The organism is Xylanimonas protaetiae (assembly GCF_004135385.1).
GTDB lineage: Bacteria > Actinomycetota > Actinomycetes > Actinomycetales > Cellulomonadaceae > Xylanimonas > Xylanimonas protaetiae.
In genome coordinates this window covers 2,574,902-2,803,165 of sequence record NZ_CP035493.1, presented here as the reverse complement: position 1 = coordinate 2,803,165, position 228,264 = coordinate 2,574,902, and the positions used below count along the sequence as shown (strand labels likewise).

General features: G+C 72.9%; 217 protein-coding genes, 3 rRNA genes and 6 pseudogenes (2 of these 226 only partly in view). 102 read left to right on the top strand and 124 right to left on the bottom strand.

All coding sequences use genetic code 11. From position 1 onward, the window contains the following. From ET471_RS12965 to ET471_RS12940, 6 genes are all read right to left on the bottom strand, one after another. On the bottom strand, positions 1-162 hold the beginning of the coding sequence (locus tag ET471_RS12965) for an ABC transporter ATP-binding protein (protein WP_129190988.1). It extends 756 nt beyond the left edge of the window; only the first 162 of its 918 coding nucleotides appear in the window; its start codon is at positions 160-162; the stop codon falls past the left edge of the window. 43 nt (positions 163-205) lie between these two features. Continuing rightward, positions 206-1,183 carry a branched-chain amino acid ABC transporter permease gene (locus tag ET471_RS12960; RefSeq protein WP_129188940.1) on the bottom strand — a complete coding sequence of 326 codons (978 nt, stop codon included), beginning with the start codon at positions 1,181-1,183 and terminating at the stop codon, positions 206-208. A gap of 3 nt (positions 1,184-1,186) precedes the next feature. Then, on the bottom strand, positions 1,187-2,560 hold the full coding sequence (locus tag ET471_RS12955; protein ID WP_242496286.1) for a branched-chain amino acid ABC transporter permease: 1,374 nt from the start codon (positions 2,558-2,560) through the stop codon (positions 1,187-1,189). Between the two features lie 138 nt (positions 2,561-2,698). Beyond that, positions 2,699-6,268: an error-prone DNA polymerase gene (locus tag ET471_RS12950; protein ID WP_129188938.1), complete on the bottom strand. Its 3,570-nt coding sequence runs from the start codon at positions 6,266-6,268 to the stop codon at positions 2,699-2,701. Then, positions 6,261-8,015 (bottom strand): DNA polymerase Y family protein, encoded by a 1,755-nt coding sequence (locus tag ET471_RS12945; protein WP_242496543.1) that lies wholly within the window; start codon positions 8,013-8,015, stop codon positions 6,261-6,263. The genes ET471_RS12950 and ET471_RS12945 overlap by 8 nt, the downstream gene beginning before the upstream one ends. 119 nt (positions 8,016-8,134) lie before the next feature. Further along, positions 8,135-8,845 carry a hypothetical protein gene (locus tag ET471_RS12940; RefSeq protein WP_242496285.1) on the bottom strand — a complete coding sequence of 237 codons (711 nt, stop codon included), beginning with the start codon at positions 8,843-8,845 and terminating at the stop codon, positions 8,135-8,137. A gap of 135 nt (positions 8,846-8,980) precedes the next feature. Here ET471_RS12940 and ET471_RS12935 point away from each other — a divergent pair, with 135 nt between their 5' ends. From ET471_RS12935 to ET471_RS12925, 3 genes are all read left to right on the top strand, one after another. Further along, positions 8,981-9,250 carry a hypothetical protein gene (locus tag ET471_RS12935; RefSeq protein WP_129188934.1) on the top strand — a complete coding sequence of 90 codons (270 nt, stop codon included), beginning with the start codon at positions 8,981-8,983 and terminating at the stop codon, positions 9,248-9,250. Between the two features lie 68 nt (positions 9,251-9,318). After that, a complete protein-coding gene (locus ET471_RS12930) occupies positions 9,319-9,849 on the top strand; it encodes a YbhB/YbcL family Raf kinase inhibitor-like protein (RefSeq protein WP_129188932.1) in 531 nt (176 codons plus the stop codon). Beyond that, on the top strand, positions 9,846-10,412 hold the full coding sequence (locus tag ET471_RS12925) for a YbaK/EbsC family protein (RefSeq protein ID WP_129188930.1): 567 nt from the start codon (positions 9,846-9,848) through the stop codon (positions 10,410-10,412). Before ET471_RS12930 ends, ET471_RS12925 begins: the two co-directional genes overlap by 4 nt. Before the next feature lie 34 nt (positions 10,413-10,446). Here ET471_RS12925 and ET471_RS12920 read toward each other — a convergent pair whose 3' ends face one another. Next, on the bottom strand, positions 10,447-10,812 hold the full coding sequence (locus ET471_RS12920; protein ID WP_129188928.1) for a DoxX family protein: 366 nt from the start codon (positions 10,810-10,812) through the stop codon (positions 10,447-10,449). A 112-nt stretch (positions 10,813-10,924) separates the two neighbouring features. On the opposite strand from ET471_RS12920, the gene ET471_RS12915 reads away from it, so the two are divergent. Beyond that, a complete protein-coding gene (locus ET471_RS12915; RefSeq protein WP_342586039.1) occupies positions 10,925-11,353 on the top strand; it encodes a winged helix-turn-helix transcriptional regulator in 429 nt (142 codons plus the stop codon). Here the strand turns inward: ET471_RS12915 and ET471_RS12910 are convergent. The 9 genes from ET471_RS12910 to ET471_RS12870 form a co-directional block, all read right to left on the bottom strand. Then, a complete protein-coding gene (locus tag ET471_RS12910; RefSeq protein ID WP_129188926.1) occupies positions 11,323-12,267 on the bottom strand; it encodes a siderophore-interacting protein in 945 nt (314 codons plus the stop codon). The genes ET471_RS12915 and ET471_RS12910 overlap by 31 nt on opposite strands. Positions 12,268-12,336: 69 nt before the next feature. Next, positions 12,337-13,179, bottom strand: coding sequence for a TrmH family RNA methyltransferase (locus tag ET471_RS12905; protein ID WP_129188924.1), 843 nt, complete (start codon positions 13,177-13,179; stop codon positions 12,337-12,339). A gap of 104 nt (positions 13,180-13,283) precedes the next feature. After that, on the bottom strand, positions 13,284-14,582 hold the full coding sequence (locus ET471_RS12900; RefSeq protein ID WP_129188922.1) for an endo-1,4-beta-xylanase: 1,299 nt from the start codon (positions 14,580-14,582) through the stop codon (positions 13,284-13,286). 81 nt (positions 14,583-14,663) lie between these two features. Further along, positions 14,664-16,739 carry an ABC transporter ATP-binding protein gene (locus ET471_RS12895; protein ID WP_129188920.1) on the bottom strand — a complete coding sequence of 692 codons (2,076 nt, stop codon included), beginning with the start codon at positions 16,737-16,739 and terminating at the stop codon, positions 14,664-14,666. Continuing rightward, positions 16,736-18,487, bottom strand: coding sequence for an ABC transporter ATP-binding protein (locus ET471_RS12890; protein ID WP_165350490.1), 1,752 nt, complete (start codon positions 18,485-18,487; stop codon positions 16,736-16,738). Before ET471_RS12890 ends, ET471_RS12895 begins: the two co-directional genes overlap by 4 nt. Next, positions 18,487-19,179: a TetR/AcrR family transcriptional regulator gene (locus tag ET471_RS12885; RefSeq protein ID WP_242496284.1), complete on the bottom strand. Its 693-nt coding sequence runs from the start codon at positions 19,177-19,179 to the stop codon at positions 18,487-18,489. The genes ET471_RS12890 and ET471_RS12885 overlap by 1 nt, the downstream gene beginning before the upstream one ends. Before the next feature lie 109 nt (positions 19,180-19,288). Next, positions 19,289-20,467 carry an SPFH domain-containing protein gene (locus ET471_RS12880; RefSeq protein WP_129188918.1) on the bottom strand — a complete coding sequence of 393 codons (1,179 nt, stop codon included), beginning with the start codon at positions 20,465-20,467 and terminating at the stop codon, positions 19,289-19,291. Between the two features lie 72 nt (positions 20,468-20,539). Continuing rightward, on the bottom strand, positions 20,540-20,998 hold the full coding sequence (locus tag ET471_RS12875; RefSeq protein WP_129188916.1) for an NfeD family protein: 459 nt from the start codon (positions 20,996-20,998) through the stop codon (positions 20,540-20,542). Positions 20,999-21,101: 103 nt separating this feature from the next. Then, positions 21,102-21,914, bottom strand: coding sequence for an ABC transporter ATP-binding protein (locus tag ET471_RS12870; RefSeq protein WP_129188914.1), 813 nt, complete (start codon positions 21,912-21,914; stop codon positions 21,102-21,104). A gap of 36 nt (positions 21,915-21,950) precedes the next feature. On the opposite strand from ET471_RS12870, the gene ET471_RS12865 reads away from it, so the two are divergent. Beyond that, positions 21,951-22,727 carry a hypothetical protein gene (locus ET471_RS12865; RefSeq protein ID WP_342586038.1) on the top strand — a complete coding sequence of 259 codons (777 nt, stop codon included), beginning with the start codon at positions 21,951-21,953 and terminating at the stop codon, positions 22,725-22,727. Here ET471_RS12865 and ET471_RS12860 read toward each other — a convergent pair. Both ET471_RS12860 and ET471_RS12855 read right to left on the bottom strand, forming a co-directional pair. Next, on the bottom strand, positions 22,724-23,884 hold the full coding sequence (locus ET471_RS12860; RefSeq protein WP_129188910.1) for a sensor histidine kinase: 1,161 nt from the start codon (positions 23,882-23,884) through the stop codon (positions 22,724-22,726). The two genes, ET471_RS12865 and ET471_RS12860, sit on opposite strands and share 4 nt — an antisense overlap. Continuing rightward, complete coding sequence (locus ET471_RS12855) at positions 23,877-24,587, bottom strand: response regulator transcription factor (protein ID WP_129188908.1); 711 nt, start codon at positions 24,585-24,587, stop codon at positions 23,877-23,879. The genes ET471_RS12860 and ET471_RS12855 overlap by 8 nt, the downstream gene beginning before the upstream one ends. 86 nt (positions 24,588-24,673) lie before the next feature. Between ET471_RS12855 and ET471_RS12850 the strand changes: the two genes are divergently transcribed. Beyond that, positions 24,674-25,306 carry a VanZ family protein gene (locus tag ET471_RS12850; RefSeq protein ID WP_129188906.1) on the top strand — a complete coding sequence of 211 codons (633 nt, stop codon included), beginning with the start codon at positions 24,674-24,676 and terminating at the stop codon, positions 25,304-25,306. Positions 25,307-25,319: 13 nt separating this feature from the next. Here ET471_RS12850 and glgA read toward each other — a convergent pair whose 3' ends face one another. Beyond that, entirely contained in the window at positions 25,320-26,594 is a 1,275-nt protein-coding gene (gene glgA / locus ET471_RS12845; RefSeq protein ID WP_129188904.1) for a glycogen synthase, read from the bottom strand. 90 nt (positions 26,595-26,684) lie between these two features. Between glgA and glgC the strand changes: the two genes are divergently transcribed. After that, positions 26,685-27,926 carry a glucose-1-phosphate adenylyltransferase gene (gene glgC, locus ET471_RS12840; RefSeq protein WP_129188902.1) on the top strand — a complete coding sequence of 414 codons (1,242 nt, stop codon included), beginning with the start codon at positions 26,685-26,687 and terminating at the stop codon, positions 27,924-27,926. Further along, positions 27,923-28,585, top strand: a complete 663-nt coding sequence (serB, locus tag ET471_RS12835) for a phosphoserine phosphatase SerB (RefSeq protein WP_129188900.1) — start codon at positions 27,923-27,925, stop codon at positions 28,583-28,585. Before glgC ends, serB begins: the two co-directional genes overlap by 4 nt. Positions 28,586-28,652: 67 nt before the next feature. Here the strand turns inward: serB and ET471_RS12830 are convergent, their stop codons facing one another. The 3 genes from ET471_RS12830 to fabG are packed head-to-tail and all read right to left on the bottom strand — an operon-like array spanning position 28,653 to position 30,713. Beyond that, on the bottom strand, positions 28,653-29,168 hold the full coding sequence (locus ET471_RS12830; protein ID WP_129188898.1) for a SixA phosphatase family protein: 516 nt from the start codon (positions 29,166-29,168) through the stop codon (positions 28,653-28,655). Between the two features lie 31 nt (positions 29,169-29,199). Continuing rightward, positions 29,200-29,970, bottom strand: a complete 771-nt coding sequence (gene fabI / locus ET471_RS12825; RefSeq protein WP_129188896.1) for an enoyl-ACP reductase FabI — start codon at positions 29,968-29,970, stop codon at positions 29,200-29,202. Between the two features lie 29 nt (positions 29,971-29,999). Further along, the gene (fabG, locus tag ET471_RS12820; protein ID WP_129188894.1) at positions 30,000-30,713 is read right to left on the bottom strand and encodes a 3-oxoacyl-ACP reductase FabG; all 714 of its coding nucleotides are present in this window, start codon (positions 30,711-30,713) and stop codon (positions 30,000-30,002) included. 151 nt (positions 30,714-30,864) lie between these two features. Here fabG and ET471_RS12815 point away from each other — a divergent pair, with 151 nt between their 5' ends. From ET471_RS12815 to ET471_RS12805, 3 genes are read left to right on the top strand one after another with little or no spacing between them, the layout of a single operon-like run. After that, positions 30,865-31,287, top strand: a complete 423-nt coding sequence (locus tag ET471_RS12815) for a DUF3099 domain-containing protein (protein ID WP_129188892.1) — start codon at positions 30,865-30,867, stop codon at positions 31,285-31,287. Beyond that, entirely contained in the window at positions 31,287-31,541 is a 255-nt protein-coding gene (locus tag ET471_RS12810; protein WP_129188890.1) for a hypothetical protein, read from the top strand. The genes ET471_RS12815 and ET471_RS12810 overlap by 1 nt, the downstream gene beginning before the upstream one ends. After that, on the top strand, positions 31,538-32,401 hold the full coding sequence (locus ET471_RS12805; RefSeq protein ID WP_129188888.1) for an SURF1 family cytochrome oxidase biogenesis protein: 864 nt from the start codon (positions 31,538-31,540) through the stop codon (positions 32,399-32,401). Before ET471_RS12810 ends, ET471_RS12805 begins: the two co-directional genes overlap by 4 nt. Before the next feature lie 52 nt (positions 32,402-32,453). Here the strand turns inward: ET471_RS12805 and ypfJ are convergent, their stop codons facing one another. Beyond that, positions 32,454-33,362: a KPN_02809 family neutral zinc metallopeptidase gene (gene ypfJ / locus ET471_RS12800; protein WP_129188886.1), complete on the bottom strand. Its 909-nt coding sequence runs from the start codon at positions 33,360-33,362 to the stop codon at positions 32,454-32,456. 100 nt (positions 33,363-33,462) lie between these two features. On the opposite strand from ypfJ, the gene ET471_RS12795 reads away from it, so the two are divergent. Together ET471_RS12795 and ET471_RS12790 are read left to right on the top strand one after the other, a co-directional pair. Beyond that, positions 33,463-35,061, top strand: a complete 1,599-nt coding sequence (locus tag ET471_RS12795) for an ABC-F family ATP-binding cassette domain-containing protein (RefSeq protein ID WP_129188884.1) — start codon at positions 33,463-33,465, stop codon at positions 35,059-35,061. Positions 35,062-35,086: 25 nt separating this feature from the next. Further along, positions 35,087-36,154 (top strand): winged helix DNA-binding domain-containing protein, encoded by a 1,068-nt coding sequence (locus tag ET471_RS12790; RefSeq protein ID WP_129188882.1) that lies wholly within the window; start codon positions 35,087-35,089, stop codon positions 36,152-36,154. Between the two features lie 48 nt (positions 36,155-36,202). Here the strand turns inward: ET471_RS12790 and ET471_RS12785 are convergent, their stop codons facing one another. The 4 genes from ET471_RS12785 to ET471_RS18055 form a co-directional block, all read right to left on the bottom strand. Beyond that, positions 36,203-37,573, bottom strand: a complete 1,371-nt coding sequence (locus ET471_RS12785) for a permease prefix domain 1-containing protein (protein WP_129188880.1) — start codon at positions 37,571-37,573, stop codon at positions 36,203-36,205. After that, positions 37,570-37,929: a PadR family transcriptional regulator gene (locus ET471_RS12780; protein WP_129188878.1), complete on the bottom strand. Its 360-nt coding sequence runs from the start codon at positions 37,927-37,929 to the stop codon at positions 37,570-37,572. The genes ET471_RS12785 and ET471_RS12780 overlap by 4 nt, the downstream gene beginning before the upstream one ends. A gap of 79 nt (positions 37,930-38,008) precedes the next feature. After that, the gene (locus ET471_RS12775) at positions 38,009-38,581 is read right to left on the bottom strand and encodes an FHA domain-containing protein (protein ID WP_129188876.1); all 573 of its coding nucleotides are present in this window, start codon (positions 38,579-38,581) and stop codon (positions 38,009-38,011) included. Between the two features lie 112 nt (positions 38,582-38,693). Next, positions 38,694-38,837: a GPGG-motif small membrane protein gene (locus ET471_RS18055; RefSeq protein WP_165350489.1), complete on the bottom strand. Its 144-nt coding sequence runs from the start codon at positions 38,835-38,837 to the stop codon at positions 38,694-38,696. Between the two features lie 235 nt (positions 38,838-39,072). On the opposite strand from ET471_RS18055, the gene ET471_RS12770 reads away from it, so the two are divergent. The 5 genes from ET471_RS12770 (at position 39,073) to ET471_RS12750 (ending at position 42,833) form a co-directional block, all read left to right on the top strand. After that, a complete protein-coding gene (locus ET471_RS12770; RefSeq protein ID WP_129188874.1) occupies positions 39,073-39,774 on the top strand; it encodes a DUF6766 family protein in 702 nt (233 codons plus the stop codon). A gap of 55 nt (positions 39,775-39,829) precedes the next feature. After that, positions 39,830-40,540: an ANTAR domain-containing protein gene (locus ET471_RS12765; RefSeq protein ID WP_129188872.1), complete on the top strand. Its 711-nt coding sequence runs from the start codon at positions 39,830-39,832 to the stop codon at positions 40,538-40,540. Positions 40,541-40,550: 10 nt separating this feature from the next. Further along, a complete protein-coding gene (locus ET471_RS12760; RefSeq protein ID WP_129188870.1) occupies positions 40,551-41,411 on the top strand; it encodes an SDR family oxidoreductase in 861 nt (286 codons plus the stop codon). Positions 41,412-41,501: 90 nt separating this feature from the next. Next, positions 41,502-42,134 carry a PAS and ANTAR domain-containing protein gene (locus ET471_RS12755; RefSeq protein ID WP_129188868.1) on the top strand — a complete coding sequence of 211 codons (633 nt, stop codon included), beginning with the start codon at positions 41,502-41,504 and terminating at the stop codon, positions 42,132-42,134. Between the two features lie 75 nt (positions 42,135-42,209). Next, positions 42,210-42,833 carry a dihydrofolate reductase family protein gene (locus ET471_RS12750; RefSeq protein WP_129188866.1) on the top strand — a complete coding sequence of 208 codons (624 nt, stop codon included), beginning with the start codon at positions 42,210-42,212 and terminating at the stop codon, positions 42,831-42,833. Here ET471_RS12750 and ET471_RS12745 read toward each other — a convergent pair. Next, a complete protein-coding gene (locus ET471_RS12745; RefSeq protein ID WP_129188864.1) occupies positions 42,830-44,374 on the bottom strand; it encodes a hypothetical protein in 1,545 nt (514 codons plus the stop codon). The two genes, ET471_RS12750 and ET471_RS12745, sit on opposite strands and share 4 nt — an antisense overlap. Before the next feature lie 73 nt (positions 44,375-44,447). Here ET471_RS12745 and ET471_RS12740 point away from each other — a divergent pair, with 73 nt between their 5' ends. The 6 genes from ET471_RS12740 (at position 44,448) to ET471_RS12720 (ending at position 49,315) form a co-directional block, all read left to right on the top strand. Then, on the top strand, positions 44,448-45,194 hold the full coding sequence (locus ET471_RS12740; protein ID WP_129188862.1) for an MBL fold metallo-hydrolase: 747 nt from the start codon (positions 44,448-44,450) through the stop codon (positions 45,192-45,194). A gap of 78 nt (positions 45,195-45,272) precedes the next feature. Further along, the gene (locus ET471_RS12735; protein ID WP_129188860.1) at positions 45,273-47,654 is read left to right on the top strand and encodes a transglycosylase domain-containing protein; all 2,382 of its coding nucleotides are present in this window, start codon (positions 45,273-45,275) and stop codon (positions 47,652-47,654) included. Positions 47,655-47,734: 80 nt separating this feature from the next. Next, positions 47,735-48,388, top strand: coding sequence for a DsbA family oxidoreductase (locus ET471_RS12730; protein ID WP_129188858.1), 654 nt, complete (start codon positions 47,735-47,737; stop codon positions 48,386-48,388). Next, positions 48,385-48,540: a hypothetical protein gene (locus tag ET471_RS18050; protein WP_165350488.1), complete on the top strand. Its 156-nt coding sequence runs from the start codon at positions 48,385-48,387 to the stop codon at positions 48,538-48,540. The genes ET471_RS12730 and ET471_RS18050 overlap by 4 nt, the downstream gene beginning before the upstream one ends. A 57-nt stretch (positions 48,541-48,597) precedes the next feature. Next, positions 48,598-48,879 carry a GNAT family N-acetyltransferase gene (locus ET471_RS12725; RefSeq protein ID WP_129188856.1) on the top strand — a complete coding sequence of 94 codons (282 nt, stop codon included), beginning with the start codon at positions 48,598-48,600 and terminating at the stop codon, positions 48,877-48,879. Between the two features lie 46 nt (positions 48,880-48,925). Further along, positions 48,926-49,315 (top strand): DUF302 domain-containing protein, encoded by a 390-nt coding sequence (locus tag ET471_RS12720; protein WP_129188854.1) that lies wholly within the window; start codon positions 48,926-48,928, stop codon positions 49,313-49,315. Positions 49,316-49,370: 55 nt separating this feature from the next. Here ET471_RS12720 and ET471_RS12715 read toward each other — a convergent pair whose 3' ends face one another. Both ET471_RS12715 and ET471_RS12710 read right to left on the bottom strand, forming a co-directional pair. Then, entirely contained in the window at positions 49,371-49,730 is a 360-nt protein-coding gene (locus tag ET471_RS12715) for an HNH endonuclease (RefSeq protein ID WP_129188852.1), read from the bottom strand. Positions 49,731-49,797: 67 nt separating this feature from the next. Next, positions 49,798-50,352 carry a Dps family protein gene (locus tag ET471_RS12710; RefSeq protein WP_129188850.1) on the bottom strand — a complete coding sequence of 185 codons (555 nt, stop codon included), beginning with the start codon at positions 50,350-50,352 and terminating at the stop codon, positions 49,798-49,800. Between the two features lie 269 nt (positions 50,353-50,621). Here ET471_RS12710 and ET471_RS12705 point away from each other — a divergent pair, with 269 nt between their 5' ends. Continuing rightward, positions 50,622-52,265, top strand: a complete 1,644-nt coding sequence (locus tag ET471_RS12705) for a peptide ABC transporter substrate-binding protein (RefSeq protein WP_129188848.1) — start codon at positions 50,622-50,624, stop codon at positions 52,263-52,265. A gap of 22 nt (positions 52,266-52,287) precedes the next feature. Here ET471_RS12705 and ET471_RS12700 read toward each other — a convergent pair whose 3' ends face one another. Beyond that, on the bottom strand, positions 52,288-52,509 hold the full coding sequence (locus ET471_RS12700) for a hypothetical protein (RefSeq protein ID WP_129188846.1): 222 nt from the start codon (positions 52,507-52,509) through the stop codon (positions 52,288-52,290). A gap of 15 nt (positions 52,510-52,524) precedes the next feature. Here ET471_RS12700 and ET471_RS12695 point away from each other — a divergent pair, with 15 nt between their 5' ends. From ET471_RS12695 to ET471_RS12680, 4 genes are read left to right on the top strand one after another with little or no spacing between them, the layout of a single operon-like run. After that, positions 52,525-53,460: an ABC transporter permease gene (locus ET471_RS12695; protein ID WP_129188844.1), complete on the top strand. Its 936-nt coding sequence runs from the start codon at positions 52,525-52,527 to the stop codon at positions 53,458-53,460. Beyond that, a complete protein-coding gene (locus tag ET471_RS12690) occupies positions 53,457-54,305 on the top strand; it encodes an ABC transporter permease (protein WP_129188842.1) in 849 nt (282 codons plus the stop codon). Before ET471_RS12695 ends, ET471_RS12690 begins: the two co-directional genes overlap by 4 nt. Further along, positions 54,302-55,324, top strand: coding sequence for an ABC transporter ATP-binding protein (locus ET471_RS12685; RefSeq protein ID WP_129188839.1), 1,023 nt, complete (start codon positions 54,302-54,304; stop codon positions 55,322-55,324). The genes ET471_RS12690 and ET471_RS12685 overlap by 4 nt, the downstream gene beginning before the upstream one ends. Further along, positions 55,321-56,190: an ATP-binding cassette domain-containing protein gene (locus tag ET471_RS12680; RefSeq protein WP_129188837.1), complete on the top strand. Its 870-nt coding sequence runs from the start codon at positions 55,321-55,323 to the stop codon at positions 56,188-56,190. Before ET471_RS12685 ends, ET471_RS12680 begins: the two co-directional genes overlap by 4 nt. Here the strand turns inward: ET471_RS12680 and ET471_RS12675 are convergent. Then, entirely contained in the window at positions 56,172-57,314 is a 1,143-nt protein-coding gene (locus ET471_RS12675; protein ID WP_207207269.1) for an acyltransferase family protein, read from the bottom strand. The two genes, ET471_RS12680 and ET471_RS12675, sit on opposite strands and share 19 nt — an antisense overlap. A 222-nt stretch (positions 57,315-57,536) precedes the next feature. On the opposite strand from ET471_RS12675, the gene ET471_RS18235 reads away from it, so the two are divergent. After that, complete coding sequence (locus ET471_RS18235; RefSeq protein ID WP_207207268.1) at positions 57,537-58,274, top strand: glycoside hydrolase family 1 protein; 738 nt, start codon at positions 57,537-57,539, stop codon at positions 58,272-58,274. After that, a complete protein-coding gene (locus tag ET471_RS18230; RefSeq protein WP_242496282.1) occupies positions 58,271-58,930 on the top strand; it encodes a family 1 glycosylhydrolase in 660 nt (219 codons plus the stop codon). The genes ET471_RS18235 and ET471_RS18230 overlap by 4 nt, the downstream gene beginning before the upstream one ends. Positions 58,931-58,937: 7 nt before the next feature. On the opposite strand, the gene ET471_RS18865 is transcribed toward ET471_RS18230, so the two are convergent. The 4 genes from ET471_RS18865 to ET471_RS12655 form a co-directional block, all read right to left on the bottom strand. Beyond that, positions 58,938-59,333 (bottom strand): hypothetical protein, encoded by a 396-nt coding sequence (locus ET471_RS18865; RefSeq protein WP_280949867.1) that lies wholly within the window; start codon positions 59,331-59,333, stop codon positions 58,938-58,940. Next, positions 59,306-59,749, bottom strand: coding sequence for a class I SAM-dependent methyltransferase (locus ET471_RS18625; RefSeq protein ID WP_280949866.1), 444 nt, complete (start codon positions 59,747-59,749; stop codon positions 59,306-59,308). Before ET471_RS18625 ends, ET471_RS18865 begins: the two co-directional genes overlap by 28 nt. A gap of 92 nt (positions 59,750-59,841) precedes the next feature. Then, a complete protein-coding gene (locus ET471_RS18620; RefSeq protein ID WP_129188835.1) occupies positions 59,842-60,891 on the bottom strand; it encodes an alpha/beta fold hydrolase in 1,050 nt (349 codons plus the stop codon). A gap of 49 nt (positions 60,892-60,940) precedes the next feature. Then, positions 60,941-61,918, bottom strand: coding sequence for a hypothetical protein (locus tag ET471_RS12655; RefSeq protein ID WP_129188833.1), 978 nt, complete (start codon positions 61,916-61,918; stop codon positions 60,941-60,943). Positions 61,919-62,087: 169 nt separating this feature from the next. Between ET471_RS12655 and ET471_RS12650 the strand changes: the two genes are divergently transcribed. Beyond that, positions 62,088-63,242, top strand: coding sequence for a GNAT family N-acetyltransferase (locus ET471_RS12650; RefSeq protein WP_129188831.1), 1,155 nt, complete (start codon positions 62,088-62,090; stop codon positions 63,240-63,242). A gap of 25 nt (positions 63,243-63,267) precedes the next feature. After that, positions 63,268-63,693: a hypothetical protein gene (locus ET471_RS12645; RefSeq protein ID WP_129188829.1), complete on the top strand. Its 426-nt coding sequence runs from the start codon at positions 63,268-63,270 to the stop codon at positions 63,691-63,693. 79 nt (positions 63,694-63,772) lie between these two features. Here ET471_RS12645 and ET471_RS12640 read toward each other — a convergent pair whose 3' ends face one another. Then, positions 63,773-64,768 (bottom strand): LacI family DNA-binding transcriptional regulator, encoded by a 996-nt coding sequence (locus tag ET471_RS12640; protein ID WP_129188827.1) that lies wholly within the window; start codon positions 64,766-64,768, stop codon positions 63,773-63,775. A gap of 215 nt (positions 64,769-64,983) precedes the next feature. Here ET471_RS12640 and ET471_RS12635 point away from each other — a divergent pair, with 215 nt between their 5' ends. The 19 genes from ET471_RS12635 to ET471_RS12550 all read left to right on the top strand — a co-directional run bounded on the left by ET471_RS12635 (position 64,984) and on the right by ET471_RS12550 (position 87,728). Further along, positions 64,984-66,324: an extracellular solute-binding protein gene (locus ET471_RS12635; RefSeq protein ID WP_129188825.1), complete on the top strand. Its 1,341-nt coding sequence runs from the start codon at positions 64,984-64,986 to the stop codon at positions 66,322-66,324. A gap of 135 nt (positions 66,325-66,459) precedes the next feature. Then, positions 66,460-67,437 (top strand): carbohydrate ABC transporter permease, encoded by a 978-nt coding sequence (locus ET471_RS12630; RefSeq protein ID WP_207207266.1) that lies wholly within the window; start codon positions 66,460-66,462, stop codon positions 67,435-67,437. 2 nt (positions 67,438-67,439) lie between these two features. Next, positions 67,440-68,267: a carbohydrate ABC transporter permease gene (locus ET471_RS12625; protein ID WP_129188823.1), complete on the top strand. Its 828-nt coding sequence runs from the start codon at positions 67,440-67,442 to the stop codon at positions 68,265-68,267. 54 nt (positions 68,268-68,321) lie between these two features. Further along, the gene (locus ET471_RS12620) at positions 68,322-70,151 is read left to right on the top strand and encodes a glycoside hydrolase family 2 protein (RefSeq protein ID WP_129188821.1); all 1,830 of its coding nucleotides are present in this window, start codon (positions 68,322-68,324) and stop codon (positions 70,149-70,151) included. Further along, complete coding sequence (locus tag ET471_RS12615) at positions 70,148-72,022, top strand: glycoside hydrolase family 2 protein (RefSeq protein ID WP_129188819.1); 1,875 nt, start codon at positions 70,148-70,150, stop codon at positions 72,020-72,022. The genes ET471_RS12620 and ET471_RS12615 overlap by 4 nt, the downstream gene beginning before the upstream one ends. Positions 72,023-72,035: 13 nt before the next feature. Next, the gene (locus tag ET471_RS12610; protein WP_129188817.1) at positions 72,036-75,125 is read left to right on the top strand and encodes an alpha-mannosidase; all 3,090 of its coding nucleotides are present in this window, start codon (positions 72,036-72,038) and stop codon (positions 75,123-75,125) included. Positions 75,126-75,213: 88 nt separating this feature from the next. Further along, complete coding sequence (nhaA, locus tag ET471_RS12605) at positions 75,214-77,070, top strand: Na+/H+ antiporter NhaA (RefSeq protein ID WP_129188815.1); 1,857 nt, start codon at positions 75,214-75,216, stop codon at positions 77,068-77,070. A 97-nt stretch (positions 77,071-77,167) separates the two neighbouring features. Then, positions 77,168-77,938 carry a response regulator transcription factor gene (locus ET471_RS12600; protein ID WP_129188813.1) on the top strand — a complete coding sequence of 257 codons (771 nt, stop codon included), beginning with the start codon at positions 77,168-77,170 and terminating at the stop codon, positions 77,936-77,938. Then, the gene (locus tag ET471_RS12595; RefSeq protein ID WP_129188811.1) at positions 77,935-79,653 is read left to right on the top strand and encodes a sensor histidine kinase; all 1,719 of its coding nucleotides are present in this window, start codon (positions 77,935-77,937) and stop codon (positions 79,651-79,653) included. Before ET471_RS12600 ends, ET471_RS12595 begins: the two co-directional genes overlap by 4 nt. Before the next feature lie 239 nt (positions 79,654-79,892). Further along, the gene (locus ET471_RS12590; protein ID WP_129188809.1) at positions 79,893-80,906 is read left to right on the top strand and encodes a Gfo/Idh/MocA family oxidoreductase; all 1,014 of its coding nucleotides are present in this window, start codon (positions 79,893-79,895) and stop codon (positions 80,904-80,906) included. Next, positions 80,903-81,754, top strand: a complete 852-nt coding sequence (locus ET471_RS12585) for a hypothetical protein (protein ID WP_129188807.1) — start codon at positions 80,903-80,905, stop codon at positions 81,752-81,754. Before ET471_RS12590 ends, ET471_RS12585 begins: the two co-directional genes overlap by 4 nt. Beyond that, positions 81,751-83,064, top strand: coding sequence for an ABC transporter substrate-binding protein (locus ET471_RS12580; RefSeq protein ID WP_129188805.1), 1,314 nt, complete (start codon positions 81,751-81,753; stop codon positions 83,062-83,064). The genes ET471_RS12585 and ET471_RS12580 overlap by 4 nt, the downstream gene beginning before the upstream one ends. A gap of 164 nt (positions 83,065-83,228) precedes the next feature. Beyond that, positions 83,229-84,080: a carbohydrate ABC transporter permease gene (locus ET471_RS12575; RefSeq protein WP_165350487.1), complete on the top strand. Its 852-nt coding sequence runs from the start codon at positions 83,229-83,231 to the stop codon at positions 84,078-84,080. Further along, positions 84,077-84,970, top strand: coding sequence for a carbohydrate ABC transporter permease (locus ET471_RS12570; protein ID WP_129188801.1), 894 nt, complete (start codon positions 84,077-84,079; stop codon positions 84,968-84,970). The genes ET471_RS12575 and ET471_RS12570 overlap by 4 nt, the downstream gene beginning before the upstream one ends. Positions 84,971-85,011: 41 nt before the next feature. Continuing rightward, a complete protein-coding gene (locus tag ET471_RS12565; RefSeq protein ID WP_129188799.1) occupies positions 85,012-85,485 on the top strand; it encodes a flavodoxin family protein in 474 nt (157 codons plus the stop codon). 143 nt (positions 85,486-85,628) lie between these two features. Next, the gene (locus tag ET471_RS12560) at positions 85,629-86,207 is read left to right on the top strand and encodes a beta-class carbonic anhydrase (RefSeq protein WP_129188797.1); all 579 of its coding nucleotides are present in this window, start codon (positions 85,629-85,631) and stop codon (positions 86,205-86,207) included. 56 nt (positions 86,208-86,263) lie between these two features. Further along, positions 86,264-86,389, top strand: coding sequence for a hypothetical protein (locus ET471_RS18860; RefSeq protein ID WP_280949865.1), 126 nt, complete (start codon positions 86,264-86,266; stop codon positions 86,387-86,389). 90 nt (positions 86,390-86,479) lie between these two features. Then, the gene (locus ET471_RS12555) at positions 86,480-86,995 is read left to right on the top strand and encodes a hypothetical protein (protein WP_129188795.1); all 516 of its coding nucleotides are present in this window, start codon (positions 86,480-86,482) and stop codon (positions 86,993-86,995) included. A gap of 22 nt (positions 86,996-87,017) precedes the next feature. Further along, entirely contained in the window at positions 87,018-87,728 is a 711-nt protein-coding gene (locus ET471_RS12550; RefSeq protein ID WP_129188794.1) for a GNAT family N-acetyltransferase, read from the top strand. Between the two features lie 23 nt (positions 87,729-87,751). On the opposite strand, the gene ET471_RS12545 is transcribed toward ET471_RS12550, so the two are convergent. Next, positions 87,752-89,962, bottom strand: a complete 2,211-nt coding sequence (locus ET471_RS12545; RefSeq protein ID WP_207207265.1) for an alpha-galactosidase — start codon at positions 89,960-89,962, stop codon at positions 87,752-87,754. Between the two features lie 156 nt (positions 89,963-90,118). Here ET471_RS12545 and ET471_RS12540 point away from each other — a divergent pair, with 156 nt between their 5' ends. Beyond that, positions 90,119-90,982, top strand: coding sequence for an AraC family transcriptional regulator (locus tag ET471_RS12540; RefSeq protein ID WP_129188792.1), 864 nt, complete (start codon positions 90,119-90,121; stop codon positions 90,980-90,982). Positions 90,983-90,988: 6 nt separating this feature from the next. On the opposite strand, the gene ET471_RS12535 is transcribed toward ET471_RS12540, so the two are convergent. The 6 genes from ET471_RS12535 to ET471_RS12510 all read right to left on the bottom strand — a co-directional run bounded on the left by ET471_RS12535 (position 90,989) and on the right by ET471_RS12510 (position 99,396). Further along, positions 90,989-91,975, bottom strand: a complete 987-nt coding sequence (locus ET471_RS12535) for an NAD-dependent epimerase/dehydratase family protein (RefSeq protein ID WP_342586037.1) — start codon at positions 91,973-91,975, stop codon at positions 90,989-90,991. A gap of 66 nt (positions 91,976-92,041) precedes the next feature. Beyond that, positions 92,042-93,400 (bottom strand): ABC transporter substrate-binding protein, encoded by a 1,359-nt coding sequence (locus tag ET471_RS12530; RefSeq protein WP_129188790.1) that lies wholly within the window; start codon positions 93,398-93,400, stop codon positions 92,042-92,044. 42 nt (positions 93,401-93,442) lie between these two features. Then, entirely contained in the window at positions 93,443-94,351 is a 909-nt protein-coding gene (locus ET471_RS12525; protein WP_129188788.1) for a carbohydrate ABC transporter permease, read from the bottom strand. Then, positions 94,348-95,316: a carbohydrate ABC transporter permease gene (locus ET471_RS12520; protein ID WP_129188786.1), complete on the bottom strand. Its 969-nt coding sequence runs from the start codon at positions 95,314-95,316 to the stop codon at positions 94,348-94,350. The genes ET471_RS12525 and ET471_RS12520 overlap by 4 nt, the downstream gene beginning before the upstream one ends. Before the next feature lie 152 nt (positions 95,317-95,468). After that, entirely contained in the window at positions 95,469-96,398 is a 930-nt protein-coding gene (locus ET471_RS12515; RefSeq protein WP_165350486.1) for an aldose 1-epimerase family protein, read from the bottom strand. A 4-nt stretch (positions 96,399-96,402) separates the two neighbouring features. Beyond that, complete coding sequence (locus ET471_RS12510; RefSeq protein ID WP_129188782.1) at positions 96,403-99,396, bottom strand: DUF5107 domain-containing protein; 2,994 nt, start codon at positions 99,394-99,396, stop codon at positions 96,403-96,405. Between the two features lie 271 nt (positions 99,397-99,667). Between ET471_RS12510 and ET471_RS18220 the strand changes: the two genes are divergently transcribed. From ET471_RS18220 to ET471_RS12500, 3 genes are all read left to right on the top strand, one after another. Continuing rightward, positions 99,668-100,849, top strand: a complete 1,182-nt coding sequence (locus tag ET471_RS18220; protein WP_207207264.1) for a glycoside hydrolase family 27 protein — start codon at positions 99,668-99,670, stop codon at positions 100,847-100,849. 171 nt (positions 100,850-101,020) lie between these two features. Beyond that, entirely contained in the window at positions 101,021-101,767 is a 747-nt protein-coding gene (locus ET471_RS18215; RefSeq protein ID WP_207207263.1) for an NPCBM/NEW2 domain-containing protein, read from the top strand. An 87-nt stretch (positions 101,768-101,854) separates the two neighbouring features. Beyond that, the gene (locus ET471_RS12500) at positions 101,855-102,811 is read left to right on the top strand and encodes a galactokinase (RefSeq protein WP_129188780.1); all 957 of its coding nucleotides are present in this window, start codon (positions 101,855-101,857) and stop codon (positions 102,809-102,811) included. A 79-nt stretch (positions 102,812-102,890) separates the two neighbouring features. Here the strand turns inward: ET471_RS12500 and ET471_RS12495 are convergent, their stop codons facing one another. Further along, positions 102,891-104,099, bottom strand: a complete 1,209-nt coding sequence (locus ET471_RS12495) for a GmrSD restriction endonuclease domain-containing protein (protein WP_242496281.1) — start codon at positions 104,097-104,099, stop codon at positions 102,891-102,893. Between the two features lie 297 nt (positions 104,100-104,396). Here ET471_RS12495 and ET471_RS12490 point away from each other — a divergent pair, with 297 nt between their 5' ends. The 23 genes from ET471_RS12490 (at position 104,397) to ET471_RS12380 (ending at position 123,581) form a co-directional block, all read left to right on the top strand. Further along, positions 104,397-105,578: a toxic anion resistance protein gene (locus ET471_RS12490; RefSeq protein WP_129188778.1), complete on the top strand. Its 1,182-nt coding sequence runs from the start codon at positions 104,397-104,399 to the stop codon at positions 105,576-105,578. Then, positions 105,575-106,099 (top strand): hypothetical protein, encoded by a 525-nt coding sequence (locus ET471_RS12485; RefSeq protein WP_129188776.1) that lies wholly within the window; start codon positions 105,575-105,577, stop codon positions 106,097-106,099. The genes ET471_RS12490 and ET471_RS12485 overlap by 4 nt, the downstream gene beginning before the upstream one ends. Continuing rightward, positions 106,096-106,662 (top strand): TerD family protein, encoded by a 567-nt coding sequence (locus tag ET471_RS12480; RefSeq protein ID WP_129188774.1) that lies wholly within the window; start codon positions 106,096-106,098, stop codon positions 106,660-106,662. Before ET471_RS12485 ends, ET471_RS12480 begins: the two co-directional genes overlap by 4 nt. A 257-nt stretch (positions 106,663-106,919) precedes the next feature. Next, on the top strand, positions 106,920-107,444 hold the full coding sequence (locus ET471_RS12475) for a hypothetical protein (protein WP_129188773.1): 525 nt from the start codon (positions 106,920-106,922) through the stop codon (positions 107,442-107,444). A 19-nt stretch (positions 107,445-107,463) separates the two neighbouring features. Further along, positions 107,464-107,769 (top strand): TerD family protein, encoded by a 306-nt coding sequence (locus ET471_RS18855; RefSeq protein ID WP_129188771.1) that lies wholly within the window; start codon positions 107,464-107,466, stop codon positions 107,767-107,769. A gap of 215 nt (positions 107,770-107,984) precedes the next feature. Further along, positions 107,985-108,377, top strand: a complete 393-nt coding sequence (locus tag ET471_RS19140) for a peptidase inhibitor family I36 protein (protein WP_129186041.1) — start codon at positions 107,985-107,987, stop codon at positions 108,375-108,377. A gap of 65 nt (positions 108,378-108,442) precedes the next feature. Next, the gene (locus ET471_RS18045) at positions 108,443-108,964 is read left to right on the top strand and encodes an RNA polymerase sigma factor (protein ID WP_162616409.1); all 522 of its coding nucleotides are present in this window, start codon (positions 108,443-108,445) and stop codon (positions 108,962-108,964) included. After that, positions 108,948-109,139, top strand: a complete 192-nt coding sequence (locus tag ET471_RS12455) for a hypothetical protein (protein ID WP_129188767.1) — start codon at positions 108,948-108,950, stop codon at positions 109,137-109,139. The genes ET471_RS18045 and ET471_RS12455 overlap by 17 nt, the downstream gene beginning before the upstream one ends. Further along, a complete protein-coding gene (locus ET471_RS12450; protein ID WP_129188765.1) occupies positions 109,133-110,005 on the top strand; it encodes a hypothetical protein in 873 nt (290 codons plus the stop codon). Before ET471_RS12455 ends, ET471_RS12450 begins: the two co-directional genes overlap by 7 nt. A 128-nt stretch (positions 110,006-110,133) precedes the next feature. Beyond that, on the top strand, positions 110,134-110,532 hold the full coding sequence (locus ET471_RS12445) for a peptidase inhibitor family I36 protein (RefSeq protein WP_129186045.1): 399 nt from the start codon (positions 110,134-110,136) through the stop codon (positions 110,530-110,532). Positions 110,533-110,596: 64 nt separating this feature from the next. Further along, positions 110,597-111,460, top strand: coding sequence for a hypothetical protein (locus ET471_RS12440; RefSeq protein ID WP_129186046.1), 864 nt, complete (start codon positions 110,597-110,599; stop codon positions 111,458-111,460). 121 nt (positions 111,461-111,581) lie between these two features. Next, positions 111,582-112,754, top strand: coding sequence for a peptidoglycan-binding protein (locus tag ET471_RS12435; protein ID WP_165350333.1), 1,173 nt, complete (start codon positions 111,582-111,584; stop codon positions 112,752-112,754). After that, positions 112,747-114,741, top strand: coding sequence for an ABC transporter ATP-binding protein/permease (locus ET471_RS12430; protein ID WP_129186048.1), 1,995 nt, complete (start codon positions 112,747-112,749; stop codon positions 114,739-114,741). The genes ET471_RS12435 and ET471_RS12430 overlap by 8 nt, the downstream gene beginning before the upstream one ends. 157 nt (positions 114,742-114,898) lie before the next feature. Continuing rightward, positions 114,899-116,263 (top strand): IS1380 family transposase, encoded by a 1,365-nt coding sequence (locus ET471_RS12425; RefSeq protein ID WP_425356557.1) that lies wholly within the window; start codon positions 114,899-114,901, stop codon positions 116,261-116,263. A 138-nt stretch (positions 116,264-116,401) separates the two neighbouring features. Beyond that, positions 116,402-116,836: a TerD family protein gene (locus ET471_RS12420; protein ID WP_280949864.1), complete on the top strand. Its 435-nt coding sequence runs from the start codon at positions 116,402-116,404 to the stop codon at positions 116,834-116,836. Positions 116,837-116,850: 14 nt separating this feature from the next. Continuing rightward, positions 116,851-117,438: a TerD family protein gene (locus ET471_RS12415; RefSeq protein ID WP_129188761.1), complete on the top strand. Its 588-nt coding sequence runs from the start codon at positions 116,851-116,853 to the stop codon at positions 117,436-117,438. A gap of 24 nt (positions 117,439-117,462) precedes the next feature. Further along, positions 117,463-118,590, top strand: coding sequence for a DUF475 domain-containing protein (locus tag ET471_RS12410; RefSeq protein WP_129188759.1), 1,128 nt, complete (start codon positions 117,463-117,465; stop codon positions 118,588-118,590). Positions 118,591-118,603: 13 nt separating this feature from the next. After that, positions 118,604-119,197: a TerD family protein gene (locus ET471_RS12405; protein WP_129188757.1), complete on the top strand. Its 594-nt coding sequence runs from the start codon at positions 118,604-118,606 to the stop codon at positions 119,195-119,197. Positions 119,198-119,264: 67 nt separating this feature from the next. Continuing rightward, a complete protein-coding gene (locus ET471_RS12400; RefSeq protein ID WP_129188755.1) occupies positions 119,265-120,011 on the top strand; it encodes an HAD family hydrolase in 747 nt (248 codons plus the stop codon). Continuing rightward, positions 120,008-120,856, top strand: coding sequence for a phosphoribosyltransferase family protein (locus tag ET471_RS12395; protein ID WP_129188753.1), 849 nt, complete (start codon positions 120,008-120,010; stop codon positions 120,854-120,856). Before ET471_RS12400 ends, ET471_RS12395 begins: the two co-directional genes overlap by 4 nt. A 53-nt stretch (positions 120,857-120,909) precedes the next feature. Continuing rightward, on the top strand, positions 120,910-121,719 hold the full coding sequence (locus ET471_RS12390; RefSeq protein ID WP_165350485.1) for a phosphoribosyltransferase family protein: 810 nt from the start codon (positions 120,910-120,912) through the stop codon (positions 121,717-121,719). A 228-nt stretch (positions 121,720-121,947) separates the two neighbouring features. Further along, entirely contained in the window at positions 121,948-122,388 is a 441-nt protein-coding gene (locus ET471_RS12385) for a hypothetical protein (RefSeq protein ID WP_129188749.1), read from the top strand. Between the two features lie 89 nt (positions 122,389-122,477). Then, complete coding sequence (locus ET471_RS12380; RefSeq protein WP_129188747.1) at positions 122,478-123,581, top strand: hypothetical protein; 1,104 nt, start codon at positions 122,478-122,480, stop codon at positions 123,579-123,581. Between the two features lie 472 nt (positions 123,582-124,053). Here ET471_RS12380 and ET471_RS12370 read toward each other — a convergent pair whose 3' ends face one another. The 13 genes from ET471_RS12370 to ET471_RS12310 form a co-directional block, all read right to left on the bottom strand. Beyond that, positions 124,054-124,425, bottom strand: a complete 372-nt coding sequence (locus tag ET471_RS12370; RefSeq protein ID WP_129188745.1) for a type II toxin-antitoxin system RelE family toxin — start codon at positions 124,423-124,425, stop codon at positions 124,054-124,056. Further along, positions 124,422-124,778, bottom strand: a complete 357-nt coding sequence (locus ET471_RS12365; protein ID WP_129188743.1) for a type II toxin-antitoxin system prevent-host-death family antitoxin — start codon at positions 124,776-124,778, stop codon at positions 124,422-124,424. The genes ET471_RS12370 and ET471_RS12365 overlap by 4 nt, the downstream gene beginning before the upstream one ends. A 103-nt stretch (positions 124,779-124,881) precedes the next feature. Further along, positions 124,882-125,091, bottom strand: a complete 210-nt coding sequence (locus ET471_RS12360; protein WP_129188741.1) for a helix-turn-helix domain-containing protein — start codon at positions 125,089-125,091, stop codon at positions 124,882-124,884. A 152-nt stretch (positions 125,092-125,243) separates the two neighbouring features. Next, the gene (locus ET471_RS12355; RefSeq protein ID WP_129188739.1) at positions 125,244-125,882 is read right to left on the bottom strand and encodes a hypothetical protein; all 639 of its coding nucleotides are present in this window, start codon (positions 125,880-125,882) and stop codon (positions 125,244-125,246) included. 122 nt (positions 125,883-126,004) lie between these two features. Beyond that, positions 126,005-127,261, bottom strand: a complete 1,257-nt coding sequence (locus ET471_RS12350) for a site-specific integrase (RefSeq protein WP_129188737.1) — start codon at positions 127,259-127,261, stop codon at positions 126,005-126,007. A 248-nt stretch (positions 127,262-127,509) separates the two neighbouring features. Continuing rightward, positions 127,510-127,845, bottom strand: a complete 336-nt coding sequence (locus ET471_RS12345; protein ID WP_129188735.1) for a metal-sulfur cluster assembly factor — start codon at positions 127,843-127,845, stop codon at positions 127,510-127,512. 21 nt (positions 127,846-127,866) lie between these two features. Next, a complete protein-coding gene (sufU, locus tag ET471_RS12340) occupies positions 127,867-128,334 on the bottom strand; it encodes a Fe-S cluster assembly sulfur transfer protein SufU (RefSeq protein WP_129188733.1) in 468 nt (155 codons plus the stop codon). Between the two features lie 11 nt (positions 128,335-128,345). After that, entirely contained in the window at positions 128,346-129,644 is a 1,299-nt protein-coding gene (locus tag ET471_RS12335) for a SufS family cysteine desulfurase (RefSeq protein WP_129188731.1), read from the bottom strand. A gap of 12 nt (positions 129,645-129,656) precedes the next feature. Further along, positions 129,657-130,424, bottom strand: coding sequence for a Fe-S cluster assembly ATPase SufC (gene sufC / locus ET471_RS12330; protein WP_129188729.1), 768 nt, complete (start codon positions 130,422-130,424; stop codon positions 129,657-129,659). 16 nt (positions 130,425-130,440) lie between these two features. Further along, positions 130,441-130,782 carry a non-heme iron oxygenase ferredoxin subunit gene (locus ET471_RS12325; protein WP_129188727.1) on the bottom strand — a complete coding sequence of 114 codons (342 nt, stop codon included), beginning with the start codon at positions 130,780-130,782 and terminating at the stop codon, positions 130,441-130,443. Then, the gene (sufD, locus tag ET471_RS12320) at positions 130,779-131,975 is read right to left on the bottom strand and encodes a Fe-S cluster assembly protein SufD (protein WP_129188725.1); all 1,197 of its coding nucleotides are present in this window, start codon (positions 131,973-131,975) and stop codon (positions 130,779-130,781) included. The genes ET471_RS12325 and sufD overlap by 4 nt, the downstream gene beginning before the upstream one ends. Before the next feature lies 1 nt (position 131,976). Next, positions 131,977-133,404: a Fe-S cluster assembly protein SufB gene (gene sufB / locus ET471_RS12315; protein ID WP_129188723.1), complete on the bottom strand. Its 1,428-nt coding sequence runs from the start codon at positions 133,402-133,404 to the stop codon at positions 131,977-131,979. Next, on the bottom strand, positions 133,401-134,144 hold the full coding sequence (locus ET471_RS12310) for a helix-turn-helix transcriptional regulator (protein ID WP_129188721.1): 744 nt from the start codon (positions 134,142-134,144) through the stop codon (positions 133,401-133,403). The genes sufB and ET471_RS12310 overlap by 4 nt, the downstream gene beginning before the upstream one ends. A 166-nt stretch (positions 134,145-134,310) precedes the next feature. On the opposite strand from ET471_RS12310, the gene ET471_RS12305 reads away from it, so the two are divergent. The 3 genes from ET471_RS12305 to ET471_RS12295 all read left to right on the top strand — a co-directional run bounded on the left by ET471_RS12305 (position 134,311) and on the right by ET471_RS12295 (position 136,992). Further along, a complete protein-coding gene (locus tag ET471_RS12305) occupies positions 134,311-135,210 on the top strand; it encodes an ABC transporter ATP-binding protein (RefSeq protein ID WP_425356556.1) in 900 nt (299 codons plus the stop codon). Further along, complete coding sequence (locus ET471_RS12300; protein ID WP_129188717.1) at positions 135,207-135,974, top strand: ABC transporter permease; 768 nt, start codon at positions 135,207-135,209, stop codon at positions 135,972-135,974. The genes ET471_RS12305 and ET471_RS12300 overlap by 4 nt, the downstream gene beginning before the upstream one ends. 79 nt (positions 135,975-136,053) lie before the next feature. Beyond that, positions 136,054-136,992, top strand: coding sequence for a COX15/CtaA family protein (locus tag ET471_RS12295; protein WP_165350568.1), 939 nt, complete (start codon positions 136,054-136,056; stop codon positions 136,990-136,992). 21 nt (positions 136,993-137,013) lie between these two features. Here ET471_RS12295 and ET471_RS12290 read toward each other — a convergent pair whose 3' ends face one another. Continuing rightward, positions 137,014-137,586, bottom strand: a complete 573-nt coding sequence (locus ET471_RS12290) for a TetR/AcrR family transcriptional regulator (RefSeq protein WP_129188713.1) — start codon at positions 137,584-137,586, stop codon at positions 137,014-137,016. A 129-nt stretch (positions 137,587-137,715) separates the two neighbouring features. Between ET471_RS12290 and ET471_RS12285 the strand changes: the two genes are divergently transcribed. From ET471_RS12285 to ET471_RS12275, 3 genes are all read left to right on the top strand, one after another. Continuing rightward, a complete protein-coding gene (locus ET471_RS12285; RefSeq protein ID WP_165350484.1) occupies positions 137,716-139,215 on the top strand; it encodes an MFS transporter in 1,500 nt (499 codons plus the stop codon). Between the two features lie 120 nt (positions 139,216-139,335). Beyond that, entirely contained in the window at positions 139,336-140,337 is a 1,002-nt protein-coding gene (locus ET471_RS12280) for an ATP-binding cassette domain-containing protein (RefSeq protein ID WP_129188709.1), read from the top strand. Next, a complete protein-coding gene (locus ET471_RS12275; protein ID WP_129188708.1) occupies positions 140,334-141,152 on the top strand; it encodes an ABC transporter permease in 819 nt (272 codons plus the stop codon). Before ET471_RS12280 ends, ET471_RS12275 begins: the two co-directional genes overlap by 4 nt. A 57-nt stretch (positions 141,153-141,209) precedes the next feature. Here the strand turns inward: ET471_RS12275 and ET471_RS12270 are convergent, their stop codons facing one another. From ET471_RS12270 to ET471_RS18605, 13 genes and pseudogenes are all read right to left on the bottom strand, one after another. After that, positions 141,210-144,539, bottom strand: a complete 3,330-nt coding sequence (locus ET471_RS12270; RefSeq protein ID WP_129188706.1) for an AfsR/SARP family transcriptional regulator — start codon at positions 144,537-144,539, stop codon at positions 141,210-141,212. Between the two features lie 55 nt (positions 144,540-144,594). Then, positions 144,595-144,969 carry a VOC family protein gene (locus ET471_RS12265; protein WP_129190967.1) on the bottom strand — a complete coding sequence of 125 codons (375 nt, stop codon included), beginning with the start codon at positions 144,967-144,969 and terminating at the stop codon, positions 144,595-144,597. Between the two features lie 82 nt (positions 144,970-145,051). Continuing rightward, positions 145,052-145,978, bottom strand: coding sequence for a GNAT family N-acetyltransferase (locus ET471_RS12260; RefSeq protein ID WP_129188704.1), 927 nt, complete (start codon positions 145,976-145,978; stop codon positions 145,052-145,054). A gap of 138 nt (positions 145,979-146,116) precedes the next feature. Then, the gene (locus ET471_RS12255) at positions 146,117-146,761 is read right to left on the bottom strand and encodes an NUDIX domain-containing protein (protein ID WP_129188702.1); all 645 of its coding nucleotides are present in this window, start codon (positions 146,759-146,761) and stop codon (positions 146,117-146,119) included. Continuing rightward, entirely contained in the window at positions 146,758-148,440 is a 1,683-nt protein-coding gene (locus ET471_RS12250) for a CTP synthase (RefSeq protein ID WP_129188700.1), read from the bottom strand. The genes ET471_RS12255 and ET471_RS12250 overlap by 4 nt, the downstream gene beginning before the upstream one ends. Positions 148,441-148,711: 271 nt before the next feature. Continuing rightward, entirely contained in the window at positions 148,712-150,388 is a 1,677-nt protein-coding gene (gene murJ, locus ET471_RS12245; RefSeq protein ID WP_129188697.1) for a murein biosynthesis integral membrane protein MurJ, read from the bottom strand. Beyond that, positions 150,385-151,215, bottom strand: a complete 831-nt coding sequence (locus ET471_RS12240; RefSeq protein WP_129188695.1) for a hypothetical protein — start codon at positions 151,213-151,215, stop codon at positions 150,385-150,387. The genes murJ and ET471_RS12240 overlap by 4 nt, the downstream gene beginning before the upstream one ends. After that, positions 151,215-152,300 (bottom strand): copper transporter, encoded by a 1,086-nt coding sequence (locus ET471_RS12235; RefSeq protein WP_129188693.1) that lies wholly within the window; start codon positions 152,298-152,300, stop codon positions 151,215-151,217. Before ET471_RS12235 ends, ET471_RS12240 begins: the two co-directional genes overlap by 1 nt. Before the next feature lie 69 nt (positions 152,301-152,369). Next, positions 152,370-153,574 (bottom strand): annotated as a pseudogene (gene steA / locus ET471_RS12230) (putative cytokinetic ring protein SteA). Between the two features lie 5 nt (positions 153,575-153,579). Next, positions 153,580-155,301 (bottom strand): DNA repair protein RecN, encoded by a 1,722-nt coding sequence (gene recN / locus ET471_RS12225; protein ID WP_129188691.1) that lies wholly within the window; start codon positions 155,299-155,301, stop codon positions 153,580-153,582. 1 nt (position 155,302) lies between these two features. Continuing rightward, positions 155,303-156,451, bottom strand: a complete 1,149-nt coding sequence (locus ET471_RS12220) for an NAD kinase (protein WP_342586036.1) — start codon at positions 156,449-156,451, stop codon at positions 155,303-155,305. Continuing rightward, the gene (locus tag ET471_RS12215) at positions 156,448-157,467 is read right to left on the bottom strand and encodes a TlyA family RNA methyltransferase (RefSeq protein ID WP_242496278.1); all 1,020 of its coding nucleotides are present in this window, start codon (positions 157,465-157,467) and stop codon (positions 156,448-156,450) included. Before ET471_RS12215 ends, ET471_RS12220 begins: the two co-directional genes overlap by 4 nt. A gap of 5 nt (positions 157,468-157,472) precedes the next feature. Next, the gene (locus ET471_RS18605; RefSeq protein WP_129188686.1) at positions 157,473-157,685 is read right to left on the bottom strand and encodes a hypothetical protein; all 213 of its coding nucleotides are present in this window, start codon (positions 157,683-157,685) and stop codon (positions 157,473-157,475) included. A 242-nt stretch (positions 157,686-157,927) separates the two neighbouring features. Here ET471_RS18605 and ET471_RS12205 point away from each other — a divergent pair, with 242 nt between their 5' ends. From ET471_RS12205 to ET471_RS12195, 3 genes and pseudogenes are all read left to right on the top strand, one after another. Continuing rightward, positions 157,928-158,521: a DUF6318 family protein gene (locus ET471_RS12205; RefSeq protein ID WP_129188683.1), complete on the top strand. Its 594-nt coding sequence runs from the start codon at positions 157,928-157,930 to the stop codon at positions 158,519-158,521. Positions 158,522-158,651: 130 nt separating this feature from the next. Next, the gene (locus ET471_RS12200) at positions 158,652-159,533 is read left to right on the top strand and encodes a hypothetical protein (RefSeq protein ID WP_129188681.1); all 882 of its coding nucleotides are present in this window, start codon (positions 158,652-158,654) and stop codon (positions 159,531-159,533) included. A 216-nt stretch (positions 159,534-159,749) separates the two neighbouring features. Then, a pseudogene (locus ET471_RS12195) lies at positions 159,750-161,380 on the top strand (IS1634 family transposase). A 181-nt stretch (positions 161,381-161,561) separates the two neighbouring features. Here the strand turns inward: ET471_RS12195 and ET471_RS12190 are convergent. After that, positions 161,562-162,578, bottom strand: a complete 1,017-nt coding sequence (locus tag ET471_RS12190; protein WP_129188679.1) for an HAD-IIA family hydrolase — start codon at positions 162,576-162,578, stop codon at positions 161,562-161,564. Continuing rightward, on the bottom strand, positions 162,575-163,381 hold the full coding sequence (locus ET471_RS18210; RefSeq protein ID WP_207207261.1) for a tetratricopeptide repeat protein: 807 nt from the start codon (positions 163,379-163,381) through the stop codon (positions 162,575-162,577). Before ET471_RS18210 ends, ET471_RS12190 begins: the two co-directional genes overlap by 4 nt. A 6-nt stretch (positions 163,382-163,387) precedes the next feature. Here ET471_RS18210 and ET471_RS18205 point away from each other — a divergent pair, with 6 nt between their 5' ends. After that, entirely contained in the window at positions 163,388-164,596 is a 1,209-nt protein-coding gene (locus tag ET471_RS18205; RefSeq protein ID WP_207207260.1) for a hypothetical protein, read from the top strand. A 327-nt stretch (positions 164,597-164,923) separates the two neighbouring features. Here the strand turns inward: ET471_RS18205 and rrf are convergent. The 14 genes and pseudogenes from rrf to argC form a co-directional block, all read right to left on the bottom strand. Further along, positions 164,924-165,040, bottom strand: a 5S ribosomal RNA gene (rrf, locus tag ET471_RS12180). A gap of 115 nt (positions 165,041-165,155) precedes the next feature. After that, positions 165,156-168,274 (bottom strand): 23S ribosomal RNA (locus ET471_RS12175). 498 nt (positions 168,275-168,772) lie between these two features. Continuing rightward, positions 168,773-170,288: ribosomal RNA gene (locus tag ET471_RS12170) — 16S ribosomal RNA — on the bottom strand. The 16S, 23S and 5S rRNA genes sit together here, the layout of an rRNA operon. Positions 170,289-170,776: 488 nt before the next feature. Next, entirely contained in the window at positions 170,777-172,036 is a 1,260-nt protein-coding gene (tyrS, locus tag ET471_RS12165) for a tyrosine--tRNA ligase (RefSeq protein WP_129188677.1), read from the bottom strand. A 101-nt stretch (positions 172,037-172,137) separates the two neighbouring features. Beyond that, on the bottom strand, positions 172,138-172,818 hold the full coding sequence (locus tag ET471_RS12160) for a DNA-3-methyladenine glycosylase (protein WP_129188676.1): 681 nt from the start codon (positions 172,816-172,818) through the stop codon (positions 172,138-172,140). A 10-nt stretch (positions 172,819-172,828) separates the two neighbouring features. Then, on the bottom strand, positions 172,829-173,443 hold the full coding sequence (locus ET471_RS12155) for a uridine kinase family protein (RefSeq protein WP_129188674.1): 615 nt from the start codon (positions 173,441-173,443) through the stop codon (positions 172,829-172,831). A gap of 28 nt (positions 173,444-173,471) precedes the next feature. Then, a pseudogene (gene argH / locus ET471_RS12150) lies at positions 173,472-174,928 on the bottom strand (argininosuccinate lyase). A 31-nt stretch (positions 174,929-174,959) separates the two neighbouring features. Next, on the bottom strand, positions 174,960-175,478 hold the full coding sequence (locus ET471_RS12145) for an arginine repressor (RefSeq protein WP_129188672.1): 519 nt from the start codon (positions 175,476-175,478) through the stop codon (positions 174,960-174,962). After that, a complete protein-coding gene (argF, locus tag ET471_RS12140; protein WP_129188670.1) occupies positions 175,475-176,407 on the bottom strand; it encodes an ornithine carbamoyltransferase in 933 nt (310 codons plus the stop codon). The genes ET471_RS12145 and argF overlap by 4 nt, the downstream gene beginning before the upstream one ends. Then, positions 176,407-177,696 carry an acetylornithine transaminase gene (locus ET471_RS12135; protein WP_242496277.1) on the bottom strand — a complete coding sequence of 430 codons (1,290 nt, stop codon included), beginning with the start codon at positions 177,694-177,696 and terminating at the stop codon, positions 176,407-176,409. Before ET471_RS12135 ends, argF begins: the two co-directional genes overlap by 1 nt. A 33-nt stretch (positions 177,697-177,729) precedes the next feature. Next, a complete protein-coding gene (locus ET471_RS12130; RefSeq protein ID WP_129188665.1) occupies positions 177,730-178,395 on the bottom strand; it encodes a DedA family protein in 666 nt (221 codons plus the stop codon). A gap of 107 nt (positions 178,396-178,502) precedes the next feature. Continuing rightward, complete coding sequence (gene argB, locus ET471_RS12125; protein ID WP_129188663.1) at positions 178,503-179,417, bottom strand: acetylglutamate kinase; 915 nt, start codon at positions 179,415-179,417, stop codon at positions 178,503-178,505. Further along, positions 179,414-180,610, bottom strand: a complete 1,197-nt coding sequence (gene argJ, locus ET471_RS12120; protein ID WP_129188661.1) for a bifunctional glutamate N-acetyltransferase/amino-acid acetyltransferase ArgJ — start codon at positions 180,608-180,610, stop codon at positions 179,414-179,416. Before argJ ends, argB begins: the two co-directional genes overlap by 4 nt. Before the next feature lie 109 nt (positions 180,611-180,719). Beyond that, positions 180,720-181,783, bottom strand: a pseudogene (gene argC / locus ET471_RS12115) (N-acetyl-gamma-glutamyl-phosphate reductase). Positions 181,784-181,851: 68 nt separating this feature from the next. Here argC and ET471_RS12110 point away from each other — a divergent pair. The 4 genes from ET471_RS12110 to ET471_RS12095 all read left to right on the top strand — a co-directional run bounded on the left by ET471_RS12110 (position 181,852) and on the right by ET471_RS12095 (position 185,175). Next, positions 181,852-182,352, top strand: coding sequence for a class I SAM-dependent methyltransferase (locus tag ET471_RS12110; protein WP_129188657.1), 501 nt, complete (start codon positions 181,852-181,854; stop codon positions 182,350-182,352). Positions 182,353-182,554: 202 nt separating this feature from the next. Then, positions 182,555-183,538 carry a quinone oxidoreductase family protein gene (locus tag ET471_RS12105; RefSeq protein ID WP_129188655.1) on the top strand — a complete coding sequence of 328 codons (984 nt, stop codon included), beginning with the start codon at positions 182,555-182,557 and terminating at the stop codon, positions 183,536-183,538. Between the two features lie 41 nt (positions 183,539-183,579). Then, the gene (locus tag ET471_RS12100; protein WP_129188653.1) at positions 183,580-184,374 is read left to right on the top strand and encodes an LLM class F420-dependent oxidoreductase; all 795 of its coding nucleotides are present in this window, start codon (positions 183,580-183,582) and stop codon (positions 184,372-184,374) included. 3 nt (positions 184,375-184,377) lie between these two features. Continuing rightward, complete coding sequence (locus tag ET471_RS12095; RefSeq protein ID WP_129188651.1) at positions 184,378-185,175, top strand: methyltransferase domain-containing protein; 798 nt, start codon at positions 184,378-184,380, stop codon at positions 185,173-185,175. 66 nt (positions 185,176-185,241) lie between these two features. Here the strand turns inward: ET471_RS12095 and pheT are convergent, their stop codons facing one another. The 4 genes from pheT to ET471_RS12075 all read right to left on the bottom strand — a co-directional run bounded on the left by pheT (position 185,242) and on the right by ET471_RS12075 (position 190,675). After that, on the bottom strand, positions 185,242-187,839 hold the full coding sequence (pheT, locus tag ET471_RS12090; RefSeq protein WP_129188649.1) for a phenylalanine--tRNA ligase subunit beta: 2,598 nt from the start codon (positions 187,837-187,839) through the stop codon (positions 185,242-185,244). After that, positions 187,839-188,900 carry a phenylalanine--tRNA ligase subunit alpha gene (gene pheS, locus ET471_RS12085; protein ID WP_129188647.1) on the bottom strand — a complete coding sequence of 354 codons (1,062 nt, stop codon included), beginning with the start codon at positions 188,898-188,900 and terminating at the stop codon, positions 187,839-187,841. Before pheS ends, pheT begins: the two co-directional genes overlap by 1 nt. A 112-nt stretch (positions 188,901-189,012) precedes the next feature. Continuing rightward, entirely contained in the window at positions 189,013-190,134 is a 1,122-nt protein-coding gene (gene thpR / locus ET471_RS12080; protein ID WP_129188645.1) for an RNA 2',3'-cyclic phosphodiesterase, read from the bottom strand. 31 nt (positions 190,135-190,165) lie between these two features. After that, complete coding sequence (locus ET471_RS12075) at positions 190,166-190,675, bottom strand: family 16 glycosylhydrolase (protein ID WP_129188643.1); 510 nt, start codon at positions 190,673-190,675, stop codon at positions 190,166-190,168. Between the two features lie 440 nt (positions 190,676-191,115). On the opposite strand from ET471_RS12075, the gene ET471_RS12070 reads away from it, so the two are divergent. Then, entirely contained in the window at positions 191,116-191,529 is a 414-nt protein-coding gene (locus ET471_RS12070; RefSeq protein ID WP_129188641.1) for a VOC family protein, read from the top strand. 33 nt (positions 191,530-191,562) lie between these two features. On the opposite strand, the gene ET471_RS12065 is transcribed toward ET471_RS12070, so the two are convergent. The 4 genes from ET471_RS12065 to infC all read right to left on the bottom strand — a co-directional run bounded on the left by ET471_RS12065 (position 191,563) and on the right by infC (position 194,186). Beyond that, positions 191,563-192,462: a TrmH family RNA methyltransferase gene (locus tag ET471_RS12065; RefSeq protein ID WP_242496276.1), complete on the bottom strand. Its 900-nt coding sequence runs from the start codon at positions 192,460-192,462 to the stop codon at positions 191,563-191,565. Positions 192,463-192,478: 16 nt separating this feature from the next. Then, positions 192,479-192,865, bottom strand: coding sequence for a 50S ribosomal protein L20 (rplT, locus tag ET471_RS12060; RefSeq protein ID WP_129188640.1), 387 nt, complete (start codon positions 192,863-192,865; stop codon positions 192,479-192,481). Between the two features lie 64 nt (positions 192,866-192,929). Beyond that, entirely contained in the window at positions 192,930-193,124 is a 195-nt protein-coding gene (gene rpmI, locus ET471_RS12055; protein WP_111249828.1) for a 50S ribosomal protein L35, read from the bottom strand. 96 nt (positions 193,125-193,220) lie between these two features. Continuing rightward, positions 193,221-194,186 carry a translation initiation factor IF-3 gene (gene infC / locus ET471_RS12050; RefSeq protein WP_242496539.1) on the bottom strand — a complete coding sequence of 322 codons (966 nt, stop codon included), beginning with the start codon at positions 194,184-194,186 and terminating at the stop codon, positions 193,221-193,223. Positions 194,187-194,587: 401 nt separating this feature from the next. Between infC and ET471_RS12045 the strand changes: the two genes are divergently transcribed. From ET471_RS12045 to ET471_RS12035, 3 genes are read left to right on the top strand one after another with little or no spacing between them, the layout of a single operon-like run. Then, on the top strand, positions 194,588-194,938 hold the full coding sequence (locus ET471_RS12045; protein ID WP_129188636.1) for a DUF1844 domain-containing protein: 351 nt from the start codon (positions 194,588-194,590) through the stop codon (positions 194,936-194,938). A gap of 14 nt (positions 194,939-194,952) precedes the next feature. Further along, positions 194,953-195,666 carry a hypothetical protein gene (locus ET471_RS12040; protein WP_242496275.1) on the top strand — a complete coding sequence of 238 codons (714 nt, stop codon included), beginning with the start codon at positions 194,953-194,955 and terminating at the stop codon, positions 195,664-195,666. A gap of 52 nt (positions 195,667-195,718) precedes the next feature. Beyond that, entirely contained in the window at positions 195,719-196,423 is a 705-nt protein-coding gene (locus tag ET471_RS12035) for a S1C family serine protease (protein ID WP_242496274.1), read from the top strand. Positions 196,424-196,448: 25 nt separating this feature from the next. On the opposite strand, the gene ET471_RS12030 is transcribed toward ET471_RS12035, so the two are convergent. The 8 genes from ET471_RS12030 to ET471_RS11995 form a co-directional block, all read right to left on the bottom strand. Further along, positions 196,449-196,865 carry a VOC family protein gene (locus tag ET471_RS12030; RefSeq protein WP_129188634.1) on the bottom strand — a complete coding sequence of 139 codons (417 nt, stop codon included), beginning with the start codon at positions 196,863-196,865 and terminating at the stop codon, positions 196,449-196,451. Between the two features lie 62 nt (positions 196,866-196,927). Further along, positions 196,928-197,716 carry an SseB family protein gene (locus ET471_RS12025; protein ID WP_129188632.1) on the bottom strand — a complete coding sequence of 263 codons (789 nt, stop codon included), beginning with the start codon at positions 197,714-197,716 and terminating at the stop codon, positions 196,928-196,930. After that, a complete protein-coding gene (priA, locus tag ET471_RS12020; protein WP_129188630.1) occupies positions 197,713-198,444 on the bottom strand; it encodes a bifunctional 1-(5-phosphoribosyl)-5-((5-phosphoribosylamino)methylideneamino)imidazole-4-carboxamide isomerase/phosphoribosylanthranilate isomerase PriA in 732 nt (243 codons plus the stop codon). Before priA ends, ET471_RS12025 begins: the two co-directional genes overlap by 4 nt. 11 nt (positions 198,445-198,455) lie before the next feature. Further along, a complete protein-coding gene (hisH, locus tag ET471_RS12015) occupies positions 198,456-199,145 on the bottom strand; it encodes an imidazole glycerol phosphate synthase subunit HisH (RefSeq protein ID WP_129190962.1) in 690 nt (229 codons plus the stop codon). Between the two features lie 41 nt (positions 199,146-199,186). After that, positions 199,187-199,687 (bottom strand): hypothetical protein, encoded by a 501-nt coding sequence (locus ET471_RS12010; protein ID WP_129188629.1) that lies wholly within the window; start codon positions 199,685-199,687, stop codon positions 199,187-199,189. Next, positions 199,684-200,283 carry an imidazoleglycerol-phosphate dehydratase HisB gene (gene hisB, locus ET471_RS12005; RefSeq protein WP_129188627.1) on the bottom strand — a complete coding sequence of 200 codons (600 nt, stop codon included), beginning with the start codon at positions 200,281-200,283 and terminating at the stop codon, positions 199,684-199,686. The genes ET471_RS12010 and hisB overlap by 4 nt, the downstream gene beginning before the upstream one ends. Then, positions 200,283-201,413 carry a histidinol-phosphate transaminase gene (locus ET471_RS12000; RefSeq protein WP_129188625.1) on the bottom strand — a complete coding sequence of 377 codons (1,131 nt, stop codon included), beginning with the start codon at positions 201,411-201,413 and terminating at the stop codon, positions 200,283-200,285. Before ET471_RS12000 ends, hisB begins: the two co-directional genes overlap by 1 nt. Positions 201,414-201,510: 97 nt before the next feature. After that, positions 201,511-201,951 (bottom strand): QcrA and Rieske domain-containing protein, encoded by a 441-nt coding sequence (locus ET471_RS11995; protein ID WP_129188623.1) that lies wholly within the window; start codon positions 201,949-201,951, stop codon positions 201,511-201,513. 243 nt (positions 201,952-202,194) lie between these two features. On the opposite strand from ET471_RS11995, the gene ET471_RS11990 reads away from it, so the two are divergent. Both ET471_RS11990 and ET471_RS11985 read left to right on the top strand, forming a co-directional pair. Beyond that, positions 202,195-204,492 carry a RecQ family ATP-dependent DNA helicase gene (locus tag ET471_RS11990; protein WP_129190960.1) on the top strand — a complete coding sequence of 766 codons (2,298 nt, stop codon included), beginning with the start codon at positions 202,195-202,197 and terminating at the stop codon, positions 204,490-204,492. A 183-nt stretch (positions 204,493-204,675) separates the two neighbouring features. Then, positions 204,676-205,377: an alpha/beta hydrolase gene (locus tag ET471_RS11985; protein ID WP_165350483.1), complete on the top strand. Its 702-nt coding sequence runs from the start codon at positions 204,676-204,678 to the stop codon at positions 205,375-205,377. A gap of 11 nt (positions 205,378-205,388) precedes the next feature. On the opposite strand, the gene ET471_RS11980 is transcribed toward ET471_RS11985, so the two are convergent. Next, positions 205,389-206,840, bottom strand: a complete 1,452-nt coding sequence (locus ET471_RS11980) for a HupE/UreJ family protein (RefSeq protein ID WP_129188619.1) — start codon at positions 206,838-206,840, stop codon at positions 205,389-205,391. A gap of 82 nt (positions 206,841-206,922) precedes the next feature. Continuing rightward, on the bottom strand, positions 206,923-207,606 hold the full coding sequence (locus tag ET471_RS11975) for a type 1 periplasmic-binding domain-containing protein (protein WP_242496273.1): 684 nt from the start codon (positions 207,604-207,606) through the stop codon (positions 206,923-206,925). Positions 207,607-207,829: 223 nt separating this feature from the next. Here ET471_RS11975 and ET471_RS11970 point away from each other — a divergent pair, with 223 nt between their 5' ends. After that, positions 207,830-209,401 carry a purple acid phosphatase family protein gene (locus ET471_RS11970; protein WP_129188617.1) on the top strand — a complete coding sequence of 524 codons (1,572 nt, stop codon included), beginning with the start codon at positions 207,830-207,832 and terminating at the stop codon, positions 209,399-209,401. Positions 209,402-209,496: 95 nt separating this feature from the next. Further along, positions 209,497-210,579 carry a WxL protein peptidoglycan domain-containing protein gene (locus tag ET471_RS11965; RefSeq protein WP_165350482.1) on the top strand — a complete coding sequence of 361 codons (1,083 nt, stop codon included), beginning with the start codon at positions 209,497-209,499 and terminating at the stop codon, positions 210,577-210,579. A 52-nt stretch (positions 210,580-210,631) separates the two neighbouring features. On the opposite strand, the gene ET471_RS11960 is transcribed toward ET471_RS11965, so the two are convergent. Beyond that, on the bottom strand, positions 210,632-211,138 hold the full coding sequence (locus tag ET471_RS11960) for an AAA family ATPase (protein WP_207207259.1): 507 nt from the start codon (positions 211,136-211,138) through the stop codon (positions 210,632-210,634). Positions 211,139-211,225: 87 nt separating this feature from the next. Continuing rightward, complete coding sequence (gene hisD / locus ET471_RS11955) at positions 211,226-212,551, bottom strand: histidinol dehydrogenase (RefSeq protein WP_129188613.1); 1,326 nt, start codon at positions 212,549-212,551, stop codon at positions 211,226-211,228. Between the two features lie 51 nt (positions 212,552-212,602). Between hisD and ET471_RS11950 the strand changes: the two genes are divergently transcribed. Then, positions 212,603-212,827: an RNA-binding S4 domain-containing protein gene (locus ET471_RS11950; protein ID WP_129188611.1), complete on the top strand. Its 225-nt coding sequence runs from the start codon at positions 212,603-212,605 to the stop codon at positions 212,825-212,827. Between the two features lie 10 nt (positions 212,828-212,837). Here ET471_RS11950 and ET471_RS11945 read toward each other — a convergent pair whose 3' ends face one another. The 16 genes and pseudogenes from ET471_RS11945 to ftsW all read right to left on the bottom strand — a co-directional run. Continuing rightward, positions 212,838-213,242 (bottom strand): pyridoxamine 5'-phosphate oxidase family protein, encoded by a 405-nt coding sequence (locus ET471_RS11945; protein ID WP_129188609.1) that lies wholly within the window; start codon positions 213,240-213,242, stop codon positions 212,838-212,840. Then, a complete protein-coding gene (locus ET471_RS11940; protein WP_129188607.1) occupies positions 213,242-213,751 on the bottom strand; it encodes an NUDIX hydrolase in 510 nt (169 codons plus the stop codon). The genes ET471_RS11945 and ET471_RS11940 overlap by 1 nt, the downstream gene beginning before the upstream one ends. Continuing rightward, positions 213,739-217,254, bottom strand: coding sequence for a DNA polymerase III subunit alpha (gene dnaE / locus ET471_RS11935; RefSeq protein ID WP_242496538.1), 3,516 nt, complete (start codon positions 217,252-217,254; stop codon positions 213,739-213,741). The genes ET471_RS11940 and dnaE overlap by 13 nt, the downstream gene beginning before the upstream one ends. Before the next feature lie 141 nt (positions 217,255-217,395). Beyond that, positions 217,396-217,860 carry a GNAT family N-acetyltransferase gene (locus ET471_RS11930; protein WP_207207258.1) on the bottom strand — a complete coding sequence of 155 codons (465 nt, stop codon included), beginning with the start codon at positions 217,858-217,860 and terminating at the stop codon, positions 217,396-217,398. 1 nt (position 217,861) lies between these two features. Further along, a pseudogene (locus ET471_RS11925) lies at positions 217,862-218,793 on the bottom strand (RluA family pseudouridine synthase). Continuing rightward, on the bottom strand, positions 218,793-219,407 hold the full coding sequence (locus ET471_RS11920) for a signal peptidase II (RefSeq protein WP_129188601.1): 615 nt from the start codon (positions 219,405-219,407) through the stop codon (positions 218,793-218,795). The pseudogene ET471_RS11925 and the gene ET471_RS11920 overlap by 1 nt, the downstream one beginning before the upstream one ends. Positions 219,408-219,449: 42 nt before the next feature. Beyond that, entirely contained in the window at positions 219,450-219,923 is a 474-nt protein-coding gene (locus tag ET471_RS11915; protein WP_129188599.1) for a TraR/DksA family transcriptional regulator, read from the bottom strand. A gap of 127 nt (positions 219,924-220,050) precedes the next feature. Continuing rightward, a pseudogene (locus ET471_RS11910) lies at positions 220,051-220,670 on the bottom strand (DivIVA domain-containing protein). 131 nt (positions 220,671-220,801) lie between these two features. Continuing rightward, positions 220,802-221,089, bottom strand: coding sequence for a YggT family protein (locus ET471_RS11905; protein ID WP_129188597.1), 288 nt, complete (start codon positions 221,087-221,089; stop codon positions 220,802-220,804). An 87-nt stretch (positions 221,090-221,176) separates the two neighbouring features. After that, entirely contained in the window at positions 221,177-221,665 is a 489-nt protein-coding gene (locus tag ET471_RS11900; protein ID WP_129188595.1) for a cell division protein SepF, read from the bottom strand. A gap of 100 nt (positions 221,666-221,765) precedes the next feature. After that, on the bottom strand, positions 221,766-222,590 hold the full coding sequence (gene pgeF / locus ET471_RS11895; RefSeq protein WP_129188593.1) for a peptidoglycan editing factor PgeF: 825 nt from the start codon (positions 222,588-222,590) through the stop codon (positions 221,766-221,768). Between the two features lie 34 nt (positions 222,591-222,624). Beyond that, a complete protein-coding gene (ftsZ, locus tag ET471_RS11890) occupies positions 222,625-223,905 on the bottom strand; it encodes a cell division protein FtsZ (protein ID WP_129188591.1) in 1,281 nt (426 codons plus the stop codon). Between the two features lie 193 nt (positions 223,906-224,098). Continuing rightward, the gene (locus tag ET471_RS11885; RefSeq protein WP_242496271.1) at positions 224,099-224,818 is read right to left on the bottom strand and encodes a cell division protein FtsQ/DivIB; all 720 of its coding nucleotides are present in this window, start codon (positions 224,816-224,818) and stop codon (positions 224,099-224,101) included. Positions 224,819-225,281: 463 nt separating this feature from the next. After that, complete coding sequence (gene murC, locus ET471_RS11880) at positions 225,282-226,730, bottom strand: UDP-N-acetylmuramate--L-alanine ligase (protein ID WP_129188587.1); 1,449 nt, start codon at positions 226,728-226,730, stop codon at positions 225,282-225,284. After that, entirely contained in the window at positions 226,727-227,872 is a 1,146-nt protein-coding gene (gene murG, locus ET471_RS11875) for an undecaprenyldiphospho-muramoylpentapeptide beta-N-acetylglucosaminyltransferase (protein WP_129188585.1), read from the bottom strand. The genes murC and murG overlap by 4 nt, the downstream gene beginning before the upstream one ends. 31 nt (positions 227,873-227,903) lie before the next feature. Further along, positions 227,904-228,264: the final stretch of a putative lipid II flippase FtsW gene (ftsW, locus tag ET471_RS11870; protein ID WP_129188583.1), read on the bottom strand. The gene runs 884 nt beyond the window's last position; the window shows 361 of its 1,245 coding nt (coding positions 885-1,245); the start codon falls outside the window, past its right edge; it ends in the stop codon at positions 227,904-227,906.

Sequence of the window (228,264 nt, the reverse complement as noted above, 5' to 3'; positions counted from 1 at the left end):
GCCGGCACCGTTGGGCCCGATGAGCGCGGTGATCGCGCCGCGCGGGATCTCGAGGTGGTCGACGTCGACGGCGGTGAGGCCGCCGAAGCGGCGCACGACGTCGTCCGCGACGAGGATCGGGTCGACCTTCGCGACGCCCGGCGCCGGCTCGTGCTCCGTCAGCGCGGTCCGGCGGGCGGGGCGGGCCGGCCCGGTGGCGGTCGGTTCACTTGACAAAGGTCGTCTCCCTCTTGTTCCCGAGCAGGCCCTGCGGTCGGAAGATGACCAGGAGCATGAGCACGACGCCGGTGATGACGAACCGCACGGTCGCGGCCTGCGGGTCGGAGATCGGCAGCACCCCGGCGTCGACGAGCGCCGGCAGGAGGCTGTCGAGGAACGCGGAGACCACCCAGAAGAGCACCGCGCCGAGCGCGGGACCGAACACGGTCGCCGCACCGCCGAGCAGCAGGATCGTCCACAGGAAGAACGTCAGCGACGTGCTGTAGCTGCCGGGGACGACGGCCGACGGCAGGACGAAGACGATGCCGCCCGCCGCGCCGATGACGCCGCCCGTGACGAGCGCCTGCATCTTGTACGCGAAGACGTTCTTGCCGAGCGAGCGCACGGCGTCCTCGTCCTCGCGGATGCCCTTGACCACGCGACCCCACGGGCTGCGGACCAGGAGCCAGACCACGACGATCGCGACGGCGAGCAGGACGAGCCCGAAGACGCGGGTCCACAGCTCCGTCTCGGTCCACGTCCACGGGCCGAACCCGTACGTGCCGCGCGGGAACGGGTTCGCGGCCCGGAACCCGCTGTTGTACTGCGCCAGGCCGTCCGCGGAACCCGTCACCGACTCGAAGGCCGTCGTCGTGAAGACCAGCCGGACGATCTCCGCCGCGGCGATCGTCGCGATCGCCAGGTAGTCGGCGCGCAGGCGGAGCGTCGGGATGCCGAGGATCACCGCGAACACCGCGCCGCCGGCCAGGCCCAGGAGCATGCCGGCCCACCAGGGCCAGCCGAACGTGAGGACCGAGATCGCGTAGCCGTAGCCGCCGATCGCCATGAACCCGGCCATGCCGAAGTTGAGCAGGCCCGCGTACCCGAAGTGCACCGCGAGGCCCGTGGCGGCGAGCGCGTACGCGATCGTCGTCGGGCTCAGCAGGAACACCCCGGTGTTGCTGAGGATGCTGCCGAAGTCCATGGACTACCCCAGCCTTTCGCGACGCCCGAGCAGGCCCTGCGGCCGCACGAGCAGGATGACGATGAGCACGACGAGCGCGGCCGCGTACTTCAGGTCCACGGGGAGCCCGAGGACCGGCGAGATCTCGACGGCGACGCCGATGATGAGCGCGCCGAGCAGGGCACCGAACGCGGTGCCGAGACCGCCGAGCACCACCGCGGAGAAGATCAGCAGGAGCATCTGCCCGCCCATGTCCCACTTCACGCCGGGCCGGAAGTAGGCCCACAGGATGCCGGCGACCGCGGCGAGGACGCCCGAGATCACCCAGACGATCCGGATGACCCGGTCGACGGGGATGCCGGACGCCGCCGCGAGCTGCGGGTTGTCGGAGATCGCGCGGCTCGCACGCCCGATGCGGGTGCGCGTCAGGAACAGCGCCACCCCGACCAGCAGCACGAGGCTGACGCCCATCGAGACGAGGTCGATCGACGACAGGCGGATCGGGCCGAGCTGCATCGGCGTCGGGCTGGCGCCGGGCAGCTGCATGGTGTCGCCGCCGATGAAGAACTGGAACACGTAGCGGATCGCGAGCGACAGGCCGATGCTCACGATCATCAGCGGGACGATCCCGACGCCCTTCTTGCGCAGCGGCCGCCAGACCACCGCGTCCATCCCCCAGCCGAGCAGGCCGCCGCCCACCACCGCGGCGGCGACGCCGACCCACAGCGGCAGGTGCCAGGTGACGCTCACCGCGAGCGTGACGAGCGCGCCCCACGTGACCATCTCCGCCTGGGCGAAGTTCGTCAGCCGGGTGGTGCCGAAGATGAGCGCCGCGCCGATCGAGGCCAGCGCGAGCAGCAGGCCGAACTCCAGCCCGCTGACGACGGCCGAGAGCAGCTGGTCCCAGAACGACACCGTCTGCCGCTCGCCCTGGCCGAGGAAGAGGTTGGCGATCGTCGAGCTCGTCAGGCCGAACGTGACCTGCCGCGAGGCCGGGTCGCCGCCCTGGATGATGCCGTCCGGCAGCGCCGACTCGTCGAGGATGACGCCCTCGGGCAGCGTCGACTCGTCGACCGTGATGACGTACGTGCCCTTCTCGGGGACGTAGAGCCGCCAGCGCCCGTCGGCGCCCGTGAGCGTCTCCGCCTCGAAGCCGCCGCCCGAGATCGAGACGGCCGCGTCAGGCACCGGGGTGTCCTGGTACGTGATGGTGCCGGCGACGTAGAAGTCGGTCTTCTCCTGGTCGGCGCCGGGCTGCGGCGGGGCGCTCGCGGCCTGCGCCGCGCAGGCGCCGCCGACGAGGACGACAGCCGCGAGAAGCGCTCCGACGAGCGCCCTGACGAGGGCGGCGACCCATGGCACCGCGCGGCGGCCTGGTGCCGCGATCCTGAACCCCAAGTGAACCTCCGTGGTGGTGCGACGTCACCGAAGGCCCCGGGGCGCCGTCGACGGCGACGAGCAAGCGGTGCACAGCGTAATGCCTCGGACGCCGTGCTCCGGCATCTGGTCAACGGGGCGTTCAGGCCTGCTGGATGCTCACCGGAAGTCGCGGCTGCGGGTCCGCACCGGGAGCCGCAGCGGGGCCAGGTGCCCGGCGACGAGGTTCGTGGCACCGTCGGCCGCCTCGACCCGTCCGCGCACCACCATGGCCGGGGCGCTGCGCGCCACCGTCCGGAAGCGCTGCCATATCCTCGGCGAGCAGACGACGTTGAGCAGGCCGGTCTCGTCCTCGAGCGACAGGAACGTGACCCCGCCCGCGGTGCCCGGGCGCTGGCGGTGCGTGACGACGCCGCCGACGGCGATGTAGCGGCCCGCGTCCGTCCGCGTCGCCTCGAGGACGGTGACGACGCCCGCACGGGTCAGGCCGTCGCGCACCATCTCGACGGGCGACAGCCCCGGCGTCACGCCCGTCGCCCAGGCGTCCGCGACCGCCGTCTCGACGTCGGACATCCCTGGCAGCGACGGTGCCTCGACGCCCACGGAGACGCCCGCGAGCGTGTCCGGACCCTCCTGGCCGAGCGCGCCCGCGGCCCACAGCGCCTCGCGGCGGCTCGCGCCGAGGGACTCGGTGGCACCCGCGGTGGCGAGGGCCTCGAGCTGCGACGTCGTGAGGTGGACCCGGTGGACCAGGTCGCGCAGGTCGCGATATGCCCCGCGGGCGGACCGCTCGGCGACGATCGCCTCGGCGAGGTCCGCACCGATGTTCCGGACCTCCGCGAGGCCCTGCCGGACGGCGAGGCGCAGGTCGGGCTCCGGGCCGTGCTCCGGCGAGGGCGAGCGGGGCAGCGGGACGCGTTCGGGCTCGAGCGCGGCGTCGTCGGGCAGCCGTTCCACGGACGCGAGCGCCGTCGACGCGTTGAGGTCCGGGCGCAGCACCGTGACCCCGTGGCGGCGCGCGTCGCCCACGAGCGACTGCGGCGAGTAGAACCCCATGGGCTGCGCGGCCAGCAGCCCCGCGTAGAACGCGGCCGGGTGGTGCACCTTGAGCCAGGACGAGGCGTAGACGAGGTACGCGAACGAGTACGCGTGGGACTCGGGGAACCCGAAGTCGGCGAACGCCTGGAGCTTCTCGTAGATCTCCTCCTGCAGGTCGGACGGGATGCCGTTCTCCGTCATCCCCTCCAGGAGGCGGCCGCGCAGGGCCTCCATCTTCTCCTTCGACCGCTTGGAGCCCATGGCGCGCCGCAGCCGGTCCGACTCGGCCGGGGTGAACCCGGCGACGTCGATCGCCATCTGCATGAGCTGCTCCTGGAACAGCGGCACGCCGAGGGTCCGCTTCAGGGAGTTCTCCAGGAGCTGGTGCCGGTACTCGACCTTCTGGCGGCCCCTGCGACGCTCGATGAACGGGTTGACGCTGCCACCCTGGATGGGACCGGGCCGGATCAGCGCGACCTCGACGACGATGTCGTAGAACTTCCGCGGCCGCAGGCGCGGCAGCGTGGCCATCTGGGCACGAGACTCCACCTGGAACACCCCCACGGTGTCCGCGGCGCACAGCAGCGCGTACACCGCGGGGTCCTCCTCGGGCAGGCTGTGGAGGTGCAGCCGCTCTCCCGTGTGGCTCTCGACGCTCTCGAAGGCGTAGCGGAGCGCGGTGAGCATGCCGAGGCCCAGGAGGTCGAACTTCACCAGGCCCGCGTCGGCGCAGTCCTCCTTGTCCCACTGGAGCACCGTGCGGCCCTCCATGCGGGCCCACTCCACGGGGCACACCTCGATGACGGGGCGGTCGCACATGACCATGCCGCCGGAGTGGATGCCCAGGTGACGGGGCAGGCGCAGGAACCGCTCGGCAAGGTCGATGACGTGCTCGGGGATGAGGCCCTCGTCCTCCGCCGAGGGTGGCGCGTGGGCGGGGACCACGTCGTGGGCGTCGTCGGCACGACGAGAGAAGGCACCGTCGTCGGCACGACGAGAGAAGGCACCGTCGTCGGCACGACGAGAGAAGGCCTCGCCCTCCGTGAGCCCGCCCCGGGGGCGGTCGCCGTCGTCGTGCGCGAGCGGGTCCACCACCCGGGGCCGGGCGGCGTAGCCGAGGTTCGGGGTCCAGTCGCGGTCCCGGCTGCCCCAGACGGCGGCGCCGCGCGCGTCCTTGGCGGACGCCCGCGTCTCGACGGCCGGCTCGACCTTGGGGTGGTCGCGCAGCGACCCCCACCGCTCGATCGTCTTCGACCACGCGTCCTGCTGCCCGACGTCGTACCCCAGCGCCCGGGCGGCGTCCCGGACGGCCGAGCGCGGGCGGTACGAGATGACGTTGGCGACCTGTGCGGCGTGCCTGCGGCCGAACGTCTCGTACACGTGCTGGATGACCTCCTCGCGGCGGCCGGACTCGATGTCGATGTCGATGTCGGGCGGCCCGTCGCGCTCCGGGGCGAGGAAGCGCTCGAACAGCAGCTCGTACTTGACGGCGTCGACGGCGGTGATGCCGAGCGCATAGCAGACCGCCGAGTTGGCCGCGCTCCCCCGGCCCTGGGCGAGGATCCCGTTCACCCGGCAGAACTCGACCAGGCTGTAGACCACGAGGAAGTAGCCGGGGAAGTGCAGCTGCTCGATGATCGCGAGCTCGTGGTCGATCTTGTCCCACGCACCCTTGACGCGTTCGGCGTGGCGGGGGCCGTAGCGGTCGGTCGCCCCGCGGTAGACCAGCTCGCGCAGGTGGGACGCCTCGTCGTGACCTTCCGGCACCTGGTACGGCGGCAGCTGGGGAGCGACCAGGCGCAGGTCGAAGGCGCACTCGTCCGCGAGCGCCGCCGCCGTCGGCACGGAGTCCGGGTGGCGGTGGTGCAGGCGGGCCATCTCGGCGCCCGAGCGCAGGTGGGCGACGGGGGCACCGGGAAGCCAGCCGTCGAGCTGCTCCAGGGAGCGGGTGGCGCGCACGGCGGCGAGGGCCTGGGCCAGGCGGGCGTCGCGGGGCCGGGCGTAGTGGGCGTTGGTGGTCGCGACGAGCGGCAGGCGGGCGTCGCGGGCGAGCGTCGCGAGGGCGTCGTGCAGGTCGGCGTCGCGGGGGTCGCCGGTGGCGGTGATCTCGACGGCGACGTTCTCGCGGCCGAACAGGGCGACGAGCCGGTCGAGCTCCTGGCGCGCGGCGGTCCGCCCTTGCGCGGCCAGCGCCCGGCGCACCGACCCCTTGCGGCAGCCGGTGAGGACGAGCCACTCGCCCGCGGCCTGCTCCCCCAGCTCTTCCAGGCGGTAGGCGGCCTTGCCCTTGACCTCCGTCCGGAGGTGCGCGGTGGCGATCGCGGCGGACAGGTGGGCGTAGCCGTCCTTGCCGCGCGCGAGGACGAGCAGGTGCTCGGACCGCGGGTCGGGGACGCCCGTGGGTGGGTCGAGCACCGGGCGCGGCCCGCTGCCCGGCCCAGCCGGCACGGGCAGGTGCAGCTCCGCCCCGAACACGGTCTTCACGGGGGCGTCGCGCGCGGCCAGCGAGTGCCGCACGACGCCGTAGAGCCCATCGTGGTCGGTGACGGCCAGGGCGCTCAGGCCCAGGCGTACGGCCTCGGCGACGAGCTCCTCGGGGTGCGAGGCGCCGTCGAGGAAGCTGAAGGACGAGTGGGCGTGCAGCTCGGCGTAGCGGGGTCCCTGCGTGGGCGTGGCCGACGGTTCAGTCATAGACCGCCTCCACGAGCCACTCGCCGCCGTCGGAGGCCAGCAGCAGCCCGCGCCCGTCGTCGAGCGCCACCTGGAGCAGCACCCGCCGGTGCCCGCCGCCGGGCTCCCACCACCGTTCGTCGAGCGGCCAGGGCCCCGCCCACCCGACGACACCGAACCCGGCGGCCGTACCTGATCCGGCGGCACCTGACCCGGCGGCACCTGACCCGGCGGCCGAGCCGAACCCGGCCGCCGCCGAACCCGACCCAGGTGCCGAGCCGAACCCTGTCGCCGAGCCAGTCGGCACCACCCCGCCGGGCCGCCGCGCAGCGGTGGTGGCCGGCTCGACCACCGCGGCGGGAGGCGACGGCAGGTGGAGCCGGGCGTCGACCGTGACGGCCGCGCCGTCGGCGGTCAGGACGTGCACCGGCTGCGGCTCCGGGAGGAGCGTCGCCGGGGCGGGTGCGGGGAGGGCGCCCGGCCACGGGAGGTCCGGGGCGCGCGAGGCGGGGACGTGCTCCCCGAACGGGACCAGGTGCACGCGGTCGCGCGGGTCGCGCCCGCCCTGGAGCGCGACGGTGAGCACGGCGTCGCCGCCCAGCAGCCCCTGGACGCGGCCGAGCGCGCGGCGGGCCCGCTCGTCGCCGCCGTCGTCCGCGCCCCACAGGCTCGGCTGGTGCGTGCCCGCGAGCACGACCTCCTCGGCCGCGAGCATCAGGTGGGTGATCGGCGCGGGCTCGGCGTCGCCCTCGCCGCGAGGCCCGCGCCGCGCCTGGGCGGTGGTCAGCCATCCCTCGAGCTGCCAGCGCACACGGTCGGTGATGCGCGCGGCGGACAGGCCCCCGGTCGCCGGGCCACCCCCGCTCCACGGGTCTCCTCGCCCCGCTGCGGGGGCTCGCGGGGACCCCGGGAGAACCTCGGTGCGCCAGACCCGTTCGAGGGTCGACTCCTCGGTGCGTGCGGTGATGCGCAGCCGCCCGCACGCGAGCCCACGCCGCGACAGCAGCGCGTGCAGCTCCTCTGCGAGGCGACGGGCGGCGAAGGCCGCGACGTCGACGCGCACCGCCGGCGGGTCGAGCTCCGCGCTCACGACGAGGTCCTCCTCGGGGCGACGACGCGCGGGCGGGCGCAGGTCCGCGCCGCCCGCGAGCCGCTGCGCCCACGCGCCCAGGTCGCCGAACCGCCCGAGCACCGCGTCCGGCGGGAGCGCCGTCAGGTCGCCCAGCGTGCGGATCCCGAGTCGCCACCACAGGTCGACCGCGCCGCGCACCGCCGCGAGGCTGCCCGGGTCGGTGACGGCGTGCAGCAGGTCCACGGTGCGCCGCGGGGCGAGGAACGCACGCGAACCGCCCGGCGGCACGATGATGTCGGCGCGCGCCGCGAGCACCGCCGCGAGCATGCCGTCGGCCACGCCCACCTGCGGTTCGAACCCCGCTGCCGACACCGCCTCGACCAGGGCGAGCGCCAGCTGTTCCTCGGTGCCGTGGTAGCGCGCGGCGCCGTCGGAGGGCAGCAGCAGGAGCCCGGGCCGGGCCACCTCCACCCCGGCGACGACCGTCTCGGCCGCCACCGCCACCGGCTCGAACTCGCGGGCGTCGCGGGCGTCGTCGGCGGGCAGCAGCACCAGCTCGGGGCAGCGCTCCTGCGCGACCCGGCGCCGCATCCCGCGGCGCACGCCCGCCGAGCGCGCGACCGCCGACGCCGCGACCACGCCCTGGTGCGTGAGCACCGCGGCGGGCACGTGCGCGTCGACGCCGGCGACGCCCATCGCCGCGACGACGGGCCAGTCGGGCACCCACAGGACGGCGGTCCGGGTGGTCGGTGCCAGGTCCGGGGAGCCACCCTGCGGGACCGGGGTCGCGGGGCGCCGCGACGACGCGACGGGACTCATGCGACCACCCGCAGCACGGGCGTCCGGACCCGCCCGGCCTCCGCGGGGGACGCGACCTCGGTGGAGGGGACCGAGGCGGATGCGACCGGGGCGGGCGCGACCACCGGCACCTCCACGTCCACCTCCAGCGGCCGCGCCGCCGCGCCGCGCCCGGTACGCCGCACGCGCAGCGTCCGGCGCCGCAGCCACCCCGCCCCGTGGTCCGCGCCCCACCAGGACCCGCCGCGCACGTCGAGCGTCACGTGCGCGCCCGGCCATGGCGTCGTCGTCGCGAGCACCGCTCCCCGCTCCCGGGCGCGGGCGGTCAGCCGACGCCGGTCGCCGTCGAGCAGCACGACGTCCGGCCCGAGCACGACGACGTCGACGCCGTCGAGCAGCGCCGCGACGACGGTCGGCGCGTCGACCCCTGGCGCCGGGACGACGGCGACGCGCTCGAGGCAGAGCCCGGCGTCGGCGGCCGCGACGAGCCCCAGCGCGGGCGCCCCGACGAACGCGACCCACGCCCCTTCCGCGGAGGTGGCGGCCAGCAGCCCGAGCAGCAGCGACGTCGACCCGTGGACGGCGAGCGTGCCGCCCACGGGCAGCACGCCGCCCGGCAGCAGGGCAGCGAGGGCGGGCTGCACGGGCAGGGCGGGCTGCACGGGCAGGGCGGGCTGCAGGGGCAGGCGCCGGGAGCGCGGGCCGTGCGGCGCGGACAGCGGCGCCACTCCGGCAGAGCCTGCGCCGACAGGAGCTGTCCCAGAGCCTGCCCCGGCGGTCCAGCCTGGCCTGACGGACCCGCGTTCCCCGGCGGCGGCGCCCGCCGGAACGACCCCGCCGGAACGCTGCGTCCCGGGTTCGGCATGCTCGACCACCGCAGACGCCTGCGCGCGGGGCCGCTGCACACCCGTACGCAGCTCGGCCGCCGCGAGCGCGGCCAGCGCGCGTGCCCGGCGGTCGCTGGTCTGGCGGTCACTGGTCTGGCGGTCGCTCGTCCGGCGCGCGACGCCCGCACCGCCCGCGGCTTCCCCGGGAAGGGCACGATCGCCGGTGACGACGACGGTCATGGGGATCCCCTTCCCCCGCGGGCGGCGCTGGCGTCCGTCGTGCTCGGGTTCGAACACCTGTTCTAGTCAATCTCGTTCCGGCAGGAGTGTCAACAGGGTGGCGTCTCCCCCTGGCCAGGGGCACGATGGCGCACATGAGCCTCGAGCGCCCCTATCCCCCGGACCCCTACTCGCTCCTGCCGCAGGTGCCCTCGTTCACGCTGACCAGCCCGGACGTCGCCGACGGGCAGCGGCTGGACGTCCGGTTCTCCGCCGACGGCGCAGGCGCCTCGCCCGCGCTGGAGTGGTCGGGCTTCCCCGCCGGGACGCAGTCGTTCGCCGTCTCGGTGTACGACCCGGACGCGCCGACGCCGTCGGGCTTCTGGCACTGGAACGCCTACGACATCCCCGCCTCCGTCACCTCCCTGGCCGCCGACGCGGGCGCCGCGGACGGCGGCAACCTGCCCGCGGGCGCCGCGCAGGTCCGCAACGACGGCGGCAGCTACGGCTTCACTCCGGCCGCCCCGCCGCACGGCGACCACGAGCACCGGTACTTCTTCGCGGTGCACGCGCTCGACGTCCCGACGCTCGGCATCGGCCCGGAGGTCTCGAACGCCGTCGTCGCGTTCAACGCCGTGTTCCACACGCTCGCGCGGGCCGTGCTCGTGGGCACCTACCAGCGATGATCCTGCCCGCCCTCGGCAGGCTGACGTGGGTCCCGGCGCTCGACCGTCCCGACCTGCTCGCACCGACCGTCCTGGGCGCGCTGCGCGCCTGGGCCGACGCCGACGACCGCGTGGCGGGCGGCGTCGCCGTCGCAGCCATCGACCCGGACCACGCCGACACCGCCACGCTCAACGAGGTCCACGGACTGCCGCCCGAGGCCAGCGCGAACTGCGTGCTGGTCTCGGGGCGTCGCGGCGAGGTGGAGCGCGTCGCAGCGTGCGTGGTGCCCGCGACGACGTTCGCCGACGTCAACACCCGCGTGCGCAGGCTGCTCGACGTGCGCAAGGCGTCGTTCCTGAGCCGCGAGCGCGCCGTCGCGGAGTCGGGCCAGGAGTACGGCGGCATCGGCCCGCTGGGCCTGCCGGCGGGCTGGCGGCTGCTCGTGGACGCGCGCTTTGCCGCACCGGGTGCCCTGGCGCTGCAGGGTTCGGGCGTGCGGCACTCCAAGGTGCTCATGCCGGGCGAGCTGCTGTGCGCGATCCCGGGCGCCGAGGTCGTCGACGGCCTGGGCGTCGACCGCTAGAAGCTAGACCCCGCCACCCACCCCGGCGACGTCGTCACGCCAGGTGCAGGAACCCCAGGACGGCGCCGACGACGGCCAGCGCGAGGGGCACGAGCGCGGGGGCGAAGCTCTCGCCGCGCCGCACGTGGACGACCACGGCCCCGACCATGACGACGGCGAGGCACACGGCCGCGACCGGGCTGAGCAGCACCGCCACCCCGGTGGCCGCAGGCAGGAGCACTCCGAGGGCGCCGAGCACCTCGAGCGCCGCGACGACCTTGATGCTCCTGGCGGAGAAGTCCTCGGTCCACGCCATGCCCGAGCCGGCGAGCGTCTCCTTCGAGCGGGCCAGCTTCATCACGCCCGCGCCCAGGAACAGCAGACCGAGCAGGGCGGAGACGATCCAGAAGGCGACGGTCATCGCGAGTGTGCTCCTTAGATAGTTACGATCTGTGCGTTGCCCCATGCTGCGTCATCGCTGCAGAGCGTACAAAAGGCACATCCGTGTGAGCGAGGAACACCAGGGGAACCGTGTGAGCGCCGAGACCGACCCGATGAGCCCCTACGAGGGGATGTGCCGCAGCCACGAGAGCGACGGCAAGGCGGTCCGCGCCGTGCTGGACCGCGTGGGCGACAAGTGGTCGCTCCTCGTGATCGGCACGCTGGCGCAGGGCCCGCTGCGGTTCGGCGAGCTGCAGCGCCACATCCCGGGCATCTCGCAGCGCATGCTGACCCTGACCGTGCGCCAGCTCGAGCGCGACGGGCTCGCCACCCGGACCGTGTACGCCGAGGTGCCCCCGCGGGTGGAGTACGAGCTCACGGCGATGGGCCGCACCCTCATCGAGCCCTCGGTCGCGATCGCGTCATGGGCGGTCGCGAACTACCCGGCCATCGAGGCCGCGCGCGCGACGTTCGACGACGGGCCGCGGTCTCAGCCCTCCGACCTGCCCCGCCGCCAGTAGCCCATGAAGGCCACGGCCTTGCGGTCCAGGCCTCGCTCGGCGACCAGGAACCGCCGCAGGTCCTTGATGACCGCGGCCTCGCCCGCGAGCCACGCGTAGAGGCGCGCGTCGGCGGCGAGGGCGCGTCCGGCCTCGTCGATCGGTACCTCCCACAGGAGCTCGCGGTCGACGTCGACGTCCTCGAGCTGCGGGGCCGACGCCGGGGCGACGTGCCCGAGCAGGCGGTCGGTCGCGGCCTTCACGGCCGGCGTGAGCAGGGCGCCGTGCGGCAGCCCGTCGCGGCCCAGCCACTGGACGGTCACGCCCGCGGGCGCCGTGAGCGTCCAGCGGTCCTCGCGGCGCGGCACCTCGAGCAGCACCTCGCCGATGTAGTCGTCGGGCAGCGACTCGCAGATGGCGGCGATGGCCGGCACGGCCGTCTCGTCCCCGGCGAGCAGCACCGCGCTCGTGCCGGGCGGCGGGGCGAAGCCGAGGCCGCCGTGCGGGCCGTCGTACCGGGCGTCCGGGCCGAGGATGACCAGCGGGGTGCCGGGGCGGGCGCCGTTGGCCCAGCGCGTCGCAGGGCCGGTGTCGCCGTGCAGCACCAGGTCGACGTCGAGCTCGTTCATCGACTGCCGCACGGTCCGCACGGTGTAGGTGCGCAGCGGGTTGCGGCGCTCCTCGGGCAGCTCGCGCCACGCGGTGTACCAGTCGGGGTTCTGCCGGTCGAGGTACTCCCAGCCGCCGCACGGGGCCGGCAGCAGGAACTTCACGCGCTGGTCGCGACCGTTGTCGGCGAACTCGTGCAGGTCAGGGCCGGTGAACGTGATCCGCACGAACGACGGGCACAGCCGCACGACACGCTTGACGTCGACGTCGAACATGCGCCACGGCTGCACCTCGGTTGCGACGGGGGCGTCGAGAGTGTCGGTCACGGGAGGTAAGCCTAACCTCAGTCGCGGCGTGGTCGACCTGTGGTCCGCATCACGGTCAGACGGGCCCCCTCAGACGGGCTCGGTCACGCGTGTCGCCCAGAACGCCACCGCCGACGCCGCGGCGACGTTGAGCGAGTCCACCCCGCCCGCCATGGGGATCTTGACGACGACGTCGCACGCGTCGATCGCGGCGGGCGTCATGCCGTGACCCTCCGTGCCGAGCACCAGGGCGAGCCTCTCGGGCGGGTCGGCCGCCAGGTCGTCGAGGGAGACGGCGTCGTCGGACAGGGCCAGCGCCGCGACGACGAACCCGCCGTCCTGCAGCTCGCGCAGGCCGCCGGGCCACGTCTCCAGGCGCGTCCACGGCACCTGGAACACCGTGCCCATCGACACCCGCACGGAGCGCCGGTAGAGCGGGTCGGCGCACCGCGGCGTCACGAGGACGGCGTCGACGCCCAGCGCGGCGGCCGACCGGAAGGCCGCGCCCACGTTCGTGTGGTCGACGACGTCCTCCAGCACCGCGACCCGGCGCGCGCCCAGGCCCCCGCGCGCGGCGGCGACGAGCTCGTGCACGGGCACCAGCGCGGGCCGGTGCATCGCCGCGAGCGCCCCGCGGTGCAGGTGGAACCCGGTGACCTGCTCCAGCACCTGCTCCGTGCCCACGAACACCGGCACGCCGGGCCAGTCGGCGATCACGTCGGCCATGGACTCGAGCCACCGGTCGGCCATGAGGAACGACCGGGGCCGGTGCCCGGCCGCGAGCGCCCGCCGGATCACCGTGGACGACTCGGCCATGTACAGCCCCTCGGCAGGCTCGCGCACGGCGCGGAGCTTGACGTCCTTGAGGTCGGTGTAGTCGGTCAGGCGCGGGTCGCGGGGGTCCTCGATGCGCAGGAGGTCAGGGCTCGTCACCGGCCGATTCTCTCGCGAACCTCGGGCGGCGGGGCCACGACGTCCTCCAGCGGCCGTGCGCTGCCGGTGCGCCGCCACTGCCCCGGTGTCTGTCCCGCGCCCGGTCAGGCGAGCGTGACGTCCTGGACGACGTCGCCCGCCGTGACGCGGTAGGTGCCCCGGAAGCCCGCCACCGTGACCTGGCCGTTCGCGTCGGTGCGCAGCGTGGTCGGCTTGACCCACCACTCGTCCTTGACCATGCCGACGTACCGGTCGTAGGCGGGCTTGGCCGACCCGTCGCGGCGCAGCAGGCCGCCGGGGGCGTTGAGCCACATGCCGCGGTCGCCCAGACCCCAGTAGGTGAACGCCTCGACGAGCGGGTGCGCCACGAGCGTGCGGACGAACTCCTCGAGCTCGTCGGCCTGGCGCGCCTCGCCCTCCGGCGTCGACGGCCACTGCTCGGCCGTGACCTGCCAGTCGTTCAGGTCGACGATGTGCTTCGGCATGATCTCGCCCGACAGCAGCGTCGTCTCCGTGAAGTGGATGGGCAGGTTGTAGCGCGCGAAGCGGTCGAGGATGCGCTGCGTCTTCTCCAGGCCCCAGTAGCCCTGGTGCTGGTGCGACTGCAGGCCGAGGTAGTCGATCTCGATGCCGGCCTCGAGCACGGCCTCGATGAGGCACTCGTACGCCGTCGACATGTCGAAGTCGTTGAGCAGCAGCTTGACGGACGGATTGGTGGCGCGGGCCTCCTCGAAGGCCAGGCGGATCATCTCGACGCGGCCCTTGACGCGGGCGAGCGGCGTGATGCCGTTCTTCTCCGCGGCGAAGACCGGCATGATGACGACCTCGTTGATGGCGTCCCAGGTGTCGACGACGCCGGCGAAGTCGCGCACGTCGCGGCGGATGCGCTCGCGCTGCAGGCGCTCGACCTCCTCGACCGGCTTGCCGAGCAGCCACTGCGGCTGGACGGTGTGCCACACGAGCGGGTGCCCCTTGAGCTCGACGCCGCGCTCCTGGAACCAGCGGGCGGCCCGCATGAACTCCTCGGTGCGCGGCTTCCCCTCCTCGGGCTCGAACCGGCCCCAGTAGAACGGGAGCGTCGCGGCGTTGTGCAGCGCGAGCCACTTCTCGGCGAAGGCGGCGTCGTACTCACGGTCGCCCTCGACGCCGGGACGGCCGACCCGCTGCGTCGACGGGTCGGAGGCGCCGTGCTCGTAGCCGTTGATGTAGTCGATCAGCTCGAAGCCGATGTTGCCGAACGTGAACGCGTGGTTCGTCTGCTCCACGACGACGTCGGCGTCGGCGAGCGGGGCGCCGTCGGCGCCCGTCACCGTGACGACGGCGGACGCGCGCCGGTGGGCGTACGTCGGGTCGAGCGGGTAGTCGGAGGCGGGCGGGGCGAAGAGGGACGTCGTTGTGCTCACGACGTGCACTCTGCCAGATCGGGCCCGCCGCGCGAAACGATTCGACGCGTCCTGGTCGATCGTCGCGCGCGGCGGGACCGGTCAGGACCTCTTGGCCGCCGCGGCCCGGGCCGCCATCAGCCGGGCCGCCGCCGTCCCACCCGGCAGCGCCGGGCCGGACGGCGCGTCGTCGTCCACCGCCGGGGCCGCGAACTGCGACTGGTACAGCCGCGCGTACGCGCCGCCCGCGGCGAGCAGCGTGTCGTGGTCGCCCGTCTCGACGATCGACCCGTGCTCCATGACGACGATGACGTCGGCGTCGCGGATCGTGGACAGCCGGTGCGCGATGACGAAACTCGTCCGCCCGCTGCGCAGCGCGTTCATCGCGTGCTGCACCAGCACCTCGGTGCGCGTGTCGACCGACGACGTCGCCTCGTCGAGCACCAGGATCTCCGGGTCGGCGAGGAACGCGCGCGCGATGGTCAGGAGCTGCTTCTCGCCCGCCGACAGGGACGAGCCCTCGTCGTCGAGCTTCGTGGCGTACCCGTCCGGGAGGGTGCGCACGAACGGGTCGACGTGCGTGGCCCGCGTCGCGGCGAGGAACTCCTCGTCGGTGATCTCCCGCCGCAGGCCGTAGCGCAGGTTCTCCTCGATGGTGCCCTTGAACAGCCACGTGTCCTGGAGCACCATGCCGATGCTCGAGCGCAGCGTGTCGCGCGTCATCGACCGGGTGTCGACGCCGTCGAGCGTGATGCGCCCCGAGTCGACCTCGTAGAACCGCATGAGCAGGTTGACGAGCGTCGTCTTGCCGGCGCCCGTCGGGCCGACGATGGCGACCGTCTTCCCCTGCTCCGCGACCAGGTCGAGGTGCTCGATGAGCGGCTTGGCCGGGTCGTAGGAGAACGACACGTCCTCGAACGCGACGCGCCCGTGCACGTCGGCGATCTGCCGTGGCTCGGCCGGGTCCTCCACCTGCTCCGGCGCGTCGAGCAGCTCGTACACGCGCTCCGCCGACGCGACGCCCGACTGGAGCAGGTTCATCATCGAGGCGACCTGCGTGAGCGGCTGCGTGAACTGGCGCGAGTACTGGATGAACGCCTGCACGTCGCCCAGCGAGAGCGACCCGGACGCCACGCGCAGCCCGCCGACGACGGCGACGACCACGTAGTTGAGGTTCGCCAGGAACCCCATGGACGGCATGATCGTGCCGCTGATCGCCTGCGCCTTCTGCGAGGCGTCGAACAGGGCGTGGTTCTCGGCGTCGAACTTCTCCGCCGCGGCGTCCTGCTGCCCGTACACCTTGACCAGCGAGTGGCCCGTGAACATCTCCTCGACGTGCGCGTTGAGGCGCCCGGTCGAGGCCCACTGGGTGACGAACTGCGGCTGGCTGCGCTTGGCGATCTGCGTCGTCACGATCACCGAGAGCGGCACCGTGACCAGGGCGACGATGGCGAGGATCCAGGAGATCGAGAACATCATGACGAGCACGCCGACGACGGTGAGCACCGACGTGATGAGCTGCGCGAGCGTCTGCGTCGTGGTCTGGGCGACGTTGTCGATGTCGTTGGTGACGCGCGAGAGGATCTCGCCGCGCTGCTGCTTGTCGACGTAGCTGAGCGGCACGCGGTGCAGCTTGGCCTCGACCTCGTCGCGCAGGCGCCGCATGGTGTTCTGCACCGCGACGGTCATAATGCGCGCCTGGAGCCAGCCGAACAGGAAGGCGCCGAGGTAGATCGCGAGCACGGCCAGGAGCACGCGGCCCAGGCGGTCGAAGTCGATCCCCTGCCCGGCGACGACGTTGCCCATGCCGGCGAGCATGTCCGCGACCCGGCCCTGCCCCTGCTGGCGCAGCGAGTCCACCACCTGCGCCGCGGGCGTCCCGGCCGGGACGCCCTGAGCCGTGAGCATCGAGCCGACGACGCCCTCGAAGATGACGTTGGTGCCGTGGCCGAGGATCCGCGGGCCCGTCACGGACAGCGCGACGGACGCGATGCCGCACAGGACGAGCAGCACCACGCGGGTGCGCTCGGGGCGCATGGTCCGCGCGAAGCGCAGCAGCGACCCCTTGAAGTCCATGGCCTTCTCCCCCGGCATGCCCATGCCCAGGGGGCCGCCCGGGCCCGGGCCGGGGCCCCGACGACGGGGCGGGCGGACGGGTGCGTCGTTCTGGGCGCTCATGCTGCTTCCTCCAGCGACATCTGGGAGGTGACGATCTCCTGGTACGTCTCGTTGCCGGCCAGCAGCTCGGCGTGCGTGCCGCGGCCGACGTTGCGCCCGTGCTCGAGCACGAGGATCTGGTCGGCGTCGCGGATCGTGGCCACGCGTTGGGCGACGATCAGCACCGTCGCGTCCTGCGTGCGCGGCGCGAGCGCGGCCCGCAGGCGGGCGTCGGTCGCGTAGTCGAGCGCCGAGAACGAGTCGTCGAACAGGTAGATCCGGGGGTTGCGGATGACGGCCCGCGCGATGGCGAGGCGCTGGCGCTGCCCGCCCGAGAACGTGGTGCCGCCCTGGGCGACCGGAGCCTCGAGGCCCTCGGGCAGCTCCTCGACGAAGTCGCGCGCCTGCGCGACCTCGAGGGCCTCCCACATCTCCTCCTCGGTGGCGTCGGGCTTGCCGTACCGCAGGTTGGAGGCGACGGTGCCGGTGAACAGGAACGCCTTCTGCGGCACGAGGCCGAGCAGCGAGCCCAGGTCCCGCGTGGCGAGGTCGCGCACGTCGACGCCGTCGACGCGCACCTGGCCGCCGGTCGCGTCGAAGAGGCGTGGCACGAGGTTGAGCAGCGTCGTCTTGCCCGCGCCGGTCGAGCCGATGACGGCGGTGACCGTGCCCGGCTCTGCCGTGAACGAGACGTCGGTGAGCACGGGCTCGGCCGCGCCCGGGTAGCGGAACTCGACGCCGTCGAGCTCGAGGCGGCCCCGCGGGCCGTCGCCGTCGGACAGCGACGTCAGCGCGACGGGGCGGGCGGGCTCGACGACCGTCGTCGTCGTGTCGAGGACGGCGCCCGCGCGGTCGGCGGCCACGGCGGCGCGCGGCACCATCATGACCATCATCGTGGACATCATCACGGCCATGAGGATCTGCATGAGGTAGCTGAGGAACGCCGTGAGCGACCCGACCTGCATGCTGCCCGCGTCGATCTGCTGCGCGCCGAACCACAGCACGGCCACCGACGAGAAGTTCATGATCAGCATGACCACCGGGAAGGCGAGGGCCATGAGCTTGCCCGCCCCGAGCTGGGTCTCGTAGAGCTCCTCGTTCGCCTGGCCGAACCGCTCGATCTCGCGCCGCTCGCGGACGAACGCCCGCACCACGCGCAGGCCCGTGATCTGCTCGCGCAGCACGCCGTTGATGGAGTCGATGCGCCCCTGCATGGCCCGGAAGTACGGGACCATGCGCGAGAGCAGCAGGCCCATCGCGATGCCGAGCACGGGCACGATGACGAGCAGCAGGCCGGAGAGCGCGACGTCCTGGCGCAGGGCCATGATGACGCCGCCGACCATCATGATCGGGGCCATCACCATGATGGTGAAGCCCATGAGCAGCACCATCTGGATCTGCTGGACGTCGTTGGTGGTGCGCGTGATGAGCGACGGGGCGCCGAACTTGCCGACCTCCCTCGCGCTGAACGTCTGCACCGTGGTGAACAGGTCGTGGCGCAGGTCGCGGCCGAACGACGTCGCGACGCGCGCGCCGATGACGACGGCCCCGACGGAGCAGACCACCTGGCCGAGGCTGACGGCGAGCATCCAGCCGCCCGTGCGCCAGATGTAGCCGATGTCCTGGACCACCACGCCGTTGTCGATGATGTCGGCGTTGAGGGACGGCAGGTAGAGCGACGCCAGCGTCTGCACGAGCTGGAGCACCAGCAGCACCAGGATGGCGCCGAGGTATGGCCGCAGGTATCTGCGGGCCAGGGTGACGAGCATCAGGAGTCCTTGCTCTCGGGTGCGGGGGAAGGCGTGCCGACGATGCCGTGGACGAGGGCGTCGGCCAGCACGGCGGCCGGCAGCGGGGCGGTGAGCCGGTTCGGGTCGGGACGGCGGTGCGCGACGGCCGCCTCGATGAGGGTCGCCGCGACGTCGAGGGGCACGCGCAGGCGGTCCAGGTCGGGGGCGAGCGCCGCCGTGAGACCCTCGGCGATGACGGCGCGGTGCAGCTCGTGCTGCGTGATGAGCCGCGTGCGCAGCTCGCGGATGCGTTCCTCGTCGGCCGGGGACCGGGAGCCGGCGTCGACGCGGCCGTGCAGGGACCGCAGCACGGCGATCCAGCGCGCGGACTGCTCCATGCGGCCCTGGCCGCGGTCGATGATCGCGGCGACGCGCTCGACGAGGGGCAGCGACCGGTCGATGCCCGCGAGGTCCGAGCGGGTCGTCGCGGGCTCGGACGCGCGCAGCAGCGCGGTGATCGCCACCTCCCCCACGAGCGTGTTCTTGTCCGGGAAGACGCGGAAGAGCGTGCCCTCGGCGACGCCCGCCGCCGCGGCGAGCTCGCGCGTGGTGACGTCCGCGCCCTGGGCGGCGACGAGCGGCATGACGGCGTCGACGATCGCGGCGCGTCGCTCCTGCGGGGCGAGCGGGGCGGCGCGGCGGCGCGTGGTCTCCACCTGGTGGCTGCTCACCGGGCCACATTAAATGAGTGAGCGCTCACTCCGCAACAGTGACTGGCGCTCGACAGGAGAGAACCCCGCCCGCGGGGTTCGCGGACGGGGTTCTCTCGGTGGTGCGGGATCAGACCCCGGGATCGGCGTCCGGCGCCGGGGGCACGGGCGGGAGCGTGGGCTCCCCCGGGGCCTGGCCGGCCTCCTGCGACGGGTCGAACGGCAGACCCGAGCGGGTGCCCGACGCCGTCGCGTCCGCCGCGGCGGCCTCCGACTGCCGCTGCGCCTCGCGCAGCGCCTCGCTCGCGTCGGCCAGGGCCTGGCCGCCGAGGTCCTTCATGCGCGCCTGCCGCAGCGCCTTCGTCGCGGCCGACTCCTCCTCCGACGGGGCGACGGGCGCGTCCGAGGGCACGCCCGGGATGCCCGAGCCGCCGAAGCCCTTCGAGATCGAGCCGAGCGCGGCCGTGAACTCCGTGGGCACGACCCACAGCTTCGAGGCCGTGCCGTTGGCGATCTGCGGCAGCATCTGCAGGTACTGGTAGGCCAGCAGCTTGGGGTCGGCGTCACCCGTGTGGATGGCGTCGAACACCTGGAGGATGGCCCGGGCCTCGCCCTCGGCACGCAGGACGCGTGCCTGGGCGTCACCCTCGGCCTTGAGGATCGCGGACTGCTTCTCGCCCTCGGCCGTGAGGATCTGCGACTGCTTGACACCCTCGGCCGTGAGGATCGCGGCACGACGGTCACGCTCGGCGCGCATCTGCTGCTCCATCGAGCCCTGCACCGACGCGGGCGGGTCGATCGAGCGCAGCTCGACACGATTGATGCGCACGCCCCAGCGCCCGGTCGCCTCGTCGAGCACGCCGCGCAACTGGCCGTTGATCTGGTCACGGCTGGTGAGCGTCTGCTCGAGGTCCATCGAGCCGACGACGTTGCGCAGCGTGGTGACGGTCAGCTGCTCGATCGCCTGGATGTAGTTCGCGATCTCGTACACCGCGGACTTCGGGTCGGTGACCTGGAAGTAGATGACGGTGTCGATCGAGACGACGAGGTTGTCGGACGTGATCACCGGCTGCGGCGGGAAGGAGACGACCCGCTCGCGCAGGTCGACGCTCGCCCGCACCCGGTCGACGAACGGCACCAGCAGGTGCAGGCCGGGTTCGAGCGTGCGCGAGTAGCGGCCCAGGCGCTCGACGATGAGGTTGGAGGCCTGCGGGACGATCCGCACGGCCTTGACGAGCGCGGTGATCACGAAGATCAAAAGGATGACGAGCACCAGATACAGGGCGACCTGGCCTGGGTTGATATCCACTAAGTTTCCCTTCGATGGGAGGAACCCCGCCGCGACGCGACGAAGGTCGTTCAGGGGTCGTTCAGGGGTCGTTCACGGGGCGCTGGCGGCGTTGACCGGCGCGACGACGGCGGTCGCCCCGTCGATGCGCAGCACCTGGACCTCGGCGCCGACCGGCAGCACCGGCGATCCCGGCAGCCCGTCGTCCTCGAGGCGCGCGGTCCAGACCTCGCCCACGAGCTTGACGCGGCCGCCGGCCTCGCTGACGTCGGCGACGACGACGGCGTGCCGGCCGACCTGGGCCGCGGCGTTGGTCTCGGTCAGCGGCACGCGCTGGCGCAGCTGACGCAGCACCCAGGGACGCAGCGTCACGACGAGGATCACGGAGGTAGCGCACCCGACGACGACCTGCAGCCACACGGGCGCCCCCAGGGCGGCCGCGAGCGCCGCCGCGAGCGCCCCGCCGATGAGCATGAGGACGACGACGTCCAAGATCAGGATCTCGACGATTCCGAGCGCGATCGCCGCGCCGACCCACCACATCCAGTCCATGATCGACCCCTTCGACGAGCGCCTGCCGACAGTCCATCTCAGCACGGCCTTTTGCCGAGATTTTACCCAGGGCGCGCGGGGACCGGCTAGTGGTCGCCAGGCGTCAGTGGCGCCCGCGGGCCCCCGCCGGCCGGGCCGCGCGGGCGAGCCAGCGGCCGCCGCCGTGGGCGACGAGCAGGTCCATGCCGAACGCCGCGGTGAGGTTCTCGGCCGTGAGCACGTCCTCCAGCTTCCCGGCCGCCTGGACCTTGCCGTGCGCGCCGAGCAGGAGCATGTGCGTGAACCCCGGCGGGATCTCCTCGACGTGGTGCGTCACGAGGACCAGCACGGGCGACGCCGGGTCGGCGGCGAGCTCGGACAGCGCGCCCACGAGCTCCTCGCGGCCGCCGAGGTCCAGCCCGGCGCCCGGCTCGTCGAGGATGAGCAGCTCGGGGTCGGTCATGAGCGCCCGGGCGATCTGCACGCGCTTGCGTTCGCCCTCCGACAGCGTGCCGTAGGTGCGCCCGGCGAGCGTGTCGACGTCGAACGCGCGCAGCAGCTCGGCGGCGCGCTGCGTGTCGAGCTCCTCGTACCGCTCGCGCCAGCGGCCCGTCACGCCGTAGGCGGCCGTGACGACGACGTCGCTGACGAGCTCGTCGCCGGGGATCTGCTCGGCCAGCGCCGCGGACGCGAGCCCCACGCGGGGGCGCAGCTCGAACACGTCGACGCGGCCGAGCGTCTCGCCCAGCACGTCCACCCTGCCGGACGTGGGGTGCATGCGCGCTGACGCGAGCTGCATGAGCGTCGTCTTTCCGGCGCCGTTGGGGCCGAGCACGATCCAGCGCTCGCCCTCCTCCACCTGCCAGTCCAGCCCGTCGAGGATGGTCGTGGTGCCGCGTCGCACGGTGACGCCTTGCAGGTCGAGAACCCAGCTCATGGTGCCCGACCCTATCTGTACGCTGGCCAGGTGCCCGTGAGCCCCGCTGGAAACGCTCCAGGACTCCCCCGGTCCGCGGTCCTCGCCCTGTGGCTGGCGGCCGCCAACCCCGCGCCCGGCGTCGTCGTGCGCTGCGTGCAGGACGACGACGAGCCCCACACGGTGACCGGGCTGCCCGGCTTCGGCGAGATCACCGCGAGCCTCAAGGACCTGGTCGAGGCGTGGTGCGCCGGGCCGCGCGAGGTGGTGGCGCTGCAGCCCGCGCCGGGCGACCCGGCCGGGGTCCCCGCGGCCGCGACGTCCGCGGCCACGACGGCCGGCGAGTGCCTCGCGGTCACCACCCGGCAGGGCTCCTGGGCCGTGGTGCCGCACGTGACGGCGTTCGGCAGCGCGCTCGAGCAGGGCCACCTGGTCGAGTGGCAGGTGCTCCCGGTGCCGCCGTGGTCGACGGCCGTCGCGGGCGCGCTCGGCTCGCTCGCGGACGCCGAGCGCGACCTGCGCACGTCGCTCATCACCGCGACCGAGGCTCTCGACAGCCTCGACGTCGCCCGTTGGCGCGACGACGCCGCCGACGCCATCGAGGCCGTGCGCCGCTCGTCGACCGACGCGTGGCCGGTGCCGCCGCTCGACGGCCGCCGGGCGCGCGTGCTGCAGCTCGCGACCCGCCTGCTCGCCATCGTGGACCTCGCCACGGGCGACGACGGCGGAGCCGTCAACCTCTGGCAGGTGGACCAGCGGTCGACGGCGCTGCGCGAGGTGGAGCGCACGGCCCGTCACGCGCTCGCGGCGGCGACGTACGCCCGGGTGTCCTAGGCCTGCGGCGCCCCGGTCGGTGCCCACCGGCCGCCGACGGTCTCCGGTGCCGCGGGCAGCCGGACGGTGACGCACAGGCCGCCGCCGGCCCGCGGGGCGAGGCCGATCGTCCCGTCGTGCGCGCGGGTGATGCTGGTGGCGATCGCCAGGCCGAGGCCTGCGCCCGCGTGACCGTCACGGACGCGGTCGGTGCCGCGCCGGAACGGTTCGGCGAGCGTGGCGACGAGCCCGGGGCTGAGCACCTCACCGGTGTTCTCGACGGTGAGCGTGACGACCCGAGGGTCGCAGCGGGTGGCGACCCGCACGGCGCCCTGCCCGGGGAGGTTGTGGACGATCGCGTTGTGCACGAGGTTCGTGGTCAGCTGCAGGAGGAGCGCGGGCGACCCGAGGGCGGGCGCGACGTCGCCGGAGGTCTCGAGGGCGAGGCCGCGTCGTTCGGCGAACGGCAGCAGGGTCTCCGTCGCCTCCTCCGCGAGGAGCGACAGGTCGACCCGCTCGCGCGCGAAGGCCCGCTGGTCGGCACGGCTGAGCAGGAGCAGAGCCTCGGTGAGGTCGACCGCCCTCGTGTTGACCGCGTGCAGCCGCCTCAGGAGCTCGTCGGTGTCGCGGTCCGGGTCGTGGCTGGCCACCTCGAGGAGCGTCTGGGTGATCGCCAGCGGGGTACGCAGCTCGTGCGAGGCGTTGGCGGCGAACCTCTGCTGCTCGGCGACGTGGGCCTCGAGCCGGGCCAGCATGCCGTCGAACGCGTCGGCGAGCTCGCGGAACTCGTCGCGGCGCCCCGGGAGCCGGATCCGGTGGGAGAGCGACCCGCTCCCGGCCGCGCGGGTCGCGGCGGTGATGCGGTTCAGTGGTGCGAGCATCCGCCCCGCGAGGAACCACCCGCCCACCAGCCCGAACGCCAGGAGGACCCCCAGCGCGGCAGCCGCCTTGGGGGCGAAGGCGCGCCAGAGGTCGTACCGGCCGGGGATGAGGAGGCCGGGGAGCGGGCGGGTCACGTCGCCCGGCGCCGGGCGGGCGACCCGGACGGCCTCGTCGGGCACGTACCGCAGGAGGAACACCCACACGACGGCGACGAGCAGGACGCCCGCGACCATGAGGAACCCGGCGTAGCTGAGGGTCAGACGCAGGCGGACGCTCGCCCCAGGCGCCCTATCCACGGCGCTCGCCCTCGCCGCCGGGGCCGGTGTCGATGTCGCCGGGGCCGGTGTCGATCCGGTAGCCGACGCCGGGCACGGTGGCGATCAGCCAGGGTTCCCCGAGGCGCTTGCGCAGCGCCGACACGGTGATGCGCACGGCGTTCGTGAAGGGGTCGGCGTTCTCGTCCCACGCCCGCTCCAGCAGCTCCTCGGCGCTCACGACGCCGCCGCGCGCCGCGACCAGGACCTCCAGCACCGCGAACTGCTTGCGGGTCAGCGCGACGTACCGGCCGTCGCGGTACACCTCGCGGCGGAACGGGTCGAGGCGCAGGCCCCCGATCTCGTGCACGGGCGGGCGGTGGTGGGCGCGCCGACGGTCGAGCGCCCGGAGCCGGAGCACGAGCTCGCGGAGCTCGAACGGCTTGGTGAGGTAGTCGTCGGCGCCGAGCCCGAACCCGGAGGCCAGGTCGTCGATCCGGTCGGCGGCGGTGAGCATGAGGATCGGCATGCCGCTGCCCCCGGCGACGATGTGCTTGGCGACCTCGTCGCCGGAGGGGCCGGGGATGTCGCGGTCGAGGAGGGCGATGTCGTAGGCGTTGACGCCCAGCAGCTCGAGGGCGGTGTCGCCGTCGCCCGCGACGTCGGCGGCGATCGCCTCCAGCCGCAGGCCGTCCCGCAGGGCCTCGGCGAGATCGGGTTCGTCCTCGACGATCAGCACGCGCATGACTCGATGATCCGGCCCTCGACGTATCGCCGGCATATCGAGAACCGCGTACGCGCTGGCAACGTGGCGCCGTCTTGACTGGCGGCATGTCTCTCGGAGAACCCGCACCCCCGGCAGCCCGTCACCCACGCCGGGCGCCCCGGGCCCGGACCGCTCTGGTCCTGCTGTTCGTCGTGTACCTCGCGCTGCTCGCGTGGATCGTGCTGTGGAAGCTCGACGTCCCGTGGGTCGGGGGCGCGCGGCGCACGGTCAAGCTCGTGCCGTTCGTCGCCGCCGGCGGCGACGGCGCCAGCCAGCCCGTCGAGGTCGTCACGAACCTGGTCCTCTTCGTGCCGTTCGGGATCTACCTCGGCGTCCTGGCGCCCGCATGGCGGTGGTGGAAGGCCGCGGGCGTGGTCGCCGGGGCGAGCCTGGGGCTGGAGGTCGCGCAGTACGTCCTGGGCGTCGGGAGCGCCGACGTCACGGACCTCGTCGTCAACGCCGCGGGAGGCCTGGCAGGGCTCGGCCTGCTCGCCCTGGTCCGCCGCCGGCTCGGCTCGCGGACCGCCGCCGTCGTCGTCCGGGCGTGCGCCGCCGGGACGGTGGTCGCCCTGCTGGCGAGCGCGGCGTTCGTCGCCTCGCCCGTCCGGCTCGGAGGGCCGCCGCCTGGCGACGGCCCTGGTCCGGCTCGGCGCCTGGAGCGCCCGTCGGCCCACCGGGAGACGTCGGTCTCCCGGTGAACCGAGCCGCGCGTCAGCCCTCGAGGACCTTGCGGTAGACGTCCATCGTGCGCTCCGCGATCGCCGTCCACGCGAAGTGGTCCTCGGCGCGCTTGCGGCCCGCGGCGCCCATGTCGGCGGCGCGCTGCGGGTCGGCGAGCATGTCGAGCATCGCCGCCGACAGGTCCGCGACGAACTTCTGCGGGTCGAGCGGGGTTCCCGTGCCGTCCTGGACCTGCTCGATCGGCACCAGGGTGCCCGTGACGCCGTCGTCGACGACCTCGGGGATGCCGCCGGTCGCGGACGCGACCACCGGCAGACCCACGGCCATCGCCTCGAGGTTGACGATGCCGAGCGGCTCGTACACCGACGGGCACAGGAACGCCGTGCCCGCGGCGAGGACCGCGATGAGCTCGGTGCGCGGCAGCATCTCCTCGATCCAGATGATGCCGGCGTCACCCGTGGCACCCGCGGCCCGGCGCTGGTCGCGCAGGTTCTCCACGAGCGACTTGACCTCGGCCATGATCTCAGGGGTGTCGGGGGCGCCGGCGCACAGCACGAGCTGCACGTCGTGCGGCAGCGCCTCGGCCGCGCGCAGGAGGTACGGCAGGCCCTTCTGACGCGTGATGCGGCCGACGAACACGACCGACTGCTTGGCGGGATCGATGCCGAGCCGCTCCACCGTGGCCCGGGCGGCGTCGGCGTCCGGGCCGGTCTCGGCGGGGCGCACCCAGCCGGACAGGTCGATGCCGTTGTGCACCACGTGCACCTTCGCGGGGTCGAGCTCGGGGTAGCTGCGCAGGATGTCCTGCCGCATGCCGCCCGAGACGGCGATGATGCCGGCCGCGCCCAGGTAGGCGGTCTTCTCGGCCCAGCTCGAGACGGCGTAGCCGCCGCCGAGCTGCTCGGCCTTCCACGGGCGCATCGGCTCGAGCGAGTGCGCCGAGATGACGTGCGGGACGCCGTGCAGCAGGCCGCCCAGGTGACCGGCCATGTTCGCGTACCAGGTGTGCGAGTGGACGATGTCGGCACCGGCGACGTCGTTCGCCATCGCCAGGTCGACGCCCAGCGTCGTGAGGGCCGCGTTGGCTCCCGCGAGCGTCTCGGGGGCGTCGTAGCCGAAGATGCCGTCGGCCTCCGCCTCGGGGCCGCGCGGGCCGTCGAACGCGCGGACGCGGACGTCCGCGTGGGGGCGCAGCACGGCCGAGAGCTCGGCCACGTGGACGCCCGCACCGCCGTACACGAAGGGTGGGAACTCGCGGGTCAGGAGGTCGACGCGGAGGCGGGAAGAGGGGCTCGGTGCGGTCACACGCCCAAAGTACCGGCTGATGCACGCCAGGGTTTGGACCTGCCGCGGCCCCGCAGGGCATCGCGGCGCCGGGAGTCCTAAGGTCGAGCCATGGCGTCCTCCCCTCGCGTCCTCGCGATCGTTCTCGCCGGTGGCGAAGGCAAGCGGCTCATGCCGCTGACCGCGCACCGGGCCAAGCCCGCGGTCCCCTTCGGAGGCATCTACCGCCTCATCGACTTCGCGCTCTCCAACGTGATCAACTCGGGCTTCCTGCGCGTCGTCGTGCTCACGCAGTACAAGTCGCACTCGCTCGACCGGCACATCGCCCAGACCTGGCGGATGTCGCCGCTGCTCGGCAACTACGTGTCGTCGGTGCCCGCGCAGCAGCGCGTCGGGAAGCACTGGTACCTCGGCAGCGCGGACGCCATCTACCAGTGCCTCAACATCATCGAGGACGACCGGCCCGACATCGTCGTCGTCGTCGGCGCGGACCACGTGTACCGCATGGACTTCTCGCAGATGGTCGACGCGCACATCGCGTCGGGCGCGCGCGCCACGGTCGCCGCGATCCGCCAGCCGATCGCGCTCGCCGACCAGTTCGGCGTGATCGACGTGGACCCGGAGCAGCCCGACCGCATCCGCGAGTTCCTCGAGAAGCCGGTCAACCCCGTCGGGCTGCCGGACTCCCCGCAGGAGGTCCTGGCCTCCATGGGCAACTACGTGTTCGACGCCGACGCTCTCGTCGAGGCCGTCACCAAGGACGCCGCCGACCCGACCTCGCGCCACGACATGGGCGGCGACATCATCCCGGCGTTCGTGTCGCAGGGCACCGCCGGCGTCTACGACTTCATCCGCAACGACGTGCCGGGCTCGACCGACCGCGACCGCGACTACTGGCGCGACGTGGGCACCATGGACGCCTACTTCGAGGCGAACAAGGACCTCATCGCGGTGCAGCCCGTGTTCAACCTCTACAACGAGGAGTGGCCGGTGCACACCGGCTACATCGGCCTGCCGCCCGCGAAGTTCGTCCACGCCGGCCCGGGTCGCCTGGGCCACGCGGCCGACTCGATCGTCTCCCCCGGCGTGCTCGTCTCGGGCGCCACGGTGGCCGGGTCGATCCTGTCCCCCGGCGTCCACCTGCACTCGTGGGCGACCGTCACCAACGCCGTGCTCATGGACGGCGTCCAGGTGCACCGCCACGCGCAGGTGCACCGCGCCGTCATCGACAAGAACGTCGTCATCGGGGAGCGGGCGCGTGTCGGCGTCGACCACGAGGAGGACCGCGCCCGCGGCTTCACCGTGACCGAGACCGGCATCACGGTGGTGCCGAAGGGCACAATCGTCACGTGACCCATCCCGTGACCGCGCCCCGGCGCCTCGTCGTCACCGACGTCGACTCCACGTTCATCCAGCAGGAGGTCATCGAGCTCCTCGCCGAGCACGCCGGCACCCGTGAGCAGGTCGCGGAGGTGACCGAGCGCGCCATGCGCGGCGAGCTCGACTTCGCGGCCTCGCTGCGCGAGCGCGTGGCGACGCTGCGCGGGGTGCCGCTGGCCGCCCTCGACGAGGTGCGCGCGAGCGTGCAGCTCTCCCCCGGCGCGGCCGAGCTGGTGGCCGAGTGCCACCGGCGGGGCTGGGCGTTCGGACTGGTCTCGGGCGGGTTCGAGGAGATCGTCGGCCCGCTCGCGGCGTCGCTCGGCATCACGCGTGTGCGGGCCAACCGCCTCGAGGTGGTGGACGGCGTCCTCACGGGCCGCACGCTGGGCACCGTGATCGACCGCACCGTGAAGGCCGAGACGCTGCGGGCCTGGGCCGAGGAGGAGGGCGTGCCGCTCGCCGACACGGTCGCCGTAGGAGACGGGGCGAACGACCTAGACATGCTGGCCGCAGCCGGCGTCGGCGTCGCCTACCGGGCCAAGCCCGTGGTGCGCGAGCAGGCCGACCACGCCATCGAGCACCGGCTGGACGAGGTGCTCGAGATCCTCGACGCGCTGGAGCCGACGCACTGAACGACGCCTGAGAGACGACGAAGGGGCTCGACCACCATCCCTGGTGGTCGAGCCCCTTCGTCGTGCGTCAGGTGGGCCGCCCCACCGAGAGCAGGGCGGCCTTGCCGCGGCCCCACTCGGCCCAGTCCTGGTCGGACTCGAGCACGGACCAGGCCGCCGTCGGGACGCCGACGCGCACCTGGGCGAGCGCGGCGTCGTCCGACCCGGGGCCGGCGAGGTGCGCCGCCGTGGCCGCCATCGTCGGCTCGTGACCGACGACGAGGACCGTCGTCACCGCGCCGTCGAGCCCGCGCACCAGGTCGAGGACGTCCGCGACGGACGCCTCGTACAGGTCGGGCTCCAGCCGGAGCTCGGGCGAGACGCCGTCGAGCTTCTTGGCCAGCAGGTCCCACGTCTGGCGCGTGCGCAGCGCCGTCGAGACGAGGGCGACCTGCGGGGCGAGGCCCGCGGCGGTGAACGCCTTGCCGACGGCAGCCGCCTGCACGCGGCCCTTCGGGGCGAGGGGGCGCAGGTCGTCCGAGGCAACGTCGTGCCCAGGTTCCGCCTTGGCGTGCCGCAGGAGTACCAGACGTCTCTCGCTCATCGTCCCTCTCGGTGCTGGATCGGCGTGCTGCCTACTGTCCCATGACGTGGACGCCACCGTCGACGTGCACGATCTCGCCGGTGGTGGCCGGGAACCAGTCTGACAGCAGCGCGACGACAGCACGCGCGGCCGGCTCGGCAGACGTCAGGTCCCAGCCCAGCGGGGCGCGGCTCGGCCACGCCTCCTCCATCGTGGCGAAGCCCGGGATCGACTTCGCGGCCGTGGTGCGGATCGGGCCGGCGGAGACCAGGTTGGCGCGGATGCCGTCGGCGCCCAGGTCGCGGGCGAGGTAGCGGTTCGTGGCCTCGAGGCCCGCCTTGGCGACGCCCATCCAGTCGTAGACCGGCCAGGCGAACTGCGCGTCGAACGTCAGGCCCACCAGCGAGCCGCCGTGCGTCATGAGCGGCTTGGCCGCGACGGCGAGCGACTTGTAGGAGAACGCCGAGACCTGCATCGCGACGGCGACGTCGTCCCACTCGCCCGCGAGGAAGTTGCCGCCCATGACGGACTGCGGCGCGAAGCCGATCGAGTGCACGACGCCGTCGAGGCTGTCGAGGCCCGCGGCGCGCACGGCGTCGGCGAGGCCGTCGAGGTCCTCCTGGTTCGTCACGTCGAGCTGCACGACCGGCGCCTCGACGGGCAGGCGCTTGGAGAACGCGGCGGTGAGCTTGGCCTGGCGGCCGAACGACGAGAGCACGACCTGCGCGCCCTCCTGCTGCGCGAGCCGCGCGGCGTGGAACGCGATGGAGGAGTCGGTGAGCACCCCGGTGATGAGGAGCTTCTTGCCGTCGAGGAGACCCATGGCTGGCCTTTCGTCAGGAGGGAGGAGGATCAGTGGCCCATGCCGAGGCCGCCGTCGACCGGGATCACGGCGCCCGAGACGTACGCCGCGGCGTCGGAGGCGAGGAACGTGACCACGCCCGCGATCTCGTCGACGTGGCCGAAACGGCCCGCCGGGATCGCCGCCTGGTAGGACTTCTGCGTCTCCTCGGGGAGCACCGCCGTCATCTGCGTCTCGACGAAGCCCGGCGCGACGACGTTCGCGGTGATGCCGCGACCGCCCAGCTCGCGCGTGATCGAGCGGGCCATGCCCACGAGGGCGGCCTTCGAGGCGGAGTAGTTGACCTGGCCGGCGCCACCGTAGAGGCCGACGACGGAGCCGATCATGACGATGCGGCCGCGACGCAGGCGGATCATGCCCTTGGACGCGCGGCGCACGACGTGGAACGTGCCCTTGAGGTTGACGTCGATGACGGCGTCGAAGTCCTCGTCGGACATGCGCATGAGGAGCCCGTCGCGCGTGACGCCGGCGTTGGCCACCAGCACCTCGACCGCGCCGAGCTGCTTCTCGATCTCCGTGAACGCCGCGTCGACGGCCGCCGGGTCGGCGACGTCGGCCGCGAAGCCGTGCACGCCCTCCGGCGCCTCGCCGGTCCGCGAGAGCGCGGCGACGGTGTCGCCGTTCGCGACGAACGCCTGGGCGATCGCCTCGCCGATGCCGCGCGAGGCTCCGGTCACGACGACGATGCGAGGGGTCGAGCTCACGGGAGGTTTCCTTTCGACGAACGGGGGCCGTCAGCGAACCTATCCCTCCGCGAGCGGCGACGACGCGCACGACCCGGACCGCATCGGGCGCCTGCGTTGTCGGATTCCTACAACGGACCAGGCGGCCTCCCGCCGCTCGTAGACTGACGAGGTGAGCACGAGCGCCGCGACGCCCAGGCCTGCCGGGTCCCGGCGGGAGGACCCCGACGCGCGCCGTCACGGCGACGAGGTCCCCTCGATCACCAGCGCGCCGGAGTCTCTCGAGGACGACCAGGCACGCCGGATGCGCCGCTACCTCTTCCAGATGGGGTTCCGCGTGGTGTGCTTCTGGGGCGCGTACCTCGCCTCGGGCTGGCTGCGCTGGACGCTCGTCGCGATCGCCGTCGTCATCCCCTACATCGCCGTGATCCTCGTCAACGCCGGCCGCGACCGGGTGCAGTACGAGACGTCGGCCGTGGTCCCGGAGGGCCCGAAGGAGCTGCCGCCCCTGCCCGACGGCGCGCGCGTCGTCGTCGTCGACCCGGAACCCGGACCGGACCCGGATCCGGACCCGCACGCTGAGGAGCACCGCTGATGGACCCGCTGGCCACCGCCGATCCCGTCGCCGACGGGGACCTGGTCTGCTCGGGCAAGGGCTGCCGCGACGAGGCCGCGTGGGGCCTGCTGTGGAACAACCCCAAGATCCACACGCCCGAGCGCCGCAAGGTGTGGCTCGCGTGCGACGACCACCGCGCGCACCTCGTCACGTTCCTCGAGGCCCGCGGCTTCCTCAAGGACGTCGTCCCCGTGGCCGACCTCGACCGCTTCGACCCGGGCCAGCGCCCGTGACCGCTCCTGCCCGCACGCGCCGGCAGTGGGTCACGCTCGGCCTCGGCGCCGTCGTGCTCGCCGCCCTCTGCGTGGCCGCCGCCTTCTGGCAGTGGCACCGGTACACGGCCCGCGAGACGCAGATCCACCTCGCCGAGCAGAACTACGGCGCCGACCCCGTGGCGGTCGGCGAGGTGCTGCCCGGCCCCGGCGCCGTGCTCGCCGAGGACGACCTGTGGCGGCCCGTCACGCTGACCGGCACGTACCGCGTCGAGGACACGGTGCTGCTGCGCAACCGCCCGGTCGCCTCGGCGCCCGGCTTCCACGTGCTGGTCCCGTTCGAGGACCGCTCCGGCATCGTCGTCGTCGTCGACCGCGGGTTCGTGCCCGACGGCGAGGACTCCGCCCGCCCCGACAGCGTGCCCGCTCCCCCGGCCGGCGAGGTCACGGTGACCGTCACGCTGCGCGCCGACGAGCCGGACGCGACGCGCGGGGCGCCCGCGCAGCAGGTGCAGGCGATCTCGACGGCGCAGGTCCTGGCCGCCGGCCCGTCCGGTGCCGCCTGGGCGCAGGGCCGCACGGTGGGCGCCTACGGGCAGCTCCGCAGCGAGGACCCGGCGCCCGAGCGGGCCCTCGGCGCGCTGCCCCTGCCCGACCTCGACCCCGGCTCGCACCTGTCGTACACGGTGCAGTGGGCCGTCTTCGCGACCGGGGCCCTCGGCGGGTACGTGCTGCTGTGGCGCCGCGAGACGCGCGGCTCCGCCCCGACGGCGGGCGACCTGCTGGTCGCCGCCGGGCAGAGCGACCGCGCGCCGCGCGACCTGCGTCGCCGCCCGCCGACGGACGAGGAGCTCGAGGACGCCCTCGTGGGCGAGGACTGACGACGCGCCAGGGGCGCGCGTGACCTGCGGGCGTCGACGAGCCGTCGGCGGGTCAGAGCCGGGTTGCGTGCAGCGCGTCGCACGTCTGGAGCGTGCCGCCGTTGTAGCCGCGCGCGAACCACTCGACGCGCTGCTTCGAGGTGCCGTGCGTGAACAGGTCCGGGTTGACGCGACCCGTCGACGCCGCCTGGATGTGGTCGTCGCCGACGGCCTGCGCGGCCGAGACGGCGTCCTGGAGGTCCTGCTCCGTGGGCGGGTTCAGGAAGACGACGCCCGTGTCCGGGTCCACCGTCGTCGACGCGTGCGCGGCCCACATGCCGGCGTAGCAGTCGGCCTGGAGCTCGATGCGCACCGAGTCGGACTCGGCGCCCGTGCCGCCGCGCTGCGCCTCGTCCATCGCGCCGACGAGGTTCTCGATGTGGTGCCCCATCTCGTGCGCGACGACGTACTCGCGCGCGAGCGGGCCGCCCGACGAGCCGAAGCGGGAGACGAGCTCCTGGTAGAACGACACGTCGATGTAGATGGTCTGGTCGGGCGGGCAGTAGAACGGCCCGGTGTCCGCCGTCGCCGGGCCGCAGGCGGTGCTCGTCGAGGCGTCGAAGCTCTCCACCTCGGGCAGCGTGTACTGGACCCCGGCCTGCTGCGGCAGCGCCTCCTGCCAGTACGCGTCGAGGGACTGCACCGTCGCGGAGAGCTCGCACTCGAGGTCGGTGTTGGCCTGCGCGGCGGTGCAGTCGCCGACGAAGCCGCCCTCGCCCTGCGGCTCCTGCACCTGCCCGCCGTCACCCGTCAGTGCGTTGGTGAGCACGCCCAGCGACCCGCCGTTCCCGAAGAACATGGCCAGGAGCGCGACCAGGATGGCGCCGATGCCGCCTCCCGCGATCGCACCGGTCCGCCGGCTCCCGCCGCCGCCCTTGCGGACGCGGCCTCCCTCGAACTTCCCGCCCTCGGTGAACGTCATGCCCCCACGGTATTCCGGGCGCGTGGTGGGCGCTCCGCAGGGTCCGCCCCGGCCCAGCCCGTAGACTCTGGTGGCCCATCCCCCACCCTGAGGCTTCTTCGTGATCACCGCTCACGCCGTCGAGCTCCGCATCGGCGCCCGCGTCCTGCTCAACCAGGCGACCTTCCGCATCGCTCCCGGCGACCGCATCGGCCTCGTGGGCCGCAACGGCGCCGGCAAGACGACGCTCACCAAGACCCTGGCGGGCGAGACCCAGCCGACGGGCGGCCAGATCACGCGCTCGACCGACGTCGGCTACCTGCCGCAGGACCCGCGCACGGGCGACCTCGACACCATCGCGATGGACCGCGTGCTCTCGGCCCGCGGCCTGGACTACCTGGTGCGCGCGATGGCGGAGACCGAGGCTCGCATGAGCTCGGAGGACATGGACGTCATGGCCGCCGCGCTGGAGCGCTACCCCAAGCTCGAGGCGCGGTTCGTGGCCGCCGGCGGGTACGCCGCCGAGTCGGAGGCGCACCGCATCACGTCGAACCTGGGTCTGGACGAGCGGATCCTCTCGCAGCCGCTCCAGACGCTCTCCGGCGGTCAGCGCCGCCGCGTCGAGCTGGCCCGCATCCTGTTCAGCGGCGTCGACACGCTGCTGCTCGACGAGCCGACCAACCACCTCGACGCCGACTCGATCATCTGGCTGCGGGACTACCTCAAGACGTACCCGGGCGGGTTCGTGGTCATCTCGCACTCCGTGGAGCTGCTGCGCGACACGGTCAACAAGGTGTGGCACCTCGACGCCAACCGCGGCGAGCTCGACCAGTACAACCTGGGCTGGGACAAGTACCTCGAGCAGCGCGAGCAGGACGAGAAGCGCCGCCGCCGCGAGCGCGCCAACGCGGAGAAGAAGGCGTCGGCGCTCATGGCGCAGGCCGAGAAGATGCGCGCCAAGGCCACCAAGGCGGTCGCGGCGCAGAACATGATCCGTCGCGCCGAGACCATGATGGGCGGCCTGGAGGGCGTGCGTCAGGCGGACCGGGTGGCGAAGCTGCGCTTCCCGAAGCCGGCGCCGTCGGGCAAGACGCCGCTCACGGGCAAGGACCTGTCGAAGTCGTACGGCTCGCTCGAGGTGTTCACGGGCGTGGACCTGGCGATCGACCGCGGCTCGCGCGTCGTCATCCTGGGCCTCAACGGCGCGGGCAAGACGACGATGCTGCGCCTGCTGGCGGGCGTCGAGCAGCCCGACACGGGCGAGGTGCTGCCCGGGCACGGGCTCAAGCTGGGCTACTACGCCCAGGAGCACGACATGCTCGACATGGACGTCACCGTCGTCGAGAACCTGCGCCACGCGGCCCCGGACCTCACGGACACCGAGGTGCGCTCCGTCCTCGGCTCGTTCCTGTTCTCGGGCGACGACGCCGACAAGCCCACGCACGTGCTCTCGGGCGGCGAGAAGACGCGCCTCGCGCTGGCCACCCTCGTGGTGTCGTCGGCGAACGTGCTGCTGCTCGACGAGCCGACCAACAACCTCGACCCGGCGTCGCGCGCCGAGATCCTGGGCGCGCTGCACACCTACGAGGGCGCGATCGTCATGGTCACGCACGACGACGGCGCGGTCGACGCGCTCAACCCGGAGCGCGTGCTGCTGCTCCCCGACGGCGACGAGGACCTCTGGAACGAGGGCTACCGGGAGCTGGTCTCCCTCGCCTGACGGTGGCTCGTGGCAGGGTCGACCCGTGAAGTCCTCCCTGGTCGCGTACCGGCTGCGGGCGCAGCGCCTGGCCGGCGACCCGCTGCCCGACGGCGCGGCCGCGGTCGGGCACCTCGGCGCCGTGCAGTCTCAGCTGCACGACATGGCGCTGTGGGCGCTGTCCGGACGCACCGGGCGGACGCGCGCGGAGCTCGCCGCGGAGTTCGACGCCGGGGCGTTCGTGCGCACGCACGTGCTGCGCCCGACGTGGCACCACGTCCTCGCCACGGACCTGCCCGACCTCCTCGCGCTCACCGCCGAGCGTGTGCGCCGCACGATGGACACCGGCGCCAACCCCTCGGGGCTCACCCCGGCAGAGCGTCATGCGGCGGCCGACGTCGCCGTCGCCGCCGTCCGTGCGGAGGGTCCGGTGACCCGGGCGGAGGTGACGGCCCGCCTGGTCGAGGCCGGACTCGCCGGGCCGGGCGGGGCGTGGACCTCCGTGCCGCTCGCCTTCGTGCTGCTGGAGGCCGAGCTGCGCGGAGCCGTCGGCTCCGGGCCGATGCGCGGCAAGCAGCACACCTACCGGCCGCTGGACCTTCCGCCGTCCTCGCGCACGCCCGACGAGCGCCTCGCACGGCTCGCGACCACGTACGTGCGCGGGCACGGCCCGGCACGCCCCGAGGACCTGGCGTGGTGGGCGTCGCTGCCGATCACCGTCGCACGCCGCGCCTTCGCGCAGGCAGGGCTGCGCCCGGTCACGCTCGCCGGCGTCGACCTGTTCACGCTCGACGACGGCGAACCGGCCGCGGACGACGTGCCCGCCGCGATGCTGCTCGCCAACTACGACGAGCTCATCAGCTACCGTCGCGACCCCGGTGACTGGGGCGCGCAGGGCACCGACGCCGTGCTGCGAGCCCAGGGGCTCGTGCTTCTCGACGGCGCGCTGGCCGGGTCGTGGACCCGCGCCGAGACGGCGAAGGGCGTGACGGTCGCGGTGACGGCTCCGGGACGGCCGACGCGCCGGGTGCGCGCCGCCCTCGAGGCGGAGGCGGAGCGCTACGGCCGGTTCGTCGGCGCGCCGGCGACCCTCGCCTACGCGTCCGGCGGCTGAGCCTGTCGCAGGCCCGGCCGCCGGACGTCGGTCACGCGAAGACGTCGGTCACGCGAACGAGAACAGCGGCGGGAACGCGAGCACCACGACGGCCGCCCACGCGGCGTAGACCGGCAGGTAGCGGGTCTGCCAGCGTTCGACGGCGTCGAACGTGCCGCGGCGCCGCAGGAACTGCCACAGCAGCCAGCCGGTGCCCACGAGGTGCACGAACAGCACGACGTTGAGGCCGAGCGCGGCCGTCTTGTTGGCCGTCCAGCCGGCGTCGGCGATACGGCTGACCATCGCGGTGAGCGCGACGACGTTGACCGCGAACGCGGCCACCACGAGCGCGAGCTGGAGCCAGTCGAACGGCTTGCCGGGCGCGAGCGGGTCGCGCGCGCTGATCGAGTAGAGCAGCAGCGCGAGCACCAGCAGCAGGATCGCGTCCATGAGGATGAGCAGGTTGCGGTCGACGGCCGTGAGGGGCCCACCGGTGAGGAGCGCGAAGAACGCGGCGACCAGCAGCACGAGCGTCAGCGGTGTGAAGACCCGCGTGAGCACGGGCGCCATGTTCTCGACCACGTTCTTCTTGGCCTCGACGAGCCAGGCCGCCACGAGGAACGCGCCGGGCACGGCGAAGGGCATGAGCCAGCTCTCGACGAACGGCTCGATCTCGATGTCGACGATGCCGAACGTGGCGAACGTCAGGCCCACGAGCAGCCCGCCGCCGAGCGAGATGAGCGCAAAGTAGATGAGGAGCTCGCCGGTGAACCGGACGAAGTCCATGCGGCGGGCGTGGTCGCGCCACGCTCCCCCGGTGTACGCGACGCCGAGCAGCAGCCACAGCAGCACGGGCAGGTGGGTGGCGGCGAGGGTGAAGGTCATCCCCGTGCCGCCGGTCTCGGTCGCGAGCGGGTAGAGGTTCACGGCCAGCCCGACCGCCGCGGCGACCGCGACGAGCACCCCCGCGACGCGGGCCGGCAGGCGGCGCGACCAGGCGAAGTACGCGGCGAGGAACGGCAGCACCGCGAGCGCCGCGTTGAGCCCGAGCACGGCGTCGTCGTGCAGGCCCAGCAGCACCTTGACGACGATGCCCGCGCCGACGGCGAGCGCGACGAGCACGCCGAGGTCGCGCCAGCGGCCGCCCTCCTCGGGGGCGTCCGGCACGAGCACGAGCTGCTTCCACAGCCGCTCGGAGTGCTCGCGGGCGAACTCGCGCGAGACGTCGTCGAGGTTGCCCATGCGCTTGACCGCGACGAGGAACGCCTCGTCGTCGTCGAGGCCGCCGGCGCGCAGGTCGGCGACCTGGCCGCGGAGGTTGTCCTCGAGCTCCTCGGCGTCGTCGGGCGTGATGGCCTTGCGCCGCAGCACCCAGGCGCGCCACTGGTCGATCTGCGACTCGAGGCCGGCGCGGGCGTCGATCGAGAACTGCTCGCTCATGCCCATGCCTCCGTCGCCGTGGGCGCCTGGAGGGCGTTCCACACCTGCTTGAGCGCGTCGGCGACGACGTCCCACTGCGCCTGCCGCTCGCCCAGGGCCTCGCGGCCGGCGGACGTCAGCGCGTAGTGCTTGCGCTTGCGGCCCGCGTCCGAGACGCCCCACTCGGCCGAGACCCATCCGTTGCGCTCCAGGCGGTGCAGCAGCGGGTAGAGCATGCCGTCCGTCCACTGCATGCGGCCCCCGGACAGCTCGCCGACCCGCTTGAGGATGGCGTACCCGTGGAGGTCGCCGTCGGCGAGGATGCCGAGGACCAGCGGGGTCGCGGAGGCCGCGACCAGGTCCTTGTCGATGTGCACGCGCGTGCTCCGATACCTCGAAGTGCTAGGGGTTTGAACCCTAGCACCACAAGGTATCGATGCCTAGCGCTGCCACGTATCACTCTCCGACGGCCTGCTCGTCCTTCGCGAGGTCGCCCTGCGGGCGGTCGACGTTCGCGTCGTCCGCCGCCTCCTGCCCGGCTGTCGCCTCGTGGGCGTGGCGGTAGTCGGGGCGGGCCGGCTGGGGCGGCTGGTCCGAGCCCTCGCCGCCCTCGCGCCCCCCGAAGGGGCGGCCGTGGTCGGCGAACTCGTCGCGCTCGAACGTCAGCGTCCACTCCCCCACGGTGAACGTGGCGCCCGCGTGCAGGGGCTGGTCGCCGGGCGTGTCGACGTTGTGGCCGCCCGCGGCCGTGGGCGCCGTCCCCGGGTGGTTCAGGTGCAGCACGTAGTCGTCCCGCTCGTCGTGGCGGATCTCCGCGTGGGCCGCGGCGATGCCCTCGAGGCGCAGGTCGGCGTCGGGGGCGGAGCCGATCGTGGTGACCTCGCGGGTGATCGGGAAGAACCGCTGCCGCTCGCCTTCCCACATCCAGCCGTCGTTGCCGAGCATCAGGCGCGGGTTCCCGGCGCCGTAGGCGGCGTGCGTGGTCCCCGGTCGGGGTTCGTTGACATCGGGCGTGTCGAGATCGGGCATGGTGCCCTCCTGGGTCGGGGGCGCTCGCGCGTTGCGAGCGCCCGCAGGGTGTGCCTAGCGTCGGGGAAGGGTCAGGCCGCGGCCCGGAGCCACCCCGGAGCCACGGCGGGGATCAGGTGAAGATGCTCACCCCGCCCGGCCCGACGAGGAGCCCGACGATGACGAGGACCGCACCCCACAGCCACTCGCGTCGGAACAGGGCGACGATGCCAGCGACGACCAGGATGACCGCGATGATCCACAGGATGAGCGCCATGGCTCCTCCTTCTCGAAGGCCGACCGGGGTCGCCACGACCTGACGGTCCGTCCGGCTCGATCCACCCAGCCTGGCCGGGGCGACCGGGACTCGCAACGCGGCCGCGACACCCACGGGAACCGGGCCGTCTACGCAGGAGGTGCGGCATGAAGGCCACGAGGACGATCTACCTCGCCACGCTCGCGGGGATCGCGGTCGGCCTGGTCTGGGTGTACGCGTGGGCGCTGGCGGGCCGATGAGCGCCCCCGTGCCGCGCCGCGGATGGCGCACCACCCTCCGCGAGAACGCCCTGTCGCTGATGTTCGCCGCGCTGTTCCTGGGCTCGCTGCTCGGGCAGGCCCTGGCCGGCTGCGCCCGCTTCAACCGCGAGCAGGTGGACGCGGGGGTCGCGCCCGTGAGCCTGGGACGGTACGTGACGTCGAGCGCGTTCGGCGTCGACGTCCTGGAGAACTGGCAGTCCGAGTTCCTCCAGTTCCTGCTGTTCATCCTGGCCACCGTGTGGCTCGTGCAGCGCGGCTCGCCCGAGTCGAAGCCGCTGGGTCGCGCAGGCCGCGAGTCGGACGCCCAGCAGCAGATGGGGGTGCACGCCGGCCCGGCCGCCCCGCGCGCGGCCCGGGCGCGCGGCTGGCGCCGCACGCTGTACGCGCACTCGCTGGGCCTCGCCATGGGCACGGTGTTCCTGCTGAGCTGGGCCGGGCAGTCCGTGGCCGGGGCCGTGGCCTACTCCCAGGAGCAGGTGCGCGACGGCCAGGACCCGGTGTCGTGGGCCGAGTACGTCCGCCTGCCCGACTTCTGGGACCGCACGCTGCAGAACTGGCAGTCCGAGTTCCTGGCCGTCCTGGCCATGGTGATTCTCACGGTCTACCTGCGCGAACGGGGGTCGCCGGAGTCCAAGCCCGTCGGCGCACCGCACGACAGCACCGGAGTCGAGGGGTAGGTTCGACGGTGAGGCGTCGGGACCAGGCACCCGAGGACGAACCCTGGAGGCCACGATGCCCTCGTCCTTTCCTGACCGCCGGCACGAGACCGTACCCCACCCCGTGGGCGCCGAGGACGTCGCCCGGGTCCTGGGTGCAGGAGTGCCGCTGCTCGTCGGTCGCATCCACGTCGACCTCGGCTCGGGCCGGTGCACCTGGTCGCCCGAGGTCGAGATCATGCACGGCCGGCGCGCCGGCGGGCCCACGCTCGCGTCGCTGCACAGCGCCCTGCACCCCGACGACCAGGAGCGGGTCGCCTCCGCCGTCGTCGACTCCGCCCGGCGGGGACGGCCCTTCGCGGCCGCGCACCGCGTCGTCGACGGCAGCGGCCGCACGCACACGCTCGTCGTCGTGAGCACCCGCCGGGCACGCTCCGGCGACGCCGTCGAGGGCGCCGTCGTCGACGTCACCCCCGCCCAGCACGAGGCGCTCGCCCGCGAACGGTCCGGCGTCGTCTCGCGCGCCATGGTGGAGCGCGCCCACGTCGAGCGCGCGCTCGGCGCGCTCATGGTGGTCGGCGGCGTCGACGACGACGAGGCCTCCCGGCTGCTGCACGACGCCGCGCGCCGCGCGGGCGTCACGTCCGCCGAGGCCGCGGGCCAGGTGCTCGCCCGCCTCGTCCCGCCGACGGCGGAGCGCGCCGACGTCGAGGAAGCCCTCGGCGCGGTGCACGAGGTGGCCCGCCACGACGCGGCCCTGCTCGCGCGGCGCCGGCGCGCGTCCTGAGGAGCGCACGATGGCACACCACGACCAGTTCCCGCCGCAGCAGCAGGAGCCGCCGGGCCTGACCGGCGCCATGGACCCGACGCCGGACCACGGCGAGGCGAGCTACCAGGGATCCGGCCGCCTGTCCGGGCGGCGTGCCCTCATCACGGGCGGCGACTCCGGCATCGGCCGCGCCGCCGCGATCGCGTTCGCGCGCGAGGGCGCCGACGTCGCGATCGGCTACCTCGCCGTGGAGCAGGAGGATGCCGAGGAGACCGCCCGGTGGGTGCGCGAGGCCGGGCGCACCGCGTGCCTGCTGCCCGGCGACCTCACCGACGAGTCCTTCGCCCGCGGCCTGGCGCAGCAGGCAGCCGACGCGCTCGGCGGCCTCGACGTCCTCGTCAACAACGCCGGCTACCAGATGGCCCGCGGCACCTCGATCGACACGCTGGACAGCGCGGACGTCGACCGGGTCATCCGCACGAACCTGTACGCGCTGCTCTGGGTGACCCAGGGCGCGCTGCGCCACCTGCCGCGCGGCGGCGCCATCGTCAACATCTCCTCGATCCAGGCGTACGAGCCGTCGGGCACGCTGGTCGACTACGCCTCGACGAAGGCGGCGATCAACAACGTCACCGTCAACCTCGCGGGCGAGCTCGGCGCGCGCGGCATCCGCGTGAACGCCGTCGCGCCGGGCCCCGTCTGGACACCGCTCCAGCCGGCGACGCAGGACGCGGAGCACCTGACCGAGTTCGGCGCGAACGTGCCGCTGGGGCGCGCCGGCCAGCCCGCCGAGGTGGCGCCCGCGATCGTGTTCCTCGCGTCCGAGCGCGACGCGAGCTACGTCTCCGGGACCGTGCTCGGAGTCACCGGCGGGCGGCCTGTTTTCTAACATTCTGTTGCCATCCGCACACCCCTGTGCCTAGGTTCGTTGACAGGGTCAGGCCCCGGCCCCACCGCACGCGTGGAAAGGACGGGTTCCATGGCGAGCACGCCGCACGAGCTGCACGGTGCCCTCACGGGAGGGCTTGCCTACCGGACGGGCGAGTTCCGGTACGACGTCGGGTCGGACTCCTGGTGGTGGTCCGACGAGGTGTTCCGGATGCACGGGTTCGAACCCGGCGAGGTGGTGCCGACGACGGCGATGATCCTCGCCCACAAGCATCCGGAGGACCGCGAACGTGTGGCCGGAGCGCTGGCGAGCACGAGCCTGCACGGCGGCACGTTCGGGTCGGTGCACCGCATCCTCGACGCCACCGGTGCCGAGCGGGTGCTCGGGACGATCGGCGAGGCCCACCTCTCCGACGACGGGTCCGTCGTCGACATCACCGGCCACTTCGTGGACGTGACCGGGTCCGTGCAGCGGTTCGCCGCGGACGAGGCGACCCGGCAGATCCGGGCCGCCGATGCGCACCGCGCCGTCATCGACCAGGCGACGGGGGTGCTCGTGCACCACACCGGGTCGACGCCCGGCGAGGCGTTCGACCTGCTGCGCGAGACGTCGATGCGGACGAACGTCAAGCTGCGCGACCTCGCCCGGAAGGTCGTCGACGCGGCGGCAGCCGGGGACACCGAGGTGCTGGACACGCTCACGCTGCTCGCGGGCGAGGCGTAGCGGCCCGTCGATGACTCCCGCCCGGCCGCGGCGTCCTATCCCACGACACGCCCGGGACCGACAGGAGGACGCCCCATGGGCACCATCGACATCGAGCTCTTCGCCACCCTCGACCTGGTGGCGCAGGCGCCCGGCGGGCCCGAGGAGGACCCGCTGGGATTCGAGTTCGGCGGCTGGCAGGCGCCGCTGGTCGGCGACGTCGCCGACGACTGGGTCGCGTCCGCCTACGAGGGCACCGAAGCCCTGCTGCTGGGCCGGCGCACCTACGAGATCTTCGCCGCGTACTGGCCGCGGTACGAGGGCCACGAGGCGTCGGAGATCGCGCGGCTGTTCAACGCGGTCCCGAAGTACGTCGCCTCGCGCGGGCGCCCGACCCTGGACTGGGACGGCTCGGTCAGGCTCGGCCCGGACCTCGCCGCCGCCGTGCGCGAGCTGCGCGAGAAGCACCGCAAGACCAAGGTGGTCGGGTCGCTCAACCTCGTCCAGTCGCTGCTGCGGTACCAGCTCTTCGACGTGCTCGACCTGTGGGTCCACCCCATCGTGCTCGGTCAGGGCAAGAAGGTGTTCGACGGCGGGGCGGTGCCCACCAACCTCACCCTGCTCCGCCCGCCCGCCGCGAGCGAGAAGGGCATCGTCTGGCTGCAGTACGGCCTGGCCGAGGGCGTCCCCGCGACGGGCGACATGGACGACCGAGACTAGACGTCCCGGTTCGCCTGGAGCGCGGCGACCGAGAAGAGGTAGCCCCACCGCTCGTCGTCGCCCGTGTCGTCGAGGTACACCTCGGCGGTCCAGTACTTCTCCGGGTACGGGATCATCACGGCGTCGCCGAGGGCGAGGTTGCGCGTGGTGTCGTAGAGCGCGTCCACGTCCCAGCCGTCGGAGGCGTGGACGACGGCGTCCGGCCCGGCGAAGGTCGCGTACGCGACGCTCGACAGGTACGGCGGGCCGGGCACCCCGTCGTCGTCGATGACGAGGTCCAGGTGCGTGAAGCCGGACGGCACGGGCGTCCCGGCCGCGTAGAACCGGCCCAGGAGCCGCTGCGGCTCCGGGACCTCGTCGACGCCGGCACCGCCGTGGTGGGACAGCAGCAGGTCGTGGTCGACGCCGGAGCCGGAGGCGGGCAGGCCGTCGAGCGGCGCCAGCAGCGCGCGACGCCGCTCGGGCGCCGGCTCCGCCTCGCCCGGCACCAGCGGCACGCCGACGAACCGCATCTCGGGCAGAGCGCGGTACTCGTGCTGCTCGACGGTGAAGCCTCGCGTCTGCGCCCGCACGAAGCCGGGCATGAAGAGCGCCCACTGCAGCGAGGCGTCCCGGTCCCTGAGCTCGCCGACGACGACGGCCAGGCGCTCGCGCGCGGCACGGTCACCCGCCGGGAGGCCCGCAGCGCGAGCCCGCGCGACCTGGCCGAGGAGCGCGTCGAGCTCCCGGAGCGCCGGTGGGCTCACCAGGCCGGGGTGCTCCGCGTCCAGCCGGCGCAGCGCGGACCGCAGCGACGCGCGGTACGCCTCCAGGCGGTCCAGGCCGCGCGCCCACAGCCACTCCTGGTTCGCGGCGACCTGGGCGCCGGTGGCCCACGCGGCGTCGTCGAGCAGCCACGCGACCATGCGCGGGTAGGCGGACCAGTTGAGGCCGGCCCCCTCGCCCAGGGTGCGACCCTCGGTGTTGCGGAACGCGTGCGCCCACCGGGTGATGCACCGGTAGGCGTCGGCGCCCGCGGGCCGCTCGCCGGTGCGCTCCCCGGCGACGAGGAGCCCCGTGCACCGCTCGGCCCAGTCGGCGACGTGGTGCACCTCGCCGTCGGGCCCCTCGCCGTCGGGTCCCTCGACGAGCAGCCCGTCGTCGTCGGACCCGACGACGAGACACGTGGACGGCCCGGGCTCGAGGAGCCCGGACGCGACGACGGGGTGACCGGCGTCGAGCGACCTCTCGATCGCGCCGAGCCAGGACGCGCGCGGGAGCGCGCGGCTTGCAGGGACGTCGGCGCGCTCGCCGGGCGGGGACCAGTCCGGCAGGCGCCCCACGGTGAAGAAGTCGCTCCGGTACCCGAGCGTGCCCAGGACGCGCGACACGATCTCGGGCACGACGGCGACGTCGTCGCACGGCGCGCCCGCGCCCCACGGGAAGCACAGCCCGACGCCGCTCAGCGCGACGAGCTCGTCGCGGTCGACGGGGTCGCCGAGCGACGCCAGGAGCCGCTGGACGGCGTCGACGAAGGGGATCGCGGGGACCTGGTTCACCATGCCGCGACCGTAGGCGACGGGCTCGCACGGCACAGCGCGCACTGTCGCGGGGTGCGCGGGAGAGACTCGGTGCATGACCTCACTGACCCCGCTGGACGGCCCGACCGTCGTCATCGAGCTGGCAGGCACCCGGTTCCTCGTGGACCCCACGTTCGACGCGCCGCAGGAGTACCCGGTCGGGTCGCGCTCGCTGCGCAAGCTGACCGGCCCCACGTGGTCGGCCGAGCGGGTCGGGCCCGTGGACGCCGTGCTGCTCTCGCACGACCAGCACGCCGACAACCTCGACCACGCGGGGCGCGCGTACCTCGCCACGGCGCCCCTCACACTGACGACGGGGCTCGCGGCGGAGCGGCTCGGTGGGACGGCGCGGGCGCTGCCGTCCTGGGAGACGGCGACCGTCGGCGCGGTGACCGTGACGGCCGTCCCGGCGCAGCACGGCCCGGACGGCACCGAGCACCTGACCGGGCCGGTCACCGGGTTCGTCCTGACGGCGGACGGCGCACCGACGATCTACGTGAGCGGCGACAACGCGTCGCTGCGGGTCGTCGACGAGGTCGCGGCCCGGTTCCCGGCCGTCGACGTCGCCGTGCTGTTCGCCGGCGCCGCGCGCACCCCGCTGGTCGACGACGTCCTGACGCTGACGAGCGACGCCGCGGCGGAGGCGGTGCGGCGGCTGGGCAGGCCGCGCACGCTGCCGGTCCACACGGACGGCTGGGCGCACTTCACCGAGGACGGCGCACGCCTGCGCGCCGCGTTCGCGACCGCGGGCCTCACGGACGTCCTCCTGCCGGCGCTCCCCGGCGAGCCGGTGCGCCTCTGACGGGCTGCCGCGCCCCGGTCGCGGTCGATCTGCGACCCCACGGCCGGACGGCCCTGCGGCCCCCCTACCGTGGCGGGCATGGCGACCTCGCAGGACCCCGCGTCCACCCCCCGGAACCGGCGCCTGACCCGGAGGATCTCGCCGTACCAGCTGGTCGCGCTCCTGCTCGCCTTCGTGCTCGTCGCGGGTGCGGGCGGCATCCTCGCGGCCGGGTTCGCGATCCCGGTCGCAGCCGGCGTGCACACGACGGCCGTGCACACGCGCGCGGTCCTCGACGACGTGCCCACCGAGCTCCAGCGTCGCGCGCTGTCCCAGGCGTCGACGGTGTACGCGGCCAACGGCGAGCACCTCGCCACGTTCTACGCGCAGAACCGGATCGTCGTCCCGCTCGACCAGATCTCGCAGTACATGATCGACGCCGTCGTCGCCATCGAGGACGAGCGGTTCTTCGAGCACTCCGGCATCGACGTGCGCGGCATGGTGCGCGCCTTCGTCAACAACCTCCAGGACGGCCCGACGCAGGGCGCCTCCACCATCACGCAGCAGTACGTCAAGAACGTGCTGATCGACGCGGCGTACCACGCGGACGACCGGTTCGGCGTCATCGAGGCCCGCGACCAGAGCATGGCCCGCAAGGCGCGCGAGGCCCAGCTCGCGATGGCGCTCGAGCAGCAGATGACCAAGGAGGAGATCCTCCAGGGCTACCTCAACCTGGCCCAGTTCGGCCGGCAGAACATCTTCGGCGTCGAGACCGCCGCACGCTTCTTCTTCAACAAGCCGGCCAGCGACCTCACCCCGGTCGAGGCAGCGACGATCGCCGGGATCACCAACGCGCCCAGCCGGTTCGACCCGACCGTCAACCCGCGCCTCTCGGAGCAGCGCCGCAACCTCGTGCTGCACCGCATGTGGACGCTCGGCAAGCTCACCACCGAGCAGTGGGAGGAGGCGCGCGCGACGCCCGTCGAGGACACGCTCGACATCACCCCGGTGCCCACGGGCTGCCAGGCCGCGGGCGACGCCGCGTTCTTCTGCGACTACGTCATCAACGTGATCCGCACGAGCCCCGAGTTCGGCGAGACCGAGGCGGAGCGCCTCGACCTGCTGCACCGCGGCGGCCTGCGCATCCACACGACGCTCGACATGGACCTCCAGGCGGCGGCCGCCGAGGAGGTCGCCTCCCACGTCCCGGGCGGCAACACCGCCGGCCTCGAGGCCGCGATCGCCGCCGTCGAGCCGGGCACGGGCAAGATCCTCGCGATGGCGCAGAACACCCCGTTCGACGCCAGCCGCAACCCCGCCCCGGGCACGACGGCGATCAACTTCTCCGCCGGCCCGTCGCACGGCGCGTCGCGCGGCTTCCAGCCGGGATCGACGTTCAAGCCGTTCCAGCTGGCCGACTGGCTCCTCGCGGGCCGCACCCTGAACGAGACCGTGAACGCCAACCGCGTGTCGCGGCCGCAGTCGGCCTGGAACGCCTCGTGCACCCGGTTCGGCGGGCCGTCGTGGTCGCCGCGCAACGTCGAGGGCAACCTGGGCGGCAGGATCTCGGTGCAGCGGGCGATGTCCGACTCCGTCAACACCGCCTTCACGGACATGTCGACGCAGGTGGACCTGTGCACGCTGCGGGACACGGCGTGGGACATGGGCTTCCGCCCGACGACGCGTCCGGGTCCGGGCGGCACCGTCGTCACGCTCTTCGACCCGACGCCGGACGACGTGCTCATCACGCCCGCGATGATCCTGGGCACCCAGACGACGTCGCCGCTCCAGCTCGCGGCCGCGTACGCGACCCTGGCCAGCAACGGCACCTACTGCGACCCGGTCGCGATCACGCGCGTGATCGGCGCCGACGGCCGCGACCTGGCGGTGCCGCGCGCCAGCTGCACCCCGGACGCCCTGCCGGCCAACGTCGCGGCGACCGTCACGTACTCGCTCCAGAACGTCATGACCGACGGCACCGGACGCCGCAGCCAGCTCTCCGGCGGCCGCGTGTCCGCCGGCAAGACCGGCACCAACCAGGGCTCGTCGCAGACGTGGTTCGTCGGCTTCACCCCGCAGCTGTCGACGGCGGCGTGGGTGGGCGAGGCCTCGGGCGAGACCACCAACTTCAACATCACCTTCAACGGCCGGTTCATCCGCACGCTGTTCGGCTCGACGCTCGCCGCGCCCATGTGGGCGGACTTCATGGACCGCGCCCACGCCGACCTGCCGCAGCTCGCCTTCCCGGCACCGGACCCGGCGCTCGTGGGCACGCCGGCACCGCGCGTCACGGACGACAGGACGACGGACCGGGTCGACCAGCCCACGAGCCCGCCGGCGGACCCGCAGGACGCGCCGCAGGTCTCGCCGCCCCCGGCGCCGGCGCCCACCCCGACGCCGCCGGCGGTCGACCCGGTCCCGGACCCCGGCCCGGGAGCCGGCCCCGGAGCGGGCGCCGGCGAGGGTGACGGGGACGACTGACGCGCGGGCGTGCGCCGTCCGCGCAGCGCACGCCCGCACCCGTCCGGAACAGGACGGGCGTCCGCACGGTTGACCGGGGCATGAGCGAACCCGTGCGCGTCGACGTGTGGTCCGACGTCCAGTGTCCTTGGTGCTATATCGGCAAGCGCCGCTTCGAGCAGGCTGTCGCCACGACCGGCATCGACGTCGACGTCATCTACCACTCCTTCGAGCTGTCCCCCGACACCCCCGTCGACTACGACGGCACGCCCGCGCAGTACCTCGCGGAGCGCAAGGGGCTGTCGATGCCGCAGGTCGAGCAGATGATCGACCGCGTCACGGGCGTCGCGGCGTCCGTGGGGCTCGACTACGACTACGACCACATGCACCAGACCAACACGGTCAAGGCGCACGAGCTGCTGCACTATGCGAAGGCTCATGGCCGCCAGGCCGAGACGAAGGAGGCGCTGCTGCGCGCGTACTTCGTCGACGGCGGCCACGTGGGCCGCGTCGCCGACCTCGCGGACCTGGCCGCGGGCCTGGGCCTCGACCGTGACGACGTCGTCGCGGCGCTCGAGGCCGGCACGTACGCGGCGGCCGTCAAGGAGGACGTCGCGGAGGCGGCGGCCCTCGGCATCCACGGCGTGCCGTTCTACGTCGTCGACGGCAGGTACGGGATCTCGGGCGCGCAGGAGCCGGCGCTCTTCGCGCAGGTGCTGGAGATGGCCCGCGCCGAGCAGGCGGACGTCGCGTGACCGGCCTGACGGTGTTCGGGGCCGACGGCGTCGCCTGCGAGGGCGACGCCTGCGTGCTGCCTGCCGGGCCTGCCGGCTCGACGCCGCACCCCGAGCCCGTGGGCGCGGACGCACGGCGGCCCGCGCCGGAGCGGACGCTGCCCGAGCGCTGACGTCGCGCGCGCCGGGCCGGGCAGTGCCCTACCGGCCCGGCCCGGCCGCGTGATGCACTGTCCCCGTGCCGTCGCTCGTCGGGCAACCAGGTCGCGTTCGCCCGCATCGTCACCGACGGCGTGACGTTCGGGTGGCTCGCCGACGTCGTCGTCGACCCGGCCCACCGGGGCCGCGGGATCGCGCACGCGCTCGTCGACGCGGTCCTCGCCGACCTCGAGCCGCTCGGCCTGCGGCGCATCCTGCTGAAAGCCTCCGACGACGCCGCGGGCATCTACCCGCAGCACGGCTGGGCCCGCCTCGAGGACCCGGACGCGTGGATGGTGCGGCCCGGGCGCTGACCGGCGCCGCGCGGGCCGCCGGCGCGCAGGCCCTACGGTGGGGCCCATGACCGCGTACACGCTCAGCACCACCGTCGCCCGCCCCTTCGCGGAGACCGTCGAGGCCGTCCGGGCCGCCCTCGCCGAGCAGGGCTTCGGCGTCCTCACCGAGATCGACCTGCAGGCCACGCTCAAGAAGAAGCTCGACGTCGACGTCGTGCCGCAGGTCATCCTCGGCGCCTGCCGCCCGCAGCTCGCCTACCGGGCCCTGACGATCGACCCGTCGATCGCGGCCGTCCTGCCGTGCAACGTCGTGGTCCGCGCGGCCGACGACGTGACGGTGGTCGAGGCCTTCGACCCCGACGCCATGGTCGGCCTGGCCGGCGACAGCGAGGCCCTCGCGCTCGTCGCCGAGGACGCACGGACCCGCCTGGGCGCCGCGCTCGCCGCGCTCTGACGTCCGGCGCGGCACCCCGCGGTGCCGGACGCGGTCCGGCAGGGCGTCCTGCGGCTCAGGCGACCGCGCCGAGCGTCGCCCGGAGGTCGGCCTGCACGGCGACGAACCGCTCGAGGAACGCGCGCTCGTCGAGCTTCTTGCGGCGCAGCCACGCCGTCACCTCGTCGTTGCACTTGCTCGCGTTGCACGAGGCGCACGCGGGCACGACGTTGTCGAGCGTGTACCGCCCGCCGCGCGAGACGGGCAGCACGCAGTCGCGCTGCGGCCGCCCGCCGGGCGCGCCGCAGTAGGCGCAGCCGCCCCAGGCGGCCTGGATCGCGGCCCACTGCACGTCGGTGAGGTCGTTGACGACCTTCCCGAGCCGTCGACGGCGCCGCCGCGAGGCGCGGGCCTGCCGGGTTCTGCTCACCGCCATGGCGTCATGGTAGGAACACGCCAGGCGTGCGGGGGCAGCGACTCACCGGCGGTGCCCGCCGGCAGGGCTACTTCGCCTTGTGGGCCTCGCGCGCGGCCTCGAGCTCCGTCTTCGCGCCCTCGGTCGCCAGCGCCCCGCCGGTGCTCTCGAGGTGCGCGCGCACGAACCAGTGGAAGAGCTCGAGGTCGTGCAGGTGGCCGATGAGCAGGTCGTTCGTGACGGCGTCGAGCTCCTCGGTGTCGGCCGCGGCCTTGCGGTGCGACGTGATGACGCCCTCGTACACCTCGTCGAGCGCCCCCAGGTGCTCGATCGCCGTCGCGCGCCCGAGGTGGTAGTCGTCCCACGACCGGGCCGCGACCAGCGCACCCGGCGTGCCGACCGGCGCGACGCCCAGGGTCGCGATGCGCTCGGCGACGGCGTCCGCCATGAGACGCACGGCGTCCACCTGCGGGTCGAGCATCTCGTGCACCGCGATGAAGTGGGGCCCGACGACGTTCCAGTGGATGTGCTTGAGCGTGAGCTGGAGGTCGTTGAGGGAGTGCAGCCGCTCCTGGAGGATCTTCGCGACCTTCGCCCCGTTCTCCTTCGTCAGGGACGGGACGGTGTAGCGGGGCAGCGCCATGGTGGTGTCTCCGGTTCTGCTGGACGAGCGTGCGGTCCCCTTCAGTCTGGGCGGGGATGCGCCGACTCGCGCGTCGTCCCCCGGCGACGGCGGCCCAGGCGCCGAGGCGGGCGCCCGACCAGCTCCAGGGGTGAGCCCGTGCGCAACGAGCCATCCGGCCAATCAATACATGCACGACCTCTATCGGTGGCATCCCGTCTGTCTATGGTTTGAGCACGCCCGACCGGGCGGCCCACCCGAGCAGAGCCCACCCGAGCAGAGGACGTGCCATGAGACGCCTGAGGACGCTGTCGACCGTCGCCGTGACGATCGTGACGGGCATGGTCCTCGCGGCGTGCACCACGGGCGGCGTCACGGACCGGGCCGCCGACGGCGTGGCCCGCACCACCGCCTCCGTCGTCGTGTTCCAGGACCTGAACTCCATCGACCCCGCCCAGGGCGTGGACCAGAACTCGGCCAACGCGATGCACAACTTCTTCGAGGGCCTCTACCGCCTCGACGCGCAGAACCAGCCGGTCCCGGCCGGGGCCGCGGCGCTCCCCGAGGTCAGCGAGGACGGGCTCGTCTACACCATCCGCCTCAACCCGCAGGCGCGCTGGTCGGACGGCACCCCGGTGACCGCGCACGACTACGTCTTCGCGTGGCGGCGGGCCGTCGGCCTGCCCAACGCCGCCGAGCACCAGCGCACGCTCGGGTTCGTGCGCGGCGCGGACGAGATCATCGCGGGCGACGCCGAACCGTCCACGCTGGGCGTCACGGCGCTCGACGACCTGACGCTCCAGGTGACCCTGCGCGCCCCGGCCACCTTCTTCCCCTCGCTGCTGGCCACGCCCGTGTTCTTCCCGGTGCCCGAGCACTTCGTCACCGCGCAGGGCGACGCCTTCGCGACGACGTCGGAGCACGTGCTGTTCAACGGCCCGTTCGCCCTCGAGGGCTTCGCGGGCGCCGGCATCGGCGGCGACTGGGCGTACGTCCGCAACCAGCACTACTGGGACGCGGCCTCGGTCGCGCTCGACCGGGTCGACGTCCGCGTGATCCGCGAGACCACCACGGCCGTCAACCTGTTCAACGCGGGCGAGGTCGACCAGGTGGTCATCTCCGGCCCGCAGGTGCAGGCGAACAGCACGAGCGCGGCGTTCGTCGCCGACACCACCGCGACCGTCGGGTTCCTCGGCTACAACCACGACCACCCCGTGCTCGCCGACCAGCGCGCCCGCGAGGCGATCTCGCTCGCCATCGACCGCGAGGCGCTCACGGAGCGCGTGCTCGCCGACGGCTCCACCCCGGCCACCGGCCTGGTGCCGCCGGGCCTCGCCGCCGGCCCCGGCGGGACGGACTTCGCCGCCGACGCCGGCGACCTGCTGCGCACCGACGTCGCCCGCGCCGCCGAGCTGTGGGCGCAGGTGCGCGCCGACCACGGCTTCGAGCGGCTGACGCTCTCGCTCGAGACGTTCGACGCCGACCGCATCGCCACCGTGGCCGAGTACCTGCAGAACGCGCTCGAGACCGCCCTCGAGGGGCTGACCGTCACCGTCACCACCAACCCGGTGGGCGTCTTCCTCGACAAGACGGCACGCCAGGACTTCGACCTCTACCTGCCGACGTGGGCCGCGACCTTCGCCGACCCGTCGAGCCACCTGAGCCTGTTCGGCACGGGCGAGAGCACCAACTGGGGCGGCTACTCCAACCCCGAGCTCGACGCCCTGCTGGCCTCCGCCCAGGGCGTCAACGCCGCAGACCCGCAGGCCCGCTGGGACGACCTGCTCGCCGCGCAGCAGGTGCTCCTGGCCGACCAGGGCGTGACCCCGATCTTCTTCCAGCCCTCGACGCTGCTGCGCACCCCGTCGCTGCGGGGCGTGGAGTTCCGCACCTCCGGGCCGACGTTCTTCTTCGGCAACGCCTACTTCGCGTAGACCCCGGCCACGTGGACCTCGGTCACGCCAGGACCGCCGCCGCGAGCGCGACCGCGAGCAGCGCGACGCCTACCGTCGTCAGTAGCGTGCTGCGCGCCCCCCGTCCCGGTTCCCGGGCGGGGGCCGCGGCGCCGCGGCGGGCCCGCAGGACGTCGAAGTGGCCCGATCCCACGACCTTGGCCGCTGCGCCCACCACGACAAGGACGACACCCACGATGAACGCCACGTCCGAGACGACCCTCACCGCGGACACCCCACGATGACGCTCGCCCTGTACGCGCTGCGGCGTCTCGCCTCGATGCTCGTCACGCTGTGGATCATCGTCACGGTGACGTTCTTCCTCCTGCGGTTCCTGCCGGGATCCCCGTGGGCGAACCCCATGGACCTCACGCCCGAGCAGGTGGCCCTCCTCAACGCGCACGCCGGCCTCGACCGCCCGCTCATCGAACAGTACGGCCTGTACCTGCTCAACCTGCTGCGCGGCGACCTGGGCGTCTCGTTCCAGTTCCGCAACCAGCCCGTCACCGCGCTCCTGGCCGGGCGCATCGGCCCGTCGCTCCAGCTCGGGCTGCAGGCCATCGGCGTCGGCGCGGTGGCCGGGACGGCGCTGGGCGTCGTCGCGGCCGTGCGCCGCAACACGTGGCTCGACTCGGGCTCGACCGTCACGGCCGTGCTGGGGCGCTCGGTGCCGAGCTTCGTGGCCGCGGCCCTGCTGCAGTACGTCCTCGCGGTGCGGCTCGGCTGGTTCCCCATCGCGGGGTGGAGCTCGTTCGCGCACACGATCCTGCCGACGCTCGCCCTCGCGCTGGCGCCCATGGCCGACGCCGCCCGCTTCGTGCGCACCGAGATGGTCGAGGTGCTCGCGTCCGACTACGTCGACCTCGCGCGCGCCGGCGGGCTCGGCCCGTGGCAGGTCGCGTGGAAGCACGGCCTGCGCAACTCCGTCATCCCGATGCTGACCCTGCTCGGCCCGATGGCCGTGGCCCTGCTGACCGGCTCGCTCGTGGTGGAGAACATCTTCGGCGTCCCCGGGATCGGCGAGCAGCTCGTCCGCTCGATCCTCGTCAACGACTACCCCACCGTCATGGCCGTGACGATCCTCTACTCGGCGCTGCTGCTGCTCGTCGTCTTCGTCGTCGACGTCCTCTACAGCGTCGTGGACCCGCGGGTGCGGCTGGGAGGTGCGCGCCGATGACCGTCCGCAGCGTCTCCCCCTGGCGCCGCCTGCTGCGCCGCCCGACGGCGGTCGCGTCGCTCGTGCTCCTCGCCGTCGTCGCGGTCGTCGCCGTGGGCGCGACGACGCTCGGCCTCGTCGACCCCACGACCCAGGACCTGACGGCCGTCAACCAGCCGCCGGGCGGCGCGCACCTGCTGGGCACGGACGGCTTCGGCCGCGACCTGCTGGCGCGCCTGCTCCTGGGCGTGCGGGTCTCGCTGACCATCGCGTTCTTCGCGGGCCTGCTCGACCTCACCGTCGGGGTCACGTGGGGCCTCGTCTCGGGCCTGGCCGGGCCACGCGTCGACGCGCTCATGCAGCGCGTGCTCGAGGTGCTGGCCGGCATCCCCACGCTCGTCGTCCTCGTGCTGATGCTCCTGGTGCTGCCGCCCGGCATGGTCTCGATCGTCCTCGCGATGGCGCTGACCGGGTGGATCCCCATGGCCCGCCTGGTGCGCGCCCAGGCGCTGCGCCTCAAGGAGCAGGAGTTCATGCTCGCCGCGCGCGTGCTCGGCGCCCGCCGCCCGCGCCTCGCGCTGCGCCACGTGCTGCCCAACAGCCTCGGCCTGATCGTCGTGCAGACCATGTTCACGATCCCCACGGCCATCTTCTTCGAGGCGTTCCTCAGCTTCATCGGGCTCGGGCTGCGCCCGCCCGTCGCGTCCCTCGGCACCCTGCTGAGCACGGGCTTCCAGACCATGACGTTCCTGCCGCACCAGCTCCTCGTGCCCGCGATCACGCTCTCGGCCGTCATGGTGGCGTTCAACCTGCTCGCCGACGGGCTGCGCGACGCGTTCGACCCGCGGGGGGTGACCCGCCGATGACTCCCCCGCTCCTGGAGGTCGACGACCTCCACGTCTCCTTCGCCACCGACGCCGGCCGCGTCCAGGCCGTGCGCGGCGTCTCGTTCGCGCTCCAGCCGGGCGAGGTGCTCGCCGTCGTCGGCGAGTCGGGCTCCGGCAAGTCGGTGACGGCGCGCGCGATCCTCGGCCTGCTGGCCCGCAACGGCCGCGTCGACGCGGGCGCCGTGCGCCTGCGCGGCCGCGACCTGACCCGGGCGAGCGAGCGCGAGCTGCGCCGCGTGCGCGGCAAGGACGTCTCGATGGTCTTCCAGGACCCGATGACGTGCCTGGACCCGACCATGCCCGTCGGACGTCAGGTCATGGAGCCGCTGCGCCACCACACGCGCGCCTCGCGGGCCGAGGCCCGGGCCGCGGCGGCCGAGCTCCTGGACCGCGTGGGCATCGACCCCGCCCGCATGCGGCAGTACCCGCACCAGTTCTCCGGCGGGCAGCGGCAGCGGATCGCCCTGGCGATCGCGCTCGTCAACAGCCCCGACGTCGTCCTGGCCGACGAGCCGACGACGGCGCTCGACGTGTCCGTGCAGGCGCAGATCCTCGACCTGCTGGCCGAGCTGCGCCGCACGACGGGCACCGCGCTGGTGTTCGTGACGCACGACCTGGGCGTCGTCGCGTCCGTGGCCGACCACGTGGCCGTCATGTACGCGGGGCGGATCGTCGAGCTCGGCACCACGCGCGAGGTCTTCTACCACCCGCAGCACCCCTACACGTGGGGCCTGCTGGGCTCGCTCCCCACGGCGGACACCGGCCGTCTCGCGACCATCCCCGGGTCCCCGCCCAGCCTGCTCGACCCGCCGCCCGGCGACGCGTTCGCCGCGCGCAACCCGTACGCCGTCGAGCGCGACCACGTCGAGGCGCCCCCGTTCTTCGACGTCTCCCCCACGCACCGGGCGGCGACCTGGCTGCTGGCGCCCGACGCCCCCGCCGTCGAGCCGCCCGCCGACGTCAGTGCCCGCTGGGACCGCTGGGAGGCCGGCCGATGACCCTCCTCGAGATCGCGCACCTGCGCCAGACGTACGGCCGAGGCCGCTCGCGCACCGTGGCCGTCGACGACCTCAGCCTGAGCATCGCCGAGGGCGAGACGTTCGGCCTCGTCGGCGAGTCCGGCTCGGGCAAGACGACGACCGGCCGCGCCGTCGTCGGCCTCCAGACGCCGACCGGCGGCACGGTCCGCTACCGCGGCCGCGACCTGGCGTCCGCGCTGCGCGGGCGCGGCGGCGCCGCGGTGCGGCGCGAGGTGCAGATGGTGTTCCAGGACCCGTACGCGTCGCTCGACCCGCGCCTGCGGGTGCGCGACGTCGTCGCCGAGGGCCTCGTGATCGCCGGGGAGCGCCGCTCCCTGGAGGCGCGCGTGACGACGGCGCTCGAGGCCGTCGGGCTCGACGGCGCCCTCGGCGAGCGCTACCCCCACGAGCTCTCGGGCGGGCAGCGGCAGCGCGTCGGGATCGCGCGCGCCCTGGTCGTCGAGCCGCGGTTCCTCGTGCTCGACGAGCCGATCTCCGCGCTCGACGTGTCGGTGCAGGCGCAGGTGGTCAACCTGCTCTCCGACCTCAAGCGGGAGCGCGGGCTGACCTACCTGTTCGTCGCGCACGACCTGGCGATGGTGCGGCACGTCAGCGACCGGATCGGGGTCATGCGCCGCGGGCGGCTCGTCGAGGTGGGGCCCGCCGCGCAGGTGTGGGCCGAGCCGCTGCACGCCTACACGCGGTCGCTGCTGTCGGCCGTGCCGCTGCCCGACCCCGACGCGGAGCGCGGCCGCGTGCGCGTGGCGTACGACGGCGCCGCCGACGGCGGGGAGCTCGTCGAGGCGTCTCCCGGGCGGTGGGTGCGTCAGCCTCGCCGAGGCTGACCCTCCGACCCCCGACGGCGGCGCCGGCAGCGGGACAGGACCGCGAGCATCGCCGCGAGCACGAGCCCGGGGCCGACCACCCACACGGGCCGCGTGAGCCACCAGCCGCCGGTCGGCTCGGTGGCGAGCGTGAACCCGGCCCGCTCGTACAGCCACAGGAACGCGACGAGCGCGGTCATGTGCCACACGAACACGGGCATCGCGAGCCCGTTGGCGGCGACGACGGCCCGCCAGGCGCGCGGCCGCTGGAGCCGGGCGGCGAGCCACGGCCGGGCGAGCAGCGCCAGGCCGAGCTGGAACACCGCGAGCGCCGCGATGGGCGCCGTCGTCGGGAACATGTTGCTGGTCGCCTCGCCGGCGACGGACACCATCGAGCGCGAGTACGGCCCGAGGGTCGTGAGCAGGACGAGCGCGGCGAGCCCGACGGCGGTGACGGCGGCGGCGGTGCGACGCCCGCCGCGCAGCAGGGTGCCGTCGCGCCAGAAGTAGCCGAGCTGGTGCGCGAAGAGGAACACGGCGAGCGAGCCGAGCAGCCCGGTCACGGGCGCGCCCCAGCCGGGGCCGAGGCGGACGGCGTCGGCGGCGAGCACGACCACGGCGAGCGCGGCGAGGACGCGCCACCCCCAGGCGGCGTGCAGCCGGGCCGTGAGCGGCACGGCCGCGACGACGGCGGCGTACACGCCGAGGAACCACAGCGGGGCGAGCACGGCCATGCCCCAGGCGAGGACGGAGCGCCCGCCCGCCGCCTGCACGACGACGTCGAACACGACCCAGCACGCGAGCCACGGCAGCACGGGCGCGAGCAGGCGCCGCATGCGCGCGGCCAGGAACCGCCGGGCGCCGGCGCCGTCGCGCGTGACGGCCTGCCAGCCGGCGAGGTTGGCGTACCCGCCGACGAGGAAGAACACGGGCATGACCTGGAGCACCCAGGTCATGGCCCAGCCGCCCGGGACGTCGGGGATGGGGTTGGGCATGGTGAGCGCGCCGGCCGCGTTCCACTGCGTGAGCGACAGCGACCAGTGCCACAGGACGACGACGCCGAGGCTCAGGACGCGCAGCAGGTCGACCACGCGGTCGCGGGTCGTGGGCGTGGCGGCGACGAGGGCGTCGAGGTGCGCGGTCATGGGTGCTCCGTCCCAGGTGGGTGCCAGGCCAGGATCGCCGCAGGCGGCCGCTGCCACGGTGGCCCGTGCGCGGTTCCCCGGCCCGGCGTGCGTGGTGGCACGCAGGCCGTGCCGGGACCCGGCGCGGGGTGCGCCAGCCTCGTTCCTCGTGCCGGTTGCGGTCGGGCACCGCTCTTCTAGCCTCGAAGGCACCAGAGTCGCGGGGTCGCGAAGGAGCGCACCATGTCCGACCAGTCACGCCAGTTCCCCCCGGGCTTCTTCTGGGGCGTCGCCACGTCGTCGTACCAGATCGAGGGCGCGTGGGACGAGGACGGCAAGGGCCCGTCCATCTGGGACACCTACGCCCACACGCCCGGCATGATCGCGAACGGCGACACGGGCGACGTCGCCAACGACCACTACCACCGCTACGTGCAGGACGTGGCCCTGATGAAGGACATCGGGGCGGGCGCCTACCGGTTCTCGGTGGCGTGGCCGCGCATCTTCCCGGACGGGACGGGCACGCCCAACCCGAAGGGTCTCGACTTCTACTCCCGGCTGGTGGACGAGCTGCTGGCCGCGGGCATCGAGCCGTTCGCGACGCTCTACCACTGGGAGCTCCCCCAGGCCCTGCAGGACCGCTGGGGCGGGTGGCAGTCGCGCGACACGGCGTCCGCGTTCGCCGACTTCGCGGGCACCGTCGCCGGCGCGCTCGGCGACCGCGTCGGGCACTGGTTCACGATCAACGAGTTCCACACGTTCGTCGACATGGGCCACCAGGGCATCACCTCCGACGTCGGCGGCGGCGCGACGGTCCGCATCGCGCTCGCGCCCGGCCTCGAGCTCGACGACGCCGCGCTCCACCAGGTGCGCCACCACGCGGTGCTCGCCCACGGGCTGTCGGTCGGCTCGATCCGGGCTGCCGCCCCGCGGGCACGAAGATCGGCTTCGCGGAGAACATCACGACGGCGGTGCCCGTGATCGACACCCCCGAGCACCGGCGGGTCGCGGAGGCCGCGACGCGCGAGCTCAACGCGCCCTACCTCACGGTCATGCTCGAGGGCCGCTACACCGACGCGTACCTCGCCGCCGCCGGCCCGGCGGCGCCGCGGTTCACCGACGAGGACCTCGCCACCATCGCCAGCCCCGTCGACTTCGTGGGCGTCAACGTCTACCGCCCCGGCATCTACGTGGCGCCCGACGACAGCCCGCAAGGGTTCCGGACCGTCCCGATCAACGCCTCGCACCCGAAGATGCACTCCTCGTGGCACGTGCTCGGCCCCGAGGTCATGTACTGGGCCCCCACCCAGGTCAAGGCGCTGTGGGACCCGCCGTCCATCTACGTCACCGAGAACGGCTGCGCCGCCCTCGACGTCGTGGCCGACGACGGGAGCGTCGACGACACCGACCGCGTGATGTTCCTGCGCGCGTGCCTCGACCAGCTCCAGCACGCGGTCGCCGACGGCGCGCCGGTCGACGGGTACTTCCAGTGGAGCTCGCAGGACAACTTCGAGTGGACGGCCGGGTACGGCAACCGCTTCGGGCTGATCTACGTCGACTTCGAGACCCTAGAGCGCACGCCGAAGCTGAGCGCGGCCTGGTTCCGCGAGGCGGCCCGCCGCAACGCCGTCGTGTAGGCGGCCGTCAGCCCTTGACGGCGACGACCTCCAGGTACGGCGACGGCACCTCCATGCGCCGCGGGTGGGTGGACAGCTCCGTGGCGAGGCCGGTCAGCGCGGCCCAGAGCGCTGCCGCGTCGACGTCGGGGCGCGCGAACGCCGCGCGCAGCGGGCCGTAGCGGCCACGGAACACCGTCAGCCAGGCGCGGGCGTCGGCGTAGCGGAAGACGTGGGAGCGCGGCGTGCTCGTGACCGTCACGCCCGGACCGAGCAGGCGCGCGACGGCGTCGGCGTCACCCCAGGCCAGCGGGCTGGGGACGCCGGCCGGTGGCGGGGCGGCCTGCCCGACCGTGCGCAGCATGCGCCCGACGAACCCGTCCGGCGTCCAGGCCGTCAGCCCGATGCGGCCCCGGGGCGGCACACCCGCACGAGCTCCGCCGCCGCGGCGGCCTGGTCGGGCGCGAACATCACGCCGAAGGCCGAGAGCACGACGTCGAACGACGCGTCGGCGAACGGCAGCGCCTCGGCGTCGGCCTCCTGGACGCGCAGGGGCAGGCCGTCGGCGGCGGCCCGCCCGGCCGCCTGCTCGAGGAGCCGGGGCACGTAGTCGGTCGCGACGACGTCGGCACCGCGGCGGGCGGCCGCGAGCGCCGCGTTGCCGTTGCCGGCGGCGACGTCGAGCACCGCGTCGCCGGGGCCGGCGTCGACGGCCTCGGCGAGGAGCTCGCCCGTGAGCTGGAGGGTGGAGCCGATCGCGGCGTAGTCGCCGGACGCCCACCCGTGGCGCTGCGTGTCCTTGACGGCCGCGAGCAGCGACGCGGCATCGGTGGTGGTCATGTCCGGGACGCTAGGCCGGCGGCGGACCGGGCCGCGTCGGTGCCCGGACCCATCTGTGGCCGCGCGGTGGCAGGCGGCACGTAGCCCGCCGCTCAGCGGCCGCGCGCGTACCGGGCCGCGAGCGCCGCGCGGGCGGCGCTGCCGCTCAGCCCGAGGCGCGCGTAGATGTTCGACAGGTGCCGCTCGACCGTCCGGACGCTGAGGACGAGCGCGGCGGCGATCGCGGCGTTGTCGAGCCCGTCCGCGACGAGCCGTGCGACGTCGCGCTCGCGGCCTGTGAGCGGGAGCCCGACGGCGGCCGGCGCCCGCCCGAGGAAGGCGGTCATGCGCTCGACGACGACGGGCCAGGCGTCGTCGTCGGCGCGCATGAGGTGGTTGCGGCCGGGCAGGGCGAGGAACTGGGCGCCGGGGACGAGGCCGGCGAGCTCGGCGCCGTGCTCGGCGGGGACCATGACGTCGTCGGCGGCGTGCATGACGAGCGTGGGCGCGCGGACGCGCGGGGCGTCCGCGCGCACGTCGAGCCCGGCGCGCGCCCGCAGGATGCGCGCGGCCGTCTCCCCCGACGCGGAGCGGCGCTGCAGCTCGATGATCGGCTCGAGCTCGGCGTCGGTGCCGTCGGGGACGAGGAGCTGGGTGAAGCGGCGACGCAGCTCGCCGGCGGCGCGCCCCCAGCCCGCGGCGACGAGCCCGGCGCGCAGCTCGGCCTCCTCGCGGTCGGCGGCGGTGCGGTGCGCCCGCCCGCGGGCGTACCCGCCGAACAGCACGAGGCGGCGCACCCGCTGGGGGTGCCGGGCCGCGTAGGCGACGGCGATCGCGGCGCCCGCGGACACGCCCCACAGGTCGAACACGGGCACCTCGGCCGCGTCGACGACGGTGTCCAGGTCGCCCACCCAGGCGTCGAGCGAGAGCTCCCGCCCGTCGAGGTCGCGCTCCGACAGGCCGGCGCCGCGCTCGTCGTAGCGGACCACGGTGCTCGTGCGACCCAGCATGTCGAGCCAGTGCCGCCACAGCGGGTTGGTCAGGTCGTACTCGAGGTGCGTCAGCCACACCCCCGCGCGCACGAGCGGCGGGCCGTCGCCGGTCACGGCGTAGGCGAGCCGCACCCCGTCGGGGGCGTGGCAGAAGCGGATGCTCTGCTCCACGGTTCGAGGATCGCACCTGGGGGCGCCGCGGGCCGGGGCCCGCGCGGCCTCAGCGCGGCCGCTTCCGCTCCCAGAAGTCGAGCGTCTGCACCAGCCAGAAGACGACGAAGAAGAACAGCAGCACCCACTCGATCCAGAACAGCCGCGACGAGCCCTCCGCGGCGGGCACCGCCAGGAAGATCCCGACGACGGCCACGAGCGACAGGCCGAGAGCGACGGTCGAGACGAGGTAGAGCGCCGCCACGGGTGCCTTCACGGCCGGGTCCGGCCGGGTCCGCGCCCGCAGCGTGCGGGAGACGGCGACGACGAAGACGCCGCCGAACAGCCCGATCGCCGCGACGCCGTGAGCCCCGCGGACGAAGCCGTCCCGCGCCACGACGAACCAGACGAGCATCGCGACGTAGAACCCCACGGTGACGGCGAACCCGACGATCACGTGCGGCGCCGGCCCGCGCCCGCGGAGCACGGTCAGGGCCAGGAACACGGCGATGACCACGCCGCCCGCCACGAGGGTGGCGACGATGCTGGTGGCGATCCTGCCCTCGAACCCGCTCTGCCCCTGGCACCACGTGCGGTAGGGCGCCACGGCACCGCAGCTCGCCCAGTACGTCGGCACGAACCCCACCACGGGGGCGCACAGCCCGGACGCGTTGAGGCACGTCTCCTCGAAGCTCGTCTCGCCCTTGATGGCGATGAGGCAGATCCCGTAGCCCACCAGCACGGCGATGAACACGCTCTGCGCCGACGTGTACCAGTACGAGCTGATCGACCCCAGCGCGACGAAACCCTCGAGCTTGCCGTCCCAGGACAGCTCGCGCAGGTGCGCGTTCTCGAGGAACACGGCGACGGCCAGCAGCGCCGTGAGCGCGATGATCGCGACCCGCAGGCCCAGGTAGCTGATGAGCTCCGGGCTCGCCTCGTCCAGCGCCTTGGTGAGCCCGGAGCGCACGCCCGGCGCCGGTGCGTCGGCACCCGCCGTGGACCCGGTACGGACGTCGGCCGCGCCGTGCGTCGTCGAGGTGTCCATACCCACCAAGACACCACGACCGGCGGGCTGATACGTGCCGGGACGCGCCGCGCACTGCCGTCGTTCGCCGAGCCCTGAGGTCGGCGCAGGACCCAGGCACGACCGGTCATCGCGCGCCGGGCGCAAATAGACGGTGCCACCGGGTCCCCGCCTTCCTACGATCCCCACCATGAGCAACCCCGCGCCCGCCTGGCGCATCGTCGAAGTCCCCGCACCGCCCGTCGGCGCCGACTGGGAGTGGGAGTGGCGCTGGGTCTACCAGGGCTACTCCCGCATCCGGCAGGCCGTCGAGCTCGAGACCTGGGGGCACCACGACCGCTGGGCCCCGACCCCGATCCTCATGGCGTTCCTGGCCGACAACCCCTGGAAGCGCAACACCCTGGTCGCCGCCGTCCGCGACGACGCCGACGGCAGCGACCACACGGCCGTCCTCGGTGTCGCCGAGATCGGCCTGCCGCAGCAGGACGACGAGCACCTCGCGTTCGTCAGCGTCTCCGTGCACCCGGACCACCGCGCCCAGGGCATCGGCACGGCCCTCGCCGACGCGGCCGACACGTGGGTGGCCCGGACGGGCCGCACGGTCGCGGTCAGCTGGAGCGCGCACGCCCCCGAGCCCGATCCGGGTCCTGGCGTCGTCACGGCGCCGACCGGCTCCGGCCGCGTGGACACGACGGACGCGGCGGCGCGCTTCGCCCTCCGGCGCGGCTTCGCGCTCGAGCAGGTGGCCCGCGCGTCCACGCTGCCCGTGCCCGACACGACGTCCGACGTCGAGCAGCATCTCGCCGCGGCCGTTGCCGCCGCGGGGGACGACTACGTGGTGCACACGTGGAACCGCACCGTCCCGGCGGAGTTCCACGAGCGCCTCGCCGTGCTGTGGGCCCGGATGAGCACGGACGCCCCGCACGCCGCCGTCGAGACCGAGGCGCAGCAGTGGGACGCGGCCCGTGTCGCCGCGCACCTCGAGGAGCAGGCGCAGGCCCACCAGCAGGTGCTGCTCACGGCCGCCGAGCACGCCCCCACCGGCGCGCTCACGGCGTTCACGGAGCTGGCCCTCCCCGACTTCGACGAGGTCGACTTCGGCTTCCAGGGCGACACCCTGGTGATCTCCGACCACCGCGGCCGCCGTCTCGGCATGCTCGTCAAGGCCACGAACCTGCTCGCGATGATGGCCGACCGCCCCAAGATCCGCCGCATCCACACGTTCAACGCCGAGGAGAACACGTTCATGCTGTCGATCAACGTGGCCCTCGGGTTCCGCGGTGCGGGCGTCCTCGCGACGTGGCAGCGCCACGACGTGCCGGGGTCCGACGCCGCGGCGCGGTAGGCCCGCGGGCGCTACCGTCCGTCTCATGGACCGCCGTCGCGCCGCTGCCGTCGTCGTCGTCGCGCTCGGCGCTCTGCCGACCTCCGCCGGGTGCTCGGCGACGGCGTCGCCCGGGGCGGCGTCCTGCGTGGCCCCGGAGGTCTCGGCGCCCGCGGGCGCCGCGCCGGGCGCGCAGATCGAGGTGGACGGCCGGCACTTCTTCGACGACTGCTTCGACACCGGTCAGGCGGGCACCCCGGCGGGCACGACGGGCATGGAGCCGGTCCTGACGGTCGACGGCGTCCGCCACGACGTCGACCTCGTCGAGCCGCTCGACGCGGACGCCGAGGGCCGGTGGACGGTCCGGCTCGCCGTCCCCGGCGACCTCGCCCCGGGTGCGTCGCTCCGGGTCGGCGTCTCCGCGCACGGCATCGACTACCTCTCGGACGCGGTGTCGATCGTCGCGCCCTGAGCCGCCGTGGGGCTGCGGGGCCTCGCCGGTCGGCGGGCCCCGCAGCCCGGGCCCGTCCGCAGGTCGGGCGCCCGCAGGGTCAGTCGCCCGGCGAGCTCTCCCGCACGACGAGCCGGTGCGGGACAATGACGGTCTCGGGATCGTCCCGGCTCCCTTCGAGCCGTGCGGTCAGCCGCCGGAACGTCGTGCGCGCCAGGAGCGCCTTGTCGGGGCTGATGGTCGTCAGCGACGGGGCGGAGAACCTGCCGTCCTCGATGTCGTCGAAGCCGACGACGGCGACGTCGTCGGGCACGCGGACCTTCCGCTCGTACAGGGCGCGCATCGCCCCGAGCGCCAAGGGGTCGGAGAAGCAGAAGACCGCGTCCGGGCCGCGGTCGAGCAGCTCGTGCATCGCCCGGTAGCCCTCGGTCCGGGTGAACCCGCTGACATAGCCGACGAGCTCGGGGTCGGCCGGCACGTCCGCGCGCGCCAGCGCGTCCCGCCAGCCGTCGAGGCGCTGCGCGCTGGTGCCCCGGCCGGGCCGCTCGGCGCCGATCACGGCGATCCTCCGCCGGCCGGCGTCAACCAGGTGGGTCACCGCGTCGCGGGCCGCTGCCGCGCCGTCCACCATGACGTGGTCGAAGCCGGGGAACTCGTCCTCGCCGAGGAACACCACCGGGCTGTCGCGCGGGAAGAGGCCCACGTCACCCGGCCGGAGCGCGAGCGGGCTCAGGATCAGCCCGTCGAACAGGCCCCCGTGGGTGGTGCGCTCGATCCAGGCGAGCTCGCGGTTCCGGTCGCCCTCGGTCTGGTCGATCACGACGGTCAGGCCGTGGCGCGACCCCTCGCCGACGAGCGTGCGGGTGATGTCGGCGAAGTACGGGGTGTCCAGCTCGGGCAGCATGAGGCCAACGAGGCCGGACCTGCCCACCCGCAGGCTGCGGGCGAACTCGCTGGGGCGGTAGTCGAGCTGCTCGATCGCCCTGAGGACGCGCTCCCGCGTCCGGGGGGCGACGTGGGCGGCCCCGCTGACGACGTTCGAGACGGTGCGGACGGAGACGCCTGCGGCGACGGCGACGTCCCTGCGTGATCCCATGCAACTCCCTTGTCAGCGGCTCGGACGGAAGTCTGGCACAGACGCTTGACACCGGCCTAGTCCCCGAGGATGCTGAGCGGCGGGCGAAATGCATCGATGCAAAATCGCCTCCTGGCGACGCTTCCCTGGGGTCGTCGGGCGACCCACACGACGGAGTGACGAGGCCCGGCCCGGACGCAGGAGTCCGGGCGCAGACCTCGGAGAGGATCAAACCCATGAGGAAGGGACTCCTGAGTCTCGGCGCTGTCGCCGTGACTGCAGCGCTTGCCCTGGCGGGATGCAGCGGTCCGTCAGCCGGGAGCGCCCCCGGCGGCGGTGCCACCGCCGACGTGAACGAGGACGGCACCGTCAACAACCCCGAGAGCGTCAAGACCGACCCCGACAAGCTCGTCCTGTGGTCGCTGTTCTCCGGAGGCGACGGCGCCTGGATGGACAAGATCGTCGAGGAGTACAACGCGACGAACCCGAAGAAGCAGGTCCAGTCCGTGATGCTGGTCTGGGCGGACTACTACACGAAGCTCACGACCGCGGTCGCGACCGGCAACGGCCCCGACATCGGCATCTCCCACATGTCGAAGCTGCCCGAGCTGGTGGCCAAGGACGTCGTCGTCCCGATCGACGACTACACCTCGGCGGCGGGCACCGACTGGAGCGAGTACCCGAAGGCCTCCCAGGACGGCGTCTCGTTCGACGGCCAGCACTACGCGATCCCGCTGGACACCCACGCCGAGATCATGTACTTCAACAACGACCTCATCCAGAAGGCCGGCATCCAGCTCGACGCGAACGGCCAGCTCCCCGTCGCGAGCTCCGACGACCTGCTCGGCATCCTCAAGCAGCTCAAGGACTCCGTCGGCGCGGACGTCTCCCCGCTGGCGCTCCCCCAGCAGGGCGACGACCCCTACCGCGTCTGGTGGGCCACCTACTTCCAGATGGGCGGCGCCCCGCTGGTCTCCAGCGACGGCACGAAGATCACGATGGACCGTGCCACCGCCGTGAAGGCCGCCGACTTCCTCAAGGGCCTCTACGACGACGGGTACGTCCTGCCCGGCATCGAGGACCACCAGAAGCTGTTCCAGCAGGGCCAGGCCGCGATCATGTTCGGCGGGACCTGGGCGACGGGCGCCTTCGAGCAGAGCGACGGGCTGAGCTTCACGCCGCAGAACTTCCCGGCCCTGTTCGGCGGCAGCGACGCCGCCTGGGCGGACTCGCACACCCTGATCATCCCGGCGAACCCGAAGCGCTCCGACGAGGACACCCAGGCGGCCGTCGACTTCATCAACTGGGTCGCGTCGCAGGGCGGCCTGACCTGGGCCGGGTCGGGGCAGATCCCCGCCAACTCCCAGGTGACGTCCAACCAGGCCTACCTGGACATGCCCTTCCGCAGCAGCTACATGCACGAGAAGGACGTGGCGGTGCTGCCGTCGAGCAACGAGCACTTCTACGCGCTCAAGGACACCATCATCAAGAACCTCGACACGATCTGGGCCGGGCAGAGCGACTCCGGCACCGCGATCGACAACATGATCGCGGAGATGGGTTCGGACCTGCAGTAGTCACGCCGTTCCTCGGCGGTCACCCCACCCCTGCGGCCGGCCGCGCGCGCCATGGCGTGCGGCCGGCCCGGGCGACCCGTCCTCCGACCCGTCCTCGACCGGCAGCGTGGCCGGTGCGCACGAAAAGAGACCCAGGTGAAGTTGCTGAACCGGCGCGAGCTCGCGATCGCGGGCGCGCGGCAAGCACAGAGGCGCCCCGCGCGGAGACGCCGACCACAGAGCCACCAGACGACGTCGCGGAACCGGCGTGAGCTCACCACCGCGCTCGTGTTCATGGCGCCCTTCCTGCTGCTGTACACGGTGTTCACGATCTGGCCCGTGTTCCAGGCCATGTGGGTGAGCCTCAGCAAGTGGAGCCTGACCGGCTCCCAGGGCTTCGTCGGCCTCGCCAACTACGCCAAGGCGCTCGACGACAAGTACTTCTGGGCGGCGCTGGGCAACACGGTGAAGTTCACGATCATCACCGTGCCCACGATGATGGTCGTCGCCGTCCTGGTCGCCCTGCTGGCCAACCGCGCGAGCCGGGTCCGGGCGTTCGCCCGGTCGGCGTTCTACATCCCCAGCGTCCTGACCGTCTCGGTCATCTCGTACATCTCGCGGTTCATGGCGTCGCCCCACACGGGGTTCATCAACCACTTCCTCCACGACATCGGGCTCCTGCCGGCCGACGTCGAACCGCAATGGCTCCTCGGGCCACGCCTGGCGTGGGTCACGCTGGCGGGAACCACCGTGTGGTGGACGATCGGGTTCGCGATGCTGCTCTATCTCGCGGCGCTCCAGGAGATTCCCGACGACGTCTACGAGGCCGCGTCGATCGACGGCGCGAGCAAGGGACGGCAGCTCTTCTCGATCACGCTCCCGCTCATGTCCCGCACGCACTGGCTGGTGTTCCTGCTGCAGGTCATCGCGTGCTTCAAGGTCTTCGGCCAGGTGCAGCTGATCACGGGAGGCGGGCCGGCCGGCTCGACGACGTCGCTGGTTCTTTACATCTACCAGACGGGATTCGGGAAGGACAACCTCGGGTACGCCTCCGCCATGTCCTTCGCCCTGTTCCTCATATTGCTGGTCTTCTCGCTGCTCCAGCTGCGAGTCCAGACCCGAAGCGAGAAGTGACCATGAAGAAGCGACTCACTCCCGGCGGCGTCCTGCTGACCTTTGCGACCGTCGTCCTCGCCGTCACCTTCCTGGTGCCCGTCCTGTGGTCGCTGGCGGTCTCGCTGCACCACGAGGGGCAGACCATGTCGAACGTCTTCGACTGGTTCCTCCCGCCCTACACGCTCGAGAACTATCCGACGGTGCTCCTGCGGTCGGGCGTCTGGGTGTGGTTCGTCAACAGCCTCATCATCGCGATCGTCTCGACGGCGCTGACGCTGCTCGTCACCCCCATGGCCGCCTACGCGGTCGCCCGGATCAAGTTCAAGGGCGCCACGTTCTTCTACATCTTCATGATCCTCGGCCTCATGGTGCCGGGCGAGGCCACGATCACCTCGCTCTTCGTCACGGCCAACTGGATGCACCTCATCAACACGTACGCGGGCCTGATCCTCCCGGGGATCGCCGCGTCGATGAACTTCATCATCATCACGGCATTCATCAAGCAGCTGCCGAACGAGCTCACCGAGGCCGCCACGGTCGACGGCGCGGGCCATTGGCGCATCTACTGGAGCCTCGTCCTGCCGTTGTCGAAGACGATCCTCCTGACCGTCGGGATCCTCACCTTCACCGGGAGCTGGAACAACTATCTGTGGCCGTTGCTCGCGACGATGACGGCCGACATGTTCACGCTCCCCATCGGCATCCCGACGTTCGCCAGCACCTACACCGTCGACTATGTGCTGCCGATGACGGCGAACATGGTGGCGTCGCTGCCGATGATCGTGCTCTTCGTCATCTTCCAGCGCTACATCGTCAAGGGCGTCAGCCTCACCGGGATCAAGGGCTAGCCCGTGCGCGCCCCGCATCAGACCACGAACAGCAGTGCAGAAAGAGGTTGTGCAGTGAACGAGACCCCCAGGCCTGAGCACCCGCGCCCCCAGCTCGTCCGGGACGAGTGGGTGAACCTCAACGGGACGTGGGAGTTCGAGCTGGACCGCGGCGACTCCGGCATCGACCGCGGCCTGCTCGAGACGCCGTACGAGGGGCGGATCCTGGTGCCGTTCGCGCCCGAGTCGGCAGCCTCGGGCATCGGGAACCCCGACTTCCTCTCGGCGGTCTGGTACCGCCGGACCGTGCGGGTGCCGCAGACGTGGGCGGGGCGCGACGTGCTGCTCCACTTCGGCGCCGTCGACCACGACGCCACCGTGTGGGTCGACGGCCGGGAGGTCGCCCGGCACCGCGGCGGGTTCACGTCGTTCACCGCCGACCTGACCGGTCTCGTGCGGGCCGGGGACGAGTTCACCGTCGTCGTGCGGGCCCGGGACACTCGCGACGAACCGCAGGCGCGCGGCAAGCAGGCGACGTACTTCCACAACACGGAGTGCTTCTACACGCGCACGACCGGGATCTGGCAGACGGTCTGGATGGAGGCAGTGGCGCCCGCCCACGTGGCGGCCCTCCAGGTGGTCCCCCAGGTGGCGGACTCGACCTTCCGGGTCACCGCCGAGCTGTCGTCGCGCGCCGCCGGGCTGACGCTCGAGGCGGTGCTGCGCGACGGCGCCGGCGACATCGTGACGGCGAGCGTCCCGGTGCTGGAGCTCGCGCCGAGCCTCCGCCTGGAGGTTCCCGCCGACCGCGTCCGGCTCTGGTCGCCGCAGGACCCGCACCTCTACGACCTCACCGTGCGGCTCCTCGACGGCGGGGCGGTGGTCGACGAGGTTTCCTCCTACGCCGGCCTGCGGTCGGTCACGATCGACGGGAACCGGCTGCTGCTCAACGGGGAGCCGGTGTTCCAGCGGCTCGTCCTCGACCAGGGCTACTGGCCCGACACGCTCATGACGGCCCCGTCGGACGAGGCGCTGCGGCGCGACATCGAGCTGGGCATCGCGGCCGGGTTCAACGGGGCCCGCATCCACCAGCGCGTGGCGGAGGAGCGCTACCTCTACCACGCCGACCGGCTGGGCTACCTGGTCTGGGGCGAGTTCGGCGACTGGGGCGCGGGCGGTGCCGGCCCGCGCGGCGACAACCAGCGCCCGACGGCGTCGTTCGTCACGCAGTGGGTCGAGGCGGTGCGCCGCGACCGGAACCACCCGTCGATCGTCGGCTGGTGCCCCCTCAACGAGACCTGGCAGGCGCTGCACGACCGGATCACGCAGCTCGACGACGTGACCGTGGGCATGTACCTCGCCACGAAGGCGGCCGACCCGACCCGGCCGGTCATCGACGCCTCCGGGTACTCGCACCGCGTGCGGGGCGTCGACGTGTACGACAGCCACTGCTACGAGCAGGACCCGGACCGGTTCCGCGCGCTGATGTCGGGGCTGGCGGAGGGCACCCCGTACGTCAACCTCCACGACGGCGCGCAGATCTCCCTGCCCTACGAGGGCCAGCCCTACTTCGTGTCCGAGTACGGCGGCATCTGGTGGAACGAGGAGCTCGCGCAGCGCGCCCTGGCGCAGGACCCGACCCGGGCCGGCTCGTGGGGGTACGGCGAGCGGGTCCGGACGGCCGAGGAGTGGCACGAGCGCTTCGCGGGCCTGACGCGCGTGCTGCTCGACGACCCGCTCATGTTCGGCTACTGCTACACCCAGCTCACCGACACGTTCCAGGAGGAGAACGGCATCTACGACGCCGACCGGAACCCCAAGGTGGACATCGAGCGCGTCCGCGACGTCCAGGTCCAGCAGGCCGCGTACGAGAAGAGGGCGCAGGCGGCCGAGGACGCCGCGTGACACGTGCCCCACGGGCACCCCGCCTGGGGCTGACGGTGGGCGCGACGGTCGTGGCCGTCGCGCTCGCCGTCGGCGGCTGCACCGGCACGCAGCCCTCGGAGGCCGACGGCTGGCGGCGGGGCGCTCCCCCGCTGACCACGCCGTGGACCGACGAGGTGGGCCCCGGCGACGCGCTGCCCGAGTACCCGCGGCCCCAGCTGGCCCGGCCGACGGCCGCCGACCCGGACTGGCTCGACCTCAACGGCGTCTGGCAGTACGAGGCATGGGACGGGTCCGGCGCGATCCCCTTCGGCACCGACCTGCCCGGCACGATCCTCGTCCCGTACCCGGAGGAGTCGGCGCTCTCGGGTGTCCAGGAGCACGCCGACCACGCGCTGTACCGGACGACGGTGGAGGTCCCCGACCGCTACGTCGCCGACGGCGGCCGGGTGCGGCTCCACTTCGGCGCCGTCAGCCACGAGGCCACCGTCTACGTCAACGGCCGGCAGGTCGCGCAGCACGCCGGGGGCTACGACGCGTTCAGCGCCGACATCACGCCCGCGCTGCGCGCGACCGGGACGCAGGAGATCGTCGTCGCCGTGGACTCGCCCGTCGACGCCGCCGCCGTCCCCGTGGGCAAGCAGCGGCTCGAACCCGGCGGGATCTTCTACACGGCGTCCAGCGGCATCTGGCAGACCGTCTGGCTCGAACCCGTCCCCCCGGTCAGCATCGCGACGCTCGTCGCGACCCCCGACGTCGACACGTCCACCTTCACCACGACCGCGACCTTCCACGGCGACGCGGCGGGTGCCCGGCTCGCGATCGACGCCTACGCGGACGGGGTCAAGGTCGCCACCGCCTCGGGGCCCGCGGCGTCGGCGCTGACGCTGACCGTCCGCGAGCCGCGCCTGTGGACGCCCGACGACCCCTTCCTCTACACCTTCACGGCGACCCTGTCGGGCCCCGGCGTGCACGACGCGGTGGAGACCTACGCGGGCCTGCGCGAGATCGCCGTCGAGAACGTGGGCGGCAAGCAGCGCATCACCCTGAACCACGTCCCGACCTTCCTCCTCGCGACGCTCGACCAGGGCTTCTGGCCCGACGGCATCTACACCGCGCCCACCGACGACGCCCTGCGGTTCGACATCGAGAAGACCAAGGACCTGGGGTTCAACGCCATCCGCAAGCACGTCAAGGTCGAGCCCGCACGCTGGTACGCCTGGGCCGACCGGCTGGGCGTCCTGGTCTGGCAGGACATCCCGTCGATGCCGAACGGCAGGAACGACACCCTCACGCCGGGCGACCAGCAGGGCTTCCGCGCGGAGACGACGCGCATCGTCGACCAGCTCCGAGGCGTCACGTCGGTCATCGGCTGGGTCACCTTCAACGAGGGCTGGGGCCAGTGGTCCGTCCAGGCCGCGAGCGACCTCGCGGCCCAGGTCAAGGCCCAGGACCCGTCCCGGCTCGTCGACGCCGCCAGCGGGGTCAACTGCTGCGACGTCCCGACCGACTCGGGTGGCGGCGACGTCGTCGACTGGCACGTGTACCAGGGCCCCGCGCTGCCGAGCCCCGGCACGCGGCGCGCGGCGGTCGACGGCGAGCACGGCGGGCTCTCGCTGCCCGTCGACGGGCACGCGTGGCCGGGCGCCGACCTCAACCCCTACGGCGCGGTCCCCGACCGGGACGCCCTGACCGCCGGCTACGTCGCCAACACGACGGCCATGCTCCGCTCGGCCGCCGCCTACGGCATCTCGGGGTCGGTGTACACGCAGATCACGGACGTCGAGACCGAGCAGAACGGGCTCCTCACCTACGACCGCCGCGTCGTGAAGGTCGACGAGGACGCCGTCCGTGCCGTCAACCGCCAGACCATCGCCGCAGGGTCGCGGTAGCGAAGGAGCCACGATGCACGACACCTCCCGGCTGGTGGAGGCCCGCCTCGACCGGTTCGTCGACGAGCGCCTGACACCCGCCGTCTACCGCCGCACGACGCCGCTCACCGTCACCCGGTGGGAGGCGCCCGGGGAGCCGGTGCCGTTCGCCGACGCCGTCGCCCACCGGTTCGAGCCCTTCGGCGCCGGGCAGGCGTTCGGCCGGCCCTGGGGCACCACGTGGCTCCACGTCACCGGCACGGTGCCGGCGGGCTGGGAGGGCGGCGACCTCGAGCTCGTCTTCGACCTCGGCTTCACGGCGGCCGGGCCGGGCTTCCAGGCCGAGGCCACCGTCTACCGGCCGGACGGCGCGATCGTGAAGGGGATCCACCCGCGCAACCGGTACGTGCGCCTGAGCAGCCTCGGCGGCGTCGTCGACGCGTACCTCGAGGTCTCCTCGAACCCGAACATCGGGCACCGGGGCTTCGGGCCGACACCCCTGGGCGATCCCGCGACCGCCGGCGACGCTCCCCTCTACGGGCTCGCGCAGGCCGTGCTCGCGGAACGCGACGTGACGGTGTGGGAGCTCGCGGCGGACGTGTGGACGCTGCGCGGCCTGGTGCGCGAGCTCCCGGCGGACCAGCCGCGGCGCGCCTTCGTGCTGCGCGCGCTCGAGGACATGCTCGACGTCGTCGACCCGTTCGACGTCGCAGGGACCGCAGCTGCCGGGCGGCGGGCGCTGGCGGGCGTGCTGGCCCAGCCGGCGACCGCGAGCGCCCACCGGGTCGTGGCCACCGGGCACGCCCACATCGACTCGGCGTGGCTGTGGCCCCCACGCGAGACGGTGCGCAAGTGCGCCCGCACCTTCTCGAACGTGCTCGACCTCATGGACACCGACCCGGACCTGGTCTTCTCGTGCTCGTCGGCGCAGCAGCTCGCCTGGGTCCAGGAGGCCTACCCGGAGCTGTTCGAGCGGATCCGTGCCCGGGTCGCGGAGGGCCGGTTCGTCCCCGTCGGCGGCATGTGGGTCGAGTCGGACACGAACCTCCCCGGCGGGGAGGCGATGGCGCGGCAGTTCGTCGCCGGCCAGCGGTTCTTCCGCGAGGAGCTCGGCGTCGAGCCGCGCGAGGTGTGGCTGCCCGACTCGTTCGGGTACTCGGCCGCGCTGCCGCAGATCGCGAAGGCGGCGGGTGCTCGGTGGTTCCTCACGCAGAAGATCTCGTGGAACGACACCAACACGATGCCGCACCACACCTTCTGGTGGGAGGGCATCGACGGCACGCGGCTGTTCACCCACTTCCCGCCCGTCGACACCTACAACGCGGAGCTCTCGGGCGAGGAGCTGGCGCGCGCGGAGAGGCAGTACGCCGAGAAGGGCCGGGCCAGCGTCTCGCTCGTCCCGTTCGGCTGGGGGGACGGCGGTGGCGGCCCGACGCGCGAGATGCTCGCAGCGGCCGCGCGCACCCGCTCCCTCGAGGGGTCGCCGCGGGTGCGCGTCGGCAGCGCGGCGAGCTTCTTCGCCGACGCCGAGGCCGAGTACCCGGACCCGCCCGTGTGGAGCGGCGAGCTCTACCTGGAGCTCCACCGGGGCACGTACACGTCGCAGGCCCGCACCAAGCGGGGCAACCGCCGCAACGAGCACCTGCTGCGCGAGGCCGAGCTGTGGGCGACGACGGCGGCGCTGCGCGCCGGGGCGGCGTACCCGTACGACGACCTGGAGCGGCTGTGGCGCCTGATCCTGCTGCAGCAGTTCCACGACATCCTGCCCGGGTCGTCGATCGCGTGGGTGCACCGCGAGGCGGAGCGCAACCATGCGGCCGCGTCGGCGGAGCTCGAGGGACTGATCGGCGCGGCGGTGGCCGCCCTCGCTGCCGCCTCGCCGCCGGCGGGCGAGCGTGCGGGCGATGAGCCTTCGAGCGGCGAGCGTGCGGGCGGCGACCCAGCGGGCGGCGGCACGCCGCTGGCGTTCAACGCCGGGCCGTACGAGCTCGACGGCGTCCCGGCCTTCGGCGCGGGCCCGGTCGTGCGCGGGTCCGACGCCCGCGTCACCGCCACCGACGGCGGGTTCGTGCTCGCCAACGACCGCGTGCGCGTCGTCGTCGACGCCGACGGCCTGCTCACGTCCGTGCGCGACCTCGCCGCCGACCGCGACGTGCTGGCGCCGGGAGCCGCGGGCAACCTGCTCCAGCTCCACCGCGACACCCCGGCGCGCTGGGACGCGTGGGACGTCGACGCGCACTACCGGCGCTCGGCGACCGACCTGCGCGCGGCCGACGCCGTGACGCTCGACCTGGACACGCCCGCGAGGGTGGCCGTGCGGGTCCGGCGCACCTTCGGGAGCTCGACGGTCGAGCAGGTCGTGTCGCTGGACGCAGGCTCTCCGGCGGTCGACGTCGAGACCACCGTGGACTGGCACGAGCGCCAGCACCTGCTCAAGCTCGCGTTCCCCCTCGACGTGCACGCCGACCGGGCGACGTCCGAGATCCAGTTCGGGCACGTCCACCGGCCCACGCACGCCAACACGTCCTGGGACGCCGCCCGGTTCGAGACCGTCGCGCACCGCTGGGTGCACGTCGGCGAGCCGGGCTACGGCGTCGCCGTCGCCAACGACGCCACGTACGGCCACGACGTCACGCGGGCGGCCCGCGCCGACGGCACGACGACGACGGTGCGCCTGTCGCTCCTGCGCGCACCGCTGTTCCCCGACCCCGACGCCGACCAGGGCGTGCACACGCTGCGCTGCTCCGTCGTCGTGGGGGCGGGCATCGCGGACGCCGTGCGGGCGGGGTACCGGCTCAACCTGCCCGTCCGCGTCGTCGGGAGCGCCGCGCCGGTCGCGCCGCTGCTCACCGTGGACGACGACGCCGTCGTGGTCGAGGCCGTCAAGCTCGCCGAGGACCGCAGCGGCGACGTCGTCGTCCGCCTCTACGAGGCCCACGGCGGGCGGGCCACGGCCCGGGTCACGCCGTCGTTCGCGTACGCGGGCGTGACGGAGACCGACCTGCTGGAGCGGGCGGTGCCCGCACGCGCGCTCGCCGACGCGGACGGCGGACCGGACGGTGTCGTCGTGCTGTCGCTGCGGCCGTTCCAGCTCGTGACGCTGCGGTTCACCATGCTCCCCTAGCCCGCATCCGCCGCCCGCGGCTATCGTGGCCAGACGCCCGTGACGTGCGCCCGACCTCGCGTGACCTCCGCCTCCTGAGGAGCCGACGATGTCCCTGCCGGTGGTCATCGACCGCTCGCCCGACCCGGAGCTCCCGACCCCGGCGCCCCGACCTCCGTCGATCGCCGCGTGGGTCCGCGCGACGGGCAGCGCCCGGGTGGGAGCGCTGCTGCTGGTCGTCGGTACCGTGCTGGCGATCGTGTGGGCGAACGTCTCGCACGCCACGTACGAGAGCTTCTGGGGCACCCACCTCACCGTCGGCATGGGCGACCTGGGCCTCGACTTCACGCTGCACGCGATCGTCAACGACGCGCTCATGGCGATCTTCTTCTTCACGGTCGGTCTCGAGGTGCGCCGCGAGTTCGCCATCGGGGAGCTCACGAGCTGGTCGCGTGCGATGGTGCCGGTGGTCGCGGCGCTCTGCGGGCTCGCCCTCCCGGCGCTGCTGTTCGTGCTGGTCACCCGCGGCACGGGGTGGGAGGGCGCGTGGGGTGTCGTCATCTCGACCGACACCGCGTTCCTCGTGGGCGGGCTCGCGCTCGTCGGGCCGCGCGCCGCAGGGCGGCTGCGCGTGTTCCTCCTGGCCCTCGCCGTCGTCGACGACATCGGGGCCCTGACGATCATCGCGCTCGTCTACACCGACGACTTCCATCCGATGCCGCTGCTCGTCGCCGCCGTCGGCCTGGTCGCGATCTGGTTCGCCCGGTACGTCCCCTCGGGGCGCGGCCCGATCTACGCCACCCTGGCGATCGGCGTCTGGTTCGCGTTCCTCGCCTCGGGCGTGCACCCGACGCTCGCGGGCGTCGCCGTCGCGCTGCTGGTGCCCGTGTACCGGCCGAGCCGGCGCGACGTCGAGCACGCCCTCGCCCTGGCGCGCACGTTCCGGCAGTCGCCGAGCTCGCAGTACGCGCGTGCCGCGGCCAACAGCCTGCGCGAGTCCATCTCGATCAACGAGCGGCTGCAGTCCGCGTACGCGCCGTACGTCTCGTTCGTCATCCTGCCGCTGTTCGCCCTGGCCAACGCGGGCGTCCAGCTCTCCGGCGACGTGCTCGCCGCCGCGATGACGTCGCCGGTGACGTGGGGCATCGTCGTCGCGTTCGTGGTCGGCAAGCTCGTCGGCGTCCTCGGGAGCACGACGGCGGTGCGCGCCCTCGGCCTGGGCGACCTGGGTCCCGGGCTCACGACGGGGCGGCTCACCGGCGGCGCGGCACTGTGCGGGATCGGCTTCACGCTCGCGCTCTTCATCGTCGACCTCGCGATCGACGACCCCGCGGTGCAGAACGCCGCCCGGGTGGGCGTGCTCATCGCCTCGGTGCTCGCCTTCGCGCTGGCCGCCGCGATCTTCCGCGTCGTCGAGCGCTCGCAGGCCGACGCCGAGATCGGTCAGACCCTTGCCCGGCTCGTCGACCCCGAGGCCGACCACATCTACGGCCCGGTCGACGCGCCGCTCACGCTCGTCGAGTACGGCGACTTCCAGTGCGGCTTCTGCCTCAAGACCGCCGGCACCATCCAGGAGGTCGTGGCCGAGCTCGGCGGGCAGCTGCGGTACGTGTGGCGGCACGCGCCCCTGCTCAGCTACCACCCCAACGCCGTCGCCGCGGCGGAGGCCTCCGAGGCCGCCGCCCTGCAGGGCAGGTTCTTCGAGTTCGAGCGCGCCCTCTTCGCCGACCAGGAGCACCAGCAGCCCAGCGACATCCTGCGCAGGGCCGCCGAGATCGGCCTCGACGTCGTGCGCTTCGAGAAGGACCTCACCTCCCCCGAGGTCGCGGCGCGCGTGCGCGACGACATGCTCGACGCCGAGGCCATGGACATCACCGCGGTGCCGACGCTGTTCGTCAACGGCGTCCGGCACACGGGGCACCACGACGCCCGGTCGCTCGTCGAGGCGCTGCTCGCCACCCGGTAGCCCGGCGGGCGGACCCCGTCCGCAGACGGGCGCATCGCACAGGGTACGCACAGGGACCGCACAGGGCCCGCCGGGGTGCGGCCCGCACCATGGCCGCATGAACGGCACGACGACGTCCCCCTCCCCCGCACCGTCGGCCGGCGAGCAGCCCGCCCTGACCCGCCCCGACGGAAGCCCGCTGCGGGTCCTCGTGGTCGACGACGAGCCCCACCTCGCCGAGCTCCTGACCGCGGCGCTGCGGTACGAGGGGTGGCACGCACGCGCCGCCCTCGACGGGCGGGGCGCCCTGCGCGCCGTGCGCGACGACCGGCCCGACGTCGTCGTGCTGGACGTCATGCTCCCCGACCTGGACGGGCTGACGGTGCTGCGGCGCATCCGCGAGCAGGACACGCGGGTCCCCGTCCTGTTCCTCACCGCGCGCGACGCGGTCGAGGACCGCGTCGCCGGGCTGCTCGCGGGCGGCGACGACTACGTGACCAAGCCGTTCAGCCTGGAGGAGGTCGTCGCCCGCCTGCGCGCGCTGCTGCGCCGCGCCCGCACGACGGCCGCCGAGCAGGACGCGGCGCTGGTCGTCGGCGACCTGGTGCTGGACGAGGACGCCCGCGACGTGACGCGCGGGGGCGACCCGGTCACGCTCACCGCGACCGAGTTCGAGCTGCTGCGCTACCTCATGCGCAACCCGCGCCACGTCCTGTCGAAGGCGCAGATCCTGGACCGGGTGTGGCACTACGACTTCGGCGGCCAGGCGAACATCGTCGAGCTGTACATCTCGTACCTGCGCCGCAAGGTCGACAAGGGCCGGGCGCCCATGATCCACACCGTGCGCGGCGTCGGCTACATCCTCAAGCCCGGCGCGGACGTCGCGTGACGGCCCGCCGGACCCGCGGCTGGCCGCTGCGGCGCCAGCTCGTGCTCGTGCTGATCGCCGTCCTGCTGGTGTTCACCTCGGCCGTCGCGCTCGCCTCCACGCTCGCGCTGCGCGGCCAGCTGATCGGCCGGCTCGACGCGCAGCTCACGCACGCGGCGCAGCGCCTGGTCCAGCCGCCCCCGGCGACCGGGCCGTTCCGGCCCGGCGCGGGCGAGCCCGAGGCGGCGCGCCCGTCGGACCCGCCAGCCGGCACCCGCCCCGACGGTGGCGAGCGGGCGTTCGGCCCGTGGATCGGACAGGACGCGGGCACGGTCGTGCTGGTCTCCGCCGACGGCGAGGTACGCCGGGCCGGCTACCTCACCCAGCGCAACGCCTTCACCGAGCTGACGGACGAGCAGGTCGCGGACCTGCGGGCGGTGCCGCAGGACGGCCGCCAGCACGACGTGCGCGTCACGGGCCTGGGCGACTACCGCGCGACGGCGGTCGTCACGTCCGCCGGCGACCAGGCGGTCATCGCCCTGCCGACGTCACAGGTGACCGACACCGTGCGGCGCTACGTCCTCGTGGAGGCGGTCATCGGCGTCGTCGGGCTGGCGCTGACCGTCGCGGGCGGGACGTGGCTCGTGCGCCGCTCGCTGCGGCCGCTGGAGTCGGTGGCGTCCGCCGCCGGGCGCGTGTCCGAGATGGAGCTCGCGAGCGGCGTCGTCGCCCCGATCCCGCGCGTGGCGGACGCCGACACCGACGAGCGCACCGAGGCCGGGCTGGTCGGCGCCGCGCTCAACCGCATGATCGACAACGTCGAGGCGTCCCTCGCGGCCCGGCACGCCTCCGAGACGCACGTGCGCCAGTTCGTCGCGGACGCCTCCCACGAGCTGCGCACCCCGCTGGCGTCCATCCGCGGGTACGCGGAGCTCGTGCGCCACTCCCCCGACGTCGTGCCGCCGAGCACGGCCCAGGCCCTGCGGCGGATCGAGTCCGAGGCCGCGCGGATGGGCGCGCTCGTCGACGACCTGCTGCTCCTGGCCCGCCTCGACGCCGGCCGCCCCCTGGACCGCGCCCCGGTCGACCTGGCCCTGCTCGCCGTCGACGCCGTCGCCGACGCCCACGCCGCCGGACCCGACCACCGCTGGGAGCTGGACCTGCCCGGGCTCGACGACACCGACACCGACATCGACCCGACCGGCGACCTCGCGGACGACCTCGTGGTCCTCGGCGACGAGGCCAGGCTCCGGCAGGTGCTGACCAACCTGCTCGGCAACGCCCGGGTGCACACGCCCGCCGGGACACGCGTCGTCGTGGGCGTGCGCGCGGACGGCGCGGGCGACGTCGTCGTGTCGGTCCGCGACGACGGCCCCGGCATCCCGGCCCCGCTGCGGCCCACCCTGTTCCAGCGGTTCACCCGCGGCGACGCCGCCCGCACCCGCGCGGCCGGCTCCACCGGTCTGGGCCTGGCGATCGTGCAGTCGATCGTGGCCGCCCACGGCGGGAGCATCGACGTGGTCAGCCGCACCGCCGACGACGCCGTCCCGGGCGTCCGCCGCGGCACGACCGTCGAGGTGAGCCTGCCGACGGGCTCGGCTACGCCCGCCGAGCGGGCACCGGGCACGTCGGACGGTACGGTCCGAGGTCGCCCAGGTACGTCGCCCGCTCGGCCGGGGTCATCATCGGGTCACCCACCGCTCTCGGTGCGGGATCCCGCGCCCGACGGCCGGTAGCCAACCGCCGGCCCCCGTAGCCGCCCGCCGGACCCGAGCACGCGCGGGACGCGCCCAGCGCGTGCTCGGGTTGCGCGCTGCGGGCGCCCGCAGGACCGTAACCGAACTGGCACCAAGTCGGGCGCGGGACGGTCTTGACCGGGCAGGGCTTCCACGCTTCGATGCAAGAGACTTCCTGAGAGGCGCCCGAGCGTGCGCCGAACGGGGGTGACACCTGTCGCGCACTCAAGGGAGAGGCGATGGCACTGAGGGTCGGGCTGCTCGGGGCTGGGGCGGTGGCGCAGGCCATCCACCTCCCTACGCTCGCGCGGCTGGCCGACCGGGTCCGCGTGACCCAGGTGATGGACGTCGACACCGCCCTGGCGGCGGCGGTCGCCGCCCCGCTGGGCGCAACGGTCACCGGCAGCGTGCCGGAGCTGCTCGCGGGCGGGATCGACGTCGCGGTGATCTGCTCGCCCGACCGGTTCCACGCCGACCACGTCGAGGCGCTCTGCGCCGCGGGCGTGCGCGGCATCCTGGCGGAGAAGCCGCTGGCCACGTCGCGCGCCGAGGCCGAGCGGGTGGCGGCGGCGGTGACCGCGTCGGGTGCCGCGCTCGTGCTGGGCGCGATGCACACGTTCGACCCCGCGTGGCTGGCCGCGTCGGCAGCGTTCGCCGACCCGGGCCCGTTCCACGTCCGCTCGGCGATCTACCTGCCGGCGAACGCGCGCTTCGAGGACATGGCCACCACCATGGTGCGGCCCGCGCCGGGCGCGCCCCGGCGGACGTCGGAGGCGGAGGCGCTGCGCGCCGGGGTGCTCGGCCTGGCGATCCACGACCTGCCGCTGGTGCGCCGCTTCCTGCCCCGGATCGACCGCGTGGAGGTCGCCGCCCGGGTCGAGCCGTGGGGCTACGTGATCACCGCCTCCGGCCCCGACGGCACGGTCGAGCTCCTGGCCCGCACCGGCGGCACCTGGCAGCCGGACTGGACGCTGACGGTCTGGGGCCGGCAGACCGAGCTCGAGGTGGCGTTCCCGCCGTCGTACGTGCACGCCGGCTCGGCCGTCGCCACGCTCCAGGGGCCGGACGGCGTCACCACGTGGGGGCCCTACGCCGCCGACGGGTACCTCGCGGAGTGGGAGGAGCTGCTCGCGGTCCTGGGTGGCGCCCGGCCGCGCCAGCCGCTCGACGTGCTGCTCGACGACCTCGACCACGCGCTCACGCTCGCGGACCTGGCGGTCGACGCCGTCGACCGGGCGTGGGAGGCGGCATGACCGCGCCGACGCCCCCGCTGGGCCTGCGGGCGCTCCCGGCCGCCACGCCCGACCTCCGGGCGGCGCTCGGCACCGTCCCGGGTCTCTTCCGGCTCACCGACGACCCCGCCGCGGCGGTGACCTGGCTGACGACAGGCGACGAGGGCTGGGCGCCGCGTGCCGACGCCGCGCTGGCCGCCGGCGCGCGGCTCGTGGTGCTCGACACCGACCAGCCGGTCACGCCGGACGACGTCGCACGGCTCGGCGGGCGACCGGTGGTGCTGCTCGGCGCCTGGACGCACGCGCCCCAGCTGCGCGCGCTGGCGCAGGCGCTGCCCGGGCTGGGCGCGGCCGACCTCGTCGACCTGCTGGTGGTCGACGGCTCGGACGACGCGCCGGCACCCGAGGCGGCGCTGTGGGGGGCGACGTCGATGCTCGCCGCCGTCGGCCTCGGCCTCGACTCCGTCCCCCGGGTGACCAGCGCCGATCACGTCGTGACGGCGGACGCGACGGCCCGCACGGCGCGGGTGCACGTGACCTGCGTGCACCGCCCGGGGGCCGCGGCGCGCGCCTCGCTGAAGGTCTTCACGCCGGAGGGAAGTGTGGAGGCGACTCTGGGAGACCCCGGGGTCGCAGCACCCGGACGGGTGCTGGTGGTCACGGCCGACAGCGGCTCGCTGACCGGCACCGCGTACGAGACGCCCCGCCGCGTGGCGTTGCACGACGCCCACGCCGCCCTCGCCCGGCCGGGCTCCTCACCCCCGCCCGGCCTGCTCGACACGCACGCCCACACGGCCCGGCTGCTCAGCGAGGTCTCGTGGGCGCCCGGAACGGCAGTCACGTCCCACCCACTGGAAGGAACACGATGAGCATCCACCGCAGGTCACTCGCCCTCGCCTCCCTGGCGGCTATCAGCGTCGTCGGCCTCGCGGCCTGCGGTCCGTCGTCGCCCGAGGCCGAAGGCGACGACGGGTCCGTGACCCTCGAGTTCTGGGACATGTCCTGGGGCCCGGCCGGCCAGTACGACGTCAAGGCACAGGAGCTGGTCGACAAGTTCGAGGAGGAGAACCCCGGCATCAAGGTCAACTACACCTTGAACACCTGGGACAACTGGTACCAGACGTTCGCCCAGGCCGTGGCGTCGGGCACCGCGCCCGACGTGTCCACCGGCGGCGGCTTCCAGCCGTTCGGCCTCCAGCAGGACGCCGACGCGATCCTGCCGCTGAACCCGCTGATCGAGAAGTGGCAGGAGGACGGCACCGCGGACGACTTCACCGCGGGCAGCCTCGACTACTACAAGGACGCCGACGGCAACTACCTCGCCGTCCCGTGGGCCACCGACATCCGCGTCTGGTACTACCGCACCGACCTGCTCGAGCAGGCGGGCGTCCCGGTGCCCACCACGTACGACGAGCTCAAGACCGCCTGCGAGGCCGTGCACGGCCTCGGCGGCGACATCTACGGCATCGCCGACGGCGGCACCCCGCACTGGACGTTCATGCAGGGCATCGCCAACGGTGCCGGCATGTTCGACAAGTCCGGCGACGCGCAGCTCACGACCAACCCGAAGGAGCTCGCCGCACTGGAGTACATCGCGTCCATGGGCCAGGGCGGGTCCGGCTGCATCAACCCGTCCGCCACGACCATCACGCAGGACGACGCCATCTCCCTGTTCGACCAGGGCAAGGCGGCGTTCGTGATGGACTCCCCGTCGTTCGGGCCGCACATCTCCCCGGAGACCCAGAAGGTCACCAAGGTGCTGCCGCCGCTCGCGAACGCCGACGGCCAGAAGCTCGGCCTGTACTTCGTCAACGGGATCATGGCCTACAAGCAGACCGAGCACCCCGACGAAGCCATGAAGTTCATCGAGTACTGGTCCGGCGTCGGCGACCAGCTCATGCTGGCCGGCGCCTCCGGCGTCTCGCCGCGCGAGTCCCTCGACTCCAACCCGGCCTTCGACGACGCCTTCCTCTACCGCGAGTCGGCCGAGGCGTGGGGCGCCCCGGTGGGCCAGCCGCTGTTCGCCCAGGCCCCGAACGGCTTCGCGGCCCTGAACACCATCGACGGCGACCCGACCATGCTCGACCTGGAGCGGTCGCTGTTCGCGGGTGACGACGTGAAGACCGCCGCCGAAGCAGCCCAGACCAAGGTCCAGGGCTTCGTCGACGCCGGCAAGTGAGACGGGGCCGGCCGGTCCGCCGGCCGGCCTCGACAGACGATCGAAGGAGACACATGGCAGCCACCGGGCCGCTGGCCGCTGACCGGGCGCTCGCAGGCCCCCGGCCTGCCGGGACGCGCAGACGCTCCCGCTCCAGGACCGACCTGCAGACCAGGCGCGACAGGATGTTCTCCATCAACCTGGCGCTGCCGTCCATCCTCCTGCTGGGCTTCGCCCAGATCTGGCCGATGATCCAGGGCATCACGTACAGCTTCCAGAAGGGCGTGATGGCCAAGCCCTCGCAGGGCTGGGTCGGGCTGGAGAACTACCGCACGGTCCTGAGAGACCCGGCGTTCTGGGACGCCGTCCAGTTCACGATCGTGTTCACGATCGGCGGCGTGGTGCTGTCCTACGTGCTCGGCCTGGTGCTGGCGCTGGCGCTGGTCCGCAACATCCCGATGCGGGGCTTCATCCGCGTCGGCCTGATCCTGCCGTGGGTGGTGCCGCCGATCGTCGGCATGAACTCCTGGCGGTGGATGCTGCAGGACCAGGCCGGCGCGGTCAACCAGGTCATCACGTTCTTCGGCGGCCAGCCGATCTTCTTCTTCAACGATCCCGACATGACCGTGGTCGCGGTCATCATCGCCAAGGCGTGGCGGTCGTTCCCGTTCATGCTGGTCTCGCTGATGGCCACGCTCTCGTCCCTGGACGACAACATCCTGGAGGCCGCGTCCATCGACGGCGCGAACGCCTGGAAGAAGTTCTGGAGCATCACGTTCCCGCAGATCCTGCCGATGAGCGCGATCCTGTGGGTGCTGATGACCATCTGGTCGGTCAACGACTACGAGACGCCCTACCTGCTGACCAACAACTCGGCCAACGCCCGCAACATGATGATCTACACCTTCGACACGTCGATCTTCGGCCTCAACGGGCTCGGGGTCGGCTCGGCCTCGGCGGTGATCACCCTCGCGGTGCTGGGTGTGCTCGCGTACTTCATGCTCAAGCTGCAGAAGGCAGGGGGGAACGAAGGATGAGCACGTCCACGATGCCCGCGACCGCCGCCGGGACGGTGGTCGACACCCACCGCGCCCGGGCCAACCGCCGGCGCGTCCTCACCTGGGGCAAGGCCGTCGTGCTGCTGCTGGTCATGCTCGTGATCAACATGCCGCTGATCCTGACCGCCGTGAACTCGTTCCGGCCCCGGCTCGACATCATGGCCGGGTCCACCCTCATGCCCGAACGGGTCACGCTGGACAACTACCGGGCCGTGATCGGCACCACCCACTATCCGGAGTGGTTCCTCAACTCCGTGTGGGTCTCCCTCGTCGCCACCGCGGTCGTGCTGGTCGCCTCGGGCCTGGCGGGCTACTCGCTGTCGCGGTACCGGACGCGGGTCAACTCGGTCTACTCGAACATGCTCATGGTGTTCCAGCTGTTCCCGCTCGTGCTGTCGATCGTCGGCCTCATGGTGCTCTTCGTCTCCGTCGGCCTCACCAAGACGTTCGTCCCGGCGATCGTGCTGTACATCGTGATGGCGCTGCCGTTCTGCACGTGGATGTTCAAGGGGTTCTTCGACTCCATCCCCCGCGAGCTCGAGGAAGCCGCGCGGGTGGACGGGTGCTCGTCGTTCCGCGCGATGATCTCGGTCGTCGTCCCGCTCGCCGGACCCGGTGCCGCCGCGGTGGCGATCTACGCGTTCCTCCTCGCGTACAACGAGTACATGGTCGCGTCGGCGTTCCTGAAGAACCCGGCGTCGCTCAACACGATCTCGATCGGCCTGCGGTCGTTCTTCCAGCAGAACACCACCGAGTGGGGCCAGATGCTCGCGGCCTCGACGCTCGCGGTGCTGCCGCCGCTGGTGCTGTTCCTGCTGGTGCAGAAGTGGATGATCCGGGGCATGGCGGCGGGAGCGGTGAAGGGCTGACGCGGCCGGCATCCGTCGTCACCCTGCTGCGAGGAACACCGATGAGAGCCCTGATCGTCGTCGAGACCTGCTTCGGCAACACGGAGCAGGTCGCCCACGCCATCGCCGCAGGGCTGCGTTCCCGCGGTGCCGACGTCGAGGTCGCCGCGGCGGTCGACGCCGACGACGTCCTGGGACGCGATCTCCTCGTCGTCGGCTCGCCCACGCACAGCATGGGCCTGCCCGGGGCGGCCACCCGGCGGCAGGCCCGGGCGCAGGGCGGCCACCCGCACGACACCGGCGTCTCCGAGTGGCTGGACACCCTCCCGCGTCTCGACGGGCAGCGCGTCGTCGCGTTCGCCACCGTCACCGGAGGGTTCTTCTCCGGGTCCGCCGCCAAGGCCATCGAGAGGCGGCTCCGCAAGCTCTCCGCCGCCGTCGCCGCACGCGAGGACTTCCGTGTGACGGGTGTCGAAGGGCCCCTCGTCGACGGGGAGCTCGAGCGCGCGACCCGGTGGGGCGCGTCCCTCGCCTGACTCTGACTCTTCTCGACCGCTCGGCGCGTCCGGATCGCGAGACGGCAGCCGCCTGCCGGAGCGGCGCACCGGTCCCGGACGTAGCGTCCGAACCGTGCCGCTCCTGCGGCCCGCCGGACACCGTCGTACCGAAGGGGTGAAGAATGTCGGTGCTGAAGGAAGTGCTCGCCGCCAACGCCGCCTACGCCGCAGACTTCGGCGAGAAGGGCACCCTCGCCCTCCCGCCCGCGCGCGGGTTCGCGATCCTGACCTGCATGGACGCCCGGCTCGACCCGGCCCGGTACGCGGGGCTCGCGGAGGGCGACGCGCACGTCATCCGCAACGCCGGCGGCCGTGCGTCCGACGACGCGATCCGCTCGCTGGTCATCTCCTACAAGCTCCTCGGCACCCGCGAGTGGTTCGTCGTCCACCACACCAACTGCGGCATGGAGTTCTTCACCGACGACGTCATGCGCGGGCTGCTGGCCACCAGCCTCGAGACGGCCGAGCTCGGCCCGGACGGCTTCTACGACGTGGGCGCGGGGCCCGGCTCCGCCGAGGGCCAGTACATCGACTGGCTGACCATCTCCGACCAGGCACGCAGCGTCACCGACGACGTGCGGCGGATCAAGGCCCACCCGCTCGTCCCCGCGCGCATCCCCGTCTACGGGTACGTGTACGACGTCGCCACCGGCCGGCTCGTCGAGGTCCCGGAGGCGACCGCGGCCGGCGCGGCGACCTGAGGCCGACCCGCGTGGCGGGTCCGCCACTGGGACGCCGGTTCCCGCAGAGGACGGTGGTGAGCTCGGTCGGCACGCTCGTGTGGCGCTCCACGACGACCGCTGCCATCGGCGAGCTGTTGGGCGGCGTCGTGTTCAGGCGCTTCATCCTGGCGCGGGTGAACTTCGCACCCTCGCCGCGCTGACGTCGGGCACGGAACCGATCCTGGTGAGCAGGTCGGGCTCGTGCGGCTCGAGGCGGATCGGTGCGAGTTCGGGCTGATGAGGTGACGGCAGTGCTGGGAGGTCTGACCTTCGGATCCGCCGAGGTCATCGCGACACTGGCCCTGGTCGCGTCCGTGGCGTCGCTCTTCATCTCGTGGCGGAGCCAGCACCACAGTGCGAAGATCACGACCTACCGAAGCGCGACCGACCTGACTCTCGACATCGACCACCAGTTCCTGGAGCACCCGGAGCTCCGGAGGTACTTCTACAAGAGCGCGGAGCCCGCGGAGGGTGACGTCTCGAGCGTCGAGGCGATGTCAGAGCTCATGCTCGACTGCTTCGAGTGCATCTGGGACCTTCGGAAGACGTACTCGCCGAGCGACCGTCGGTCCTGGGGCCGGTACATCCTGGACATGCTCGACACCTCCCCTGCGATGAAGGAGATGTGCGAGGAGCGCCTGGACGACGGCTGGTACCCCGCCCTCTACCGGCTGCACCAGGCCAAGGAGAAGCACCAGTTCGAGCCGCGAAAGGTACGGCTGCGGTCATGGGTCCGCCGCTGGCGCGCTACCGTGGGGATCCGCTGACTCGACGGACTTCGGGAGCCCCATGTCCACCTCGCAGCGACCCTCGGGTCACGGCTCGGAGCTCGAGCTCGTGCGGTTGAGCGACGCGCCCCTGAGGCTCGTGGAGGCTCTGTACACAGAGCTCCTGCAGACGACGTTCCCTCCCGACGAGCTGGAACCTCTGGAAGCGCTGCTGGGGGCCCTCGGCGAGACGACCGACGGCGTGCTGGCGCACAGGGACGGGCGGGTCGCCGGCGGCTTGGTCTACGACCACTACGTCGACGGCACGGTCCAGCTGCTCGCCTATCTCGTGGTCGATCCGTCTGCGCGGGGGCACGGACTCGGTTCGCTGCTGCTGCGCCGTGGGCTGGGCCAGTCCACTAGCCGGCTCGTCCTGGGAGAGATCGAGGACCCACGGCACTGGCCGACGACGGCGGTGAGCGACCCCGCTGCCCGCCTGCGGTTCTGGGCGCGGAGCGGGTGCAGGCTCCTGGCCCTGCCGTATGTGCAGCCGTCGCTCGACGCGACCGCGCGACGCGTGCGTCACCTCCTGCTCATCGTCGTGCCCCCGCAGGGCAACCCGCTCCCGGAAGCCGTCCCCGGGGACCTTGTCGGGCGTTTCCTTCGTGAGTACTTCACGGCCTCAGAGGGGTCGTTCGACCCGGACGACGACGAGCTCGCGCCCCTTCTCCGGTCGTGCGACGTCGAGTCGTTGAGGCTCTGGCCGCTCGACCACCTGGAGGTTGTGGACTGAGCCCGTGGCGTCGGCCAGCTGCCTCAGGCGTCGCAGCTCTCGATGTGGAGGATGACCGACCTGTCGGGGTCCAGCGCCGGCATCTCCAGCCCGACGGCGCGCAGCACCCGACCGGGCAGCTCCACCCCGTCGACGACCCAGGCCGGCTGAGCACCCGAGAGCGGCTCGGCGCCGTCGGGGGCGACGACGCGGACCCGGTGTCGCCGGGCGTCATCGAGACCGGGAAGGGCGATCCGACCGAGCGGCCACGTGCGCGGGCGTTCGGTCAGCGACAGCGCGAACAGGGCCTCGGACCCGTCCGCCGCGACCACGCCGTCAAGCCGGGCAGCGGGCTCGGCGAGGTCCGCGTGCACCGAGACCCCGCCGTGCAGCAGCTCACGGTGCCTCTTGTGGAACGCGATCCAGGCCGCGACGTCGGCCCTCGTCCGCTCGTCCTCGGCCAGCAGGTTGAGCTCGACACCCAGGTTGCCCCAGAGCGCCTTCTCGCCACGGTACGAGAGCGGGTGCTGGCGGTGCGTGGTGTGCGAGTGCTCGGCGCCGATGTGCGTGCCCTGGTACTCCGGCGGCACCAGGAGCCCGGTCCAGCGCTGGATCTCGGCCCGCTCGTGCGGGTCGTTGCAGTCCGAGGGCCACACGCGCTGGGTGCGGGCGAGCACCCCGAGGTCGATGCGCCCGCCGCCCGACGCGCACGACTCGATCTCCAGCCCCGGGTGGCGGCGGTGCAGCTCGTCCATGATCCGGTAGGCCGCGAGCGTCTGCTCACGGAAGCCGGGGCGGCCCGACGGTGAGTGCCCGGCGTCGAGCAGGTACCGGTTGTGGTCCCACTTGATGTAGGCGATGCCGAGCTCCTTGACCAGCGCCGACATCGCCTCCAGCACGTACGACTCCGCCTCGGGGTGCCCCAGGTCGAGCACATGCTGGTAGCGCGACGGCAGCCCCGCCCCGTGACCCGCGTCGAAGAGCCAGTCCGGGTGCTCGCGCGCCAGGTCGGAGTCGAGGTTGACCATCTCGGGCTCGAACCAGAGGCCGAAGTCCATGCCCAGCTCGCGGACGCGATCGGCGAGCGGGGCGAGCCCGGCCGGCCACCGCTCCGGGTCGATCGTCCAGTCCCCCAGGGACGTCGTGTCGTCCCGCCGTCCCACGAACCAGCCGTCGTCGACGACGAACCGCTCAACCCCGGCAGCGGCTCCGCGCTCCGCGAGCGCCACGAGCGTCGCGGGGTCGTGCTCGAAGTAGACGGCCTCCCACGTGTTCAGGATGACGGGCCGCGGGCTGCGCGGGGCCCCCGCCGAGGCCCGCAGGTGGCGGTGGAACCGCGCGGCGAGCTCGTCGAGGCCGTCTCCCCAGGACCCGTACTGCCATGGCGTCGCGTACTCGTCGTCCCGGCCCAGCACGACCTCGCCCGGCACGAGCATCTCGGACGCCACGAGACGCCGCGTGTCCGCCGGCGTGCGCTCGGCTCCGAGCGTCTGGTTCCCGCTCCACGCGAGGTGGGTGGCCCAGACGCGACCCGACCGGAAGCCGAACCCACGCTCCCCCGCCAGCACCAGCGTCGTGTGCTCGAGGCCGGGCTTGCCGCCGCGCGAGGTGCGCACCCACTCGCCGACGTCGAAGGCGCGCCGCTGCGGGACGCGCTCGAGCGACCAGCGGCCGGTGAGGTCCATGACCTCGTCGGCGGCCTGCGGGACGGGAAGGGCGAGCTCGATCGCACCGACACGCAGCGGTGCGGGCTCGCGGTTGCGCAGCACCGCACGCTGACGGACGAGCCCGCTCGCGTGGAGCACCTCCAGCTCGATCTCGAGCTCGAGCCCGTACGGCTCGTCGACGGCGCGCACGGTCAGCGTCCTCGCCTCCGCCGTCTCCGCCGTGAAGGCCGACGCCACGAGGAACCGGGCGGCCCACTGCGTGCCGTCTCGGTCCGCGACGATCCCGGGACGTCCCAGCCACCCCTCGGGGACCTGCGCGAGCACCGGGACCGGCTGGGGGTAGGTGACGGAGCTGTCCCCGATGCCCGGCATCGCGGCGGCGGCGATGGTCGTGAGGTCAGCGTCGGAGAGCGTGCCGAGGTCCTCACCCCAGTGCAGCACCCGCGGCAGCCGCGCGTCGGAGAGCTGGACGACGACGCTGGTGCCGCCCGCACGCAGGTGGACGACGTCGCCCACCGGCTCGGTCGTCAGGGCAGCAGCGGGGTTCCGGCCCGCCGACGTCGTGAGGTCGGGCGTGTGCGTCTTCATCGACTCCTCGATCTGTTGTGCCTCGTCGCGCGGGACCACCCACCGTGGCGCCCCGGTGCGACGAAGGCCCAGCCTAGAGGGCGACGATCGCGCCGCACATGGCCGCAACCACTGGGGAACCTGGACAATCCGACGGCTGGTGCCGATACTCGGGCCGTGCTCATACCTGATGGCTTCCCCGGCCAGCGCCTGCTCGTCCTCCCGCGCCCGCTGGTGCGCGAGGTGCGGCAGCTGACGGGCACGCCGCAGCTCATCGTGACCGACTGCGGCTACTTCCCCCGCGCCCACTCGCACGGGTTCCGCCGCACGACCCCGGTCGACGAGGTGGTGGTGATCGCGTGCGTCGACGGCGCGGGCTGGTGCGAGACGGAGGCCGGCAGGTTCCCCGTGGCGCGGGGGCAGGTCATCGTGCTGCCGCCCGGCCGCCCCCACGCGTACGGCGCGGACGCGGACGACCCGTGGACGCTGTGGTGGTTCCACGCCTCGGGCCCCGAGCTCGACGCGTTCCTGGACCGTGCGGGGATGACCGTTCGCGCACCCGTGCGCCGGCCGCACGACCCGCACCGGGTCGCGGCCCTGCTGGCCGAGGTCCTGGGGTGGGCCGAGCGCGACACCACGCTGCCCAGCCTGCTGGCCGCGTCGGGCGCCGCCTGGCACGCGCTCACGCACCTGGCGGCGAGCCGCACGGTGGCAGACGACTCGGACGCCCTCATCGAGCAGAGCGTGCAGTACCTGCGCGAGCACCTCGCCGAGCCGCTGAGCGTCACGGGGCTGGCGTCGTCGGTCGCGTTGAGCACCTCGCACTTCAGCGCGCTGTTCAAGCGTCACACCGGACAGTCGGTGCTCCGCTACCTGACGATGCTGCGCATGGCGCGCGCCCGCGAGCTGCTCCACATCACCACGTGGACCGTGGCCGCCGTGGCCGCCGAGGTCGGCTATCCCGACCCGTTCTACTTCGCGCGGCAGTTCAAGAAGGTCCACGGCGTCAGCCCGCGTGAGTACCGGGGCCTGAGCGACTGACCCGCGTCAGACGTCGAACGCCGCCACGAGCCGGTCCATCAGCGCCTCGCGCCCGAGCTCGCGGACCTGGGCCTCCGGATGCGTGTCGTACCAGGCGACGATCCGGCGCGCGCCCTCGGCGAACGACACGGTCGAGCCGTGCTGCGGCACGAGCGAGCGCACCTTCGAGCTGTCGAACACCGATGAGTGCGCCCGGTCCCCCAGCAGCACCTCGCCCCAGCCGGCGTCGTGCGTGGCGATCACCTCGGAGGGCACCGCGACGTAGCGCGGCACCGCCCCGGCGGCCACGGCGACGGCGTCGAACGCCTGCCGCCAGCTGATGGCCTCGTCGCTCGTGATGTGGAAGGCCTCGCCGTGCGTGCGCGGGTCTCCGAGCAGCCGCACGAACGTCGCGGCGAAGTCGTCGGCGTAGGACAGGGCGCACAGCGGGCGCCCGCCGTCCGGCAGGACGACCGGCCGGCCCTCTCGCATCCTCTGGACCACGGTCCACCCGCTGTCCATCGGGAAGAGCGTGCGGTCGTAGGTGTGCGAGGGCCGCACGACGGTGACCGGGGTGCCGCGCTCCCGGTACTCGTGGACGAGCACGTCCTCGCACGCGATCTTGTCGCGGGCGTAGGCGAAGTAGGGGTTGCGCAGCGGGGTCGACTCGCGGATCGGGAGGATGGCCGCGGGCTTCTGGTAGGCGGCCGTCGTGCTGATGAGCACGTACTGCCCAGAGCGCCCGGCGAAGAGCGCGAGGCTCGTGCGCACGTGTTCCGGCGAGAAGGCGACGAAGTCGGCGACGACGTCGAAGCGCTCCTCGCCGATCGCCCGCCTGACCGACGCCGGGTCACGGACGTCGCCCTGGTGCACGACGACGCCGCCGGGCGGCTCTCGGTGCGAGCCGCTGCCACGGTGGAGGACGTGCACCTCGTGGTCGAGCGCGAGCGAGGCGCGGACGCAGGCGGACGAGATGACGCCCGTGCCACCGATGTAGAGGACGCGAAGAGACACCAGACCCCGATCGCAGAGCCAGGCGGCGGGCCGTCGGTGGACGGCCCGCCGCACACGAAGGACAGGTCAGCCCTGGGCGAGGATCCGCTCGGTCTCCGTCGCCATCTGGTCGAAGATCTCGTCGCCGGCCGAGAAGTTCCAGTACTTCTCCCACAGCGGCTTGAGCGTGGCGTCGAGCTCGCCGCCGCGCTGGAAGACCGGCGTGGTGAACACGTCACCGTCGTCGACGAGCTTGACCAGCGGGGCGACGTCGATGTCCTTCGCCTTGAGCGCGTCAGCGGTGACCTGCATCGACTCCGCGATCGACGGGAAGAACGTCCCGTCCTTCCCGGCCACGCTCTGGCAGGCGGTCGAGCCCAGGTACGAGACCCACTTCCAGGCCTCCTCCGGGTGCTTGGTCCCGGCCCAGATCGAGTCGCCGTTCGAGTTCACGAGCGACTTGCGCGCGCCGTCCTTCCCGATCACCGTCGGGGCGAACCCGATGTTGACGCCGTCGAGGCTGGTCAGGGCGCCGAGGTTGGCCGTGTGGCTACCCGCCATGGCGATCTTGCCGGAGCCCAGCCAGTCGGCGATCTCCGTGGTGAAGGCGCCGTTCGCGGGGCTGAAGCCGTCGGAGCTCAGGCTGCGGATCCAGTCCATCGCCGCCTTGAACTCGGGGTCGTCGTACTGGAAGCGGGTGGGCCAGTTGGGCTTGTCGCCCAGCGTCCATCCCATGGTCGACGTGAACCCGCTCCAGGAGTCCTGGTCGTTGTTGCCCTGCAGACCCATCGGCATGAGGCCGTAGACGGCCACCGAGTCCTTGTTGAAGCCCGGCTGGTCGCCGTGCACGCCGGCGGTGTCGACGGTGAGCTTCTTGACGATCTCGCCGAACGTGCCGGAGCCGTCGGGCGCCCAGGTCATGTTCTGCATGTCCTCGTCGGTCAGGCCGGCCGCCAACACGTCGTCCTCGTTGTAGTACCAGACCTCGGTGGCCCAGTCCTTCGGGAGGCCGTAGTGCTTGCCGTCCGTGTAGGTCCACGTGTCGACGCCGACGGCGAACCGGTCGAGGTCGAAGTCCGAGGCCTTCATCAGGTCGTCGAGCGGGAGGAGCTGCCCCTGCGAGACGTACTCCGGGAAGTAGTTCGCGTGGTTCATGAACGTGTCCGGCGCGTCCCCGGCCACGAAACCGGCCGTGATCTTCGTCCAGTAGTCGTTCCAGTTGTAGTACGAGACCGTGACGTCGATGCCCGGGTTCGCGGCGTTGAAGTCGTCGGCGCACTTCTGGTACGAGACCGACTGCGCCTGGTCCCAGGTCCACCACTGGATCGGGACGGCGCCACCGGCGTCGCTGGCACTTCCCGAGGAGCTGCAGGCCGTCAGCGGGGCCAGCAACGACACCGTTGCCGTGACGACGGCGACCTTGGTGGCGGTCGAGCGGTTGATCATTCTCTTTCCTTCGGTCGGAGAGACAGGAGAGATCGGAAGGGGTCAGCGGACTCCGGAGAACCCGATGGAGTTGACGATCCGGCGGCCGAAGACCATGAAGATCAGGAACATCGGCAGCGCGGCGATGAGCGCGGCTGCCATGAGTCCTGCCCAGTCGGTGGCCGTGCCCGGCGCGGACTGGCGGAACACGGCCAGCGCCAGGGTCAGCGGCCGCACCTCGTCGCCCGAGGTCGAGACGAGCAGCGGCCAGAAGTAGTCGTTCCAGGCACCGATGAAGCCGAGGATGAGGAGCGTCACGATGGGGCCCTGCGCCATCGGCATGATCACGCGGAACATGACGCGCAGCCGGCCGGCGCCGTCGATGATCGCCGCCTCCTCGACCTCACGGCTGATGCCGAGGAAGAACTGCCTCAGGAAGAAGATGTTGAAGGCCGAGAAGAACGCGCCCGGCAGGATGAGCCCGGCGAACGTGTTGACGAGCCCGAGGTTCTTGACGAGGACGAAGTTCGGCAGGAGCGTCATGATGCCGGGCACCATGAGGGCCACGATCAGCACGGAGAAGACGAGGTTGCGTCCCGGCCACTCGAGCCGGGAGAACGCGTAGGCGGCGAGCGTCGAGAACAGCACCACGAGCACCGTGGAGGTCACCGCGTAGATGATCGAGTTGCGCATGTAGATGCCGATGTCGAACCCAGCCACGTTGCCGCCCTGCGCCTGCGCCTCGGCGAGCGACGCGAGGCCCAGCACACGCCGGAACGCCTGCACGGTGAAGCCCACCGGGAGCAGCGAGCTGGGGTCCGTGGCGAGCGCCTTGTTGTTCGAGAGCGCGGTGCGCAGGATCCAGTAGAACGGGAAGACCGTGACGAGCAGGACGAACCCGAGGTAGGTCCAGCCCGCGATGCGGCCGAGGCCGGCCCGGCGGCGGCGCACGGAGACGTCTGCGGTGGTCATGCGACCCCCTCCGAGTCCGACTCGTTGATGCGCGAGATGCGCATCTGGACGAATGTGATGACGAGCATGATGAGGAAGAGCCCGAGCGAGAGGGCCGAGGCGTACCCGAAGTCGAACTGCCCGAACGCCTTGCTGTAGATGTAGTTCTGCAGCACGTTGGTCGAGTTCTCGGGGCCGCCCTTGGTGGTCACCTGCACCAGGTCGAAGATCTGGAAGCAGTTGATGATCGTCAGGATCACGACCATGGCGAGCACGGGGCGCAGCATCGGGATCGTGATGCGGAAGAACATCTGCACCTCGCTCGCACCGTCCAGCCGCGCGGCCTCGTAGACCTGGTGCGGTAGCGCCTGCAGGCCCACGAACAGCAGGATCGTGGTGTACCCGAGGCCCTTCCAGATCGTCACCGCGGCCAGCGAGGGCACCGCCCACTGCGGGTCCGTGAAGAACTGGATGCGCGGGATCCCGACGGCCTGGAACAGCTCGTTGGCGATGCCCAGCTGCGAGTCGAGCATCCAGGTCCAGATCACGCCCGCCACGATGTTGGACACCAGGAACGGGATGATCACGAGGCTGCGGATCGTGGTGGACGCCGTCAGGCGGTGCAGCACGACGGCGGTCACGAGCCCGAGCACGATGACGCCGCCCGCCGAGAGCAGCACGTAGTAGATGGTCACGCGCAGGGAGTTCCAGAAGACCTCGTCGTCCATCATGCGCGCGAAGTTCGCCCCGCCGATCCAGTGCGCGTCGCCGAGCACGCGGAAGTCGGTGAAGCTCAGGTAGATGCCTCGCAGCGTGGGGTACGCCGCGAAGACGAGGAAGCCGAGCAGCGCCGGCGCCACGAGGAGCCACGCGAGCGGGGCGTCGCCGCGGTGCGCGGCGGCGACGGAACGGCGGGTGGAACGACGGGTGCGCTGGGCGACAGCGGCGGTGCGCGCTCGGTGAGCGGGGGCGACGTCAACGGCCACGGGGGTGGGCCTCCGTCCGGTTCAGCAGCTCAGGTCGTCGAGCTGGGTGTTCGTCGGTGAACATTTCACAAACGTAGGTCGTGGATTTCCGCGAGAACAGGCAGCATTCCATGGGATACCTAGACAAAACGATGACATGGACCGACGTGCGGTCAGAGCGCGCCGATGCGCCAGCCGGCGCCGACGGCCTGCCACGGGTCGACCGCGAGCAGGCCGACCCCGGAGTTTAGGGCGTCGGGTTGGCACGTCATGGGCTCGATGGCGAGCGCCGAGCGACGCACCCCGTCCACCGGATGGTCGGCGCTGTAGAGCTGCACGAAGGCGCACCGCGCGTCCCAGGTGATCTGCGTCCCGCCTCCGCGCGGGTCACGCAGCCGGGCGCTGACCGTGCCGTCGGCAGCCGGCCGCAGGCCCGTGAAGCAGTGGTTGAGCACGGTGTCCCCCACGGTCCGCGGCGCCCGGAAGTCGAGCTCCGGGGCGTCGTCCACGTGGACCGTGCGCTCGGGAAGCATGCGGTCCGGCGACGGCACGAGCGCCTCCGCGGCGTCGAGCTCGAGCGTCCACCCGTCGAGAGACGAGTCGGAGCTCGGCCCGGCCACCAGGTAGGGGTGCCCGCCGATGCCGACGGGCGCCGTGCGGTCCGACTGGTTCTCGACCTCGACCTCCTGACGCAGACCGTCCTCGGCCAGCGTGAACGTCACCGTCACGCCGAGTCGCCACGGGTAGCCGGGCCTGGGCGCGAGCGTGCCGCGCAGCTCCAGGCCGTGCTCGACCGGCTCCCCCGGGGTGAACGGCGACCAGGCCAGCAGCCCGTGGGTGGCGGTGCGCGTCTCGGGCTCGTCGACCGGAAGCCGGTGCGTCTCGCCCGCGAAGGTGTACGCGCCGTCGGCCGTGCGGTTGGGCCACGGCACGAGCAGGGCGCCGCGCATCGCGGGCCGCAGCCGGTCGGCGGAGAACCCGGCCACCAGCTCGCGGCCGCCCGCGCTGAGGGTGCGCAGCGTGGCTCCTACGGCGGCGACCTCGGCCCGGTACCCGAACCCCTCCAGGACGTACTGCTCCCCGCTGAGCGGGACCTGTCCCATCGCGTCAGTCCTCCGGCGTCTCGCGCGCGAAGAGCAGCAGCTCCGGCAGGCTCGTGGCGAAGTAGTCGGTGACGCCGTCGTCATGGCGCGCGACCGGCGGGGTGAACGGCGACCGTGCCTCGCCGAGCGACGCCGGCGGGTCGGTGCGCGGCAGGCCGAGCGCCTCGTGGGCGGCGTCCCACACTGCGAGCGCCTGTCCCTCGCCGCCCTCCCACGGGTGGAAGGGGCGCTCGGTGAGGATCCGCAGCGCGGCGGCGGCCTCGCCGGACTCCACGAGGAGGCCGAGGTAGGCGATGGTCAGGTCGTCGCGCGTGAGCACGAGGTCGACGACGCGGCGCAGACGGGCGAGGCGTTCGGCGCCGGTGTGACCGAGGCGCAGCGCGAGCTGGTCCTGCTCGTGACGCAGCCGGGCGTCGTCCGGGGCGACGGCGACGGCGTGCTCGTAGAGGGCCCAGGCGCGGTCGTCGTCGTGGCGCACGTTGTAGGCGGCGAGCGCGGCGTTGCGCAGCAGCACCGGGTCCTCGAGCCCGGCCGTGATCGCGCGGTCCCAGTCATGCGCGGCCGCGGTGCGGCGCCCGTGGGCGTAGAGCAGCATGCCGCGCAGGTGGAGCGCGACGGCGTCAGCAGGGTCGGCGACGACGGCGGCGTCGAGCGCGTCGAGGGCGTCGAGACCGGCGGGGAAGGCCCGGCGCAGGTCCTGCGTCCGGGCGGTCGCGCGCTCGCGCGCGGCGGCGTCGTGCTGCCCGAGGCGGTCGTGGAGCGCGGCGGCGAGGTAGTGCGCGAGCGGCGCCCAGGCGCAGGCGGCTCCTCCGCCGGGCGCCGCGGCCCGGGCGAGGACGGCGAACGCGGCGTCGCCCGCGCCCGCCTCGCGCAGGTCGAGCGCGGCGTCGACGAGCCGGCCGGCGTCGGCGGCGACGGGCCTGCCGGCGACGACGCGCAGGGTCGTGTCGAGCGGGTCCTCCGCCAGCGCCGCCTCGAGGACCGCGTGGGCGGCGGCGTCCTGGCCGAGCCGCTGCAGCACGAGCGCGCGCAGCGCGGGCCGGCGGGCGTCCCGGCCGGCCACCGCGTCGACGTCGTCGAGCACGCGCAGCGCGGCACGCAGCCGGCCGCGACGCGCGTACGAGCGGGCCAGCTCGAGCCCGGCCGGTGCCGCCCACGTGGCGTCCCAGCCCGCCTTGCCCCAGGCCTGCTCGGCCTCGACGTCCCGGCCGAGGCGGGCGAGCGCCAGCCCGCGCAGGTAGAACGCCTCGGCGTCCAGGGGGTTGGCGTTCCAGCGCGTCAGGCGGCGCAGCGCGGCGTCGGCGTGCTCGAGCGCCTCGGCGTACCGGCCGGCGCGGAGGAGCCGGTCGCCGAGCGCGAGGTGCGTGGGGGCGTGGCCGGGGTCGCGGTCGAGGGCGGCGTGCCAGTACGGCAGCGGAGACCGGGTGGGATGGCGGTACTGGCTCAGGTGGAGACCGGTGAGGTAGAGCGCCTCGGCCGAGTCGAGGCCCGCCGGGGACGGCGGTTCCTCGGCGACCCACGGCTCCTCGTCCGGCACGGCGACCGGCTGCCAGCCGACCAGCAGGCGGCCGGTGGCGTCGCGCAGCTCGACGCGCAGCCCGGCGCCCGCGGCGTCGGCGTCCAGGTCGGCGTCGAGCGCGAAGGGCACCCCCGGGACCAGGTCGGCCTGCTGGGCCGCGACCGCGGTCTCGTCGCGCAGGATCGTCAGGACGGCGCGGGGTTGCGGGGCGGTCACCGCGACGACGGCGCGGGTGCGCTCCCCACGGTCGACGTGGACCGCGGCATCGACGGTGGCCTGGTGCGCCACACCCATCGCGGGGATCGGGTACCAATACTGGCTGAAGGTCTTGGTCTCGCCGGGCAGGAGCCAGCTGAAGTCGGGCTGGTTGTCGGTGTAGACGCCGGCCATGAGCTCGACGTAGGGCCCGTCGCCGTCGGTGAGCTGCGCGTCCCAGGCGTGGCCGAAGGGCGCGTCGCCCCACGTCCACTGCTTCTTCCCGGGCGAGATACGGCGCTCGGCCCAGTGCACGAACCCGGCGCCCGCGGTGTGGTCGTACCCGCCGAAGAAGTCCTCCTGCGAGTCCACGATCATGTACGACGTCGGCACGGGGATGTTGCGGTACCAGTCGATGCGGTCCGCGCCCGGGGTCTCGTCCGCGCGGGCCGGGTAGTCGACCCCGTAGTACGGACGGTCCGCCGACGGGAAGGCCGTGAGCGCACGCCGGGCGTGGTCGGCCACGTAGCGCACGTCCTCGGGGAAGAACGACTGGTAGCCCTCGTGCACGCGCGCTGCCACGTTGGCCCACCACAGGAACGACTGCCGCTGCGAGGTGCGGTTGTGCAGGCGCACCACGAGCTCGACCACCGCGCGGTCGGGGTGCAGCCGCACGCCGTGGTGCGCGGACATCCGTGAGAACGGGTCGTGGTCGTGGCACCACACCGTCACCGAGCCGTCCACGCCGTGCTCGATCGAGGTCTCGACCGGCAGGTACGTGGCCGGGCGGTGGTGCTGGGGCCAGTTGAGCTCGACGCCGCCGCTGATCCAGGGGCCCGCGAGCCCCACGAGCGCGGGCTTGATGACGTTGTTGCGGTAGAAGAAGTCGTAGCCGGTCGACTTGTCGTACCCGACGTGGATGCGGCCACCGAGTTCCGGGAGCACCACGAGACGCACGTACCGGTTCTCCAGGTGGACGGCCTGCCAGTCCCGCTCGACACCGACGTCGGAGACGCTCTCCACGAACGGCAGGGGGTACACCTTGCCGCTCGAGCCCTGGTAGACGCGCTGGTCGAGGTACATGGGGTACGGGCTCGGCTCGCCCGCCTCGTAGGTCAGGATGCGCAGCGGCTCGTCCCAGGCCACCGCCTCGCCACGGTCCAGCCGGGCGGCCAGGTCCGCCGGCGCGTCGGGCAGGACGATCCGCGGACCGGTGCCGCCGTGATGCTGTGCGGGCTGGTCCGCTCGCTCGGGCAGGGCGGAGACGGTGGGCGAGGTGGTCATCGGCGACGTCCTTGTTCGTGGAGGCAACACGACGCACGGGGCGGCGGCGCCCTCGTGGTCCACCTCGAAGGTATGGCCGCAGGTCGCCGGCGTGTATAGCCGGAACGCGGACGGTGCTGGACGAAACGACGATCACGGACGCATGCCGCGGATCGTCGGATCGTCCAGGTCTCACGTGGGTGTCTGCATTCCGGCTCCGCTCCTCCCCCGCGTTGGCTGAGGGAGCCTCGTGACCGTCCGGCGGGGTACCGACGACGACGTTGGAGAACGTATGAGAACGCACCACCGCTGGGAGGCGGTCACCGCCTCTCTCCTGACCGCCGGAGCGCTGACGCTCTCGGCAGGTGCCGCGCACGCGGCCCCGGTCCGCGGCACCACCGACGGTGCCGCCGTGAGCAGCAGTCCCAGCCCCACCCCCTACCAGGGCTGGAACACGTACTTCGGCCTCGGCGGCGACTTCGACCAGGACGAGGTGCTCGACGTCGCCGACTACCTGGTCTCGTCCGGCCTCGCCGACGCCGGGTACGACATCGTGTGGCTCGACGGCGGCTGGCAGGCCGACGTCTCGCGCGGCGACGACGGGCTGCTCCAGGGCGATCCCGCCCGCTTCCCCGGCGGCATGAAGGCGCTCGCCGACGCCATCCACGCCAAGGGCCTGCGCGCCGGCATCTACACCGACGCGGGCCCCTACATCCCCGGGACGTGCGGCCTGGGCAGCTACGGCAGCTACCAGACGGACGCCGACACGTTCGCCGCCTGGGGCTACGACGCCGTCAAGGTCGACTTCCTGTGCGGCATCACCGCAGACCTCGACCCGAAGACCGTCTTCACCGCGTTCTCCACCGCGCTGCGGAACAACTCGTCGCACCGGCCGATGATCGTCAACCTCTGCAACCCGGTGACCTCGCCCGACTGGGGCGACTACCCCGAGTCGCAGCAGTCGACGAGCACGTGGTCGTACGCCTCCGACATCGCCGAGTCGTGGCGCACCTACACCGACGTCGGCTTCGTCGGCGATATCAAGATCAAGGACGCCTTCCGCAACTTCGACGCCAACGCCCGCCACCCCGAGGTGGCCGGCCCCGGCCACTTCTCCGACCCCGACTACCTGGGCCCGGGCCTCGGCATGACGGACGAGCAGTTCCGCACGCAGATGACGCTGTGGGCCATCGCGGCCGCGCCGCTCGTCATCGGCAGCGACCCGCGCACGCTCTCCGACGAGGCGCTCGCGATCCTCACCGACGACGACGTCCTCGCCGTCGACCAGGACCCGCTCGGCGTCCAGGGCACGCGCGTCGGCGACGCCGCGACCACCGAGGCGTGGGCCAAGCCGCTCGCCGACGGCTCCGTCGCCGTCGCCCTGGTCAACCGTGGCGACTCGGCCGCCGAGGTCTCGACGACGGCCGCTGAGCTGGGCCTCACCGGGGACCGCTTCACGGTCCTCGACACGTGATCCGACGCCGTCACCGAGTCGGCGGGCACGCTCCGGGCCGCCGTCCCCGCCCAGGGCGCCGCCCTGCTGCGCGTCTCCCCCGCCACCGGCAAGCCGGCCGCGCCGCGCCTCGTCGCGTCGGCCCCGGAGGTCGTCGCGATCGACGGAGAGCCCGTCGCGGCGTCGACGGACGTGCTGGTCTCGGCCGGCCAGTCCGTGCGGGTGCGCGTGACGCTCCACGACGACGGCACGACGCCGGTCCGCAGGCCGTCCCTCGCGCTCGCCCTTCCCGAGGGCTGGCGCTCGACCGTGGACACCGGCCCGCGGATGATCACGCCCGGCACGGCCGCCACGGTCGACGCCACGGTGACGGTCGGCGCCGATGCCACGACCGGCCCGGTGCTCGTCTCCGCCGAGGCATCGTTCGTGCCCACGGGATCGCGCGACGTCGTGACCGTGCCGGGTGCGCCGTCGGTCCTCACGGTGGCGCCGGCACCGCCCACCGGCGCAGGCGTGGCGCTCTCGCACGAGCCGTGGGTCTCGGCGACCTCGGGCTGGATGCAGCCGGCGGTCGACGAGAGCGTCGGCGGCGGCAACCCGCTCCAGGTCGCCGGCACCGTCCACGCCACGGGCCTCGGCGTCGCCAGCCCGTCGGCCGTGCGGTACCACCTGGGCGGCGTCTGCACGCGCCTGACCGGTGCCGTCGGCATCGACGACGTCGTCGGCTCGGTCGGCCCCGACGGCGGCACCTCGACGTTCGACGTCGTGGGCGACGGCCGCACGCTGTGGTCCAGCGGCGTCGTGACGCGGGGAGCGGCCTCGCCGTTCGACCTGGACGTCACCGGCGTCCGCGACCTACGGCTCGTCGTCGGCGACGCGGGCGACGGAGGCTACAACGACCGCGCCGACTGGCTGTCGCTGACCACCGACTGCGCCTGACCCACCTGAGTGCGGTGTCCCGCCGGGCGCGGGACACCGCACTCGCCGTCCTGGCCGGGCACACCTGTCGCCGAGGAGAGCCAGACCATGACCGACATCGAGCAGCTCGTCCCCTGGACCTCGCAGGAGGGTTCGCGCCGTGTGCGCGCCCTGTTCCTGCGCTGCTTCGGCGACCACCTCGCCGCCTCGACGACGGCCGGCGTGTGGTCCGCGCCGGGCCGCGTCAACGTGACCGGCGAGCACACGGACTACAACGCCGGGCTGTGCCTTCCCGTCGTGCTGCCCCACCGGACGTTCGTCGCTCTGCGGCGTCGCGACGACGACCTCGTGCGAGTGGTCTCGGCGCAGACCGACGCGCCGTGGAGCGGACGCCTGGACGAGGTCGGCCCGGGTCGCGTCTCCGGCTGGGGCGCCTACGTCGCCGGGGTGGTCTGGGCGCTGCGCGCCGCCGGCTTCCCCGTCGGCGGCTTCGACGCCGCGGTCGACTCGTGCGTCCCGTTCGGTGCCTCGCTCTCGAGCTCGGCCGCTCTCGAGTGCGCCGTGGCGGTGGCCCTCGACGACGTCTTCGACCTGGGGCTCGCCGGCAGCCGTCCCAGGCGGGTCGTGCTCGTCGACGCCTGCGTCCGGGCCGAGAACGAGATCGCCGGCGCCGCGACGGGTGGGCTCGACCAGTCGGCCTCCCTGCTCTGCCAGGCGGGCGAGGCGCTGCTGCTCGACTTCCGTCCGGGGCTCGCGCCCGAGGAGCGCGCGACGCCCGTCCTGTTCGACCTCGCCTCGGCCGGTCCCTCGCTGCTGGTGATCGACACGCGCGCACCGCACCGGCTGGTGGACGGGCAGTACGCGTCCCGGCGCAGGGCGTGCGAGGACGCCGCAGCCTTGCTCGGCGTGCCGTCGCTGCGCTCGGTCGCGCCGGGTGACCTGGAGGACGCGCTCGCGCAGCTCGCTCCCCACGACGAGGACGGCGTGCTCCGGCACCGTGAGCAGATGACCGACCTCGGCGGCCCCTGCCGCACCCTCTGTCTAGGCGCGACGCCACCGCCTTGATCGGCGTCACGGCTGTGCTCGCCGGGCACGAGCTAGAGCCGACACCGGGCCCATGGCGTGGTGCGGTTTCCGCCCTCCCTTACTCGCAGGCGATGCCGTCCTTGTCGCGGTCCATCGCCAAGCGGTACCCAGGGTCGCCTGAGTATAGGGGGGCTGCACCGGCGGCACGAACGTCGCTGCAGTTCGCGTAGTAGACGGGCGCCTCGGGCTCGGTGGACGAGTTGTGGTCCGGAACGGTGACCGGCGGAGCAGCGATCGTGCCCGAGCCGGACGACGAACCGGAGGACGACGTCGTCGAGACCTTAACTCCGTCGGGCAGCGGTTCGTCCGGGCACCCGGACAGCACGCGGATCATGGCGTCACGCTCCGCCGTCGTCACCCACAGGCCGTAGTGGGCCTTGACCGCGACCTGGCGGGCGACGTACCTGCACCGGAACGCCTTGTTTGGCGGCAGCCACGTGGCGGCGTCACCGGCGCCCTTGGACTGGTTGAGCGACCCGTCCGAGGCAAGGAGGTTGAGGGGGTCGTTAGCGAACGCCTCGCGTTTGGTGGCATCCCACTGCTGGGCGCCCTTCTGCCAAGCGTCCGCAAGGGCGACGACGTGGTCGATCTGGACGAGCGAGCTCTTCTCGCCTCGCTCGAACTCGATGGTCTCGCCCGAGTACGGATCGGCGAACGTGCCGGCCAACACTACGCAGCCCTGGGTCCCCGCCTTGAAAGACTCGTCGACCAGGTCGCGCTTGAGGATGTCGTTCCGAGTGTCGCAGCCATTGTGGTCGACGTCGGTCCAGGCCGGGCCGAACTCCTCGCGCTCGTACCCTGTCATTGGTGCGCGGCCTTTGAAGGTCAGCATCGCGACGGCAGCCAGCGCGGTACCCCTCTCGGCGCCCTCGGGGTCGACGGACGGCGACGGGCTGGACGTGTGCATCGGCGTCCGGGAGGCCGTCGGAGTCGGGCTCGTCCCCGTGGCGGACAGCGTCGACGACGCCGCGATGGGCGTCGTGGACGGCTGCGCACCCGCCGCCTCGCCGTCGGACGCCAATGCACTCGAGGCGCCCGCGAAGACCATCGTGACCACCAGCAGAACGGACGCGCGGCGGCGACGCAAGCGGCCCCACCAGGTACGGGTGGTGAGCACTCCCCAGCCGGCGCTCAGCGCCAGGTAAACGCAGGCGAGGGCCAGCGCGCTCGCCCACCCGTCGGTGAGCCCGAGGAGGGTAATAAGCACGAGGCCGACGATGCCCACCCAGAAGGCGGGACGATAGCGCACGTTGGTGGAAGTGGTCATGGTCCTGTCATGTCGGCGTCGAGGTTCCTTGCCGGAGCGCTGCACGCGGTCTCCTGGCGGACCGGAGGCTAGCGGACCTGCGACGACGCTCGTCAGGTGGTCCGTCGACCCGGTCGAATTGCGCAGAGTTTCACCCGACGCATAGCAGAGAAGAGACGCCTGCCGACAGCCTCTTTGGGGTGATTTTTCATATCACGTTGGCAAACGGGTGAAACGGTCTTTGCGCGCTTGTTGCCAGGTCTCGCGGCCTGCTACGTTCACGCCGCTTATCACCGTTCTGGAGCCTCGGGGGCGCTCATGTCGACACCAACCACCACTCCGGCGCCGACCCTCATCCTTGAGGCCCCGGCGGCGGCACCTCGTGTCACGGACGCGCAGGCGGTCGCCACGATTGCTGCACAGAACCCGGAGCTCGCCGCGCAGCAGTCGGAGTCCGAGCGCAAGGCCGCCGTCCTCGTGACGGAGATCGCAGCGCTCGACCCGCAGTCGCCGGCTTTCGCCCAGAAGGTCACGGCGATCAGCTCGCTCGGCGACGGCGACATCCGCAGCTCCGCGCTGGCCTCCAACCGCATGCTCGAACGGCCGGCCGCGCAGGCGAGCGACTCCAGCCCGCAGGGCAAGGTGGGCACCACGCTCGTCGAACTGCGGCACACAGTGACCGACCTCGACCCGAACCGGGCCGACCTCTCCGGCGTCAAGAAGGTCCTCAAGTTCCTCCCGGGCGGCAACAAGATCGACCGCTACTTCTCCAAGTACCAGTCGGCTCAGGCGCACCTCGACGCGATCATCCGCTCGCTGGCCTCCGGCCAGGACGAGCTGCGAAAGGACAACGCGGCCATCGAGGTCGAACGCTCCCGCATGTGGGAGACCATGAAGAAGCTCGGCGAGGTCAAGGTGGACCTCGAGGCGCTCGACGCTGCGGTGAGCGACAAGATCGCGCAGCTCGAGTACGCGGGTGACACGCAGACTGCGGAGGCGCTGCGCTCGGACGTCCTGTTCGCCGTCCGCCAGCGCACCCAGGACGTCATGACCCAGATGGCCGTCTCCGTCCAGGGCTACCTGGCGATGGACCTTGTCCGCAAGAACAACCTCGAGCTGATCCGTGGCGTCGACCGCGCGCAGAACACGACGATCGCCGCCCTGCGCACGGCCGTCATCGTCTCGCAGGCCCTGGGCCAGCAGAAGCTCGTCCTCGACCAGGTCAACGCCCTCAACTCCACGACGAGCAACCTCATCGAGGCGACGTCGATGCAGCTGCGCCAGCAGGGTGCGGCCATCCAGCAGCAGGCGGCGCAGAGCACGCTCGAGATCAGCAAGCTGCAAGCCGCGTTCGACAACGTCTTCGCGACGATGGACGCCATCGACGAGTTCCGCTCGCAGGCGACCGAGTCGATGGCGGCGACAATCTCCACGCTCGAGCAGCAGGTGGCCCGCGCCAAGCCCTACGTGGAGCGGGCCCAGCGCTCTATCGCCGGATGAGCACATCCGGCCCGCAACCGGCGCCCAGCGCCCCCGGGGTCGTCTCGCGCCTGGTCTCCCGGCTACGCAGCCAGGTCGCAGAGCCGGTCACGGCACGCGTGCAGGCGGCCGCCGAGGAGCCCGACTCTCCGGCAGCGCTCGTGCGGCAGGTCGCGACCGTCGAGAAGGCCGTCGACCAGAGCTCCGGTGCGCTGCCCCCCGAGGCCACGGTGCTCGCACGCCTGGTGACAGACGGCGCACGGCAGATCCTCCGATCTGGGTCGGACGGCGGCCTGGACATCCACGCACGCATCTCCCTGGCCGCGGTGCTGCGCGACTACCTGCCCACGACGATCGCGCGATATCTCGATGCCGCGCGATCGTCCGAGGTGATCGACGTCGAGCGGCAGCTCGTCGAGCAGCTCGGGCTGATGAGGCAGTCCGTCCTGGAGACGCTTGCGGCCGTGCTCGACGATGACGTGCGCGCGCTCGAGGTCCAGGGTGCGTTCCTGCGCACGAAGTTCGCGGCGGCAGACCTGTGACCCCGGCGCTGGCACGCGGCGCGAACGTCGCGCTCACCCGGGAACTGCCTGATCTGCGGCAGGTCGTCGTCGGCATCTCCTGGGACCCTCGCACCGACCCCGCGCTCGCCGACAACGTGCGTCTGGCAGCCGTGCTGTGCGGTCCTGGCGGGACGGCTCGCGGCGACGACGACCTCGTGTTCTTCAACCAGCTCGTCTCCGCCGACCTGTCCGTGGCGGTCACCGACGACGCCGGACCGGGCGACATCGAGCAGATCGAGGTCGACCTGCGGCTCGTTCCGGGGGGCATCGAGCGTGCCGCGTTCGTGCTCTACCTCAACGAGGGCAGCCCCAAGCGCCGCACGCTCACCCAGCTGCGGTCCTGCGTCGTCCGCGTGCTCGACGGGGAAACCGGCTCGACCATCGTGCGTTCAGTCGACCTCGTCAACGAGCTCACGACCGAGACCGCCGTGATCCTCGGCGAGCTGTACCGGCACCGCGACGACTGGAAGTTCCGCGTCGTGGGGCAGGGTCATGCCGACGGCATGACGGGTCTGGCGCGCCAGTTCGGGCTGCCGGCATGACCGCCGCCCGCCCGCTCACGCCCGGCCACGTCCGTGACGACCTCACATTCCTCCGCCGCCGAGTCCTGGCCCGGCCCCTTGCTGCCCCGCCCGTACTCAGCGTCCTGCCGCCGACGCCCGTCGCGACGACCTACCCGACCGCCCCCGCTGCGCCGATGTTCCCGGCAACCGCTCCTGCCACGCCTGACGCCGTTCGAGCGCCGGTCGTGCCACGAACCACGCGGCGCCCTCCGGCACCGCTGCTCACGGGAGTGCCCGTGCTTGGCGCGAGCGAGCGCCGCCGTCTCACGGACGTCGACCCCGTCGTCATGCTCGGCCGGATCGCGAGCGCGACCGGCGCCCTGAGCGTGCGGATCCTAGCCTCCACCCCGGCATCAATCGCACTCGCCTACTCCTCGCGAGGCGTCCAGGGCGTTCTCGCGCCGGGCCTCGAAGAGCACGGGCCTGACACCGCGCACCCGCGCGTCAGCTTGACCTCCGGCACCGCACGCATCGACCTCGGGCACGTCGACGAGCTGACCCGGTTCGCGGTCGTCGTGCGTGATGCCCGCGGCACTCTCGTCGCCACGACGGCGTTCGGGAGCCAGGTCAGCGTCGACCTCGAGAGCGCACCGACGGGCCAGATCGTCGCCCTCACCGGGCACGTCGTCGGGGGAGCGCTCGTGCTCCGTGCCGAGCTGCGCCACGTACCCGGGTCGCTGCGAGACGCCATCACCGCGTTTGGGTTCAACCAGGTCGCCTGGGCGTCCGGAGACCAGCCCTTGCCACCCCACCACTCGTAAAAGAGAAAGGAACTACCGCATGAGTGTCAGCCTCACCAAGGGCGGCAACATCTCCCTCGAGAAGGTCGCACCCGGGATGACCCACGCCTGCGTCGGACTGGGCTGGGACCCTCGCACCACGGACGGCGCGCCGTTCGACCTCGACGCCTCAGCGGTGCTGCTCGGCGTCGATGGCAAGGCCGTCTCAGCCCAAATCCACCGCTCGGCGGCTGTCCGGGTGGGTCTGTCTTGTGCCCGAGAGCCGCGGGTGTGGCCGCTGATCTGCGAAAATGGGTACCTCTGGCATGGACTGGTCCGCGGTGAAGCCCTGTCACCTTGTGGGTGAAGAGGCTTCGGGCAGGCGATCGCGGCACTGGCGGTGCGGCAGGCTCTCGCCTCAGGTTGCCCAGTCGCTCTTGACGGATCATCTGAAGGCCGAGGTCGACCAGCGCGAGCGGACAACTGGCTGACCGCCACCGCGCCCGAGCGATCTCCCGCTTGTCGAACCGTTCGGTCAGCGTCAGCACGGCATCGGGCGGGCCGCGTGTCGGAGACTCGACCATGCTCCGTTCGATGCGCCGTCCGCCCATCCGCCTTCCTCGACTCGCCGCAGCCCTGCTTGTTCTGTGCACGCTGTCGTTCGGTCTTGCCTCCCCTGCGGCGGCATCTGCGCCGGAAGTGATGCCCTTGAGTTCGGCTTCGTGTGCTGCCGGTCGCTTCTGCCTGTGGTCGGGCAGCATGTATGCCGGTACGTTCTACGGCACGACTGGCAACCAGAACGTGACTGGATTGTCGAGCGCAAAGTCGGTGTGGAACCGGTCTGGGCGAGCCGTCCGCGTGTTCTCGGGTGCTGCGGGCACCGGCACGTCCCAGTGCTTCGCGGCCGGGGTGCAGTCTGCGTCGGTGTCGGTGCCCGCCGGATCGGTGCGGTTCTTGACCACGACGTCGTGCTAGATCGCTTCCGTCACGGCCCTGGTCCTCAGACTGAGTTCGACGGTTTCGAGGAGTTTGCGCGTTGCGTGTACTCCTGTCTTCACGGGTACGTGCTGCGCCAGGTCGGCCCGAACGATGTCGACGACGTCGTCTCTGAGGCACTCACGGTGGCGTGGCGTCGCTGGGGCGACCGCCCGCCAACGGGGGACCGGTGCCGGGCGTGGGTGTTCGGGATCGCCCACAAGAAGGTCCTCGAGTTGTACCGCGCCCGCGACCGGGACCGGTGCGTCGTGGATGCCGTCGCGGCCCAGCCGCCTGGCGCGTCTGCGGCCGTCGACGACGTCGTGGCCACGGACCGGGTGCAGCGCTGGCTCGGCGAGTTGCCAGTGCATGAACGGGCGTCGGTGTACCTGGTGGCGATCTGCGGGTTCACCCTCGCCGAGGTGGGGATGATCCTGGGGCACCCGACCTCGACGATCAGTGCGCGGGTCACCCGCGCGCTGCGGCGGATGCGCCCGCTCGCCGACACCGAGATGGCATCCGGCGACACCGAGATGGCGCTGGTCAACACGCAGATGGAAGGGAGCGGTCGTGGCCTCGGACGATGAGCAGGTTGTCGCCGAGCTGCGCGCGCTCCTTCGCGAGCAAGGCGTGTTGCCGTTGCCTGCCGAGCACCTCCCGGACCCCGACGACGTCGAGCGGATGCTGTGGCGGATCCGGGCCGCCGATCGGCGCCGCAAGGTCACGCGGGGGCGTGGCTGGCGTCGGCGGCCGCCGTGGTGACTGCGGTCACGCTCGCGATGACCATGGTGTTCGGGTCGGCTCCTGCGATGGCGTTCCCGGCGCCCCTGGAGTACACCATCGCTACCCCGCAGGGCGCGGCTGATGCTCCCGGCGCACACGAGGAGCTCCGCGAGGCGGCGCTAGCCGCACGGAACTACCCGCTGTCGGGCACGGGCGACGTGCACTATGTCGCACGTTCGGGATGGCTGATGTCCGTGGACGCGGGCGACGACGTCGAGGCCGACCTGGTCCCGACCGTCACGCAAATGTGGCTGGGACCAGACGGGTCGGCCCGCATGGACCAGTCACGCGGCGCCCCCCTCGACCTGGACGGTCTGCTCAAGTCGACCGACACCCCAGCACCGGGTGTCCTGGAGTCCACCGACACCGCCGAAGCAGGGACCTTCGACCCGCACCTGCCCGACACGCTGCCCCGCGACCCGCAGACCCTTCGAGTAGCCCTCCTGGACCGTTCGGCGTTGCCTGCCACCGCAAGCGCTGCGGAGCGAGCCTGGACACTCGCCGCCCAGATCGCGGACCTTCATGGTCTTTACGTCATCCCGTCCGACCTCGCCGCCGCCATGTGGGAGGTCCTCGCCGACGAGCCCGCTGTCCGTCTCCTCGGGCTCACCACGGCACGCGACGGGCGACCCGCTCACGGGTTCGCCATCGCCTGGGACCGGCCCGACACGGGCGCGCACCAGGTCTTCGTGCTCCACGTCTCGACGACCACCGGTCAGCTCATTGGCACCGAGACCATCACCGTCACCGACCCGGCACTCGACGTCACGGAACCCACGGTGACCGGGTTCGAGGTCTGGCTGAGCACCGGGATGGTCGACACGATCGGGACACCCGGCCCGTGATGTGACGCACGCCATACGGAATCCTGCGTAAATCCGAGGCCCAGATGTCACGTACAGGGTGAGCGGGCCAACCGGCCACGCTCACACCGGGTCAGATACCCGGCGTCACTCGGCAAGGAGGGACAGCAATGAGCACCATCAAGAGACCGCTGCTCCGCACGACCGTGGCGGCTTGCATCGCAGCCGCCGGAGTCGTGCTGAGCACCGCGCCGGCACAGGCGGCGTACACCGACTGCGCCAGCGGGTACGCGTGCATGTGGCAGTCGACGAGCTACTCCGGAAGCCCCAACTCGTCGTTCTCGATGGAAGTCAAACTCTCCACCTCCCGCAACAAGATCAACTCCATCGTCAACAACGGCACCAAGAAGATGGCGTACTTCTACGACAACTTGGACTACAGCGGAGCCGTCGTCTTCCTGGGCAACCCGGTGATCGGGGGCCAGTGGCGGGATCCGAACCTCTCGAACGGGACGGACGCGACCCCGATCGCGTTCGCCAACCGGATCGAGTCTGCCCGGTTCCAGTAGGAGTCGGCCCAGGAAGAGGACAAGCAAAGACATGACACGGCACAAAGTCCCGGCCATTCTCGTGATGGCTGGGGCTCTGCTCGCAGGCGGTCTGATCACCGCGTGCGAGCAGAGTCCCGCATCGAGCAGCGAAGCTCTCACGGCCCAAGAGGTGGCGGCCCGCTACGGCTATGACATCGACCGTGAGACGACAACCCCCGTGTACGCGCTGGTCCCGCAGTTTCGTGATCCTGACGACATCTACGCCCGGGAGTTGCTCGGACGCGAGTGCCTGGCCGGGGTGGTCGAGTACCGTCCCTCTCGGCCCGGTGAGGACACGAACCCCACATTCGACGAACGCACGATGCAGATCGTGTTCACCGAGGAGATCGCACAGCAGTTCGGCTACCCGCAACTACGGACGATCCCGCAGCCCGACACTGCCATACCTGACTCGGTCACGATCACCGCTGAGATTCAGGCCCGGATGGTCGAGTGCGGGCAGCGAGCCGATGAGCGACTTGGCGTCGCTCCGCAGCGACTGCTCAACGCCATCGAAGCCACGGCCTGGATGGGGGTCGAGGACGACGACGCTGTGGCTCAGGCGACCACCCGATGGCGCGAGTGCATGGCTCCCGTTGGCCTGATCGACCTTCCGGATCGGCCTCAGCTCATGCCTACTGACTCGATCAGGAACGCTGCATCGCCGACGGGTCAGGACGAGTCGGACAGCGGTTCGGTCGCTGCCTCCGAGTGGGAACGCGGCATCGCAGTAGCTGACGCGCACTGCCGCACTACAAGCGGATACGACCGGGCGGTGCACGTCTCGCGGACAACCGCGGAACTGGCGGCCATCGGCGCCGACATCGAGGGGTTCGAGGCTGCCCGCGCGGAGTATGTCGAGTATCAGAAGGGCGTCGACGCCGTCATTGCGGAGCTCGGTGGTTGAGCTGTGGGCGACCCGGGCGGGCCCTGTCGGCGTGACGAGGGAGAGTTGAGTGCGTAGGTGGTTGGTGGCGCTCTTGGCGCTCGTCGTTGTCGGGGTGGGGGCGTGGGCTGCGGCGGCCCGCTTGGAGTCGCCTGATCAGGCGGCGGCGAACGCTCAGCCGCCTGCCCCGGCCCCGCTGACTGCCGTCGTGCGGGCCGGGTACTTGCACGGCGCGGTCACGATCGCGGTGACGGTGGAGCCGCAGCAGGTGCGTTCGCAGGTGGCGCCTGCGGCGCTCACGGGAGTGGTCACCGCCCAGGTGGTCGCCCCTGGTGATGTGCTGCGGCCCGGTGCTCCTGTACTGCGGGTGGATGGTCGGCCGTTGTTCGTGCTGCCGGGCGACTTCCCGTTGTACCGCGACATCGAGCCGGGTGATCAAGGCGATGATGTCGCCGCGTTGCAGGAAGGGCTGCGTGCTGCCGGGTTCTTCGCGGGGCGCACCGACGGGAGTTACGGGCCGCGGACGCAGGCGGCGGTCAAGGCGATGTACCAGGCTGCGGGGTACGAGGTGCCGCGGGCCACTGTGGAGGTCCCCGTCCCGCCCGCCGCTGACCCTCAAGCCGGCGCTGCGGCGGGCGGCGGCGACGCCGCGGAGGCCGAGGGCGTTCCGGCTGACGCCGTCCCGGCCGACGTCCCGGACCCGGCCGGGACGCGCACGGTGCCGGGCGGGCCGCGGGTGCTGCGCTCTGAGGTGCTCATGGTTGGCGGGCTGCCCGCGACGGTGCGGTCGTTGGCCGCTGTGGGCTCACAGCTGGCTGAAGGTGCCGCGGTCTTCGACGTCACCGTCGGGGACCTTGTCCTTGCCACGACCGTGCCGGGGGCGTCGGCTGGTGTGCTCGCTGTCGGTGCCGAGGCCGTGTTCGCCGGCGACGAGGGGGATGCCAGGGCGAGTGTCACGGCTATCGACCACGACGCGGAGACTGGTGATGCGCGCATCGTGCTGACCGTGTCCGAGGGCGTCATCAGTGCGGGCATCACCTACACGGTGACCATCGAGAACCCCGCAGGTGAGGATGAGGCCGGGTTGCTCGTGCCTGTGACCGCCGTCGTCTCGCGCGGCGGGGTGTCCAGCGTGTACGTCGCCGACGGGGACTCGTTCCGGGAGGTGGCCGTGACGGTCGCGGGGCAACAGGGCGGGGTGGCCGCGGTGGAGGCGCTCGACCCGGATGCCGGGCTGGTAGCGGGGGCGAGCGTGCGGATCGGCCCGGAAGCCGCAGGTGCTCCCGCGGACACGGCGGACGCCACCGATGGGTGAGGCACGCGGCGCCGACCTCGGCGAGGGTTGCCGCCAGGTACGGGCGGTGGACCAGGCGAGCGAAGCACTGATCCGGCTCGACGGTGTCACACGGCGCTTCGGGCAGGACACGGTCGCGCTGGACCGCGTGAGCCTGACAATCGCCCCTGGTGAGACCGTGGCGATCGTGGGGCGCTCGGGCAGCGGGAAGAGCACTCTGCTCAACATCCTCGGCCTGCTCGACGCCCCGGACGAGGGCACGGTCGTCGTCGACGGGCAGCCGCTGACCCGCACCGACGACGCGACCCGCACCGCGTGGCGGGCGGCGGCGCTCGGGTTCGTCTTCCAGCGCTCGCACCTCATCGGCGGGCTCAGCGTCCGCGAGAACGTCGCACTCGGGCTGCGCTACGCCGCCACCTGGGACGGCGACGAACGATCCCTCACCTCCCGCGTCGACGCCGCACTGGCCGACGTCGACCTCGGCCACCGCGCCGACGCGCGCGCCTCGACCCTGTCCGGTGGGGAGATGCAGCGGGCAGCCATCGCGCGCACGCTGGTGCGCGGAGCCCGGCTGTGGCTGGCCGACGAGCCCACCGGGAACCTCGACACCACGCAGTCCGCCGAGATCATCGAGCTGCTGCGCCTGCGCGCCCGCCAGCACGGCGCAGCGCTCGTCGTCGTCACCCATGAGCCCGACATCGCCGCCCTGCTGGACCGTGTGATCACGCTCAGCGACGGACGGGTGGTGTCGGACACCGGTGACCGCACCGGGGGCGCGCGGCACGAGAAGGTGCTGGCCTCATCGGGCGTCGTCCCCGAGCGCCACGCGGCCCTGCCCGCCGGTGCGAGAACGTCTCGCAGGATCCGTCGGCAGGTCGCCCGCACGGCACGCTTCGTGCGGCAGGGCTTCGCGGCGGGGCCGGGACGGACGCGGGCCGGGATGCTCGCCGCTGCCCTCGCCGTCGCCCTCACGGTGACCGCACTCGGGCTCTCGCAGAGCGCGGCCACCCAGGTCACGGCCATGTTCGACGCTCGCCGCGCCTCGCAGGTGACCGCGACGTTCACCCACGACACCGGCACCCCGCGCTGGGACCTCGACATCGACTCGGTGCGCGCCTTCCCCGGCGTGACGGCAGCCGAGCGGTGGCGGCAATGGGACTTCATCGCGATGAGCAACGGCGAGGTAGCCGCCACCGACGCCCAGCTCAACGCCGTCGACGCGACCCCGGCGTCGGGCTCGGACGCGCGGATCCGCTGGGCCACCTCGGCCGACACGCATCTGCGGCCCGGGGAGGTCGTGCTCGGCAAAGTCCTGGCCGAACGGCTCGGCGTCACACAGCTCGACCTCAGCCCCGAGATCACCATCGCCGGCCAACGGCTGCGCGTGTCCGGGATCCTCACCGAAGCCCGTCCCGGGACCGCCGTCGGCGCCGCCTTCGTCACCCCGGACACCGTCTCCGGGCTGCCACCGTCCTACACCACCACGGTGTTCGCCCTCACCGAGCCCGGCGCCGCCAGCCTGCTCGCCACCCGGATCGGCCTGCTCGCCGACCCCTTCGAAGAGCATCGCCTGACCGTCGACCCCGTACTCGGCGCAGACGCCTACCGCGGCCAGCTCGAAGCATCGGTGTCCGTGGCCCTGCAGGTGCTGGCCGTCGTCGCGTCCCTCGCCGGACTCGCCGGGGTGGTCCTCGTCAACATCTTGTCGGTGACGAGCCGAATCCCGGAGTTCGGGCTACGCCGAGCACTGGGATCCAGGCGCGGCGAACTCGTCGGGCTGGTCGTCGCCGAATGCGGGGTGCTCGGGCTGCTCGGTGCCGGACTCGGGTTCGCGGTCGGGTTCGCCGCCATCATGGTCGTCACCGCCGTCGCCCGCTGGCAGCCGGTCTTCGACCCCAAGTTGGCGCTCATCCCCCTCGCCGCGGTGCTTGTCTTCTCGCTCGCCGCTGCGTCCTTCCCGGCCGTCATCGCCGCCCGCACCCAGCCCGCCGACGCCGTCCGCATCTGACCGTCGAACCGGACGGATTGCGTTAGCTTCAGCCCCGATCCGCGGCGGGTCCGTGGACGGTGTGGCGCGCCGGGCCTAGATCGCCGGAGTGCCCCGCTGACTGGGATGATGTTGGTTGCGAAGACAGCATCAGTCCAAGCAGAGGGGCACCCGGTAAGTGAGAGCATGCCACGGCGTCGTGCCGGTGTTCGACGATCCCAAACTCGTGTCCGCAGCAGGCCTGGTACCGGTGCTGGAACTGGCCGAGTCGGCCGGGTTGTCCGAGGCGATCGACGAGGCGTGCACGCTGCCGGCCGCGAACCTGGCGGCGAAGGTGCGCACGGTGGTTGCGGGGATGCTGGCCGGGGCGGACAGCATCGATGACCTGAACCTGCTGCGCGCGGGTGGCACCGCCCGGGTGCTGGGTCCGGTGCGGGCGCCGTCGACGATCGGGACTTTCCTGCGTTCGTTCACCCACGGGCACGTGCTGCAACTGCACGCCGCGCACCGTCGCCTGCTGGGCGGGCTTGCCGCGAAGGTCCCCGCCCTGGTCGGGGAGGACGACCTGGTGTTCGTCGACGTGGACGACACGATCCGCGAGGTCCACGGGTACGCCAAGGATGGTGCCGGGTTCGGGTATTCCGGGGTGCGCGGGCTGAACGCGATGATCACGACGATCAGCACGCCGTCCACGGCGCCGCTGATCGCGGAGTGCTCGCTGCGTCAGGGGTCGACGAGGTCGGGCAAGAGCGCCGACTGGCACCTCAAGCGAACCCTGACGACCGTCAAGGCGGTGACCGGCCCCGCCCAGCGGGTGTGGGTGCGCGGGGACTCCGCGTTCGCCACGGCCAAGAACGTCGCAGCCGCGCTCAAGGCGGGGGCGTGGTTCTCCTTCACGATCCCGGCGTGGAGGACCGTGACCACGGCGATCTCCCAGATCCCCGAGCAGGCGTGGACCGCGATCCAGTACCCGAACGCGATCCTCGACGAGGAGACCGGGCAGTGGGTCTCCGAGGCCGAGGTCGCCGAGACCTCGTTCACCGCGTTCGTCTCCAAGAAGAAGTCCGAGCAGGTGGTCTGCCGGCTGGTCGTGCGGCGTGTGAAGCGGCTCGGGCAGGCGCCCGCCACCGGGCAGGGCGAACTGTTCGACGTCTACCGCCACCACGCCTTCATCACCAACACCACCCTGCCCGCGGTAGAAGCAGACCGGTATCACCGAGGGCATGCGATCGTCGAGCAGGTCATCGCCGAGCTCAAGGCCGGCCCCCTGGCCCACCTGCCCTCGGGGAAGTTCGCCGCGAACGCCGCCTGGCTCGCCTTCGCGGTCATGGCGTTCAACATCTCCCGCGCCGCGGCCGTCGCCGCCGGCACGGGCAAGGCCCGCATGGCCACCATGCTCCGCACGATCATCTCCACCCCGGCCCGCCTCGCGGCCACCGGGAGGCGGCTGGTCATGCACCTCCCCGACCGGTGGCCCTGGCAGGCCGCGTGGACCAGCCTGTGGGACCACGCCGTCGGCCCACCCGCCCCAGCAACGTCCTGACCACCCAGCCCCGACGGGCACGACCGGAGAACCGCAGTGGAAGAGCCGTCCAGAGCGGCGGGTTCCGCACGCCCATCTCCGGTTATCCACAACCACGCTCCCCGAAACGCCACCGACGACCATCAAGAACCATCGACGGTGGATTCAGGCTCAGACCTGCACTTCGTCTTCTACAACAACCTCGAGGACCCCAGCGGTGCCGTCGTGCACCAGGGCGACAACCTGACCGGCGTCGGCGACGGGGACGACGAGACGATCAACGTCGACCTCAGCGGTGTCGAGCCGCAGGTCGAGCGGATCGTCTTCGTGGTCAGCATCCACGACGCGATCGCCCGCAGACAGAACTTCGGCCAGGTCTCCGACTCGTTCATCCGGGTCTACGACGGCGACGACCCGTGGAACGAGGCCAAGGTCGTCCGCTTCGATCTTGGCGAGGACGCGTCCACCGAGACTGCCCTCGTCTTCGGCGAGCTGTACCGGCACAACGGCGAGTGGAAGTTCCGCGCGATCGGCCAGGGCTACACGACCGGCCTCGCCGGTGTCATCGCCGACTACGGCCTCAACGCGAGCTGACAAGGAGCCGAACCATGACCATCAACCTCAGCAAGGGCGGGAACATCTCGCTCGCCAAGGTCTCCCCAGGGCTGCGCCGCGCCGCCGTCGGGCTGGGCTGGAACCCGCGCACCACGGACGGAGCCGCCTTCGACCTGGACGCCTCGGCGATCGTCGTCGACGGCGACGGCAAGGCGCTGTCCGATTCGCACTTCGTCTTCTACAACAACCCCGGTGATCCGAGCGGCGCCGTCAAGCACCTGGGTGACAACCGCACCGGTGACGGCGAAGGCGACGACGAGTCGCTCACCGTCGACCTGACGGCCCTTCCCGAGCAGGCCCAGCGGGTCGTCTTTCTGGCGAGCATCGACCAGGCCGACGTCCGCAGGCAGACGTTCGGCCAGGTCTCGGCCGCGTACATCCGGGTCTACGACGCCGAGCACCCCGATGACGCCGAGGCGCAGGCTCGTTTCGACCTGGGCGAGGACGCGTCGACCGAGACCGCCCTCATCTTCGGTGAGCTGTACCGGCACAACGGCGAGTGGAAGTTCCGGGCCATCGGCCAGGGCTACACCACCGGGCTCGCGGGCGTGCTGTCCGACTTCGGCCTCCTCGCCGGCTGATCCGCCACTCACCGGAAGAGAACCATGGACACCCTTCGCCACTTCAAGTGGGACCTCGTCGTCCTTCTTGCCGCGCTCGTCGTCGCCTTCGTCTACCAGGGCTGGGGCGCCGTCTGGCTAGCCGCGATCCTCATCGTCGTCGAGATCGTGTTCTCGTTCGACAACGCCGCCGTCAACGCCAAGTACCTCGCGCGCATGAACGCGTTCTGGCAGCGCATCTTTCTGACCGTGGGCGTGCTCGTCGCCGTCTTCGGCATGCGCCTGATCTTCCCCTTCGTCATCGTCTGCGTGACGGGTCAGATCAGCCCTGCCGAAGCCGTGCGCCTCGCCGTCGAGAAGGGCAACCCGCACGAGCCCGGGACGTACGGTTACCTGCTGGAGCAGGCGCACCCGAGCATCGCCGCCTTCGGTGGGATGTTCCTGTTGATGCTGTTCCTGGACTTCCTCTTCGACACTGAGCGTGAGTCGACCTGGCTGTCCTGGCTTGAGAAGCCGCTGCAACGTGTCGGCAAGGTGGACCAGCTGTCCGCCGTCGTCGCCGGCGCCGGCCTGTTGCTCGCTGCGCAGTTCCTCGTGGGTCCCGAGGAGAGGGCCACGGTGCTGTTCGCCGGGCTGTTGGGCATCGTCGTGTACATCGCGGTCAACGGGTTGGCGGCCGTGATGGAGGACCAGGAGGCGGCGAAGGCCGAGAGGTTCGAGCAGTCGGCGCCGGCGGGCTCGCAGGTCCTGCTCGCAGGCAAGGCGGCATTCTCGCTGTTTATGTTCCTCGAGGTTCTCGACGCGACGTTCTCGTTTGACGGCGTCATCGGCGCGTTTGCCATCACCCCGGACCCGATCATCATCGCGCTGGGCCTCGGCGTCGGTGCCCTGTTCGTGCGGTCCATGACGGTGTACCTGGTCCGCAAGGGCACGCTCGCGGAGTACCGCTACCTCGAGCACGGCGCCCACTGGGCCATCGGCATGCTGGCCGTGCTGCTGGTGCTGACCCTCTCGTTCGACATCCCCGACGTCGTGATCGGGCTCGTCGGCCTCGTGTTTATCGCGGCGGCCTGGGTCTCGTCCGTCGTCGCGAACAGGAACGAGCTCGACGCGCTGGACGAGTTGGACGACCTGCTGACCGGCATCGCTGAGCCAGTCGACGCCTCCAAGTAAGGAAGGAACCACCATGGCAATCACGCTGGCCAAGGGCCAGACCATCAACCTGGCCAAGCCCACCACCGGTGCGGGTCTCACGAAGGTCCGTATGGGCCTGGGCTGGGACACCAAGACCGTCGAGAAGCGGTCACTGTTCGGCGGCACCCGATTGGTGCAGAAGGCGATCGATCTCGACGCCTCCGCGCTGCTCGTGGGTGGCGGGCAGGTACGTGAGATCGTCTACTTCGGTCAACTTCGCTCGAAGGACGCGTCGATCCAGCACACCGGCGACAACCTCACCGGGGCGGGCGACGGCGACGACGAGTCGATCACCGTCGACCTGACCCGGGTCTCGTCGTGGGTCGAGCACATCGTGTTCACGGTGAACTCGTACAGCGGCCAGCCGTTCACGGACATCGACAACGCATTCGTACGTGTCGTCGACTCCACCGACCGCGACTCCGAGCTCGGCCGGTTCACGCTCACCGGCTCCGGACTGCACACGGCGCTCGTCATGGCGCGTGTCTCGCGCACGCCTGCAGGGTGGACGTTCACGGCGATCGGTACCCCGGGCCAGGGCCGGACCGCGAACCAGCTCATCCCGCTAGCGCTGCAGTCGCTCTGACGTTCCGTCGCGGGCGCTCGCCGACACGCGGTCGGCGGGCGCCCATTTCGCACCACAAGGGGGCCGCATGATCCTCCGCGCTGCAAGCTTCGACATCTGGCTGACGTTGCTCAGGAGCAACCCTGAGTTCAAGGCGGCCCGGAACCGGATGCTGCACCACCAGACCGCCCCCGACGTCGCGCCGGAAGCGTTCGCCCACGCGCTGCGGGCCGCGGACGTGCAGGCCGACCGCCTCTCCGAGCGCACCGGCGTCGACCAGGACCTCGGGGACCGCCTGCACGCCGCGCTACGGCTCCTCGGCAAGAACGACACACTCGGGGCCGACGACGTCGCCACCCTGCGCGCGGGGCAACACGCGCTCGCCGTGGAGCTGCCGCCGGTCGCGCTAGGCGCAGACCTTGCCGAGCACCTCACGGCTCTCGCGGCGCACGTGCCGCTAGCGATCACCAGCAATACCGGGATGATCCCAGGGGCGACCATGCGCGTCGTGCTGGAGTCTGCCGGCCTGCTGGCCCCCTTCGCGGTCCACACCTTCTCCGACGAGGTCGGCGCCGCCAAGCCCGACCCGCGCATCTTCGGCGCAACGCTCGACGGGCTGCGCGACGTCGTGCCCGGACTGCGTCCTTGTGAGGTCGTCCACCTGGGCGACAACCCGGTCGCTGACGTGACCGGCGCCGTCGACGCCGGGATGGCTGCCATGCTCGTCGACGCCGAGCGCCCGGCGACGGCAGTGGTCGCCGAGCTGCTTACGGCACTCGCGGCGACCGGCACCGAGGGGGACCACTTCGTCGCGGTGGCAGGGCGGCAGCGATGACCGCCCCCGCTGTGGTGCCGCCGATCCTGGTCACGTCCCACGTCCTGAGCGATCCCGCCGACCTGGCCCCGCCGAGCGGGCTCGACACGACGACCTACTCGCTCATGAAGCACGGCGACCTCACCGCGGTGCGGGCAATGGCGGGCCCGCTCGCCGAGCGGCTCGTCCGCGAGGTTCCCGAGCTCGTCGAGCACCCGGCAGTTCCGGTGTTCCCCGTCGCCTACAAGGCGGTCCGGCCGGCGTGCTGGTTCCTCGCTGACGCCGTCCTGACGATCGTCACCGCCGCGCGCGCCGAGCGCGGGCTCGCCCCTGGCCGCATCGTCCGCATTGCCAAGGACTCGGTCACGGTCACCGACTACGCCTCGTCGTCCGCAACCGCACGAGAGGAGGAGATGCGCCACATCGGGTTCCAGCTCGAAGAAGACGTCGACGGCGCCCAGGTGGTCCTGATCGACGACGTCCGGGTCACCGGCCTCGCGGAACGCGCAGCGCTCAACACGCTCGCTGCGGCAACACCGCTGCGGACCGTGCTCGCGTACGTCGCCGTCATCGAGGGCGACCTCGCCTCCGACCCGAGCATCGAGGCGCGGCTCAACCATGCGTTCGTCGAGTCCGTCGCGGCGATGGCCCCTGCCGCACGCGCCGGCGACTTCGCGCTCACGATCCGGTTCCTCAAGCGGCTCCTGCGGGCCCCCGCCCCGGAGCGCGCAACATTCCTCGCCACCTGCCCGCCACCGCTACTCGAGGCGATCGTCGACGGGGCGGACGCGACCGGTGCCGACTTCAGCTCTCGGTTCAGCGCCGAGCTCGACGAGATCCGCGGTCTGCTGGCGGTGACGGCGTGAGCCGGCGCTACGCTCTGTCGCGCCTAGAGCGGAGGCGTCAGGAACTGCGGCTGGTGCCCTCCCCATCGGCCTCCTTACCCGGCTCCACGCCCCCAGACGTCGCGACCTACAGCCGCTTCAAGCACGGTGACGGGGCGACCGCTCGCCTGTACGGCGAGAGCCTGGCCGCGCTGGCGCTGGCCCGAGTCCGCCGGCTGGGGCTCCTGCCCGTCGTCGTGACCGGCTCGGGCTTCGACGTCGTCCCTCCCGCGGCGCACTCACTCGTCGCGCCGTTCACGGAGACGCTGCGAGCAAAGCTCGGCCCCGACACGCCTGTCACTGCCGCGAAGATTGTCCGCACCCGGCCCTCCGAGAGCGACTACGCGGCGATGGATGCCACCGCCCGGCGCACCGCGATCTCTGGGGCACTCGACGTGAGCGCGCTCGCGGACACGGTCCGGGGCGCGCACGTGATCGCGCTCGACGACGTCATCGTCACAGGCCTGCACGAACACGCGGCGGACCAGGCGCTCCGCGATGCCGGAGCGGCAGCCGTGGACCACCTCTACGTCGTCGACGCGCACTGCCAGCGGCACACCCCGTGGGTCGAGTCCGAGCTCAACCAGGTCGCAGTCCGCACGGTCGAGGACGTCCTCGCGCTGGCCGCGCGGACCGACTTCGTCCCGAACTCACGGGTCGCGCGGCTGGTGTTCGCGCTGTCCCAGGCGGAGCTGGTCGCGGTGGCGGCAACCGCGCCCGAGTCGTTCCTCATCTGGCTGACCGACGTCGCGGCTACCGACCCACTCGCGGCCCCGCCCCGCTACGCCGACGGCGTCCTGGTACTGCGGGAGCTGCGGTCCGCGCTCCTCTCGCTGCCGCGCTGACTCGACTGATATGTAGGGCCTTGCTGTCAAGTGGCAGGTTGAAGCGCTCGCCCTGGGCGCGCAAGGTCTGGTCGTCGGTTTCCTGGGCGAGGCCCGTTCCCGCCGCGGGGACGGGCCTTTGTCACGTCTGCGTACACGGCGCCCGCGCGCCGCCAGGCGGCTGCTGGCACCCACCGATCGCGCAGCGCCTCCACGGTGAGGAGCATGGATCGGCACCTACGTTGGAGCATGAGCTTCAAGCCGACGAAGATCCTGAAGAACACACTCAAGATGGCCGGCAAGGCTGTTGCTGAGGTCGGGTCGTTTGCTGAGGACGCCAGCAAAAGCGCCGTGCATAAGGTTGGCGAAGTTGCCGGTGAAGTCGGCTCCGCAGCCGGAGATGCCGCCAGCGGGGTCGGGTCTGTCGCCGAAGACTTCGGCAAAGGTGCGGCAAGAGCTGGGAAGAAGGCCGTGGAGTACGTCAAGGACCACCCGGTCGAAACGGCTGCCACAGTCGCGGGACTCACGCTTGGCGGTGTTGCGGGCGCAGCCATCGGCGCTGGGATGGGGATCGCAGCGGGTGGCACTGCGGTCGCGGGAACCACCATCGTCGGGCAGGCGGGCACCGTGATCGGCGGCCTGGCCGCTAACCGCGTCGGCAAGGAACTCGACGACCAGAGGAAGAAGTAGCAGACCATGGCCCGTTCGTATCGCGTCGCTAACGGCCTGAAGGTCAGCGCTCATGGCAACAGCGTCGCCGCCGTCGGTCGGAGGACCACGTGACGACGCCAGACCCCGGGGACTCGCTCCCGGGCCGCGACGCCGACGGGGGCAACACCAGCGCGGTGATCGCCGTGGATCGGGCAGGATCGGACCTCTCACCCGGGAACGGCGACGAACTCGGTCAGTCATCTGCAGACAGCACGGCGACGCCAGCACCGCGCACCAAGCTCATCTGGTCCGGAGTCCTCTGTGCGCTGGCCCTCGTCTCCGCTTTCGTCATCGCACCAATCGCGACCAACCCCGCGATCACGGCCGGCGTCCGCGAACGGCTCAGCGATCAGCAGACTTCGGTCACCGCCATGGCCAGCGCCGCCGCCGGCCTGTCGGTCGCAACCGACTTGATCCCGAACGTCGACGGGATCCCCGCGCAGCTCGCCGACCTCAGCGGATGGTTCATCGTCATCATCGCGGCGATCATCCTGCAGAAGGTCCTGATCGGAGTCGTCGGCTACGTCTCGTTCGCCTGGGTCATTCCGGCGGCATGCCTCATCGGCATCGCATTCGTCATCACCCGGCGCGAGATCCTGCGCGCACTCGCCATCAAACTTGCGATCTTCGCGATCGTGCTCTTCGTGGCCATGCCCGCAGCGATCGCCGTGAGTGATCTGGCGACGAACACATTTAACGACTCCCAAGCCGCGATCGCACAGGCGGACGCCATCCAGGACGCGGCCGAGGAGGAGGCGGAGGCGGCCGCCGCAGCCGAAGCCGCCGACCAGGACGAGGCCGACACCACCGATCGAGGCGGCTTGCTCGGCCTGCTTGACGACGCTCGAGCCGCCGCCAGTCGCGCGGTGGATGCGGCAGGCGATGCCGTGGGCGAGGCATTCGACAGCGTCAGCGACGCAAAGGACGACGCCGTCACCTGGCTGGACAGCGCCATCCAGCAGATCGCCCTGTGGATCATCACGACCTGCGTTGTCCCTCTGCTCACGATCGCCATGTTCGCCTGGGTTATCAAGATCCTGTTCGGCTTCGACGTCAACGCTGGTGGAGCCGCGCGAGGCATTGCGGCTGGCGTGAGCCGCGCCGCCCGCGCCGGCGGAGCGAGGGCAAAGGCCCGCAGGGGACGAAAGAGCGGCAGCCAGGCGGCTAGTTGACGCAGCACCCGAACGCGGGTCCCGGCATGACCGCTTCTGGGCTCGTCACGGCCGTGCGGACACGCCGAGGGGTCGGCGTGCAGTTCATCGCGATGTCCTGCCTCCGCTCACCATCGAGCAGGCTGCCGGAGATCCCTGCTCCTCGGCGGTGGCGCCGTGTACCGGCGCGGCTTCGCCATCGGCGATGCGGTTGACACCGACGCCCTCGGTGGGTAGGTCCCGCCACCGGATCCCGGTCCGGTACCGGTAGATGATCCCCTCGCCGCTGGAGGGCGCGCGGCACTGCGCTCGCGCTGCCGCCGGCGGACTTCGAGATCATGACCACGGCCTTCGTGTCGCCCCGCTGGGCCGAGGCGTGCAGCATCGCCGGCTGAGAAGTCGCGCCGTGGTCAAGCGGCAGGCCGCAGCACCTGCCCCGGGCCGTCGCTCACCGAGACGCCAGCCGGGGCCGAGGTCGATCGACCGCCCGGGGTCATCGACCCCACGCGGTGTCGAGCATCTGCCGAAGGATCACGGACTTCTGCGGGTCCGCCCGGTACGTCTCCAGCCGCGACACCGCCAGCCGGTAGACCTCGTCGTCGACACGCCGCTCGATGACCCAGACGACGACGATCGTGCCGTCGTCGCGCACGTCGTAGACGATCCGGAACTCACGGTTCCCCACAACCAACCTGCGCAGCCCGGTCGAGTTTCCTGCGCTGCGCGACCCGACCGGCGCACCGCGTTGCGCCGGCTCGGTGCGCAGCTTCTCGATCCCCTTCGCGATGATCCGCCGGGCCGTTCCGTTGAGGTCGCGGAGGTCTTCCTTCGCCTCGTCCAGCAGCAGGATGCGCGCTGCGGTCACGCCTCGGCCTCGTCGTCTGCGTCACCGAGGTCGGTCAGGTCGATGCCGAGCTCGGCGGCGACGTCGTCCCAGTCATGCAGCACGGGATCCGGGGCCGCAGCCATCCGCACGAGAGCCATCGCGAGCAGCCGCAGGTCTTCCTCGCGCTCATCGAGCGCATCGATCTGCTCCATGACGGAGACCGGCGCGACCACGCCGACGGGACGGTTGTTCTTGACGACGACGATGGTGCGCCCCGCCTCGACCTCATCCGTGATCGCACCAGAGTTGCGGCCCACGTGGCTCGCCGAGCGGATGTCCCTGGTGTCCACCTTCATACGCAGAGTTCTACGCAGTTTCTTGCGCAGGGGCACCGTGTGGCGAGGCGCGCTTGCGGCCCCGTTCGGCGCCCATCATGCGCCGGGCGGGACCGAGTCCTGGCTCGGCCCCGCCCGACTGCCTTGGATGCAGTTCTCCTCAGCGCGCCGACCCGATCACCACGAGCATGTCCCTGCGCAGCTCGTCGACGTCGACCCGGATGAGCCGCCCCACGCGGTACGCGTGGAGCGTCCCGTCGGCGATGCGCCGCCGCATCGTCTTGACGCTCACACCAAGCTCGGCTGCAGCCTCCTGCAGCGACTCGAGCCTCCCGCTCGGCGGAACCCGCCGCGCCGCCTTCGTGACCATGATGTGCTCCTTCGATCAGTCGACCGCCGTACGCGCTCGTCTCACCAGCAGGTGTGCGGGCGCCGTCGGACACGAGCGGCCAGCCGCGATCGCGACGACCCCTCAGTCGCCCGACGCCGCCGTGTCCCGGCAGGCCCCTCCGACTGCGCTCGCTAGCCGCAGTCGATCGTCTGCAGGCCGCCGGAGATGACTTCGCTACCCGGGGTTCCGCTGACCACCAGGACGCCATCGTCAGCACCCCACGTGAGCTCGAAAGCACCGGCCTCGATCGGACGACCACCGTCGTCGACATCCCACGTGCCCACCCGGCGACCGATCCCCGAGCCCGCCACCACGTACGCATCCCCGGTCCCGGAGAAGAGGAAGGACTCCTCCCGGGACACCACCCGGCACCCGCCCGGGCCCTCCGGCTGCAAGATCCGGTAGGAAGCACCGAAGAGGAAGTCGCCCGCCCCCGCCGCTCCCACGCTCAACGCGGCCAGCACGACGGACGCGACGAGCCAGCGGAAGACGCCGGCCGGGCATCGACGCTCCGGCAGACCGTTCGGCACGACGGCGCGGCCGGCGACCCTCAGCACCAGCAGCAGTGCAACCGCAATGGCGACGAGGACACCTCCGACGACCCAACCGCGAACCACGAGTCCGCCGACCACACCCACGCCCGGCTTGAGATGCGCGTTGCCGTTCGGGAAGACCCGCACCCGCGCCCACCATGGGGCGACGATCGCCAGGGCCGAGCACACGGCGGCAGCGATGCCCACGGCAAGGCGAAGACGTGGCGTCAAGGTCACGCACCGGATGCTGCCACCCAGTAGCTCCGGGCCACCGACTCACCCGGCACCGCCACACGCCCTTCACGAGCCCCGCCGTCCTGATCCCTGACCGATCAACCGAAGGGTGGTCGGCGTCGCCATCAGTCGCCCGAAGCGGCCTCGCTCTCCTTGGTCTTCAGCGCCCGCCGGGCCGCGAGCTCGTCGGTCGCCATCGCGCCGATCCGTTCGGCGATCGCATGACGTCGTTCCGCACCGCCGATGTGCTGGTAGCGCAGCGCGATCGTCGGGTTCTTGTGGCCGGCGATCGCCATGAGCTCCGCGAGCGTCGCCCCCGAGCGCGCGGCCCAAGTCAGCGCGGTGTGCCGCAGGTCGTGGATGTGCATGTCCCCGAGCCCGACCTTCGCCCGGGCGACCGCCCAGTTCCGCTCCAGCACGGACGCGTGCATGATCCCGCCGCGCCGCGCGGTGAAGACCAGCGCATCCGGTCCGCCCTGCACATCCTCGCGGAGGTGCTCCTCAAGGATCGGCACCACGAACGACGGGATCGCGACGTCGCGCACGGACGCCTTGGTCTTCGTCTCGCCGATGGCGTTGTAGCGGCCGCTCACCTTCTCGTTCTTGGCCGAGCCGCGCACCATGACGACGGCGCGCAGCGGGTCGCGCAGGTCGAGGTGGCGACGCTGCAGTGCACGCAGCTCACCGTTGCGCAGCCCGGTGGTGGCGGCGAGCGGCACCATCGCCGCGAGGTAGTCGGGCATGAGCTCGTGGAGCTGCCACATCTGCTCCGCCGTCAGCACGACGGGCTCGTGCATCGCGTCGTACTGCAGCGCCCGCTTGACCTTCGCGGGCGAGACCTCGATCAGCTCGTGGTCGACGGCGTCGTTGAGGATCGAGGAGACCACCTGGTAGGCGCTGAACGCCGCCCCGCGTCCGTCGCCCTTGCGCCCGGCCTTCTTCGCCTCCGCCGCCAGGTCGGTCACCAGGCCGGTGTACCAGTCCGTGATGTCGAGCCGGGTCAGGTCCGAGAGCGGCACGTCTCCGAGCACGGGCAGGACCCGCAGCTCGAGCGCCCGCTCGTACCGGTAGACCGTCGAGGGGCGCAGCCGCTTGCCGGCGACGGAGCGTCGCGCCCACTCGCCGAACGTGATCGCCCGCTGCTTCGCGATCCGTGCCTGCCGGTCACGCTCCCGCGGCGGGATCCACTCGGAGCGGTCGATCAGCATCCGCTCCGCGTTGAGCCACGTCTCGGCGGCCATCTTGTCGACGAAGACGCGCGCGTGACGCTTCAGGTCCGGGCCGGTGTACCGCGCGCGGTAGCCGGTGATCTCACCGCCGTCGGGGCTCTTGCGCGGCTCAAGTTCGCCGAAACGTCGCTTTCGTAGGGGTTTGCGGGCCATGTTCGGGTACCTCCACCCGTCAGGTGTCCCGCCGACCCGCTCCCATGGGGGAATCGCACGCGTTCAAACGCCCCAGATCCGGGTGTCCACCTGCGTCCAGACCCCCATTTCCATGGGGGAACCATGGGGGAATGGGTGGCCGAAACCGACCACTTCTGCCCCTCGAAGCCTCCGTAAAGAGACTATAAAGCCGCAGGTGGGCGGCAGTTTCGGCCGGTCAGAAGACCGACCTGAACTGCCCCGATTTCCTAGACGTTGAACCCCAGCATCCGCAGTTGCTCGCGCCCCTCGTCCGTGATCTTCTCGGGCCCCCACGGCGGCATCCACACCCAGTTGACCCGGAAGTCGGCCACGAGCCCCTCCAGCGCCTGAGCCGACTGGTCCTCGATGACGTCCGTCAGCGGGCACGCCGCCGACGTCAGCGTCATGTCGATGGTGGCGTGGTTGTTCTGGTCGAGCTGGATCCCGTAGACGAGCCCGAGGTCGACGACGTTGATCCCGAGCTCGGGGTCGATGACGTCGCGCAGCGCCTCCTCGACGTCGGCGACGGTGGTCGCGCCCGGCGTCGGCACGTACTCAGACATAGGTCTCCTTGATGCGTTGGGTCATGAGGCCAGCGCGCCCGAGCGCGCGAGCGAGTCCTTGAGCGCGGCCCAGCCGAGCAGCGCGCACTTGATGCGGGCGGGGTACTGCGAGGTGCCGGTGAAGGCGGTGGCGTCGCCGAGCAGGTCCTCGTCGTCCTCGGAGTCGAGGCCCTTGCCGCGCGAGCCCATGAGCGCGTGGAACACCTCGTCGAGGCGGGCGACATCCGCGAGCGGAAGGCCCGTGACGAGGTCCGTCATGACCGACGTCGAGGCCTGCGAGATCGAGCAGCCCTGCCCTTCCCACGAGACGCTGGACACGACGCCGTCGGCGACCGCGACGCGCAGCGTCACCTCGTCCCCGCACGTGGGGTTGACCTGGTGCGACTCCCCCGCCAGCAGCCCGTCGGCGGCGGGGACGAGCCCCCGGCCGTGCGGGTGCTTCGCGTGGTCCAGGATCACCTGCTGGTACATCTGCTCGAGCGCGCTCATACCTCTTCCGTTCACTCTGCTCCGAAGAACGCGCGGACCCCGGCCAGCGCTTCCCGGAACGCGACGACGTCGTCGAGCGTCGTGTACACGGACGCCGAGGCGCGCGCCGTGGCGGCCACGCCGAACCGGCGGTGCAACGGCTGCGCGCAGTGGTGCCCGACGCGCACCGCGATGCCGCGGTCGTCGAGCACCTGCCCGACGTCGTGGGCGTGCACGCCGTCGACGACGAACGAGACGACCGCGAGGCGGTCAGCAGTGTCGACCGGCCCGATCACGCGCACACCCGGGATGTCGCCGATCTTGAGGAGCTCGGCCGCAAGGGCCCGCTCGTGCGAGGCGACAGCGGGCATCCCGAGTTCCCCGAGCCACTGCGCGGCGACGCCCATGCCGACGGCCTGGGCGACCATCTGCGTGCCGGCCTCGAACCGCTGGGGCGGCGGGGCATACGTGGTCGACACCATGGTGACGACCTCGACCATGGACCCGCCCGTGGTGACAGGTGGCAGGTCGGCGAGCAGCTCGCGCCGCCCGTACAGGGCGCCGACGCCGGTGGGGCCGAGCATCTTGTGCGCGGAGAACGCGGCGAAGTCGACGCCGAGCGCGTGCAGGTCGACGGGCAGGTGCGGCACGGACTGGCAGGCGTCGAGCACGGTGTACGCGCCGACGGCCTTCGCGGCGGCGACCAGCGCGGCGACGGGCGCGACGGCACCGGTCACGTTGGACGCGTGCCCGAAGGCGACGATGCGGGTCCGTTCCGTGATCACGTCGGAGGCGAGCACGACCCGGCCGTCGTCGGACACCGGGAACCAGCGCAGCACGGCGCCCGTGCGGGCGGCGAGCTCCTGCCACGGCACGAGGTTGGCGTGGTGCTCGGCCTCGGTGACGACGATCTCGTCGCCGGGCTTCAGCGCGAACCGCGACGACGCCGGCGCGCCCCGCCCCAGCGAGGCGTTCGAGAACGCGTACGCGACGAGGTTGAGCGCCGCCGTCGCGCCGGACGTCCAGACGATCTCGTCGTCGTCGGCCCCGACGAAGGTGGCCACGGCGGACCGGGCCTCCTCGAAGGCCTGCGTCGCCTCCTCGGCGAGGAAGTGCGCGCCGCGGTGCACGGCGGCGTTGCGCTGCTCGTAGAAGTCCACCTCGGCCTCAAGGACGACGTTGGGCTTCTGCGAGGTGGCGGCCGAGTCGAGGTAGACGAGCGGTCGGCCGCCGCGCACCGTGCGCCCGAGCAGCGGGAAGTCGGAGCGCACGGCGCTCCAGTCGATCCCCGCGGTGGAGGTGCTCGGGCGCACGGTGCCGGTGGCAGTCATGGCAGGGTCCGATCAGGCCATCGTCGCGCCGGTACCGACGTACCGGTCGTAGCCCTCGGCCTCGAGACGCTCGGCGAGCTCGGGGCCACCCTCCTCGGCGATCTTGCCGTCGACGAAGACGTGGACGAAGTCGGGCGTGATGTAGCGCAGGATGCGCGTGTAGTGCGTGATGAGCAGGACGCCGACGTCGGTCGACTCCTTGGCCCGGTTCACGCCCTCGGACACGACGCGCAGCGCGTCGACGTCGAGGCCCGAGTCGGTCTCGTCGAGGATCGCGAAGCGCGGCTTGAAGAGCTCGAGCTGAAGGATCTCGTGGCGCTTCTTCTCGCCGCCCGAGAAGCCCTCGTTGACCGAGCGCTCGCCGAAGGCCGGGTCGATGCGCAGGTTCTCCATCGCACCCTTGACCTCCTTGCCCCACGTGCGGAGCTTGGGGGCCTCGCCCGAGATGGCGGTCTTGGCGGTGCGCAGGAAGTTCGCGACCGAGACGCCCGGCACCTCGACGGGGTACTGCATGGCCAGGAAGAGGCCGGCGCGGGCGCGCTCGTCGACCGACATCGCGAGGACGTCCGCGCCGTCGAGCGTGACGGTGCCCGAGGTGACCGTGTACTTCGGGTGGCCGGCGAGCGCCGAGGCGAGGGTCGACTTGCCGGAGCCGTTGGGGCCCATGATGGCGTGCGTCTCGCCGCTGTTGATGGTCAGGTCGACGCCGCGCAGGATCGGCTTGGCGCCCTCCTTCGTCTCGACGGAGACGTGGAGGTCGCGGATCTCCAGGGTGGACATAGCTGTGACTCCAGGTTTAGTTCAGAACGGGGGCGTCGACGTCGACGAGAACCTTCTCGCCGTCGATCGTCACGGGATAGACAGGCACGGGCTTGATCGCCGGCAGCTGCACGGGCTTGCCGGTGCGGACGTCGAACTGCGAGCCGTGCAGCCAGCACTCGACGAGGCAGCCGGTCACCTCGCCGTCGGACAGCGAGACGGCGCCGTGCGAGCAGATGTCGCTGATGGCGTGGAACTCGCCGTCGGCGTCGCGGATGAGCGCCACCGGCACCGAGGCGCCGTCGATGCCGTCGAGCTCGACGAGCAGGGCCTCCTCCGTGCCGAGGTCGGTCACCGCGCAGGCGTACTGAGCGGTCATGCCTGGCCCGTGATGGCGCGCATGGACTTCTCGAGCTCGGCCTCGATGGACGCGAGCAGGCGGTCCTGCACGGCGGGGACGCCGATCTGCTCGATGAGCTCGGCGAAGAAGCCGCGCACCACCAGGCGTCGGGCGTCGGCCTCGTGGATGCCGCGCGCCATCAGGTAGAAGAGCTGCTCGTCGTCGAACCGGCCGGTCGCCGAGGCGTGGCCGGCGCCCTCGATCTCGCCCGTCTCGATCTCGAGGTTGGGCACCGAGTCGGCGCGGGCGCCGTCGGTCAGCACGAGGTTGCGGTTGAGCTCGTAGGTGTCGGTGCCCTCGGCGTGGTGCTGGATGAGCACGTCGCCGACCCACACGGTGTGGGCGCCGACGCCCTGGAGGGCACCCTTGTAGGTCACGCGCGACTTGCAGCGGGGCTGCGCGTGGTCGACGAAGAGGCGGTGCTCCTGGTGCTGGTCGGTGTCGGCGAAGTACAGGCCGTCCATCTCGACCTCGGCACCCTCGCCCGTGAACGTGGCGTCCGGGGTGATGCGGACGACGTCGCCGCCGAAGGTGACCACGACGTGCTTGAGGCGGCCGTCGCGGGCGATCGTCGAGCGGTGCGACGAGGCGTGGACCGCCCCGTCCTCCCAGTCCTGGACGGAGACGACGGTCAGGTGCGCGCCCTCGTCGACGACGATCTCGACGGTCTCGTTGAGCGTCGCGTCCCCGTGGTGGTCCACGACGACGACGGCCTCGGAGAACCGCTCGGCGTGGATCAGGAGGTGCGCGGCCGTCGCGTCCTTGGACACGCCGACGACGCGGACGGCGGTCACCTCGGACGCCACGGCCTCGGCCGGGATCGTCACGACGGTGGCCTGCGTGAACGCGTTCCACGCGGTGACGGCGGTGCGGTCGCCGGGCTTGCCGGTCGTCCCGAGCCGGGCGTCGTCGCGGGCGACGGACTCGACCTTGACCTCGGGGGCGGGATCCACCGTCACGGTGACGCCCGTCTCCGCGAGGGAGTCGGCGAACAGCGGCTGGAGGCGGGAGACGGGGCTGAAGCGCCACTCCTCCTCGCGCCCGGTGGGCACGGGGATGTCTTCCAGCTGGAAGGAGGTCAGACGCTCGGCGCGCGACCCGACGGGGACGACGACGCCGTGCGAGTGGGCACCGTCGGCGACGGCACGCGAGTGATCGGTGGTGAGGCTCATATCAGCCGACGGACCCTTCCATCTGCAGCTCGATGAGGCGGTTCAGCTCGAGGGCGTACTCCATGGGCAGCTCGCGCGCGATGGGCTCGACGAACCCGCGCACGATCATGGCCATGGCCTCGGTCTCGGGCATGCCTCGGGACATCAGGTAGAACAGCTGGTCCTCGCTCACGCGGGACACGGTGGCCTCGTGGCCCATCGACACGTCGTCCTCGCGGACGTCCACGTACGGGTACGTGTCCGAGCGGGAGATCTGGTCGACCAGCAGCGCGTCGCACAGCACGTTCGACGCGGAGTGCGAGGCACCCTCGAGGATCTGCACGAGGCCGCGGTACGAGGTGCGCCCGCCGCCGCGCGCGACCGACTTCGAGATGATCGACGACGACGTGTTGGGCGCCGCGTGGACCATCTTCGAGCCGGCGTCCTGGTGCTGGCCCTCGCCGGCGAACGCGATCGACAGCGTCTCGCCCTTGGCGTGCTCGCCGAGCAGGTAGATCGCCGGGTACTTCATCGTCACCTTGGAGCCGATGTTGCCGTCGACCCACTCCATGGTGGCGCCCTCGGCGGCCGTGGCCCGCTTGGTCACGAGGTTGTACACGTTGTTCGACCAGTTCTGGATGGTCGTGTACCGCACGCGGGCGTTCTTCTTGACGATGATCTCGACGACGGCCGAGTGCAGCGAGTCGCTGGAGTAGATCGGCGCGGTGCAGCCCTCGACGTAGTGCACGTACGAGCCCTCGTCCGCGATGATCAGCGTCCGCTCGAACTGGCCCATGTTCTCCGTGTTGATGCGGAAGTAGGCCTGCAGCGGGATCTCGACGTGCACGCCCTTCGGCACGTAGACGAACGACCCGCCGGACCACACGGCCGAGTTCAGCGCGGCGAACTTGTTGTCGCCGGAGGGGATCACGGTGCCGAAGTACTCCTGGAAGAGCTCCGGGTAGTCGCGCAGGCCCGTGTCGGTGTCGACGAAGATGACGCCCTGCGCCTCCAGGTCCTCGCGGATCTGGTGGTAGACGACCTCGGACTCGTACTGCGCGGCGACGCCGGCGACGAGGCGCTGCTTCTCCGCCTCGGGGATGCCCAGGCGGTCGTAGGTCGCCTTGATGTCGTCGGGCAGCTCCTCCCACGAGGAGGCCTGCTTCTCGGTGGACCGCACGAAGTACTTGATGTTGTCGAAGTCGATGCCCGACAGGTCCGCACCCCAGGAGGGCATGGGCTTCTTGCCGAACAGGCGCAGCGCCTTGAGGCGCTGGTTGAGCATCCACTCGGGCTCGTTCTTGAGCGCCGAGATGTTGCGCACGACGGCCTCCGACAGGCCGCGCTGCGCGCTGGCGCCCGCGGCGTCGGAGTCGTGCCAGCCGTACTCGTACGAGCCGATCGACGCGATGATCTCGTCGTCGGTGCGCTGCTCCGTAGGTGCAGTCATCGTGTTCCTTCCGGGATCTGCTCCGAGGCACTGGTCTGGGCTGCGCCCAGGAGGGCAGTGCCCAGGGGGAGGTTCGTGACACAGGCGTGCGCGCCGCCCGCGATCGTGGCCAGACGCTGGACGTGCGTGCCGAGCAGCTCCGAGAACGCGCGGGCTTCCGCCTCGCACAGCTCGGGAAACTCCTCGGCGACGTGCTGGACCGGGCAGTGACCCTGGCACAGCTGGGCGATCGGCACCAACGTGGCGGCCGCCACGGGCCGGACCGACGCCGCGTAGCCCTCGTCCGAGAGCGCCGCAGCGAGCTGCACGGCACGCTCGGCCGGGTCCGTCGCCGTCAGGAGCGGCGAGAGCCGCTCCACGACGTCGTCGTACCGCTGCGTGGCGAAGCCCGCGACGGCGGCGTCGCCGCCGGCGGCGCGCAGGTGCCGCAGCGCCTGGACGGCGATGTCGGAGTACGCGTCGTGCAGCTCCGCCTGACCGCCGGAGGCGACGACGTACGCGCGGGCGGGGCGCCCGCGCTTCACGGGGGCGAGGCCGGGGGTCGCGTGCACGGCGATCATGGCCTCCTCCTCGAGCTGCGCGAGGTGGCGACGGACGCCGGCCGACGTGAGGCCCAGGCGGGCGGCGAGCTCGGCGGCCGTGACGGGGCCGTCGCTCGCGACGAGCTCCAGCACGCGGCGGCGCGTGGACTCGGCGGACTCGTCCACGCCCTGCACCGGGGCGGCGTCGTGCGTGGTCACAGTCGTCCCCTCCCCTTAGTGGTCGTGCCGGTGGCTCGCACGGGTCGGCGTGATGCCGAGCGCGCCGTGCGATATAGGGAACATACCTGTTGCGTAATCCCGGATGTCAAGCAAGGGTTACCTCACCTCGGGCCGGTCGGCCAGGTCCGGCGCGTACGATCCCGGCGTGACCACCCCCGCCGCGAGCACCCCGACGCGCCTCGACGCGCCCGCGGACGCCACCGCCACGCGGGGCGAGGCCGCCCTGGTCGTGAACGGGCTGGTCAAGAGGTACGGCGGCCGCGCCGTCGTCGACGGGCTCTCGCTGACCGCCCGCCGCGGCGAGGTCACCGCCGTCCTCGGCCCCAACGGCGCGGGCAAGACCACGACCATCGAGTGTTGCGAGGGTCTCCGTCTTCCTGACGCCGGGACCGTCCACGTGCTGGGACGCGACCCCCGTTCCGACGCCGCCGCGCTGCGCCCGCGCGTCGGGGTGATGCTCCAGGACGGCGGCCTGCCCTCCGGCGCCCGCGCCCTGGAGGTGCTGCGGCACGTCGCCGCGATGTACGCCTCCCCCCGCGACGTCGGCGAGCTCGTCGACCGGCTGGGTCTCGCGAGCTTCGCGCGCACCTCCGTGCGCCGCCTGTCCGGCGGGCAACGGCAGCGCCTCGCGCTCGCCTGCGCCGTCGTCGGACGCCCCGAGCTCGTCTTCCTCGACGAGCCCAGCGCCGGCATGGACCCGCAGTCCCGCCACGCCGTGTGGGACCTCGTCGCCGAGCTGCGGTCCGACGGCGTCGCCGTCGTCCTCACGACGCACCTCATGGACGAGGCCGAGGCGCTCGCCGACGTCGTCCACGTCGTCGACCACGGCAGGGTCATCGCCTCGGGCGCGGTGGGCGAGCTGCTCGCCGCGGCGCCCGACGCCGGCACCCAGGCGACCGTGCGGTTCACCGCCCCACCCGGCGTCGACGTCGCCGCGCTGACCGCCTGGCTCGCCGCGCAGGGCGTCACCGACGCCCAGGTGGCCACCGGCCGCCGGACGCTCGAGGACGTGTTCCTCGACCTGACCGGGAGGCACCTGCGATGACCGCCGCCCTCGTCCCGTCGACCGCCGCGCCCGCCTGGCGCCGCGTCGTCGCGCAGGCCGCGTTCGAGGCCCGCACGATCCTGCGCAACGGCGAGCAGCTGCTCGTCACGATCGCGCTGCCGCTGTTCCTGCTGGTGGGGCTCGTGCGCACGTCGGTGTTCGAGCTCGACACGGCGGGCGCGACGCGCGTCGACTTCGCCACGCCGGGCGTGCTCGCCGTCGCGATCATGTCGACGGCCTTCACGTCGCAGGCCATCGCCACCGCGTTCGACCGCCGCAACGGCGTGCTGCGGCTGCTGGCCACCACTCCCCTGGGCCGCCGCGGGCTGCTCGCAGGCAAGGTGCTGGCGGTCCTCGCGATCGAGGTCGTGCAGGCCGTCGTGCTGTGCGGCGTCGCGCTCGCGCTCGGCTGGCGGCCCGACGCCGCCGGCGTCCCGGCCGCGATCGGTGCGGGGCTGCTCGGCACGGCCGCGTTCACGGCGCTCGCGCTGCTGCTCGCGGGCGCCCTGCGCGCCGAGGGCGTGCTCGCGCTCGCCAACCTCGTCCTGGTGCTGCTCGTCGTGGGCGGCGGCGTGCTCGTGCCGCCGGACCGGCTGCCGGCCGGGCTCGCGGACGTCGCGGCCTGGCTCCCCTCCGGGGCGCTCGGCGAGGCGATGCGCGGGGCGCTGCTCGGCGGCGGCGTCCCCGGCGTGACGCTGCTGGTGCTCGCGGGGTGGACCGCGCTGTTCTCCTGGGGCGCCGCGCGGCTGTTCCGCTGGCAGTGAGGCTCGCGCGCGGGCCAATCTCACAGCCCCGGCTCCCCCGCTGCGGCAAGGCCCGCCGTCGGCGGGCACTAGCGTGAGCATCGTGGCCGAGACCCTCGTGAACGACCCGACGGACCGACGCGACCGCCTGGCGCGGCTGCGCCCCTGGACGCGTGCGGTGCTGCTGGCCAACGTCATCGGGCAGGTGGCCATCATCGGCACGGGCGGGGCCGTGCGGCTCACCGACTCGGGCCTCGGCTGCTCCCGCTGGCCGATGTGCACCCCCGGCAGCTTCACGCCGCAGTACCACCCGGCCACGAGCTACCACCCGTTCGTCGAGTTCGGGAACCGCACGGTCACGGGCGTGCTCATGGTCATCGCCGTCGCCGTCCTGCTGCTCGTCTGGACCGACCGCAGCCGGTCGCGCGCCTACCGCGCCCTGGCCTGGGTGCCGCTCGGCGGCGTGGTCGCCCAGGCCGTCATCGGCGGGGTCGTCGTGCTGCTCGAGCTCGACCCGCGCTGGGTGTCCCTGCACATGGCCGTCTCGGCGGCGCTCGTCTGGTGCTCCGCCTACCTCCTGCACCGGCACGGCGAGGGCGACGACGTGCCCGTGCCGCTCGCCGGGGCGCCGGTGCGGGCCGCGGGCTGGGTGCTCGGCCTGCTGCTGGTCCCCGTCGTCACGCTCGGCGTGCTCGTGACGGGCTCGGGCCCGCACTCCGGCGACGACACGGTCGGCTACCGCTTCGCGTTCGACCCGCTGCTCATCACCAAGACGCACTCGGGCTCCGTGTGGCTGTTCGTCCTCGCGCTCGTGGTGCTGCTCGTGCTGCTCCATCGCCTGCCCGCCTCCCCCGGTGTCGGGGCCGCGCGCAAGGCCGTCTGGGTGCTCGCCGGGGTCACGGTGCTCCAGGGTGCGATCGGCTACACGCAGTACTTCACGGGCCTGCCGGCCTGGTTGGTCGGCATCCACATGGTCGGCGCGGCGCTGCTCATCTGGGCGACCGCCCACGCCACGCTCCACCTGCGCACGCGCGTCTGAAGCCCCCGCGACGGCCGTCGCTCAGCCTCGACCGATCCCGGACACCAGCTCCAGGGCCACGCGCCGGGCCGCGGCCCGGCGCTCCTCCGGGCCGCCGGGGACCGGAAGCGGACCCTCCCCGTTGCCCACGAGGGTGACCATCACGGCCGCGTAGGCGAGCACCGCGCGCAGCCCGTCCTCAGCCGAGGCGCTGTCGCCCGTGACCGCACCCACGACGTCGACCAGCCGGGCGATCGTCGCGTCGTGCTGGGCGCCCGTCATCGCCGTCGGGTTGGCCTGGACGAAGCGCATCGCCTGGCCGGCGTCGCCGTCCGCGAAGGCGAGGAGGCGGTCCACCAGCTCGGCGTCACCCTGCGGCGTGCGCGGGCGCGCCGCCGCCCACGCGCCGAAGGAGTGCACCTGGTCGAGGATGCCGGCCAGCGCGGTGCGCACGATGTCGTCCTTGGTGCGGAAGTGGTAGTAGAGCGCCGCCTTCGTGACCCCGACGTCCTCGGCGATCTCGCGCAGGGACGTCTTGTCGTAGCCCTGCTCGACGAACCGCTGCATCGCGGCCGTGAGGATCCGCTCGCGGGTCTCGCTGCCGTCACGTGGCATCCAGTCGCTCCTTTGGCTCCGAGAGATCAGGATACCCACCTGCGGTTTCGCGTACTTACTTGACGCCCGGCTAGGAAACGGTCCACGATGATCACGTTACTAGCCGGTCGACAAGTAAGTGAGGTTCCGATGAGCCTGCAAGCCACCGCCACGACCCCGGGGGCACCGCCGGTGCTGCAGGGCCGCCGCCTCCTCCTCTGCGTCGTCTCCCTCGGCATCGCCGTCGTCCCCGTGCAGCTCGACGCCCTCGTCGCGGCGACGGCGCTGCCCACCATCGCCGGCGACCTCGGCGGCTTCGCCAGCCTCGCCTGGATCGCCACCGCCTACCTCCTCGCGATGGCCGTCGGGACCCTTGCCTCGGGCCGTCTCGGCGACCTGTTCGGCCGCCGGGCGCTGCTCGTCGCCGCGCTCCTCGTGTTCGGCGTCGGCTCGCTGCTCTCGGGCGTCGCACCGTCGATGGGCTTCCTCATCGCGGCCCGCGCCGCGCAGGGCCTCGGCGCGGGGATGACCCTGACCACCCTGCTGGCGGCCGTCGCCGACGTCGCCCCGCCCGAGAAGCGTGCCCAGTACCAGGGTGTCCTCGGCGCGATCGCGCCCGTGTCGATGCTCCTCGGCCCGTGGGCAGGCGGGCTGGTCACCGACCACCTCGGGTGGCGGTGGGTGTTCCTGCTCAACCTCCCGCTCGTCGCCGTCGCGCTCCTCGGGGTCGTCGCCTTCCTGCGCCTGCCCGTGCGGCCCGCCGGCGGCCGGGTCGACGTCCTCGGTCTGGTTGCCTCCTCCGTCGCGGCGTCGGCGATCGTGCTCGCGGTGACCTGGGGCGGCAACCAGTACCCGTGGGGCTCCCCGCAGGTGCTCACGGCGGTCGGCGTCGCCGTCGTGGCCGTCGCCGCGCTCGTCGCCGTCGAGCGCCGTGCGACGCACCCGGTGCTCCCCCTGGGTCTCTTCCGCGACCGCACGGTCGTGCTCGCCCTCGTCGTCCTGGCGGTCGCGATGGGCACGGTGCTCATGTCGGCGACCAACTACCTGCCCGCATACCTCGAGCTCGTCCAGGGCCACTCGGCGGCCAACAGCGGTCTGCTGCTGCTCCCGCTGCTGCTGCCCGCCATCGCCACGGCGGGCGTGCTCGGCCGCTGGACCACGACGCCGACGCGCATCCGTGCCGCGCTGCTCGGCGGCGCGGCCGTCCTCGCGGCGGCCTGCGCGCTGCTCGCGACGATGACCGCTGCCACACCCGGCTGGCAGACGGCGGCCTACCAGGTCGTCGCGGGCCTCGGCATGGGCGCCCTGTTCATGACCCCCATGGTGCTGGTGCAGAACGCGGTGCCGCCGGCCGTCGTCGGCGCCGCGACGGGCACCGCTGGCTTCGTGCGGATGCTGGGCGCGGCGGCGGGCACGGGCGCCCTCGGCTCGGTGTTCACCCACGCCGTCGCGCAACGGCTGCCCGCCGGCGTCGACGCCGCGTCGCTGACACCGGCGGGAGTCGCAGCGATGCCCGAGGCGGCCCAGCACGCGGTGCGCGCGGCCGTCGCCTCCGGGTCGTCGTCGCTCTTCTGGGTCACGGCCGCCGTCGCGCTCGTCGCGGTGCTGGCCGCCGTCGCGCTGCCTCGAGGACGCCGCACCGGGCGGTGAGGCATGACGAGGGTGCGGCGTGCGGCGCCGCACCCTCGTCTACGGCGCTGACAGCGCCGCGCCAGCCGGTGACAGCCCCGTGACAGCCCGCTGACAGCGCCCGGCCCCACGCTCGGAGCCATGAACACCACAGCGATCGAGGCCGAGGGCCTCGTCAAGGTCTTCGGCGAGAACCGCGCCGTCGACGGCGTGGACCTGACGGTGGCGACGGGCACCGTCTACGGCGTCCTCGGCCCCAACGGCGCCGGCAAGACCACCACCATCCGCATGCTCGCCACCCTCCTGCGGCCCGACGGCGGCAGCGCCCGCGTCTTCGGGCACGACGTCGTCCGCCACCCGCAGACGGTGCGCTCCCTCATCGGCGTGACCGGGCAGTACGCCTCCGTCGACGAGGCCCTGTCCGCCACCGAGAACCTCGTGATCTTCGGCCGCCTGCTCGGCCTGTCCTCGCGGGCCGCCAAGAAGAAGGCGGTCGACCTGCTCGAGGAGTTCTCCCTCACCGAGGCCGCTCGCAAGCCCCTCAAGGCGTTCTCGGGCGGCATGCGGCGCCGCCTCGACCTCGCGGCGAGCCTCATCGCGCAGCCCCCGCTCATCTTCCTCGACGAGCCCACCACGGGCCTCGACCCGCGCACCCGCAACCAGATGTGGGACACCGTGCGCCGCCTCGTCGCGGGCGGCTCGACCGTCCTGCTGACCACGCAGTACCTCGACGAGGCCGACCAGCTCGCGGACCGCATCGCGGTCATCGACCGCGGCCAGGTGGTCGCCGAGGGCACCGCCGACGACCTCAAGCGGTCCGTCGGGCACCAGGCCCTCCAGCTCGCGGTCTCGCGCGCCGACGCCGACCGTGCCCGCGGCGTGCTGCTCGCCGTCGGCGGCCAGGAGCCCGCCTCGACCCCGCTCGCCGACGGCGTGCGCCTGACCATCCCCGTCGAGGAGTCGGGTGCCGTCACCGAGGTGCTGCTGCGCCTGCGCGAGGCCGGCGTCGACGTGCTCGAGCTCGCCCTCGCCAAGCCCTCGCTCGACGAGGTCTTCCTCACGCTCACCGGCCACGCGGCGTCGACGGACACGTCCGACGACGCCGACGACCGCCCGACCACGGCAGAGAAGGTGCTCGCATGACCGCCCTCGCGATCCCCACGACCCCGCTCCCGGGCGCCGCCGCGGCCCGCCCGATCACGCTGCTCACCACGGTCCAGCACTCGCTGACCATGGCGTGGCGCGGCCTGCTCAAGGTGCGCCGCACCCCCGAGCAGCTCATCGACGTCACGGTGCAGCCGATCCTGTTCACGCTGATGTTCACCTACCTGTTCGGCGGTGCCATCGCGGGCGACATCCCGTCCTACCTGCCGACGATCATCCCCGGCATCCTCGTCCAGACCGTCATCACGACCTCGACCGTCACCGGCGTCCAGCTCCGCGAGGACATGGACAAGGGCGTGTTCGACCGCTTCCGGTCGCTGCCCATCGCGCGCATCGCACCGCTGGCCGGCGCCCTGATCGCCGACATGCTGCGCTACGTCATCGCCACGACGCTGACGATGGTCATGGGTCTCATCATGGGCTGGCGCCCCGCGTCGGTCACCGGCACGCTCGGCGCCGCGCTGCTCGTCATCGTGTGCGCCTGGTCGATGAGCTGGATCTTCGCGTTCTTCGGCGTCATCGCCCGCAGCGCGTCCTCGGTGCAGGGCATCTCGTTCCTGATACTGTTCCCGCTGACGTTCCTGTCGAACGCGTTCGTCCCGGCGGACACGCTGCCGAGCTGGCTCAAGGCCTTCGCCGACGTCAACCCGGTGTCCCACGTCGTGACGGCCGTGCGCGGCCTCACGTCGGCCACGGGCGGCGGCTCGGACGTCCTGTTCGCCCTGCTGGGCGCCGCGGTGATCGTCGCGGTCTTCGCACCGCTCGCCGTCCGCGGCTACATGCGCAAGGCCTGACGCGCCTCGGCGGACGACGCCGGCCGGAACCCCCGGGTTCCGGCCGGCGTCGTCGTGCTACAGCGCGCCCAGCAGCTCCATCGCGCGGCCCGTGAGCGCCCCGCGCTCCAGCGCGCCGACCCGCGCGGCGGCCGCCGCGAGCGCCGCGTCCCCGTGCTGCTCCGTGAGCATCGCGATGATCGGGGCGCGCCGCAGCGAGGCGAGGTCCTGCCGCGCGCCGAGCGCGTCGCCGAGCAGGACGAGGTCGAGCCCGCGCTCGACGTCGGACGCCGCGGCGCCCGCGCCGTGCGCGAGCGCCACCCCGGCGCCGACGCACGTGGTCCCGAGCACGGGCCGGTCGATCGCGCGCGCGGCCCACAGGGTCATGAAGGCGGCGGTCCGGGTCGCGGCGTCCCGGGCGCAGTCGAGGGCCTCGTCCCGCTCCCCCGCCTGCGCGAGCCGTACGGCCGCGGCGGCGCCCAGCATGATCGCCCAGGGCGCGGCGCCGCCTTCGGCGTGGGCGATCCGTGCGCGCGTGCGGCGGTAGACGCCGAGCGCACCGTCGTGGTCGCCGTGCGCCCAGGCGAGCTCGGCCCGTCCCGCGCCGGCGGCGGCCCGCTGCTCGACGCCGCCCAGCGGCCCGCCCTGGTCGGCCTCGGCGGCGTCGAGGGCGTCGCACAGCCGCGCGGCCTCGCCGAGGTCGCCGAGGTCGAGGGCGGCGGCGAGGTCGATCCAGTCGAGCATGCGCCCGACGTCGCGCGTCCCGAGCTCGCGCATGCCGGTGCGGGCGACGGCGGACCACTCGAGGGCGCGCGCGGCGTCGCCGAGCTCGCTGCACCCGGAGGCGGCGACCATGGCGGCGAACGACCGCGAGGCGGCGTCGCCGAGCGGGAGCGCGGCCTGGTACCCCTGGACGGCGAGGTCGATCGACTCCTCGATGCGCCCGTCGTTCTCGGCGTCCTGGGCCAGGGCGAGATGGGCCATGACGGCGAGCAGCGGGTCGGCGTCCTCGCGCAGCGCGCCGACCACCCGCATGGCGCTCTCGGTGGGCTGCCCGGTCGCCACCAGGAACATCTGGGCGATGAGCCGCGTGCGACGTCCGACGGTGCCGCCCTGGGGGTCCCGGTCGTCGTCGCGCAGGATGCGGCGCAGGCGCGCGAGCAGGCGTGCCGCGCCGGTGCCACCCTCCACCCCGCGGGACATGGTGCCGAAGACGAGCGCGAGCGCGGTGGGCTCGCGCTGCCCGCGCGGCACCTGCCACCAGAGCACCGCCTCGGCGACGGCGCCGGCGAGCTGGGCGGCGCGCTCCTCGGCGCCCTGCAGCGCCCACTGACCCACGAGGGCGACGAAGAGCCGCACGACGACGTCGGGCCGCACCACGGCCGAGACGCCCGGTCGCGGCGGCCCGCCGGCGGGGCGGGCGGCGCCGCGCAGCGCGAACAGCAGGTTCTCGTGCTCGCGCCCGATCTCGGTCATGGCCTCGACCTGCCGCGGGCCGAGGAGGTCGCCGGAGCGCCGCTCCGCGAGGTCCGACGCCCAGGCCCACAGCGCGTCGTGCACGGCGGCCGCCTCGCCGGACTCGTCGAGGCGCACGAGCCCGAGCTCGCGGACGGTCTCGAGCATCCGGTACCGGGTGCCCCCGGGCACGTCGGTGGTCGCGACGATGGACTGCGTCACGAGGGCGTCCAGGTCGTCGAGCACGTCGAAGGCGCGCGCGCCGGGGTCGAGCAGGCCGATGACGGCGGCGGCCTGTGCCGAGAACCCGTCGGGCAGCAGGGCGACGCGCCGCCACAGCTCCTGCTGCGAGGGCTCGAGCAGGTTCCAGCTCCACGCGATGACGGCCTCGAGCGTGCGGTGCCGCTCGGGGGCCGAGCGGTCCCCGCCGCGCAGCAGCGCGAACCGCTCGTCGAGGTGCGCCTCGATCTCCTCGACGCTCAGCGTGCGCACGCGGGCGGCGGCCAGCTCGATCGCGAGCGGCAGCCCGTCGAGCCGCTCCACGAGCCGCACGACGACGTCGTCGGGCAGGTGCACGCCCGGGCGTGCCGCGGTGGCGCGGCGGCGGAAGAGCTCGGCGCCGGCCCCGGCGGCGTCGAGCGGCGCGGGGGCGTAGACCTGCTCGAGCGCGAGCTGCAGCGGGGCGCGCGACGTCGTCACGATGCGCAGGTCGGGGGCCGCGCCGAGCAGCTCGGCGACCCAGTCGGCGGCGCCCGCCACGACGTGCTCGCAGTTGTCGAGGACGAGCAGCGTGGGCGCCGACCGCACGCGCTCGACGAGCTGGTCGCGCACGTCGCCCGCGAGCAGGCGGTCCTGGAGCCGGGCCGACGTCAGCACCGAGATCCCGAGGGCGTCCGCGAGCGCCAGCAGCACGTCGTCGTCGGTGCGCACGCCGGCGAGCTCGGCGACGGCGACCTGCGGGTGCTCGGGCGCCCGGTCGAGCACCCGGCCCGCGACCTCGAGCGCGAGGCGCGTCTTGCCGAGCCCGCCGGGGCCCAGGATGGTCACGAGGCGGTGGCGGTCGACGGCGGCGAGCAGCGCGGCGACGTCGTCGTCGCGACCGAGGAGCGGCTGCGCGGCGACGGCGACGCGCGGCCGGCGGCCGGTACGGCGGGACGCCGGGGCGGGCGCGGGTTCGGCGGCGGGGGCCGCTGGCGCGGCGGCCGGGATCGCGGGCGCCGCGGCGCGGGCGAGCGCGACGGTCTCGGGCGACGGATCGGTGCCGAGCTCCGCGACGAGCGCGTGCCGCAGGCGTGCGTACACGCGCGCCGCCTCGTCCGTCCGCCCGAGTGCCGTGAGCGCGGTCAGCAGGTCGCGGGCGGCGACCTCGTCGGTGGCGTCGGCGTCGAAGGCTGGTGCGGCGAGGGCGGCCACGGTCTCGTGGTCGCCGAGCACGACGGCGGCCTGCCTCCGGACGTCGGCGAGGTCGTCGCCGAGCCGTCGGGCGACGCCGGCCAGGGCGCGCGTCAGGCCCCCGTACGCGGGCCCGAGCCCGTCGCCGGGCACGCCCCGCCAGAGCGCGAGCGCCTCCTGGGCCACCTTGGCGGCCTCGGCGCAGGCGCCGCGGGCGAGCGCCTCGCGGGCGGCGGCGAGGGCGGCCGTGGCCTCCCCGAGGTCGGCGGCGCCGTCGAGCGCGTACCCGCCCGGGCGGGCGACGACGACGGACCCGCCCGCCGTCGCGCGCAGCCGGGAGACGAGCGACTGGAGCGCCGCGCGCGGGTCGGCGGGCACGCCGTCGGTCCACAGGTCGTCGACGAGCGACGTCACGGGGACGGCCCGGCCGCCCGCCAGCGCGAGCGCGACCAGCAGCGCGGCGGCACGCTCGCCGCGCGGCGGCCGCGGCTCGCCGTCGGGCCCTGTGACGACGACGGGTCCGAGGACGCCGACGCAGGGCTCGATCGGTCGGTGGCTCACCCGGCAACCCTAACCGTCGTACCTTGCGGCGACGCCGGGTCCCGAGCGGGCGGCGCTAGGGGCGCGGCGGGAGCTGCTGGAGGGTCCAGCGGTTGCCGTCGGGGTCCTGGAACGTGACGAAGCGGCCCCACGCCTGCTCGTCGACGCCCTGCGCGTCCACCCCGGCGTCCCGCAGCTGGGCGAGCGCGGCGTCGGCGTCGGGGATCACGGCCTGGATGACGTCCAGGATCCCGGGGGCGAGAGTGTTGCCCAGCCCCGTGCCGAACGCGATGGAGCACGCCGAGCCCGGCGGCGTGACCTGCACGAACCGGAGCCCGGGCATCGGGGTCTGGTCGTGGTCGACGTGAAAGCCGCACTGGCCCTCGTAGAACTCCTTGGCCCTGTCGACGTCCGTGACCGGCACGTGGATCAGCTCGATCCGGACGTCCATCTGCAACGACATGCTGCACCCCTCGGGTCGGTGGTCGTCCTCCCAGGGGACGCGCTCCCGGCGCGACTGGCAAGCCCAGGGCTCAGCGGACGGTCGCGGCCGCCCGGTTGACCCACGTCTGCACGACCTCCATGCCGAGCTTGCGGTACAGCCCGAGCGCGCCCGTGCGGGAGTCGGTCGCGAGCGAGGAGCGGGCGGCGCCGTGCTCACGCGCGACGGCGAAGGCGTCGGCGAGCAGCGCCTGCGCGATGCCCCGGCCGCGCTCGTCGCGCCGCGTCGCGACGCTGTCGACGTACCCCTCGGTCAGGCCGCCGGGTGTCGTCAGCAGGATCACGCACGCGGCGACGACGACGCCCTCGGCATCGACGACGACGCGCAGGTGCCACGGCTCGAACCCGGGCCGCCCGGCGACCGTCGCGGCCCAGTCCTCGAAGGTCCGCCGCTCGCGCACCGACCACTCGAGGAACGCGTCCTCGATCACCTGCCAGCACGCCTCGCGCTCGTCCTCCCGCGCCTCGCGCACCACGTACCCGGCGGGGAGGTCGCGCGCCGGGATCGCGGCGCCCTCGGGCAGCACGAGCACCCAGCTCGTCCAGCGCACGGCCCAGCCGAGCGTCTCGAGCGCGCGGTCCGTCGGCGAGCCCTGCGGCGACGGCAGCCCGACGACGTCGGCGCCGCCCTCCCCCGCCCGCTCGCGCAGCCAGCGCGCGAGCTCCGGTTCGAGCCCGCGCCCTCGCTGCTCGGGGTGCACGCCGAGGTCGCCACGGTCCCCGCCGCTCACCTCGGCGTAGGCGACGAGATCGCCCTCGGGCCCGGAGACGCCGACGGTCGACGCGCCGAGGTCGAACGACGGGCGCGACCACTCGGCCACGATGTCGGCCTCCTCGATCTCCACCTCACCGGTGTCGAGCAGCTCGCCCGCGGCGATGATCGCGGTCACGGCCGCGGCGTCGGACGGCTCGAGCGGACGCTGGGAGAGGTCCGGGGGCAGGACGAGAGGTGCGGGCACGCGGGAAGCATCCCGGACGCGACCGCGCGGCGCCAGCCGGTTCGGCCACCCGGGGCCATGCGGCGGTCGGCCCGGCCACCCGGGGGTCAGCGGCGCACGGCGCTCGGCCGCCGTCCAACGCCCCGCCCTTCGCGCCGCTCAGCGAGGCAGCGCGTCCCGGCGGTAGGGCCACGGCGCGTCCGCGGGCCGCAGCGCGGCCCAGCCGCCCGCCCGGGCGGCGAACGCGGCCAGCGCGCCGACGATCGTCGACGGGTTGTGCAGCGACCCGTCGAGCACGCGGGCCACGACGTCGTCGAGGGGCGCCCAGCGCAGCTCCATCCCGGCCTCCTCCTCGGTGCGCACGTGACGCTCCGCCTCGGGGACCGGCGACAGGTCGCGCGCGAGGAACACGCGCAGCGCCTCGTTGCTGATCCCCGGGCTCGTGAGGAAGTCCGCGAGCACGTCCCAGCGCCCGGCCCGCAGGTCGGCCTCCTCGGCCAGCTCGCGGGCGGCCGCGCGCTGCGCGTCCTCGCCGTCGACGTCGAGCAGCCCGGCCGGGATCTCCCACAGCACGGACCGCACGGGGTGCCGGTACTGGTTCACGAGTGCGACGCGCCCGTCGTCGTCGAGCGCGACGATCGCGACGGCACCGGGGTGGTCGACGTACTCGCGCATCGCCGTGCCGGCGTCGCCGAGGTCGACGTCGTCGCGCACGACGTCGATGATGCGACCGGAGTATGCGACGTCGTCGCGCCGCACGGCGGGGCGCGGCGCGACGACGTCGGACAGAGGCGTTCCGGTCACGCGTTCTGCTGCTCGAGGGCCGCGGCGATCAGCCCGGCGAACAGCGGGTGCGGGCGCGTGGGGCGCGAGGTGAACTCAGGGTGCGCCTGCGTCGACACGTAGTACGGGTGGACATCGGCGGGCAGCTCGACGAACTCGACGAGCGACCCGTCCGGCGACGTGCCGGACACGACCAGCCCGGCGGCCTCGAGCTCGGGGCGGTACGCGTTGTTGACCTCGTAGCGGTGGCGGTGACGCTCCGAGACCTGCTCGGTGCCGTACACCTTGGCCACCTGCGACCCCGGGGCCAGCGTCGCGGGGTAGCCGCCCAGGCGCATGGTGCCGCCCAGGTCGCCCTTGCCCTCGACGAAGGCGAGCTGCTCCTCCATGGTCGCGATGACCGGGTGCGCGCTCTTCGGGTCGAACTCGGTCGAGGAGGCGTCCGCGTGGCCGAGCACGTTGCGCGCGTACTCGATGACCATCGACTGCAGGCCCAGGCAGATGCCGAGCGTCGGCACCTTGTTCTCGCGCGCCCAGCGCAGGGCGCCGACCTTGCCGTCGATGCCGCGCACGCCGAACCCGCCGGGCACGAGCACCGCGTCGGCGCCCTCGAGCGACGCCTGCGCGCCCTCGGGCGTCTGGCAGTCGTCCGCGGCGACCCAGCGGATCGACACCTTGGCGTTGTTGGCGAACCCGCCGGCGCGCAGGGCCTCGGTCACCGAGAGGTAGGCGTCGGGCAGGTCGATGTACTTGCCGACGAGGGCGACCTCGACGTTCGCGTCGGGCTCGTGCACGCGCTCGAGCACCGTGTTCCAGGCGTCCCAGTCGACGTCGTGGAACGGCAGGTCGAGGCGGCGCACCACGTAGGCGTCCAGGCCCTCGGCGTGCAGCACGCGCGGGATGTCGTAGATGCTCGGCGCGTCCGCGGCGTTGACCACGGCCTCGTTGTCGACGTCGCAGAACGACGCGATCTTGCGCTTCATGGCGTCGGGGATGTGGCGGTCGGAGCGCAGCACGAGCGCGTCCGGCTGGATGCCGATGTTGCGCAGCGCGGCGACCGAGTGCTGCGTCGGCTTCGTCTTGAGCTCCTGCGCCGGGCCGATGTACGGCACCAGCGAGACGTGCAGGAAGAAGCAGTTGTCGCGGCCGAGCTCGTGGCGCACCTGGCGCGCGGCCTCGAGGAACGGCAGCGACTCGATGTCGCCGACCGTGCCGCCGATCTCGGTGATGATGACGTCGACGTCGTCGGACGCCTGGGCGCGCATGCGCTCCTTGAGCGCGTCGGTGATGTGCGGGATGACCTGCACCGTGTCGCCGAGGTACTCGCCGCGGCGCTCCTTGGCGATGACGCTCGAGTAGATCTGGCCCGTGGTCACGTTCGACGACGCCGGAAGCTCGACGTCGAGGAAGCGCTCGTAGTGGCCGATGTCGAGGTCGGTCTCGGCGCCGTCCTCGGTGACGAACACCTCGCCGTGCTGGAACGGGTTCATGGTGCCCGGGTCCACGTTGAGGTACGGGTCGAGCTTCTGCATCGTCACGCGCAGGCCGCGCGAGCGGAGCAGGCGACCGAGGGAGGAGGCAGTCAGGCCCTTGCCGAGCGAGGAGACCACACCGCCCGTCACGAAGATGTGGCGCGTCGTGTGCGTGGCACCCGAGCGGCCGGAGGTACGGGTCTGGGTTCGGTTGAGGTGATCTGCCACGGAACTCCATCTTATCCGACGACGTCAGTCGCGCCCTGCGTGAACGGTGTGGGGCGCGGCACGTCGCCCGCGGCGGCGGCGGCGAGCGGCCCTGCGCTCGGTGTCGTGACCGAGGGGCGCGCACGTCAGGACGGCGTTCGTCCCGGTCAGCGACCCGCCGACGCAGGCGCGTGGTACGCCCGGCCTCGGGCTCGAGGTGCGCGACGCCACACCCCGAAGCTGGTCCGCGACCGTCGACGACCGCGGCCGCCCGACGGCCGGGGGTTCGCTTTCAGCGCCGCCGCAGCCGTCGTCCCACCGCGCGCCCGATCCCGAGCAGCCGGCCCCGCAGGCCGGGGTCGGCCAGCGTGACGGCGCCGAGCACGGCGAGCGCGACGAGCGCCGCCGCAACCCCGAGGCCGAGGTTCGCCGCGAGCGCCCCGCCGTCGAACCGGACCTGGCCGCGGTACGGGGCCGTGAGGTGGACGGGGACGAGCCACCCCGCGAGCCCGCCGAGGGCCACCCCGACGGCGAGGACGCCGAGCGCCAGCGGGACGCCGGTCAGCGCGGCCGCCCCGAGGTGGCGACGCACGGCGGCGAGCAGCCCCGCCCCCGCGACGAGCATCCCGAGCGTCATCGAGCCGCCGAACCACGCGAGCACCGCGTGCTGGGTGGCGTCACGGCCGAGCACCGTCGGCGCGAGCGCCACCCCGATCGTCACGACGAGCCAGCCGACCGCCGTCGCCGCGACGGCGGCACGACCCCGGTCGATCGTGTACAGCACGCGCGACAGGTGCAGGATCAGCGCGAACCCGACGAGCCCGGGCGCCATCCAGGTGAGCCCCTCGACCATGCCGGGCGCGTCGCCCGTGACCATGAGGTCGAACACGGTGCCGATCTGCGGTGCCGCGGCGATCACCATCGCCACGCCGGCGGCCGCGGCGAGCAGCAGCGCGCGGGTGGTCGTCGCGACCATGGCCCGCAGCGCGTCGAGCCGCTGGTGCGCCGCGTGCTCCGTGAACGCGGGGAACGCGCTGGTCGCGATGGGGAACGCGAGCACGGCGTACGGCAGCAGGTAGACCTGCTGGGTGTAGTTGAAGACCGTGTATGTGCCCGCGGGGAAGTACTGCGACGTCCGCAGCACGAAGAACACCGCGAGCTGCTGGGCGACGACGGCACCGATGCCCGCGAACGCCAGGCGCGCCGCTCGGGCGCCGTCCCCTGCCGGGAAGCGCAGCGTGGGCCGCAGCCGCAGCCCGGTGCGGTACGCGGGCAGCAGCAGCGGCAGGACGAGGAACGCGACGCCCGCGGTGGTCCCCCACGCGAGCCAGCCGAGCGCCTGGCCGGACAGCGCGGCGAGGTCCTGCGGGTTCTCGCCGAAGAGCCGGAACCCGAGGTAGACGCCGATGACGACGACGCTCGAGACGAGGGGCGAGAACGCAGGCCAGAAGAACCGTTTGTGCGCCTGGAGCACACCACCCAGCACGACGGCGACGCCGTAGAGCGGGATCTGCAGCGCGAACACCCGCAGGAACCCGGTCACGATGTCGGCTTCCACGGGATGCTGCACGTTGAGCAGGTCCACCGCGATGGGCCGGGCGAAGACCGCCACGACCACGCCGATCGGCACGAGCACGGCCAGCGACCAGCCCAGGAGCGCGGACGCGTTGCGCGACGCGATCGCGCGCGACTCGGCCGTGCCCTCCGCCGTGAGCGCCGCGCGGCTCAGGGGGCCGGCGACGAGAGGGATGATCGCGCCCGCGAGCGCGCCGCCCGCCGCCACCTCGAACAGGACGTTGGGCAGCATGTTGGCCGTGTTGAACGGGTCGCCGAGCCCGTCGGACCCGATCGACCAGCCCTGCGCGAGCCACCGCCCGAAGCCGACCACGCGGCTGGCCAGGGTGACGAGCGTGATGAGCAGCGCCGCGCTCGCGACGGTCTGCGCGCGGGGCGCGCGAGCCTGCGTCACCGCCGGCCCAGGTCGTCGACCGCCTTGAGCCACGGGGTCTCGGCGATCACCTTCGAGAAGCTCACCTTCTCGCTCGCGAGCGTCAGCCCCACGACGCCGGCGAGCGCGGCGAGCCGCAGGGGCCGCGGCAGCCCGAGCGCGAGCCGGGTGCCCAGCAGGGCGCCGAGCGCGTTCGCGCCGCTGTCGCCGAGCATGTCCTTCTCGCCCAGGTCGCCCGTCCAGGCGGCCGACGCAGAGCCGAGCACCGCGCCCGTCCCTGCCGCCGCGAGCGGCCCGCCCGCGGGCACGGCGGCCAGCGCGGCGGAGGCCTTGAGCGCCCGCCCGGGCCGCAGGTCGAGGAGGTTGAGGAGGTTGGCGGTCCCGGCGACGAGGGCGGCGTTGACGGCCACGTCGGCTGCCCACGCCCCGGCGGACCCGGTGCGCCGGGTGCCGATCGCGGCGGCGACGAGCGAGGTGGCACCGATGCCGAGCACCTTGAGCCCGCCGGTGGTCAGGCGGCCCTCGCGCAGCGCGCCGAGGTGCCCCCTGAGTCCCTTCGTCCGGGTCGAGGTGTCCTCCGCGAGGTCGTCGACGAGTCCGAACGCTCCCGCGCCCACGGTCGCGACGACGCCGGCGGCGCGGCCTCGGCCCCGCCCGGCCGCGAGCGCGCCGACGGCCAGCCCCGCGGCGACCGCGGGGCCCTCGAGAAGGCTGATCGGCTCGCCGCGATGGTTGGTGCGCGTCCACCGTTCGCCGCCGCCCGGCGGCCGCCTGTCGGCGGCGGTCCGCACGCCCGCGGTCACCACGGCGGACACGACCGCGCCGCGCACCAGGTGTCGCAGACCCATCAGCCGTTCCCGCCCGCGCCGGCCTCGCCGTCGGTCGCGGCACCGTCGGTCGCGGCACCGTCGGTACCGTCTCCGCTGGTCGCGGTGCCGTCGCCGGGTGCCTCGGGTGTCGCGCCGTCGCTGCCGCCCGCCGGGCGGACGACCGGCGGCAGCGGCGTCGCGCCGTCCTCGAAGCCGTACTGGCCCACCTCGCCGCTGTGGTGCGCGGCGAGGGCGAGCGGCACGACGATCCGCCCGACCGGCGTCTCGGAGCCGCTGACGGTGCTCACCTGCTGGGAGGCGTCGTCGTCGCCCCGCACGGTGGTGACCAGGTCCCCCGCGGAGGCCGTCGGCCCCGCGACGACGACGGGCGTGATGCTCTGGACGACGCGTGCGAGCGTCACCTGGGACGCCAGCACGTCCTCGGTGGGCTCGGGCGACGACCCGTCCTCCGCCTTCGGCGCCGCGGCCGACGAGAGCAGCAGCACGGCGTCGGCGGGCTCCGTGACGTCGCCCTCGACGGTGATGAGGTCGGCCTGCACGAGCTGCTGCTCGAGCGCCTTCGCGTCGTCGGTGCGCGCGCCCATGAGGTCCTTCTCGCCGAGCGCGACGCCGAGCGCCGCGGCCAGCAGCTCCTCGGTCGACGCGTCCGACGACAGGTCGGGGACGAGCGTCTCGAGGAGCGGCCGCATGCCGCTCGCCAGGGTGTCCCGGAGCCCTTCGTGGTCCGTGTCGGTCCACGCCGTCGTCAGCGCGCCCCGTGCGGCGACGGTGCCGCCGGCGGACTCGATCGCCTCGACCATGCTGTCGTGCACGTCCGGCGTGACGTCGTCGACGTCGACGACCGCGACCCGCACCCCGTCGAGCGACCCCTCTACCAGCGCGGGCCCCGCCGCCTGGATGAACTCCAGCCGCTTGCCGGCGTCGGCCTCCGACGCCGCGAGCTTGTCGCGCAGGTCGTTGGCGTCGGCGCGCAGCGCGTCGACCTGGGTGGTGAGCTGGTCGCCGATCGTGCCCTGGAGGGGCCCGGCGCCCAGGATGATCCCCACGGCGAGCGCGAGGAACACCGAGATCAGCGAGACGAGGTGGTACCGGAAGTCGATCACGGTGGGAGGGGGCTCCTTCTGGGGCGAGCGGTCGTGCGTCGAGGTCGGGGCGCGTCGGGTCGCGAGCGGTCAGCCGCCGAAGAGGCGGCCCACCCAGGACACGAGGTCGTCGAGCTGCGCGCCGACGAGGCCGAAGAACGTCTGCCCGACGTTGGTCGACCACAGGGCGGCGATGACGGCCGCGACGCCCGCGAGAGACAGGATCGTGAGCTGGGTGTTGGAGATGCGCGTGCGGTAGAGGCGCGAGACGCCCTTGGCGTCGACGAGCTTGCCGCCCACGCGCAGGCGCGTGAGGAAGGTGGAGGCCATCCCGGCGCGGCCCTTGTCGAGGAACTCGACGAGGGTGGCGTGCGTGCCGACGGCCACGATGAGCTCGGCGCCCTTGTCGTCGGCGAGCAGCATCGCGATGTCCTCGGACGTGCCTGTCGCGGGGAACACGACCGGCTCGACGCCGAGCGCCTGGACGCGCTCGAGCCCGGGGCGTTACCGTCCCGGTAGGCGTGGACGACGATCTCCGCGCCGCAGGCGAGCGCCTTGTCGGAGACGGAGTCCATGTCGCCGACGATCATGTCGAGCTTGAAGCCCGCGTCGAGGATGGCGTCCGCTCCGCCGTCGACGCCGATGAGGACGGGGCGGTTCTCCTTGATGTACGGGCGCAGCATGGCGAGGTCCTCGCGGTAGTGGTAGCCGCGCACCACGATGAGGATGTGGCGTCCCTCGAACTGCGTGCGCACGTCCGGCACGCCGACGCCGTCGAGCAGCAGGTCCTTCTCGCGCCGCAGGTACGTCAGCGTGTTCTCGGCGAACCGCTCGATCTCCTCGCCCAGGCCCTCGCGGGCCTCGGCGAGGTTCGCGACGACGGTCTCCTCCGTCTGGCGCACGCCCTCGGCGACGGTCCGTCCGCCGACGACGACGCGGCCGCCGTCGATCTCCACCGGCGACCCGTCGGGCACCGACATGACGGTCGGCCCGAGGTCGTCGACCAGGACGATGCCCGCGTCGAGGAGGATCCCGGGGCCCGCGTTCGGGTAGCGACCCGACGTCGAGCGCGCCGCGTTGAGCACGGCGGCGGGCCGGGCGGCGACGAGCGCGTCGGCGGCCACCCGGTCGATGTCGACGTGGTCGATGACGGCGACGTCGCCCGGGGCGAGCCGCTTCGTGAGGTCCTTGGTGCGCTTGCCGACGCGCGCCGGACCGTACGTCACCGCCTCGCGACGGCCGGCCTCGTGGGGGTGCGCGGGGTCGTCTCCAGACCTGCGGGGAATGAGCCTCATCGCGCTCATCGTCCCACGACCGACGTGGTCAGAAGCTCCACCGCATGCTTGCGAGCAGCGTCGGAGTCCTCCTGCCCGGAGAGCATGCGGGCGAGCTCGCGCACGCGGTCCTCGTCGCGCACCTCCTCGACGCCCGTGACCGTCCCGGCGTCGCCTGCGGACTTGGTCACGACCAGGTGCGCGTCGGCGAACGCGGCGACCTGGGCGAGGTGCGTGACGACGATCACCTGCGTGCTGCGCGCGAGCTGCGCCAGTCTGCGCCCGACCTCCACGGCTGCCCGCCCGCCGACGCCTGCGTCGACCTCGTCGAACACGAACGTGGGCAGCACCGCCGTGGTCGCCCCGGTCGCCGTGCTGACGGCCTCGGTCGCGAGGGCGACCTCGACGGCGAGCATCACGCGCGAGAGCTCACCGCCGGACGCGCCCTTGCCGAGCGGCCGTGCGGGCGCGCCTGGGTGCGGCACGAGCGCGAACGTCACCTGGTCGGCTCCCCACGCGCCGGGATCCGTCGCGGCGACCTCGACCTCGAGCCGCGCCCCGCCCATGGCCAGGCCCGTGAGCTCGTCGGTCACGGCGCCGGCCAGCCGCTCGCCCGCCGCCGTCCGGCCCGCCGTGACCTCGCCGCCCAGGCGGCCGACGGTCTCGTCGAGCTCGCCCACGCGCTGGGCGAGCCCGCGCAGCCGCTCCCCGCCGTCGTCGAGGTCCAGCAGCCGCAGGCCGGCGTCGGAGGCCCAGGCCAGCACGTCGTCGACCGTCTCGCCGTAGGTCCTGGTCAACGCGGTCAGCGCGGCGAGCCGTGCGTGCGACGTCTCCAGCGCGGCCGGGTCGGCCTGCAGGTCGTCGACGTACGCCGACAGCTCGGTGGCGACGTCGGCGACGAGATAGCCCGCCTCGGCGACGCGCGCGGCCAGGCCGGCGAGCGTGGCGTCGTCGTGCGCGGCCGCCTCGAGCGCGCGACGCGCCTGGGTCAGCAGCTCCACCGCCGACGACGCCTCGCCGAGGTCCTCGCCCGCGAGCGCCTCGTGCGCCTCCGTGGCCCCGACGCGCAGCGCCTCCACGTTCCCGAGCCGGGCGACCAGGGCGTGCAGCTCGGCGTCCTCCCCGGGCCGGGGGTCGACGCGCTCGATCTCCGCGAGGCCCAGGCGCAGCAGCTCGGCCTCGCGGGTGCGCTCGGCGGCGCGGGCCGTGAGGTCGTCGATCTCCGCCTGGAGCGCGCCGCGCTCGGCCCACGCCTCGCGGTACGCCGCGAGCGTCGCCTGGTGGGCCGGCCCGGCGAACGCGTCGAGCGCCTCGCGCTGCTTCGACGGCGTCCGCAGCCGCAGCTGGTCGGCCTGACCGTGCACCGTGACGAGCTCGTCGGCGATCTCCGCCAGCACGCCCTGGGGCACGCTGCGCCCGCCGAGGTGCGCCCGGGAGCGTCCCTCGGCCGCGACGGTCCGCAGCACGACGACGCTGCCGTCGTCGTCGACCTCTCCCCCGGCGTCCGCCACGCGTGCGGCGACCGCGGGACGTGCGGCCACCTGCCAGCGCCCTTCGACGACGGCGCCGCTCGCGCCAGGCCGGACGGATCCCGCGTCAGCCTTGCCGCCCATGAGCAGGCCGAGGCCCGTGAGCACCATCGTCTTGCCCGCTCCGGTCTCACCCGTGATCACCGTCAGGCCCCGCGACAGCGCGACACGCGCCGCGCGGATGACCCCCAGGTTCTCGATCGCGATCTCCTCGAGCACCTCACACCTTCCTGGCGTCGTCGCGCGATCCCACGACGTCGTCGACGCCCGGGTCCGCCCCGGCACGCGACGGGCTCGTCGTGTCGTTCCACCCACCCGCAGCGCCCGACGGGTCATCGGCACGGGCGGTGGCCGCGGCGCGCGACCCAGCGGGAACGTTGTCGGCTGTGTCGCCGCCTCCGTCGACAGCGGCGTCGTCCTCGTCGTCCTCGGTCACCGCGTCCGTGAGCGCGGCCGCGCGGGCACGTGCCGCCGCCGCGTCGTCAGCCGCCTCGCGCCAGCCGACCACCGGCAGGGAGAACTTGGACACCAGCCGGTCCGTGAACGGCGCCGTCGAGAGCCGCGCGAACCGCAGCGGGTGCTCGCCGCGGCGCACCTCGACCGTCGAGCCTTGAGGCAGGTCGATGCTGCGGCGGCCGTCGCAGGTCAGCACCGCCGACACGGGCGAGCGCTGCAGCACGGTGATCCGGTACGCCGACCGGGGCCCGATGACCAGCGGCCGCGCGAACAGCGCGTGGGCGGAGAGCGGCACGAGCAGCACCCCGTCGACGTCCGGCCACATCACGGGCCCGCCTGCGGAGAACGCGTGCGCCGTCGACCCCGTCGACGTCGACACGACGACGCCGTCGCACCCGAAGCTCGACAGGGGTCGCCCGTCCACCTCGATGCCGACCTCGACGACGCGGTGGCGCTGCCCCTTCTCGAGCGTGGCCTCGTTGAGGGCCCAGCCGTAGATCGGCTCGGTCTCGCCGGGCCGGTACACCTCGACGGCGACGACGGTGCGCTCCTCGACGACGTAGTCGTGCAGGGCGAGCCGCCGCACGGCCTCCCGCAGGTCCTCGCGCTCGGACTCGGCGAGGAACCCGACGTGGCCCAGGTTGATGCCGAGGATGGGCACGTCCGTGCCGTGCGTGAGCTCCGCCGCGCGCAGGATCGTTCCGTCACCGCCCAGGACGACGACGGCCTCCGACTCCGAGACCCGCTCGCGCAGGCCGGCGATCGCCGTCCGGTCCCCGAACTTCTCTGCCAGCTCGTCGTCGTGCAGAGCGACCTCGAAGCCGGAGGCCTCGAGCTCGCGGACCGCCTCGTCGAGCGAGGCGATGGCCTCGGCCCGGCCGCCATGGGTGACGACGAGGACTCTGCGGGTCACGGTGCACCTCCGGTGCGAGAGGACGGGTTCGTGGGATCGGTGGCCGCTCCGGCCGACGACGCCGAGCCGACGGGCGCCGCGCCAACCGCTGCGATCGGTGGCGCGACCGGTGTGCCGACCGTGAAGACCGGCGGCCTGACCGAGCCCGCGTCGTCGGGCTGCCAGGCGACCGCCGCCGTCACGGCGGGCCGCGACGCCTCGCGCGCGACCTCACCGACGAGGGGCTCGCCTCGCTCGAACGCGACGAAGTACTCGCGGTTGCCGCTCGGCCCCGGCAGCGGACTGGGCACCACGGCACGCACGAGCAGCCCGACGTCCGCCCCCGCGGCGACGACGTCGAGCACTGCCGACACATGGAGCGCGGGATCCCTGACCACGCCCCCCGTGCCGAGCCGGTCCTTGCCCACCTCGAACTGCGGCTTGACCATGAGCAGCGCCGGCGTGCCCGGCCCGAGCACCCGCGCGAGCGGCGGCAGCACCAGCGTCAGCGAGATGAACGACAGGTCACCGACCACCAGGTCCGGCGACCGCTCGAGGTCCGCGCGGTCGAGGTCGCGCACGTTGTACCCCTCGACGGCCGTCACGCGGGAGTCGTCTCGCAGCCGCGGCACGAGCTGGTCGTGCCCGACGTCGAGAGCGACGACATGGGCAGCGCCACGCCGCAGCAGGACGTCGGTGAACCCCCCGGTGGACGCGCCGAGGTCAAGGCACCAGGCACCAGGCACGGCGTCCGCAACCTGCTGGCCGGTCGCACCGGCGCCGACCTCGAGGTGGTCTCCGGGGCCGCTTGCGGCGAACGCGTCGAGCGCTCCGGCGAGCTTGAGCGCCGCGCGGGAGGCATACCCCTCGTCGAGAGGGTCGGCGACGACGTCGATCTCCGCGTCGTCACCGATGGCCGACGACGGCTTCGTCACCTGCAGCCCTCGCACGGAGACGCGCCCCGCCTTGACCAGCTCGCCCGCGTGCGCACGCGACCGCGCCAGACCGCGTCGCACGAGCTCGGCATCGACCCTCACCGACGTCACGCGACCCCGCCGTCCGTCGGCCGCCCGCCGAGGCTGTCGACCGGCTCTCCGGCGAGCCGAGCGCGCAGCGAGTCGTGGACCTCCTCGAACCGGGCGACATGCTCTGCGAGCGGCAGCGCGTCGAGGTCGCCGAACGGGTCGTCGACGGCACCCCCCGCGTCGTCGACGTGCACGACGCGGTGAAGGGCCTCGCTCGGCTCCTGGGGCATCGCTCCTCCGTCGGATGTCTCGGCCTGACAAGCCTCTGCTGCGTCGGGCCTGATCGCCCGCCACAACGCTACCCGCTGGCACCGACGTCCCGAAGGCTCCACCCACAGGGCAACCTCTCGGCGACGCCGATCCGCAGCCCACGACGCCTGCCGAGACGGTATCCACAGCCGTTGACGCAAAACCGGACGATCCCGCTATCTTGACGACCTGCGACATGACCGGATCACGAGGGGGCACCCGCATGCATCGCACCAACCACCGCTGGGCGGCAGCCGCGGCCGCCGCCGTCGCCACCCTGCTCCTCACAGCGGGGTGCACGCAGGATGCCCCCACCGCGGAGCCAAGCACCTCGCCAACCATCGCTGACTCAGCCAGTCCGAGCCCGGCCCCGAGCACGGTGATCGCGCCGCCGACCCGTCCCGCAGCGTTGGACGACGACGGGCCTGCTGGCGCCGAGGCGGCAGTCATCTACTTTCTCGCGCTGGACTCGTACATCCAGTCCACAGGTGACACCGCAGCCTTCGAGGCGATGTCCCACGCGACCTGTGACTACTGCGCTCAACGCCTTGCACAGGCCAAGGAGATCGCCGCTAGTCACTACATTTGGCGCGGGGGCGAGGCAACTGTCCAGATCAATCACACGTACACGCAAGATGCGGCCACCGGAATCTGGCCGATCGACATCACGGTAGATCAAGCCTCCAGCACGCTAAGCAACGGAGACGGAGTCGTCGTAACCGAGGTCCCGCGCGAGCGCATGGCGGTTCGAGCGGAAGTCGCACGAAGTGCCGGCAAGTGGGTCTTTGTCGAACTCGCTGACATCCCGGCCGGCTGACGTGAACATGCTCGTTGCCCTCTCTGCGGTAGCGCTCCTTGGGGTAGGTGGTGGCGCACCGTCTGGAGAAGGAGCGGCGCCACCGCCAGAAGTGTCGGGACTTCTCAACTCCCGTGCGTCAACCGTCGAGGTGGATGCGAACGGCGGCGCGTGGGAGTCCACGCCCGACGACCCGAAGGCGAAGACGTCCATCTTGCCGCCTACCAAGTACCTGCGGGCCGACGCCGCAACGTGCTCGTTGTACGACCTTGACGCCTACGTCGACACCATCATCCAGATGGGCGGCTGCACCGATGGCCGGGTCCAGGCCGTCGCCGACGCACCTTGCCCTTCCGGGACCTACGAGCTCGCACCGCTGTGGGTCCAGCGTCTCCAGCCGGACAGCACCTACGGCCCGGCCGAGCAGGTCACCGCAGCCCAGTGCATCACGCCGGCGGACGTCGCGACCCAGGCGCAGCAGGCCTTCGCCACGATGCACGTACCCGCGCCGACCGCGACCCTCCAGACGGGCAACCCGAACGTGCTGCTGGTCAACGCCTGGTACCCCGTCTACACGTCCGACGAGCCCGTCACCCAGCAGGCCACGCTCCTCGACGTGCCGGTCGAGATCCGGGCCGTTCCGGAACGGTTCACCTGGGACTTCGACGACCCGTTCTCCGGGACAGGTCCAACCCTGACCACCACCGACCCGGGCCGTGCCTGGCACGACGGCGAGGACGTCCCCGACGAGCGTTGGGTCGCGCACGCCTGGACGCGTCTCGGCAACCCGGACAGCGCCGCCGACCGTGCCCAGGGCACCGGCTGGGACGCCGACGCAGGCGCGAAGTACCGCACCGACGTCACCATCACCCTGGCCACCACGTGGCACGGGCAGTTCCGTATCGCCGGCACCCTGGCCTGGGCCGACATCCCCGGCCAGCTCACCACCACCAGCGCCGCCGGGACGTACACGGTCGCCGAGTCTCCCGCGCGCCTCTACTGCGACGACCTGGTCGGAGGCTCCACCTGCTGAGGGCACGCAGCACGAAGGCCGGCCTGAGCATGGGAGGCCGGCCTTCGTGCACCGCGGTCAGACGGTCAGCTCCGGAACGCTGTCGGCCTCGACCGGCGACCCGCCTGACTTCGGTCAGGTTCTCCACAGCCCGCGATCCGCAGTTCTCTGACCTGCGGTGATGGTCGTGGCTCTGTGGGTTAGTGTCCTCCTGGAGGCACTAAGTACGCTGCCGGGGTGGTGTGGGTTCGGCGGGTGAGGACGGCGTCGGGTGCGACGGCGGTCCAGATCGTCGAGTCCGTGAACGGGCGGCGGCGGATCGTGCGGCATGTCGGGTCGGCGCATGACGAGGTCGCGCTCGGCCTGTTGATGGATGAGGCGGCCGATCTGATCAAGGGTGACCAGCAGTTGGAGCTCGACCTTGGCCTGCAGGCCGTGTCGAGGTACGCCCCGTTGATTCCCGTCCCGCAGCCGCCGGCCCTGTTCGGGCAGACGCCCTCCCGTGCGCGTGGGTGGATGCCCGCGCCCCTGCTGCGGCGCTCGTTCTCCCGGATCCTGTACGACGCGATCGGGGGCGTGTTCGACGAGCTCGGTTTCGACATCGTCGGCGACGACACCTTCCGCGACCTGGTGATCGCGCGGATCGTGGAGCCGACCTCGCTGCTCGACGTCGACCGGGTCCTGTCCGACCTGGGCCGGGTCGCCGCGTCGCTGTCCACGCGGAAGCGGACGTTGAAGCGGGCGCAGGACGGCCGGTACCGGGACCTGATCGCGAAGGCGTGCTTCACGTTCGCGCAGGCCAGCGATGATGTGTCCCTCGTGCTGTATGACGTGACCACGCTCTACTTCGAAGCGGAGAAGGAAGACGACCTGCGCAAGGTCGGCTACTCCAAAGAACGTCGCGTCGACCCGCAGATCGTCGTCGGCCTCCTCGTAGACAGGACCGGGTTCCCCCTCGAGATCGGCTGCTTCGAGGGGAACAAGGCCGAAACGCTCACGATCCTGCCCGTCATCAAGTCCTTCCAAGCCAGGCACGGCATCGAGGGCATGGTCATCGTCGCGGACGCCGGCATGCTCTCCGGTGCGAACCTGCGCGAGCTCGACGACGCCGGGTTCTCCTTCATCGTCGGCTCCCGCCAGACCACCGCGCCCTCGACCTGGCCTCGCACTACCGGTGGCACGGCACCGTGTTCACCGACGGGCAGATGATCGACACGATCACCCCCAAGCACCGCGGCGCGACGCCCGTCAATGACGTCAACGTCAAGGCCGAGCCCGTGTGGACGAAGACCGGGACCCCGGCGTCATGGCGGGCCGTGTGGGCCTACTCCGCGAAGAGGTTCGCGAGAGACAACCGGACCCTGACCGCGCAGGAGGACCGCGCCCGATCAGTCATCGACGGTGACAAGCCCGCCCGCGCCACCCGGTTCGTCAAGACCACCGGAACCGCCCGCACCCTCGACGAGACCGCCCTGGCCAGGGCGCGGAAGGTCGCCGGCCTCAAGGGCTACGTCACGAACATCCCCGCCACGGTCATGGCCCCAGGCGAGGTCATCTCCAGCTACCACGATCTGTGGCACGTCGAGCAGTCCTTCCGGATGTCGAAGACAGACCTGCAGGCCAGACCCTTCTTCGCGAGGACACGCGACGCGATCGAAGCCCACCTCACCATCGTCTTCACCGCGCTGGCCGTCTCCCGCACGATCCAGGACCGCACCGGACTGTCCATCCGGAAAGTCCTGCGCGAGCTACGACCACTGCGCTCCGCGACCATCGAGATCAACGGCGTCATCCGCGACGCCGAACCCGCCATCCCCGCCGACAAGCAGGCCATCCTCGACGCGATCAGGAAGCCCGCAAGGCACTAAGGCTCTTGACCCAAGTCAGGTCCCCGGCCAGCTCACCACCACCAGCGCCGCCGGGACGTACACGGTCGCCGAGTCTCCCGCGCGCCTCTACTGCGACGACCTGGTCGGAGGCTCCACCTGCTGAGGGCACGCAGCACGAAGGCCGGCCTGAGCATGGGAGGCCGGCCTTCGTGCACCGCGGTCAGACGGTCAGCTCCGGAACGCTGTCGGCCTCGACCGGCGACCCGGCGTCAGCGGCGTCCCACGCAGCCGCGCAGGCTGCACGGATGACGTCGATCCCGACCGGACCCTGGCGGTCGAGCTCGAGCCGCCCGTCCACGACGCGCGCGGCGCGTCCGGAGCACTGCCACCACGAGTCCGCGCCTCGCACGGGCTCCGGGTGCGCCTCGAGCACGGACCGGAGGTCGGCGCCGATGAAGTGCGGTCGCAGGACCGGCTCAGCGAGGACGTCGTCACGCGCGGACGAGACGCCCGTCAGCACGTGCAGGCCGGGGAAGCCACCCGCGCGCGCCCCTTGGAGGTCGGTGTCGAGCCGGTCGCCGATGACGAGCGGCCGTTGCGCACCGACCCGCTCGACAGCGAGGTGGTACATGGTCGGCTCAGGCTTCCCCGCGCTGGCGGGCTCGATCCCCGTCGCCGCCACGACCGCTCCCACGAGTGCACCGTTCCCGGGCGCGTACCCGCGCGCGGTTGGCAACGACAGGTCCCGGTTGCTCGCCACGTGCCACGCCCCCGCCGTCACGGCGTAGGCCGCCTCGGCGAGATCCGCCCACGCCAGGTCGGGCGCAAACCCCTGCGCGACGGCGACCGGGTGGTCGTCCGCCGACGACACGACGTGGAACCCCGCGGCCTTGACCGCCGTCACCAGGCCCTTCCCACCGACGACGAGCACGCGCGCGCCCGGCTCCAGCCGGGTGCGCAACAGCGCGGCGCACGCCTGGGCTGCCGTCATGACCTCGTCCGCCGACGTCGGGATGTCCAGCTCCGTGAGCTGGCCGGCGACGTCCTCGGGCTCACGGGAGGCGTTGTTCGTCACGAACAGGAGCCGGAGCCCTTGCTCACGCGCCGCGACCAGGCTGTCCGAGGCGTGCTCGATCGGTAGGTGCCCGCGGTAGGCCACCCCGTCGAGGTCGACGAGCGCGAGGTCGTACGCCTCGGCGAGCGGAACGTCGCTCCCGAGCAGACCCGCAGCGCTCACGACGGCGACTCCTCGTCGCCGTCACCCGGGACGGCCGGACCGTCGGCGTCCTCGTCGTCGGACTCCTCGTCGAAGTCGTCTTCGTCGTCGTCGAAGTCGTCTTCGTCGTCCGGCGCATCGTCGGACTCATCGAGGTCCTCGTCCTCGTCCTCGTCCTCGTCCTCGAGGTCACCCTCGGCGGCGGAGTCGGAGTCGTCCTCGTCGGAGTCGTCAGCGAGGTCGCCTGCCTCGTCCTCGACGTCGGCCTCCTCGTCGTAGACGTCGTAGACGACGACCTCCTCCTCGGGTTCGGCGTTGCCGGCGGCACGCTCGAGGTCCTCGGGGTCGACGTCCGCGAGCAGCGCCGCTGCCTCGTCGGTCCGGCCGGCGGCCTCGAGGGCGGCGGCACGCGCCTGCAGGACGCGCAGCCCAAGGTCCCCCTTGAGCGTCGGCAGCTTGTCCAGCGCGACGAGCGCGGCGTCGTGCTCGCCCAGGTCAGAGCGGGCACCGCTGACGACGATCGCGAGCTCGACCTTGCTGTACGGGTCGAGCGTGTCCGCCTCCGGCGTCGCGGCGAGCGCGATCGCCCGCTCGGGCCGGCCGAGCCCGCGCTCGGCATCAGCCATGATCGCGAGGTGCTCGGACGAGCCGTTCAGGCGGCGCACGGTCCGCAGCTCGCTCAGGGCCTCCGCGAAGCGACCCGTCCGGTAGGCGGCGATGCCGGCAGCCTCACGGACCACGTCGATGCGCCCGCCGCGGCGCACCGCGGCCTGGGTGTGCTGGTACGCGAGCTCCGGGTCGATGTCGAGCAGGCGCCCAGCCATGACCAGGTGCTCACCGACACGCTCCGCGTTCTCCCGCGACAGGCCGCGCAGACGCTCGCGTGCGTCCTTCGCGAGCTGACGGAACGAGACGTCCTCGGCGATCTCCGGCTCCTCGATGCGCGGCTGGAAGGGCCGCTCGTCCCGTCCCGGCCGCGAGTCGCGACCCGGACGGTCTCCATCTCGACCGAACGAGGGACGCCCGCCTCGGTCGCCACCGCGCCGGTCACCGTCGCGGAAGCCACGCTCGCCGCGTTCGTCCCGAAGGAAGCCGCCATCGCCACGGTCGTCCCGACGGAAGTCTCCCTCGCGACGGTCATTGCCCCGGAACCCACCAGCAGGCCGCTCGTCACGGCGGAACCCGCCCTCACGGCGGTCACCGCCCCGGAAGCCACCGTCACCGCGGTCGTCACGGCGGAAGCCACCGGCAGGCCGATCGCCTCGGACACCACCACCCTGGCGGTCGTCCCGACGGAAGCCCTCGCGACGGTCGTCGCCACGGGGACCACCGGCACGGTCGTCCCGACGGAAGCCACCCGCGGGTCGGTCCCCGCCGCGGAAGCCACCAGCCTGGCGGTCGTCCCGACGGAAGCCACCCTCGCGGTTCGCGCCGCGCTCGTCGCGACGGAACCCGCCTTCGCGACGGTCACCGCCGCGGAAGCCACCGTCAGCACGGTCGTCCCGACGGAAGCCGCCCGCGGGTCGGTCCCCACCGCGGAAGCCGCCGCCCTGGCGGTCATCCCGACGGAACCCGCCTTCGCGGCGGTCACCCCCGCGGAAGCCGCCCTCACCACGGTCATCCGGGCGGAACCCGCCTTCGCGGCGGTCACCCCCGCGGAAGCCACCTTCACCACGGTCATCCCGACGGAAGCCGCCACCAGCGGGCCGGTCCCCACCGCGGAAGCCACCAGCCTGGCGGTCGTCCCGACGGAAGCCACCCTCGCGGTTCGCGCCGCGCTCGTCGCGACGGAACCCGCCTTCGCGACGGTCACCACCGCGGAAGCCACCCTCACCACGGTCATCCCGACGGAAGCCGCCCGCGGGTCGGTCCCCACCGCGGAAGCCGCCGCCCTGGCGGTCATCCCGACGGAACCCGCCTTCGCGGCGGTCACCACCGCGGAAGCCACCCTCACCACGGTCATCCCGACGGAACGCGCCTTCGCGGCGGTCGCCACCGGATCCGCTGCGCTCGCCGCGCTCGTCACCCCGGGACCATGAGCTCCCGCCCGAGCGGGGACCTTCGCCCGAGCGGGGGCGGTCACCGCCCGGCCGACCTCCGGCTCGGGGACCTCGACGGTCGTCGTCGAATCGGCGTGCCCGGCGCTCGCCGCCGCGCTCGTCACCCTGATCGCGGGTGGAATCGTTCACGGTAGTCCTCTCGGGGTTCGTGGGTCAGTCGATTCTCCCACGTCGGTGGGAGCAGGCACTCTCGGAGACTCGCGCCGAGCCTGTGACCTCGGGCATCACCGCCGGCGGTCGCCAACCGGAAACATCTGGAGATGCGAAAGACCCCGCACGTGGGGTGCGGGGTCTTTCGTGAAGGGTGTCCGGCGGCGTCCTACTCTCCCACCCCGTCTCCAGGGCAGTACCATCGGCGCTGTAGGGCTGAGCTTCCGGGTTCGGAATGGGACCGGGCGTTTCCCCTACGCTATGACCGCCGTAACAGTATCGAGTTGTCGGGTGCCCCCGTGTTCCCGCCCTGGTCGGGGGCGGGGGTGGGGGTGGTTGCCCGTTTCTCGGGAACCGCACAGTGGACGCGTAGCAAGTGTAAGTGTGTGTGTTGAAGTTGTTGGCTGATTAGTACCGGTCAGCTGCGGCAGTCGTTGGTCCTGCCTTCCACATCCGGCCTATCTACCCAGTGGTCTCGCTGGGTGCCTTCAGAACTTGCGTTCATGGAAACCTCATCTTGAAGCAGGCTTCCCGCTTAGATGCTTTCAGCGGTTATCCTTCCCGAACGTAGCTAACCAGCGGTGCACTTGGCAGTACAACTGGCACACCAGAGGTTCGTCCGTCCCGGTCCTCTCGTACTAGGGACAGCCCTTCTCAAGTTTCCTGCGCGCGCAGCGGATAGGGACCGAACTGTCTCACGACGTTCTAAACCCAGCTCGCGTACCGCTTTAATGGGCGAACAGCCCAACCCTTGGGACCTACTCCAGCCCCAGGATGCGACGAGCCGACATCGAGGTGCCAAACCATGCCGTCGATATGGACTCTTGGGCAAGATCAGCCTGTTATCCCCGGGGTACCTTTTATCCGTTGAGCGACGGCGCTTCCACAAGCCACCGCCGGATCACTAGTCCCGACTTTCGTCCCTGCTCGACCTGTCGGTCTCACAGTCAAGCTCCCTTGTGCACTTGCACTCGACACCTGATTGCCAACCAGGCTGAGGGAACCTTTGGGCGCCTCCGTTACATTTTGGGAGGCAACCGCCCCAGTTAAACTACCCACCAGGCACTGTCCCTGATCCGGATGACGGACCGAGGTTAGATATCCGTTGCAGTCAGAGTGGTATTTCAACGTTGACTCCCCCCGAGCTGGCGCCCGGGGTTCATAGTCTCCCACCTATCCTACACAAACTGCACCGAACACCAATACCAAGCTATAGTAAAGGTCCCGGGGTCTTTCCGTCCTGCTGCGCGTAACGAGCATCTTTACTCGTAGTGCAATTTCGCCGAGCTCGCGGTTGAGACAGCGGAGAAGTCGTTACGCCATTCGTGCAGGTCGGAACTTACCCGACAAGGAATTTCGCTACCTTAGGATGGTTATAGTTACCACCGCCGTTTACTGGGGCTTAAATTCTGGGCTTCACCAAAGGTTGACCCGTCCTCTTAACCTTCCAGCACCGGGCAGGCGTCAGTCCGTATACATCGTCTTGCGACTTCGCACGGACCTGTGTTTTTAGTAAACAGTCGCTTCTCCCTGGTCTCTGCGGCCCTCCCCGCGTCCCCACGCTAGGTGGTTGACGGTTCAGGCCCCCCTTCTCCCGAAGTTACGGGGGCATTTTGCCGAGTTCCTTAACCACGATTCGCTCGATCGCCTTGGTATTCTCTACCTGACCACCTGAGTCGGTTTGGGGTACGGGCGGCTAGAACCTCGCGTCGAGGCTTTTCTTGGCAGCAGAGGATCACCCGTTTCCCGCATACGCGGTCACTATCAGCTCTCACCCTGTGTGACACCCGGATTTGCCTAGGTGTCGGGCTACGGCCTTGGACGTGGACTACCATCGCCACGCCGGGCTACCTTCCTGCGTCACCCCTGTTAATACGCTTACCTACTGCCAGGTCGGGTCACGCGCCGCCGGCGCCGGTGTGGTCCGAAGACCACGATGGCGCCCTTGGGGCGTTTAGCATTCCTGGGTTCGGTATGGGCGGTTCTTCGCCGGTAGGAGAATATCAACTCCTTGTCCATCGACTACGCCTGTCGGCCTCGCCTTAGGTCCCGACTTACCCAGGGCGGATTAACCTGGCCCTGGAACCCTTGGTCATTCGGCGGACGGGTTTCTCACCCGTCATTCGCTACTCATGCCTGCATTCTCACTCGTGTAGTCTCCACCACTGGGTCACCCCGCGGCTTCACTGTCCACACGACGCTCCCCTACCCAGCACAGCCCCTGAACCAACGAATCAAGTTCGCGGCTTGGGTGTCGCTGCGCTGCCACGGCTTCGGCGGTGTGCTTGAGCCCCGCTACATTGTCGGCGCGGAATCACTTGACCAGTGAGCTATTACGCACTCTTTCAAGGGTGGCTGCTTCTAAGCCAACCTCCTGGTTGTCTGTGCAACTCCACATCCTTTCCCACTGAGCACACGCTTAGGGGCCTTAGCCGGTGATCTGGGCTGTTTCCCTCTCGACTACGGAGCTTATCCCCCGCAGTCTCACTGCCTCGCTTAAACTTACCGGCATTCGGAGTTTGGCTGACGTCAGTAACCTGGTAGGGCCCATCGGCCATCCAGTAGCTCTACCTCCGGCAAGAAACACGAGACGCTGCACCTAAATGCATTTCGGGGAGAACCAGCTATCACGAAGTTTGATTGGCCTTTCACCCCTAACCACAGGTCATCCCCCAGGTTTTCAACCCTGGTGGGTTCGGCCCTCCACACTGTCTTACCAGTGCTTCAGCCTGCCCATGGCTAGATCACTTCGCTTCGGGTCTAGACCCGGCGACTATCACGCCCTGTTCGGACTCGCTTTCGCTACGGCTACCCCGCACGGGTTAACCTCGCCACCGAGCACTAACTCGCAGGCTCATTCTTCAAAAGGCACGCCGTCACCCCAGCTAGGGAGGCTCCGACGGATTGTAGGCACACGGTTTCAGGTACTATTTCACTCCCCTCCCGGGGTACTTTTCACCTTTCCCTCACGGTACTAGTCCGCTATCGGTCACTAGGTAGTATTTAGGCTTAGCAAGTGGTCTTGCCAGATTCACACGAGATTTCTCGGGCCCCGTGCTACTTGGGATCCCCTCCACCAGGCCGCATCATTTCGTCTACGGGACTAGCACCCTCTACGGTCCGCCTCTCAATGCGGTTCGACTATGACGCGGCTTTCTCACTGGTTGGGAGACTGTCAGATCTCCCCAGAAGGTCCCACAACCCCGCACACGCAACGCCTGACAGCTTTAACACGTGTACGGTTTGGCCTCATCCGCTTTCGCTCGCCACTACTCACGGAATATCTCTTCCTGCCGGTACTGAGATGTTTCACTTCCCGGCGTTCCCTCCACACACCCTATATATTCAGGTGCGGGTACCTGCACATGACTGCAGGTGGGTTCCCCCATTCGGACATCCTCGGATCACAGCTCGTTTGCCAACTCCCCGAGGCTTATCGCAGGCTACGACGTCCTTCTTCGGCTCCTAGTGCCAAGGCATCCACCCTGTGCCCTTAAAAACTTCAACAAAAGCGTTGAGTCGTTAAGTACTCTTTGCGTTTCACACTACAGAGACATTCAGGAACACCCTCCCACAAGGAGAAGGTGCTTGAACATCTTGGATGCTCGCGTCCACTGTGCAGTTCTCAAGCAACGGACAGACCCACCGACCAGACCCGCCAACCCCAACCCCCACCCCGAGAAGAACTCTCGAGACGTGGTGGAGCGGTCCGGGCCATCTGGTGACCTGTACCAAGACTCCCGACCAGACCCACCCCTGACAGGGGCACGTCCCGCGGCCGGTTGCCTCAGGACCCAACAGTGCGTCCACGACCACCACCCGAACCCGTCACCCCGCGTTCCCACCCCCCAAGAGAGGCGTACTAGCAAGCTCACGACCGAGCAGCAGTCTTCTAGTCAATGTTCCACCCAGAGCACCACCACCAGCACGTTCGGCCGGCGCGTGGTCCACCATGAACACCCACCCCAGGCAAGCCTGCACGGCGGATGTTGGTGAGCTCCTTAGAAAGGAGGTGATCCAGCCGCACCTTCCGGTACGGCTACCTTGTTACGACTTAGTCCCAATCGCCAGTCCCACCTTCGACCACTCCCCCTCTTACGAGTTGGGCCATGGGCTTCGGGTGTTACCAACTTTCGTGACTTGACGGGCGGTGTGTACAAGGCCCGGGAACGTATTCACCGCAGCGTTGCTGATCTGCGATTACTAGCGACTCCGACTTCATGGGGTCGAGTTGCAGACCCCAATCCGAACTGAGACCGGCTTTTTGGGATTCGCTCCACCTTACGGTATCGCAGCCCTCTGTACCGGCCATTGTAGCATGCGTGAAGCCCAAGACATAAGGGGCATGATGATTTGACGTCATCCCCACCTTCCTCCGAGTTGACCCCGGCAGTCTCCCATGAGTCCCCGGCATAACCCGCTGGCAACATGGGACGAGGGTTGCGCTCGTTGCGGGACTTAACCCAACATCTCACGACACGAGCTGACGACAACCATGCACCACCTGTGAACCGACCTTACGGGGAGCACATCTCTGCACTTTTCCGGTTCATGTCAAGCCTTGGTAAGGTTCTTCGCGTTGCATCGAATTAATCCGCATGCTCCGCCGCTTGTGCGGGCCCCCGTCAATTCCTTTGAGTTTTAGCCTTGCGGCCGTACTCCCCAGGCGGGGCACTTAATGCGTTAGCTGCGGCACGGAACCCGTGGAATGGGTCCCACACCTAGTGCCCAACGTTTACGGCATGGACTACCAGGGTATCTAATCCTGTTCGCTCCCCATGCTTTCGCTCCTCAGCGTCAGTAGCTGCCCAGAGACCTGCCTTCGCCATCGGTGTTCCTCCTGATATCTGCGCATTCCACCGCTACACCAGGAATTCCAGTCTCCCCTACAGCACTCTAGCCTGCCCGTACCCGATGCAAGCCCGAGGTTGAGCCTCGGGATTTCACACCAGACGCGACAGACCGCCTACGAGCTCTTTACGCCCAATAATTCCGGACAACGCTTGCGCCCTACGTATTACCGCGGCTGCTGGCACGTAGTTAGCCGGCGCTTCTTCTGCAGGTACCGTCACTTACGCTTCTTCCCTGCTGAAAGAGGTTTACAACCCGAAGGCCGTCATCCCTCACGCGGCGTCGCTGCATCAGGCTTTCGCCCATTGTGCAATATTCCCCACTGCTGCCTCCCGTAGGAGTCTGGGCCGTGTCTCAGTCCCAGTGTGGCCGGTCGCCCTCTCAGGCCGGCTACCCGTCGACGCCTTGGTAGGCCATTACCCCACCAACAAGCTGATAGGCCGCGAGCCCATCCCCCACCGAAAAACTTTCCAACCCCACCCATGCAGGCAGAGCTCATATCCGGTATTAGACCCCGTTTCCAAGGCTTATCCCGAAGTGGAGGGCAGGTTGCTCACGTGTTACTCACCCGTTCGCCACTGATCCACCCCGAAGGGCTTCACCGTTCGACTTGCATGTGTTAAGCACGCCGCCAGCGTTCGTCCTGAGCCAGGATCAAACTCTCCGTAAAAGAATATCGCCACCCCGGACAAAACCCAGGATAACAACCATACGGTGCTTGAAAACTGGCCAGACGAGCTGAACTGCTCATCTGTCCAAAGGAATCCTCCCGAACCACCACAACGGTGACCCGACGAGGGTTATATTTGGCATTGACTATCAAACGCACTGTTGAGTTCTCAAACAACCGACGCACACCATCCGAAACCGAACCACTCTTCGCAGCCGGCCCCGTCCGGGGCAACCCTTCAACCTTACCCGATCCGCTTCTCCCTGTCCAATCGGCCCTTCCGGGGCTGATCGAGCGGGGCTTGCGGGCCCAGGCCCACTCCAGGGCGCAGAACGCCCCTTGAAGGAGGAGTGGTGTGTTGTCCTGCCCTTCCGGCCGACCACCTCGCGGTGTCCGTTTCCCGTTTGGGCGACGTCCGAGAACATTACACGGGGTTCCGGGGAGTGCCAAATCCGCAGGTCAGGGCACTCCCCGGAACCCTCGCACCGTCAGGAGACGGCAGCGACGGCGAGCGTCTTCTTGCCACGGCGCAGCACGGCGTACCGCCCGTGCAGCAGGTCGTCGGACGTGAAGGCCTGCTCCTCCGACGTCACCTTGACGTTGTTGACGTACGCGCCCCCCTCGGCGATCGCACGGCGGGCCGCGCCCCGCGAGGCCACGAGCCTCGACCCGACGAACGCGTCGACCACGAGGTCGCCCACGGCGACCGGCGTCGAGTCGAGCTCGGAGACGGCGCCGCGCAGCGTCGCCTCGTCGAGGTCGCGCAGCTCCCCACGGCCGAACAGCGCCTGGCTCGCGGAGATGACGCCGTCCGTGGCCTTCTGGCCGTGGATCAGCGTCGTCAGGTCGCCGGCCAGCGCGCGCTGCGCCGCGCGGGCGAACGGCCGCTCGGCCACCTCGACCGCGAGCGCCTCGATCTCCTCGCGGGTGCGGAACGTGAACACCTTGAGGTAGTGCACGACGTCGTCGTCGGCCGTGTTGAGCCAGTACTGGTAGAAGGCGTACGGGCTCGTGAGCTCCGGGTCGAGCCACACCGCGCCGCCCTCGGACTTGCCCATCTTGGAGCCGTCGGACTTGGTGATGAGCGTCGTCGCGAGCGCGTGCACCGACGCCTGCTCCGTCTTGCGGATCAGCTCGACGCCGGACAACAGGTTGCCCCACTGGTCGTTGCCGCCCATCTGGAGCGTGCAGCCGTGACGCTGGAACAGCTCGCGGTAGTCCATGCCCTGGAGGATCTGGTAGCTGAACTCGGTGAAGCTCAGGCCCTCGTCCGAGGCGAGGCGGCGCGCCACGATGTCCTTGCTGAGCATCGTGCCCATGCGGAAGTGCTTGCCGACGTCGCGCAGGAAGTCGATCGCGCTCATGGGCGCGGTCCAGTCCAGGTTGTTGACCATGACGGCGGCGTTGTCGCCCTCGAAGGAGAGGAACGGCTCGATCTGGGCGCGGATCCGCTCGACCCAGCCGGCCACGACCTCGCGCGAGTTCATGGAGCGTTCCGTCGTCGGGCGCGGGTCGCCGATCAGGCCCGTCGCGCCGCCGACGAGCGCCAGCGGGCGGTGGCCCGCCTGCTGCAGGCGGCGCATGTTGAGCAGCTGGACCATGTGGCCGACGTGGAGGCTCTGCGCCGTCGGGTCGAAGCCCACGTAGTACGTGATCGGTCCCTCGGCCAGCGCGGAACGCAGCGCGGCCTCGTCGGTGGTCTGCGCCACCAGGCCCCGCCACTGCAGCTCGTCGAGAATGTCGGTCACCGTGATGCTCCTCGTCGTGGTTCGTCCGGCGCCCGTCGCGGGCGCCGGTCCAAGTCTGCCCGACGACGACGCCGGGGCCGTGCCGGGTCCGCGCCCGGGACTCAGCGGCGGCGCGCCGAGACGGGACGGTAGGCCGACACCGTCGGCTCGTCCACGAGCCACGACCGCCACGGGTACAGGTCGCCGCGGCCGCCGTCGCCGCTCACGCCGACCCGCGGACCCGTCGCCACGGCGCCGCGCGTCCTGTCGAGCGGGAGCGTCAGCGCCAGGGCGCCGTCGGGGTCCGTGAGGTCCGCGCCGTCGTCGGCGAGGGACATGGCCATCGCGACGGTGAGGCGGGCCGGTCCGCGCGCGAGCTGGCGGTCGGAGTCGCAGACGCCGACCGCCGTGCGGCGCGACCGCGCGAGCTCGGCGCCCTCGACCACCTCGCCGGCGCGCAGCAGCACGGCCGCGGCGCGGCCGACGGGGCCGCAGACGACGTTGACGCAGTGGTGCAGCCCCAGGTGCCGGTAGACGTAGACGCGGCCGGGCTCGCCGAACATCGTGGCGTTGCGGACCGTGCGGCCGCGGAACGCGTGCGAGCCGGGGTCGTTCTCGCCGTCGTACGCCTCGACCTCGGTGACCCGCAGCGCGACCGTGCCCTCCGGGGTGCGGCGCACGAGGACGGCGCCGAGCAGGTCGCGCGCCACCGCATGGACGTCGCGCGCGTACCAGGCGTGCCCGGGGACCTCCCACGGGCTCACCGCGACGGGAGCCTGGGCCGGCGCGCTCGGGGTGCTCACGTTCCCGAGGTTACGCGACGGGCGACGCGTGCCAGGTCACGACCTCGCCGAAGCCGTCGAGCCGGACGTCGGCGCGGTCGCGCGTGCCCTCGCGCTCGTAGTGCGCGGCCTCGTCGGCCATCCACGTGGTCCAGTGGTCGCGCTCGCGCTCGCCGTCGCGCGCCAGGCCGCGGCGCAGGCGCTCGTCGTCGTCGGCCTCGACCCACAGCAGCAGGTGCGGGTGCGGGTCGAGCGCGCGGGCGCCCGAGCCACAGCCCTCGATCACGAGGAAGGCCGCCGGGGCGACCGTGTGCCACTCGGCGTACTCGTCCTTGGCCCAGTCGAAGCGGCGGTAGCGGCCCGGGCGGTGCTCCGCCAGCGGCGTCAGGACCCACGCGGCCAGGCGGGCCGCGCCGCCGTCGGGGCCGGCGGCCCAGCCCTCGTAGAGGTCGTCCATGTGGACGACCTGGGCGTGGCCGCCGTTGCCGTCGCCGAGGCGCGGCGCGAGCTGGGCGGCCAGCGTCGTCTTGCCCGAGCCGGCGGGACCGTCGACGACGACGAGGAACGGCCCGGCGCCCGGCTCGTTGGAGCGCCGGGCGCGCGCCAGCGCGGTCAGGGCTGCGAGGACGTCGGCGGAGACCGTCATGCGTGGCTCACCCGCGCGGGGCCGGGCGTCACGACTCGGCCCAGAACCGGTACTCCGTCGCACGCTCCTTCGCCGCGTCCAGCTGCTCGGCGACGCGTGCCGGGGCCGTGCCGCCGACGGCGTCGCGCGACGCGACGGAGCCCTCGACGGACAGCACCGTGCGGACCTCGGGGGTCAGGTGCTCGCTGATCGCGGCCAGGTCCGCGTCGGACAGGTCCCACAGCTCGATGCCACGCTCCTCGCACACCTTGACGCACGTGCCGGCGACCTCGTGCGCGACGCGGAACGGCACGCCCTCGCGGACGAGCCACTCGGCGATGTCGGTCGCGAGCGAGAAGCCCTGCGGGGCGAGCGCGGCCATGCGCTCGGTGTCGAAAGCCAGTGTCCGGACCATACCGGCGAACGCTGGGAGGAGGACGGTGAGCGTCGCCACCTGGTCGAAGACCGGCTCCTTGTCCTCCTGGAGGTCGCGGTTGTACGCGAGCGGGAGGCCCTTGAGGGTGGCCAGCAGCCCGGTCAGGTCGCCGATGACGCGGCCGGCCTTGCCGCGGGCCAGCTCGGCGATGTCCGGGTTCTTCTTCTGCGGCATGATGCTGGACCCCGTGGACCAGGAGTCGTCCAGGCGGACGAAGCCGAACTCCTTGGTGTTCCAGATGATGATCTCCTCGGCCAGGCGGGAGACGTCGACGCCGATCATCGCGGCGACGAACGCGAACTCCGCGACGACGTCGCGCGCCGCGGTGCCGTCGATCGAGTTCTCGACGGGGCCGTCGAAGCCGAGGTCGGCCGCCACCGCGGCCGGGTCGAGGCCCAGCGAGGAGCCCGCGAGCGCCCCGAGCCGTACGGGCTGCGGGCGGCGCGCACGTCCCAGTCGATGAAGCGGTCGACGTCGCGCAGCAGCGGCCAGGCGTGCGCGAGCAGGTGGTGGGCCAGCAGCACGGGCTGCGCGTGCTGCAGGTGCGTGCGGCCTGGCATGACGGCGGTGCCCGCGGCCTTGGCCTGGGCGATGAGCTCGTCGACGACGGTGAGCACCTGCGTGGCGATCGTGCGGGCCTGCTCGCGCAGGTAGAGGCGCACGAGCGTGGCGATCTGGTCGTTGCGCGAGCGGCCGGCGCGCAGCTTGCCGCCGAGATCGGCGCCCGCGCGGTCCATGAGGCCGCGCTCGAGAGCGGTGTGGACGTCCTCGTCCTCGAGGCGCGGGAGGAACGTGCCGTCCTCGACGTCGGCGGCCAGCCGGTCGAGGGCCGCCGCCATGCCGTCGAGCTCCTCGTCAGTCAGCAGGCCCGCGCGGTGCAGCACCTTGGCGTGCGCCTGGGAGCCGCGGATGTCGTACGGGGCGAGCTTCCAGTCGAAGTGCGTCGACTGGGACAGCGCCTGCAGCTCGGGCGACGGGCCGCCCGCGAACCGGCCGCCCCACAGCGCCACGGCGGGCTGGGCGGAGGCGGTGACGGCGGCACCGTCGTCGGGCGTGACGATCTCGGACATGGGGGCCCTTCCGGGTCGTGCGGGGCGGAGGTCAGGACGTGGTGGCGAGCGCGAGGAAGCGCTGGGCGAGCTCGTCGCCGCCGGCGGGGTCGCGGGAGATGACCAGGATGGTGTCGTCGCCGGCGATGCAGCCGAGCACCCCGGGGAACAGCGAGTGGTCGATGGCCGAGCCGAGGAAGTTGGCCGCACCCGGGGGCGTGCGCAGCACGACCAGGTTGGCGGACGCCTCCGCGGAGACGAGCAGGTCGGCGAGCAGGCGGCCGAGGCGGGCGGCCAGGTACTCCTGGTCCTGGTCGGCGCGCACGCTGCGGTCGCCGCCCTCCCCCGGCACGGCGTAGACGAGCGCGCCCGACGACGTGCGTACCTTCTCGGCGCGCAGCTCGATGAGGTCGCGCGAGAGGGTCGCCTGGGTGACGGAGAGACCCTCGTCGGCCAGGAGGCGGGCGAGCTCCGACTGGGAGTGCACGGCACCGCGCGTGACGAGCTCGACGATGCGCGCCTGGCGCGCGGCCTTGGTCAGCGGGGCGACGGACGCGCTCTCGGAGCTCATCGTCGCTCCAGCAGCCAGGTCAGCAGGGCCTTCTGGGCGTGGAGCCGGTTCTCGGCCTCGTCGAAGACGACGGACTGCGGGCCGTCGATGACGTCGGCGGTGATCTCCTTGCCGCGGTAGGCGGGCAGGCAGTGCAGCACGATCGCGTCGGGCTTCGCGTGCGCGAGGAGCTCGGCGTCGAGCTGGAACGGGACGAACGGGGTGGCCCGCTCGGCGGCTTGCGCCTCGGCGCCCATGGAGACCCAGGTGTCGGTGGCGACCGCGTCGGCGTCGCGCACCGCCTCGACGGGGTCGGTCGTGACGGTGACCGAGCCGCCGGTCTGCGCGGCGATCTCCTGCGCGCGGGCGACGATCTCCGCGTCGGGCAGGTAGGCCGCCGGGCCGCCGATGCGCACGTGCAGGCCCGCGGTCACGCCGCCGAGCACGTACGAGCTGCCCATGTTGTTGGCGGCGTCGCCGACGTAGGCGAAGACCTGGCCGGGGAGCGCCGAGACACCTCCGCGATGCTGGGCGACCGTCAGCAGGTCCGCGAGGATCTGGCACGGGTGGAAGCCGTCGGTCAGGGCGTTGACCACGGGGACGCGCGAGACCGCCGCCATCTCCTGGATGCGCTCGTCGCCGAAGGTGCGCCACACGATCGCGGAGACCATGCGGTCGAGCACGCGCGTGGTGTCGGCAACCGACTCCCGCGTGCCGATCTGGGCGAGGTTGCCGTCCACGACCATCGGGAAGCCGCCGAGCTCGGCGATGCCCGTGGCGAAGGAGACCTGGGTGCGCAGCGTCGGCTTGTCGGTGATGAACGCGACCGCGCGCGGGCCGTTGAGCGGCTGGCGGAAGTGGCGGTCCTCGCGGAACGCCATGCCCAGCTCGAGCACCTGCTTCTGCTCGGCGGGCGTGAGGTCGTCGTCGCGCAGGAAGTGGCGGGTCATCAGGCCTCCTGGCCGGTCGGCGTGTCGGTGGGGGCGTCGGTGGGCAGGCTCAGGGCGGCGAAGAAGGCTGCCGCGTCGCGCGCCTGGTCCGCGGTGAGGATCAGCGGCGGCGCGAGCCGGATCGCGTCGGGCGCGACGGGGTTGACGATGAGCCCCGCCTCGAGCGCCTGGGCGGCGACCTCGGACGCGACCGGGGCGTTGAGCACGACGGCGAGCAGCAGGCCGCGGCCGCGCACCTCGCGCACCAGCGACGAGCCGCACAGCTCGATCTGCTCGCGGAGCTGGGCGCCGACGTCGTGGACCTGCTGGAGCAGGCCGTCGCGCTCGATGACGCCGAGCGTCGCGAGCGCCGCGGCCGCGGCGACCGGGTTGCCGCCGAACGTCGTGCCGTGCTGTCCGCGGCCGAGCAGCGTCGCGGCGCGCTCGCCGTACGCGATCACCGCGCCGATCGGGAACCCGCCGCCGAGGCCCTTGGCGAGCGTGACGACGTCGGGCACGACGCCGCCGCCGATCTCCGGCTGCTGGTACGCGAACCACGACCCGGTGCGGCCGACGCCGGTCTGCACCTCGTCGAGGACGAGCAGCGCGCCGGCGTCGGCGGTGAGCGTGCGGGCGTGCGCGAGGTAGCCGGGCGGCAGCGGCCGGACGCCGGCCTCGCCCTGCAGCGGCTCGACGACGAGGGCCGTGACGGGGCCGCGCTCGGCGACGGCCTGCGCCGAGAACGCCGCCTCGAGGGCGGCGGTGTCGCCGAACGGGACGTGCTCGACGCCGCCGGGCAGCGGCTCGAACGGCTCGCGGTACGCCTGCTTGGAGGTGAGCGCGAGGGCGCCCATCGAACGGCCGTGGAAGGCGCCCTCGAGCGCGAGGACGCGGCCGGGGCCCATGCGGCGCGTCATCTTGAACGCGGCCTCGACGGCCTCGGTGCCGGAGTTGGTGAAGAAGACACGCGAGCCCTCGGGCGCCTGCGCCTTGCTCAGGAGCGTCTCGGCGAGCGCGATCTGCGTGGGCGTGCCGAAGAAGTTCGAGACGTGGCCGAGCGTGCCGAGCTGCGCGCTGATCGCGGCGGTCAGCGTGGGGTGGGCGTGGCCGAGGGCGTTGACGGCGATGCCGGCGAGCAGGTCGAGGTAGCGCCTCCCGTCGGCGTCCCAGACGTAGCAGCCCTCGCCGCGGACGAGGACGCGCTGCGGCGGGCCGAAGGTGTCCATGACCGCGTGGGTGTACCGGTCGGTCCAGGCGGCGACCGAGGCGACGTCGGCGCCGGTCTGCAGGTCGAGGAGCTCGCTACTCACTTGCATGACTATACACGGTGATGCATAGGCACACTAGACGGCGTCGTCGCTGCGCCGCGCCTTGCGCTGGGCGTTCACCAGGTGGACCGCCGTCGGCACGACGGCGAGGACGACCGCCGCGACGAGGACCAGGTCGAAGTAGCGCTCGACGAACCCCTGGACCGGCGGGATGAAGTGCAGGGCGTAGCCGAGGTACACGGTGCCGCCCGCCCACAGCAGCGCACCGACCGCGTTGTAGAGCGAGTAGCGGCGGTACGGCATGTGGCCCACGCCCGCCGCGACCGGGGCGAACGTGCGGATCACCGGGACGAAGCGCGCGACGACCACGGCGGCCGGGCCGAACCGGCCGAAGAACGCCGTCGTGCGCTCGACGTTCTCGCGGGAGAACAGGCCGGACTCCCTGCGCTCGAAGATCGGCCGGCCGGCCTTGTGGCCGATGGCGTAGCCGAGCTCGCCGCCGAGGAACGCGGCGAGGGCGATGCCGAGCGCCACCCAGGCCACGTGAGAGTGGAACGCCTGGACGCCCGGGGCCGACAGGACGCCGCTGATGAGCAGCAGCGTGTCGCCCGGGAGCACGAAGCCGACGAGCAGGCCCGTCTCGGCGAACACGATCGCGCAGACCGCGAGCAGAGCCCAGGGGCCGGCGCCGTGGATGATCGACTGCGGATCCAGCCACGGGACCAGAGATGTACCGAGCACGACGCTCCTGCTGCGCTGTGGAGATGATGAACACCCGCCCAACGTCGGAGCGCGACACCCTGTTCCGCCGTGGAGATGACGATCACGTCACATCGTGCGCGGACGCCTCAGTGCACGTCAGGGACCACCATCGTGCCGTTGCCGCGCGCCGTGAAGACCTCGAGCAGCACGGAGTGCGGCTGACGGCCGTCGATGACCGTGGCCGCGGGCACGCCGCCCTCGACCGCACGCAGGCACGCCTCCATCTTGGGCACCATGCCGGACTCGAGGGACGGGAGCAGGGCGGCCAGCTCGGTCGCGGCGATCTCCTCGACGAGCGACGTCTTGTCGGGCCAGCTCGTGTAGAGGCCCTCGACGTCGGTCAGGACGATGAGCTTCTTCGCGCCGAGCGCGACCGCGAGCGCCGAGGCGGCCGTGTCCGCGTTGACGTTGAGCACCTGGGTCGGGTCCTCGACGTCGGGCGCGACCGTGGAGACCACGGGGATGCGGCCCGCGGCGAGGATGTCCTCGACCGCCGAGGGGTCGACGGCCGTGACGTCGCCGACAAGCCCGACGTCGACCTGCTCGCCGTCGACGAGCGCGGTGCGACGCGTGGCGCGGAACAGGCCGCCGTCCTCGCCCGACAGGCCCACGGCGAGAGGGCCGTGGGCGTTGACGAGGCCCACGAGCTCGCGCCCGACCTGGCCCGTGAGGACCATGCGGACGACCTCCATGGCCTCCGGCGTCGTGACGCGCAGGCCGCCGCGGAACTCGGAGCGGATGTCGAGGCGGCTCAGCATCGCGTTGATCTGCGGCCCGCCGCCGTGCACGACGACGGGGCGCAGGCCGACCTGCCGCAGGAACACCATGTCCTGCGCGAAGGCGGCCTTCAGGGTGTCGTCGACCATGGCGTTGCCGCCGTACTTGACGACGACGAGGGCGCCCGAGAACTCCTGGAGCCACGGGAGGGCCTCGAGGAGCACCTCGGCCTTCTGGTCGGGAGAGAGTGCGGCGACCGCCGCGGAGCTCACCGAGGGGGTCATGAGGTGTAGGCGCTGTTCTCTTCGACGTACGCGTGCGTGAGGTCGTTGGTCATGAGCGTGACCTCGGCGTCGCCGGCGTGCAGGTCGATCAGGATGGTCACGAGCCGGCTCGCGGCCATGTCGACGCCGGCGGGGTCCTCGTGCGCCCCGCCCGCCTTGCAGACCATGACGCCGTTGACGGACACGTCGAGCTGGTCCGGGTCGAAGGGGGCGACCGACTCGGGGACGGTGCCGACCTGGGCGAGGATGCGGCCCCAGTTGGGGTCGTTGCCATAGATCGCCGTCTTGACCAGGTTGGAGCGGCTCACCGCGCGGGCGCACGCGAGGGCGGCGTCCTCGCTGGTCGCGCCGGTCACCGTGATCGCGATGTCGTGCGATGCGCCCTCGGCGTCCGCGAGCAGCTGGGCGGCGAGGTCGGCGGCGACGGCGCGCACGGCCTCGGCCAGCTCCGCCTGCGCCGGCTGGACGCCCGAGGCGCCCGACGCCATGAGCACGACCGTGTCCGACGTCGACATGCAGCCGTCGGAGTCGATGCGGTCGAACGTCGCGGCGGTCGCGCAGCGCAGGGCCGTGTCGAGGAGGGCCGCGCCCTCGTCGCCGTCGGGGACGACGGCGTCGGTGGTGATGACGCACAGCATCGTGGCGAGGGCCGGGGCGAGCATGCCCGCACCCTTGGCCATGCCGCCGATCGTGAACTCCCCCGCGGGGGTCGACACCGTGCGGGTGGAGACCTTGGGCACCGTGTCCGTGGTCATGATCGCCTGCGCGGCGGCGGCTCCCGCGGCGGCGTCGCCGGCCAGGGCGGCCGCGGCGACGGGGATGCCGGCCAGCAGCCTCTCGCGCTTGAGGCGGACGCCGATGACGCCGGTCGAGGCGACGAGGACGTCGATGGCGCCGATGCCGAGGGAGTCGGCCACGGCCTCGGCCGTGGCGTGCGAGTCCTGGAACCCGCCCGGGCCGGTGCACACGTTGGCCGACCCCGAGTTGAGCACGACCGCCCGGGCGACGCCGTCCTTGATGCACTGGCGCGACCACTGGACCGGGGCGCCGACCACGCGGTTGGACGTGAAGACGGCCGCGGCGGTGTGCTGCGGGCCGTCGTTGACGACGAGGGCGAGGTCGGGCTTGCCCGAGTGCTTGAGGCCGGCGGTGACGCCGGCGGCCCGGAAGCCCTGGGCTGCGGTGACGCTCATTCCGGGGCTCCCGCGAGATCGCGGGCGCAGGTCGGGGTCCCCGCGAGTCCGCGCAGCGAAGCGAGCAGACTCGCGGGGTGGCCGCAGCGAGTGATGTCGTGGGGCGGGATCACGGAGCGACTCCTTCGGTGGTCAGGCCGGCCGTCTCGGGCAGGCCGAGGGCCAGGTTCATGGACTGGATGGCGCCGCCCGCGGTGCCCTTGACGAGGTTGTCGATGGCGGTGACGGTCACGACGCGGCCCGCGGCGGCGTCGACGGCCACCTGGACGAGGGCCGTGTTGGCGCCGAGCGTCATGGCGGTGGAGGGCCACTGGCCCTCGGGCAGCAGGTGGACGAACGGCTCGTCGGCGTACGCGTCGGCCCAGGCCGCGCGCACGGCCGCAGGGTCGGCCCCGGCCTGGAGGCGGGCGGTCGCGGTTGCGAGGATGCCGCGGGACATCGGCACGAGGGTGGGCGTGAAGCTGATCCGCACCGTCTCGGCGCCCGCGACACCCAGGTTCTGCTGGATCTCCGGGATGTGCCGGTGCGTGCCGCCGACGGCGTAGGGCGCGGCGGAGCCGAGCGCCTCCGAGGCCAGCAGGTGCGTCTTGAGCGACTTGCCCGCGCCCGAGTACCCGTTCGCGAGGACGGCGACGACGTCGTCGGCCTCGATCAGGCCGGCGGCGACGCCGGGCTGGAGGCCGAGCGTGACGGCCGTGACGTTGCAGCCGGGGACGGCGATGCGCCGCGCGCCGCGGAGCAGGTCGCGCTGACGGGTGCCGTCCGTGTGGAGGAGCTCGGGCAGGCCGTACGGCCAGGTACCCGCGTGCGGGCTGCCGTAGAACTGCTCCCAGGCGGCAGCGTCCGTGAGGCGGTGGTCCGCGCCGAGGTCGAGCACCACGACGTCGTCGGGGAGCTGGGCCGCGATCTCGCCGGACGCGCCGTGCGGCAGGGCGAGCACGACGACGTCGTGGCCCGCGAGCGCCTCGACGCCGGTGGGCTCGAGCACGCGGTCGGCGAGCGAGCGCAGGTGCGGCTGGAGGCTGCCGAGCGTGGCGCCGGCGTTGGAGTGCGCGGTGACCGCGCCGATCTCGAGGTGCGGGTGGTTCGCTGCGATCCGCAGGAACTCGCCCCCGCATAGCCCGAGGCGCCGGCGACGGCGACCCGGACGGGCTTCGTGCTGACCATGTGCATGACTATACATACCTCTGCATAGGTGCGACACCGGGGTTCGCGGTGCGGACAGTCCTACGCTGACCCGCATGGACCCGACGCAGGCGGTGCGGGAGCGGTTCGACGGCCGCGCTCCCGAGTACGACGACAGCACGATGCACCGGGCGCTCGCCAGCGCCGTGGCCGAGTTCGTCGACCTGGACGGCGTGCGCGACGTGCTCGACGCGGGCACCGGGACGGGGCTCGTCGAGGGCGACGCCACCGCGCCGCCCTTCCCGGACGGGTCGTTCGACCTCGTCACGTGCGTGACCGCGCTGCACCTCATGCCCGACGGCGACGCGGCGCTCGCCGCCTGGGTGCGCGCGCTGCGCCCGGGCGGGCGGGTCGTCCTGGCGACGTTCGCGGGGTTCGACCCCGCGCACCACCACCGGCACGGCGCGACACCGCCCGCGTACCCGGTGCACCACGACCGGTACGACTCCGTCGAGAAGGTCCACGGCGTCGCGACGGCGGCCGGGCTGCGGGTGACGCGTCACGCGACGTGGACGCACGGGGACGAGGGCGTGCTGCTGACGGAGCTCGGCCTCTGAGCGGCACGTTTGAGCGGCACGATCACCGTGGACCGCCTCGAGCTCACCGACCGGCGACGCCGGGTCGCCGCGCCGTGCGCCGAGGCCGGGACGACCCCGCGTGGGCGTGCCCGCTCGCGCCGGCCGGGAACCGCGTCGACGCCGAGGTCCGGGCTGGTGAGGTGCTCCCGGCACAGCCGCCTGCGTGAGTAGGCTCCGCACCATGCGTGCAGTGCAGGCCCGCGAGGCGGGCGGTCCCGAGGTCCTGTCGGTCGTCGAGCTGCCGGACCCGGAGCCCGGTCCCGGCCAGCTCCTGGTGCGGGTGGCCGCCGCGGGGGTGAACTTCATCGACACCTACCGCCGCGCGGGCGTGTACCCGATGGCCTACCCGCACGTCGTCGGCGTCGAGGGTGCGGGCGTGGTCGAGCGGCTCGGCGAGGGCGTCGAGGGGTTCGCCGTCGGCGACCGCGTCGCGTGGGCGGAGGCTCCCGGGTCGTACGCGGAGCTCGCGCTCGTGCCGGCAGCCAACGCCGTCGCCGTGCCCGCAGGGCTCGACCTGACCGACGCCGCCGCGCTCATGCTCCAGGGCATGACGGCGCACTACCTCGTCGCGTCGACGTTCGAGGTCGGGCCGGGGCACGACGTGCTGCTCACCGCCGGGGCCGGCGGCGTCGGGCTCCTCGCGACACAGCTCGCCACCGCGCGCGGCGGGCGCGTCATCACCACGGTCTCGTCGGCGGAGAAGGCCGGGCTGTCGACCGCCGCCGGAGCCGCGCACACCATCGACTACGCCGCGATGACGGACCTGACCGCCGAGCTGCCCGCCGCGGTGCGCGCGCTCACGGGAGGGCAGGGCGTGCACGTCGTGTACGACGGCGTCGGGCGGTCCACGTTCGAGGCCTCGCTCGCGTCGCTGCGGCCGCGCGGGATGCTCGTGCTGTTCGGCGCGGCCTCCGGGCCCGTGCCGCCCGTCGACCCGCAGGCGCTCAACCGTGGCGGGTCGCTCTATCTGACCCGCCCGACGCTCGGCCACTACGTCGCCACGCGCGGCGAGCTCGAGTGGCGGGCCGGCGAGGTGCTGGCCTCCGCGGCGTCCGGGAACCTCGACGTGCGGGTCGGGAGGACCTTCGCGCTCGCCGACGCCGCGGAGGCGCACCGGGCGCTCGAAGGGCGCGCGACCACCGGCAAGGTGCTGCTCCTCCCCTGAACCGGCTGACGGGACCGGGCGGCGTCCGTAGGGTGACGGGCATGACAGCCTCCACCCCCGGCGGCCGGCGCGTCCGGATCGCCCTCCAGCTCCAGCCGCAGCACGCCGAGTACCGCCAGATCCGCGACACCGTGCTGCGCGCGGAGGACCTCGGCGTCGACGTCATCTTCAACTGGGACCACTTCTTCCCGCTCCACGGCGACCCGGACGGCAAGCACTTCGAGTGCTGGACGATGCTGGGCGCCTGGGCCGAGCAGACGGAGCGCGTCGAGATCGGCGCGCTCGTGACGTGCAACTCGTACCGCAACCCCGAGCTGCTGGCCGACATGGCCCGCACCGTCGACCACATGTCCGGCGGACGGCTCATCCTCGGGATCGGCGCGGGCTGGTTCCAGAAGGACTACGACCAGTTCGGGTACGAGTTCGGCACGCCGGGCAGGCGCATCGCCAGGCTCGCCGCCGACCTGCCGCGCATCCGCGCGCGGCTCGCCGCGGGGAACCCGGCGCCGACGCGCGACATCCCGATCCTTGTCGGCGGCGGCGGCGAGCGGAAGACGCTGCGGGTCGTCGCCGAGCACGCCGACATCTGGCACTCGTTCTCGGACCTCGAGACCCTCCGCCGCAAGTCCGCGATCCTCGACGAGCACGGCGCCGCCATCGGGCGGGACACCGCACGGGCGGTCGAGCGGTCGGTGGCGCCCCACGGGGAGCCGGAGCAGGCCGGCGAGGCGCTGGTCGCCGCCGGGGCGACCCTGCTGGCCATCGGCGTCAGCGGACCCGACCACGACCTCACCCGGCTCGCCCGGTGGATCGCCTGGCGGGACGCGCAAGGCTGAGCGATGCCAGGACGGACGACGGACTGGTCGCCCGGCGACTACCTGCGGTTCGGCGACGAGCGCAGCAGGCCGTTCGTCGAGCTGGTCGCACGCGTGCCCTCCGCCCCGTCGACCGTCGTGGATCTCGGGTGCGGGCCGGGACATCTCACGGCGGTGCTGCGGGCGCGCTGGCCCGCAGCCGACGTCGTGGGGCTGGACTCCTCGCCGGCGATGGTCGAGCGGGCCCGGGCCGAGAACGCCGACCCGCGAGCGCGCTACGTGCTCGCCGACGTCCGCGACTACGCGCTCGGGCGGTCCGCCGTGACCGGCGCCGACGTCGTGATCAGCAACGCGGCGCTCCAGTGGGTGCCGGACCACCGCACGCTGCTCCCCCGCCTCGCGGACACCGCGGGGCAGGCGTTCGCGTTCCAGGTCCCCGGCAACCACGACGCCCCCAGCCACGTGCTGCTGCGCGAGGTCGCCGCCCGCGCACCGTACGCCGACGTCGTCGGGCCGGTGGAGCGGCGGGCGACCGCCGACCCGGGCGAGTACCTCGACCTCCTGGCCCGGCCGGGGTGGGACGTCGACGTCTGGGAGACCACGTACACCCATCTGCTGCACGGGCCCGACCCGGTACTGGGGTGGATCTCCGCGACGGGGGCGCGGCCCACGCTCGACGCGCTCGCCGCACACGACCCGGCCCTGCGGGCCCGGTTCGAGGCGGAGTACGGGGCGGCGCTGCGGGAGGCGTACCCGGAGCGGCCGTCCGGGACGGCGCTGGCGTTCCGCCGGGTGTTCGCGGTCGCGACGCGGGCCGCGTGACCTCCACGGTGACGCGGGCCGCGTGACTGCGGGCGGGCTCGACCCGGTGGTCGAGCCCGCCCGGGATCAGCCGCGCAGGGTCGCGCCGGCCTCCGTCGCGGCCGCGACGATGCCCTCGCGGGCGGCGCGCACCTCGTCGGCCGTGAGCGTGCGGTCCGCGGCGCGCAGGCGCACCGAGTACGCCAGCGACTTCTTTCCCGCGCCGAGCTGCTCGCCCGTGAAGACGTCGAACAGGCTCACGTCCTCCAGGAGCGTGCCGGCGCCCGCGACGACGGCGGCGCGCACCGTCTCGGCCTGCACGGCAGCGTCGACGACGAACGCGAAGTCCTCCTTCGCGGCGGGGAACGCCGAGACCGGCGTGGCCACCACGGGGTCGCCGCTCGCGGCGTCCGCGAGGGCCGTCAGGTCGAGCTCGAACGCGACCGACCGCTTCGGCAGGCCCGTGCGCTCGACGACCTTCGGGTGCAGCTCGCCCGCATACCCGACGATCCGCTCGTCCGCGTCCCCGCCGTCGACCACCAGCGCCGCGCAGCGACCCGGGTGCCAGGGCATGACGTCGGTGGCGGGCTCGACCGAGACGGCCACGCCCGCACGGTCCGCGACGAGGCGGGCCAGCTCGAGCGCGTCGGACCAGTCGGCCGTGCGTCCCTCGCCCCACCAGCCGGCCAGGTCGTGGCGGCCGGTCAGCACGGCGGCGACGTGCCGCGGCTGGGCCGGGACGGCCGCCGCGAGCGCCTCGAGCTCGTCCGCCGTCGGGCGCACGCCCACCGGCAGCTGCGGCGCCGCGGGGGCGTCCGCCGTCGGGAGCGTGACGAGGCCGACCTCGAACACGGCGACGTCGGGCAGGCCGCGCGCGACGTTGCGGCGCGCGGTCTCCACGAGGGTGGCGAGCAGCGACGTGCGCATGAGCGGGCGGTCGTCCGCGAGCGGGTTCGCCAGGCGCACCGCCGTGCGGCGCGCGTCGTCGGCGGGCAGTCCGAGCGCGTCGAGCTCCGCCTCGCCGACGAACGGGTACGACAGCGTCTCGACGAGGCCGGCCTCCGCGAGGGCGCGGGCGACCGAGCGGCGCATGCGCTGCCCCGCCGTGAGACCGCGGCCCCCGGGGGCGGCCGGGACCACCGACGGGATCTGGTCGTAGCCGGCGATGCGCACGACCTCCTCGACGAGCGCGACGCGCTCGGTGAGGTCGGGTCGCCACGTGGGCGGGGTCACGACGACCTCGGCCTCGTCCTGGCCCGGGTCGACCGCGCAGCCGATCTGCTCGAGGATCCCGACGACCTGCTCGCGCGGGTACTCGACCCCGGCGACGCGGGTCGCCAGGCTCACGGGGAGGGTGATCGGCACCGGCGCGGTGGTCGCGTCGAGGTCGCTCACCGCCGGGTCGGCGACGCCGCCGCCGTGCTCGACCAGCAGGTCGACGACGCGCTGCGCCGCGACGGCGGGCAGGCGCGGGTCGACGCCGCGCTCGAAGCGCTTGGCCGCCTCGGAGGACAGCTTGTGGCGGCGGGCCGTGCGCGCGACCGTGATCGGGTCGAAGTGCGCGGCCTCGACCAGCACGGCCGTCGTCGCGCCGGTGACCTCGGACGAGGCGCCGCCCATGACGCCGGCCAGGCCGAGCACGCGCCCGCCGCGGCTCTCCGGGGAGTCGGTGATGAGGAGGTCCTCGGCGTCGAGCGTCCGGTCGACGTCGTCGAGCGTCGTCAGGCGCTCCCCCGGCGTCGCGCGGCGCACGACGACCGGCGCGGCGACCTTGTCGAGGTCGTACGCGTGCAGCGGCTGGCCGAGGTCGAGCATGACGTAGTTGGTGACGTCGACGGCGAGCGAGATGGAGCGCATGCCCGAGCCCTCGAGGCGGCGCTTCATCCAGGCCGGCGTGGCGGCCGTCGGGTCGATGCCACGCACGACGCGCGTCACGAACCGGTCGCAGCCGACGACCCCGTGGATCGGGGCGTCGTCGGCGACCTCGACGACGAACCCGTCTGCCGTGGCCGCGGGCAGGCCGTCGACGAGCGCCCGGTCGGTGAACGCGGCGCCCGTCGAGTGCGAGAACTCGCGCGCGACGCCGCGGTACGAGAACGCGTACCCCCGGTCCGGCGTCACGTTGATCTCGAGGACCTCGTCGCCCAGGCCCAGCAGCGCGATCGCGTCCTGGCCCGGGACCGCGCCCTCGATGCCGAGGTCGCGCGGGACCACGATGATGCCGTGCCGGCCGTCGTCGCCCATCCCGAGCTCGGCGGTCGAGCAGATCATGCCGTCCGACACGTGGCCGTACGTCTTGCGGGCCGCGATAGGGAACGGGCCGGGCAGCACCGTGCCGGGCAGGGCGACGACCACGAGGTCGCCGACGCCGAAGTTGTGCGCGCCGCAGATGATGCCGCGCGCGCCGCCCGCGGGGATGTCGGCGGAGTCGACGCCCTTGATCTGCGTGGCGTTGTGCTCCGGGCCGACGTCGACCAGGCACCAGTTGACGGTCTTGCCGTTCTTCTGCTCCTCCGGCTGCTGGACGAGCACGCGCCCGACGACCAGCGGTCCGGTGACCTTGGCCGCGTGCACCGCCTCCTCCTCGAGGCCCACGCGGACGAGGGCGGCCGCGAGCTGCTCCGCGGTCAGGTCCTTGGGCAGCTCGACGTGGTCGGCGAGCCACTCCGTGACGACGAGGGGCATCAGATCTCCGTCCCGAACTGGGTGGAGAAGCGGACGTCGCCCTCCACGATGTCGTGCATGTCGGCGATCCCGTGGCGGAGCATGACCGCGCGCTCGACGCCGACGCCGAACGCGAAGCCCTGGTACTCGTCGGGGTCGACGCCCGCGGCGCGCAGCACGTTGGGGTGCACCATGCCGCAGCCGCCCCACTCGATCCAGCCCGGACCGCCCTTCTTCTGCGGGAACCACAGGTCCATCTCGGCGGACGGCTCGGTGAACGGGAAGAACGACGGCCGCAGGCGCGTCTTGGCCTCGGGGCCGAACATGGCCCGGGCGAACGCGTCGAGCGTGCCGACCAGGTTCGCCATGGTCAGGCCCTTGTCGATCGCGAGGCCCTCGCACTGGTGGAACACCGGCGTGTGGGTCGCGTCGAGCGCGTCCGTGCGGAACACCTTGCCGGGCACCGCGACGTACAGCGGCGCGCCGCGCGCGATGAGCGAGCGGGCCTGCACCGGGGAGGTGTGCGTGCGCAGCACGAGGTTCTTGCCGCCGGCGACGTAGAACGTGTCCTGCATCTGCCGTGCGGGGTGGTCCGGGCCGAAGTTCAGGGCGTCGAAGTTGAACCACTCCGCCTCGAGCTCGGGACCCTCGGCGATCTCCCAGCCCATGCCGACGAAGAAGTCGGCGATGTTCTCCTGGATCGTCTCGACCGGGTGCCGCGCGCCCGCCGGACGGCGGTGCGTCGGCAGGGTGACGTCGACGGCCTCCTCGAGGAGGACCCGCTCGTCGCGCTCCGCCTCGAGCTCGGCCTGCCGGGCGGCGACCGCCTGCGCGACGGCGCCGCGGCGCGGGCCCAGGTTCTTGCCGGCCACCGCCTTGTCCGGCCCGGGCAGGGCGCCGATGGCGCGGTTCGCGAGCGCGAGCGGGCTGCGGTCGCCGGTGTGGGCGGTGCGCACGGTCTTGAGGGCCTCGAGGTCGGTCGCGGCCGCGACGTCGGCCAGCGCCTGGGCGACGGCGACGTCGAGCGCCGCGGCGTCGAGCGGGCTGGGACCCTCGGGCAGGGCGTCGGCAGGTGCAGACATGGTGCCTTCCGCTTTTCGATACAGGGTGAGGTCCGACGACGCCGCGCGGCGGCCGTGCGTGGACCGCGCTCAGTCTAGGTGGACGACGTCGTGCGACGGCGCGCGACGGCGGTCAGGCGGTGCCGCCGGAGAGCATGTCCTCGGAGAAGTGCTCGTCGAAGTGCTCGAACGCCTCGATCGCCGTGGTGATGGTGCAGTTGACGAAGTCGTCGAGCTGGTCGTTCGCGACGCCGTACCGCAGCGGGAAGTTGCCCTCGGCCCGGACCGTGCACTTGCCGTCCCCGACGGTCACGTAGACCTTCGGGAACAGCTTCTCGCGGTTCCACCGGTTGGCGACCGTGGCCGCCGCGACCTCGGCCGCGGCGCTCAGCTCGCGGCGCCAGTACGCGCGCACCTGGAGGCCGTCGGGCGTGTCCCCGAAGAGGGTGAGCAGGTTGAAGTAGACGTCCGCACCCTCCCAGCGCCCGCCGAGGACGCCGTCGGAGTCGATGAAGTACTTCCAGTCGTTGGCCTTCATGACCGCCTCGATGCGGTCACGGGTGATCGGCAGGTTCTGCCCGCCCGGCTGGGTGTTCTGCTTCCTCCACACCCTCGTGAGTCTAGGTCGGCGCGTCGCCCAGCGGGACCTGCGCGACGCCCGTGTGCAGGGGTCCCCCGAGCGGCCCGCGCCGAGCTCGCTCGCGACGACGTGCACCGCGTCGACCTGCCAGGCCGGGCCGCGGTAGACCGCGAGCGCGTGCGCCCAGTCCGCGAGCGGGGCGAGGTCCGTGACGCGGCGCCGCGTCCCGCCGCGATGGGGCATACCGCGCGGCGGGACGCGCGACGCCGAGGCTCGCGCGAGCGTCAGGTGCGGGCGGCCGCCCGCGCGGTCGTCGGCCCGGAAGCCGGACTCCTGCGCGGCCTCGCCGACCGCCGCGGCGAGCGTCCGGAGCCCGTCGACGCCCGTGCCGACCCCGGCCCAGAGCGTCCGCCCGGAGAACGTCCCGCCCCCGGCGAGGGCGACGTCGAACGGCTCCACCCCGGCGAGCGCCGCGCGCAGGGCCTCGGCGTACCCGGGCACGGCCCCGTCGGGCACCTCGCCGTGGAAGGCGAGCGTGACGTGGCGCTGCTCCTTGGGCACCCAGCGCAGCCCGGGGCCGGGATCGGACACGGCGGGGCCGCCGAGCGAGCCGAGCGCGAGGTCGAGATGGGCGGAGGCCTCCGGCGACGGGTAGACGGCGGTGAACAGGCGCATGGGCGGATGCTCCCAGCGGGCACCGACACCCTCAACCGGGAAGGCTCGGGCGAGGCGGCGACCGCCACGCCCGCACCTCGTGGACCCGGGCGGTCCGCGGGTAGGCGGCCGGGTCGCGCGGGCCGGCGTCGCCGTCGAGACCGGGCAGCTCGAACAGGTCGACCAGGAGCTGCAGCGGGTAGCGCAGCGTCTGGCCGACGGCGTGCACCAGGCGACCGTCGACGTACAGGCCCACGCCTTCCTCGCCCCACGCGGCGGCGTAGCGGTGCGGGCGGGTCGCGTCGACCGGCAGGTCCACGTCGGCGAGGTCGGTCACGAGCCGCGGGTCGTTGACGGCCTTGACCCCGCACCGCACGGTCGAGGCCGCCGGGCCGACCCGGTCGCCGAACAGCTCGGCGACCGTGATCTCGCCGGAGTCGTCGGGCGAGGCGTCCTCGACGCCGACAAGCCACACGGCCGTGAGGAAGCCCGGGTCCGGGCACGCGCTCACCGTGGCCTCGACGACGCCCTCGCGCGGCGTCCAGCCCCGGTGCGGCGCCACCGGGCGTCATGACGCGCGGGCCCGGGCGGTGCCGGTGCGTGCCGCGGTCCGACCCCCGGGGTCCGGAGAACGCGGCGGTCTGCAGGCTGGACACGCGCAGCGCGCCGTCGTCGTCCCGCCAGGGCGGCTGGTCCGCGTCGATGCGCAGCACGAGCCCGCGGGGGCCGAGGTCGTACCGGGCGGCCGACCGGTCCGGCGTCGTCCACTGCGGCAGGTAGTGGTCGACCCAGCGGCCGCGGTCGAGGGCCGGGCCGGCGAACGTCTCGACCCACGCGGGAGGGGACGCGTCCCGGTCGAACGTGGCGGGCAGCATCACCTCAGTCTCGCCCGGCCTGCGTGACGGCGCCCCCACCCGCCGGCGACGGCGCCGACGCCACCGGACCCGGCGGGTGCGGCCACCCGGGGTGGCCCGGTGCGGGCGACCCGCCCAGACTCGGGGCATGTTCCTCAACCACGTAGAGATCCAGTGCTCCGACTTCGACGCCTCCGCGCGCTTCTACGACGCGGTGCTCGCCGCGCTCGGCGCGGCCCGCCAGGAGGACAAGTCGCCCCACGCCATCGGCTACGGCACGGACGGGCCCGAGTTCTGGATCGGCGTCCACCGGTTCGGCGAGGGGTTCCGCGAGTCGCACCTGGCGTTCACGGCACCGTCCCCGGAGGCGGTCGACGCGTTCCTCGCCGCCGCGAAGGAGGTCGGCGCCGAGGTGCTGCACGAGGCCCGCGACTGGCCCGAGTACCAGGGCGGACCGATGAAGCGGCACTACGCCGCGTTCGTCCGCGACCCGGACGGCAACAACGTCGAGGCGGCGTTCCAGGAGTTCGACTTCACGTGGTTCGAGAGCCAGGCGGAGTAGCTCCCGCGCGGCCTCGCACGGTGGCGACGGTGCCTAGCGCTGGGCGCGGCTCGACGCGTACAGGCAGACGGTCGCCGCCGTCGCGAGGTTGAGCGACTCGGCCTTGCCCCGGATGGGCACGCGCACGACGGCGTCGGCGAGGTCGCGGTCCTCGGGCGGCAGGCCCCACGCCTCGTTGCCGAAGACCCAGGCGGTCGACGCCGCGAGGTCCGGGGTCCCCGCGCCGCGGGCACCCGCGTGCCCGGCGACGTCGAGCAGGTCGTCCAGGTCGTGCTCGCCCACGCCGTCGGCGGCGAGCACCGTCAGCCCGCGCGAGCGCAGGGCGTCGACGACGTCGGAGAGCGGCTCTCCCGCGACGACGGACAGGTGGAACAGCGAGCCGGCCGTGGACCGCACCACCTTGGGGTTGTGCACGTCGACGGAGTCGCCGGCGAGGACCACCAGGTCGGCGCCCGCGGCGTCGGCGGCCCGGATGACCGTGCCGGCGTTCCCGGGGTCGCGCACGGTGGCGAGCACGGCGACGAGCAGCGACCGGCGGCGGCCGCCGTCCGGGTCGTCCAGCGCGGCCAGCGCCTCGGTGAGCGTCTGCGGCCGCGTGTCGACGACGGCGAGGACGCCCTGGGCGTCCGGGCTCATCGCCTCGAGCACCTCGCGGGTGCCCAGGTGGACGTACAGCCCGGCGGCGCGGGCCTCGACCACGATCTCGTCGTAGCGCTCGGCCGTGGCCGGGGTGAGGTAGACGTCGCGGACGGCGTCGGGCGCGCAGCGGACCGCCTCGCGCACGCCCTGCGGCCCCTCGACGAGGAACTGGCCGTGCCGCAGACGCGCCGGACGCCCGGACAGCGCCCTCACCTGCTTGACGCGGTCGGCTCGCGGGTTCGCGAGCGACACGTCAGGCAGCGGGGCCGTCCGGGCGTCCGGGGTGGTGCTCAACGCAGCAGTCTGAGACTCAGGCCGCAGCGCGGGGCGCGTTGACGTCCGCGGGGAGCGCCGCCTTCGCGACCTCGACGAGCGCGTTGAACGCCGCGATGTCGTTGACCGCGAGCTCCGCCAGCATGCGGCGGTCGACCTCGACACCCGCGAGGCCGAGGCCCTGGATGAAGCGGTTGTAGGTGAGGCCCTGCGCACGCGCGGCGGCGTTGATGCGCTGGATCCACAGCTTGCGGAAGTCGCCCTTCTTGACCTTGCGGTCGCGGTAGGCGTAGACGAGGGAGTGGGTGACCTGCTCCTTCGCCTTGCGGTAGAGGCGCGAGCGCTGGCCGCGGTAGCCGGCGGCGCGCTCGAGGGTCGTACGGCGCTTCTTCTGGGCGTTGACCGCCCGCTTCACGCGTGCCACGTGATGCTCCTTGCAGTGTTGGGTCGGGGTGCTCCGCGCGATCCGTCAGGACCGCGGCGCGAGGTCACTTACCGAGCAGCTTCTTGATCTTCTTGACGTCGGCGGGCGCGACGACCTGGTCCTGGGCCAGACGGCGCGTGCGGGTGCTCGGCTTGTGCTCGAACAGGTGGCGGGCGTTCGCCTGCTCGCGCATGACCTTGCCGCTCCCGGTGATCCGGAAGCGCTTCTTGGCGCCGGAGTGCGTCTTGTTCTTCGGCATGACTGCCGTCTCTCCTCGGGTCGGTCACCCGCCGCGAGCGGCGGAGGACGTGGTGCGGGCGACGGGTTGCCGTCGCCCGGGTTCATCAGTGGTGGTTCAGCTCGGCTTGCGCGGGCTGGGCTTGGGGGCCGGCTTCGGAGCCGCGGGCTTCGGAGCGGCCGGCCGGGGGGTCGCGGCCGGCGTGGCGGCAGCGGGCTTCGGAGCCGCGGGACGCGGCGCCGCGGGCGTCGCCGGGCGGGCGGTGGCCGGCTTGGCGGCGGCCGGACGCGCGGCAGCGGGACGGGCAGCGGCCGGGCGAGCGGCAGCAGCAGCGGGACGCGCGGCGGCGGCACGCGGCGCCGGGGAGCGCGGTGCGACCGGCTCGGCCGGGGCCACGGGCTCGACCGGGGCCACCGGCGCGGCGGCGACCGCCTCGGTGGCGGCAGCGACGACGTCCTCGAACGGCACGCTGACCTCCTCGACCTCGACCTCGTCGATCTCGACCGGCGCGTCGACCTCGGCCGGGGCCAGGGGCTCGGCGGCCGCACGACGGGCCTCGGTCTTGGTCATCCGCTGCGAGTTGATCTCGTCGGCACGCTTGCGCTGCTCGGCCTTGGCGTCGGCCTTCTTCTTCACCGGGCCGAGCACCATGGTCATGTTGCGGCCGTCCTGCTTGGGCATGGACTCGACCGAGCCCAGGTCCGCGACCTCCTCGGCGAGACGGGTCAGCAGGCGCACGCCCATCTCCGGGCGCGACTGCTCGCGACCGCGGAACATGATCATGACCTTGACCTTGTCGCCGCCCTCGAGGAACCGGACGACGTGACCCTTCTTGGTCTCGTAGTCGTGCGGGTCGATCTTGAGGCGGAAGCGGATCTCCTTGAGGACCGTGTTGGCCTGGTTGCGCCGGGCCTCACGCGCCTTCATGTCGGACTCGTACTTGAACTTGCCGTAGTCCATGAGCTTGGCGACGGGCGGACGGGCGTCCGGGGCGACCTCGACGAGGTCGAGGTCGGCGTCCTGGGCGAGCTTCAGGGCGACCGCCGTAGCGACAACGCCGACCTGCTCTCCACCGGGACCGATGAGCCGGACCTCGGAGACGCGGATCCGGTCGTTGATGCGGGGCTCGCTGATGGTGATGCTCCTAGGAATCGTCGGTGGACCACCAGGAACGAGGAAAGGCCCCCGTCCTGAGCATCAGGATGGAGGCCTTCGGCATGCCCGACGACGGCGCACGGCGAACGCCGTACCCCTGCGGGCGACCGGACCCGGCCCCTGTCGGCGTGCGCCTGTCGGAACTCGGGTGGGAGGAACTCCACTTGATGCGCCCGTGACGTCAGACTGGTGTCGGAACTCCACGGGTCGGTCAGCCGTCAAGGCTAGCACGGAGATCGCCCGACGCCGAAGCGAGGTCCGGTGACGTCGGCGACACCGGCACCGCCGGTGCGCCCTGCGGGGGCCCGAGCCCTCCTAGGATGCCAGGTATGAGCACCGCGCCCGACGAGACCGAGCAGGCCACCCGCGACATCGCCGACGTCGCCGCCGTGGAGGTGATCACCGCCGCGGCGGTGCACCTCATGAGCGCCGCGGCCGTGAAGTGCGGCCTGGCCGAGGACGCCGACGAGCAGGGTCACCTCGACCTCGACGAGGCCCGCAAGCTCATCACCGCGCTGGCCGCGCTCGTGACGGCCTCGGCCCCCGACGTCGGCAACGTGCACGCCCGCTCGCTGCGCGACGGCCTGCGCTCGCTCCAGCTGGCGTTCCGCGAGGCGTCCGTGATCCCGGACGCCCCCGGCGAGGGCCCGGGCGAGAAGTACACCGGCTCCGTCGTCTGACCTCGGAGGACCCTGTGAGCGACCAGCGACCCGGCGACGACGCGACGGCCGCTGCGCCCTGGCGACCGGCCCCGGTCGCGCGGCCGGCGGCGTACCTGCCGCTGGACGCCTCCGCGTCCGCCTCCGCGGCACCGGCTCCCGCAGCACCCGTTCCCTCGGCGCCCGCTCCCGCGGGGTCGGTCCCGGCGGTCCCGCAGCCCGCACCGCCCGCCCCGTCGCGACGACGGCGCCGCGGCGTCGTCGTCGCGACGCTCGGCGTGCTGCTGGCGGCCGCGCTGGGACTGGCCGGCTACCTCTGGTACGCGGCTGACTCCTGGCGGGCGGACTCGGACGCCTGGCAGGGGCAGGCGCGCGCGCAGGGCGCGAGCGTCGCGGAGCTGCAGGCGCAGCTGGCCGCCACCACGCAGGAGCTCGGCTCGGCGCGCGAGCAGCTCGCCTCGGCGACCGACCGGATCACCGCGCTCGCCAACGAGAAGGCGCAGCTCGGCGACGCGAACGCCGCCTCCCAGCAGTACCTCGACTACCAGAAGCGTGTCAGCGACGCGGCCGGCGTGGTCGCCCAGGCCCTCGGGCGGTGCACCGACGGGCAGTCGCAGCTCATCACCTACCTGCGCACGCCCGAGCAGTACGACGCCGCCGACCTCCAGCGGTTCGCCGACCAGGTCGACGTCCTGTGCAGGCAGGCCACCGAGGCGAACGCGCAGCTCCAGCGGGAGCTCGCGCAGTGAGGCGTCGCGCCCGCGCGCTGCTCGGGGTGACGCTGGCCGCCGCCCTCAGCGGGTGCGGCGCCGTGCCCCCTTCCCGACGCTGCCGTCCGCCGAGCCGTCGCAGGTCGCCGCCAGCGACCTCGTGCCGGGCGCCGGCGCCGTCGCGCCGTCGATCGCCCCGTCCGACGCCGCGGCCCTGTCCCCCGACGGGTTCGACGCCGTCCAGCGCATGGCCGTGCGCGTCCGCAACATCGGCTGCGGGCAGCTGTCGACGGGCTCCGGGTTCGCGATCGACGCGAACACGCTCATCACCAACCGCCACGTCGTCGCCGACGCCGCGACGCTCCAGGTCAGCACGTACGACGGCCGGGACGTCGAGGTCGAGACGGCGAGCACCGCCAACCTCGCGGACCTCGCCGTGGTGCGCACCACCGACGCGCTGCCGTCCGCGCCGACCCTCGCCGACGACGACCCTCGCCTCGGCGACCCGGTCACCGTCGTCGGGTACCCCGAGGGCGGCGCCCTCACCGTCACGCAGGGCAAGGTCATCGGGACGCAGAACGACCCGCTCCACGAGAACCTCGGCCAGGTGCTCGTCACCGACGCGCGCGTGGAGCCGGGGTCCTCCGGGTCGGCCGCGCTCGACGCCGCGGGCCGCGTCGTCGGCGTCGTCTACGCCAAGACGGACGACGGGCGGTCGCTGCTGGTGCCCGTGTCGACCCTGCGGGCGATGCTCGCCGACACGAGCGCGTTCACGCCCGTGACGCCCTGCTCCTGACCGCCCTGCTCCTGACCGACCTTGCTCAGGACCCGCTCGGCGGGGCCGTTGCGGCCAGCTCGGCCGGGGAGCGCAGGATGCAGAAGTCGTTGCCCTCCGGGTCGGCGAGCCACACCCAGCCCGTGCCCGGGCCGGAGATGCCCCGGTGGTCCTGGACGACGGTGGCTCCGTGGGCCAGCAGGCGCTCCAGCTCGACGTCGCGGGCGTCCTGCGCGGGGCGCAGGTCCAGGTGCACGCGGTTCTTGACGGTCCGCGGCTCCGGGACCTCGATGAAGAGGACGCTCACGCCCTGGCCCGCCGGGTCGACGATGACGCACTCGGCCTGGCCCGGCTGGTTGGGGTCGTCGGGGTCGTCCTGGTAGCCGAGCACGGGCTTCCACCACTGGGCGAGCTCGTAGGCGTTGCGGCAGTCGACGGTGACGTGCGAGACGAAGGCGACCATGGGAGGGACCGTACCGCCGCCGGACCGCGGGCACGAGGTCAGCGGACGGCGGCCGCACGAGGTCACCGGGCGGCGGCGATCCGCAGCTCGAGGGAGTCGACGCGCTCGGCGACGACGTCGGAGGCGCCGAGACGGGCGTTGACCTGCGTGAGGACGCCGTCGAGCCCCGCGCGGTCGAGGCCGGCGTCGATGGCCAGCACGACGGCGACCTCGGCCGTGCGGCCCGGCTGCGCGCCGACCCGCACGACGTGCTGCACGGGCTCGGCGGCCAGGCGCACGGCCGCGACGACCTCGTCGTCGACGACCAGGCCGTCGGCCGTCGGGACGAGGGCGGGCGCCCACTCCTTGCCCTGCGCGAGCGCCCACACGGCGGGCCGCGGCACCGTCACGGTGACCGGGCCGGCCGGGTCGACCACGAGCAGCGACCAGTCCTCGCCCACCGCGGAGAGCGCCGCGCGGGCGGCCTCCACGGGGACGGGGCGGGCGGACGCGCGCCACGCCCGCATGGTCTCGACGCTCGTGAACACGGGCAGCGCGCGGCGCCCGTCCGGCGCCTCGAGCGCGACGACGCCCGAGGACGCCTCCTTGTCGACGTGCAGCTCCTGCCCGTCGACCACGACCGCCTCGGCGACCTCGATCTCGGCCAGCACGGGCACGAGCACGCGGGTCACGGCCAGCCGCGCCACGACGTCGCGCAGCGGAACCGTGCCGCCCTCGTACCCTGCGAGCAGCACCGCGAGCTCGGGGTCCGCCGTCCCGTCGTCGCCGGCGAACTGCGACGTCGGCTGGATGGACCGCAGGTGGCCGGGCAGGGCCCGGCCCTCGGCGGCCTCGTCGTGCGCGTGCGTCACGGCCGGCCCGCGACGTCGAGCGCCTCGGGGAGCGTGAACGCCCCGGCGTACAGCGCCTTGCCGACGACGGCGCCCTCGACGCCCGCCGGGACGAGCTCGCGCAGCGCGCGCAGGTCGTCGAGCGAGGAGATGCCGCCCGAGGCGACCACGGCCGCGTCGGTGCGCGAGGCGACCTCGCGCAGCAGGTCGACGTTCGGGCCGCGCAGCGTGCCGTCCTTGGTGACGTCGGTGACGACGTAGCGGGCGCAGCCGACCTCGTCGAGGCGGGCGAGCACCTCCCAGAGGTCGCCGCCCTCCTTCGTCCAGCCGCGCGCGGCGAGCGTCGTGCCGCGCACGTCGAGGCCGACGGCCACCAGGTCGCCGTACTTCTCGATGATGCTCGCGGTCCACTCCGGGTTCTCGAGCGCGGCCGTGCCGATGTTGACGCGGCGGGCGCCCGTGTCGAGCGCGCGCTCGAGGGACTCGTCGTCGCGGATGCCGCCCGAGAGCTCCACCTGCACGTCGAGTTTGCCGACCACCTCGGCGAGCAGCTCCGCGTTGGAGCCGCGGCCGAACGCGGCGTCGAGGTCCACGAGGTGGACCCACTCGGCGCCGCCGGACTGCCAGTCGAGCGCGGCCGTCAGCGGGTCGCCGTACGAGGTCTCGGAGCCGGCCTCGCCCTGGACGAGGCGGACGGCCTGGCCGTCGGCGACGTCGACGGCGGGCAGGAGCACGAGGCGGTCGATCATGGGATCTCCGATCAGAGGGACGTGACCCAGTTCTCAAGCAGGGTCGCCCCCGCGTCGCCCGACTTCTCGGGGTGGAACTGGGTGGCGGCGAGCGGGCCGTCCTCGACGGCCGCGACGAAGCGGGCCCCGTGCTCGGGGGTGCCGTGGTGGGCCCACGTCACGAGCGGCGGGGTGAAGCGGGGGGTGGCGGCGTCGTCGTGACCCTGCGTGAAGGCCTGCGCCGCGTAGGAGTGCACGAAGTAGAAGCGCTCGTGCTCGACGCCCGCGAACAGGCGTGTGCCGGCCGGTGCCTCGACCGTGGACCAGCCCATGTGCGGGACGACGGGGGCGTCGAGGCGCTCGACGACGCCGTCCCACTCCCCCAGGCCCGCGGTGTCGACGCCGTGCTCGACGCCGTGGGCGAACATGACCTGCATGCCGACGCAGATGCCGAGCACGGGGCGGCCGCCGGCGAGGCGGCGCCCGACCACCTGGTCGCCGCGGACGGCGCGCAGCCCGGCCATGCAGGCGGCGAACGCGCCGACGCCCGGCACCACCAGGCCGTCGGCCTCGAGCGCCCGCTCGCGATCGGCGGTGAGCTCGACCTGCGCGCCCACGCGCTCGAGGGCGCGCACGGCGGAGCGGACGTTGCCGAACCCGTAGTCGAGCACGACGACGTCGGGGCGGTCGTCGCGCGCGGGGCGCACGGGGCGGGCGTTCAGCTCGGCGGACGCGCCGCCGTCGGGGAGCAGCGGGGGCAGGCTCACTGGGACTTCTTGGCCTTCCGCGCGATGCCCGTGAGCATGCGCATGGCCTTGAACCGGCCGATGCCGCCCGAGGCGATGCCCCCGGGCAGGTCCGCGACCGAGAGCTGGCCCGTCAGCAGGTCCTCGAGCGCCTCGGGCGCACCCGAGAGCACGAGGCCGGGCGGCAGGTTCCCCTCGGCGACGCCGCCGTCGTAGCGCACGCACGTGAGCTGCCCCTCGGCACGCGTCACGAGCACGAGCGCGGCGCCGGACACGAGCTGCGAGACGGCCGCGGCGGCCTTCTCGGGTGCGTCGCCCGACGGGTCGCGCAGCACCGCGAGCGCGCCCACGGGCGTCGGGACGGCGTCGACGTCGAGCTCGGCGAGCGCGCAGGCGGCGGCGAGCGCCTCGGCGTCGGCGACCTGCGTGAGCAGGACGGCGAGCTCGGCACCCTTCGGGGCGGTGAGAGACGAGAGGTCGTCAGGGATGACGAGGTCGTCCGGGAAGTCCTCGGTCACAGTGCTCCCTTGGTGGACGGGACGCCCTCGACCCGCGGGTCGAGGGCGACGGCGGCGCGCAGGGCGCGCGCGAGGGCCTTGAACTGGGCCTCGACGATGTGGTGCGGGTCGCGGCCGGCGAGCACGCGCACGTGCAGGCAGATGCCCGCGTGGTGCGCGAGGGACTCGAGGACGTGGCGGGTCAGCGAGCCGGTGAAGTGGCCGCCGATGAGGTGGTACTCCTGGCCGGCCGGCTCGCCCTCGTGGACGAGGTAGGGGCGCCCGGACACGTCGACCACGGCGAGCGCGAGCGCCTCGTCGAGCGGCACGGTGGCGTCGCCGTAGCGGCTGATGCCCGCCTTGTCGCCGAGCGCCTGCTTGAGCGCCTGGCCCAGCACGATCGCGGTGTCCTCGACGGTGTGGTGCGCGTCGATGTGCGTGTCGCCCGTCGCCTTGACCGTGAGGTCGATGAGCGAGTGCTTGCCCAGCGCGGTGAGCATGTGGTCGTAGAACGGCACCGACGTCGAGATGTCGGTGCGGCCCGTGCCGTCCAGGTCGATCTCGACGAGGACGCGCGACTCGCTGGTGGACCGTTCGATGCGGGCGGTGCGACCCATCAGTTCTCCTTGAGGGTTTCTACGAGGGCGTCCTTGAAACGGGCGGTCTCGTCCGGGGTGCCGACGGAGACGCGCAGCCAGCCGGGCGGGCCGACCTCGCGGATGAGGACGCCGCGCTCGAGCAGCCCCTGCCAGACGGCGTGGCGGTCCTCGAACATGCCGAAGAGGACGAAGTTGGCGTCGGTGTCGGCGACGGTGTGCCCCTGCGCGCGCAGCCACGTCACGAGGTCGTCGCGCTCGGCGCGCAGCGAGCCGATCTGGGCCATGAGCGCGTCGGTGTGCTTGAGCGCGGCCCGGGCGGCGGCCTGCGTGATCGCCGACAGGTGGTACGGCAGGCGCACGACGCGCAGCGCGTCGACGAGCCGCTCGCTCGCCGCGAGGTAGCCGAGCCGCATGCCCGCGGCGCCGAACGCCTTGGACATGGTGCGGGAGACGGCCAGGTGCGGGTGGGCGTCCAGCAGCTCCAGCGCGGACGGCGTGCCGCTGCGGCGGAACTCGGCGTACGCCTCGTCGACGACGACGACGGCCGAGGCGCCGAGCGCGCCGGGCACGCGGACGCGCGTCGCGGCGTCGAGGACGGCCTCGACGACGTCGAGCGGCAGGGCCGTGCCCGTGGGGTTGTTGGGGCTGGTCAGCAGGATGACCGAGGGCTGCTCGCGCTCGATGACCTCGCGGGCGTGGTCGGGGGCGAGCGTGAAGTCCTCGTTGCGGCGGCCCGCGACCCAGCGGGTGTGCGTGTCGCGCGCGTACTCGGGGTACATCGAGTACGTGGGCGCGAAGGAGACGACCGTGCGGCCCGGCCCGCCGAACGCCTGGAGCAGGTGCAGCATGACCTCGTTCGAGCCGTTCGCGGCCCAGACCTGCTCGGCGCGCAGCGCGACGCCCGACTCCTTGCGCAGGTAGGCGGCGAGGTCGCCGCGCAGGCCCAGCGCGTCGCGGTCGGGGTAGCGGTTGAGGCTGCGCGCAGCCTCCGCGACATCGGCCGCGATGGTGGCGACGACGTCGTCGGACGGCGGGTACGGGTTCTCGTTGACGTTGAGGAGTACCGGCACGTCGAGCTGCGGGGCGCCGTACGGCTCCTCGCCGGCGAGCTCCGGGCGCAGCGGGAGCAGCCCAGTGGGGGTGGTCACGCGGTCAGTCTACGAAAGCGAGCGGACGGGTCGGACCGCATTTCACGCCCTGAACGACCACGAACGGCGGCCGGTCGCCCGGGGCCGCGCCTCGACGCTACGCGAGCACGACGTCGTCGCCCTGGATCTCGACGGCGATCTCGGCGAGCGGCGACCCCGCCGGGCCGCCCAGCACCGCCCCGTCGGCGAGCGCGAAACGCGAGCCGTGGCACGGGCAGTCGAGCTCGCCGTCGGCGGGGGCCACCTGGCAGCCGGCGTGCGTGCAGATCGAGCTGAACAGGTGCACCTCGCGCTCGGCGGGGCGGGTCAGCAGGAGGGCGTGGCCGTCGAGGTCGACGGTCGTCGCCGCGCCCACCGCGACGTCCGCGAGCGCCGCGACCTTGGTGCCCTGGCCGCGGGCGGCGACGGCCGACGCGTCGTCCTGCGGCGAGGGCTTCGCCTCGACGCACCCGGCGAGCAGGCACGCGGCGGCGAGCCCGGCGCCCGCGCCGAGCACGACCTGACGGCGGGTGGGGCCCTGGGCTGCGCTGTCGTCCATAGGCACATCATGGCCCGGACGCCGTCCACGGTCCGACGCACGGCACGCTCGCGCACAGGCCGCGCGGCCCCGGGGCCCGGCGTCGGTGGCCGCGCCTACGATCGCCGGGTGACCGACTCGCACCCCGGGCCCGGCGGGCTCGACCCGGCCCCGCTCGACCGCGCTCCCCTCGACCGTGCTTCCCTCGACCGTGCTTCCCTCGACCCCGCCCCTCTCGACCCGGCGAAGCGCGCGACGCTGGCCATGCTCCGCGGGCTCATCGACACGGTCGGGCCGGACGGCGAGCACGGCGGCTCGACGCTGCGGGGCGAGGCCGAGACGGCGCTGCGCGCGCTCGTCGGGCGCGACGACGCCGTCCTCCGCGACGACCAGTGGACGGCGATCGAGGCCCTGGTCGCGTTCCGGCGGCGGGCGCTCGTGGTGCAGCGCACCGGGTGGGGCAAGTCGGCCGTGTACTTCGTGGCGACGTCGCTGCTGCGGTCGCGCGGGGCCGGACCCACGGTGATCATCTCGCCGCTGCTCGCGCTCATGCGCGACCAGATCGCGGCGGCGGCGCGGGCCGGGATCAAGGCCGTGACCATCAACTCGGCCAACGTCACCGAGTGGGACGAGGTGCACGCGGCGATCTCGCGGGGCGAGGTCGACGTGCTGCTGTGCTCCCCCGAGCGGCTCAACAACCCCGGGTTCCGCGACGAGGTGCTGCCGCGGCTCGCCGCGGACGCGGGCCTCGTGGTGATCGACGAGGCGCACTGCATCTCGGACTGGGGCCACGACTTCCGGCCCGACTACCGCCGCATCCGCACCCTGCTGGCCGACCTGCCCGCGGGCATCCCCGTGCTCGCGACGACGGCCACGGCGAACGAGCGTGTGACACGCGACGTCGCCGAGCAGCTCGCCGTGCACGCCTCGGGCCTGCCGGACGCCGACGTGCTCGTGCTGCGCGGGGCGCTGGACCGCGCGTCCCTGCACCTGGCGGTGCTCGAGCTGCCCGACCAGCCGACGCGCGTCGCGTGGCTCGCCGAGACGCTCCAGGACGTCGACGGCTCGGGCATCGTCTACTGCCTCACGGTGTCCGCGGCGGAGCAGGTGGCTGAGCAGCTGCGGGCGGCGGGGCTCGCCGTCGCGGCGTACACGGGCCGCACCGACCCGACGCAGCGCGAGGCCCTCGAGGTCGACCTCAAGGAGAACCGCGTCAAGGCGCTCGTCGCGACGTCGGCGCTCGGCATGGGCTTCGACAAGCCCGACCTGGGCTTCGTCGTGCACCTCGGCGCGCCCGCGTCCCCCATCGCGTACTACCAGCAGGTCGGCCGCGCGGGGCGTGGCGTCGACTCGGCGGTCGTCGTGCTGCTGCCCGGGCAGGAGGACCGCGCGATCTGGGACTGGTTCGGGTCGCAGGCCTTCCCCGCCGAGGGGCAGGTCCGGGCGACGCTGCGCGCCCTGGAGCAGGCGGACGGCCCGCTGTCGACGCCCGCCCTGGAGCCGCTCGTGGACCTCAAGCGGTCACGCCTGGAGACGATGCTCAAGGTGCTCGACGTCGACGGCGCCGTGCGCCGGGTCCAGGGCGGGTGGACGGCCACGGGACGGCCGTGGTCGTACGACGCGGAGCGCTACGCACGGGTGACCGCGACGCGCGAGGCCGAGCAGCAGGCGATGGTCGAGTACGTCCGCACGCCCGGGTGCCGGATGGCGTTCCTGCGGCGGCAGCTCGACGACCCGGAGCTGACCGGTCCGGGACTCGGGGCGGAGGCCGCGGCCTGGCGGTGCGGGCGCTGCGACCGCTGCGGCGGCGTCGACCTGCCCGCGGCCCCCGACGCCGAGGCCGTCGCCGCGGCCCGGCAGGAGATGGACCGTCCCGGCGTCGAGGTGGAGCCGCGCAAGCTGTGGCCGTCGGGCCTGGCCGCGCTCGGCCTGGACCTCAAGGGCAGGATCGGTGCGGACGAGGTGGCCGAGCCCGGCCGGGCGATCGCCCGGCTCGACGGCCTGGGCTGGTCCGGACCGCTCCGGGACCTGCTGGCCCCCGGCGCGCCCGACGGCGAGCTGCCCGTGGCTCTGCGGCGGGCGGCCGCGCGGGTGCTGGACGACTGGGCCGCGCTGCGTGCGCAGCCCGGCGCCCCGGACCCTGACGAGACGCTCCCGGCCGAGGCGCCTCCGGCCCCGGCCCCGGACGATGACGCGAGCCAGGCGCCGCTGCTGGTCGAGGCCGTCGTCGCCGTCCGGTCGGTCACCCGGCCCCAGCTCACGTACCACCTGGCCGACGGCCTCGCCCGGTACCTGGGCGTCCCCCTGATCGGGGCGGTCGGCCCGGCTGCCGGCAGCGAGGCGCCGGGGCGGCATGACGTCAACTCGGCCATGCGCCTCGCGGGCGTCGCCCAGCGGCTCGAGCTCCAGCTCTCCGAGCCCGCGCTACGCGGCCTGCCGGGCCGTTCGGTGCTCCTGGTCGACGACTGGACCGAGACCGGCTGGACTCTCGCGGTCGCAACGCGCCTGCTGCGCAAGAGTGGTGCCGCACGCGTGTTCCCCTGGGTGCTGGGGATCCGATGAGAGGCACACGGTGGCACGGAGCACGACACGGTCCGGCGACAGACGGCGAGGCAAGCTCTCGCGCGCCCTGATCGCCGCGTGCCTGGTGGTGCTGTGCGGCGTCGGGCTCGCGTTCTGTGGCCGCGCGATGCAGCACACCCTCGCCTTCCACCCGGGACGGGCGGCCCTCCCCCGGCGGCGAGCGTGCTGCCGTGGGCCGAGGACGTCACCCTGACCACGTCCGACGGGTACGACCTCGCCTCGTGGTTCGTGCCGCCACACCCGGGTTCGGACGCGCGCGATCAGGCCGTCCTCCTCGCCCACGGCAACGGCGGCGACGCCTCCGGCCGCGCACCCCTGGCGCGCGAGCTCGCCGAACGAGGCTTCGCGGTGCTCATGCTGGGGTACCGCGGGTACGCGCAGAACCCCGGGACGCCGTCCGAGGCCGGGCTGCTGCGGGACGCGCTGGCCGGACAGCGCGAGCTCGAGGTGCGCGGCTTCCCCGCCGGCCAGACCATCTACCTCGGCGAGTCCATCGGCACCGGTGTCGTCTCCGGGCTTGCCGTCGAGCAGCCGCCGGGCGGCCTGGTGCTGCGCTCGCCCTTCACCTCGCTGCACGACGTCGGCGCCACGCTGATCCCCGTCCCGCCGCTCGTCCGCTTCATCATGGACCGGAACCACTTCCCCGTCGCCGAGCAGGTCGCCGCGAGCGACGTCCCGGTGACCGTGATCCAGGGCTCGGCCGACGAGGTGGTCCCGGCCGCGCAGAGCGACGCCGTGGCGGCGGCCGGGAACCTGTTCGAGCACGTCGTCGTCGAGGGCGCGCGGCACAACGACGGGATCTGGCTCGGCTCGACGGTCGCGGACGCGGTCGCCCGGCTGGGGGACGCGATCGCGACAGACTGAACCCGAGGCCGTCACGGACGGGGCGCGGCACCCACGGTCGGCTTGGGCAGCTCTCGCGCCGGCGCGACGTCCGCCGCCGCTCCGGCCCGGGCCCGCGTGCGGCGCCTGACGAGCACGACGCCCCCGGCGAGCAGGGCTGCGGCGGCCACCCCGGCGAGCTGCGGCCACGGTGTCGTCCACGTGACCCGCTCGCCGAACCACACCAGCCCGACCACGCTCACCGCGGCGGCGACCACCGCACCGACCACCGTGCCCACTACCGGCGAGCGGCGGCCCAGGAGTGCGAGCAGCGGGAACACGACGGCGATGATGCCGAGCTGCACCGCCTCGATCCCCACGTTGAACACGAGCAGCGACCACAGCAGCGACCAGGACCAGGCGGCGTCGATGCCCAGGGCACCGGCGAAGCCGAGGCCGTGCACCAGGCCGAAGCAGAAGACGACCGCCAACCGCAACCAGTCCGCGCCGTCCAGGCCGAGCGGTCCCGTGGGCGCGGCGAGAGAGTCCTGCACGGGGCGGCGGCGCGCCCACGTCCGCCACAGGTGCCAGGCCGCCACGGCGGAGATGGACAGCGCGATGGTCGGCTCCACGAAGTCCGACGACACGTGCACCGCGCCGAGCGCGGCGAGCACGAACGTCACCGAGTGCGCCACGGTGAACGACGTCGCGGCGAGCACGACGTCGCGCAGCCGCCGCGAGCCGACGATGAGGGCGACCAGGAACAGGATGTGGTCGAGCCCGGTCAGCAGGTGCAAGGCCCCGAGCGAGAAGAACTCCGCGAACCGCTGGGGCAGGGTCTGCTCGGTGGAGAACTCCGGCCGCGACGCGTCCAGCGCGGCGCTGCCCGTCCGGTCGTCGAGGTCATAGGTGACGATCGTCTTGGTCCCGGTGACGTAACCCTCGGCGTCGGGGAACAGCCCGCTGCGCACGACGTGCCCGCCGTGGACGACGTGCGCGCCCTCCTCGAGCTGCCGGTTCGCAGCGAAGCCGGCCGGGCAGGTCCAGTCCAGCGTGAGCGTCGCGTACGGCACGTCGCGCCAGTGCACGGTCAGGTCGCCCGCAGGGTCGGGTGTGCACGCGTCCTGCGGCGTCTCGACCGAGAAGCGTCGCGTCACGTAGGCGACGACGGTCTCGGCGTGGCGGTGCAGCGCTGCGGCGAGGGCCGTGGCGTCGTCGGTCGCCTGGAACGCCCCGTCGCCGTCCTCGAACAGCGCGTCGTCGTGCTGGGCGTCGGCCGCCGAGACCACGAGCAGGTCGTACTCGAGGTCGATCGCGGTACGCACGACGCCGTCGGGTGTCGTGGTCGCGTCGACGTAGGCGACGGACGAGAAGCCGTGCGCGGTCGCGGGGGCGGACGGCCCGACGACGGCGGCCGCCGTCGCGAGCGCCGCCCCGAGCAGGGCGAGCAGGGTCCGCGCGGGGCGGCGCGAGGCGGACGGCGTGCGGACGGGCTGGGTGGTCATCGTGCTCCTTCGGTCGCCCCGACAGTGCCCGACGCACGTGAACCCGGGGCGTCCGCGGGGCGACCGCCGGGAGAACGTCGCCCTACCGGAGCCAGACGACGATGCCCCGGAGCCCCGACAGCACGCTGGCGACCCCGGCGCGCAGGGCGGCGGCCGTGCGCTGCGAGGTGAAGGACGCCGGGTCGTCCTTCGACGACGGGTCCAGGCCGTCGCCGCGGAACCCGGCCCCGTCCCAGACGGCGGCCGTGACGTTGCCCGTCGGCTCGTCCAGCTGCGCGCCGACGACGAGATACTGCTGGTCGAGGTGGTCGGCGGCCACGAGCGCGACCGGCGTGACGAGCACGTTTCCGACGGTCACCACCAGGTCCGCGTGCTGCTCGGTCGCCGTCATGACGGCCTCGAGCGGCGCGCGCGAGTGCTCGCCGAGGTCGCTCACGTGCATCGTGCGCAGGTCGACGTGCTCCGCGGACGCCCACCGGGTGACGGCCGTCTCGAGCGTCCTCGACGGCGTGTCGTCGGCGGCCGAGACCAGCAGCACGCGATAGCCGCGCGGCGGGTGGACGTCGTCCCACGAGCCTGCGGCGGGCGCGATCGTGCTCTCGGGCGCGGGCGGCGACGCCGCGTCGTGAAAGCCCGGGGCCAGCGCCCCGACGGCGGTCGGCGCGGGGTGAGGGTCCGACCAGTCGGCCTGCGACGCGCAGCCCGCGGCGAGCGCGACGGTCGCGACGATGCCCGGCAGGACACGGACGAGGGAGATGGGGCGCACGGGTCACAGGTCCTTCGGAGTGCGGGACGGGCGGCACCTTTCTACACCGTCGCACCGGCCCCTCCCGCCGCCTCATGACGCACGGACCGGTGACGGAGGCAATGTTCGCACCGGACCCACCCAGTCTTCAGGGACGGTTCACCCGGAAGACACCGGAGACCAAGACCCTGGCACCGGCCGGGGGGTCTCCTCTGGTCATGCCACTTTCCCGGAGGGATTCCTGATGCACGGAAATCTCCATCTCTCACTGCGGCGCCGCATCGCCACGTGCGCCGCCGCAGCAGTCACCGCTGCCGGGCTCGTGCTCGGCGGGGTCGCCGGCGCCGGCGCCGCCGCCGCGGACGCCACGGTCACGACGACCGGGGTCATCCTCGGCGTCGGTGCCAGCGAGTCGCAGCGCGTCGTGAGCTGGTACACGTCGAGCCTCGCGGCCCAGGTCGTCCAGGTCGTGCCGACGTCGAAGCTGCGCCGCGGCGCGTTCCCCGACGACGCGGCCACCTTCACCGCTGTCGTCGCGGCCAACAAGGTCAACGGCGGCTACAACGCCCACGCCACGATCTACGGCCTGAAGCAGAACACGGCGTACTCCTACCGCGTCGGCGCCGAGGGTTCGTGGTCGCCGGTGCAGTCGTTCACGACCCGGACGTTCAGCGGCGACTTCGACTTCCTGTTCTTCGGCGACCCGCAGATCGGGTCGTCGGGCGACGTGGCTCAGGACGGCGCGGGCTGGGCGGACACGCTCGACGTCGCGCTCAAGGCCAACCCCAGGTCGGAGCTGCTGGTCTCGGGCGGCGACCAGATCGAGACCGCCAACAACGAGGACCAGTGGAACGCCTTCCTGGCCCCGAACCAGCTGCGCGCCTACCCGTGGGTCGCCACCATCGGCAACCACGACGTCGGCGGCAAGGCGTACGAGCAGCACCTGTGGACGCCGAACACCGACCGCTCGAGCGCGTTCTACGCGAGCAACGCGGACACCACCTCCGGCGGCGACTACTGGTTCATCTACAAGGACGTGCTGTTCATCGACCTGAACAGCAACGCCTACGCCAACGGTGCCGACGCCGCCCACATCGGCTACGTCACCGACGTCATCGGCCAGCACGGCGACGACGCGAAGTACACGGTGCTCGTCTACCACCACTCGATCTACTCGCCTGCGGACCACGCGAACGACAAGGACAACCAGCAGCGCCGCCAGGACTTCCCGACGGCGTTCTCGAACCTCGGCGTCGACCTCGTGCTCCAGGGCCACGACCACAGCTACTCGCGCTCGTACCTCATCAAGAACGGCGCGAAGGCGGACGCGAACGAGAAGCCCGGCCAGACCTCGGTCACGCAGGGCCCCGGCGGCGTCATCTATGTGACGGCCAACTCGGCGTCCGGGTCGAAGTACTACGACCTGACCGACCCCGACACGACGGCGGACCCGAGCTACGGGCCGGACCCGCTCAACCCTGACAACCACTGGGCCAACTCGGTGGAGAACCAGGAGCACGTGCGCACGTACGTCAAGGTCGAGGTGCACGGCGACAAGCTCGTCGTCCAGAACCTCGTCTCGGGCACGTGCGCCTACCCGAACTCGGCCGTCGTCAACGGCAAGGTGCCGTGGTGCGGCCCGGACTCGGGCGCCAGCCCTGCCCGCCCGGTCGGCTCCGTCGTCGACCAGGTGACGATCAAGCAGCCCGGGGACAAGCACCACTTCCGTGGGCCGTTCCCGTCCGGCTGGATCTCGACCAAGCATGGCTTCGGCAGCTGGGGCGACGCGCGGTTCACGGTGACCTCGCTGTCCTGACCCGGCCGTTCCCGGCGCGGCGGGCGGGGTGCGTCAGCGCTCCGCCTGCCGTGCCGGGCGCCCATCCCGCCGCACCGACCCGAGAGATGACGACCATGTCCACCACGACCTTCCCGGCGCCTGCGCGGGCGCACGCCCGCCGCGGGCTCGCCGCGCTCCTCGCCACCGCCGCACTCGTCGCCACCGCCGCCCCGGCGCTCGCCGCCGACGACGAGACCCCGCCGTGGTCGGTCACCACCGCGAACAACGACTTCGGCTCGGGACGCCAGCACTTCGAGTACGCCGCGAACCATGGGGAGGCAATCACGGACGGGTTCGAGGTGCACAACCCGGGCACCGACCCCATGACGCTCGCCGTCTACGCCGCCGACGCCTTCACCACGGCCGACGGCCACCTCGACCTGCGCACCGACGGCGAGGACGCGACCGGTGTCGGCGCCTGGCTGAGCACCGGAGGCACGACGGTCACCGTCGCCCCGGGCCAGTCCGCCGACGTTCCCTTCACGCTCCGCGTCCCGGCCGGCGCGACGCCCGGCGACCACGTCGGCGGCGTCGTGACCTCGCGCGAGGAGACCGCGCAGGACGGCACCCGCGTCGAGCGTCGGATCGCGCTCGAGGTGCGCGTGCGCGTCGGCGGGGCGCTGCGGCCCGGGCTGACGGTCGAGGACGCGCACGTGCACGCCCCGGCCCTCACCGCCGGGATCGGTGCGCAGGACGCCACGGTCACCTACACGATCCGCAACTCGGGCGACGCCGCGCTCGCCGCCCACTCGGCGGTCTCGGTCGCCGGCCCGTTCGGCGCCGCGCGTGTCGCCGCCGCGGAGGTCGACGACTCCCCCGAGCTGCTGCCCGGCGAGACCTGGAAGGTCACCGTGCCCGTCCACGGCGTCCGGGCGCTCGGGCCGTTGGCGGCGTCCGTCACGCTCACGCCGCTGCTCGCCGACGCCGGCGGGTCCGTCCAGCCGCTCGACGCCGTCGCAGGCGTCGCGCACGGCTGGACGACGCCCGGGGTCCCGCTCCTCGTGCTCCTCGTGCTCGTCGCCGCCGGGATCGTGGTGGCGCGACGCCGCCGAGGAGCGGCAGGCAAGGGCGCGTCGGCGGACGGCTCGCCCGCCGACGCCACCGACGCCACGTCCACCGACGCCGACGCCGACGACCGCGCGCCGACGACCGTCTAGGCACACCGCGCACCCGCACCGGCTCGTCGCGCGGCGTGGGGCGGTACGTCGCCTACGCGGGCGCCGTACCGCCGCCCCACGGAGCGACAAGGCGCTCGAGCTCCGCCACGACCTCGGCCTCCGGCCGGTCGGTCGCGACGACGTGGCTCGCGCCGGCCCGCAGCACCGGCTCGACCACGTCGATGTCGTGCTCGATCTGCGCGCGTCCGGCGGCGTCCTTGCCGTACGGGTTGTCCGTGCGCGCCTCGATCCGCGCGAGCAACACGTCGCGTGGCGCCGTGAGGAGGACGACGGCGTCGACCCGGTCGTAGAGCTCCGGCTGGTTGCGCGCCGTCCCAGCAAGGAACAGCGGTCCCGCGCGGTGCGCGTCCATGAGTGCCCGGACCTTGGCCAGGTCCCACAGCTGCGCCCACCCCACGGGCTGGTCCGGCGCGCGCACGAGCGTCGAGTAGCCGTCGTAGTCGAGGTCGACGGTGGCGTGCCCGCGGGCCGCGAGCCCGCGCAGCGCCGCCGTCTTGCCCGCCCCGGACATCCCGGTCAGAAGCACGAAGACCGGCACCCGCGCTCCTCTCCGGCCGTCACGCCGCCGCAGGAGCAGGTCCTGGGCTTGCGACGCGCGCGGCGAGACCTGCACCCCAGCCGGAGGCTACTCGAAACGGCCCCGGACGGCCTCGCCGTGCGCGGGCAGGTCCTCGTCGTCGGCGACGGCGACGATACGGTCCGCGAGGTCCGCGAGCGCGTCGCGCGTGTACTCGATGACCTGCACCGACTTGAGGAACGACAGGACGCTCAGCGCGCTGGCGTAGCGGGCGGTGCCGCCCGTCGGGAGCACGTGGTTCGAGCCCGCCATGTAGTCGCCGAGGGAGACCGGTGCCCACGGGCCGACGAAGATCGCGCCCGCGTTGCGGATGCGGTCCGCGAGCGCGGGCGCGTCGGCGGTCTGGAGCTCGAGGTGCTCGGCCCCGTACGCGTCGACCACCTGGACGCCCTGCTCGACGTCGTCGACCAGCACGACCGCGGACTGCGGGCCGCCGAGCGCGGTCGCCACGCGGGCCGAGTGCTTCGTCGCCGAGGCGAGGTCGGCGAGCCGCTCCTCGACCGCGTCCGCGAGCGCCTCCGACGACGTGACCAGCACCGACGCCGCCATCGGGTCGTGCTCGGCCTGGCTGATGAGGTCGAGGGCGACGTGCCCGGCGTCGGCGGTGTCGTCGGCCAGGACGGCGATCTCGGTGGGTCCGGCCTCGGCGTCGATGCCGACGACGCCGCGCACCAGGCGCTTCGCCGCCGCGACGTAGACGTTGCCCGGACCGGTGATGACGTCCACGGGCTCGCACAGGGTCTCGCCGTCCTGCGGCTCGGAGCCCACGGCCCCGTAGGCGAACATCGCCACGGCCTGGGAGCCTCCGACGGCGTAGACCTCGTCGACGCCGAGCAGCGCGCACGCGGCGAGGATCGTGGGGTGCGGCAGGCCGCCGTGGTCCTTCTGCGGCGGGGAGGCCAGCGCGATGCCGGCGACGCCTGCGGCCTGCGCGGCGACGACGTTCATGATGACACTCGACGGGTAGACGGCCAGGCCGCCGGGGGCGTACAGGCCGACGCGCTCGACGGGGACGTAGCGCTGACGCACGACGGCGCCGGGCGCGAGCTCGGTGACGTGCTCCGGCGGGACCTGGGCGGTGTGGACCGTGCGGACCCGGACGATGGCCTCCTCGAGGCCGGCGCGCACCGTCGGCGACAGGCTCGCGAGCGCCTCCTCCAGCACGGCCGCGGGCACGCGCAGCGTCTCGGGGCGCACGCCGTCGAACCGCTCGGCGATGTCGCGCAGCGCCGCGGCGCCGCGGTGTCGCACGTCCTGGACGATCGGGGTGACGACCGCGAGGGCCTCGTCCACCCCCACCTCGGCACGCGGGAGGACGGCGAGCAGGTCGCGGCGCGTGAGCGTGCGGCCTCGAAGGTCGATGCGCTGGATCACGCAGGCCAGTCTAGGTGGGGCCGCGACCGCCGAGCCTGCGAAAATGTCTCCATGACTCCCGAAGCCGTCCCGATCCGCGACGACATGATCCGCCTCGGCCAGTTCCTCAAGCTCGCCGGCCTCGCCGACACGGGCAACGAGGCCCGCGATCTCATCGCCGACGGCGAGGTCACGGTGAACGGCGAGGTCGAGACGCGGCGCGGACGCCAGCTCGGGCGCGGCGACGTCGTCGCGGTGGCGGACCCGCAGGGCGAGCGGTCGGCGGTCGTCGCCTGACGCGGTCGGGTCACGCCATGTAGTCGCTGGCCAGCACCCGGTCCGCGGTCAGGCGCAGCACGATCCTGTCCTCGCTCGGCTCGACGTCGTGGTACCGCCGGGCGTGCCGCGCGACGGCGTCCGCGACGGCCGCGGCGTCGTCGACCGGCTCGATGGTGCCCTCGATCGTCAGCCAGCGGCCGCCGTCGACCTGGCACAGCGCGGCGCGCGGCGCACGGCCCTCTGGCGAGCGGCGACGGGCGTTGACCGCCTTGGCGGAGCCGCGCTCGGTCGTCATGAGCGCGGCGCCCGCGGCGGCGTCCCACATGAACGCGACCGGCGTGACGTGCGGGGAGCCGTCCGCGCGCAGGGTCGTGAGCGTCGCGAGGTGGCGCTCGGTGACGAAGACGAGCTGCTCGGGGTTCAGGCGCAGCATCAGAACCCGTGCACCATGAGGCGCGGCACGTCGCCGGCGGCGAGCGCCTGGAGCACCCGCAGCTCGTGCGGCACGACGGGCTCGGGGAGGGCGTCGAGCGGGAACCAGCGCAGGTCGGCCGACTTCGTCACCTCCTCGGTGCGCGGCTCGCCCGACCAGCGCCGCGCCGCGAAGAACATGTCGACGCGCTGATCGAGGGCAGGGCCGCCCGGCTGGCCGCGGTGCATGACCGTCAGGGGGCTCAGGTCGGCGGGGTCGATCGTGACGCCGAGCTCCTCGCGCGCCTCGCGCACGGCGGCGCCGAGCACGGACTCGTCCGCCTCGACGTGGCCGGCCGCGCCCGCGGCCCAGTGGCCGTCCATGAACCCGGTGCCCTGCCGCAGCTGGAGCAGCACCTCGTCGGGGCCGCTCGGCGTCTCCCGCAGCAGGAACACGTAGGCCGCGGGGACGACGCGGAAGCGGTGGTCGGCTGACCCGTCGTCGGCCCACCGCTCGCTCAGCCCAGGCACGCGGGCCCCAGCAACGCCTTGAGGTCGCCGAACAGGGCGGGCGACTTCTCGACCCGCAGGGTGTCCGCCGCCCGCACCACGGTCCGCTTCCCGGGCTCGACGACGGTCAGGTGCACCTCCGCCGACCCGGGGTGGGCGCCCAGCACCTCGCGCAGCCGCACCATGACCGGCTCGACGCAGCGCGTGTGCGGCACGGTGACCTGGACGGGCGCGTCGGCCACCGCCGACGTGTCGGGCAGCGCCACCTCCATGGCCTGGAGCGAGAGCTGGTCGTCGCGGCGCCGGACCCGGCCGCGCACGGCGACCACCTGGTCCTCCGCGAGCGCCGTCGAGTACGCCAGGTACGTCTCGCCGAAGAACATCACCTCGACGGAGCCCTCGAGGTCCTCGACGGTCACGGCCGCCCAAGGGTTGCCGTTCTTGGACATCTTGCGCTGCAGGCTCGTGATGAGCCCCGCGACGGTCACCGTCGAGTTCTCGGGACGGCCCTCGTCGCCCACGAGCGCGGCGATGGACGTGTCCGCGGAGCGGGCGAGCACGTGCTCCAGCCCGGACAGCGGGTGGTCGGAGACGTAGAGGCCGAGCATCTCGCGCTCGAACGCGAGCTTCTGCTTCTTGTCCCAGTCGGGCAGATCGGGCACGTCGACGCTGAACGACATCCCCGCGTCGTCGGGACCGCCGAAGCCCGCGAACAGGTCGAACTGACCCTCGGCCTCCTTGCGCTTGACCGCGATGACGGAGTCGACGGCCTGCTCGTGCACCACGAGCAGCGCGCGGCGGGACGTCTCGAGCGAGTCGAACGCGCCGGCCTTGATGAGCGACTCGATGGTCCTCTTGTTGCAGACCACCGCCGGCACCTTGTCCAGGAAGTCGGTGAACGAGGTGAACTTGCCCGCGGTCTCGCGCGCCTCGACGATCGCGGCGACGACGTTGGTCCCGACGTTGCGCACGGCGCTCAGGCCGAACCGGATGTCGGTGCCGACGGCCGTGAACTTGGCCGCGGAGTCGTTGACGTCCGGCGGGAGGACCGTGATGCGCATGCGGCGGCACTCGTTGAGGTAGAGCGCCATCTTGTCCTTGTCGTCCTTGACGGACTGCAGGAGCGCGGCCATGTACTCGGCCGGGTAGTTCGCCTTGAGGTACGCGGTCCAGTACGTGACGACGCCGTACGCCGCCGAGTGCGACTTGTTGAAGGCGTAGTCGGCGAACGGGACGAGGATGTCCCACAGCGTCTTGACCGCACTCTTCGAGAAGCCGCGCTCGATCATGCCGGCCTCGAAGCCGTCGAACTGCTTGTCGAGCTCGGCCTTCTTCTTCTTGCCCATGACGCGGCGCATGTTGTCTGCGGCGCCCAGCGAGTACCCGGCGAGCACCTGGGCGATCGCCATGACCTGCTCCTGGTACACGATCAGGCCGTAGGTCTCCCCCAGCACGGGCTCGAGCGCCTCGGCCAGCTCGGGGTGGATCGGCTCGATCGGCTGCCGGCCGTTCTTGCGGTGCGCGTACTTGTTGTGCGAGTCGGCGCCCATCGGGCCCGGGCGGTACAGGGCGGAGACGGCCGTGATGTCGGCGAAGACGTCGGGCTGCATCGAGCGGAGCAGCGCGCGCATGCCGCTGCCATCGAGCTGGAACACGCCCAGCGTGTCGCCGCGGCCCATGAGCTCGTACGTCGCCCGGTCGTCGAACGGGACGTCCTCGAGGACGAGGTCCTGGCCGCGGTTGGCCCGGATGCTCTCCAGGGCGTCCTCGAGCGTGTGGAGGTTGGACAGGCCGAGGAAGTCCATCTTGACCAGGCCGAGCGCCTCGGCCATGGGGTACTCGAACTGCGTGATCACCTGGCCGTCGCCCTTGGGGTCCATGATCGGGACAACGTCGATGATCGGCTCGCTCGACATGATGACGCCGGCGGCGTGGACGCCCGTCTGGCGGATCTGGCCCTCGAGGCCCAGCGCGGTCTTGTAGATCTTCTGGACGTTGGGGTCCGTGTCGTGCAGGGTGCGGAACTCCGCGGCCTCCGCGTAGCGGGGGTCCTTCTCGTCGAAGATCGCCTTGAGCTTGATCGACTTGCCCATGACGTCCGGCGGGAGCGCCTTGGTGATGCGGTCGCCCGTGGCGAAGTCGTACTCGAGGATGCGCGCGGCGTCCTTGATCGCGGCCTTGGCCTTGATCCGGCCGAACGTGGCGATCTGCGCGACGCGCTCGGTGCCGTACTTCTCGGTGACGTACGCGATGACCTCGCCGCGGCGGTGGTCGTCGAAGTCGATGTCGAAGTCGGGCATCGAGGGGCGCTCGGGGTTGAGGAAGCGCTCGAAGAAGAGCCCGTGCTCGAGCGGGTCCAGGTCGGTGATGCGCAGCGCGTACGCGGCGATCGAGCCGGCACCGGAGCCACGGCCAGGCCCGACGCGGATGCCGTTGCGCTTGGACCACTGGATGAAGTCGGCGACCACGAGGTAGTACCCGCAGTACCCCTTCTGCGCGACGACGCCGAGCTCCATCTCGACGCGGTCGCGGACCTCCTGGGTGAGCTTGTCGCCGGGGTAGCGCGTCTCGATGCCGCGCCAGACCTCCTTGCGGAACCAGCTCTCCTCGGTCTCGTCCGCGGGGATGTCGGCCCGGGCCATGTACCCGCCGGTCGACTCGACGAACTCGACGTCGCACCGCTCGGCGATCTCGAGCGTCGTGTCGCACGCCTCGACCAGGCCCTGCTTGCCCCACAGGTCGCGCATCTCCTGCGCGGACTTGATGTAGTAGCCGTTCCCGTCGAACGCGAACCGCTTGCCGCCCTGCGCGTACGTCGGCTCGGAGAGCCGGCTGCCGGAGTTCACGCACAGCAGCGCCTCCTGCGCGCTGGCGTCCTCCGGGTTGTTGTAGTGCGAGTCGTTCGTGGCCACGGGCTTGATGCCGAGCTGGCGCCCGAGCCTGAGCAGGTCGTCACGGACCCGCTTCTCGATCGAGATGCCGTGGTCCATGAGCTCGAGGTAGACGTTCTCGCGCCCGAAGATGTCCTGGAGCTCGCCCGCCTCGCGCACCGCCTCGTCGTACTGCCCGAGGCGCAGGCGCGTCTGGACGGCGCCGCTGGGGCAGCCCGTCGAGACGATGAGCCCCTTGCTGTACCGCTGGAGCAGCTCCTTGTCCATGCGCGGCTTGAAGTAGTAGCCCTCGAGGCTCGCGAGCGACGAGAGCCGGAAGAGGTTGTGCATGCCCTCGGTGGTCTCCGACCACATCGTCAGGTGGGTGTACGCGCCGCCGCCCGAGACGTCGTCGCCGCCCTCCTCCGCCGTCTCGCCCTTGCCCCAGCGCACGCGCGTGCGGTCCCCGCGCGCGGTGCCCGGCGTGAGGTACGCCTCGATGCCGATGATCGGCTTGACGCCGGCCCGCTTCGCCTTGGAGTAGAAGTCGTACGCCCCGTGCAGGTTGCCGTGGTCGGTCATCGCGATGGCCGACATGCCCTGGTCGGTCACGCGCTGGAAGAGACCGTCGAGCAGCGACGCGCCGTCGAGCATCGAGTACTCGGTGTGGACGTGAAGGTGGACGAAGTCGTCGGTCGCAGGCACGGACCGAGTCTTCCACGCCCTACCGACACGAAGGCCGCGCGAGCGCGTGTCGACGGCCACGGCGCCTCTCGCCGACGGGCGCCGGCGAGGTCAGGCGCCGAGCACCTTCGCCGCGTCCCGGTGGTCGATGCCCGCGTCCAGGTACACGGGTCCGTCGACGACGTACCCGAGCCGCTCGTAGAACCCGATCGCCTGCACCTGCGCGGACAGCAGGACCGTCACGGTCCCGCCCGGCCCGGCGTGCTCGGCCAGCGCGACCTCCTCGAGCGCACGCATGAGCGCCGCGCCGGCGCCGCTCCCGCGCGCGGCGGCCCGCACGGCGACGCGCCCGACGTGCACCTCGCCCGGGTGCGCCGGGTCCGTCAGCAGCCGGGCCGTGCCGACCACCTCCCCGGACGCCGCGCGCGCGACGACGTGCGTCGTCGTCGCGGCATGGTCGAGCTCGTCGAGCTCGAGCTCCTCGGGCACCTGCTGCTCGACGACGAAGACGTCCGTGCGGACGGCGAACGCCTCCGCGAGCTGCGCGGGCGTCGTCACGCGCTCGACCGTGAGCACGTCAGCCACCGTAGGCACCCCGGACGGTCTCGAGCGCGGCCGCCAGGTCCTGCGGGTACTCCGACGTCACCGACACCCACTCCCCCGTCACCGGCTGCTCGAACCCGAGCCGCACGGCGTGCAGCCACTGCCGGGTCAGCCCGGTGTGCGAGGCGAGCACCGGGTCGGCGCCGTAGGTCAGGTCGCCCACCAGCGAGTGGCGCACCGCGGAGAAGTGCACGCGGATCTGGTGCGTGCGCCCCGTCTCGAGGTGCACCTCGACGAGCGACGCCGCGGGGAGCATCTCGAGCACTTCGTAGTGCGTCACCGACGGCTTGCCGTCCGCGACGACGGCGAACCGCCAGTCGTTGGACGGGTGCCGCCCGATGGGCGCGTCGATCGTGCCGACCGTCGGCTCCGGGTGCCCCTGCGCGAGCGCGTGGTACACCTTCTCGACCGTCCGCTCCTTGAAGGCCCGCTTGAGCCCCGTGTACGCGGCCTCGCTCTTGGCGACGACCATGAGCCCCGACGTCCCGACGTCGAGCCGGTGCACGATCCCCTGCCGCTCGGCGGCCCCCGACGTCGACACGCGGTAGCCGGCGGCGGCCAGGGCGCCGACGACCGTCGGCCCCGTCCAGCCGGGCGACGGGTGCGCCGCGACCCCGACGGGCTTGTCCACGACGACGACGTCGTCGTCCTCGTAGGCGATGCCCATGCCGGGCACGGGCTCGGGCTCGACGACGGGCGCGGACGACGGGTCGGGCACGTCCACCTCGAGCCACGAGCCGGCCGTCAGGCGGTCGGACTTGCCGACGGGCCGCCCGTCGAGGAGCACCGCCCCGCGGCGGCCAGGTCGGCGGCCTGGGTGCGCGAGAACCCGAGCATGCGGGCCAGCGCCGCGTCGACGCGCTCGCCCGCGAGCCCGTCGGGGACCGGGAGGGTCCGCAGCGCCATCAGGCCTCGGGCCCGGTCTCGGCGGCGTCCTTCGCCGGGGCCTGGTGCGACTCGCGCGTCCCGTCGAGGCCGACACCCATGAGCGACAGGAGGGCGAGCATGACCGCGGCCACGACGATCGCGATGTCTGCGACGTTCCCGGTGAACCAGTTCCAGTAGCCGATGAAGTCGACCACGTGCCCGTGCGCGAAGCCCGGCTCGCGGAACAGCCGGTCACCGAGGTTGCCCAGGGCGCCGCCCAGCAGCAGGCCGAGCGTCACCGCCCAGGCCCGCGAGCGGATCCTGCTGATCACGCGCACGATGACGGCCACGACGACCACCACCACGATCGTCAGCACCCAGGTGTACCCGTACCCGATGCTGAGCGCGGCGCCCGGGTTCTTCACGAGGCGCAGCGAGAGGAACTCGCCCAGGAGGTTGCGCTGCGGCGCACCGAGCTCGAGCGCGGACAGCGCCCACTGCTTCGTGAGCTGGTCCACGGCGATCACCAGCGCGGCGAGCGCGAAGGTGGCGACGACCAGGCGACGGCTGGGCCGGCCGGGCTGCGGCGCCGCACCGTCGTCGGGCACGGCGGGGTCAGGGACGACGGGCGTGGCGTCGGGTTCGGTAGACATCGCCCGCCAGTCTAGGGTGCGCGTCACCGCGACGAGGCCGCGTCAGCGCCGCTCCTCGCGCGCCTTGGCCTCGACCGACAGGGTGGCCCGGGGGAACGCCTGGAGGCGCGCCTTGCCGATGGGCAGGCCGGTCACCTCGCACGTCGCGTAGGTGCCTGCCTTGATGCGGTCGATCGCGTGCTTGGTCTGCGCGAGCAGGTCGCGCATGTTGTTGACGAGCGTGAGCTCCTGCTCGCGCTCCAGGGCGCTCGAGCCGTAGTCGGCCTGGTCGTCGCCGGCGCCGTCGCCGGAGTTGCGCAGGAGCTCCGACAGGTCCTTGTCGGCCGCGGCGAGCTCGCGCTCGAGGCGGTCGCGGTCGGCGAGCAGGTCGCCGGCCAGCGCCTGGATCTCCGCGAGCGTCCACGGGTCCTCGCCGTCGCGCACCGGGAAGTCCTTCACGTCCCGTGCCAGGTCGGGGAAGGTCTGCTTGAGGAGTTCCTTGACCGTGGGCTCGGTCGCGTGCGTGGCCTTGCTCATTCGCGGTCCCCTTCGCTCGGAGTCTCCGCAGCGTAGAGGTACGGAAGGGCCCGCACAACATATGCCACGCCCAGGCGGGGCATCTGCCGTGCGGGCCCTTCCGGACCGTCGTGCGCGAGGTTCGACCTCAGAGCTGCGGGGTCGAACCCTGCGCCTGCGCGTTGCGGGACGGCAGGGCCGAGCCGCGGGCGTCGAGGTCGCCGAGGAGGTTCTGCAGGAAGCTCTTCAGGCGCGTGCGGTAGTCGCGCTCGAACAGGCGGAGCTCGTCGATCTTGCGCTCCAGGAGCGAGCGCTCCTGCTCGAGCTGCGAGAGCGTGCGGTGGCTCGTCTCCTCGGCCTCGCGCACGATGCGGGAGCCCTCAGACTTGGCCTCGGAGATGAGGCGGTCGCCCTCCTCCTGGCCCGAGCGCACGTAGTCGTCGTGCAGCTTCTGCGCGAGCTGGAGCATGCCGGTGGCGGACTCGGGCTCGGCCGTCTTCGGGGCGGGGCCACGGGGGCGGCCACGGGAGCGGCCGCGACGGGGGCCGGGGCGGCGGCGGCCGCGGCGTCGGACCGCGAGAGCTCCGCGACGCGGCGCTCGGCAGCGGCAAGCTTGGACCGCAGCTCCTCGTTCTCCTCCTGCACGGCGGAGAGGGTGCGCACGACCTCGTCGAGGAAGTCGTCGACCTCCTCGACGTCATAACCCTCGCGGAACTTCGTCGCCGCGAACTTCTTGTTGAGGATGTCCTCTGCGGTCAGCAGCGCCATCGTTTCACCTCACGCTCGTAGGGTTCGTCCGGTCGTTCGAACGACCACGGTAGCCGACACGACTGGTCGGGGCACCGCGACGTCGCCGGTCGCTCACGGTTCGTGCACGTCGTGCGCACGTGCCTGCCGGATCAGCGCCAGCCGGAGAAGACGTTCGACAGGATCAGGACGACGAAGAACACGAGCATGAACCCGATGTCCAGGCCGACGTTCCCGATCCGCAGGGGCGGGATCAGGCGCCGCACCAGGCGCAGCGGCGGGTCGGTGACCGTGTAGACCGCCTCGGCGATCACCAGGACCGCGCCCGTGGGGCGCCAGTCGCGCGCGAAGAACTGGACCCAGTCGAGCACCATGCGCACCACGAGGCACAGCAGGTAGAGCCAGAGCACGAACCCGATGACGTGAAAGACGGTTGCCACGCCGCCACCCTACGGGCTGGGACGCCGACGGCGGGCACCCGGGAACGGGTGTCCGCCGTCGGAGGAGCGAGCGGCGCCGACCGGACGTCAGCTCTGGTTGTAGAAGCGGCCGGGCGCCTTGGCCGTCGGACCCTCGACGTCCTCCTCGCCCGTGATCTCGACGTGCTCGGGCGACAGGAGGAACACCTTGTTGGTGACCCGCTCGATCGCGCCGTGCAGGCCGAAGATCAGGCCGGCCGAGAAGTCGACGAGGCGCTTGGCGTCGGCGTCGTCCATGTCGGACAGGTTCATGATCACCGGGGTGCCGCCGCGGAACGCCTCGCCGATGAGGCGGGCGTCGTTGTACGACCGCGGGTGGATCGTGGTGATGCGGCGCAGGTCGGACGCAGGTGCGACCTCACGCAGCGCGGGGCGACGCAGAGGCGTCACCTCCGCCGGGTACTCGTCGCGGTCACGCACGGGTGCCTCCAGCTCGTCCCCGAAGTCGTCGCCGTACTCGTCGGCGTAGTTCTCGGACTGTCCCTGGTCGTCGGCGAGCCCCAGGTACAGCATCGTCTTGCGCAGCGCTCCGGCCATCGCCCCTACTCCGTTCGTCGCGCCTGTGGTCGGTGTCTTGACGCTAGCCGCGTGGACACGGTAAGGAACGCGCGACACGCCGATGCCGGGACGTGCGCGTTCATGACAGGACGACCACTCCGGCCTGACGCCCCGTAGTGCTCCCGGCGGCGGTGGCGCGGCGGTGCGAGAACAGGTCGGGGTCCTCGAGGGTGCAGCGGTCGACGTGGACGACGTCGCGCACGCCGCTCGCGGCCAGCTGGGCGAGCACCGCGGCCGGCAGGTCGAGCGCGGGTGTCCCGGCCCGCGTCGTCGCGTGCGCGGCGGGCACGACGGCGGCGACGTCGTCGCGCATCGCGGCCGGGACCTCGTAGCACCGCCCGCACACGGCGGGGCCGACGGCGGCCCGCAGGCCCGACGTGGTCGCGCCGGCCGCGAGCATCGCGTCGACGACGCGGTGCACGACGCCGAGCCGCACGCCGCCGCGGCCCGCGTGCGCGACGCCGACGACACGCGCGGCGGGGTCGGCCAGCAGCACGGGCACGCAGTCCGCGACGAGGACGCCGAGGCCGAGGCCGGCCGCCGACGTCACGACAGCGTCGGCCTCCCCCGCCGCCACGGGCGGCGCCTCCGACGCCCACTCGGCCCGCTCGGACTCGCCGAGCACGAGGACGTCGTCGCCGTGCACCTGGTGCGCGAACGCCACCGGAGCGCCCAGCCACGCGCCGACGCGCGAGCGGTTCTCGCGCACGCGGGCCGCGTCGTCCCCGGTGGACGCGCCGAGGTCGAGCGACGACCACGGGGCGGGGCTGACGCCGCCGTGCCGCGTCGTGAAGCCCGCGACCACGCCGGCGCCGAGGTCGACCCGGAGCAGCCCCGCGCCGACCTCGTCCGGGAAGAGACCCTCCTGCGACCAGCCCGGAGGGGTGCCGAGGACGGACGTCATCCCCGGCACCCCTCCAGAACGGGTGCGCCTACGGTCACTTGAGGAAGTCGGGGACGTCGAGCTCCTCCTTGGGAGGAGCCTCGTTCCAGATGCGCGGCACCTCGACCGGGCGCTCGACGGTGACCCCCTGGGCCTCCTCGACCACGACGGACGCGCGGGCCGCGACGGGCTGCAGGCTCGCGGGCACGTCGTCGGGGTCGGCAGGGATCGGCCGCGGGAGCGTGTGTGCGCCCGTGACCGGCGGCTGCGGGACCGGCACTGTGGCCGGGCCGGCGGCGACTGCGACGTGCCCGGTGGGCGTCGTCGTCACGGTCGGCCGGGCCGGCTGGCCGGCGATCTGGCCGAGGCCGCCCTTGCGGACCTGCGGCACGCCGCCGTCGAAGCCCGCGGCGATGACGGTGACGCGCACCTCGTCGCCCAGGGCGTCGTCGATGACCGTGCCGAAGATGATGTTGGCCTCGGGGTGCGCGGCCTCCTGGACCAGGCGGGCGGCCTCGTGGACCTCGAAGAGGCCGAGGTCGGAACCGCCCTGGATGGAGAGCAGCACGCCGTGGGCGCCGTCGATCGACGCCTCCAGCAGCGGGCTGGAGATGGCGAGCTCGGCGGCCTGGACCGCGCGGTCCTCGCCGCGGGCCGAGCCGATGCCCATGAGCGCGGAGCCCGCACCCTGCATGACCGACTTGACGTCGGCGAAGTCGAGGTTGATGAGGCCCGGCGTGGTGATGAGGTCCGTGATGCCCTGGACGCCCGAGTGCAGCACCTGGTCGGCCGAGTGGAACGCCGCGATCGCCGAGACGTTGCGGTCCGACATCTGCAGCAGCCGGTCGTTCGGGATGACGATGAGGGTGTCGACCTCCTCGCGGAGCGCCTCGATGCCCTGCTCGGCCTGGACCGAGCGGCGGCGGCCCTCGAACGTGAACGGGCGCGTGACGACGCCGACGGTCAGCGCGCCGAGCGAGCGGGCGATGCGCGCGACGACGGGCGCGCCGCCCGTGCCGGTGCCGCCGCCCTCGCCCGCGGTCACGAAGACCATGTCGGCCCCGCGCAGGACCTCCTCGATCTCCTCCTGGTGGTCCTCGGCCGCCTTGCGCCCGACCTCGGGGTCGGCGCCGGCGCCGAGGCCGCGCGTGAGCTCGCGCCCGACGTCGAGCTTGACGTCGGCGTCCGACATCAGCAGCGCCTGGGCGTCGGTGTTGATCGCGATGAACTCGACGCCCTTGAGCCCGACCTCGATCATGCGGTTCACAGCGTTCACGCCGCCGCCGCCGATACCCACCACCTTGATCACTGCCAGGTAGTTCTGCGGAGTTGCCACGTCGATGCCTCTCGGGTCGATCCTCGTCCCCGACTCCCCCGGGCCCTCGTCGGCCAACCCTAAGGTTCGACTTGAGGGTCAGAGTTATGTCAGGTTGCTGCTGCGTCCGACGGTAAGCGGCCCGGTGTGACCCGGGCGGGATGCGGTCCGGCGTGTCGCCTCCGCGTGGTCCGCGCGTCGGGCGGCGTGACGGTCAACGGGTCACCGGGAGGTCCGGCGACCGCACGTCGTACACCGACGCGTCGGGCGCCGCCTGCTGCAGGGTCTGGACGACGGCGACCTTGAGCGCCATGCGCTGGTCGCTCCCCCACTTGACGGTCTGGCCCGAGGCGAGCGTCGTCTGGACGTCGTCGCGCGTGGTCGCGGTCACGCGCGTGACCTGCGACGCGAGCTCGGGCGGCAGGCCTGCGAGCACGCGCAGCGCGGCCTGGAGCGCGGGCGCGTCGTCGGCGCCGAGGCCCACCCGGACCTCCGGGAGGCCCTCCGGCCGGTCGGGCACCGTGCCCACGCGGACGCCGTCGGCGTCGACGAGCGCGACGCCGTCGTCGGCCGGGACCGCCGCAACGGGCTCGCGCGACGTGAGCGCCACGCCGAGCCCGTGCGGCCAGGCGCGCGTGATCCTGACGTCCTTGACACCGCCCAGCTCGAGGATCCGGTTGCGCAGGTCGATGGTGTCGAGGCGCGGCATCGGCATGCCCGCCTTCTCGGCCACGACGGCCTGGACCTGGGCGACGTCGATCGTCGTTCCCTGGCCGGTGATCTCGACGCGCTGGGCGTCCAGGGCGAGCAGCGGCGAGAAGAACGCACCCCAGACGACGACGCCGAGCGCGACGGCCGCGGCGGTCCACAGGGAGAGCGTCTTGAGCACGCGGTGGCGCCGCATCGCCCGCTTCTCGGCGAGACGGCGCGTCATCGCCGTCGAGACCGTGGGGCGGCCGCGGACCTGGCCGCGCGGCTGCGGGGTCGAGCCGGTCCGCGGGATGGAGCCCGTCCGCGGGACCGACCCCGTGCGGGGGCGCGGCACGGCCTCGGTGCGCGGGCCGGCGCCGGTGCGCGGGTTCGCTCCCGTGCGGGGGTTCGTGCCCGTCGCGGGCCGCGGGATCGCCTCGGTCCGGGCACCCTGCTGCGTCGTCCCGGTCCTCGCGGGCCTCGGGGGCTCGACGCCGGCGCCGCGGGCTTCGCGACGGCTGGCTTCGGAGGCACGCGGGGCCGGGCAGGGGGACGCACGCGCCTATCCTGCCGCGGACCCGCACCCGATCCGGGTATCCCCCGCCGGGCCGCCCGCACTCGGCGGCGTCCGGCGTCCAGACCTCCGGCGGCGCGACCTCCGGCCGTCCGCGTCCACCGGCCCGGCCTCCCGGCGTTCCGGGGCCCGATCAGCGCGCGAGCGCGGCGAGGATCTCCGGCCCCAGGTCCGTGACGTCGCCCGCACCCACGGTGATCACGAGGTCTCCGGGCCGTGCCAGGGAGGCGACGACACGGGCCGCCTCGTGCTTGTCATCGACGGCACGCACGCCCCCGCCCGACGCCGTCGCCGGCAGCAGGTCGGTGATCGTGCGGGCCGTGACCGACGGGTCGACGTCCTCGCGGGCCTTGTAGATGCCCGTGACGACGACCTCGTCCGCGAGGGCGAGCGCCGCGGCGAAGCGGTCGGCGAAGATGCGCGTGCGCGAGTAGAGGTGCGGCTGGAACAGCACCAGCACGCGGCCGTCGCCGGCCACGGGCCGCGCCGCGCGCAGCAGCGCCTCGATCTCCGTGGGGTGGTGGGCGTAGTCGTCGACGACGCGGACGTCGCCGGCCGCGCCGCGCGGCTCGAAGCGCCGGCCCGTGCCCACGAACGCGGACGCGCCCGCGACGGCGTCGGCGGCCGGCGTGCCGAGCAGCGCCGCCGTGACGACGGCCGCGGCGGCGTTGAGGACGTTGTGCGCGCCGGCGACCGCCAGGCGCAGCGGCTGCGGCGCATCGCCCAGCGGGCCGCCGCTCACGGTGGCCGAGGCGCCGTCCGCGCCCGAGACGACGTCGCGCACCACGACGTCGGCGTCCGGCGTCGTCCCGTACGTGACGACGGTGCCGCCGTTCGCGCGGTGCGCGGCCGCGAGCGCCGTGGCGCCGGCGTCGTCCGCGCACGCGACCAGGACGCCGCCGGGGCGCAGGCGGCCGGCGAAGGCGACGAACGCGGCGTCGAAGGCCTCACGCGTGCCGTAGTGGTCGAGGTGGTCGGGCTCGACGTTGGTGACGACGGCGACCGTCGGGGCGTAGTTCAGGAAGGAGCCGTCGGACTCGTCGGCCTCGGCGACGAGCACGTCGGACGTGCCGCGGTGCCCGCCGGGGACGGCGGTGACGGACCCGTCGTCGGCGCGCACCCGCACGGTGCCCCCGATGGCGAAGGACGCGTCGACGCCGGCCGCGCGCAGCACGGTGGCGACCATCGCGGACGTCGTCGTCTTGCCGTGGGCGCCCGCGACGGCGACGGCGCGCTGCCCGAGCATGAGCGAGGCGAGCGCCTCGGAGCGGTGCAGCACGCGGATCCCGGCGGCGCGCGCGGCGGCGAGCTCGGGGTTGGTCTCGCGCACCGCGGAGGAGACGACGACGGTGTCGACCAGCGGGCTGCCGTCCGCGCCGACGACGTGGGCGGCGTCGTGGCCGACCCAGACGCGCACGCCGTCCTCGCGCAGCGCGGCGAGCGCGGGGCCGTCGGCGGCGTCGGAGCCCTGGACGTCGACGCCGCAGGCGGCGAGGAGCCGCGCGACGACGGAGACGCCCGCGCCGCCGACGCCGATGAGGTGGACGCGGCCGAGGTGCTCGACCGGGAGGGCGGCGCTCATCGGCCCGCCTCCGCGACGGCCTGCTCGACGAGGTCGGCGACGCGGGCGGCGGCGTCGCGCACGCCCGTCGACCGGGCGGCCTCCGCCATCGCGGCGAGGCGGGCGGTGTCGGCCAGGAGGGCGGGCACGTGCGCGGCGACCCACGCGGGCGTGAGGTCGGCGTCGTCGACCAGCAGGCCGCCGCCGGCGCGGACGAGCGGCGTCGCGTTGAGGCGCTGCTCGCCGTTGCCGACGGGCAGCGGCACGTACACGGCCGGGATGCCGAGGGCGGCGAGCTCGCACACCGTGCCGGCGCCGGAGCGGGCGACGACGAGGTCGGCGACGGCGAGCGCGTGGTGCATCTCGGAGAGGTACTCACGCACGTGGTAGCGGTCGGTGTCGGTGAGCGGGTCGATGCGGGCCAGCGCCTCGCGGACCGGCCCGTCCTTGCCGCGGCCGGTCAGGTGCAGCACCTGGGCGCCGGCGGCCAGCAGCTCCGCGGCCGCCCCGACGACGGCCGCGTTGACGCTCAGCGCGCCCGACGAGCCGCCGGTGACGAGCAGGGTGGGCCGGGTGGGGTCGAGGCCCAGGGCGTCGGCGGCCGCGACGCGCGTGCCCGCGGCGTCGGCGTCGCGCTGGTCCACGAGCGCGGCGATCTCGCGCCGCAGCGGCAGGCCCGTGACGACGCCGCCGCGCAGCGCGGTGCCCTCGAACGTCAGGCCCACGCGCGCGGCCCAGCGGGCGCCGAGCTTGTTCGCGAGGCCGGGACGGGCGTTCTGCTCGTGGATGACCACGGGCACGCCGCGGCGCCGGGCGGCGAGGTAGGCGGGCGTGGAGACGTACCCGCCGAACCCGACGACGGCCTGCGCGTCGATCTGGTCGATCGCGGCCTCGGCGGCCTTGACCGCGGCGCTGAGCTTGCCGGGCAGCGTCAGCAGGTCGGCGGAGGGGCGGCGCGGCAGCGGCACGCGGGGCACGGGCCACAGGGGGTAGCCGCGCGCGGGCACGAGGTCGGCCTCAAGGCCCGTCGTCGTGCCGAGCACGAGCACCTTGGCCCCGGGCTCCCGGGCGCGGAGCTCGTCCGCGACGGCGAGCAGGGGGTTCACGTGGCCGGCGGTACCACCGCCGGCGAGCACGACGGACTGGACGGGGCTGTCACTCACAGACGACGACCCTACCGGGAGCCGCGGGGGGTCACCGCCGCCGGCCGGGCCTCCGCCGGACGCCGAGCACGGCCAGCGAGCGGCGCACCACGCTGCCCCGCGCCGCGAGCGCCTCGGCGGCGCCCGGCTCGGAGCGCGCGAACGAGATGACCATGCCGAGCGCGGCCATGGTGGTCACCAGGGCGGAGCCGCCCGCGGACACGAGCGGCAGCGGCACGCCGATGACCGGGATGATCCCGATGACGACGCCGATGTTGATGAACGCCTGGCCCACCACCCAGCACGCCACGGCGGCCGTCGTGATCTTCACGAAGGGGTCGGGGTGGCGGCGCACGACGCGGCTCATCGCGATGCCGAGGGCGACGAACAGGCCGAGCACCATGAGGGTGCCG

Excerpts from the sequence above, each read along its gene's own strand:
- ET471_RS18235 (WP_207207268.1), top strand. The coding sequence starts at position 57,537 with ATGTCCGACCAGTCACGCCAGTTCCCCCCGGGCTTCTTCTGGGGCGTC.
- ET471_RS12155 (WP_129188674.1), bottom strand. The coding sequence starts at position 173,443 with ATGACGGTCTCCGCCGACGTCCTCGCAGCCCTGACCGCGCTGGCGCGC.
- ET471_RS12240 (WP_129188695.1), bottom strand. The coding sequence starts at position 151,215 with ATGGGTCTGCGACACCTGGTGCGCGGCGCGGTCGTGTCCGCCGTGGTG.
- ET471_RS12580 (WP_129188805.1), top strand. The coding sequence starts at position 81,751 with ATGAGCATCCACCGCAGGTCACTCGCCCTCGCCTCCCTGGCGGCTATC.
- ET471_RS11885 (WP_242496271.1), bottom strand. The coding sequence starts at position 224,818 with ATGACGCGCCGTCTCGCCGAGAAGCGGGCGATGCGGCGCCACCGCGTG.
- thpR (WP_129188645.1), bottom strand. The coding sequence starts at position 190,134 with ATGCGCCTGTTCACCGCCGTCTACCCGTCGCCGGAGGCCTCCGCCCAT.
- ET471_RS11950 (WP_129188611.1), top strand. The coding sequence starts at position 212,603 with ATGACTCCCGAAGCCGTCCCGATCCGCGACGACATGATCCGCCTCGGC.
- ET471_RS11900 (WP_129188595.1), bottom strand. The coding sequence starts at position 221,665 with ATGGCCGGAGCGCTGCGCAAGACGATGCTGTACCTGGGGCTCGCCGAC.
- ET471_RS12510 (WP_129188782.1), bottom strand. The coding sequence starts at position 99,396 with ATGACCACCTCGCCCACCGTCTCCGCCCTGCCCGAGCGAGCGGACCAG.
- ypfJ (WP_129188886.1), bottom strand. The coding sequence starts at position 33,362 with ATGACGTTCACCGAGGGCGGGAAGTTCGAGGGAGGCCGCGTCCGCAAG.
- ET471_RS12275 (WP_129188708.1), top strand. The coding sequence starts at position 140,334 with ATGACCGCCCTCGCGATCCCCACGACCCCGCTCCCGGGCGCCGCCGCG.
- ET471_RS11965 (WP_165350482.1), top strand. The coding sequence starts at position 209,497 with ATGTCCACCACGACCTTCCCGGCGCCTGCGCGGGCGCACGCCCGCCGC.
- ET471_RS12395 (WP_129188753.1), top strand. The coding sequence starts at position 120,008 with ATGACCGCCCCCGCTGTGGTGCCGCCGATCCTGGTCACGTCCCACGTC.
- fabI (WP_129188896.1), bottom strand. The coding sequence starts at position 29,970 with ATGGGTCTCCTCGACGGCAAGAAGCTCCTCATCACCGGGGTGCTCACC.
- ET471_RS12895 (WP_129188920.1), bottom strand. The coding sequence starts at position 16,739 with ATGAGCGCCCAGAACGACGCACCCGTCCGCCCGCCCCGTCGTCGGGGC.
- ET471_RS12675 (WP_207207269.1), bottom strand. The coding sequence starts at position 57,314 with ATGACCGCGCACCTCGACGCCCTCGTCGCCGCCACGCCCACGACCCGC.
- ET471_RS12770 (WP_129188874.1), top strand. The coding sequence starts at position 39,073 with ATGAGCGCCCCCGTGCCGCGCCGCGGATGGCGCACCACCCTCCGCGAG.
- ET471_RS12935 (WP_129188934.1), top strand. The coding sequence starts at position 8,981 with ATGCTCGACCACCGCAGACGCCTGCGCGCGGGGCCGCTGCACACCCGT.
- ET471_RS12560 (WP_129188797.1), top strand. The coding sequence starts at position 85,629 with ATGTCGGTGCTGAAGGAAGTGCTCGCCGCCAACGCCGCCTACGCCGCA.
- ET471_RS12875 (WP_129188916.1), bottom strand. The coding sequence starts at position 20,998 with ATGGACTGGATGTGGTGGGTCGGCGCGGCGATCGCGCTCGGAATCGTC.
- pgeF (WP_129188593.1), bottom strand. The coding sequence starts at position 222,590 with ATGACGTCCGTCCTCGGCACCCCTCCGGGCTGGTCGCAGGAGGGTCTC.
- ET471_RS12775 (WP_129188876.1), bottom strand. The coding sequence starts at position 38,581 with ATGCCCGATCTCGACACGCCCGATGTCAACGAACCCCGACCGGGGACC.
- ET471_RS18210 (WP_207207261.1), bottom strand. The coding sequence starts at position 163,381 with ATGGCTGGGCGCCTGCTCGACATCGACCCGGAGCTCGCGTACCAGCAC.
- ET471_RS18605 (WP_129188686.1), bottom strand. The coding sequence starts at position 157,685 with ATGCCCCAGGAGCCGAGCGAGGCCCTTCACCGCGTCGTGCACGTCGAC.
- pheT (WP_129188649.1), bottom strand. The coding sequence starts at position 187,839 with ATGCCCCTCGTCGTCACGGAGTGGCTCGCCGACCACGTCGAGCTGCCC.
- ET471_RS12960 (WP_129188940.1), bottom strand. The coding sequence starts at position 1,183 with ATGGACTTCGGCAGCATCCTCAGCAACACCGGGGTGTTCCTGCTGAGC.
- ET471_RS12525 (WP_129188788.1), bottom strand. The coding sequence starts at position 94,351 with ATGACCACCGCAGACGTCTCCGTGCGCCGCCGCCGGGCCGGCCTCGGC.
- ET471_RS12715 (WP_129188852.1), bottom strand. The coding sequence starts at position 49,730 with ATGGCGGTGAGCAGAACCCGGCAGGCCCGCGCCTCGCGGCGGCGCCGT.
- ET471_RS12095 (WP_129188651.1), top strand. The coding sequence starts at position 184,378 with ATGCCAGGACGGACGACGGACTGGTCGCCCGGCGACTACCTGCGGTTC.
- ET471_RS12585 (WP_129188807.1), top strand. The coding sequence starts at position 80,903 with ATGACCGCGCCGACGCCCCCGCTGGGCCTGCGGGCGCTCCCGGCCGCC.
- argJ (WP_129188661.1), bottom strand. The coding sequence starts at position 180,610 with ATGAGCGTCACCGCAGCCCAGGGCTTCCGGGCCGCCGGCGTCACCGCC.
- nhaA (WP_129188815.1), top strand. The coding sequence starts at position 75,214 with ATGTCCCTGCCGGTGGTCATCGACCGCTCGCCCGACCCGGAGCTCCCG.
- ET471_RS12720 (WP_129188854.1), top strand. The coding sequence starts at position 48,926 with ATGACCGCGTACACGCTCAGCACCACCGTCGCCCGCCCCTTCGCGGAG.
- ET471_RS12590 (WP_129188809.1), top strand. The coding sequence starts at position 79,893 with ATGGCACTGAGGGTCGGGCTGCTCGGGGCTGGGGCGGTGGCGCAGGCC.
- dnaE (WP_242496538.1), bottom strand. The coding sequence starts at position 217,254 with ATGCTCGACGGCGCGTCGCTGCTCGACGGTCTCTTCCAGCGCGTGACC.
- ET471_RS18220 (WP_207207264.1), top strand. The coding sequence starts at position 99,668 with ATGAGAACGCACCACCGCTGGGAGGCGGTCACCGCCTCTCTCCTGACC.
- ET471_RS11915 (WP_129188599.1), bottom strand. The coding sequence starts at position 219,923 with ATGAGCAAGGCCACGCACGCGACCGAGCCCACGGTCAAGGAACTCCTC.
- ET471_RS12045 (WP_129188636.1), top strand. The coding sequence starts at position 194,588 with ATGAGCACCGCGCCCGACGAGACCGAGCAGGCCACCCGCGACATCGCC.
- ET471_RS11990 (WP_129190960.1), top strand. The coding sequence starts at position 202,195 with ATGCTCCGCGGGCTCATCGACACGGTCGGGCCGGACGGCGAGCACGGC.
- ET471_RS12870 (WP_129188914.1), bottom strand. The coding sequence starts at position 21,914 with ATGAGCTGGGTTCTCGACCTGCAAGGCGTCACCGTGCGACGCGGCACC.
- sufB (WP_129188723.1), bottom strand. The coding sequence starts at position 133,404 with ATGACTGCACCTACGGAGCAGCGCACCGACGACGAGATCATCGCGTCG.
- ET471_RS12565 (WP_129188799.1), top strand. The coding sequence starts at position 85,012 with ATGAGAGCCCTGATCGTCGTCGAGACCTGCTTCGGCAACACGGAGCAG.
- ET471_RS12640 (WP_129188827.1), bottom strand. The coding sequence starts at position 64,768 with ATGGGATCACGCAGGGACGTCGCCGTCGCCGCAGGCGTCTCCGTCCGC.
- ET471_RS12925 (WP_129188930.1), top strand. The coding sequence starts at position 9,846 with ATGATCCTGCCCGCCCTCGGCAGGCTGACGTGGGTCCCGGCGCTCGAC.
- ET471_RS12335 (WP_129188731.1), bottom strand. The coding sequence starts at position 129,644 with ATGACTGCCACCGGCACCGTGCGCCCGAGCACCTCCACCGCGGGGATC.
- ET471_RS12890 (WP_165350490.1), bottom strand. The coding sequence starts at position 18,487 with ATGCTCGTCACCCTGGCCCGCAGATACCTGCGGCCATACCTCGGCGCC.
- ET471_RS12765 (WP_129188872.1), top strand. The coding sequence starts at position 39,830 with ATGCCCTCGTCCTTTCCTGACCGCCGGCACGAGACCGTACCCCACCCC.
- ET471_RS12760 (WP_129188870.1), top strand. The coding sequence starts at position 40,551 with ATGGCACACCACGACCAGTTCCCGCCGCAGCAGCAGGAGCCGCCGGGC.
- ET471_RS12830 (WP_129188898.1), bottom strand. The coding sequence starts at position 29,168 with ATGAGCGAGAGACGTCTGGTACTCCTGCGGCACGCCAAGGCGGAACCT.
- ET471_RS12755 (WP_129188868.1), top strand. The coding sequence starts at position 41,502 with ATGGCGAGCACGCCGCACGAGCTGCACGGTGCCCTCACGGGAGGGCTT.
- priA (WP_129188630.1), bottom strand. The coding sequence starts at position 198,444 with ATGATCGACCGCCTCGTGCTCCTGCCCGCCGTCGACGTCGCCGACGGC.
- pheS (WP_129188647.1), bottom strand. The coding sequence starts at position 188,900 with ATGTCTGCACCTGCCGACGCCCTGCCCGAGGGTCCCAGCCCGCTCGAC.
- ET471_RS12400 (WP_129188755.1), top strand. The coding sequence starts at position 119,265 with ATGATCCTCCGCGCTGCAAGCTTCGACATCTGGCTGACGTTGCTCAGG.
- ET471_RS12930 (WP_129188932.1), top strand. The coding sequence starts at position 9,319 with ATGAGCCTCGAGCGCCCCTATCCCCCGGACCCCTACTCGCTCCTGCCG.
- ET471_RS12485 (WP_129188776.1), top strand. The coding sequence starts at position 105,575 with ATGAGCACATCCGGCCCGCAACCGGCGCCCAGCGCCCCCGGGGTCGTC.
- ET471_RS12945 (WP_242496543.1), bottom strand. The coding sequence starts at position 8,015 with ATGGGCGTCGCCGGCGTCGACGCGCACGTGCCCGCCGCGGTGCTCACG.
- ET471_RS12515 (WP_165350486.1), bottom strand. The coding sequence starts at position 96,398 with ATGGGACAGGTCCCGCTCAGCGGGGAGCAGTACGTCCTGGAGGGGTTC.
- ET471_RS12750 (WP_129188866.1), top strand. The coding sequence starts at position 42,210 with ATGGGCACCATCGACATCGAGCTCTTCGCCACCCTCGACCTGGTGGCG.
- ET471_RS12070 (WP_129188641.1), top strand. The coding sequence starts at position 191,116 with ATGTTCCTCAACCACGTAGAGATCCAGTGCTCCGACTTCGACGCCTCC.
- ET471_RS12290 (WP_129188713.1), bottom strand. The coding sequence starts at position 137,586 with ATGCCACGTGACGGCAGCGAGACCCGCGAGCGGATCCTCACGGCCGCG.
- argF (WP_129188670.1), bottom strand. The coding sequence starts at position 176,407 with ATGACCCGCCACTTCCTGCGCGACGACGACCTCACGCCCGCCGAGCAG.
- ET471_RS12705 (WP_129188848.1), top strand. The coding sequence starts at position 50,622 with ATGAGACGCCTGAGGACGCTGTCGACCGTCGCCGTGACGATCGTGACG.
- ET471_RS18055 (WP_165350489.1), bottom strand. The coding sequence starts at position 38,837 with ATGGCGCTCATCCTGTGGATCATCGCGGTCATCCTGGTCGTCGCTGGC.
- ET471_RS12495 (WP_242496281.1), bottom strand. The coding sequence starts at position 104,099 with ATGACCACTTCCACCAACGTGCGCTATCGTCCCGCCTTCTGGGTGGGC.
- ET471_RS12625 (WP_129188823.1), top strand. The coding sequence starts at position 67,440 with ATGAAGAAGCGACTCACTCCCGGCGGCGTCCTGCTGACCTTTGCGACC.
- sufU (WP_129188733.1), bottom strand. The coding sequence starts at position 128,334 with ATGAGCGCGCTCGAGCAGATGTACCAGCAGGTGATCCTGGACCACGCG.
- ET471_RS12030 (WP_129188634.1), bottom strand. The coding sequence starts at position 196,865 with ATGGTCGCCTTCGTCTCGCACGTCACCGTCGACTGCCGCAACGCCTAC.
- ET471_RS12105 (WP_129188655.1), top strand. The coding sequence starts at position 182,555 with ATGCGTGCAGTGCAGGCCCGCGAGGCGGGCGGTCCCGAGGTCCTGTCG.
- ET471_RS12385 (WP_129188749.1), top strand. The coding sequence starts at position 121,948 with ATGAGCTTCAAGCCGACGAAGATCCTGAAGAACACACTCAAGATGGCC.
- ET471_RS19140 (WP_129186041.1), top strand. The coding sequence starts at position 107,985 with ATGCTCCGTTCGATGCGCCGTCCGCCCATCCGCCTTCCTCGACTCGCC.
- ET471_RS12205 (WP_129188683.1), top strand. The coding sequence starts at position 157,928 with ATGCATCGCACCAACCACCGCTGGGCGGCAGCCGCGGCCGCCGCCGTC.
- ET471_RS12690 (WP_129188842.1), top strand. The coding sequence starts at position 53,457 with ATGACCGTCCGCAGCGTCTCCCCCTGGCGCCGCCTGCTGCGCCGCCCG.
- ET471_RS12680 (WP_129188837.1), top strand. The coding sequence starts at position 55,321 with ATGACCCTCCTCGAGATCGCGCACCTGCGCCAGACGTACGGCCGAGGC.
- ET471_RS12285 (WP_165350484.1), top strand. The coding sequence starts at position 137,716 with ATGAGCCTGCAAGCCACCGCCACGACCCCGGGGGCACCGCCGGTGCTG.
- ET471_RS12920 (WP_129188928.1), bottom strand. The coding sequence starts at position 10,812 with ATGACCGTCGCCTTCTGGATCGTCTCCGCCCTGCTCGGTCTGCTGTTC.
- ET471_RS12785 (WP_129188880.1), bottom strand. The coding sequence starts at position 37,573 with ATGAGCGAGCAGTTCTCGATCGACGCCCGCGCCGGCCTCGAGTCGCAG.
- rpmI (WP_111249828.1), bottom strand. The coding sequence starts at position 193,124 with ATGCCGAAGAACAAGACGCACTCCGGCGCCAAGAAGCGCTTCCGGATC.
- ET471_RS12100 (WP_129188653.1), top strand. The coding sequence starts at position 183,580 with ATGACAGCCTCCACCCCCGGCGGCCGGCGCGTCCGGATCGCCCTCCAG.
- ET471_RS11980 (WP_129188619.1), bottom strand. The coding sequence starts at position 206,840 with ATGACCACCCAGCCCGTCCGCACGCCGTCCGCCTCGCGCCGCCCCGCG.
- ET471_RS12430 (WP_129186048.1), top strand. The coding sequence starts at position 112,747 with ATGGGTGAGGCACGCGGCGCCGACCTCGGCGAGGGTTGCCGCCAGGTA.
- ET471_RS12810 (WP_129188890.1), top strand. The coding sequence starts at position 31,287 with ATGGACCCGCTGGCCACCGCCGATCCCGTCGCCGACGGGGACCTGGTC.
- ET471_RS12695 (WP_129188844.1), top strand. The coding sequence starts at position 52,525 with ATGACGCTCGCCCTGTACGCGCTGCGGCGTCTCGCCTCGATGCTCGTC.
- ET471_RS12415 (WP_129188761.1), top strand. The coding sequence starts at position 116,851 with ATGACCATCAACCTCAGCAAGGGCGGGAACATCTCGCTCGCCAAGGTC.
- ET471_RS12545 (WP_207207265.1), bottom strand. The coding sequence starts at position 89,962 with ATGAAGACGCACACGCCCGACCTCACGACGTCGGCGGGCCGGAACCCC.
- ET471_RS12745 (WP_129188864.1), bottom strand. The coding sequence starts at position 44,374 with ATGGTGAACCAGGTCCCCGCGATCCCCTTCGTCGACGCCGTCCAGCGG.
- ET471_RS12350 (WP_129188737.1), bottom strand. The coding sequence starts at position 127,261 with ATGGCCCGCAAACCCCTACGAAAGCGACGTTTCGGCGAACTTGAGCCG.
- sufD (WP_129188725.1), bottom strand. The coding sequence starts at position 131,975 with ATGAGCCTCACCACCGATCACTCGCGTGCCGTCGCCGACGGTGCCCAC.
- argB (WP_129188663.1), bottom strand. The coding sequence starts at position 179,417 with ATGACCCCCTCGGTGAGCTCCGCGGCGGTCGCCGCACTCTCTCCCGAC.
- ET471_RS12280 (WP_129188709.1), top strand. The coding sequence starts at position 139,336 with ATGAACACCACAGCGATCGAGGCCGAGGGCCTCGTCAAGGTCTTCGGC.
- ET471_RS12600 (WP_129188813.1), top strand. The coding sequence starts at position 77,168 with ATGAACGGCACGACGACGTCCCCCTCCCCCGCACCGTCGGCCGGCGAG.
- ET471_RS12730 (WP_129188858.1), top strand. The coding sequence starts at position 47,735 with ATGAGCGAACCCGTGCGCGTCGACGTGTGGTCCGACGTCCAGTGTCCT.
- sufC (WP_129188729.1), bottom strand. The coding sequence starts at position 130,424 with ATGTCCACCCTGGAGATCCGCGACCTCCACGTCTCCGTCGAGACGAAG.
- ET471_RS12610 (WP_129188817.1), top strand. The coding sequence starts at position 72,036 with ATGCACGACACCTCCCGGCTGGTGGAGGCCCGCCTCGACCGGTTCGTC.
- hisB (WP_129188627.1), bottom strand. The coding sequence starts at position 200,283 with ATGGGTCGCACCGCCCGCATCGAACGGTCCACCAGCGAGTCGCGCGTC.
- glgC (WP_129188902.1), top strand. The coding sequence starts at position 26,685 with ATGGCGTCCTCCCCTCGCGTCCTCGCGATCGTTCTCGCCGGTGGCGAA.
- ET471_RS12360 (WP_129188741.1), bottom strand. The coding sequence starts at position 125,091 with ATGGTCACGAAGGCGGCGCGGCGGGTTCCGCCGAGCGGGAGGCTCGAG.
- ET471_RS12345 (WP_129188735.1), bottom strand. The coding sequence starts at position 127,845 with ATGTCTGAGTACGTGCCGACGCCGGGCGCGACCACCGTCGCCGACGTC.
- ET471_RS11945 (WP_129188609.1), bottom strand. The coding sequence starts at position 213,242 with ATGCTGCGCCTGAACCCCGAGCAGCTCGTCTTCGTCACCGAGCGCCAC.
- ET471_RS11920 (WP_129188601.1), bottom strand. The coding sequence starts at position 219,407 with ATGTCTACCGAACCCGACGCCACGCCCGTCGTCCCTGACCCCGCCGTG.
- ET471_RS12950 (WP_129188938.1), bottom strand. The coding sequence starts at position 6,268 with ATGACTGAACCGTCGGCCACGCCCACGCAGGGACCCCGCTACGCCGAG.
- ET471_RS11995 (WP_129188623.1), bottom strand. The coding sequence starts at position 201,951 with ATGGACGACAGCGCAGCCCAGGGCCCCACCCGCCGTCAGGTCGTGCTC.
- ET471_RS18625 (WP_280949866.1), bottom strand. The coding sequence starts at position 59,749 with ATGACCACCACCGATGCCGCGTCGCTGCTCGCGGCCGTCAAGGACACG.
- ET471_RS12570 (WP_129188801.1), top strand. The coding sequence starts at position 84,077 with ATGAGCACGTCCACGATGCCCGCGACCGCCGCCGGGACGGTGGTCGAC.
- murC (WP_129188587.1), bottom strand. The coding sequence starts at position 226,730 with ATGAGCGCCGCCCTCCCGGTCGAGCACCTCGGCCGCGTCCACCTCATC.
- ET471_RS12145 (WP_129188672.1), bottom strand. The coding sequence starts at position 175,478 with ATGAGCTCCGAGAGCGCGTCCGTCGCCCCGCTGACCAAGGCCGCGCGC.
- ET471_RS12645 (WP_129188829.1), top strand. The coding sequence starts at position 63,268 with ATGGACCGCCGTCGCGCCGCTGCCGTCGTCGTCGTCGCGCTCGGCGCT.
- ET471_RS11970 (WP_129188617.1), top strand. The coding sequence starts at position 207,830 with ATGCACGGAAATCTCCATCTCTCACTGCGGCGCCGCATCGCCACGTGC.
- ET471_RS12440 (WP_129186046.1), top strand. The coding sequence starts at position 110,597 with ATGGCTGGGGCTCTGCTCGCAGGCGGTCTGATCACCGCGTGCGAGCAG.
- ET471_RS12500 (WP_129188780.1), top strand. The coding sequence starts at position 101,855 with ATGACCGACATCGAGCAGCTCGTCCCCTGGACCTCGCAGGAGGGTTCG.
- ET471_RS18855 (WP_129188771.1), top strand. The coding sequence starts at position 107,464 with ATGAGTGTCAGCCTCACCAAGGGCGGCAACATCTCCCTCGAGAAGGTC.
- ET471_RS12650 (WP_129188831.1), top strand. The coding sequence starts at position 62,088 with ATGAGCAACCCCGCGCCCGCCTGGCGCATCGTCGAAGTCCCCGCACCG.
- ET471_RS12265 (WP_129190967.1), bottom strand. The coding sequence starts at position 144,969 with ATGGACGTCCGGATCGAGCTGATCCACGTGCCGGTCACGGACGTCGAC.
- ET471_RS12530 (WP_129188790.1), bottom strand. The coding sequence starts at position 93,400 with ATGATCAACCGCTCGACCGCCACCAAGGTCGCCGTCGTCACGGCAACG.
- ET471_RS12735 (WP_129188860.1), top strand. The coding sequence starts at position 45,273 with ATGGCGACCTCGCAGGACCCCGCGTCCACCCCCCGGAACCGGCGCCTG.
- ET471_RS12855 (WP_129188908.1), bottom strand. The coding sequence starts at position 24,587 with ATGCGCGTGCTGATCGTCGAGGACGAACCCGATCTCGCCGAGGCCCTG.
- ET471_RS12575 (WP_165350487.1), top strand. The coding sequence starts at position 83,229 with ATGTTCTCCATCAACCTGGCGCTGCCGTCCATCCTCCTGCTGGGCTTC.
- ET471_RS12550 (WP_129188794.1), top strand. The coding sequence starts at position 87,018 with ATGTCCACCTCGCAGCGACCCTCGGGTCACGGCTCGGAGCTCGAGCTC.
- ET471_RS12850 (WP_129188906.1), top strand. The coding sequence starts at position 24,674 with ATGTCTCTCGGAGAACCCGCACCCCCGGCAGCCCGTCACCCACGCCGG.
- ET471_RS12110 (WP_129188657.1), top strand. The coding sequence starts at position 181,852 with ATGGACCCGACGCAGGCGGTGCGGGAGCGGTTCGACGGCCGCGCTCCC.
- ET471_RS12445 (WP_129186045.1), top strand. The coding sequence starts at position 110,134 with ATGAGCACCATCAAGAGACCGCTGCTCCGCACGACCGTGGCGGCTTGC.
- ET471_RS12655 (WP_129188833.1), bottom strand. The coding sequence starts at position 61,918 with ATGGACACCTCGACGACGCACGGCGCGGCCGACGTCCGTACCGGGTCC.
- ET471_RS12740 (WP_129188862.1), top strand. The coding sequence starts at position 44,448 with ATGACCTCACTGACCCCGCTGGACGGCCCGACCGTCGTCATCGAGCTG.
- ET471_RS12710 (WP_129188850.1), bottom strand. The coding sequence starts at position 50,352 with ATGGCGCTGCCCCGCTACACCGTCCCGTCCCTGACGAAGGAGAACGGG.
- ET471_RS12410 (WP_129188759.1), top strand. The coding sequence starts at position 117,463 with ATGGACACCCTTCGCCACTTCAAGTGGGACCTCGTCGTCCTTCTTGCC.
- ET471_RS12325 (WP_129188727.1), bottom strand. The coding sequence starts at position 130,782 with ATGACCGCTCAGTACGCCTGCGCGGTGACCGACCTCGGCACGGAGGAG.
- ET471_RS12490 (WP_129188778.1), top strand. The coding sequence starts at position 104,397 with ATGTCGACACCAACCACCACTCCGGCGCCGACCCTCATCCTTGAGGCC.
- ET471_RS12635 (WP_129188825.1), top strand. The coding sequence starts at position 64,984 with ATGAGGAAGGGACTCCTGAGTCTCGGCGCTGTCGCCGTGACTGCAGCG.
- ET471_RS12405 (WP_129188757.1), top strand. The coding sequence starts at position 118,604 with ATGGCAATCACGCTGGCCAAGGGCCAGACCATCAACCTGGCCAAGCCC.
- ET471_RS12300 (WP_129188717.1), top strand. The coding sequence starts at position 135,207 with ATGACCGCCGCCCTCGTCCCGTCGACCGCCGCGCCCGCCTGGCGCCGC.
- ET471_RS12685 (WP_129188839.1), top strand. The coding sequence starts at position 54,302 with ATGACTCCCCCGCTCCTGGAGGTCGACGACCTCCACGTCTCCTTCGCC.